This is a genomic window from Pseudomonas sp. 9.1(2019), assembly GCF_009910445.1.
Lineage (GTDB): Bacteria > Pseudomonadota > Gammaproteobacteria > Pseudomonadales > Pseudomonadaceae > Aquipseudomonas > Aquipseudomonas paraversuta.
Map to the genome: position 1 here is coordinate 1 of NZ_VBWF01000006.1, position 227590 is coordinate 227590.

A 227590-nucleotide genomic window follows, 5' to 3' on the forward strand; every position below is an offset into this window, starting at 1 on the left:
CACGCAGCGCCGGCATCAAGGTCAAGTCGGTGGCTGAACTGGTCGAGAAACTGAAAAACGAAGCGAAGGTAATCTAATCATGACTATCTTGGTAATCGCAGAACATGATGGCAAGGCGCTGGCTCCGGCCACGCTGAACACCGTGGCCGCTGCCGCAAAAATCGGTGGCGAGATCAACGTTCTGGTTGCAGGCCAGGGCATTGGTGCTGTGGCTGAAGCTGCTGCGCAAATCGCTGGTGTGGCTAAAGTGCTGGTGGCTGACAACGCGGCTTACGCCCATCAGTTGCCGGAAAACGTTGCTCCGCTGGTAGCCGAGCTGGGCAAGGGCTACAGCCACATCCTGGCTGCCGCTACTTCCAACGGTAAAAACATCCTGCCGCGTGTTGCTGCGCAGCTGGACGTTGACCAGATCTCCGAGATCATCTCGGTTGAAAGCGCTGACACCTTCACCCGTCCGATCTATGCCGGTAACGCCATTGCCACCGTGCAGTCCACTGCGCCAGTCAAGGTGATCACCGTGCGTGCCACCGGTTTCGACCCGGTTGCGGCCCAGGGTGGTTCGGCAGCCGTTGAAGCGGTTGCAGCAGTGCACGATGCAGGTATTTCGTCGTTCGTTGGTGAAGAGCTTGCCAAGTCGGATCGTCCGGAACTGACAGCTGCCAAAATCGTCGTTTCCGGCGGTCGTGGCATGCAGAACGGCGACAACTTCAAACTGCTGTACACCCTGGCTGACAAGCTGGGCGCTGCAGTGGGCGCTTCCCGCGCGGCAGTTGACGCAGGTTTCGTACCGAACGACATGCAGGTCGGCCAGACCGGCAAAATCGTTGCGCCACAGCTGTACATCGCGGTCGGTATCTCCGGCGCGATCCAGCATCTGGCCGGTATGAAAGACTCCAAAGTGATCGTTGCGATCAACAAGGACGAAGAAGCGCCGATCTTCCAGGTGGCCGATTACGGTCTGGTTGCGGACTTGTTCGAAGCAGTACCTGAGCTGGAGAAGCTGGTTTAATCCAGTTGCTTCACTTATAAAGAGCCCGGTCACGCGGGCTGCGGGGAAGGGCCAAGCACGCTGTGTTTGCCTGTTCTTTGCAGTCCGTGTGATCGGGTTTTTTTATGCGTCAGAATTGAGTGCGTGGAGTGCAGGGTTATGGATGTGCGTCAGATCCGCAGGTTGTTGCTCGGGTTGGTATTGTTGCCCCTGCTGTCTGAGGCCGCGGGCAAGTGTGAACGCCTGATCGTGACCGGCAGCCCGGATGCGCCGCCTTATCTGTGGCGTGATCCTGGCAACCCGGCGCACTTGATCGGTGCCAGTGCCGACCTGATGGTGCAAGCGGGCCAGGAGCTGGGGATCAAGGTTGAAGTGCTGTATGGCGGCAAGCGTTCCCAGGCTCAGGACGAAGTTAAAACCGGGCGTATGGACATGCTGCTGGATGCGCCGCTGACAGTGGCCGGGCTCTCTTCACTCGACTACATCCACCCGCCACTGATGCGTAACGATTATTTGGTCTGGACCCGTAAAGATTCGGCGCTGGCCTACGAAACGCCGGCAGACCTGAGCGGACATGCAGGGGCCATTTCGGAAAAAGCCCGTACCACAGAGGCCTTTGATACATTTGCCCTGCACCAGTTAACCCTCAAGCCCGAGCCCGGACTGACGGCGGCTTTCCAGAAGCTGCTGCTCGGGCAGGTCGAGTATGTGCTGGCCGGTCGCTATGCCGGTATGGCTACGGCTCAAACCCTGGGCATTGCCGATGACGTGATGGCGCACCCACAGCCGATCGATCAGCCGGGACTGTTTTTGGCGATATCCCATGACTCTGCCTGCAATGACCCATGGTTGCGCGGACAGCTCGCCAAAAAGATGACAGAATTGCCCGCCTCCGGCCTGGCCGAGGCTGCACTGCAACGCAATCTGGAGCGGTGGAAAGCCCAGCTGCAACAACCGCTTAGCGCCCCAAAACAGTAGGAATTCTTAGTGACATTGCGACCTTTTTTCGTCGCCCTGGCCGTTATGGCTTTGGCGGGTTGTGCAGCCGATCCGGTGCCGAATGAACAATTGCGTCTGACCGAGCAAGCCCTTGAACAAGCCAGGGCAGTGGGGGTAAGCGCCGACGATACAGCTGAACTCAAACAGGCCGAAAGCAAGTTGGCTCAGGCCCGGGCAGACATGCTCGATGGGTCCTACAAAGATGCGCGCATGCAGGCAGAACAGGCCGAGCTTGATGCGCGATTGGCCGAAGCCCGCGTTCTGACGCAAAAAAGCCAGGAGCAGTTGAACGTGCTCAACACCCGTATCGCGCGTTTACGCAAGCAACTGGCGGAGGCCCAATGAGTCTCAAGTCCGCAGTTTTCAGTGGTGTGTTGTTGTCGGGTAGCATGGCTCTGGCCGGTTGCGCCGGGCATCACAACAGTGATCAGGCCCTGCAACAGGCCGCCAGCGATTTTCAGACAGTCAAAGAAGACAGCAACGTGCTGCGCATTGCACCCAAAGATGTGATTCGGGCCGGCGAGTCCCTGGCGCGGGCGGATCGTTTGTCTTCTTACTGGGGCAGTGGTGACGATGTGGAGCATTACGCCTACCTGAGCCAGCGTTACAGTGAAATCGCCCGCGAGCATACTCAGCAAGTACTCAACGAAGAGCGGGCTGCCAAGCTGGAGCTGGAACGCCAGCGTCTGCAACTGGCACTGCGTGAGGCCAAGCTGTTGAGTGTCCAGCAGCAGGGGCAGTGGCTGGAAGAACAGATCATCAGCCTGGCCACGACTCAGACTGACCGGGGGTTGGTGATGACCCTGGGCGACGTGTTGTTCGATACCGGCGAAGCCGACCTGAAAAATTCGGCGAACCGTACAGTGCTCAAACTGGTGCAGTTTCTGCAACTGAACCCCAAGCGCGTCGTACGTATCGAGGGCTACACCGACAGCACGGGCGGCCGGGACGACAATCTCAAATTGTCCCTGGCACGGGCGCAGGCGGTGGCGGATGTATTGATCGACCTGGGGATCGACGACAAACGTATCCAGGTGGAAGGCTACGGCGATCAGTATCCGGTGGACGTGAACGCCACCGAACGTGGTCGTGCACAAAATCGTCGGGTTGAAATCGTCTTCTCTGACGAAAAAGGTCAACTTGGCGCTGCCCGCTAATTCCCCGCATACCCGATAGCCGTTGCCGCAGGCTGCGACGGCCTGCGTGGCAGCCCCGATCCTGAGGGGCCTGCGGGCCCTGTCGCAGTCCACTGCAGTGGCGAGCAATGCGCTCGCACCTCCTTTCCCTTCGCTAACCTGTACCCATACAGTTAAGCCTTTAGCCCACTGTACTGCTGAGGTGGGTGACAACTGTGCCCGTACACTTCTAAACTGTTTCGGTTATTGCTCTCAAGAACATGCTCTTCATAAAAATAATGCCTGAACATCGAGTGCTGCGACATGACCAACCTTTTGCTCTATCAACGTATCGCTCAGCAGTTGGCTGAAGATATTCGGCGCGGCGTGTATCAGCCGGGCGAACGAGTACCTTCGGTGCGCAAGATGAGTTCGCAGCTCAATGTCAGTCACGCGACGGTGTTGCAGGCTTACGCCAACCTTGAAGATCAGGGCTTGATCAGGGCGCGTCCGCAATCCGGCTATTACGTACACCAGACTCCCGCCTTGACGGCGCCTACCCCCGATATAGCCCGGGTCGAACGTCCGGGGCTGGTGACGCGCAGCAGCATCATTCAGCAAGTGCTGGTCGAATCACGTCGCGAAGGGGTGTTTCCACTGGGGGCCGCGGTACCGAGTGTCGACTACTTGCCGGTGCGGGCATTGCATCAGCAACTGGCCAAGGTCACGCGTTTCCACAGCCCTCGGGCGTTCAGCTACATGTTCAGTCCGGGCTTTGAGCCGCTGCGCCGCCAGGTCGCGATCCGCATGCGCGACGCCGGGGTGGTGGTTGACCCCTCGGAGGTGATCATCACCCACGGTTGTGTCGATGCCCTGCAAATGTCGCTGCGCACGCTGACCCGCCCGGGGGACCTGATTGCGGCCGAGTCACCGACCTATTACGGCTTGCTGCAGCTTGCCGATCTTCTGGGTCTGAAGGTCATCGAAATACCCAGCGATCCGGCCACCGGCATGAGCCTCGAAGCTCTGCAGCTGGCGGCCAATCAATGGTCGATCAAGGCTCTGGTCCTGACCACGCGCCTGAGCAACCCGCTGGGTGGCACCATGCCCGAAGAGCGGCAGAAGCAGTTGCTGCGCCTGGCCTCGGATTTTGATATTCAGATTGTTGAAGATGATATTTATGGCGAACTGATGTTTGAAGTCGGTCGCACCAAAGCCTTGAAGGCCTACGACCGTCTGGATCGGGTGATTTACTGCTCCAGTTTCTCTAAAACCCTGTCGCCGGGTGTGAGAATCGGCTGGATGATCGCCGGCAAATATCAACAGGAAATCCAGCGCCTGCAAACCTTCACCACTCATTCGGCGTGCAGTGTCACGCAGATGGGGGTAGCGGCCTATCTTGAAAACGGCGGTTACGATCGCCATTTGCGGTTTATCCGCCAGGAATACCGTAAGAACCTCAGCGCGTTCCAGCTGGCCGTTCAGCAGCACTTTCCGGAAGGAACACAAATGTCGCGCCCCAGTGGCGGCTTCATTTTGTGGGTCAGCTTGCCGGGCCGGGTCAATACCCAGGAGCTGCATGTCCGGGCGTTGCAACAGGGCATCAGTATTGCCCCGGGGCTGATATTCAGTAATACCGAGCAGTTCAATCACTGTATACGTCTGAACTGCGCCATACCCTGGAACCGCGAGGCCGAGCGGGCGCTGATGACCCTGGGCATGCTTGCCAGCCAGCTTTGCCTGGAAACGGCAAGCCTCTACTGAGGAGCTGAGCGACGGCGGATACAACCATTGGGATACTTTGGACTTGTCACTCTGGTGCTAAAGCGCCAGCATATGCGCCTAAACCGTTAAAGCTGTGGAGTTATGAAAGCGACATTCTGTGTGGGGCTTATATTGATGGGTGTGCTGACGGCGTTCACTGCTGGCGCTGCTACAGCCGTTCAGTCGCAGCCAGAAACAGTCACTGCCAAGTCGCACACTGCCAGTTCCAGGGAAAAACCTGTGGCTGCCAGGCAAGCACCGGCAAAGAAACGCGCGCCCATCGCGAGCAAATCCAGCTCTGCCCACGAGATTGCGAAAAAGCCTCTGCCCTCTGCCAAACTTGACTTGAGCTTGCCTCCCGAGATGGTCCGCCAGCTGCGGCCTCTGGGTACCATTGCAATGCCTGCGCACAAGCCGCTGCTGCCGAACATGTTTGGCGAAAAGCCGGAACAGGAAAGCCCTTTTCAATTGAACGGGCGCTTGCTCAGCAATGAAATGGGTCTGCAATTGCGCAACGAAGCGCGGCAGAGCGAGATTGAGGGCGCGGCGCTGGATTTTGAATTCAAACAATAAGTGCCTGCAGCTCAACCTTCCATTCCATTGCGGCCGGCTTGCAAACTGACTGCCCGGTCACAGCCATTTCTGCTGAACGGTCAATTTCAAACGCCCGTTCCAGCGAGTAATATCCCTTGTCATCAACACACTTTGCCCCGAATCAGGAGCTACTGTCATGAACTGCCGTGAAGGCTGTGGCGCTTGCTGCATCGCCCCCTCCATCAGTACTCCGCTGCCCGGCATGCCCCATGGCAAACCTGCGGGGGAACGCTGTCTGCATCTTTCTGTCGACTACTTGTGCGGTTTGTTCGGCCAGCCCGAACGTCCGGCCGTATGTGGCGCTTTTCAGGCCGACATCGAGGTGTGTGGCAGCAATCGGGAAGAAGCGATCAAGCTGATAGGTTGGTGGGAGCGCATGACAGCGGCTTAGTGTGTTTTTGTTCAGTGAACAGACCTTCAACAATAAGGAATAAGACAATGGGTTCGTTGCATAGAGTGGCATTGGCATGCGGTTTGACTGTTTTGCTGGCGGGCGTGGCCCAGGCAGAAGACTGGAAGGTGGCGAAAAATGAAGACGGGATCAAGGTCTCGCTGAGTGAAGTTCCCGGGTCTCAATACAAGGCCTACCAAGGGGTAACCACCATCAAGGCGCCACTTGCCAAAATCAGTGCTTTGCAAGAAGACGTGGCCAGTGCCTGTGCCTGGATTCACGAGTGCAAAACGCAAAAGCTGCTCAAGCATGAGGGCGATCAGAGCTGGACCTATACCCAGTTCAATACCCCCTGGCCCGTGACCCCCCGTGACTCGGTACTGCTGGTGACCACGAATGTGGCAGCGGATGGCACCTTGACCCGCACCCTGAAGGGCTTGCCGAAGTACATTCCTGAAGAAAAGGGCTTTGTTCGGGTCGCTCAGGTCGACGGTTTCTGGAAATTGGTACCCAAAGGCGACAATCTGACAGAAGTCACCTATCAGGTGCACACCGAGCCGGGCGGCAGCGTGCCTTCATGGCTGGCCAACAAGTTTGTGGTCGATGCCCCGTTCAATACCCTCAAGGCGCTGCGTGAGCGTGCAGAGAAGTAATCAGCACTCTGATATCTGTTTGGCCCGGCATCTGGACAGCGCATCTGTCCAGCTGCCGGGCCAGGTCACGCAAGTCTTTGGCAGACAAAAAAAATCTCCGATTTCACGGCTTCCCTCTTGGCAGTCATTGCGCGCTGGGGCTACTCTGCATCCAGACCAGCGAAGTAATCGACTGGCTCTGATCTTGTTCGCTACATGCTTAACACTCTCTGTCATGGCCAACCTGTTGCCGGTCAGGGAGCGCTGAATGTCTATCCATTGCGAGGAGGACGTTTCATGAGCACAGCCCATCAAGAAGACCTCAGCAGCTATGTGCTGCGCCGCATGAAAGAAGGCGGTTTTGATTTTTCCCGCATCCATCCCATCGAGTTCTACGCCATTTTCCCGGACGAGGAGCGGGCGCGCAGAGCGGCAGGCAAATTTTGTGGTGAATCCCTGAATGCCCAGATCAACGTGCGGGATGACGGTGCCTGGCATCTGGAATTGAGCAAAGTGATGTACGCCACCTATGGTGGCATTGGTGATTTTGAGCAGGACTTCGAAGCAGTGGTTGTCCCCCTGGGCGGGATCATTGAAGGCTGGGGCGTCAAGCAGGAGGTGCGTGGCCTGCTCAATTGAATCAAGTTGAAAGAGTCAACGGCTGGCCTCAGGGCTGGCCGTTCTGGTTTTTGCAGATTGTATATTCCCGGTCAGGTTTGGCCATTCACCTTGCGCGTAGCCATATGCTGCAAATAACGGATCAACATGTCCAGCTCACTGTCGGGTAACACACTGGCCGAGAAGCCGTGCATGCGTGCCTGTGGCCAGTGCCGCAGGCTTTGCGGGTCGCGGATATAGCGCTTGAGAAAGTCTGCTGCGAAGTACTCGGTGGGGTTGTACGGAATGTTCAGGTCGGGGCCGAATTGGGCATCGCCCGCACCATTTAGACGATGGCACGCCAGGCAGTTTTTTTGAAACAGTGCAAACCCCTGATTGATCGGAGAGTCCGTGGGCAGTGCCGGGTCTGGCAGCAGGGCCGCAAAGCGTTCGGCAACCGGCGGTTGGCGTTTGAAACTGGCCACTTGAAAAGGCCATTGTTCGGGGCTGATATGGCTGGCCTGAGGGTCGGTCCATACCAGATAGAACGGTCCCGCACTCGGTTTGTCCTTACCCAGCGGTGGCCAGGGCTGAGCCGGATCTTCAATTGCCAGCCAGGCTCTGGCGCCGCTGCGGCTTAGCAGCGGTCCGGCGGCCAGCTCCGCAGCAAACCCGTCCAGAGCGATCGCTTGCAGGTGGTCATCAGGCTTGATGCCCTGGAGCAGGGTGGCCAGGGGAATAGCGCGGTAGGTCATGTTGCGTCTGTATGCAACATCATCAGCGATATGCAGGGTTTGCGTCGCCGGATGCTGCAACAGCTCGGCGGTTTGCCAGCTGCGGCTGGTGTTGCCCAGGTCGAGTGTGAGTTGGGCAGCGCCAGCCGGCAGGCTGAGTAAGTAAACCAGGAAGAGAGTCAGTAATTTCAATGGGGATGCTGGTCTGTTGTGATCGATGGCCTGGGTGCCACTGGCCCGAACTGAAGGCGATACCTTAGCCGATTACCCTGGTGAGATTGGGTAAAATCAAGAGTAAGGTCGTGGCAAAGAGAATAAGTCCGGCCTGACGTACTTTCGTATATTTAAACATGGCGGTCTGCCTTTTTTTGTTATTCCTGAGCGGCAATGTTCAAAGACCACGGCGCAAGTGCTGAACAAGGCGCCGTATCCCTCGACTGAGTTAACCTTAGAGTCCACATAACATATGGCTTAGAACCCTTTCACATCATCCAAGTGCATTAGGTTTCTAAAACGCTATTAGGCTTGCCGTACCCTCTCTGTCAGCCCATGGCTAGACGCAATGGCCCCTTGAGGCCCACTAATTATTAGTGCCCTACCGTTCGTCAGGGAGGTTGTCGGTGGCCATATCGCTGCGCAGATTCGGCTCCGGTTTGCAGGGCGGCAGCTTTCCGGTAGTTAGCCCGCGTTCAGGGCTTGCCTTGAAATACCCTTTCAAGGCAGGCTCTATCGAGTTGCCATCACCTCTATTGCCTTTATCGTGCCAGGTACTTTTATGTCGCTACGCATCTGCATTCTGGAAACCGACATTCTGCGTCCAGAGTTTGTTGATCAATATCAAGGCTATGGGCAGATGTTCAAACACCTGTTCTCGCAACAGCCCATTGCTGCGCAATTCAGTATTTTTAACGTGATGAATGGCCAATATCCGTCTGACGATCAAAGCTTTGATGCCTATCTGGTTACCGGCAGCAAGGCGGATTCATTCGGCACCGATCCCTGGATCCAGACACTGAAAAGCTATTTGCTGAGCCGTTATGAGCGTGGCGATAAATTGCTCGGCGTCTGCTTCGGTCACCAGCTGCTGGCGTTGCTGCTGGGCGGCAAGAGTGAGCGGGCCACCCAGGGCTGGGGAGTTGGCACCCATCAGTACAAGCTGGCGGCCAAAGCACCGTGGATGAGCCCGGTTGTCGAAGACCTCACATTGCTGATCAGCCATCAGGATCAGGTCACGGCCTTGCCGGAGAACGCCACGGTAATCGCCTCCAGCGATTTTTGCCCGTTTGCCGCCTATCACATCAACGATCAGGTGTTGTGCTTCCAGGGGCATCCCGAGTTCATACATGACTACTCGCGGGCATTGCTCAACTTGCGCCAGGAGAGCCTGGGCGAGCAGATCTACAGCAGCGGAATCAGCAGCCTGGAACAAGAGCATCATGGGCGAACGGTTGCCGAGTGGATGATGCGATTTGTTTCGCACAACTCTCAGACCCAGGTGTGAAGACTTGCAGGGGCGAGCCTCTCTCGCTCCTGCAGTTCAGCTCGTCTTACAGCCAGCCAGAACGCTTGAAGCTCGTCCACAGCCCTGCAACGCCCAGGGTGATAAACCCCAACACGCCGAAATAACCGTAGTGCCAGCTCAGCTCCGGCATGTTCTGGAAGTTCATCCCGTAGATACCTGCCACTGCTGTCGGGAAGGCCAGAATGGCTGCCCAGGCGGCAAATTTGCGCTGCACGATACTTTGCCGTGAAGACTCCAGCAGTACGACGATTTCAATGGTTTGTGTGGCGATGTCGTGCAGGGTGGTCAGGTCTTCCATTTGCCGGGTAACGTGGATCTGCACATCGCGAAAGTACGGACGCATGTTCTTGTCGATAAACGGAAAGGTCAGGCGCTGTAACTCTTCACTGATTTCGACCATGGGCGCCACATAGCGGCGTAAGCGCAGAACATCGCGGCGCAGGGCATGCAAATGCAGGATATCGGCTTCGTTGAGTGCATTGCCCAGGATGTTGCGTTCGAGCTGATCGATTTCAGCGTGAATGGCTTCACTGACGGGCTGATAGCTTTCAGTAACGAAATCGAGCAGGGCATACAACACAAAATCTTCGCCATGATCCAGCAGCAGCGGGCGGGCCTCACAGCGCTGGCGTACCGCCCGATAAGACGCGGAGTGACCATTGCGGCAGGTAATGATGTAGCCATTGCCGGCAAAGATATGGGTTTCGACGAAGTCCAGTTTGCCTTCATGGCGAATCGGCGAGTAGATGACGATGAACAGCGCATCGCCAAAGGTCTCTAGCTTGGGCCGACTGTGTTGTTCCAGGGCGTCTTCAATGGCCAGTTCATGCAGATGAAACTGGCGCTGCAAGTTACTCAGCTCTTGCGCGTCCGGTTGCTCAAGGCCGATCCAGACGAAGTGACCGGGCTTTTCAGCCCAGCCGCTGCCTTCGTCCAGAGTGATGTCGGTGACTTTTTTGCCTGCGCTGTAAACCGCGGCAGCAACAACTCTCCCCATAGTTCTTATCGCTTCTTCTTCAAAGGGTTATGGCACGAAAATGCAGCTTAGCGTGCAATGCCCTGCTTTGAGGCCAGAAACGTTCAGAGGTTCGGGTTGGATGCCGGTGTTTTACCCCCGGCCATGGGTGGCAGGCGGTGGTTTTGCTGTGCCAGCAGTTCACGGTCCATCGCCTCAATGCACTCGCGCATTTGTTCGCGGCACTGTTCCATCAGGGCCGGCATGTCTTCCAGGGTCAGCCCGGCAGTTGGAATCGGGGGCAATGAACGGATCTCAATATCGGCACTGTGCCAGCGATTGAGCTTCAAGTGCTGGCTATAAGTGCTGACGCACACCGGCACAATTGGCACGCCGGCACTGATCGCCATCTGGAACGCGCCTTTTTTGAAGGGCAGCAGGGCTTTGCCGAAGTTGCGCGTACCCTCTGCAAAGACCCAGATCGAAGTGTCTTTTTCTTGCAGGGTGCGGGTGGTGGTGAGCATGGACTGACGGGCTTTTTGTGCATTGCCCCGATCAATCAATACATTGCCCGCCAGCCAGAACAACTGGCCGAACAGAGGCACCCATTTCAGATTTTTTTTACCGATGCACACAGTACGCTTCGGCACCACATTGCCGAACACGAACAAGTCATAGTTGGACTGGTGGTTGGCCACTATCACGCAGCTCTGGGGCTTGTCCATCAATGGACCAACCTCGGCCTTGAGCCTGTAGCCCAGGATCCATTTCGAAGGCCACGCATAAAGACGCGCGCACAACCGACTGTTGTCCGGGTTGAACGGGCGACAGATTCCGAGCAATACACCGAGCACGCCAGCGATCATAAAATGCAGGCTCATCAACAACATACGTATCGAAAGTAGCATTTACAGGCTCGCTAAAACAAAATTTGGCGCAGTGTACGGATGTGCACTGTATTCGGCAATTACCCCGATACACCTGGGAGATTGCTGATGTTTAAGTATTTGTTTCAGCGAGAGGGCTCAAGCGCGGGCCAGAGGTGTTGACGGGTTTTAGCGGGGGGAAGCCATCCCGACTGCTGGCTGCAATCGGGACCGGATTACCGGGGCAGGGTCAGAGGGGGTGAAGCTGATCTTCTTCGATCGCCTTGTCCAGAGTCTCCAGCAGTTCTTTGCGCACTTTGAGCTTGGTGTTCTTGTGCGCCTTCATGTTGATCTTCTTCAGCTGGCGCGCCATTTCCAGGGCGGCGGTCCTCAGTTCTTCGGGCTTGACTACCTGATCGAGGAAGCCTGCGTCTACCGCACTGTGGGGATTGAACATCTCACCGTTGATCACCGAACGATGGAATGCCGATTTGCGCAACCGGTCGCGTGCCAGTTCAATGCCGGCGTGATGCATGGTCATGCCGATTTGCACTTCATTCAGGCCAATGCTGAACGGGCCTTCGACGCCGATCCGGTAATCAACCGACAACAACACAAATGCGCCTTTGGCCACCGCATGGCCCGGGCAGGCAGCAATGACCGGGAAGGGATGCGCCAGTAAGCGGCGAGCCAGGGTCGAGCCCTGTCTAACCAGCTCAATCGCCTGCTCGGGGCTGGCGGTCATGACCTTCAAGTCATAGCCGGCCGACAGAATGCCCGGCTGCCCGGTAATAATCACCACTGCGCGATCCAGCTCGGCCTGATCCAGTGCCGCATTGAACGCAGTGATCACGTCCGGGGAAATAGCATTCACCTTGCCATTGCTCAAGGTCAGGGTGGCGATACCGTCTTCCAGGTGATACGAGATCAAGTCACTCATGGCGCAATTCCTTTTATAGAAGTTGGCAGACGTTACCCAGCCCCAAGGCGCAGGTAAAGCCTTGTGACTGACTGGTGAGTCAGGCAAATGGTGTGCGCCTTCTATATAGAGGGCGGCGCGCCTGTCGAACAGCCGTGGCCTGGCAAAGCTCCGGGGCCGGAATTTGCCAGATGCAACCGGTCTGCCCGGACCTGAAAAACAGCGAATCCCGTAAGCGCATGAAAATTCTGAAAAAAACATTTGTCATATCGAAAGCTTTCGACTACATTAGCGCGCCTCGACAGACAGAACTTGTTTGAAGAGATACGGTGAAGTGTCCGAGTGGCTTAAGGAGCACGCCTGGAAAGTGTGTATACAAGAAATTGTATCGAGAGTTCGAATCTCTCCTTCACCGCCACATTAAGTAAACACAAACCCCTGATTTTCCTAGAGAAAGTCGGGGGTTTGTGGTTTCTGGCGTCTGCAAAAAGGCGATATGGAAAGGGTAGGGGATTTTCTGTTTTTTGCGGCTGCGTGAGCACCGTCACCGGCAAGGGGGTCTACAAAGCCCGGGATATGGCCCGGGCCGAGGTCTAGGGTAGAGGGGTAGTCCAGAAAACTTGACGCCGTGTCCGGAGTTAGTTGGCTACTACACAGCAACCTCTGCGCGTTACCTGAATCTCTTGATATCGAGCCGGCTTTTCTTTACGCAGCTCCTCCAGCATTGGCAGGGCTGCAGTGGGGTCATTCAACGGCAAGTCTCGCAGAGAGTCGATCTCACAATCCCACCACTTGCTATTCAGCAATTGCGAAATCATTTCTGGTGTATGCCTGTATTTGACTACTTTCGCAGGTAAACCTGCGACTACTGCATAGGGCGGGACATCATGAGCAACCACTGACCGGGTGGCAATTATCGCTCCGGTGCCAACTGTTACGCCTTCCATGATCATCGCACTGTGACCAATCCAGACATCATGGCCAATGGTCACGTCGGATATTTCAGGATCGTAGGTCAATCCTGTGTTGGTGTACTGGAATGGATGAGAGCTGAGCCAGGTGGAAGGATGCCCGCCCTTTTCTTGCCCGATGACACACCCCGTTCCGATAGAGCAGAACCGGCCGATTGAGGAAACCGCGGTAAGGACGCAATCACTTCGGATATAGGTGTGGGCGCCGATCTTCAGGTTTTTAGGCTCAATGATCATATGCCCCAGAGATACGCCTTCCTCCAGACGCAAGGTGCTTCTTTTGTGCAGTGAATGCAGGCCGCCAGAAACTTTGCATTTGTGCTTGCGAATCCAGTTCTTCCAATATCGGTTTCTGATGTAATTAATAATTATTTTCATGGCAGTGATCGCTGGCTTCTAATGCAGGACGTGTCTCACTGTGCATTTGTTTCAATGTGTTACGCAATGGAGGTAGTGATTTTTTGTCCCCGTCACGGGGCATTCAACCTCTAGGTCGGTGAAGGTATCGAATATCTGGGCAGTGTCATTGATGGGGGTCAAAAGGGGGCGTAGTTGATCCTGCGCGATGCCAGTAGTGTCCGTCGGTCAGAAAAAAAGCCTTTATCTAAACCTTTGTGGTCATGGGCCTTCAGATTCAGTGCAGGGAATAAACCTGCCTTTTTCTGGAGGACGTTATGAAACACCTGATTGGCCCTAAACGCTTCGTCGCAGGCTGTGCCCTTGCATGTGCCCTGGTGGTGGCGGGTACCGCTGTAGCAGCCAGTCCGGCCAACTTCGTGGATGAGGCATCTGCGGCCGGGATAGCCGAGATTGAAACCAGTCGTATGGCGATTGGCAAAACGTCTTCAACGGATATAGAGAGCTACGCCGTGGAGATGATCAAGGACCATACGGATGCCAACCGGGACTTGAAAGAACTCGCGCAAAAGCACGATCTGCAAGTCTCGACCGACGAGCAAATCCTGGGTAAGGCCAAGAAGCTGATGCTGCAAATACAGGAAGGCGACTCATTTGATGCCGCCTATGCCGCCAATCAGGTCAAGGCCCATGAAGAGGCCATTGAGTTGTTCGAGCAGCAGATCAAGCACCCTGACTCTCCCGAATTGAAGGCCTTCGCCGAAAAATACCTGCCCAAACTCGAGATGCACCTGGTGATGGCCAAGAAGCTGGTGGACGCCCATCACAAATCTTGAGCCGCACTCCCTGAATCTTGCAAAACCCTGTGGGAGTCTGGCTTTGCAGCGATGCGGGCAACAGGTTTTGCCTGAGCCCGCGGGGTGAACCCGTCGCGGGAAAGCCAGCTCCTACAGACCTGCTGCTGGCAATGGAGGTTCAGGGTTTTGGTGTGGTTGGCGGCGCAACAGGGTCACTGCCAATCGGGCCATTGCCATCAGTATTCATCCCGCCCTGACGTCCGGGGTCATCGCCCTGCACCCGTGGGTCAACTGATGGATGGTTAGGCACGTCGGCGTCGTTATGGATCTTGGAGTCGAGATTGATGGTGGGCTTGACGTCCTGGCCTGAGGGCGGCTCGGTCGGTTGTATCGGCACGGTCGGGCCAGTGGAGGAGTCGGCCAGGCTGGTGGCGGATACCACACAGAGTGCGGCGGCCAGCGACAGGATTTTGATCGATGAGCTAATCATGGTTGCGTCTCCAGACAGTTGGGAGTCGTACCTGATATTGGTGTGCTGGCGCGGGGGATTAGTGCGATGCAAGCGACGAGCGGTGACGGGTTGACCCTGCACCGCTGGCGAGGCTCTCAGACTGCGATGTCATTCAAGCCGCAGTATTCTTCCCAGCTCATCTCCAGGGCTTCGGCCACTTCTTGATGGACTTCAAGGCGCATGGCTTCGAGCTCCTGCGGCGAGCGGGCGATCAGTTGCAGTGCCAGCTCCCAGGCTTCAATACCCAGATCGTCGGCGGCGCTCTCGAATGCCCAGAGAATTTGTTGCTGTCGATCTTCAGCGCTGAGTTCTTTCATCTCCTCGAGCAGCTCGGGGTGCGCTTTGATGAAAGTGTCCAGGGCCAGTTCGTTACGGGATTCTTTAGGGATCATGCGGCGTCTCGAAGCAGTAAGACGGCCCGCGTGGGCGGACCGTTTTCAGGTGGGATACGCATCCTAGCGAGTTCGCCCGGTGATGAAAAGTGCCGCAACCACCCTTAGGCGACGGGCTGCAGCCTGCTTTCCTGCTGCAAGGCATAGCCCCATACCGCCAGTGCCAGAGTTGCCACCGCCGCGCCGACGATCACAATGCCGTTCCAGCCATAGACCGGATAGGTCTGCGCGCCTACCAGAGAGCCCAGTGCGCCACCAATGAAATAGCAGGTGATGTAGCCGGCGTTGAGGCGATTGCGGGCGGCCGGGCGGACTTTAAACACCGCATTCTGGTTGCTGACGTGCACCAGTTGCACGGCAAAATCGAGCACCAGTACACCAATCAGCAGTGCAAGCAATGAGTGGCCGGCAAACGCCATGGGCAACCAGCACGCCAGCAGGGCCAGCAAGCCGACGGTGGTGGCCAGTTGGCCTTTGCCGCGATCGGCCATGCGCCCGGCCCAGTTGGCGGCCACCGCCCCGACAGCGCCTGCCAGGCCGAACAGGCCGATGATCGCGTCCGAGTAGCTGTAGGGCGGCACGGCCAGCAAAAAGGCCAGCGGAGTCCAGAACAGGGCGAACAGCGAGAAGGTCAACAGGCCCAGGATCGAGCGCAGGCGCAGCACCGGTTCTTCGACAAACAGCTTGAACACCGACCCCAGCAGTTTCGGGTAGCTCAGGCCTGCGCTCTGGTGATGGTTGGGCAGCGCGCAAAACAGGGCGATGGCGCTGACTGTCATCAAGGCTGCAGCCACCAGATAAATGGTCCGCCAGTCACCCGCCGAAGACAGCGCCCCCGCTACGGTTCGGGCCAGCAATATCCCCAGCAGCAGGCCGCTCATCAAAGTACCCACTACACGGCCCCGGCTCTGCGGGTCTGTCAGGCTGGCGGCCATTGGCACCAGCACCTGGGCGGAAACCGAAAACAGGCCGGTCATCGCCGTGCCGACCAGAAGCCAGGGCAGCGAAGGTGCGAATGCACTCAATAAAAGGCCCAGGGCGCTGAGCACGGTCATGCTGACGATCAGCCGGCGTTGTTCGAACAGGTCGCCCAGCGGCACCAGCAACAACAGGCCGGCACCGTAGCTAAGTTGCGCGGTGATCACCACGGTGCCGGCGCTGCTCATGCTCAAGCCCAGTTGCTGGGCGATGGTGTGCAGCAAGGGCTGGGCGTAATAGTTACTGGCGACAGCCAGGCCGGTGGCGGTTGCCATCAACAGGATCAGGGCAGTGCTTAAAGGTTTGGTAGCAGCAGAAGAAGCGGACATTGACTGTCTCGTTGGCATGGGAAGACGATCAAGTATCGGGACTGCCTGTCATGGATGTCACTGAATATGTCCAGGATTTTGATTTTTAAACGACAAGGCACCTCTGTGAGGCAATGCTGTTCACTTCAAAAGCTGCTCTCTCAACTGCAGAAGCGAGCTTGCCTCGCGATGGTCTCGAAAGCGCCGTGTTTAACCGCTAAACACGCATTCCCGTTAACAATCATCGCGAGACAAGCTCGCTCCTGCACAGACAGGCGCCCCCTGAGGGGCTTGGTAGTTAGTTGCGACGGCCCAGCAGCAGACCGACCACCAGCCCGAAGCCGGCCGAGATGGCCACGGTCTGCCACGGATGGCCGCCAATGTAATTTTCGGTGGCATCGACCACAGGTTTGGTGCGTTCACGCACGTTGCTCACCGAGTCGAGCGCCTGCTTGAGCTTGAGACCTACCTGGGCACGCAGGGTTTCGCCTTCCTCGCCGAGCAGGGACGCACTGTCCTTGAGCAGCTTTTCAGATTCGGTAATCAACAGTTGCAGCTCACTGAATGCCTGATCCTTGATTTGATCTTCAGCGGCTTGTACGGCGTTTTTTCGAGCCATTGCGGTACTCCTTGCAGGTGAAAAGAGAGATGAATAATGGAGTCAACCCAATGCTAAAAAGTTGCATCTGTTTTGGGGCCGATTGTGTGTCCGAGGTGAGAGCGTAGTCAAAAACCGGAGTAAGGCACTGCTTTGGAGGGTGTAAGATGTCGTCTAATTTACGCCGCAGGAAATTCCCATGAGCTTCAACCTCGCCAACAAACCCCTCGCTGAGCGTGCTGCGCTTGAAGATGAAAAGTCCCGTCTGTATGACCTTTGGCAGAGCAATCTGGGCAAGGCCAAAGGGGATGCGGCGCGTTTGTTCGGCGAGCGCGCCAAGCGCAAGGGCAAATGGGCTGAGTGGGTGCGTTCGGAGCTGGACGCGATGTCCCCGCCGGAATACGCCAACATGGTGCGCAGCGAAGTCAATCGCCTGATGGCCGCCAAGTAACGCCCGGCCGGGCTTTTGATCTTGATCTGCCGGCGCCGCCACCCGGCCTCCCGTGACGGGCACCCGCGTCTCTGCGGATATCGAGTGGCAACAGTGCGGCGCTGCCTACTCGACCTCGCAGACAGTAAAGCCCTGGCTGACGCCGGCTATGTTGATGAGCACCTCATCCTCCGGCTGCTTGCCCAGTAACGCCGCGCCCAGCGGCGAGCGCGGGGTGATGACGGTAACGGTTTGCCCGTCCTGGACAAGCTTGAGCCCCGCGGCATCCGGAGCGAGAAATAGCCATTGCCCGCTGCCGTTCCCGGCCTCCAGATTGACCAGCGCCCCCACTTCAATCCCTTGTGCGGGATTGAATGGCGCGAGCACCATCGCCTGGCAGTTTTTCAACGCCTGGCGGATTTCTTCAACCCGGCGCGCCTGGCCTGTCGCCAGATAGGACGCTTCAAGCCCCAGGGTGTCGTACTTGTTCTCGGCGATATTCTCCGCGTGGGTGGCGGCTTCATAGGCGGTTTGCGCTGCCCGCTGGAGCACATCAAGATCGATTTCGAGCTTTTCCAGCATCAACATGTACACAGCGTTCTTGTTCATAAGGGGCGGTTTTTCACGGGGGGCATGACGGCAATCGGCGATTGTCGCACGAGTACCCGGCAGATTAATCCGCCTTAAGCCTTCTGTACGCGTCGAATAATGCGGACAATCAGCCCTTTGAATGTTGGAGCCCGGAATGAAAGCCTCCTGGGATATTTTTTGCAGTGTGGTCGATAACTACGGCGACATTGGGGTGACCTGGCGTCTGGCCCGGCAATTGGTGGCCGAACATCAGCAGTCGGTGCGGCTGTGGGTCGATGATCTGTCGGCATTCGTGCCGCTGTGCCCCGAGGCCGACGCCACGGCGGCGCAACAGATGCAGCAGGGGGTCGAGGTGCTTCAGTGGCCCGCGCAATGGCAGTCGGTGGACGTCGCCGATGTGGTGCTGGAGGCCTTTGCCTGCAAGCTGCCTGAAGACTATTTGCAGGCCATGAAAGCGCGGAAAAAGCCGGCGTTGTGGATCAATCTGGAGTATTTGAGCGCGGAAGACTGGGTCAGCGGCTGTCACGGTTTACCCTCCCTGCGCCCGGATGGCTTGAAACGGATGTTCTTTTTTCCCGGGTTTGGTGAAGGTACCGGTGGTCTGTTGCGTGAGGCCGATTTGCTCGCCCGCCGGCGCGCCTTTGAGCAGGACCCCCAGGCCAGACGGGCATTTTTGCAAGGGCTGGGGGTGTTTCCTGAAAGTAGCGCGCGACTGGTTTCTTTGTTCGCCTATGAAAATGCCGGGCTGGCCAGTTGGCTGGACGCCATGGCCGCGGGCAGTGTGCCGACCCACCTGCTGGTGCCCCAGGGGCGAATCATGGGGGATTTGCTGCGCTGGCTCGAGGTCAATGAGCTGGCACCGGGCAGGGTCGAGCAGCGGGGAGCACTGAAAGTCCAGAGCTTGCCGTTCGTACGCCAGCAGGATTACGACCACCTGTTATGGAGTTGTGATTTCAATGCGGTGCGCGGTGAAGACTCGTTCGTCCGCGCGCAATGGGCCGGGCGGCCGCTGCTTTGGCATATCTATGAACAGGAAGAAGACGCGCACTGGGTCAAGCTCAATGCCTTTCTGGACCTGTATGTAAAAGATCTTTCTGCGCCCGCCGCTCAAGCCTTTACCGGCTTGTGGCACGCCTGGAATGCCGGTTCAGACATGGCGCAAAGCTGGAATTTGCTGCTTGAACACTGGCCCGAGATCACTGCGCACGCTGAACGATGGTGTCTGCAACAGTCATTGCAAGCAGATCTTGCGCAAGCGCTAGTACTGTTTTATAGAAATTGGATATGATACGCGGCCTAGATTTTTGTAAATCTCATTCCAAATTCGGATACTCGCAATGAAAACTGGTAAAGAGCTTAAACCCGGTACAGTCATCAAGCTCGAAAACGACCCTTGGTTGGTTCAGAAAGCTGAATTCACCAAGTCCGGTCGTAACAGCGCAATCATGAAGACCAAGCTGAAAAACCTGCTGACCGGCTACAAGACTGAAATCGTATACAGCGCTGACGACAAGCTCGAAGACGTGATCCTGGATCGCAAAGAAGCGACCCTGTCCTTCATCAGCGGCGACACCTACACGTTCATGGACACCACTGACTACACCATGTACGAGCTGAACGCTGAAGACATCGAAGCCGTTCTGCCGTTCATCGAAGAAGGCATGACCGACGTTTGCGAAGCGATCTTCTTCGAAGAGCGTCTGGTTTCCGTAGAGCTGCCGACCACTATCGTGCGTCAGGTTGACTACACCGAAGGTTCCGCTCGCGGCGACACTTCGGGCAAGGTGATGAAGCCTGCCAAACTGAAAAACGGTACCGAACTGAGCGTTGCAGATTTCGTTGAAATCGGCGACTGGATCGAGATCGACACCCGTGACGGTGGCTCCTACAAGGGCCGCGCCAAGGTTTAAACCTGGCGTCAACCGTACGATGATAAAGCCCGGCCCCATGGCCGGGTTTTTTTTGGCCGGTCAAAAGCCCCGGTTTAGAGCTTTGCCGCGTGCAGGGGACTGGTTAGCATGGGCGCTTCTGAAGAGGGACCATAATGCTGACCGATTTTGCAATGTATACAGCCCTGGGTATTGCTCTGGGGGCGATGGGCGGGTTGTTCGGAATTGGCGGCGGCCTGATCGCAATTCCGGTTCTGGGCTTGTGGTTCGGCCTGGATCAGCAGATCGCGCAAGGCACCGCTTTGGTCATGTCGGTGCCCAATGTGTTTCTCGCGCTGTACCGCTATCACCAGCGCAATAAAATCGATCTGCGCCAGGCGTTGCCGTTGGTGTTGATGAGTTTTTGCTTCGCCTGGTTGGGCGCCATGCTCGCCGTTGGAGTGGATGCGCGGGTTATTCGCTGGGGGTTTATCGCCTTCTTGCTGGCAATTACCCTCTACAACCTGATCAAGCTGTATCGCTTGCCTGTAAAGCCGGTTGCCCGCTCAGGCCGTGGCTGGCCCTGGTTCGGAGTGCTGGGTGCGGTGGCGGGCACTACCGGGGGCTTGTTTGGGGTCGGCGGCGCAGTGGTGGCTGCGCCGGTTCTGACCAGCGTCTTTGGCACATCGCAAGTGGTGGCCCAGGGCTTGTCGCTGGCCCTGGCAGCGCCAAGTACCGCCGTTACGCTGTTGACCTACGCGGTGCATGACGAGGTCAACTGGATCATGGGTCTGCCGATGGCTGTGGGCGGGCTGTTGAGTATCAGCTGGGGAGTCAGGCTGGCTCACGCTCTGCCGGAACGCATGCTGCGCGGTTTGTACTGCGCCTTTTTGCTGCTGTGCGCGGGGCTGCTGGCGATTAAAGCTTAAAGCCTTCGACGATGTATTCGGCAAAGCACTCGATGATGGGCGAGGTCACGCTGTTGGGTTTGCGCAACAGCACAATGCTGGCTGAGGGCAATAGCGGCAGGTTTTCGGCCTCGCCAATAATCCGCAGATCGGGGGTCAGCAGGCTTTGCAACTGGGCGGTCACCGCCAGTCCGGTACTGACCACCGCGTTGATCGCTGCCAGGCTGGCGCTGGTATAGGCCACCCGGTATTCACGCTGCATGATATCCAGCGCATTGCAGGCCCAGGTCCGGCAGAAGCAGTCGGTATTGAACATTGCCAGTGGCAGCGGCGTTTGCTCGTGGGGCGAGAAGCCCTGGGCCACCATCCATACGAAGCGCTCCTGCCGCAGGATCTGGCCCACTTCGGTGCCGGGTTCGCGGGTCACGATAGTCAGGTCCAGATCATTGCGTTGCAGCAGTTGCACTGAGGGTTCGCAATGCACCTCGACGTTGATCAGCGGGTAATCCTGGGCAAAGCGAGACAGCACGCCGGGCAGAAAGCGCATGACGTAATCATCGGGTGAACCGATTTTGACCGTGCCCACCATATGCGGCTGACGCAGGGTATTGAATACCTCGCTGTGCAGTTTAAGGATGCGCCGTGCATAGCCGAGCAGTACATGGCCTTCGGGAGTGAGGCTGACATTGCGCCCGTCGCGCTGGAACAACGCGCATTTGAGCACGTCGTCTTCGAGCCGTTTCATCTGCATGCTGACCGCCGACTGCGTGCGATTGACCACTTCGGCGGCGCGAGTAAAACCGCCGTGATCGGCAATGGCGGCAAAGGTGCGCAACAGGTCGGTATCGATACTGGGGAATTCGGCCATTGATCAATCTCGCAGATGTATCGCATAAGAAACATTCGTTGGATTGATCTTAAGCCCGGGCAGAAACTTGAGCCATCCCTACGGAGGTCTCAAGTGATGAAAGGTCAAAAAGGTTTTGTCTGGATCGCCCGGCCAGTCAGTCAGAAGTCCTGGGCGCAAACGGTGATGGCTGTGATTGCCCGCTGGTACCAGCTGTCGCGCCAAAGGGCGCGTCTGCGGCGGATCAGTGATGCGACGCTTAAAGATCTGGGGCTGAGCCGGGCGGATATAGAATCCGAAAGTCATCGGGCTTTTTGGGATGACCCGTTCAACAAATAAGCTTGCCGGTACAGGTGCAGAGCCCCTGTGGGAGCTGGCAAGCCGGCTCCCGCAGTTCGTGCACAAGTCAGGCGGTTCAGCGTTTGACCTGTTTCAGCGTCTCGGCAATCAGGAACGCCAGTTCCAGCGACTGGTCGGCGTTCATGCGCGGGTCGCAGTGGGTGTGGTAGCGGTCCGACAAACCGTCTTCGGTGATGGGCTTGGCCCCGCCAATGCACTCGGTGACGTTTTGCCCGGTCATCTCGATATGAATCCCGCCGGCATAGCTGCCTTCGGCCTCATGGACCTGGAAGAACTGCTTCACTTCGCCAAGAATCTGCGCAAAGTCGCGTGTCTTGTAGCCGCTGCTGGCCTTGATGGTGTTGGCGTGCATCGGGTCGCAACTCCACAGCACTTTCTTGCCTTCGCCTTCAACCGCACGGATCAGCTGCGGCAGGTGGTCGCCAACCTTGTTGGCGCCCATGCGCACGATCAGGTTGAGGCGGCCCGGGTCGTTATCGGGGTTGAGGATGTCGATCAGGCGCAGCAGTTCTTCGGTATTCATGCTCGGGCCGACCTTGACCCCGATCGGGTTGTTGACCCCGCGCAGGAACTCGACGTGGGCACCGTCGAGCTGGCGCGTGCGGTCGCCGATCCACAGCATGTGCGCCGAGCAGTCGTAGTAATCGTTGGTCAGGCTGTCGCGCCGCACGAAGGCTTCTTCGTAATTCAGCAACAGTGCTTCGTGGGCCGTAAAGAAGCTGGTTTCGCGCAGTTGCGGCGAGCTGTCCATGCCGCAGGCGCGCATAAAGGCCAGGGTTTCGTCGATGCGGTTGGCCAACTGGCTGTATTTCTCCGCCAGTGCCGAGTTGGCGATGAAGTCCAGGTTCCACTTGTGGACCTGATGCAGATCGGCAAACCCGCCCTGGGCAAAGGCGCGCAGCAGGTTCAGGGTGGCCGTGGACTGGTGGTAGGACTGCAGCAGGCGCTCCGGGTCGGGTACGCGGCTTTTTTCATCGAAGCCGATGCCGTTGACGATGTCGCCGCGATAGGCCGGCAGGGTCACGCCATTGATCGTTTCATCGTTGGCCGAGCGCGGTTTGGCGAATTGCCCTGCCATGCGCCCGACCTTGACCACCGGGCAGCCAGCAGCGAAGGTCATGACGATGGCCATCTGCAGCAGCACTTTGAAGGTGTCGCGAATCTTGGCCGCCGAAAACTCGGCAAAGCTTTCTGCGCAATCGCCACCCTGTAACAGGAACGCCCGACCTTCAGTGACCTCGGCAAACTGGCGGCGCAGTTCACGGGCTTCGCCGGCGAACACCAGTGGCGGATAACTCGCCAGGCTTTGCTCCACGCGCAGCAGGTGAGCGGCGTCAGGGTAGCGGGGTTGTTGCTGGATCGGCAGGGCGCGCCAGCTGTCAGGGCTCCAGGGTTGGCTCATTGCAGACTCTAGTATTGGAAGGGGATGGCCCATGTTAGCAGCAATTAGTGCGTGACCTGTTGCGCCGCAATGGCCGACAATCGGCGCTTTCTGCTCGGCGCCGAGTGGTTGTTTTTTAGAGCGATGCCCGGGTTGTGCCGGGACGCGGCAAGGAGAGGAAATGTCTGAGGAGCGCGTTGAGCGTCTGCTCGCTGAAGTTCATGATGACTTCGGCATGATTCGGGTACTGGAGGTAGCCGACTACCGCTTCCTCGAGTTTGGCGATGCGATCGAGCAAAGCTGTGTTTTTACCGCTGACCCCAGCTGGCTGGAATACGACTACACCCGCGCCATGCTGATCGGCGCGCTGTGTCATGAGGCGCCTGAAAGCGCGCTGTTTCTGGGGCTTGGCGCCGGTACCCTGACCCAGGCCTGTCTCAAGTTTCTGCCCCTTGAAGATGTTGAAGCCATCGAGCTACGACCGGATGTACCGCGCCTGGCCATTGAATACCTGGGGCTGGACGATGACCCGCGGCTGTATATCCGTATCGGAGATGCCCTGGAGCTGCTGGACAGCGCGGAGCCTGCGGACCTGGTTTTCGTCGACCTCTACAACGATCTGGGGCCGGCTACCGGTCACCTGGCCTGGAAGTTTCTTGAAGACTGTCAGAAAAAACTGTCCGCCAATGGCTGGCTGGTGATCAATCAATGGGCGACCGATGACGGCAAGCCGCTGGGGGCCGCCTTGCTGCGCGGTTTGTATCACCGCCATTATTGGGAGCTGCCGGTGAAGGAGGGCAACGTCATCCTGCTGGTGCCGTCCGATCTGGATCAGACTCTGGATATCGACGCGCTCACCGCCCGGGCCCAGGCCCTGGCTCCGCGTCTGGGCTACTCGCTGGACTCGCTGATCAAGGCGATTCGCCCGGCCACCTGAGGTCCGGCGATGAAACGTTTTAGCGTTTGCCCCAGAAGGGGCAGGCGCCAGGGGATTTCACAAAGGCGAAAATATTGCCAAAGCCCGGTATGCAGAGGCATACAGACGAGTTGGTCTTAAAAAAACACTTCTTTTTTTTGATAAATCCGGTATAGTGCGCGCCGGCCTTTAGCCGGGCCACGTTTAGGTGTCGCATTTCCCGAAGCACGCTTCGGCTGCTCGTCCGTTTCGCGGACAACCCTGAACGCTCCATTCATTTAACGTTTTCGCAAATCCCCGCCGACAAAGCAGCCAGGGCGACTCTTGAGTCTTACACGGCATGCGCAGCTTTGGAGCATGGGTCTTTGCGGATGCACTTAGAGGCAGACCCATGACCCAGGAAACCGGCGGCTTCGCCGCTTTTAATCTTAATCCGAACATTCTTGCAGCTGTCATTGCGACTGGCTACGAAGAACCTTCGGCTATTCAGCAGCAATCGATCCCGATCATTATGGCCGGTCACGACATGATTGGTCAGGCGCAAACCGGTACGGGTAAAACCGCCGCGTTCGCCCTGCCGATCCTGCATCGCATCGATCCTGCTAAGCGCGAGCCGCAAGCCCTGATCCTGGCGCCAACCCGTGAGTTGGCGCTGCAAGTAGCAACCGCTTTCGAAACTTATGCCAAGCAAATGCCTGGCGTTACCGTTGTGGCCGTTTACGGCGGCGCCCCTATGGGTCCACAACTGAAAGCAATCCGTAATGGCGCACAGATTGTTGTCGCCACTCCGGGCCGTCTGTGCGACCACTTGCGTCGTGACGAAAAAGTATTGGCAACCGTGAACCACCTGGTTCTCGACGAAGCTGACGAAATGCTCAAGCTGGGCTTCATGGATGACCTTGAAGCGATCTTCAAGGCTTTGCCTGCTACCCGTCAGACCGTATTGTTCTCGGCTACCCTGCCGCAGTCGATCCGTGCCATTGCCGAACGCCATCTGCGCGATCCGCAACACGTAAAAATCCAGACCAAGACTCAGACCGTTACCGCGATCGAACAGGCTCACCTGTTGGTTCACGCTGACCAGAAGACCTCGGCTGTATTGAGCCTGCTGGAAGTCGAAGATTTCGACGCCCTGATCATGTTCGTACGTACCAAGCAAGCGACCCTGGATCTGGCAAGTGCCCTGGAAGCCAAAGGCTATAAAGCTGCTGCGCTGAACGGTGACATTGCTCAGAACCAACGTGAGCGCGTTATCGAATCCCTCAAGGATGGCCGTCTGGACATCGTTGTAGCGACCGACGTAGCGGCTCGTGGTCTTGATGTTCCACGTATCACTCACGTGTTCAACGTTGACATGCCTTACGATCCAGAGTCCTACGTTCACCGTATCGGCCGTACTGGCCGTGCAGGTCGCGAAGGTCGCGCGCTGTTGCTGGTAACTCCGCGTGAGCGCCGCATGCTGCAAGTGATCGAGCGTGTAACCGGTCAAAAGGTTGCTGAAGTCCGCCTGCCGGATGCTCAAGCTGTTCTCGATGCCCGCATCAAGAAGTTGACCAACAGCCTGACGCCACTGGTTGCTGACGCTGAATCGACCCACGGTGATCTGCTGGATCGCCTGATTGCCGATATCGGTTGCAGCCCGCGTGCTCTGGCCGCTGCCCTGTTGCGCAAAGCTACCAACGGTCAGGCTCTGACTTTGGCTGCGATCGAGCGCGACCGTCCACTGGTGCCGAACAGCGCACCGCGTGAGCGTTCGTCCGAGCGTACTGGCGACCGTCCGGATCGTGGTGATCGTGAGCGTCGTGCTCCGGTTCCATTGGCCGAAGGTCGTGCCCGTTGCCGTACTGCGCTGGGTGCGCGTGACGGTATCGCTGCCAAGAACCTGCTGGGCGCTATCCTCAACGAGGGTGGTCTGGCACGTGAAGCAATCGGTCGCATCCAGGTGCGTGACAGCTTCAGCCTGGTAGAACTGCCGGAAGTTGGTCTGGAAAGCTTGCTGGCCAAGCTCAAAGACACCCGCGTTGCCGGCAAGCAGCTCAAGCTGCGTCGCTACCGCGAAGATTAATCACTGCCTGGCTGTGATTGATCGCTAAAAAAATCCCCGACTGGTTCGGGGATTTTTTTTGCCTGCAAATTGAGGCGCGGGCGACATAAAACTCTATGGGCGGGTGTGCGTGGCCTCACCCGAACCGGTAAATATCCATCCCCAGTGCGCCCAGCGTCCAGCCCTGGTGGGCAATGCTGAAGGAGCCGCCTGCGCCGCGGGCGAAGTACAGCGGCAGAAGATGTTCGTCACTGGGATGATTTTTGGCGGCAAAAGGCGCCAGTTGCCGGTACTGGTGCAGGGCCGGTTGGTCATCGGCGGCAAGTTTTTCGATCATCCAGTCGCGAAAGGATTGGGCCCAGGGCTTTATGCTTTCCGGGCCCGCGTGCCAGTCCAGCTCGCGCAGGTTGTGGGTGATGCTGCCCGAGCCAATGATCAGGATGCCTTCGCTGCGCAAGGTTGCCAGTGCGCGGCCGATTTCAGTCAGGCCCCCAGGCCCGGGCTGACCGGGCAATGAAATCTGAACCACGGGAATATCGGCCTGCGGGTACATCAACGACAGCGGCACCCAGGCGCCATGGTCAAAGGGCCGCTGGGCGTCCAGCCGGGCAGGCAGGCCGTGCCCGGCGAGCAGTTCAACAATGCGTGCGGCCAGGGCGGGGTCGCCGGGGGCCGGGTATTGCACGGCATACAGTTCAGGCGGGAAACCACCGAAGTCATGCCATGTTTCGGGCGCAGGGTGGCTGGCTACCCTCAGGTCGCTGGTTTCCCAGTGTGCAGACACCAGAACAATGGCTTTGGGGCGGGGGAGTCCGGCTGCCAGACGTTTGAGTGCCGGGCCACTGGCACCAGGCTCGAGTGCCAGCATGGGAGAGCCGTGGGAGATAAACAGGCTGGGCAGCATGGCAGGGGTCCTCAGGGTTAAGATGAACCATCTTCAACCTGGTATTGATCTAAATCCAATATAAGTTTTAGTGCTTATTGATCGAATTTAAAGGTGAATCATGCAGCCCGAATTTTGGCACGACCGCTGGCAGCGTAATCAGATCGGTTTCCATCAGGAGCAAGTCAATTCCTACCTGCAGCGGCTGTGGCCCCGGCTTGAATTGCCCCGGGGCGCCCGGGTGCTGGTGCCTTTGTGCGGTAAAAGCCTGGATTTGAACTGGCTGGCGGCCAGTGGTTTCGAGGTTCTGGGTGTAGAGCTGTCGCAAACGGCCGTGGAGCAGTTTTTCAGTGAGCAGGGGGTCACGCCACAGATCAGGCAGCAAGGCGGCTTCAAGGTGTACGAGGCTGGCCCGGTGACTCTCTGGTGTGGCGACTTCTTTGCCTTGAGTGCGGCAGACGTGGCTGAGTGTGCGGGGTTGTATGACCGTGCGGCGATCATTGCCTTGCCGGCTGAAATGCGTGAGGCCTATGCCCGGCATCTGACGCAAATCCTGCCCCGGGGCTGCGAGGGACTGCTGATCAGCCTCGATTATCCCCAGGGAGAAATGCAAGGGCCGCCGTTCTCAGTGCCGGATGTCGAGATTCAGCAATTGCTGGTGCCTGCCTGGGACTTGCAGGTTATCGCGCAGTCCGATGTTCTGGAGCAGAACGGCAAGTTTCTCAAGGCCGGTGTTACCCGTCTGGTGGAGCGGGTCTACCGGCTACGCAAGAACGCTTGAATGGCGGGCACAAAAAAGGGCGACTCAAGTCGCCCTTTTTCGTATTGCCGTGCTGTCAGCCGCGACGACGCAGAGCATCGATACGTTCTTCCAGTGGCGGATGGCTCATGAACATCCGCGCCAGGCCTTGCTTGAGGCCGCCGTTAATGCCAAAAGCCGCCATGGTGTCAGGCATGTGTACCGGCAGTCCCTGCTCGGAGCGAAGGCGCTGCAGGGCACTGATCATGGCCGCCGTGCCTGCCAGTTGTGCACCGGCTTCGTCTGCGCGGAATTCACGCTTGCGCGAGAACCACATGACGATGGCGCTGGCAAGGAAGCCCAGTACCAGTTCAGCGAAGATGGTCGCGACGTAATAGGCAATGCCGCGGCCTTCGTCGTTCTTGAATACCACTTTGTCGACAAAGTTACCGATGATACGGGCGAAGAACATGACGAAGGTGTTCACCACGCCCTGCACCAATGCCAGGGTCACCATGTCGCCATTGGCGACGTGGCCGATTTCGTGGGCCAGTACGGCTTTTACTTCATCGGGTGAAAAGCGTTCCAGCAAACCCTGGCTGACCGCGACCAGCGCGTCGTTTTTATTCCAGCCAGTGGCAAAGGCGTTGGCCTCGTATGCCGGGAAAATACCCACTTCAGGCATCTTGATCCCTGCTTCGCGGGACAGTTGCTCAACGGTTTGCATCAGCCATTGTTCATGGCGGGTACGAGGCTGGGTAATCACCTGGGTGCTGGTGCTCATCTTCGCCATCCATTTGGAGATGAAGAGCGAGAACAAGGACCCTGCAAAACCAAAGACCGCACAGAATACCAACAGCTGACTGAGGTTCAGATCAACCCCGTTGGCCGCCATGAACCCGTCAAAGCCGAACAGGCTCAAGGTAATGCTGGCAATCAGCACGACCGCCAGGTTAGTGGCCAAAAACAGCAGAATGCGCATCATGGTTTAAAGAATCTCCTCGACTTAAAGGTATTGCCGTATGCGGGTATATAAGGTGCTGCCACAGGCTATTCAACCGGGCGACTATTTCAAACTGTGTCCTACGGCTTGATTTTAGTAACAAACCAGTCATTTCCTGATCTGGAATGACTTTTTTTAAGCGCACAAATTCGATCAGAGCCCAGCAAACCTTGGGTGCAAGCATTTTTTTGAAGTGAAAAAGGCTGCGTAGAAGGGCAGCAGGGAAGAGTAGGTGAAGAAAGTTTTACTCGACACATGCTGTGCGATATTTCCTTGATCGCACAGCATGTGAAGGGGTTACTGACGGTAGGTCTTCAAGAAATTACCGATTCTACCAATAGCCATATCCAGTTCATCGACCCGCGGCAAGGTCACGACGCGGAAATGGTCCGGCCATGGCCAGTTGAATGCGGTGCCTTGAACCACCAGCAATTTTTCCGAGAGCAGCAGATCCAGGACGAATTTTTCGTCGTTCAGGATCGGGCATACTTTTGGATCGATGCGGGGGAATGCATACAGCGCGCCCATAGGTTTCACGCAGCTGACGCCGGGGATGTCATTGAGCAGTTCCCAGGTGCGGTTACGTTGCTCCAGCAAGCGGCCGTTGGGCAAGACCAGATCATTGATGCTCTGGTAGCCACCCAGTGCGGTCTGGATCGCATGCTGGCTGGGCACGTTGGCGCACAGGCGCATGTTGGCCAGCATGTCGATGCCTTCGATGTAGCTTTGTGCATTGTGCTTGGGGCCGGAGATGGCGATCCAGCCTGAGCGGAAGCCCGCCACCCGGTATGACTTGGACAAGCCGTTGAAGGTCAGGCACAGCAGGTCCGGTGCCAGCGAAGCGGTGCAAATGTGCACGGCATCGTCGTACAGGATCTTGTCGTAAATCTCATCCGAGAACACCACCAGGTTGTGCTGGCGGGCCAGTTCCAGCATGCCCAGCAGTACTTCCTTGGAATACACCGCGCCCGTCGGGTTGTTCGGGTTGATGATGACCATGGCTTTGGTGTTGGGGGTGATCTTGGCTTTGATGTCAGCCAGGTCAGGCCACCAGTTGGCTTGCTCGTCACACAGGTAATGCACCGGGTGACCGCCGGCAAGGGTTACGGCAGCGGTCCACAGCGGGTAGTCGGGTGCCGGCACCAGAACTTCGTCGCCGTTGTTGAGCAGCGCTTGCAGCGACATCACGATCAGCTCGGATACGCCGTTGCCCAGATAGACGTCTTCAATGCCGACGCCTTCTACCTGTTTCTGCTGGTAGTACTGCATTACCGCCTTGCGCGCGCTGAACAGGCCTTTGGAGTCGCTATAACCTTGCGCGGTCGGCAGATTGCGGATCACGTCCTGAAGGATTTCGTCCGGCGCTTCAAAACCAAAGGGCGCCGGGTTGCCGATATTCAGCTTGAGGATGCGATGGCCTTCCTCTTCCAGTCGTTTGGCGTGCTTGAGCACTGGGCCGCGAATGTCATAGCAGACGTTGGCGAGCTTGTTTGATTTGCTGACCTGCATGGCGATGTGATCCTGAAAATGAACGATCCAGGCCGTGTGAAATCCCGGCCCTGGCTAATCCTGCCTTGCAAACACCGCATTGCTTCAAGAATCCGTTTGAATGCAGATAGAGCGGGTGCCAGACTGGCGCATTACGAGGCGCAATCATACGTGCCACCCGACCCCTGGAAAAGCCACCGGGCAGGGTTTTTCAGCGACAGAGGCAGAACCATGGAAAAGTTGAACAAAACACTGGACGAATGGAAGGCCATGCTCGACCCCGAGCAATACAACGTGTGCCGTCTCAAAGGCACCGAACGGCCATTTTCGGGCAAATACAACGCCACCAAAACCGATGGCGTCTATCACTGTGTTTGCTGCAATCAGCCGCTGTTCGATTCCAGCGCCAAGTTCGATTCGGGTTGCGGCTGGCCAAGCTTTTATCAACCGATTGGCGACAGCGCGATGATCGAGATCCGTGATGCGAGTCACGGCATGGTGCGCACCGAAGTGGTCTGCTCCAAGTGCGAGGCCCACCTGGGGCATGTTTTTCCGGATGGCCCGCCGCCGACCGGACTGCGTTATTGCATCAACTCGGTATGCCTGGACCTGGTTCCTCGCGCCTGACCTTTGCTGGAGAGACTCCGTCATGACTGGCAACCTGCTCAATATTCCCTGCACCACCCTCAGTGGCGAGCAAAAGACTCTGGCGGACTTCCCGGGCAAGGCAGTGCTGGTGGTCAATACCGCCAGCAAGTGCGGATTCACCCCGCAGTACAAAGGGCTTGAAGCCTTGTGGCAGCAATACAGGGATCAAGGGTTGGTGATTCTCGGCTTCCCCTGTAATCAGTTCGGCAAGCAGGAACCCGGTGACGCCGCCGCCATCGCCGAGTTTTGTGAACTGAACTTCGGGGTGACCTTCCCGCTGTTCAAGAAGATCGAGGTCAATGGCAGTCAGGCGCACCCATTGTTTGCAGCGCTTAAAAAAACGGCGCCAGGACTGCTGGGGACCGAAAGGATCAAGTGGAACTTCACCAAGTTCTTGATTGGCCCGGACGGCAGCGTCAAGCGTTACGCCCCGACCACCAAACCCGAGGCACTCAGGGCGGATATTGAAGCGCTGCTGCAATAAGCCGCCACAGCCTCACGCCCGCGACTCTTGCCACGGTTCAGCGTAGCGCCTGCTACTGCACTGCTCAGGTTTTCAGCGGCACCCAGGTGTCGAGCAGGGCTTCGAGCTCTTCGCGGCGGAAGGGTTTGGCCAGGTAGTCGTTCATCCCCGCCGCGCGGCAGCGCTCACGCTCTTCGGGCATGGCATTGGCAGTCAGGGCGACAATTGGCAGCTCTGGCCAGCGGCCACTCTGACGAATTTGCCGGGTGGCTTCGTAACCATCCATGACGGGCATGTTGCAGTCCATCAGTACCAGATCGAAGTTGTTGCGCTCCAGCTGGCTCAGCGCCTCACCACCATGGGCCGCAATCACCACGTCACAGCCAAGTTTGCCGAGCATACCCTTGGCCACCAGTTGGTTGACCGGGTTGTCCTCAACCAGCAGCACTTGAGCGCGGTGCAGAACGAAGGATCTCCTGGAGTGAGTGCTCGGGTGGTTGCCGCCTTCTTTTTGCAGCAACTGCTGCAAGGTCTGATACAGCGCGTGCCGTGATAAAGGCCGGGCTTTTTGTTGCAGGGGAGCCAGGGCGTTGACCTGGTCGCCGGGCATGAAGTTGCCATAGGCGGTGACCAGTAAAATCGGGGTGCTGATGGTGGGGCGCAGGCCGAACAGGCACTCTGGGCAGTCCGTAATCAGCAGGTCCGGATTAGCGCCCGCCAGTGAGTCGTCGAGCGAGTAACGCTGGTAATCCAGGCCCCATAAAGGCAAAAAACTGCTCAATAGTTCAGTCAGACCGCTGCCCGCAGGGCTCACGGCAATTACCCGGCCAGACAAGGGCATGGGCTTGATGGCGGGAGTGTGGCAGGGCAGAGGCAGCTCGGCACAGAACTGGCTGCCGAAACCGATTTGCGAGCTGATGGTCAGTCGGCCGTGCATGACTTCACACAGGCTGCGGGTCAATGCCAGGCCCAGGCCGGTACCGCCAAACTGGCGGGTAATACCGGCCCCGGCCTGGGTAAAGGGTTTGAATATGCGTGTCTGCGCTTCGTGGGCGATGCCGATGCCCGTGTCACGCACCTCGATCCGTACCTGGTCGTTGTGCGCGCTAAGGCGTACATCAACGCGCCCGAACCGGGTGAACTTGAGGGCATTGGACAGCAGGTTGCTGACAATCTGCCGCACCCGGGTTGGATCCCCCATCACCAATGCCGGGAAGTGCGGATCAATCAGGCAGGTCAGCTCTACGCTGGGCGCCGCGTTCTGAGACAGCAGGTTGGCGGTGTCTTCGGTCAGGGTGCCGAGATCGAAAGCAATATGTTCAAGCTCCAGTTTCCCGGCGTCGAATTTTGACAGGTCGAGAATGTCGTTCAGCAGTTCGACCAGAACCTTGCCCGAGTCGTGGGCTATTGAAAGCTGCTGCAGTTGCTCGGCGTTCAGCGGGCTGTCCAGACACAGTTCCAGCATGCCCAGCAGGCCATTGAGGGGCGTGCGTATTTCGTGGCTCATGTTGGCCAGAAACGCCGACCGCGCCTGAGCCATTTTCAGTGCCGTGCTGCGGGCTGCCTCCAGTTCTTGATTGGATTGACTGAGGCGCGAATTGATTGCTTCAAGTTCCTGGGTGCGGGCCTTGACCATGTCTTCAAGCTGGGACGAATACTCGGTCAGGCGATTTTCTGCATTGCGCCGCTGCTCGATTTCCCGGGCTACGGCGTCAAATTGCTGATTGGCAGCGTTGACCAATACACCGATTTCGTCGTCTTCATGTCCGCGCGGGCACTCGATGCGCGATGGCTTGGGATTACCGGGTTTGCTTCTGCTGAGCTCGCCAATAACCCGTACCAGCGGCTTGGTCAGCATCACATAAAACAGTCCCAGCAGAATAAAGGTCAGCAGCAGGCTTCTGGCAAAACCACTGAGCAGTGTGAGCTCGGCACGGTGCAGGAATCGACTGCCAAACGGGTAGGTATCCACCTCAAGGTGAAGCACCCCCACGCTTTGCTCGGGCAAGTGGTTGAAGTACAGACGATCGTCGAAGGTGCGCATGGAGCCGAACAGGAAATCACTCAATGCCCGGTAGCGGCCGTTATCGGGCTGCTCGCGGCCATTGGCCAGCATATTTTTGTCGTTATCGCTGATTTGCACCCCGGTAATGGCCGGCGCGCGCATCAGGCCCATCACTAGCTCTTGTGCGAGTTCTGAGTCCAGGTTGTAGGCAATACGTGAGGCCGGGTTATGGCTGATATCCAGGAGGGATTCGATTTCACGATTGATGGCTGCGTTTTCACTGGCATAATCCATACCGATTTGCAGCAGACTGAGCATTGTCCCCAGGACAAAGCCGACCAGCACTGTCAGCCTGGCCTGTTTATAAGACAGGCGATGGGTAAGTTTTATGTCCATGGGTGCAGCACCTGATTCCATTTCCCTTCGGCGGGCAAGAATAATCGATTAGTCGGTTAACAGGCAGGTATAGCTGCAGTATTTACAGGCAGGTTGTATCAATCACCTCATGGACGGGCGCTGCGCGCGGTCCATGTCAATGCGCTATCACTGTGTATCAGTCTGAGGAGATGTTGTGGATTCTAAACTGTATGCCTTTCTAGAGCGGGCCGAAGCGGTCCTGGCGCGTCTTGAGCCGTTGCTGCCTGCGCAGCGCGAGCCGATTGAGTGGGGCGACTGCCTGGCAGCCCGCTGGCAACGCGAAGGCCGTTCGGGTTATCTGATGCCGCTGCAAGTCAGTCTTGAGATGCGTCTTACGGATCTGATCGGAGTTGATACCCAGCGCGATCAACTGGGCCGCAATACTAAACAATTTCTCGATGGCTTTCCGGCCAACCATGCGTTGCTGTGGGGCTCGCGCGGCACGGGCAAGTCTTCGATCATTCGGGCCTTGCTGGCCGAGTACGCGCAGTCCGGGTTGCGCTTGATTGAAATCGAACGTGATCACCTGGCCGATCTGCCACGAGTGGTGGAGCAGTTACAGGGTCAAAAGCAGCGTTTTATCCTGTTTTGCGATGACCTGTCTTTCGACGCCGGTGAAGGCGATTTCCGGGTTCTGAAAAGTGTGCTCGACGGCTCGCTGGAACAAGCCCCGGACAACGTCTTGCTGTATGCCACCTCGAATCGCCGGCATTTGGTGTCCGAAAAAGAAAGCGACAACGAAAACTGGAAGAACGTCGACGGTGAGCTTCATCCCAGCGAAGCGGTGGAGGACAAGATTGCATTGTCTGATCGCTTCGGCCTGTGGTTGTCGTTCTACCCGTTTACCCAGGAGCACTTCCTCAACGTGGTCGAGCACTGGATTGAGGTACTGGCCGGCAAGGCCGGTCTGAAGTGGCAGCGTGACGAAGCGCTGGATATTCTGGCCGTGCGCTGGGCGACCGGGCGTGGCAACCGTAATGGCCGGTGTGCTTATCAATTTGCACGTTACTGGGTTGGATTGAAATTGCTGGAGCAAAACAATGATTGATTTGAATGCCACAGGCGCCGGTCTGGATGGATATGGTTTGCTGCGGGCCCAGTTGGAGTCCTTGCTGGCGGATGAGCGCGATTTTATTGCCAACGCCGCGCAGTTTTCGGCTTTTTTGTACCATCAATTAGATGACCTGAACTGGGCCGGTTTTTACCTTAATCGTAATGAAGAGCTGGTGCTGGGGCCTTTTCAGGGGCAGATCGCGTGTGTCCGCATTCCTTTTGGCCGGGGCGTCTGTGGCGCCGCTGCGGCTAGCAGACAGACCCAGCGGGTTGAGGATGTACATGCTTTCCCGGGGCATATTGCCTGTGACAGTGCTTCCAACAGCGAACTGGTGGTGCCTTTGATCAAGGACGGGCGCCTGATCGGCGTGCTGGATCTGGACAGCCCGAGCGTCGGCAGGTTTTCCGAGCAGGATCAGCAAGGTATTGAGGCACTGGCTGCGATCTTCCTGCGTTTGAGTGAGTGCTGATAGCTCCTGATTGTTAGGGGCCGTGGTGCTTCGACTCGGGCTGGTCAGGCTGTAGCGGCTCCAGGCACGGCCGGGCGTATAGCAACATGCTCGCGCCCAAACCGCGGGCCCACTGGTGATTCACTTGGGGCCGCGGTGACGTTCGGCTCATGTGCCGGCAGGGTGGGTGCATTCAGGCGTGTTTGGCCAGTTCGTTGATCAATGTTACCTCCAATGCTTCCATGGCCTGCTGCACGGCACTACGGCGAGACTCCAGAGTTGCAAGGCTGGCTTGCTCCAGCGCATCGCAGCGTTTGATCAGGATGTCGGCACTTACAATGCGCGCTGCGCCCTTGATCCGGTGTGCGATGACGAAAAAAGGTTGCAGGCCGTTGTCGACGCGCAGTTCAAGCAGTGTCTTGAGATCCTGCCGATTGCTGCGCAGCAGCTCTTCGAGCAGCATTCTGATTCGCGCGTTGTCCTGTCCTGACAGTGCGTAAAAGCTCTCAATATTGAGATTGGGTGCCCTCGCGGATGGGGCTGCGGGTTCGATCGCGGCCAGGCGTTGACCCAACAGTCTCAGGCTGATGGGTTTGAACAAACAATCGTCCATCCCGGCCTGCTTGCAGCGCAGTCGCTCTTCGGGTTGGGCATTGGCGGTGAAGCCCAGAACCGTACAGCGGTTGTGTCGGGATGCCTGCTCATGCTGACGGATCGCCCGGGTCAAATCGTAGCCGTTCATGACCGGCATGTTGCAGTCAGCGATAACCAGATCAAATCTCGATTGTTTCCAGGCTTTTAACCCGTCAGCTCCGTTTTTTTCACTGGTAAAGCGATGCCCCAGAAATCCCAGTTGCTGGCACAGCAACAGGCGATTGGCAGGGTGGTCGTCCACCACCAGTACATTGAGCTGGGTGGTAGCGGGGTGGATTTGCGATTCTTCGGCGGTGGGCGGCGTACAGGGCTCCAGCGCAGGCAACCTGAGGGTTATTTGAATTTGCGTGCCTACGTTGGGCTGACTGCTCAGGCTGAGGGTACCGCCCATCATTTCGCACAAACTACGACAGATCACCAGACCCAGGCCGGTGCCGTTGATCGCCAGTTTTGCGCTGTTTTGCCCCTGGGCGAAGGGCTCGAACAGGCGCTCCTGATCCTGTTGGCTGATACCTATGCCGGTGTCCCGGACCCGCAACTGCAGATCAACATGGTGCGGGGTGTCGCTCGCCAGCAAGTGCAGTTCGAGGTTTACCTGGCCGCGCTCGGTGAACTTGATGGCGTTGCTGATCAGATTGGTCATGATTTGCTTGAAGCGCAGCGGATCGATCATGACATCAGGCGCCCGGCCTTCGGGTTTGAAAGTCAGTGAGAGGTGCAGGGATTTCTGTCTGGCCAGGCCGTCAAATACCCGGATCACCGAGCTGGCCAGATCCCGCAGATTGACCCGCTCTGGAGTCAGGCTCATTCGACCGGATTCGATGCGGGCGATATCGAGAATGTCGCCGATCAACTCCAGCAGGTCTTTGGCCGAATGATAGGCGACCTCTATTGAGGGGCGGTCGAGATGACCCTGGTCAGCGCGTTTCAAGGTCAGCTCAAGCATGCCGATGACTGCATTCATCGGGGTGCGGATCTCATGGCTCATGGTTGCCAGAAATGTGCTTTTGGCCCGGTTGGCGTCTTCGGCCAGGTCTTTGGCGGTGCGCAGTTCCTCCAGCAGCTGGCGGCGATCGCTGATGTCGATCCAGCCGCCGATGATGCCCTGTACTTCGCCCAGGGCATCGCGATAGGGAAGAATCCAGTGGTAGATGGTGAGGGTTTTATCGCCTGCCTGCAGTGGCCGGTCGACGATAAGCGGGGTGCCTTCCGTCATGACCCGCAGACAGTCGGCCTGATAATCATGGGCTTCGTGTTCATCACGCATAAGGCTGCAGGTTTGCATCAGCGTCTGTCCGATGGCCTCTTCGCGCCGGGTTGAAAAAGCGTCCAGGTAGCTGTCATTGCAGGTTCGCAGAACCCCGTCGCGATCTTGCATATAAATCGGATGTGGCGTGCCATTGACCAGAACCCGCAGGAACTCGAACTGATCACTGAGTGCCTGCTCGGTCATTTTCCGTTGCAGGATCTGCCGGCGCATGCAGGCGTTCCAGATCAGCAACAGCAACAGCAAAAGGCTGGCGCCAATGATGATCTGGTAAATCAGGCGATGGTAAGGGTGCCAGTAGCTCTCCGGCGCCGGGGCATGCCCAGCCCAGCGGCTGTGGATAATGCCCAGTTCTTCGGGCGCAATGCCGAGCAATGCCTTGTTGAGGATAGAGCCCAGTTCTGTGGCATCCCTGGAGGTGGCCAGGGAAAACGTGGCGGGCCGGGTTCCCAGGGAGGCGCTGATCTGCAACCGGTTGTGGAGCAATTTTGAAGACAGCCAGTAGTTGGCAATGGCCAGCGAGTTGACCGCCCCCTGTACTTTTCCCGCGGCCAGGAGTTCGGTTGCCTGATAAATGTCATCGGTGTTGACCAGAACTATGTGCGGATGCTCGGTACGCAAATAGTCAGTCAGGGGGTTGCCCAGGGGCAGGGCCAGTTTTTTGCCTGCCAGTTGATCAAGACTTGCAGGTTTGCCGGAACCCTTTGCGGTAAGCAACACGAATGAGTTCTCAAAATAGGGCCGACTGAAACTCAGCGAGCTTTCTCGGGAAGCAGAGGGACTGATGGCGGCAATGATGTCGGTTTCATGCCTGTTGATCATCTGGATCATGGTCCCGAAGCTGCGTGCACGCTGTATCTCGAAAGTCAGCCCGGTACGCAGGCGAACGATCTCCAGCAAGTCGGCAGTAATGCCTCTGAAATTTCCGTCCGGGTCAAAAAATGTCAGCGGCGCCAGGGTTTCATTGACCACCACTTTGACTACCGGGTGCTGGCTCAGCCACTGCTCTTCGCGCTCGGTCAGTTGCAGTTTTTGACTGGCCAGCAAACTATTGCTGCCGGCGTTCCAGCGCCTGGCAATACTATCGCGCTCACTGCCGGGCACGGCTTGCAGGGTAGTGTTGATCATCTCCAGCAGTTGCCGATTGTCCCGGTGTACGGCAAAGCTGAAGCCATGGGGTTGCGGCTTGCCGAAGTTGGCCATTTTAATGTTCTTCAGATGACCCTTGCTGATCATGTAATGCGCCGAGACCGTGTCCCCCAGAAATACATCTGTCTGCCCGAAAGCCACCGAGTTGATGGCGTTCTGAGTGGACGGGTAGGAATGGATGATGGCCTTGGGGTAGAGCGCCTTGACCTCATCCAGAGGCAGGTAGTGGTGCACCAGGCTCAGGCGCAAACCGGCAAGGTCCCGGGGCAGAGAACGGCTGTCTCCCTCGCGGGTCACCAGGACCGGCTGGTCAATTGCATAGGGAGTGGACAGCAGCAGTTGCGGGTTGTCGGCTTCAAAGCCGTTTGAAGTACCAAGCAGGTCGATGCTGCCTTCTTCAAGTGCCTTGATGGCTGCGAGTCTGGAGTGGAATCGCTGGACTTTGATGGGGAGGTCAAGGGCACTGGCCAGAATTCCCAGGTAATCGGCGGTCAGGCCTTCATAGTCCCGGGCACTGGCGGTGAGGTCGAACGGTGGATAGTCAGGGGCCGAACTGCCGACCCGTAACTCGCGCTTGCCCTGGAGCCAGGAGCGCTGCTGTTGGTCCAGAGCAACCACCATGGGGTAGGTTCCGGAACGGCTGAGCAGCACATGGCTCTCTGCCCGGGCTGTGGCGCTGAACAGGAGGGTATCCAGGAGCAGGCCTGCGATCAATGACAGGTACTTGTTTAACCATGAGGGCATTGAGTTCTTCATACCAAAGCGTTGCGTTTAGCCAGTTCGATAAGGTTGATCATTGAGCTGACTTGCAGTTTTTGCATGAGCCGTTTTTTGTAAGTGCTCACGGTCTTGTTACTAAGAAACATGTCTGTGGCTATTTGCTTGTTTGTTTTTCCCTGGGCAAAAAGTTTCAGGACCATGAGTTCGCGGTCGTTGACAAGTTTGAACAGTTGCATTTCGGATGAGTCACCGTTTTCGTACTTTTCTGAACTCAATGCCTGGCCGGGGAAGTAGTGGTAGCCGGAAAATACAGCTTTGATGGCACTGACAAGTTCGCTCAGGTCTTCTTGTTTGCATACATACCCGGCTGCACCTGAATGCATGCAGCGCATGGCAAAAAGTGCAGGGGGCTGGGCCGTCAAAACCAGGGTTTTAACCCGTGTGTTCATTGTGTTGAAGCGCGCCAGCACTTCAAGACCATCGAGCTTTGGAATGCTGATATCGAGAATGACCAGGTCCGGCATGGACTCACGGATCATCTGCATTGCATCTACACCATTATCGGTTTCCCCGACTATTTCATAACACTCATGCTCTAACAGCATGCGGATGGCAAGTCGGATCACAGGATGGTCGTCAACAATGAATACGGTGTTCATAAGAAACCTCACAAAGTACGGTATAGAATAGGCGCACCTTAGCTTAGTTATATGGAGTGATATACGATTGGGTAGGCCAGTAAGGGTAGTATGGGAATAGTCCTACATTAAATAAGGCAGGAGTTCAGGGTTTACTTGGAAAGTTGGAGGAGGTGAGCGAGGCAGTCAAAGGTTTGCTTGAAATAGCGCCTGGATTTTATCGAATTTTCTTTTGTGTAAAGTGAATTTTCCTACAGTTTTTTTCTGTTTTTATACAGGGGTAGTTGAAGGGGGTGGGAGTTCCGGGTGGCGACAAGTGTCCGCGTTTGATTCAGCTCGGCACAGGCCGGAAACACGGCGGCCCGCCCTTTTTACAAGGGCGGGCCGTGGTCAGGTCGGGCTGGAGCGCCCGGTCATTTCCCGGGCCATCTCGGTGGCATAGCTATCGGTCATCCCGGCAATAAAGTCGATGATCCGCATAAACGCACGATGCAACGGCCATTGCGGATGGGGGGCGTTATTCCCCAGCAGGTCGAGGATCCGGCGATTCTTGAACGACGGGGTCCGTCCGCCATACTGCTCCAGTGCTGCGCCACAAAAGGCGTTCAGCAGAATTTCGAGCGTGGTGTAGGCGCCGATTTCATGCAGGGTTTTGCGCTTGTCCTGGAAGATCTTTTTACGCGCCATGTCCTTGGCATCCAGTACACAGCGCTTGGCCGGACCGTGCATGTGCTCCACCAGATCCCCGGGCAGGGTGCCGGCCAGCAGTTGCTCTTGCTGCTCAACGAATGCCAGTGCAGCAGCGTTGGTCAGGTGCTCGATGGCTTTGCCGCGCAGGATCGCCAGCTTGCGCCGTTGGGAGTCCTGGGGGCCGAGCAGGCGATAGGTTTGCGGCAGGTCATCGCCCACCAGCCCCAGTAACAAGGATTCAACTTCGTCATACTGCAGAAGATCCATCTCCAGGCCATCTTCAAGGTCGATCAGTGCGTAGCAGATGTCATCGGCCGCCTCCATCAGGTACACCAGCGGATGCCGCGCCCAGCGCTGGTCTTCGATTTGTGGCAGGCCGAGCTTGTGGGCAATGTTTTCGAGCAGGTGCAGTTCACTTTGATAGCAGCCGAACTTGTGCTTCTTGTAGCCCAAAGCGTCCGCATGGCGTGCGGTCCAGGGGTATTTGAGGAAGGTGCCAAGGGTGGCGTAGGTCAGGCGGGTACCGCCATCGAACTGGTGGTATTCAAGTTGCGTAAGCACCCTGAAGCCTTGCGCATTACCTTCAAAACTCAGGAAATCATTGCGCTCGGCATCGCTCATGTCGTTCAGCCAGCCCCGGTCTGCTGCCTGTTGAAACCAGTTGCGAATGGCGTCTTCACCCGAGTGGCCAAAGGGCGGGTTACCAATGTCATGGGCCAGACAGGCGGACTGAACGACCATGCCCAGGTCGGCCGGATCGCACCATTCGGGCAGCGCGCTACGGATCGTTTCACCAACCCGCATACCCAGTGAGCGTCCCACGCAACTGACTTCAAGTGAGTGGGTGAGGCGGGTATGGATATGATCGTTACTGTTGACCGGATGGACCTGGGTTTTGCGTCCCAAACGACGGAATGCGCCAGAAAATATGATCCGGTCATGATCTTTATGGAAAGGGCTGCGCCCGAGTTCTTCGGGGCTGTGGTGGGGTTTTCCGAGGCGTTCGCGGTTAAGCAGGGTTTGCCAATCCAAGGCGCAGTGCTCCGTCAGTGACTGAGGCCCCAGCTTCTCGCTTCAGACAGGATGGTGCAAGCCGCAGATGGTTCCATGCATGTCCAGGGCATTATCGGTGTTGCCCCCATGTGCAGGAACGAGGCAAGCCCGCTCCTGCACATGGCCCGTCAAGGCTTGCGCGACGAGGCTGCCTGGATGACCATTTTGATCAGTGGCAACAGGCCTGTGGTCAGACCGATCCAGCGTGATGTTCCATCGCTGCCTTTGCTTTTTGCACTTCTGCCCGTCAGAAAGCCGAGTACGCTGACAAGCCCCACGGCCCACAGCGAACCGTGCCTTATCCCCAGGTTTTCTTGCCAGTTGCTGGCCATGCCGCGCACTTTTTGCAGTGGTTGCAGCAGTTGTTGCGATTCGTGACGAATCTCCTGGCGGTGCATTTCCATGCGCAGACGGATCAACAGTTTGCGCATCTCGCGCCGTGAGGCGTTTTGTGGCATTTCAGGATGGCTCATGGCATCAATCGCTCACGGTCTTTGGCCAGCTCTTCCAGCGTGGCGTTGAAAGGAGAAGACTCATCGAACACCGCCGCTTTAAGGCGCACGCCGCAGAACGCCGCCGCCAGCGCATAAAACACGCAGAGCCCGATAATGCCGCTCAGGCGATAACTGTCCCAGAGCAATATCAACACCAGCGCCGACAGACCGATCAGCAACAACAGGGCGAACACCAGTGCCAGCCCGGCAAATAACAACAGGCTGACCGTGCGCGCTTTCTGCTCTTGCAGTTCGATGCCCAGCAACTCGACATGGCTATGCAACAGACCCAGAACCGCGGCACCCAGGCGCCGCGGTGTGGAACGGGAGGAGCCGGATTCTTCAGTTGTCATATCAGCGCCGGGTGGCCAGCAGGCCAATCAGAAAGCCCACGCCCGCCGCGATGCCAACGGACTGCCAAGGGTTGGACTGAACATAATCTTCGGTGGCCACTACGGCAGCCTGGCCACGCTCCTGTAACGACTCCTTGGTATCAGCAAGCGATTCGCGGGCCTTGAGCAGGCTGTCCTGGATTTTGGCGCGTACTTCCTCAGCGCCGTCGCCGGCCAGAGTCGCAGAGTGCTCCAGCAATCTTTCCGTGTCGTTGACCAGGGCCTGGAAATCGGCCAACAGGATTTCTTGAGCATTCTTTGCTTTTATGCGGGCCATGGGTAACTCCGTTAGTGGCTTGTTGATGGTTCGAGTGTAGGCATTCGGTGAAGGTTCACTGCATTTCTCTGACACCTTGTGGGATTGCCCAACCTGAATGCCAGAGATATCCCGCTGAGCGATTTAAAACCTTACCTCAATTTATTCATTTTCGCGGGGGAAACCAGACCCTTCCCGCGGCTCTGTACTTTCAAAGCAGCCTTCAAGCAAGTGATAGCGGTTATGCCGCACTTCATCCACCCGGCGCTGTACGGTTTTTTCTGACAGCCCCAGCATGATCAGGGCATGGGAGGCGAGCATCAGGCTCGACTCCAGCAATTCAGGTACCACTTCAGTTGCCCCGGCGGCCTTGAGCTCGGCGAGCTTACTGTCGTCGCGGGTTCTGACCAGAATGGGCACGTCCAGGGTAATGAGCCGGGCCTCCTCGAGTACGCTCATGGCCACGTCCGTACTATCCACCGCGATAACCAGCAAGCGAGCCCGGTCCAGGCCGATAGCGCGCAGCAAATCACCCCGACGGGCATCGCCGTAGTGCACGCTGCTGTTTCCTTTGGCCGCTTCCTGAATCCGCTCCGGGTCGTAGTCCAGAGCCACGAAATGTTTGTTCTCGTTGCGCAGAAAACGCCCGATGGACTGGCCAACACGACCGTAACCGCACATCACCACATGGCCATGCAGCTCGGCACTTTGCGCGGCGATTTGTTCCAGCTCGGCTTCTTCATTGGACTTGCGGTGCAGGGCCGCGGCAATTTTAGGTGCGGCCCGCAGCAGCAGGGGAGTCAGCAGCATCGAACAGAAAGTGGCGGCCAGCAGGTAAGCGGCGATATCTGGCGGGATCAGCGAGTTGAGTTGCATCTGGGCCATCAGGGCAAAGCAGAACTCACCGCCCTGGGCCAGCGCCAGGCCACTGCGCCAGGCCGTTTCGCCATCGCTGCCGCGCAGCTTGACCAGGGTCGCGACGACAATGCCTTTGATCAGCATCAAGGCCAGGGTCAGGCCGAGAATCAGAAAGCCGTCGTGAACGAACAGTTGCAGATCGATCAGCATGCCGATACTGACGAAGAACAGCCCCAGCAAGATGTCGCGGAATGGCCGGATGTCGGCTTCAATCTGATGCCGGTAGTGGCTTTCCCCCAGCAACATGCCGGCCAGGAAGGCCCCCAGCGCAGGCGACAAACCGAGCAGGTGGGTCAGCCAGGCGGTCAGTAATACGATCACCAGTGCCAGCAGCACGAACAGTTCGGCCGATCGGGAAGCAGCAACTTCGTGAAACAGGCGCGGCAGTACGAAGCGACTGGCAAACAGCAGGCCAACAAACAAAATAACGGTTTTGCCCAAGGTGACCGGCAATGCCCAATACCAGGCCTGGTCGCTGCTGCCGGCAAATACCGGTACCAAGGTCAACAACAGCACCGCGACCACATCCTGAAACAGCAGCACGCCAATGGCGTTTTGCCCGTGGCGACTGAAAATTTCGCCCAGGCTGGTCAGTTCCTTGCTCACGATGGCCGTGGATGACAGAGAGAGGCCTGCGCCCAGCAAGAATGCGGTGTTGGCGCTCATCCCGAACGCATACAGCAAGCCGCCCAGAGCCGCGGTGCTCACCAGTACCTGCAGGCTGCCCAGGCCAAACACCACGCGGCGCAACTTGAGCATCTTGGGCAGTGAGAACTCCAGCCCCAGCGAGAACAATAAAAACACCACCCCCAACTCTGCCAGATCAGGCAGGTCCGGGCTGTCATTGACCCAGTCCAGTGCCGTCGGGCCCACCAGCAGGCCGACAGATAAATAACCCAGCACGGGGGGGAGTTGCAGGCGCCGGAACAGCGCGATCACCACCAGGGATGAGGCAAGGATGATTAACAAATTGGCGAACACGAAAGTCTTCCTTGTCAGTTCGAGTAAAAAAGTCGCGAGCATCCAGCAAACGAGCAGTGCCGGCGCTGATGTACATCATTCTTTGCTGCCAACCCCGCAAGGGGCCAGGTTCTTTGCCATTGCTGGTCTAGGGTAGTCGCAAGCAGCGGTATAGAGCGATTGTATTCTTCTGCCCGGAGGGGGGCGGCCCGCAAACCCAGCGCGCCAGCAAGCGCCTCGACGTCTTGGGGCAAGGCTCTTAAACTGGACGCTTATTCAAACAAGGTCATTATTTATGCCTCCCGAATGTCAACTGTTCGGCACCCTTGGCTGCCACTTGTGTGAACTGGCCGAGGCTGAACTGATGCCTTTGGTCGAACATGGATTGCTGGTGGAGCTGGTGGATATCGCAGAAAGTGAAGCGCTGTTTGAGGCCTATGGCTTGCGCATTCCGGTACTGCGTCGGGTCGATACGGGCGAAGAGTTGAGTTGGCCATTTGATACGGCCCAAGTGGTGAATTTTCTCCAATAGCCCTGGGCGGTTGCTGTGCGCGATAATCACCGGCTGCATTTACCGTCCGAGTTATCTATGTCGACCCAGCCTTTCAACGCCGCCGAGCACCAAGCCAGCACTTTGTACCTGCCTGCCGGTAGCTGGCTGACCGTGCTCGATTGTTTGTGCGAGCACTTTCGCGCCATCAGCCGCGAGCAATGGCTTGATCGCATCGCCCGCGGCCGGGTGCTGGATGCTGACGGTGCGCCGATCAGTGCGCAGTTGCGCTACAAGGAAGGCCTGCGCATTCACTACTTTCGCGAAGTGCCCAACGAGACTCCGATCCCGGTGCAGGAAACCATCCTGTATGCCGACGAGCATTTGGTGGTGGCGGACAAACCGCATTTCCTGCCGGTCACGCCGGCGGGAGAATACGTTGAGCAAACCTTGCTGCGACGCTTGATTCGTACCCTGGGCAATCCGCACCTGGTCCCGCTGCACCGCATCGACCGGCACACGGCTGGCCTGGTGCTGTTCTCGGCCAATCCAGAAAGCCGGTCTGCTTATCAATCGTTATTTCCCACGCGCAAGATCGAAAAACGCTACGAAGCGATTGCCAAAGCCCTGCCTGACCTTGAGTTGCCACTGGTGCACAAAAGCCGGTTGGTGGCGGGCGAGCCGTTTTTCCGCATGCAAGAAGGCCTGGGTGCCAGCAACACCGAGACCCGGGTCGAGGTGTGTGAGAAAAACGCCGATTTGTGGCGATATGCGCTGTATCCGGTGACGGGCAAGAAGCATCAGTTACGGGTGCATATGGCGGCGCTGGGGGCGGGGATATGCAATGACCCGTTCTATCCGGACGTGCTCAAGGATGCACTTGATGACTATGCCAACCCGTTGAAGTTACTGGCCCACAGCCTGCGTTTCGCTGACCCGTTGACGGGGCAGGAGCGCTACTTTGAAAGCCGGATTCATCTGGACTGGTAAACCTCCCCCGCAGGCAGCCCCAGAAACAACAAAACCCGCACCAGGCGGGTTTTGTTTTGATGCGAGGCTTACAACTCTTTAACGGTACGAATCTGGTCTTTGTTGATGCGGGTTTCTTTACCGTCCAATTGTTTGAACTGGTAGAAGCCTGAATCTTCATCGTACTTTGGCGTGTCGATTGCCTGGATTTCACGACCGTCGTTGAGCGTGATCACTGTTGGCGAGGCGCAGCCGGCAAGGGCGGCCATGCCAGCAGCGAGCATGAGGGCGGCGAGAGTCCGATGAGTCATTGTGGTTCTCCAACAAATTAAAGTGCTGTTATAGATCTATCTGTCCCTGAGACGTATACAACGTCCGCAAGTTCCCTGGCTAGGGGCACAAGTGCAGCATGCCCGGTCAATCCAGTAGGTCAGGGGTGTTGAAATTGCTAAGCCGGGGGTCATTCTCTGCGCATTGCCAGGCACGGGCATTGAGCTGGAGCATGATTTTACGCGGGCTGCGCTCACCCGCGAGCCATGCCTGCTCGATAGCCTCAGCCAGTGCCGTCGGGATCACACAGAACAGCGGCTCCCAGTGTTCGCCGTGGTGCACCATACAGGGTTGCTCCGGATATTGGCGGGCGGCGTTGAGCAGGGCGCAGAGCAAGTCACTGTCGACCCTGGGGGCGTCACAGGGCAACACCAGCAGGTGCGAGTGCCGGGCAACAGCCAGCCCGGCGCGGATACCCGCCAATGGCCCGGCAAAATCCTCATTGCCATCACTGACCAGCACGTCTGCATAGTCTGCATACAGTTCGCGGTTGCGGTTGCAGGAAATGATCAGGTCATCGGTCAGCGGCCGCGCCACGCGCTGGGCGTGGGCGATCAGCGGCAGGCCCTGCCACATGACCAGGCCTTTGTCCTGCCCGCCCATACGCTGGCCACGGCCCCCCGCCAGCAACAGAATGGAGCATTGAAACTCGCTCATGGATGGACTCCGCGCAACCAGGCAAAAGAAGCGCTGTGATATAACACCGGGCTGTTTCTCCTACAACTGGACCTCGTCTATGAAAGCCAAGGTTGATGTGCCTTTCGTGCCTTTGAACATCGCTGTTCTGACTGTCAGTGATACCCGTACTCTCGAAACCGACACCTCGGGCCAGGTCTTTGTCGACCGCCTGAGCGAGGCCGGGCATCAACTGGCGGCCCGGGTGCTGCTTAAGGATGACCTGTATAAAATCCGTGCCCAGGTCGCGACCTGGATTGCCGATGACAGCGTGCAAGTGGTGCTGATTACCGGGGGCACCGGTTTTACTGCCCGTGACAGCACGCCAGAAGCGGTGAGCTGTTTGCTGGACAAGCAAGTCGATGGTTTCGGCGAGTTGTTCCGGCAGATCTCGGTGGCCGATATCGGCACCTCGACCGTGCAGTCCCGGGCCCTGGCCGGCCTGGCCAATGGCACGCTGGTGTGCTGCCTGCCGGGCTCGACCAACGCAGTGCGCACCGGTTGGGACGGGATTCTGGCCGAGCAACTGGACTCGCGTCACCGCCCATGTAACTTCGTGGCCCATTTAAAGCAGGCGCCGGCCTGTGAAACCCGTGGATAAGCCGGGTCGCACCGGCGAGCTGATGCCCGTCGAAATCGCCCTGGCGCGATTGCTGGCGTTGGCCGAAGCAGCTCCAATTCGCGACACTGAATCGCTCGCGCTAGCGGCCTGCGAAGGCCGGGTGCTGGCCCAGGATCTGATCTCCACCCTGGATCTGCCGCCATGGCCCAACAGTGCCATGGACGGTTACGCGCTGAACCTGGCCGACTGGTCCGGCATGCCGCTGCCGGTCAGCCAGCGAATTTTTGCCGGTCAGGCCCCCGAACCTTTGGCGGCGGGTACCTGTGCGCGGATCTTCACCGGTGCACCCGTGCCCGCAGGTGCCGATTGCGTCGAAATGCAGGAAAACGCTCAGGTCCAGGCTGATGGCCGGGTAGTGTTCACTGAAGCTTTGCACGCGGGTCAGAATATTCGCCCCCAAGGGCAGGAAACCACTGTCGGGGAGACCGTGCTTGCCGCGGGCACCCGTTTGGGCCCGATCGAACAGGGGCTGGCGGCGTCTTTGGGGTGTGCCGCGCTGGATGTGATCAGGCGGGTCAGGGTTGCAGTGTTGTCCACCGGCGATGAACTGATCGAGCCGGGCCAGGCATTGGGCCCGGGGCAAATCTACAACAGCAATCGCGTATTGCTGTGCAGCTGGCTGACGCGCCTGGGGTGTGAAGTGGTCGATGCCGGGATCTTGCCCGACGACTTGCCGGCAACCCGTCAGCGCCTGGCAGAGCTGGGGGCGGTGGACCTGATTCTGTCCACCGGAGGCGTATCCGTCGGCGAGGCTGACTTCCTGGGTATTGCGCTGCGCGAAGAAGGTGAACTGGCGTTGTGGAAGCTGGCAATCAAGCCGGGGAAGCCTCTGACCTGCGGGCATTTTCGGGGTGTACCGGTGATTGGCCTGCCGGGCAATCCGGCATCGACCCTGGTGACCTTTGCACTGCTGGCGCGGCCTTACATCCTGCGCCGCCAGAGCGTACAGGCCGTCGAGCCGTTAAAGTTCCAGGTGCCGGCCGGGTTCGTCTGGCCCAAGGCGGGTAATCGCCGTGAGTACCTGCGTGGCCGGCTGGAGCAGGGGCGGGCGGTGATCTACAAAAACCAGAGTTCGGGTGTTTTGCGCAGTGCAGCCTGGGCCGAAGGGCTGGTGGAAGTGCTTGAAGGGCGAACCCTGGTTGAAGGTGACCTGGCAGGCTTCATCCCGTTAAGCGAAGTGTTGGGTTAAATCCCCGAAGACCTGCAGGCGCGAGCTTTTTATCGAGCTCATATTGAGTAGTGAGCTCGGTATTCTTCAGAAGCTCGCTCCTGCAAAACGCTTACCGTGCCACAGGCACCCGGCCATAAATGTCGCTCAGGCGCACTATGTCGTCTTCCCCCACGTACTCACCGCTCTGCACCTCAATCATCACCAGATCAACCGCCCCGGGGTTGACCAGGCGGTGGGCTCTGCCAGGTTTGATAAAGGTCGATTCGTTACTGTTGAGCTCAAACTGGCGGTCGCCATTGGTGACCTGGGCGATGCCGCTCACCACAATCCAGTGTTCGCTGCGTAGCCGATGCATTTGCAGGGACAGCGCACCTTGCGGTTTGACCACGATACGTTTGATTTTCAGCCCCGGTCCTTCTTCGAGCACCGTATAGGTGCCCCAGGGGCGGGTGACGGTGCGGTGCAGGCGATAGGCATCGTGGCCCTGAAGCTTGAGCGCCTGGGCGATGTATTTAACATCCTGGCTACGCTTGGCATCAGCGACCAGCAAGGCGTCAGGGGTATCAATGATGATCAGGTCGTTGAGCCCGACCCCGCCGACCAGACGTGTGGGCGAGTTGATATAGCAGTTGTGCACATCGTGCAGAACGCTTTCACCATTGCACTGGTTGCCGTTGGCATCCGCCGGGCTCAGCTCACGCACCGCCTGCCATGAGCCGATATCGCTCCAGCCCAATTGACAGGGAACCACCGCCACTTTTGTTGAACGTTCCATCAGCGCGTAGTCGATGGAAATATCGGGTGCCAGGGCGAAGGTGCGACTGTCCAGCTCAAGGTGCAGATCCTGTTGCCCCTCAAACGCCTGACTGTGTTCAAGGCAGTGGCTCACTGCCGCCAGCACCTGTGGCGCGTACTCCTGGAGTTCACGCAGCAGGCTGTCGACCCGCATGCAGAACATGCCGCTATTCCACAGGTGCTGGCCGCCGTCCAGAAATTGCCGGGCCGTGATGGCATCGGGCTTCTCAACAAATTGCGCCACCTGGAACCCGTCACCGTTCAGCGCCGGGCCTTTTTCTATATAGCCAAAGCCGGTTTCTGCCTTGCTCGGGCGGATGCCGAAAGTCACCAGCCAGCCCTGGTCGGCCAATCGCCGTGCGCTGTCGACGGCGTCGGCAAAGGCGGCCAGATCGGTGATCAGGTGGTCGGCCGGCAACACCAGCAGTTGCGCGTCCTCGCCGTAGCGTCGAGCTACGTGTAATGCGGCAGCAGCAATGGCCGGGGCGGTATTGCGTCCCACGGGCTCAAGAATGAAATCCAGAGCCACGGCGCCATTGTTCAGTGGGCGATAGTCATCAAGGGTGCGGAAAAACACCTCGCGACTGGTCACCGTCAGCAAGCGGTTGACGTCTGCCAGGCCAGTTGCCCGATGGAAGGTCTTTTGCAGCAGGCTCTCGCCGTCGGGCAGGCGCATAAAGGGTTTGGGCATGGACTCACGGGACACTGGCCAAAGCCGGGTGCCAGCGCCTCCGGCGATGATGCAGGGAATGAGTGTGCTCATTCAGATGGCCTCTGGCGTCAATGGGCTGCTTTGGGCGGTGGAGTTTGACCGGTTCTGCGCGATTGATCGACTGGTTGACGACAATAGTGCGGTATCGGGCAAATAAGTCGTGGCAGCATGGGTCTTTTCGGTTCGGCTGCTGTCCAAAAATTCAGACCGCTTTTGTCGAGGGAGATAGAGATGAGTGCAGGTAAGGCATTTTTGATTTTGCACGGTAAGCAAGCGCTCAACGAAGACGTGCGGGCTGCGGTGGAGCAACGGCGCGCCATGGGCTGGGAGCTGACAGTACGCCTGACATGGGAGGCCGGGGATGCCCAGCGGCTTGTGCACGAGGCTCTGGAGGCGGGCTATGGCCAGATCATCGCGGGCGGTGGCGATGGCACCTTGCGCGATATTTGCGAGGCCCTGGCATTGGCCGATACCGAGGCCGGTCTGGTGCTGTTGCCGTTGGGCACTGCCAATGACTTTGCCCGGGCTGCCGGTATCCCGCTGCAACCCGATGAAGCCCTGGCCTTGCTGGACGTCCCCGCCCGAGCCATCGATCTGGGGGAGGTGGGTGGCCAGATATTCTTGAACATGGCCACGGGCGGCTTTGGCAGCCAGGTTACGGCCAATACCTCGGAAGACCTGAAAAAGGTGCTGGGCGGGGCGGCCTATCTGTTTACCGGGCTGACGCGTTTCACCGAACTGCACGCCGCGTATGCCGAGCTGCAAGGGCCGGACTTTCACTGGCAGGGTAATTTGCTGGCGCTGGGGATCGGCAACGGTCGCCAGGCCGGTGGCGGGCAGGAGCTGTGCCCACAGGCCCTGGTCGATGATGGTTTGCTGGATATCAGCATTCTGCCTGCACCCCAGGAAGTGGTCAGCACCTTGAAAGAGTTGATGGCCGGCGGCTGGAGCTTGGATAACCTGTTTGTCCGGGCGCGTGTGCCCTGGGTTGAAATCAAGGCGGCCGAGGGGCTTTCAATGAATCTGGATGGCGAGCCGCTGGAGGGTGATGCCATGCGCTTTGAAGTACGCAAGGGCGCGTTGAAGGTGCATTTGCCAGAAAACTCTCCACTGCTCAGCACGTCGACCCCAATTGATCCCGCGCAACTGCAGGAGGGATGACAGCAGCAACTGCCAGTCATAAAGAATCAGCCAGGCCGGCCGATAACCCCGGGCATCAAGCCCTTACGCCCAGGAGTTATTCATGGCCGGCATTCTCGACACGGTAGACCAGCGGACTCAGTTAGTGGGTGAAAACCGGCTGGAACTTCTCATGTTTCGCCTGGCGGGCCGGCAACTGTTCGCGATCAACGTGTTCAAGGTACAAGAAGTCCTCCAACTGCCCAGATTGACCCTCATGCCGCACCGTCATCCTCATGTGTGCGGTGTGGTCAACCTGCGCGGCAAAACCCTGCCGGTAATCGATCTGTCCCGGGCAATCGGCATGCGCCCGGTGGTGCCGGGCCCCGACAGCACGATCATCGTCACCGAGTACAACCGTTCAGTTCAGGCGTTCCTGGTGGGCAGCGTGGACCGTATCGTCAATATGAACTGGGAGGCCATTCTGCCGCCGCCGGGCAGTGCCGGGCGCCAGCATTACCTGACCGCGATCAGCAAAGTCGATGAACAGCTGGTGGAGATTATCGACGTGGAAAAAGTGCTGGCCGAGATCGTCCCGTACAACGCCCGGGTCTCGCGCGAAAAACTGGCAGATCCGCTGCTGGAACAGGCCCGTGGCCGTGAAGTGCTGCTGGTGGATGACTCCAGTGTGGCGGTGGCGCAATTGCGTGAAACGCTGTCGCAGTTGGGGCTCAAAATGCATGTTGCCAGCGATGGCCTCAAGGCCTTGAACATGCTCAAGGCATGGGCGGACACAGGCCAGGTCATGACGGACAAGTTGCTGATGATTTTTACCGATGCCGAAATGCCGGAAATGGACGGTTATCGCCTGACCACCGAAATTCGTAACGACCCGCGTTTGCGCAGCCTGTACGTGGTGTTGCACACCTCGTTGTCGGGGAGCTTCAACGAGTCGATGGTGAAGAAGGTCGGCTGCGACAACTTTCTCTCCAAGTTCCAGCCGGACAAGCTGGTAGATGTGGTGCGTCAACGCTTGATGCTGGATCAAGTGCCGGCGTAACTTCGGGGGGAAAACTGATTTTTGCTCGTATACTTTGGCTTTTTAACTCTCTCGAGGCAGGCCAATGTTGCGTCTAAGCGCGCTTTATCGTTTTCCGCTGAAATCCGCCAAGGGCGAAAGCCTGCCCCAGGCCCGTCTGGACCGGCTGGGCCTGGTTGGTGATCGACGCTGGATGCTGGTCGATCAAGCGAGCGGCAGGTTCCTGACCCAGCGTGCCGACCCTGTAATGAGCCAGCTGTCGGCACTGTGGAACGCCGCCGGCGGTTTGACCCTGAGTGCCCGGGATTTTGACCCGCTGGACGTGAAGGTGCCGGATGCCGAGTCGAATCTGCGGGGTGTCACCATCTGGCGTGACACTTTGCGGGTGCCGGATGCGGGCGACGCTGCCGCTGACTGGCTAAGCCGCTTTGTCGAGAAGCCGGTACGGCTGGTGCATGTTCCGCTGGAGCGTGCACGCACCACTGAAGCGGGCTATGGCCGTGATGATGACAAAGTGGCGTTTGCCGATGGCTACCCGCTGTTGCTGATAGGTCAGGCGTCGCTGGATGATCTTGGCGCCAGGGTCGGTCGCGAACTGGACATGCTGCGTTTTCGGCCAAACCTGGTGATTGAGGGCAGCGAAGCCTTTGCCGAAGACGGCTGGAAGCGCATCCGCATTGGTGATACCGAGTTTCGTGTGGTCAAGTCCTGCTCGCGTTGCATCCTCACGACGGTTGATCCGCACACCGGTGTGCGTGATGAACAGCGCGAGCCGCTGGCCACCTTGATGACTTATCGCAAGCAGGCAGAAGGGACTATGTTCGGTCAGAACCTGGTGAATGACGGTAACGGTGTGCTCGAAGTCGGCATGCCGGTAACCATTCTGGAGTAAACCCTTACCCTGTAGGAGCGAGCTTGCTCGCGAGCTGTTAAAAGCTCGCGAGCAAGCTCGCTCCTACAGCAAATCGGTGTGTTTACTGGTCGTCAAAATAACGTTCGTGCCAGTCCACCAGCGGCTGCGGTACGTTGAGCTTTTGGCCGTAGATCACCGAATAAGACAGTACGTTCTGCACATACTGGCGTGTTTCGTCGAACGGGATGCTTTCGATCCAGACATCAAAGCCCAGGTGGTTTGCACCCTTGAGCCATTGGCGAACGCGGCCGGGGCCGGCGTTGTAGGCCGCGGAAGCCAGCACCCGGTTGCCGTTGAACTGGCCATGGACCTGACTCAGGTAGGCAGCACCCAGCTGGATGTTCTTGTCCGGGTTGAGTACTTGCTGTGGCGAGGCCAGCGGAATGCTGAATTTGCGGGCGGTTTCTTTGGCGGTGGCCGGCATCAACTGCATCAGGCCGCTGGCGCCCACACCCGAGCGGGCGTCATCCATAAAGGCACTTTCCTGACGGGTAATGGCAAATACCCAGCTCGAATGCAGCCCACGAACTTTGGCTTCTCGTACCAGCGTGTCGCGGTGTGCCATCGGGAAGCGAACATCCAGGTCATCCCAATACTGCGCTTGCGCCATGGTACGAATGGCGGGGAAGTACCACTTCAGGTCGTAGGCCAGTTTGGCCTGGGCGACCATTTCATCGCGGCTGAACAAGCGGCTGACGTAATACCACTCGCGTCGGCCATCGACGATTTGTCCGCGCTCGTGAAACTCCAGTGCGCGCTGCACGCCGGGCGTGTTGCGTACTTTATTGATCAGCTGCGGGCTGAGCATCAGCGGCTTGTTATTGAGCTGATACGGGGTCTGGGCCCGGTCGGCGGCCAGAAAGCCGTAAAAATCCCGCTCACCGGCGACTTTTTTGAACAGCGCCAGCGCTTGCGGGTTTTTAGGCTCGGCCAGTTCAAGGCTGCGGGCTTGCCAGTAACGCCAGCGGCTGGTGGTTGCCAGGTCCTGGGGCAGTTTGGTGGTCAACTGGTAGGCGTCTTGCCAGCGTGCCAGGCGTAACAGCAGGCGCAGACGCCATTCGGTGACCGTGTTGTCCCGCAGTTCCGGGTCGTACTTGGTCATGATGTCCAGGCCGCGACTGTCGTAGCGACGGGCGAACGTCAGGCCGATTTCCCGGGCTATGGCGACTTTTTCGTCCCGCGAGAAATGCATGCTGCTGGCGTAGCTGTCGAGCAGGGATGCGGCTTTTTCCGGGTCCTGGCGTGCCAGACGGCGCAGGCCAAGGCCAACGGCATCAGACATGGCTTCGCTGGCGGGGGCGAAGCGCGACGGCTGGCTGAGCATGTCGGGCTTCTGGGCCACATCAATCATCAGCCTGGCTTGTGGGCCCAGCGTGTTGAGGCCGTTGGCCAGGGAGGTGGCAAGCCCGTAGTTGCGCGCTTCAGCTGCCAGCTTGACCCGCTTCCAGCGTTTTTGCTCGGTCAACTGGCCTTCGGCGGCCCACTGGCTGAACAGCGCGTCGCAGGCGGCAGGCTGTGCCTTGCCGACCATCCACAGTTTTTCGGCGTTGGCATAGCCTTCGGCCTTGAGGTTGTGCTTGAGCTGATACTGGCCGTTGAGGCAATCGAGTTCGGTGAAATTGAGCTTGGGGTCGTAATACTTTTCAAAAGTCGCCCAGTCGCCGCGCTCTGCCAGCCAGCGCAGCCAGCGCAACTTCATCCAGTTGGCCTGGGGCAGGTCGCCGTGTTGGGCCAGGAACTGCTCGATTTCAGGGTTGCTGGCCGACTTCAGACGTGCGGTCAGCTCGTCGTAGGCCAGATACGGGGTCAGGGGATAACTGCGCAGCGCGGCGGCATTTTGAAAGTAAGGGCCGGAATCACCCTTGGCCAGGGCGCGCTTGGCATCATCGTAGAGCTGACGTTGTTGAGTGAGATCTGCAGCGTGGGCGGTTTGCACGGCGCAGGTAGTGAGAAGCAGGCAGGATAAAAAGTTGAAAAGACGACTGCGCATGTGGCTTCCGTACAAATGAAAAACGCGACAAGCGCAGGGCGACCCGCGCTGATTGTGCCGTAGCTTAGCCTTTTGCCAGCGCCCCGTGAAAGCCTTGCCGGCCAACCGGTGCTACTTGGCACTAAATGAAGGGTAGACGGGGCCGTACAAGAAATACCCGGCCGCCTGGGGGCTCAAATCAGGTAGAATGCGCGCCCAGTTTTTGGAGAAGCTCATGACCCTGCTCAAATTCAGCGATGTGTCCCTTGCTTTCGGCTCTATGCCGTTGTTGGACAAGGTGTCCTGGCAGATCGCCCGTGGAGAGCGGGTGTGCATCATCGGCCGCAACGGCACCGGAAAGTCCAGCATGATGAAGCTGGTAAAAGGTGATCAAAAACCCGATGACGGCTCTGTTTGGCGCGCGCCCGGCCTCAAGATTGGCGAATTGCCGCAAGAGTTGCCTGCGGCCGACGAACGGACCGTGTTCGACGTGGTTGCCGAAGGTCTGGACGGTGTTGGTGAACTGCTCGCGCAGTACCACCACCTGAGCCAGAACATCGTTACCGATGCTGACCTGGACAAGCTGATGCACGTCCAGCAAGACCTCGAAGCCCGCGACGGCTGGCGCTTGCAGCAATTGGTAGACAGCACCCTGAGCCGTCTGCAGTTGCCGGCTGACAAAACCCTCGCCGAATTGTCCGGCGGCTGGCGTCGTCGCGTCCTGCTGGCACAGGCTCTGGTTTCCGAACCGGATCTGCTGCTGCTCGACGAACCGACCAACCACCTGGACATCGGCGCTATTGCCTGGCTCGAAGAGGCCTTGATGGGCTTCCAGGGCGCGGTTCTGTTTATTACCCACGACCGTTCCTTCCTGCAGAATCTGGCCACCCGGATTCTGGAACTGGACCGTGGCGGCCTGATCGACTGGAACGGCGACTACGCCAGCTTCCTGGTGCACAAAGAAGCCACCCTGGCAGCTGAAGAAACGGCTAACGCCCTGTTCGACAAGCGTCTGGCCCAGGAAGAAGTGTGGATCCGCCAGGGCATCAAGGCGCGCCGCACCCGTAACGAAGGCCGTGTTCGCGCCCTTAAAGAGCTGCGCGTTGAGCGCAGTGAGCGTCGCGAACGCACCGGCAAGGCCAATATCCAGCTTGATACTGCCGACAAGTCCGGCAAGCAAGTGATGGTGCTGGAAAACGTCAGCTTTGCTCACCCGGGTGGTCCGTTCCTGCTCAAGGACTTCTCCATGGTGCTGCAGCGTGGCGACCGTATCGGTCTGCTGGGCGCTAACGGTACCGGTAAAACTACCCTGCTGAAGTTGATGCTGGGCGGCCTGGTGCCTACCGAAGGCACGGTTGAAGAGGGGACGCGCATCGACGTGGCTTACTTCGACCAGTTGCGCCATCAGCTGGATCTGGAAAAAACCGTGATCGATAACGTGGCCGAAGGCCGCGACTTTATCGATATCGACGGTCAGAGCCGCCACGTGCTCAGCTATTTGGGTGACTTCCTGTTCAGCCCTCAGCGTGCCCGCACGCCGGTCAAGGCGCTGTCAGGTGGTGAACGTGCCCGTCTGTTGCTGGCCAAGCTGTTCAGCAAGCCAGCCAACCTGCTGGTGCTCGATGAGCCGACCAACGACCTTGACGTTGAGACCCTGGAGCTGCTTGAAGAGGTCTTGCTGACCTTCAAGGGCACCGTGCTGATGGTCAGTCACGACCGGGCATTCCTCGACAACGTGGTGACCAGCACCCTGGTATTCCAGGGCGAAGGCAAGGTCCGTGAATACGTCGGTGGTTATCAGGACTGGTTGCGTCAGGGCGGCTCGCCGCGCCTGTTGGGTGTTACCGAGAGCAAATCCGGTAAGGCCGACCTGACTTCGGCAGTGGTCACTGCAGCACCGGCTCCGGCCGCCGCTGCACCTGCACCGGCAGCGAAAAAGAAGCTGAGCTACAAGCTGCAGCGCGAGCTGGAAGCCTTGCCAGGCGATATCGATGCGAAAGAGCAGGCAATTGCCGCCGTTGAAGCCGAAATGGCTGATGCGGGCTTCTATCAGCTGCCAGCCGCCAAAACGGCTGAAGTCATCGCCCGGCTTGAGAAGTTGCAAGCCGAGCTTGAGCAGCTGGTTGAGCGTTGGGCCGAGCTGGATGCCTGATTGAGCACCTGCTGAACTGAAAAAGCCCGGCCCTTTGAACAAGGGGGCCGGGCTTTTTTACTGTTGCGGGAGGCTTAATCAGGTTTTTTCAGGCTGACCGCCAGCACATCGCACGGAGCACCATGCAGCACATCGTTGGCAGTGGAACCCAGCAGCAGTGCCAGGCCGTGACGGCCATGGCTGCCGACCACGATCAGGTCGCAGTTTTCGGCTTTCGCGAAGCCATGGATTTCCTGGCGCGGCTGGCCATAGGCGAGTTTGCAGTTGTCTTTGGACAGTTGCGGGTAGATATCGATCAGGCGTTCAAGGCGTTCCTTGGCCTGATCAAACTGTTGTTGTTGCAGTTGCGACAGGTCCATCGGAACATCGCCGCCAAAGGCCATGGCCATAGGCTCGACGATGTGGATCAGCGACAGTTTGGCACCGTTGGCCTCGGCGCTGGCGCTGGCGCGATAGATCACCGGATCGCATTCTTCGGTCAGATCGACGGCGACTAGAATGTGGGTGTAGGGCTTTGGCGTGGACATGTGCGGCGCTCCTGTAAATGGTGAATTGTTATGAGTATGGCCCTTTTTGTAGAGCCTTGGTTCAAGTCAGGGTCAACTCGTTTAGTCAGGTAATGAGAGTACAGATATGACGGTATGGATAGTGGTGTCAATCCTGGCGCTGGTTCTTAGCCCCCTGGCATGGTTGCGGCCTTCACGTAATCAGAGTGGCCGGATGGATCTGCGCATGGAGGCGCGGCGCATGGGGCTGGCCATGCAACTGGCGCCCCAGGAGTGGCCGCACTGGCTTGAGCCGGAGCCGCCGAGTTCCTGTGCGCAATACCATCGCCCGCGCCGCAGTACTAAGCCTGATGTATGGTGCTATTGGCAATCGGCTCCGGGGAAATGGCTCAATCGCTGGCAGGAAGAATGTGTGGATGAGCGCTTGCTGGCGCAGTTTGAAAAGTTGCCGGCCAACGTCTACAAAGTTGAGGCCGATGCGCAAATGATCGTGCTGGTATGGGGCGAACGGGGCGATCCTGCGGTCTTGAAGGCCATTGATCAAGTGCTCCGGGCGCTGGCGTAGCGCTTGTGGAGCGAGCTTGCCTCGCGATGCAGGCACCGCGTTTTGCTTGAAACACCGCGGTGATGCAATGGCGGGGCAAGCCCGCTCCTGCAGGGTGGTTTTGTCATCGTTGTTTTGGACAATTGACAATCGCGGGCTTTTCCCTGAAGGTGTCGACACCCAAATCAAACGGGCGTATGAATTGAGCGTTTGTCTTCCTCGACGGCGCTCACAGAACCCCGACTATCGCGTTGGCGGGTGTGCCTGGCGGCCTGGCATCAACATTGACGCAAAGGTCAGTGACAGCCAGACGCTAGCGTCCGACGTGTACTGTTCAGCTTCCATATCGTGGAGATCAGTTGATGATTTACGAAGGTAAAGCCATCACGGTTACGGCTCTTGAAAGTGGCATCGTCGAACTCAAGTTCGATCTCAAGGGTGAGTCCGTCAACAAGTTCAACCGTCTAACCCTGAACGAATTGCGTCAGGCAGTGGATGCGATCAAGGCAGATGCTTCGGTCAAGGGTGTTATCGTTTCCAGCGGCAAAGACGTGTTTATCGTCGGCGCAGACATCACCGAATTCGTCGAAAATTTCAAGTTGCCGGATGCTGAGCTGATCGCGGGTAACCTCGAAGCCAACAAAATCTTCAGTGCTTTCGAAGACCTCAATGTACCTACCGTTGCGGCCATCAATGGCATCGCGTTGGGTGGCGGTCTGGAAATGTGCCTGGCAGCGGACTTCCGCGTCATGGCCGACAGCGCCAAGATTGGCTTGCCTGAAGTAAAACTGGGCATCTACCCGGGCTTCGGCGGCACCGTACGTTTGCCGCGTCTGATCGGCGTGGATAACGCTGTTGAATGGATTGCCTCGGGTAAAGAAAACCGCGCTGAAGACGCCCTGAAAGTCGGCGCCGTTGATGCTGTTGTCACCCTGGACAAACTGGGTGCAGCTGCGCTGGACGTGATCAAGCGCGCCATCAGTGGCGAGCTGGACTACAAGGCCAAGCGCCAGCCAAAGCTTGAAAAACTCAAGCTGAACGCAATTGAACAAATGATGGCTTTCGAAACCGCCAAAGGTTTCGTCGCCGGCCAGGCCGGACCAAACTACCCGGCCCCGGTTGAAGCGATCAAGACTATCCAGAAAGCCGCGAACTTCGGTCGTGACAAGGCGCTGGAAGTTGAAGCCGCAGGTTTCGCCAAACTTGCAAAAACATCGGCTTCGCAATGCCTGATCGGGTTGTTCCTCAACGACCAGGAATTGAAGAAAAAGGCCAAGGCCTACGACAAGATTGCCAAAGACGTGAAGCAGGCAGCCGTACTCGGCGCTGGCATCATGGGCGGCGGTATTGCCTATCAGTCGGCTTCCAAAGGCACGCCGATCCTGATGAAAGACATCAACGAACACGGCATCGAGCAAGGTCTGGCAGAAGCCGCCAAGCTGCTGGTAGGTCGCGTTGATAAAGGTCGCATGACCCCGGCGAAAATGGCCGAAGTGCTCAACGGTATTCGTCCGACCCTGTCTTACGGTGATTTCGGCAACGTCGACCTGGTGGTCGAAGCTGTAGTCGAGAACCCGAAGGTCAAGCAGGCCGTACTGGCTGAAGTGGAAAACCACGTCCGCGAAGACGCGATTCTGGCGTCCAACACTTCGACTATCTCCATCAGTTTGCTGGCCAAGGCCCTCAAGCGTCCGGAGAACTTTGTCGGCATGCACTTCTTCAACCCGGTGCACATGATGCCGCTGGTTGAAGTCATTCGTGGCGAGAAATCCAGCGACCTGGCTGTAGCAACCACCGTTGCCTACGCCAAGAAAATGGGTAAAAACCCGATCGTGGTCAACGACTGCCCGGGCTTCCTGGTCAACCGTGTGCTGTTCCCGTACTTCGGCGGTTTCGCCAGGCTGGTCAGCGCCGGTGTCGACTTTGTGCGCATCGACAAAGTGATGGAAAAATTCGGCTGGCCGATGGGCCCGGCGTACCTGATGGACGTGGTCGGCATCGACACCGGTCACCACGGTCGTGACGTGATGGCTGAAGGCTTCCCTGATCGCATGAAAGACGATCGCCGCTCGGCGATTGACGCTCTGTACGAAGCCAAGCGCCTGGGCCAGAAGAACGGCAAGGGCTTCTACGCCTACGAAGAAGACAAGCGCGGCAAGCAGAAGAAAGTCGTTGATTCCAGCGTACTTGAAGTGCTCAAGCCGATTGTCTACGAGCAGCGCGACGTGACTGACGAAGACATCATCAACTGGATGATGATCCCGCTGTGTCTGGAAACCGTACGCTGCCTGGAAGACGGCATCGTTGAAACTGCGGCCGAGGCCGATATGGGTCTGGTTTACGGCATTGGCTTCCCGCTGTTCCGTGGCGGCGCATTGCGCTACATCGACTCGATCGGTGTTGCACAGTTCGTGGCCCTGGCTGATCAGTACGCTGAACTGGGCGCGCTGTACCACCCGACTGCGAAGCTGCGCGAGATGGCCAAGAACGGTCAGAGCTTCTTCGGTTAAGCGCCCCATTAGAGTGAGAGTGAAATTATGAGCTTGAATCCTAGAGACGTGGTGATTGTTGACTTCGGTCGCACCCCGATGGGCCGCTCCAAGGGTGGCATGCACCGCAACACCCGTGCTGAAGACATGTCTGCGCACCTGATCAGCAAAGTGCTGGAGCGCAACAACAAGGTTGACCCGAACGAAGTGGAAGACGTGATCTGGGGCTGCGTAAACCAGACCCTGGAGCAGGGCTGGAACATCGCACGCATGGCGTCGCTGATGACCCAGATCCCACATACTTCGGCCGCGCAAACCGTGAGCCGGCTGTGCGGTTCGTCCATGAGCGCCCTGCACACTGCTGCCCAGGCGATCATGACCGGTAACGGTGACGTTTTCGTGGTCGGTGGCGTCGAGCATATGGGTCACGTGAGCATGATGCACGGCGTTGATCCTAACCCGCACATGTCGCTGTACGCGGCGAAAGCCTCGGGCATGATGGGTCTGACCGCTGAAATGCTGGGCAAGATGCATGGCATCACCCGCGAGCAGCAGGATGCCTTTGCCGTGCGTTCTCACCAGTTGGCCCACAAGGCGACCATTGAAGGCAAGTTCAAAGACGAAATCATCCCGATGCAGGGATATGACGAAAATGGCTTCCTGAAAATGTTCGACTACGACGAGACCATTCGTCCGGATACGAGCATGGAAAGCCTGGCTGCGTTGAAGCCGGCCTTCAACCCCAAGGGCGGGACAGTGACTGCGGGCACTTCGTCGCAGATTACCGATGGTGCCTCGTGCATGATCGTAATGTCGGCCCAGCGTGCAAAAGACCTGGGTCTTGAGCCGCTGGCAGTGATCCGCTCGATGGCTGTTGCCGGTGTGGATCCTGCGATCATGGGCTATGGTCCTGTACCGGCCACGCAAAAAGCATTGAAGCGCGCAGGCTTGAATATGGCCGATATCGACTTCATCGAGCTCAACGAAGCTTTCGCTGCACAGGCCCTGCCGGTGCTGAAAGATTTGAAAGTGCTCGACAAGATGAATGAGAAGGTTAACCTGCACGGCGGTGCCATCGCCCTGGGCCATCCATTTGGATGTTCGGGTGCTCGCATCTCCGGCACTTTGCTCAATGTAATGAAGCAAAATGGCGGCACTTTCGGGTTGTCCACCATGTGCATTGGTCTTGGCCAGGGCATTGCCACTGTCTTCGAACGCGTCTAAAGCGTTGCGTTGATGGAAGCCGGGGCCATGTGCCCCGGTTTTTGTTTTTTGGATGTTTTGAATTTTTTTCTTTTAGGGAGCGCAACATGTCGGTACAACTTGGGCTCTACCAACACTATAAAGGCCCGCAATATCGGGTGTTCAATGTGGCGCGCCACTCCGAGACCGAAGAGGAGGTCGTGTTTTACCAGGCCTTGCATGGTGAATTCGGCTATTGGGTGCGTCCGCTGAAAATGTTTATTGAAACGGTCGAATATGAGGGCAAAACAGTCCCCCGATTCGCTCTGGTAAAGGCTGAACCGAGTATTTTTCCCAAGCCATGAGGCGAGGTCGCGCAGAACCCTGTGCTTGACCTCACCTTGTAGCCACTATATATAGCGGTGCCGCGTCAGGCGCGAACCGCCTTTCACTTCTAGAATTCAGGAATTTTCTGATCCATGGGCAAATCGCTGGTCATTGTGGAATCCCCGGCTAAGGCCAAGACCATCAACAAGTACTTGGGTAACGAGTACGTGGTGAAGTCGAGTATCGGCCATATCCGAGACCTGCCCACCAGCGGTTCGGCTAGCGCCAGCAAAGAACCTGCTGCCAAGCGCGGCAAGGCGGCGGCTGGTGAAGTGCCGGCCCTGTCGCCAAAAGAGAAGGCTCAAAAGCAGCTGATCTCGCGCATGGGTGTCGATCCGGAACATGGCTGGAAAGCCAAGTACGAGATCCTCCCGGGCAAGGAAAAGGTCATCGAAGAGCTGCGCCGGCTCGCCAAGGATGCTGACACCATCTATCTCGCAACCGACTTGGATCGCGAGGGGGAAGCCATTGCCTGGCACCTGCGCGAAGCCATCGGTGGTGATGACAGCCGCTACAAGCGCGTGGTGTTCAACGAAATCACCAAGAAGGCGATTCAGGAAGCCTTCTCCAGGCCGGGCGAGCTGGACATCAACCGTGTCAACGCCCAGCAGGCGCGTCGTTTCCTCGACCGCGTGGTGGGTTACATGGTTTCGCCGCTGCTGTGGGCGAAAATCGCCCGTGGCCTGTCGGCCGGTCGGGTGCAGTCGGTTGCCGTGAAGCTGGTGGTTGAGCGTGAGCGTGAGATCCGTGCCTTCAACCCTGAAGAATACTGGGAAATCCACGCCGATCTGGGCACTGCCAAGGGCGCGAAAGTGCGCTTCGACGTTGCCCGTGAAAAAGGCGAAGCCTTCAAGCCGCTGAACGAAACTCAGGCCATGGCGGCGCTGGAGAAGCTAAAAGCCTCCAGCTACACCATCTCCAAGCGTGAAGACAAGCCGACCAGCAGCAAGCCTTCTGCGCCATTCATTACTTCCACCCTGCAACAGGCCGCGAGTAACCGCCTGGGCTTCGGGGTGAAGAAAACCATGATGATGGCCCAGCGTCTGTACGAAGCCGGCTACATCACGTATATGCGTACCGACTCCACCAACCTTTCGGCTGATGCCGTGGAAATGGCGCGCACTTACATCGAGGGTGAGTTCGGTGCTGCCTACCTGCCGCCGGCCCCCAACGTATATAGCAGCAAGGAAGGCGCGCAGGAGGCTCACGAAGCCATTCGTCCTTCTGACGTAAACACCGATCCAAGCAAGCTGTCGGGCATGGAACGTGATGCTGAGCGGCTCTACGAGCTTATCTGGCGCCAGTTTGTTGCTTGCCAGATGCTGCCGGCCAAATACCTGTCGACCACCGTCAGCGTCGCTGCTGGTGACTTTGAGCTGCGTGCCAAGGGCCGTATCCTGAAGTTCGACGGCTACACCCGGGTCATGCCGCAAATTGCCAAGCCTGGCGACGACGATGTACTGCCGGACATGGCCCAGGGCGACGTGCTGAAACTGATCGAACTCGATCCGAGCCAGCACTTTACCAAGCCGCCTGCGCGTTACTCCGAAGCCAGCCTGGTAAAAGAGATGGAAAAACGCGGTATCGGTCGTCCTTCGACCTACGCCGCGATCATCGGCACCATCCAGGATCGTGGTTACGTGGCGCTGCATAACCGCCGCTTCTACTCCGAAAAAATGGGCGACATCGTTACCGAGCGTTTGTCCGAGAGCTTCTCTGACCTGATGGACTACGGCTTTACCGCCGGGATGGAAGAAAATCTCGATGATGTGGCGCACGGTGAGCGCGACTGGAAAAACGTGCTGGACGAGTTCTATGGCGACTTCAAAAAGAAACTTGAAGTAGCGGCCGCGCCGGAAGGCGGGATGCGTGCCAACCAGCCGGTAATGACCGACATCCCGTGCAAAGAGTGCGGGCGTCCGATGCAGATTCGTACCGCGTCGACCGGTGTATTCCTGGGTTGCTCGGGCTACAGCTTGCCGCCTAAAGAGCGCTGCAAGGCCACGGTAAACCTGGTGCCTGGCGACGAAATTGCTGCCGACGACGAGGGTGAGTCCGAATCGTTGGTGCTGTTGGGCAAGCACCGCTGCCCGATTTGCAGCACCGCGATGGATGCGTACCTGCTGGATGAGAAGCACAAGCTGCACATCTGCGGTAACAACCCGGATTGCACCGGCTACGAAATCGAAGAAGGCAGCTACCGCATCAAGGGCTACGAAGGGCCAAGCCTGGAGTGCGACAAGTGCGGCAGCGAGATGCAGCTCAAGACCGGTCGTTTCGGCAAGTTCTTCGGTTGCACCAACGCCGAATGCAAAAACACCCGCAAACTGCTGAAAAGTGGTGAAGCTGCGCCGCCGAAAATGGACCCGGTAAAAATGCCGGAGCTCAAGTGCGAGAAGGTCAACGACACGTATATTTTGCGTGACGGTGCTTCGGGGTTGTTCCTGGCGGCCAGCCAGTTCCCGAAAAACCGCGAGACCCGTGCGCCGCTGGTGATTGAAATCGTGCCGCACAAGGACGAGATCGATCCCAAGTACCACTTCCTGTGTGAAGCGCCGAAGACGGACCCGGATGGTCGTCCAGCGGTGATTCGCTACAGTCGCAAAACCAAGGAGCAGTACGTGCAGACTGAAGTTGAAGGCAAGCCGACAGGCTGGCGTGCCTTCTACGACGGCAAAAGCTGGAAGGTTGAAGACAAGCGTAAAGAGAAAGACGCCTGATTTAGCGTGACGGCTTAACAAAAAACCGCGCAAGGGCTGCATGCCTTGCGCGGTTTTTTTGTGATTGTCCTGTACGGGCCTGTGGTAACTGCACCAAAAGCGCAGGATTGGCGCTTGCTCCCGTAGCCCCTGATCCCTGAGACTGCTCAGTCTGCACTTATCCAATTCGCTGTGGAGCGCGCCCGCATGGCTCATGAACTCTATACCCGCACCAATCAGAAAATTTACTTCGCCGGTCTGGCCCTGGATGCCATGAACAAGGCCGGCGAAGGTCGGGCCATGAATGCTCAGGCGCTGGTACAGGCCGAACGCGAATCAGCGGTGTTCCATTTGTATGGTGCATTGCTCGGGCTGTGCCATGAAATCGCGGGTTTCTACCGTCTGCCTCAGGCCGGCGCGCCCAGGGTTGAACTGTTGCTCACTCAGGAGGTGCTGGAGGCAATAGCCATCCCCGAACTGGCAGAAATGGTCGAGCTGGCGCGTGCGCCGCAAACCTGGCTGGCCCAATTGATCGCCGCCCATGGGGCGTTGTACCAGCCGTTGCAGGCTCCGAAAAAGGTCAAGGCAGATGTCTTCCAGCCCTTGATCGTAGCGGTCAATCTGGAGGACGAGACACCCGGGGAGTTAGGCCGGGAAACCTTGGAAGAGTGGCGCCAGAACTTGAAATCCCTGGCTGTCCGCTTTCGCGACGGGCTCAATGAGTGCTGATGGTCGAAGGCAAAACTGTACAGTCATTCATCAGTCTGTAATGAAACCAGCACAGTTCCTGGCAAATTCCCAGTGGATGACTGATATAATCCCGCGCTTTCGTGGAGAACAAACTTTTATGCCAACGTCCTTTCTTGAAATTGTCGAATTGCCAGACGGCCGTATCGAGTTGCGTCGGGCTGAAGACGAGGGGTCTTTGGTGACGCTGAACTTCTCTGAAGATGCCAAGGCTTTTCTTCAGGGTCAGCACGTAGAGGTGGCCAAGGCCATGCTTAGCGTAGGTGTGCAGATGGCGGGCCGACTGGCCGAAGGCGAACTCGAAAAGGATGACGGACCGCGTATTCTTCATTAAGACGCGATCCATGCCCCAGGCGTGTCACGGACCGGCTTTTGTATTCAGCAAAAGCCCTGTGACAACGTCCGCTGTTTAGCCCAGACGAATATTCAAACTTTGCCCGTGACCGGTGCGTGCTGCACCAATCAGCTGTTGGCGGGCTGCGGCATTCAGTGGATTGATCCAGCTGACCACCGTGTGGCTTCGGCCCAGGCGCAGAGCTTCGCAGGTGAGTTGCAGCGTGCTTTTATTGCCGTTGGGCTGCAGCAGCAAAATACGTTCACGGTTGAGGCCGGCATCCCGTAGCCAGCTTTGAGTCAGGCTGGCGGGTGGCGCTATCAGTGTCAGCCAGCGGTCGTCCGGTTGTTCGCTCAGTTCGCGCAGCATAGGCGCAAGCAGGTTCAGGCAGTTTCCGGCAGCACCGCGCAGCGACAGTTCACTGAATGCTTCGGGTTCGACGCTCCAGGGTGAATCGAGCACGTCTTTGATCGCGGGGGTCATTGGTTTTGCCATGAACGCCTCGAAAAGATTGAGTTGTGCTGGCAGCGGTGTGTGTGGGAACTGCATGAAGCCTCCTTTAGCGGCGAATGACGCCGACACTCAAGCCTTCAATGACCAGTTCCTGGTCCTTGAGGTTGACTTCAATCGGGGCGAAGTCAGGGTTCTCGGCGATCAGCCAGACCTTGTTACCTTCACGCTTGAAGCGCTTTACCGTCACTTCGTCGTCGATGCGGGCCACGACAATCTGGCCGTTACGGGCTTCGCGACAGGTATGAACGGCAAGCAGGTCGCCATCAAAGATGCCGACGTCCTTCATGCTCATGCCTTGCACCCGCAGCAAATAGTCAGCGCGCGGATGGAAGAAGGTCGGGTTGATATTGCATGACTCTTCGACGTGCTCCTGCGCCAGGATTGGGGCGCCGGCAGCAACCCGGCCGATGATGGGCAGGGTGGATTCGTCGGACTTGGCTTCGAAACCGGGGATGCGAATGCCCCGCGATGCTCCCGGAGTCATCTCGATGGCACCCTTGCGGGCTAGGGCCTTGAGGTGTTCTTCGGCGGCGTTCGGCGACTTGAAGCCCAGCTCCTGTGCGATCTCGGCACGGGTGGGCGGGTATCCGTTGTCATCCAGGCATCGCTTGATGAAGGCCAGGATCTCAGCTTGGCGTGGCGTCAGTTTTAGCATGTTGATCGCTCTGTCTTTTTATACAGTGACTGGGATTATATACAGTGATAGCTGATTGGCAATCACCCATTTTCAGGAGTCCGCCGGACGGTCGCCTGTCAGGCTGCGCACTTTATCAGCTGCGACCCGGCGGGCCGAGGCTGTGGTTAAATGCGAAACCGCCCGGTCGCAATGTGAATACGTCACCTTGACTTTTTACAAGCTGAAACGTATGTTTCAAACAACTGTTTAAATGTTTGTCAGGCGGAGTAGCCATGGCCCAGTCGGAAACCGTTGAACGTATCCTTGATGCTGCCGAGCAGCTGTTCGCGGAAAAAGGGTTTGCCGAAACCTCATTGCGGCTGATTACCAGCAAGGCCGGGGTTAATCTTGCGGCTGTCAATTACCATTTCGGTTCAAAAAAAGCGCTGATCCAGGCAGTTTTTTCGCGGTTTCTGGGGCCTTTCTGCACCAACCTCGATCGAGAGCTGGAGCGCCGTCAGGCCAGGCCGGAGAATCGGCCCACCCTTGAAGAACTGCTGGAAATGCTGGTGGAGCAGGCGCTGGTAATCCAGCCCCGCAGCGGCAATGACCTGTCTATCTTCATGCGCTTGCTGGGGCTGGCATTCAGTCAGAGCCAAGGGCATTTGCGGCGCTACCTTGAAGACATGTATGGCAAGGTTTTCCGCCGCTACATGTTGCTGGTCAATGAGGCCGCCCCGCAAATCCCCCCGATCGAACTGTTCTGGCGCGTGCATTTCATGCTCGGCGCGGCGGCTTTCAGCATGTCCGGAATCAAGGCATTGCGCGCCATTGCCGAAACCGACTTCGGGGTAAACACCTCGATCGAACAGGTGATGCGTCTGATGGTGCCTTTCCTCGCCGCAGGCATGCGTGCTGAAAGCGGCGTGGTTGATCCGGCAATGGCCGCCGCACAGCTTCGTCCCCGCAGCAAAACCCCGCAGGTCAGCGTCAAGGTTTGACCTGCTGCGGGTGGGCGTGGCAGCTGAGTTCCGCTAAGCTAGCTGCCATGTTCGTTCCTGATCCATTTCCTGTTGCCGACTCGCTGCTGTCTCATTCAGGTGAGGCCCGTAGCCCTGTGTCCGCTATTTTTTATTTAAAGGATTATCCATGAGTTCTGCCCTGCAAGGCTCCTTGATGGTGGACGTCGCCGGTACCTGGCTGACGGCCGAAGATCGGCAATTGTTGCGCCAGCCTGAAGTGGGCGGGTTGATCATTTTTGCCCGTAACATCGAGCACCCGCGCCAGGTGCGTGAGCTCAGTGCGTCGATTCGCGCCATTCGTCCTGACTTGCTGCTGGCGGTCGACCAGGAAGGCGGGCGGGTTCAGCGTCTGCGTCAGGGCTTCGTGCGTCTGCCGGCCATGCGCGCAATTGCCGATAACCCCAATGCCGAGTACCTGGCCGAACAGTGTGGCTGGATCATGGCCACCGAAGTGCTGGCTGTCGGGCTGGACCTGAGCTTCGCCCCGGTACTGGATCTGGATTACCAGCGCAGTGCTGTGGTCGGTAGCCGTTCATTCGAGGGTGACCCGCAGCGTGCAGCAGTGTTGGCCGGGGCGTTCATTCGCGGGATGAATGATGCGGGCATGGCTGCAACCGGCAAGCATTTCCCCGGTCACGGCTGGGCCGAGGCCGATTCCCATGTAGCGATTCCCGTAGACGAACGCAGTCTTGAGCAGATCCGCAGCCATGACCTGGTGCCATTTGCCCTGTTGAGCAAGCACCTGGCGGCAGTCATGCCGGCCCATGTGATCTATCCGCAAGTGGACAGCCAGCCAGCCGGATTTTCCCGTCGCTGGTTGCAGGATATTTTGCGCGGCGAGCTTGAGTTTGACGGCGTGATCTTCAGTGATGATCTGTCGATGGCCGGCGCCCACGTGGTCGGCGATGCTGCCAGCCGTATCGAAGCGGCGCTGTCGGCCGGTTGCGACATGGGCCTGGTGTGCAACGACCGGGCAGCGGCCGAGCTGGCACTCAGTGCAGCGCAGCGTCTGAAGGTGACCCCTTCACCGCGGATTGCCCGCATGCGTGGCCAGGCGTGGGCCAGCACCGACTATCGCGAGAGCCCGCGCTGGCTGGTGGCGATGGGTGCGCTTAGAGATGCCCAGCTGATTGATTGAAGGGCCAATGCAATAAAACTGCAGGAGCGTCGACCGGCTGCTCCTGCAGCATTCACGTTGTTTCAGCGCTTTTCGATTTTCGGCGGCAACGGTGCAAACAGCGCATCGATGTCGTCGTCCTGCAGTTTCCAGTCTCCGGCTATGCGGCCATCCAGAACCCCTGCGGCCAAATCCGATTTTTCCTGCTGCAAGTGCTGGATTTTCTCCTCCACGGTGCCGCGGGCAATCATCTTGTACACAAACACCGGTTTTTCCTGGCCGATGCGGTAGGCGCGGTCGGTCGCCTGGTTTTCCGCCGCTGGGTTCCACCACGGGTCGTAGTGGATCACGGTGTCAGCCTCGGTCAGGTTCAAGCCCACGCCGCCAGCCTTCAGGCTGATCAGAAAGATTTGCAGGGTGCCGCTCTGGAAGTCCTTCACCGGTGCGCGACGGTCACGGGTTTGCCCGGTGAGGATGGCGTAGCGCACCTTGCGTTTCTGCAGTTCGGCTTCGATCAGCCCGAGCATCGAAGTGAACTGCGAAAACAGCAGGATGCGCCGGCCTTCGGCGAACAGTTCTTCAAGCATCAGCATCAGGCTGTCGAGCTTGCCGGAGGTGCTGCCTTTTTTCGGCGGGGTGTCACTGACCAGTCGCAGGTCGCAGCACACCTGACGCAGTTTTAGCAGGGCTTCAAGAATGATGATCTGACTGCGACCCACACCTTTGCGGGTGATTTCGTCGCGGACCTTTTTGTCCATGGCCAGGCGCATGGTCTCGTACACATCGCGCTGGGCTTCGTTGAGATCCACCCAGTGGATGATCTCGGTCTTGGGCGGCAGTTCGGTCGCCACCTGCTCCTTGGTGCGGCGCAACAGAAAAGGCTTGATCCGTGCGTTGAGGTGCTGCAAACGCTCGTCGCTGCCCTGGCGCTCGATGGGCACCCGGTAATCGCGGTTGAAGGTTTTGACATCGCCCAGCCAGCCGGGCAGCAAGAAGTGGAACAGTGACCACAGCTCGCCCAGGTGGTTTTCCAGCGGTGTGCCGCTCAGGCACAGGCGCTGACGTGCATTCAGTTCGCAGGCCGCCTGTGAGGCCTTGCTGCCGGGGTTCTTGATGTACTGCGCCTCATCCAGCACTAGTACATGCAGCGGCAGTTTTGCCAGCTGTTCAATGTCTTTGGGCAGCAGCGCATAGGTGGTCAGGATCACGTCATAGTCGTTGAGGTGCTCAAAGTGCTTTTTACGCGTCGCGCCATACAGCGCCAGCACCTTGAGCTGCGGGGTGAAATGCGCTGCCTCGTCGAGCCAGTTGGGGATCAGGCTGGTGGGCATGACCACCATGGCCGGGCGATCCAGGCGCCCGGCATTTTTCTCGCAGAGGATATGCGCCAGGGTTTGCAGGGTTTTACCCAGCCCCATGTCATCGGCAAGAATCCCCCCGACCTCCAGTTGACGCAGTGACTGCATCCAGCTCAGGCCTTCCAGCTGGTAGGGGCGCAGGTTGGCGTTGAGGCCCTCGGGAGCTTCGACGCTGAAGTCCTTGATATCCCGCAGGCGCTGGGCAAAGCCGCGGATGTGCTCGCCGCCTTCCCAGCGCAGGGGCAATGCATCCAGGGCGTTAAGCCGCGGTGCGTCGGCACTTTTGATCCGCAGGCTGGTGGCGCCCGGCTCTCCCAGATAAAACTCGTCCAGGGTCGCCAGCACCGGTTTCAGGCGGCCATAGGGCAGAGCCACTTGCAGCGGGCCGTGGCCACTGTTGGGAGTGGTGGGGATGTTCACCAGAATCAGTTCGTCGTCCCGGCGCCTGGCCAGTTTTTCCGGGCTCAGCAGATCGGTATGGGAGCGCATCAGGTTCAACAGGATCGGCAGCAAACTCAGGCGCTGGCCGTTGACGATGATCCCCAGTTCCAGGTCGAACCAGTCGTGCTCCGGGGCCTCGTCGACGTTGGCGTACCAGTCTTGCACCGGGCTCAGGTCAAAACCGAAGTCTTCATCGATCTGCAGTTCCCAGCCCTGTTCGCGCAGGCCGGGCATTTGATTGAGGGTGAAGTTGAGCCAGGCACTGTCGTTGACCATTTCAAACAGCTCGCCGGCGCTTTCAGGCAGCGCCTTGCTCTGGCGGGTAGCGATTTTGAAACCCAGGGTGCGCAGTTGCTCGCGAAAGGCGTTTTCCGCCTCCGGCTGGCGTTTGATGCGCAGGGTCTGGTGTTCCTGGCGAATCAGGATGTCGGCGTTTTTTTGCCCGCTGGCGTATTGCTCGAGGTAATTGAACGACAGCGCGGCGCGGTGCTGGATATAACGCTGCATCTTGCCGTTGCGCGGTTCAAAGGCGCTGAACTCGGCACTGGCCAGCCATAGGCGCGGCACCGGTTGCACGTCATCGATCAGCACTTCGGGCAGGTTGGCAGGGCGACGCGAGTCGAGTACGGCCTGGAGTTTTTCCAGAAGCTCGGCGTCCTGGGCGGCGGCAGGGTAGTTCAAGGTTTCTTCAATCTTCAGTAATACGGCAGCAGTGTGCTTGCAATTGGCCCGCACCGGGCAGGTGCAGTTGGCGCTCACCAGCAGCAATGTGCCTTTGGCCGAGTCGCGCAATTCAATGGTCTGGCGGTAGGTGTTTTCGCCCGAGCCCTGACAGCTGGCAGTAATCAGGCTGTCACCGATCTGCACAATCCTGACGCGGTTTTGCCTGGCGTAGCTGCGGCCACGTTCCAGGCTTTGCTCTTTGAAGCGACTGACCCAGGTCGGTGCGAGCGGCTTGGTCAGTTGCGGGGTCAGGCTCACGGACATGGGTACTTCATTCAGGGCGACTTCGGTGTCAGGCGCTCAAACAGCGCCTCAATAGTGTTGAAGCGTTCTTCGGCACGTTCCATCGGCACCATGAATTTGAACACGGTGGCGCCTTCGAATTTGTAACGGTTGGGCTGGCCTTGAATCAGCTTGATCAGCACCAGCGGGTCAACCGGGGTGTCCGCGGCAAACTCGATGCGTCCGCCCTGGGGGCCGGCATCGACTTTTTTGATACCCAATTGTTCGGCCTGCAATTTGAGCAGGGTAATGCGCACCAGATTTTTGCTTGGCTCGGGCAGCAGGCCAAAGCGGTCGATCATCTCGACCTGCAAATCCTTGAGACCGTCTTCGTCGCTGGCATTGGCAATGCGTTTGTAGAGGATCAGCCGGGTGTGCACATCCGGGAGATAGGCTTCAGGAATCAGCGCCGGTACCCGCAGGTTGATTTCCGGCCCGCCGCCCAGGGGCTGGTCGAGGTTGGGCTGTTCGCCCTTGCGGATCGACTTCACCGCGCGCTCGAGCATTTCCATGTACAGGGTAAAGCCGACGGCCTGGATCTGGCCGCTTTGGCCGTCACCGAGCAGTTCGCCCGCACCACGGATTTCCAGGTCATTGGTGGCCAGCACAAAGCCGGCCCCCAGGTCCTGGGTATTGGCGATGGCTTCCAGACGCTTTTGCGCGTCGCCGGTAATTTGCTGGCGCGGGGGTGTCAGCAGGTAGGCGTAAGCCTGGTGGTGGCTGCGTCCAACCCGGCCGCGCAACTGGTGCAACTGAGCCAGGCCGAACTTGTCGGCGCGCTCGATGATGATGGTGTTGGCGCTCGGCACGTCGATGCCGGTCTCGATGATGGTCGAGGCGATCAGCACGTTGAAACGTTTGTGATAGAAGTCGCTCATCACCTGTTCGAGTTCGCGCTCGCGCATTTGCCCGTGGCCGATACCGATCCGTGCTTCTGGCACCAGCTCTGCCAGTTCGGCGGCGCATTTCTCGATGGTTTTGACATCGTTGTGCAGGTAGTAAACCTGGCCACCGCGTAACAGTTCACGCAACAACGCCTCTTTGACGGTGCTGTTGTTCTGCTCCATGACAAAGGTGCGCACCGACAGGCGGCGGGCAGGCGGGGTGGCAATGATCGACAGGTCGCGCATGCCGGACACGGCCATGTTCAAGGTGCGCGGGATTGGCGTTGCGGTGAGGGTCAGAATGTCGACCTCGCTGCGCAGGGCCTTGAGCTGTTCTTTCTGGCGTACCCCGAAGCGGTGCTCTTCGTCGATGATCACCAGGCCGAGGTTTTTGATTTTGACGTCGTCCTGCAGCAGCTTGTGGGTGCCGATCACGATGTCGATCTTGCCTTCGGCCAGCTGGGCCACGGCGGCGTTGATTTCTTTGGCCGATTTGAAGCGGCTCATTACCTCTACCGTTACCGGCCAGTCGGCGAAGCGGTCGCGGAAGCTGTTGTAGTGCTGCTGGGCGAGCAGGGTGGTGGGCACCAGAATCGCCACCTGACGGCCGCCATGCACGGCAATGAAGGCGGCGCGCATGGCCACTTCGGTTTTGCCGAAGCCCACATCGCCACACACCAGCCGGTCCATTGGCTTGGGCGACAACATGTCGGCGCGCACGGCTTCGATGGTGGTTTGCTGGTCCGGGGTTTCCTCGAACGGGAAGCCGGCGCTGAAAGTTGCGTAATCGGCCTTCGGATCGGCAAACGCATGGCCTTCACGGGCAGCCCGTCGGGCATAGATGTCCAGCAGCTCGGCAGCCACGTCACGGACCTGCTCGGCGGCTTTGCGCTTGGCTTTTTGCCAGGTTTCCGAGCCCAGACGATGCAGCGGTGCCAGTTCATCGTCGCTGCCGGTGTAGCGGGCGATCAGGTGCAGGTTGGCCACGGGCACGTAGAGCTTGGCGCCCTCGGCGTATTCCAGGGTCAGAAACTCGGCCACCTGATTGTCGACTTCCAGCGTCGCCAGCCCTTGATAGCGGCCGACCCCGTGGTCGATATGTACCACCGGTGCGCCTTCGCGCAGTTCGGTGAGGTTTTTGATCACTGCATCGTTGTTGGCGTCGGCGCGTTTTTCCCGACGGCGACGCTGCATCACCCGTTGCCCGAACAATGGGCTTTCGGCGATCAGGGCCAGGGCCGGGTCGTCCAGCAGCAGGCCTTCATCCAGCGGCGCAATGGTAATGGCCAGACGGTGTTTGCTGGCGACGAAGTCGGGCCAGTTTTCGACGGTTTTCGGGCGAAGTTTCAGACGTTCCAGCAGTTCGAGCAGCACTTCGCGGCGACCGGCAGATTCGGCGGTAAACAGCACGCGGCCATCAAACTGCTCTAAAAAGCCGGACAATGCCGCCAGTGGCTGATTGGCCTTGGCTTCTATCGCCAGATTCGGCAACGGCCGGGCCGGGAAGCGCTCGCGGCTGCTGCCGGTATCTACGTCGTCCTGGCTGGCGACTACCCGTGGCCAGTTTTTCAGCCGGGCGAAGCAGTCGTCCACCGGCAGGAACAGCTCGGCAGGGGGCAGTAACGGGCGGGACGGGTCGATGCGGCGTTCTTCGTAGCGGTTGCGCACGTCAGACCAGAAATTCTCCGCGGCCTGCTCGATACCGGGCAGCGAGAACACTTGCGTATCCCCCGGCAAGTAATCGAACAGGGTCGAGGTTTCATCGAAAAACAGCGGCAGGTAGTACTCGATACCGGCCGGGGTGATCCCGCTGCTCAGGTCCTGAAAGATCGGGCAACGGCGGAAATCCACATCGAAGCGTTCGCGAAAGCGCGCCTTGAACCGGGTTACAGCATCTTTTTGCAGCGGAAACTCCCGGGCCGGTAGCAAGCGTACCGATTCGACCTTGTCGATGGAACGCTGGGTTTCCGGATCGAAAGTGCGCAGGGTTTCGATTTCGTCGTCGAACAGGTCAATCCGGTAGGGCAGTTTGCTGCCCATCGGGAACAGGTCGATCAAGGCACCACGTACCGCGAACTCGCCGTGTTCGTACACCGTGTCGACGCAGCGATAACCGCTGGCCTCAAGCCGGGTGCGCATTTGCTCGACGTCCAGCTTCTGGCCGATATCCAGCACCAGGCTGCTACCCAGCAAAAACCGGGTCGGAGCCAGGCGATGTAGGGCGGTGGTGATCGGCACTACCAAAACGCCATGACTCAGTTCCGGCAGCCGGTACAGGCTGGCGATGCGCTGGGAAATGATGTCCTGGTGCGGCGAGAACAGATCGTAGGGCAGGGTTTCCCAGTCGGGAAAATGCAGCACCGGCAACTCGGGCGCGAAAAACCTCAATTCCTGCTCCAGGCGTTCGGCGCTTTGGCTGTCGGCGGTCAGGAGCAGGGTGAAGCGCTGGGCGGCGCTGGCAGCTTCGGCGATTGCGAGGCTCAGGGCGGCACCGGGCAGATTGCCCCAGTGCTGTTTACCTGCAGTGGCAGGGAGTTTCGGTAGACGCAGGACGGGCACGGAAGGTTGAGCTCCAAGCGTTGCGACAAAGTCGGCAATTGTAACGGGCCAAGGGGCTGGCTGTCAGTTGCAGTCTTTAAAGGGGGGGTGAATTCTGTACGTGATACCGGACATGGGGCTGTCACGGGGGAGGATCAAGGGCTGAAAACCCATGAAAACCAGGGTGTTATAAATTTTTTTACCTTTATTTGCTGGGGCTTAAACGTTTCAGTTCGGGCGTGTGACAGGCGTGCATTGCCCAGGCAGGGGCGCAACTGCATAATGTAGCCCCTTTTTTCAGCCCCTACATGTGGAAGGTTCCCGTGACTCAGAAGCCCGACCAGTGTCTTGGTGAATGGATCGACCGTGAAGCACTCGCAGAAGCGATGATCCCGCTAATCGGTCAGCTCTACCGCAATAACAATGTGGTGAGTTCGATCTATGGCCGCAGCCTGATCAACCGTTCAGTCATCGCGATTCTCAAAGCTCATCGCTTTGCCCGTCATCGCCAGTCCGATGACAGCGAATTGTCCGTACACGAAACTTTCCCTCTGCTTAAAGCAATGAGCGAGCTCAAGCTCGGTGCTGCTTCGGTAGACCTGGGCAAGCTGGCCGTTAAATTCAAGGCCGAAGCCAATGGCCGTACTGCCGAGCAGTTCGTGCGCGAAGAACTGGCCGATGTAGTGGGTCAGCAAAATGCTTCTGCCCGCAAAGGCACTGACGTTGTGCTGTACGGCTTCGGTCGTATCGGCCGTCTGCTGGCGCGCATCCTGATCGAAAAAACCGGTGGTGGCGACGGTCTGCGTCTGCGTGCCATCGTTGTGCGCAAAGGTGCCGAAAACGATCTGGTCAAGCGTGCAAGCTTGCTGCGTCGTGACTCGGTACATGGTCCGTTCGATGGCACCATCGTTATTGATGAAGTCAACAACACCATCACCGCCAACGGCAACCTGATCCAGGTGATCTACGCGAAGAACCCGACTGAAGTGGACTACACCCAGTACGGCATTCAGAACGCATTGCTGGTGGACAACACCGGTGTATGGCGTGACGCCGAAGGCCTTGGCCAGCACCTGGCTTGCCCTGGCATTGACCGTGTGGTGTTGACCGCACCGGGCAAAGGCAAGCTGAAAAACATCGTTCACGGTATCAACCACGGCGAAATCACCGCAGACGACAAGATCGTTTCGGCGGCATCCTGCACCACCAACGCCATCGTGCCGGTGCTCAAGGCTGTCAACGACAAGTTCGGCATCGTCAACGGTCACGTTGAAACGGTTCACTCGTACACCAACGACCAGAACCTGATCGACAACTTCCACAAGGGCGACCGCCGTGGCCGTAGCGCCGCGCTGAACATGGTTATCACCGAAACCGGCGCTGCCACCGCTGCTGCCAAGGCTCTGCCCGAGCTGGCCGGCAAGCTGACCGGTAACGCGATCCGCGTTCCGACACCAAACGTTTCGATGGCCATCCTCAACCTGAACCTTGAGAAGCCGGCTACCCGTGAAGAAATGAACGAGTACCTGCGCTACATGGCGCTGCACTCCGATCTGCACAAGCAAATCGACTACGTGAACTCCCAGGAAGTGGTTTCCACTGACTTCGTAGGTTCGCGTCACGCCGGTGTGGTCGATGCTGAAGCGACTATCTGCAATGACAACCGCGTTGTTCTGTACGTGTGGTACGACAACGAATTCGGTTACAGCTGCCAGGTAGTTCGCGTGATGGAAGACATGGCCGGGGTCAACCCGCCAGCGTTCCCGCGCTAAGCAACCGCCGCAACTGAAAACGCCCCGACTGGTTCGGGGCGTTTTTGTGTGCGCTGTAAAATTGTCAAAAACATCGCGAGGCGAGCTCGCTCCTACATGGTTTTAGCTGTTAGCCGGGATTGCGGCTTGAGCGGTACGCAGTTCGTGTTTATTGCCACGGAACAGCACTACGGTGGCAATCAGGCCCGGTGCAGTCGCCAGGCTAGTAGGAGCGAGCTTGTCTCGCGATCTTTTAGAAGATCAAAACATCGCGAGGCGAGCTCGCTCCCACATGGTTTTAGCTGTTAGCCGGGATTGCGGCTTGAGCGGTGCGCAGTTCGTGTTTATTGCCGCGGAACAGCACTACGGTGGCAATCAGGCCCAGTACCGCTGCGCCCGTCAGCCACAGGCCCGGTGCCGCCTTGTTGTCCAGTACGTGGATCAGGTAGGTGCAAGCCGCCGGAGTAAAGCCGCCAAAGGTCGCAGTGGCCAGGCTATAAGCCAGGGAGAAGCCTGTGGTGCGCACCTCGACCGGCATGATTTCGGTAAGGGCCACCACCATGGCGCCGTTGTACGAGCCATACAGGAACGACAACCACAACTCGACGATCAGCAGATGGCTGAAGCTCGGGTTGGCCACCAGCCAGGACAGCGCCGGATAAGCAGTCAGGATCGCCAGGAGGGTCGCGCCCAGCAGCAACGGTTTACGTCCTACCTTGTCGGACAGTGCGCCCATCACCGGCAGCCAGAAGAAGTTCGACAGGCCAATGCACACCGTCACCAACAGGGCATCGAAATCCGACAGGTGCAGTTCTGACTTGCCGAAGGTCGGGGTGTAAGCGGTGATCAGGTAGAACGACACGGTGGTCATCACCACCAGGGCCATGCCGCCCAGCACCAGTCCGAAGTTCTGACCGATGGAACGAACTATTTCACGCAGGGTAGGGTGATGCGTTCGGGCTTCGAACTCAGGGGTTTCTTCCATCGATTTACGGATGACAAAGATCACCGGCACGATCATGCAGCCGATCAGGAATGGGATGCGCCAGCCCCAGTCACCCATGTCTTCCGGGCTCAGCCAGTGGTTGAGGCCAACCCCGAGCAGGCCGGCGAACACCACTGCCGCTTGCTGGCTAGCCGATTGCCAGCTAACGAAGAAGCCTTTGCGACCCGGAGTGGCGATTTCCGCCAGGTATACCGAAACGCCGCCCAGTTCCACGCCCGCTGAAAAACCTTGCAGCAAGCGCCCCAGCAACACCAGTAACGGGGCTGCGACACCCAGGGTGGCATAACCCGGCACACAGGCAATCAGCACTGTGCCCATGGCCATCAGGGCGAGGGTAATGATCAGGCCTTTGCGCCGACCGTGACGGTCGATGTAGGCGCCGAGAAAGATTGCACCCAGCGGGCGCATCAGGAAGCCTGCGCCAAAAGTAGCCAGGGCAAGCATTAATGAAGCGAAGGCGCTGTCGGACGGAAAGAAGGTTTTGGCAATGGCCGTGGCGTAGAAGCCAAAGACCATGAAGTCGAACATCTCGAGAAAGTTACCGCTGACAACGCGAAAAATCGCCTTGCCTTTGCCCGTACTGGAGCCCATCAGAAATCACCCGCTGTTATCTGTTTTATGCGTAATCCATGTTTTTTACTCGTCCACACTGCAAGATCAAGGCTTGTGCCGTTGTGCAAAACAGTTTTGTAACGATATGTGTATCCGTTGCTGTAGGCAACTGCAGTTGCAACTACAGGATGGCTCAGGGGGTATGCGCCAGCAGGGTCTGGCGCAGCTTTTCAGGAAGTCCGTCCGGGCCGAGCCAGATGCCGAGATAGGCCTTGGCCAGCTCCGGATCGGAGCTGTTGAAGATAACTTTGCCATTGCGTTCAAGGTTCAGGCCGCGTTGCGGGTCATAGTCCAGGGCGTAGCGATCGCCCCGTTTGATATGGCCAAAGCTGGCCTGCAGTTGTTTCAGCGGTTGTTCCAGGCGGGCGAGGGTGGCGGCAGGCTGCTGGCGTTTGAGAATGGCTGCAGAAGCCCGGGTTACATCGCTGTGATCGAGGTCGCGCAGATAGAACAGTTCCAGGCGCATGGCGCGCTGTTCATCGAACGCTTGTTGCGGGGTGAGGCCGGGCCGGGTGAACAGTGCTGCGGCATAGATGTCGGCCCACAGATACGTCAGTACGATCTGGCCCCTGCGCTCCATGGGCTGCGAGCCTCCCTGCCACTGTGCGGCAAAGCCGGCTTGTTTGAGCTGCGCGGATTCATCGGCGAGGGCTGCGGCGCTAAAAGTCAGCACCAGGGCGATCAACAGCTGGCGCATGGACGCAATCCTGATCGATGGGTGGTTAAAGGTTATGCCAGTTTTGTGAAAGCATGACGAAGATCTGTGCAGGAGCGAGCTTGCTCGCGAGCATTTGATCTTGAAGAGCCCGCCAGCAGGCTAGCTCCTGCAGGGGGGCACGCGTCTGAACGATGCGCCGCGGACAAAAATAGTTTTCGACCAGACCAAGGGTTAATGTTCGTGGCCTTCAGGCTTCTATAGACTGTGCCCCACGTTTTGATCCTTCATGCCGCTGGCCGCGACATGATTTAGCCGCAGGTGCCCAAATGGGGGCCGCGGCCTGTTCTGAGGAGTACGCATGGCTGTCTACAACTACGACGTAGTGGTACTGGGTTCCGGCCCGGCGGGAGAAGGTGCGGCAATGAACGCCGCAAAAGCGGGACGCAAAGTGGCGATGGTCGATAGCCGGCGCCAGGTGGGCGGCAACTGCACGCACTTGGGCACTATCCCTTCCAAAGCCTTGCGTCACTCGGTTCGCCAGATCATGCAGTTCAACACCAACCCGATGTTCCGGGCCATTGGTGAGCCGCGCTGGTTCTCGTTTCCGGACGTACTGAAAAGCGCCGAAAAAGTCATCTCCAAACAAGTGGCATCGCGTACCGGCTTCTATGCGCGCAATCGCGTAGACCTGTTCTTCGGTACCGGCAGCTTCACCGATGAGCAAACCATTGAAGTGGTGTGCAGCAACGGTGTCGTCGAAACCCTGATGGCCAAGCAAATCATTATCGCCACCGGCTCGCGTCCGTATCGCCCGGCCGATATCGATTTCTCTCACTCGCGTATCTACGATAGCGACACCATCCTCAGCCTGGGACATACCCCGCGTAAGCTGATTGTTTACGGCGCCGGGGTGATCGGCTGCGAATACGCGTCGATCTTCAGCGGTCTGGGGGTATTGATCGAGCTGGTGGACAACCGTGAGCAATTGCTCAGTTTCCTCGACTCCGAGATCTCGCAGGCGCTGAGCTACCACTTCAGCAACAACAACATCACGGTTCGCCACAACGAAGAATACGAGCGGGTTGAAGGCGTCGAAAACGGCGTGATTCTGCACCTCAAGTCCGGCAAAAAGATCAAGGCAGATGCCTTGCTCTGGTGCAACGGGCGTACCGGCAACACCGATCAGCTGGGTCTGGAAAACATCGGGATCAAGGTCAATGGCCGCGGCCAGATCAGTGTCGATGAAAACTATCGCACCACAGTGCCCAATATCTATGGTGCCGGTGACGTGATTGGCTGGCCAAGCCTGGCCAGTGCTGCCCATGACCAGGGCCGCTCCGCCGCTGGCAGTATTGTGGATAACGGCAGCTGGCGTTTCGTGAACGACGTGCCAACCGGTATTTACACGATTCCGGAGATCAGCTCGATCGGCAAGAACGAGCAGGAGCTGACCCAGGCCAAAGTGCCGTATGAAGTGGGCAAGGCGTTCTTCAAGAGCATGGCGCGGGCACAGATTGCCGGCGAGCCCCAGGGCATGCTGAAAATCCTGTTCCACCGTGAAACCCTGCAAGTGCTGGGCGTTCACTGCTTTGGCTACCAGGCATCCGAGATCGTGCACATCGGTCAGGCGATCATGAACCAGCCGGGCGAGCTCAATACCCTGAAGTATTTCGTCAATACCACGTTCAACTACCCGACCATGGCTGAAGCCTATCGGGTAGCCGCTTACGATGGCCTTAACCGGCTTTTTTGAGCGGCTCCGGCCGGTGGCCTGAGCCGGCCGGGGAGACCGATTTCAGCTTTTCCCGAGGGTGGCAGTGGCCAAACCGGGAAAGTCTGTAATCAGGCTATCTACGCCGAAGTCGGCGAGCCTGCGCATTAGTGCAGGCTCGTTGACCGTCCACACCGATACATGCAAACCCTGCTGTTGTGCTTTCTCAAGGCGCTCGGGGGTGCATAGCGTCCAGTTCAGCGCCAGCATGTCACAGCCATAACCTTGCGCGACCTTGATCGGGTCGAGCCAGGCGTATTCGGCTACCAGTCCGCGGGACAGGTCCGGGGTCAGCTCCAGCGCGGCCTTGAGCACCTCACGGGAGCTTGAGGTGACGGTGACCTTGTCCATGATGCCGTGGCGCACCGCCATTTCACGAATGGCCAGTACCGTGCTTGCAGCCCGGGTGCGGGATGCGCTTTTGACTTCCAGCTGCCAGTGCTCGAAGTTGCATTTCTCGAACAGCTCTTCAAGACGCGGGATCGGGCATGGCTGCATCCAGCCGGGGCCGCCTTTGCGCGCGTCATAGGTCGCCAGATCCGCTGCGGTATGTTCACTGACCTTGCCGCGGCGGTCGGTGGTGCGCTTGAGGGTCGAGTCGTGGATCACCATCAGCTCGCCGTCTTTGGACAGGTGCAGATCAAGTTCGCAGCGACGTACGCCGTGTTTGAGACATTGCTCAAAGCTGGCAAGAGTGTTTTCAGGTGCTTCGCCTTTGGCGCCGCGATGGCCGTAAATCAGAGTCACAATTGCTCCTTGGTAGGTAGCGCCTGAGTATTCATTCGGGCGCGGATTCGTGTTGTTCGCGGGCCAGGCGGCGTGCCTGTGCCTGTTTTTGCAAAATGTGGCGCGCTAACAACTGACGTTGGGTGTCGTTAAGGGATTCAAATTCGGTGTCGATGCTGTAGCCGCCGTCCTGCGCCAGGCATCGCACGACGCGTGCCCGCAGCAGCAGCCCAAGGGCTTGTGGCATCAGTACCAGTTTGACTGCAAGGTGGCTGTCGGTCGGGTAGGGGTGCGGGTGATGAAACTCGATTCCGCCTTCGGACAGCGTCACCGGCTGTAGCTCGCCGATTTGGCCCAGCACGGTTTGCGCCACGATCTGGCTCAGCAGATCGACGCGTTTGTTAAGGGTTTTCAGGTAGCTGGAAACAGTGCGGTCGCGCTCGCTGATCTGGCGCAGCAGGTGCTGGGACTCGAATTCGCTAAGGTGCAGCTCACTGAGTAAATTGAACAGTGGAGACGCATCTTGCAACACTTCGCTGGTAGCGGCTTCGGAGGCCCTTAGCGGGGTTATTTCCAGTGCGATCAGATCTTCGATACGGTAGTATTCGCGGCGATCTGCGTCATTTAATGTCGACATGGCGAACCCGTGATGGCGGCTGTGGTCTGAGTGTAAAGCTGCTTATCAGGCCCCGCCACAAGGACGTCTTCTTTTCCCTCGAACAAGCCCCGACATGTTCAGACCTCTCTTCGTATTTATCGGCACGCGTTATACCCGTGCAAAGCGCCGCAATCATTTTGTGTCGTTCATTTCTCTGACTTCAATGATCGGACTCGCCCTCGGCGTGGTCGTAATGATTGTGGTGCTCTCGGTGATGAACGGCTTCGATCATGAGATGCGCACCCGCGTGCTGGGCATGGTGCCCCACGCGACCATCGTTGGTGATCAACCGATCAGCGACTGGCAAAGCCTGGCCGCCAAGGTCCGGCAGAACCCCAAGGTGGAGGCAGTAGCGCCGTTCACCCAGATGCAGGGGCTGCTGACCCATGACGGCAATGTGCAGAAAGTAATGCTCAATGCCATCGATCCGGTGCAGGAACGCAAGGTATCGATCATTGACAAGTTCATGCTCGAAGGACAGCTCGACTCGCTGACCCCGGGCAGCTTCGGCATTATCATTGGTGACAAGGCGGCCAGGAAGCTCGGGGTTGCCATCGGTGACAAGCTGACCTTTGTTGCGCCGGAAGTCACCGTGACCCCGGCCGGGATGTTTCCACGCATGAAGCGTTTCACCGTGCAGGGCATTTTCCATGTCGGCGCGGGTGAAATTGACGGCTACCTGGGCGTGACCAACCTGCAGGATCTGGCGCGTTTGCAACGCTGGAAGCCTGATCAGGTACAGGGGTTGCGTCTCAAGTTTGACGATCTGTTCCAGGCGCCGCGTACGGCATGGGAAATCGCCCAGCAGCTGGGCGAGAGCCAGTATTACGCCCGCGACTGGACCCGCACCCATGGCAATCTGTATCAGGCAATCCGCATGGAAAAAGCCATGATCGGTTTGCTGTTGCTGCTGATTGTCGCCGTGGCCGCCTTCAACATCATTTCCACCCTGGTGATGGTGGTCAATGACAAGAAAGGCGACATCGCTATTTTGCGCACCCTGGGCGCCACGCCCGGCACCATCATGGCCATCTTTATGGTCCAGGGCACCGTTATCGGTGTGGTCGGGACCGCCATCGGCGCCGTGCTCGGCATGTTGGCGGCACTCAATGTGAGTGCTGCGATCTCGGCCCTTGAAGGCTTGATCGGGCACAAGTTTCTCAACGCCGACGTGTACTTTATCGACTACCTGCCGTCGCAATTGCAGGCGCAGGATGTGTTGATGGTGTGTGGCGCGGCATTGGTTCTGAGTTTCCTCGCGACCTTGTACCCGGCCTGGCGTGCTGCGCGCACCCAGCCTGCGCAGGCGCTTCGTTATGAGTGAGTTGGGCATGAAAGAACAAGCAGTGTTGAGTTGCCGCGACCTGGGCAAGAGCTACGAGGAAGGCCCGGAGTCGGTGGTGGTGTTGTCCGGCCTGCAGCTGGAGCTGCACCCGGGCGAGCGCGTGGCGATTGTCGGGACCTCGGGTTCGGGCAAAAGTACCTTGCTCAATTTGCTCGGCGGCCTCGATACCCCGTCTTCGGGCAGCGTGTGGCTGGCAGGCGAAGAGCTGTCGGCACTGGGCGAAAAGGCCCGCGGCCTGTTGCGTAACCGCTCGCTGGGCTTCGTTTACCAGTTTCACCACCTGCTGGCCGAATTCACCGCGCTGGAAAACGTCTGCATGCCATTGCTGATCGGTAAAACCCCGATCCCCGAGGCGCGTGAGCGTGCAACTGCGTTGCTGACCCGGGTTGGCCTGGGCCATCGCCTGGAGCACAAGCCGGCAGAACTGTCGGGTGGCGAGCGCCAGCGCGTGGCGATTGCCCGTGCACTGGTGAACAACCCGGGGCTGGTGATGCTCGACGAGCCCACCGGCAACCTCGATTCGCACACCGCCCAGGGCATTCAGGACTTGATGCTGGAGCTCAGCACCTCGATGCGCACAGCGTTCCTGGTGGTGACCCATGACATGAACCTGGCCCGCCAGATGGATCGCGTATTGCACCTTCAGGAAGGTCGTCTGAGCGCGATGTAATCGCCAAGCCCGGCGCCGTATTCCGGCGCCGGGTCTTTTATTTTTATACGGTGCCCGCGAATGTTCAGACCGTTATCGATTTTTATCGGCACGCGCTATACCCGTGCCAAGCGCCGCAACCGATTTGTTTCGTTTATCTCCATGACTTCGATGATCGGTCTCGCCCTGGGCGTACTGGCGATGATTGTGGTGTTGTCGGTGATGAATGGTTTTCAGCGTGAAATGAGCAACCGCATTCTCGGTATGGTGCCCCACGCGACCATCGTCGGCGTAAAGCCCATTGATGACTGGCGCCCGGTGGCCGAAGCGGCGATGAAGAATCCCGAGGTCACGGCCGCTGTGCCGTTTACCGAGATGGATGGCATGTTGTCCTACAAGGGCTCGATGCAGCCGATTCAGGTCAGCGGGGTTGATCCGGCGCTGGAAGGCCAGGTTTCGATCGTTGCCCAGCACATCGTGCAGGGCCGGCTAGAAGACCTGAAGCCCGGCGAGTTTGGCGTGGTGCTGGGTGACATTACCGCGCGACGGTTTCGCCTGGGTATCGGTGACAGAATCACCTTGATCGTACCCGAGGCCAGCACCGCACCGGGGGGAATTACCCCGCGCCTGCAGCGCTTGAATGTGGTCGGTATCTTCAAGGTCGGGGCCGAGCTTGATGGCTCCATGGGCCTGATCCACGTTGCCGATGCCGCTGCCATGCAGCACTGGCAGCCGAATCAGGTGCAAAGCGTGCGCCTGGCGGTGAAGGATCTGTACGCGGCGCCCCAGGTGTCGAAGCAGGTGGCGGGCAGCCTGGGCGACGGTTACCGGGCGGATGACTGGACCCACACCCAGGGCAGCCTGTTCAGCGCCATGAAGATGGAAAAAACCATGATCGGCCTGTTGTTGCTGATGATCGTGGCCGTGGCTGCGTTCAACATCATCGCCACCTTGATCATGGTGGTGAACGACAAGGGGGCCGATATCGCCATCTTGCGCACCATCGGCGCCACCCCGCGTCAGATCATGGCCATTTTCATGGTCCAGGGCACGGTGATCGGTATTGTCGGTACCTTGATTGGCGGCGTATTGGGTGTGATTGCGGCGCTGAATGTCAGCGAGCTGGTGGGCTGGATGGAACGGGTTTCCGGGCAGCACATATTCAGCTCCGACGTGTACTTCGTCAGCAACCTGCCATCAGAGCTGCAAGGTGGCGATGTGGCGTTGATCTGCGGTGCAGGCTTTTTGCTGAGTTTTCTGGCGACGCTGTACCCTGCGTATCGCGCAGCGAAAATCCAGCCGGCCCACGCGCTGCGCTACTCCTGACCGCCCTTAGCCTGACCTGTAGGAGCGAGCTTGTCTCGCGAGCTCTTCCTGAGTGCTGAAAAGCTCGCGAGACAAGCTCGCTCCTACAGTACATACGGCCGCTCAATTTCCAGCCGTATCGCGCGGCGAAAATCCAGCCGGCCCATGGGCTGCGCTACTCCTGGCCGCCCTTAACCTGACCTGTAGGAGCGAGCTTGTCTCGCGAGCTCTTCCTGAGTGCTGAAAAGCTCGCGAGCAAGCTCGCTCCTACAGTACGTACGAGCGTTCAATTTCCAGCCGTATCGCGCGGCGAAAATCCAGCCGGCCCATGGGCTGCGCTACTCCTGACCGCCCTTACCCTGACCTGTAGGAGCGAGCTTGCTCGCGAGCTCTTCCTGCGTGTTGAAAAGCTCGCTCCTACAGGAGGCGTCAGGTGCTCACGGCCTTGATAGCGGGCAGTTCAAGCACGAACCGTGTCACGCCTTCCTGGGCTTCACACCTGATCTGCCCGCCATGGGCGCGAATGATTGACTGGGTGATGGCCAGTCCCAGCCCCGCATGCTCGCTGCTGCCTTCGCGCCGTGCCGGATCGGCCCGGTAGAAGCGATCAAACAGGCGTGGCAGCAACTCGGCAGCGATCCCGGCTCCGGTGTTTTCGATGCTGATGCGCACGTGGCTCGCCGTTTCTTCGATTAGCACCTTGATGGCTCCACCCCCCGGCGTGTAACGCAAGGCGTTATCCAGCAGGTTGGACAGCGCGCGGCGCAACATGCTGCGATCGCCTGCAATCTGTCCGTTACCTTCGCGGGTCAAGGCTATTTGCGAGTCCTCGGCCAGCAGTGCGTAAAACTCCAGTAAAGCGTCCACCTCGCGGCCCAGATCCAGCGGCTCGCGGCGCGGAGTGAGCAGGCCATGGTCAGCCTTGGCCAGATACAGCATGTCGTTGACCAGTTGTGCCATCCACTGCAGTTCTTCGAGGTTGCTGTGCAGGGCCTCGCGGTACTCATCGATGCCCCGGGGCCGGGTCAGGGTGACCTGGGTATGGGTCAGCAGGTTCGACAGCGGGGTCCGCAGTTCATGGGCAATATCGGCAGAGAACGCAGACAGTCGCTGAAATGAATCATCCAGCCGTTCCAGCATGGCGTTGAAGGCGCTGGCCAGTTCTGCCAGCTCGGCGGGCATCTGCTGCTGGGGCAGCCGTGCGTTGAGGGAGTCGGCCGAGACGCTGGCTGCAATCGCGCTCATGCGCCGCAACGGGCGCAGGCCGCTACGGGCAGCCCAGGCCCCCAGAATGGCGGTAGCCAGCGCCGAGAGGCCGACCGTCATCCAGATCAGGTGCTGCATGCGCTGCAGGAAGTGTTGATGGTGGGTGATGTCCAGCAGCAGTGTCAGGCGCGGTGCGTTTTGTGTGTCAGGAATCGGGTTCAGAACCCGGTAATCAATGCCGTTGATTTGCAGGCTGCCAAGCCCGGGGCGCACAGCAAGCTGTTCCGGCAAACTTGGCGCGCTGTCAAACCACAGGTGCCCGTCCGGGCCGCGTACCCGCACCGTCAGGTCTGGTTGCTGGTTGAGGTGCAGGAGCAGGGCGGGCAGGCGCCGGGTGAAACTTTCCAGGGTGTCGGCGCCTTGCAGGGTGTCGCGCAGCACGGTGAGGCGACTTTCCATCAGCTGTTGGTCGAGTTCGACGAAATGTACCTCGCTGGCGCGCCCGAACAGCACCCCGGCAAAAAGTGAAACCACCGCCGTGCAGCCGGCAAACAGCAGGGCCAGGCGGCTGCTCAGGGACAGGCGACGGATCACGGAGCACGCTCTTCCAGCACGTAACCCATGCCGCGCACGGTGTGGATCAGTTTGTGTTCATGGCTGTCATCGATTTTCAGGCGCAGGCGGCGTATCGCGACTTCGATAACGTTGGTGTCGCTGTCGAAATTCATGTCCCACACTTGTGAGGCGATCAGGGACTTGGGCAGTACTTCTCCCTGGCGTCGCATCAGCAATTCCAGCAGGGCGAACTCTTTGGCGGTGAGGTCGATGCGCTGGCCATTGCGCTCAACCCGGCGCCGGATCAGGTCCAGGCGCAGGTCGGCCAGTTGCAGGTGGGTCTCTTGCGTGGTGCTGCTGCCGCGGCGCAGCAAACTGCGCACCCGGGCCAGCAACTCGGAAAAGGCGAAGGGCTTGACCAGATAATCGTCTGCCCCCAGTTCCAGACCGTGCACGCGGTCTTCGACGGCGTCGCGGGCGGTCAGGAACAGCACCGGCATGTCCAGCCCCGCACTGCGCACCGCTTGCAGTATTTGCCAGCCGTCACGGCCCGGGAGCATTACATCGAGAATCAGCAATGAGTAATCGCCGGTCAGGGCCAGGTGCTGGCCGGTGATGCCGTCAGCGGCCAGTTCGGTGGTAAACCCGGCTTCGCTCAAGCCCTGGCGCAGGTACTGGCCGGTTTTGGCCTGGTCTTCGACTATCAGCAATTTCATCGGTGGCTCATCACAAAAATATCCTCAGCCTTATACATTGGCCTTGGGCGGGCAGGGGCAAGCTGACAAAGTTGTAATCTTACGGTCAGTTGAATGCCAGCGGCGCAGTTCTAAAGTCGTTGAAAATTTGTACATTCCCGGGAGTCAGTATGACTGCGCGTAACCGTTTGGCCCTCGCGGGTTGTTTATTGATGTTGAGCGTGCCGGTGCTGGCAGCGCCTGCCGGCCATTTTGATTTTGGTCAGCCGGCCCCGGCCGCCAGTGCCACGCGCACCGTGCAAGTGGATATGACCGATATTGCCTTCACTCCCACATCACTGGACGTGAAAGCAGGGGAGACCGTGCGTTTTGTACTGGTCAATAAAGGGCAGTTGTTGCACGAATTCAACCTGGGCAATGCAGCCATGCACGGGGCGCACCAGAAAGAAATGCTCACAATGCAGCAAAGCGGCATGCTCACGCCGACCGGGATGAGTCACGCCGGCATGGACCACGGCGCCATGGGCATGCAGCACGACGACCCCAACAGTGTGTTGGTCGGGCCGGGTAAAACTGCCGAGCTTACCTGGACCTTCAGTCGCGCCGACAACCTGGAGTTTGCCTGCAATGTGCCCGGTCACTACCAGGCCGGAATGGTCGGCAAGGTCAAAGTTGAGCCTTAATTAGCCCTGATCGTCTGCTGGCGCTGAAAGCCTGGCGTAAACCCGATAGAATTGCCGGGTTTTTCTAGCCAGGTTTTTGTCATGCATCCCGCAGCCGAACATTCGCCGCTGGGCAAGTCCAGTGAATACATCAGTACCTACACCCCGTCCTTGCTGTTCCCTATCCCGCGTGCGGCGAAATGGGCCGAGCTGGGGCTCAGCGCCGAGACCCTGCCGTATGTCGGGGTGGACTTCTGGAATTGCTTCGAGCTCTCATGGTTGTTGCCGTCAGGCAAGCCGGTGGTGGCCATTGGCGAGTTCTGCTTTGCCGCCGATTCGCCGAACATCGTCGAGTCCAAGTCTTTCAAGCTGTACCTGAACTCGCTCAATCAGAGCGTTTTCGCCGATACACCAAGTCTGGTGCAGACGTTGCAGGCAGATTTGTCAGCCGCATCCGGCAAGCCCGTCGGCGTGCGCGTGCGTAGCCTGGATGAGGTTCAGGCAGATGGCACCGGGGTTTTGCCCGGTCTGTGTATCGATGATCTGGACATCAGTGTCAGCGATTACCAGCAGCCGCGACCTGAATTGCTCAAGTGCGATGAGACGCGGGTGATCGAAGAAAGCGTCTACAGCCACCTGCTCAAATCCAACTGCCCGGTCACCAGTCAGCCTGACTGGGGCACAGTGGTGGTGGAGTACCGTGGAGCGGCACTGGATCACGCCAGTTTGCTGGCGTATCTGGTGAGCTTCCGTCAGCACTCGGATTTCCATGAGCAATGCGTGGAGCGGATTTTTCTCGACCTGCAGCGTTTGCTCAAGCCGGAAAAATTGACCGTCTATGCGCGCTATGTGCGTCGTGGCGGGCTGGACATCAACCCGTACCGCAGTACCGAAGCGGTCGAATTCCAGAACCTGCGGCTGGTACGTCAGTAAGGTCCTGTGACCCTGCAGGGGCGAGCTTTTGATCTTTTAAAAGATCGCGAGGCAAGCTCGCTCCTGCTGCGGGAGTATCAGGCCTGGTTCAGCGCCCTGGCCTGTTCCAGCACCGCTTCAACATGGCCCGGCACTTTCACGCCGCGCCATTCGTGACGCAACACGCCGTTCTTGTCGATCAGGAATGTGCTGCGGTCCACGCCCAGGTATTCCTTGCCGTACAGCTTCTTCAGCTTGATCACGTCAAACAGCTGGCACAGGGCTTCGTCCTTGTCGCTCAGCAATTCGAACGGAAAACCCTGCTTGGCCTTGAAGTTCTCATGGGACTTGAGGCTGTCGCGCGACACGCCAAACACTTCGGTGTTGGCCGCCTGGAATTCGGCGTAGTGGTCACGAAAGCCCTGGCCTTCAGTGGTGCAGCCCGGCGTGCTGTCCTTGGGGTAAAAGTAAATCACCACCTGCTTGCCCTTGAGTGCCGCCAGACTGACGGTTTGCTCACTGGTAGCCGGGATCTGGAAGTCGCCTACGGGTTGGTCAATTGCAACGGCCATGGGGGGAGCTTCCTTACATTGGGTTTTGTGGGCGCCAGGGTTCGATCAGCGCATCGAGGTTCAGCGCGTCGGCGAAGTCCAGGAACTGATCGCGCAACCAGCTGATCTGGATACCGGCCGGCAAGGTCACGGTGAAAGTGGCGTTGAGCATGGTGCCGCCGGTTTGTGGCGCCTGATAGGTGTCGCAGGTCAGGTTTTCAAGTTCGACGTTGTGGTCCATGAAGAACTGGCACAGCTCGTTGATGATGTCCGAGCGGTAGGCCGAGCTGACATAGGCCACGTACGGTAGCGCCTGCGGGCGGGTCTCAAGGGCGGCACTGCGCACCACATTGACGCTGAACGCGTGTTTTTTGGCCAGTGCGGGCAAGCCGGCTTCAAGGCGGGCCAGGGCATCCCAGCTGCCAGTGATTTCCAGAACCAGTGCGCTGCATTCGCCGTGGCGAGTGAGGCGGGAGGTCACGACGGCGCAGCGATTTTCATGGCTGGCGCGGCACAGGACGTTAGTCAGCTCCATTGGGTTGGCGCCAAGGGCACTGATGACAAGGAATTGTTCGCGGACTGTGGGGGTGGACATGCAACCTTCCTAAAGCGATGAGCGGTCAGTACGGTGGATGAATGCGTCGCGACTAGCAGGCTCTCAACAAATGCCTGAACCCTGCCAATACGCCGTCGTAGACAGTCTGCAGGCTCTGCAAACCGCTCCTGGCGGTGTTTGGGGCGGGCTTTTGGCGCTGGATAAAGACCTGTGAAACAGCCTTGCGCACTCATCAGTACCAATCAAAGGCTGAAGGGTAGCGAAAAGCAGCGCCAAGGGGAATGCTCATCGGGCGCGCTGTTGCTTGTGCAAGGGTCATGGCGCCAGTACCATTACGGCTCTCTTTTTCCGGCAGGAGCGGTTGCATGATTGCGGGCAGTATGGTGGCACTGGTCACACCTATGGATGCACAAGGCCGTCTGGACTGGGACGCACTGCGCAAACTGGTGGACTTTCACCTGCAAGAGGGCACCAACGCCATTGTTGCCGTTGGCACTACAGGTGAATCGGCAACGCTCGATGTGAACGAACACATTGAAGTGATTCGTTACGTGGTCAAACAGGTGGCAGGACGTATCCCGGTCATTGCCGGCACGGGCGCCAACTCGACGCGTGAAGCGATCGAGCTGACCACCAATGCCAAGGCTGCCGGCGCCGATGCGTGCCTGCTGGTCACACCGTATTACAACAAGCCGACCCAGGAAGGGCTGTACCAGCACTTCAAGGCCATCGCCGAAGCGGTCGACATCCCGCAGATCCTCTACAACGTGCCGGGCCGTACCGCCTGCGACATGCTGCCGGCCACGGTTGTGCGCCTGTCGAGCGTGCCGAACATCATCGGCATCAAGGAAGCCACCGGCGACCTGTCGCGCGTCACTGCCATCCTGGCCGGTGTCAGCGATGACTTCCTGGTGTACTCCGGTGATGACGCCACCGCAGTCGAGCTGATCCTGCTCGGCGGCAAGGGCAATATCTCGGTGACCGCCAACGTCGCCCCGCGTGCCATGAGCGAACTGTGCGCCGCTGCGATGCGTGGTGACGCCGTCACCGCCCGCGCGATTCACGAAAAGCTGATGCCGCTCAATAAAACCCTGTTTATCGAATCCAACCCTATCCCCGTGAAATGGGCGCTGCATGAAATGGGCTTGATGCCGGACGGTATCCGTCTGCCGCTCACCTGGCTCAGCGCACCCTGCCACGAACCGCTGCGTCAGGCCCTGCGCCAGTCCGGTGTTTTGGTTTAATTGAGGAAGCATTACGCATGAAGCGATTGGCCGGACTTTCCGCACTAGCCGTGATTATTTCGAGCACCAGCGGCTGCGGTTGGCTGTGGGGTCCAGACGGGTACTTCCGGGACCGTGGCAGCGACTATCTGGAGGCGCAACAAACCGCTCCAATGAAACTGCCGCCAGGTGTAGTGACTGACAAGCGCCTTGTGCCGCTGTTGCCGATCCCGAGCAACGTGCCCGATGACACCGTCAAGGGCGAGTTCGAGGTTCCGCGGCCATTGCCGCTGGCGACAGTTGCCGGTGCCAGCGACTACACCCTGCAAAGAAGCGGCGACAGCCGTTGGGTGATGGCGCAGCACGTACCGTCAGAAGTCTGGCCGGTAGCGATGCAGTTCTTCCAGGACAACGGCTTCCGTATCGATGAGCAGCGCCCGCAAACCGGCGAGTTCACCACCACCTGGCAGCGCGCTGACGAACTGTCCGCGCCAATGGCTCGCCACCTCGGCACCAGTGGCCTGGCAGCTGACAGCGAAACCCGCGTGCGGGTCCGTATCGAGCCGGGCGTACAGCGCAACACCAGCGAAATTTATGTGGTGAGCGCCAATCGTCCAGCCGGCAGCACCGCCAACGTCGATTTCGGCCAGCGTTCGGTCAATACCGGCCTGGACGCGGCACTGGTGGACGAAATGCTCATCAGCATGAGCCGCAGCGCCGAGAAGGGCGGTTCGGTTTCGTTGCTCGCAGCACGTGATTTTGACACCCCGACCCGCGTCAGCCTGAGCGAAGACGGCAGTGGCAACCCGGTATTGAGCCTGACCGAAGACCTCGATCGTGCCTGGTCCGGCGTAGGTCGCGCACTTGAACAGGGCGAGTGGCGGGTTGAAGATATCAACCGCACCTTGGGCCTGTACTACATCAACCTGGCCGAAAAAGCCGAGAAGAAGGACGAGAAACCCGGTTTCTTCTCCAGCCTTTTCGGCAGCAAACCTGCCAAGGAAGAAGTGGAAGCCCGCGCCCAGCGCTATCAGGTTCGCCTGAGCAAGGTCGGGGACAGCGTGCAGGTGACTGTCGAAGAAAACATCAACAAGGTTGCACCGCCAGAAGTGGCGCGCAAAGTGTTGGGCGTTATTCAAGACAACCTGGGCTGATCCTGTGCGTTTTGCCGTTCTCGGTAGTGGTAGCCAAGGGAATGGCACGCTGGTAGCCAGCGACAGCACCTGTGTACTGGTGGATTGCGGTTTCTCGTTGCGGGAAACCGAACGCCGCCTGGTGCGTCTGGGTATCAGCCCGCACCAGCTGAGCGCGATTCTGGTCACCCACGAACATGCTGATCATGTGCATGGCGTGGGGATGCTGTCCCGGCGCTACAATGTGCCGGTGTACATGAGTCGTGGTACCCAGCGCGGGATGCGCAAGCCGCTTGAACCTGCCGGCTTCGTGGCAGGTGGCGAAACGTTGCAGATCGGTGCCTTGACCATCAGCGTGACCCTGGTTGCCCATGATGCCCAGGAACCCACCCAATACGTATTCAGTGACGGCAAGCGGCGTTTCGGCCTGCTTACCGACCTGGGTTCGTACTGCGATGGCGTACTGGACAGCTATCGCGGCCTGGACGCGTTGATGATCGAGGCCAACCATTGCCGCGACCTGCTCGCCCGTGGTCACTACCCCTGGTTTCTCAAACAACGGGTAGGTGGTCAGGAAGGACATTTGAACAACCACCAGGCCGCAAGCCTGGTGGCCGAGTTGGGCTGGAAACACCTGCAACACCTGGTACTGGCCCACCTCAGCAGCAAGAACAACCTGCCGCAGCTGGCCCGGCAATGTTTTGTCGACACCCTCGGGTGCGACCCGGACTGGCTGCAACTGGCCGATCAAGATTCAGGGCTCGACTGGCGCACAATCGCCTAGCCCACCTACTTAGCATGCGGAGCCCATCATGGAAAAACGTGAAGAACTCTATCGCGGTAAAGCGAAATCGGTTTACACAACTGACGACGCCAACCGCTTGATCCTGTTGTTTCGCAACGACACCTCAGCGTTCGACGGCAAGCGCATCGAACAGCTGGACCGCAAAGGCATGGTGAACAACAAGTTCAACGCCTTCATCATGCAGAAACTCGAAGAAGCCGGCGTGCCGACCCAATTCGACAAACTGCTGGGCGATAACGAATGCCTGGTGAAAAAACTCGACATGATTCCGGTCGAGTGCGTTGTGCGTAACTACGCGGCCGGCAGTCTGGTCAAGCGTCTGGGTGTGGAAGAGGGCATGAAGCTCAACCCTTACACCTTTGAGCTGTTCCTCAAGGACGACGCCAAGGGCGACCCGTTCATCAACGAATCCCACGTCGTGGCGTTCGGTTGGGGCACTGCCGAGCAACTGGTGCGCATGAAAGAACTGTCGCTCAAGGTCAATGAAGTGCTGAACAAGCTGTTCGATGACGCCGGCCTGCTGCTGGTGGACTTCAAGCTCGAGTTCGGCGTATTCCACGACGGCAGCATCGTGCTGGGTGACGAATTCAGTCCGGACGGCTGCCGTCTGTGGGACAAGGCCACCGGCAAGAAGATGGACAAGGACCGCTTCCGTCAGGGTCTGGGCGACGTGATCGAAGCCTACGAAGAAGTTGCACAGCGCCTCGGCGTCCCGCTTTAAGCGGTCATGAAGCGCCTGGAGGCGGGTTCGCGCAACCGCCTCTGCCAGAGCCTCACGCCGACAGTGCAAGCTGTCGGTTAGAGGCGCGGCGTACGCCAGGTACGCCGTCGCCTGGCAATGCAATCCAACCGCTGTTCCGGACACAAATCGCAACCGCAATCACAAGCCAAAAGGCAGTGCAGGCTACAGGCGAATCATCCGCGCCAGGCACAGGCTGGTTTGCCTCCGTACTTCCTGTCGTGGAGCGCAAACCTTCAATGCGCATCAATCTGACGACCCGATATCTCTCTTCAGTGACTCGCCGAGCTCTGCTCTCAGGCGTCGAAGTCCTCCCCTTGCTGTGTCTTCCTGCGTTCGCATAAAGGCTGTCTGTCGATACGCCGAGACGTGCTGCCCCATCAGCGATCTGCTGCGCGCAGGTATATCCTGCAATAACTTCTAGCTTCCCGCGATTTATCAAAACGCAGGTTTATTTTTACACCAGAAGAAGTATCAATACTTTTAGGTGGGCTAAAGGCATCAGGAATATCAGGGGTATTAGGAGTATTCCGATATAACGATTAGAAATGTTTCGTTAAGGTTACTGCTCGTTGCGCGACATGCTTGGTTGGGCCGGTCGGGGCACGAATATTAAGTATTTTTAAGTAATCTAAGGCGTAAAACGTCTCGGCTCGGAAGTCTCTATGTCCCTTTTCAAAAAAACTATTCTGACGCCCTTTGTACTTGCTGTCGGGGTATTGAGTGTTCAGGCCCATGCTGCACCGATCAATCATACGGTTCAGTTGTCTTCCTTCGTTCCGACAGCAGATTTTTATGTATTGCCAAGTGACAGCAGCTGGATCGGCGAGACTCAGGCGCTCTCTTACAATATAAACACTCAAGAAATGGCTTCATTGGTTAAAACATTTGACGCTGTTCATTCTGCAGGCTCAATCAGTGCACAACTGTTGGCCCCGGCTTACTTGGCTGCGGGTGCCAATAGTGTTGTTCTGGATGTCAAGTTCAACGGCAAGTCGTTGACCACTACCGCCCAGACGGTACTCACCGCAGCCGAAGCAGCTACTGTAAAAGTAGTGAATCTGGAAATTATACCGACCAGGCCGGCAACCGGCTATGAGTCGGGTAGCTATCTGGGCAATGTCCAATTGTCTTTTGATGCCGTCATCTAAGTTCAAGTTGTTGAGCATCGGTTGTATGGCTTGTTGCGCGATCACGTAATCGGTCAGTACCGGTGCGGGCAGTAAGCGACTGATTGACTCTCTCCGACATCGTGTGCAGCGCATGTCGGAGTTTTTTTTTCCGCTATAAGCAAGGTGTTACGGAGTGAGTCGGTATACTGATTTGTCATTGGCTATTGCCTTTGCAAGTGCTGCAAGTTTTTGCCAGGCTTCCATCGCAGCAACACCTAGTTATACCACTTTGCTGGTTCAGGCAGACGGGTTGCCTAAAGAGTTTCACGAGCATTTCTTTGACGTGCCATTGGCCGTACGGGTAATGCTTGATAATCAAGTTCTGGGTGAGGCCATGGTGGTTCTAAGCCGGGACGAGCGCATGACGCTTATCGAGTTTACGGATACCCGTGACAGCGACATTAGTCCGGCCGAACGTGAAGTCTGGCAACTGCTGTTACAGCAAGGTGTCGTACTGGGTCCCTGTGCAAGTCAGTGTGCAGAAGATCTGTTGGCTGTGCATTACAGCCTCAACAACTCAGAAGTCTCGATACTTACCGGCAGAACCGAGCGCAAAACCATCGAATCCGAACACTACGCCCAACCCCAGGGCGGTAGCAGGGGGTTTATGCTGAGTAATCAGTTGAACCTGTCTGGCGGGCAGGGCCAGGATCTCGCTGCGCACCTGGGGCTAGGGGCCGTCTCAAGCCTGGGCAACTGGACCCAGACTGTCAGAGGCCAGCTTAGCAAGATGGGGGGGGACGAAAACCAGCTGATGCACTCAGTGTACGAACTGCATAGCCAAAGGGAGTGGCGCGACAACTTTCTGCGCCTGGGGTACTTCACCCCGGAGTCGGTGGGTCTCAGCCGTCAGCCGCGTACATTTGGTAACAGCCCCGACACAACCCTGGGCGTCATGCTGGGCAGTTCCGACAGTCTGGCCAAAGGTGGACTGCAACCTTCTGTCTACCCGGTTTTTGTGACTGCCAATCGTGAAGCAACCGTAGAAATTTACCGTAATGGCGTTCTGATCAACAGTCAGCAAGTTGCGCCAGGTCTGCAGGCCCTTGATACGCGCCCTCTGCCAGGTGGCATCTACGATATTGAAGTCAGACTTATCGAAGACGGCATAGTCACCTCCACGAGCGATGAGTTGGTGTACAAGCCCAGCAATTGGAGCAATACCAGCCAGCGCTGGCGCTATAACGTGTTTTTTGGTCGAGAGACCAGCCTGCTGAGCAACTGGGACAAGCAGGAAGATGGCGACACCACCGTCGGTACTGCGGTCAACTACCTGTTACACCCTCGGGCAGTGGTCGGTGTTTCGGCACGCCAGACCAAAGGGCAGAATCAACTCGGCACTTCCCTGGATCTCGGCCTGGCAAGCCGCACGAGTCTGTACACCAGTGTGTATCGCAGCCAGGACCACGGCACGGGAATGGAGGTGCAAGCGCTGCACAGTTACAGTTCAGGCAGTGTCGTTGCCAGCCACAATCGTAGCTGGCTGGACACGCGCAACACGTGGGAAACCCTCCTTGACGGCAGCCGGGTGCGTCAACGCTCCCCCTATAACGGCAACGTCAGCAATTCGGCGCTGAGTATCAGCCACCGCCTGCAAGGGCATAACAGTGTTAACGCCCGAATATCCCATAGCGAAGGCCAGATAAGCGGCATTAGCCTGGACCTGGGATGGATGCGTACGACTCAATTGTTCGCCAATGACATTAACTGGCGGTTCTCTGTATTTGACCGGGCTGCTGCTGTCAGTAGCGGCAATCAGCGTAATCGCGGTTTCGATCTGAGCTTCAACATGGCGCTTGGAGAAGCCAGCAAGCGTATGACCGCCAGTGTCGGCTCCCGCGCTTCGCGTAGCGGTGATACAGATCGCAATGCCTCCCTCGGCTATCAGCAAAACTTTGAAACGGGCACGGTGCGCAGTGTCCGCGGCTCCGTGCAGACCGACACTTATGGTGTCGGGCTGGCCGGCAGTGCGCAGTTTGAAGGTCGCTATGCCTCTGGCGATGTGCAAGTGCAGCGCTCGTCTTACAGCCGGGGAGTGTCGGGCAGCCTGAACCTGACGAGCAGCCTGGTAGTGGGGGGCGGCAACATTGCCTTGAGCGGCCAGCAGGCGGGCAATCAGGCCAGCATGATTATCGATGTGGAGTCGGATATTGACGACCTGGAGCTGCGGGCTGACGACCTGAGTGGCAGCGGTACGATTCTGCGCCCGGGCCGCAACGTGATTCCTGTCAGTGCTTATCGCGACGGCGTAGTCCAGCTCGACTTCCTTGGCGTCGACGCGCCAGCGGCAACCATTCGGCCTGCCCGCGCCCGCTATCACTTGAACAAAGGCGGCGTGGCTTACCAGCGCGTCAGCGTCATCAATACCCTGACCCTGTTAGGCCGTGTGGTGGATGCTGATGGCCTGCCACTGAAAGGACATCACGTAATCAACCACGCCAGCCGTGGCGTAACCGAGGTAGACGGGTTCTTCTCCATGGAGCTCAGTGCTGACACCCCGACCCTTGAAATCGTTCGTGGCGAGCGTGTGCTGTGCCGGTTTGATCTTGACCCCAAGGTTCTGAAGCTCGAAGGCGATGTTCTGATGGCTGGCGACCTGCGCTGTGTCGAGGGCTCGATGGCCGGACAATTGGCGCACAACTGACGCCAAAACCACTGGACCAGACCTCATAAATCCAAGGCCGCTGCCACAGTTTGAAGCGGCTTCACATTCAAATGTTGAACGCCGGCGGTGACATTTTGTTTATCAAAGCGCTGATGGTCGCCGGCTTTTTACCGAGGATCTCCTTCGTGCATAAATTTTTATACCTGCTGGGCCTGGGCCTGTTTGCGTCGACGGTCCAGGCAGGGCCCAGTATCAACATCGGCACCATCTATGACTATATGGCCTCCGACAAGAGCTCGTATCTCAAGCGCATCAATAACGTCGGTGACAGCACGGCCTTTGTGCGAGTCAATATTTACGAAATGACCTTTGATGCCGACGGCAAGGCGACTGAAACCGCGCTGGACAACCAGGGCCCCTTGAGCGCAGAGCGCAAAGGTTTGGTGGCGAGCCCGGCGCGACTGATTATCCCTGGCAAGGGGATGCAAGGTACCCGGCTGCTCTATCTGGGGAATCGGGATGTCGAGCGTTACTATCGTGTGCGATTTGTTCCGGTCGTTCCTGAAAAGGAAGACCAGTTTGCGGTGCCCGAGGAGGAGCGCAAAGCCTATAAAGACTCGATGTCGGCCGGCGTTAATATACTGACCGGTTACGGCTCTGTGTTTTTCGTAAGACCGGAAAATACCCGGTTCACTACCCGGGTCCACAACAGCGCTATTGAATACCGCGTTGAGAATGCGGGAAACAGCACCATAGAACTGGATGGGTTCAAAGACTGCTCGATGAGCCAGGCCACTGACTGCAAGGCCACCCGCAAGATTCATCTGCGGCCCGGGAAATACTTTGCGTTCAACAAAGAGCCCGGGCGAACATATTCGTATAACTTGATAGAGGGTGGTGCCTCGAAAAAAGTGGATGTGAAGCCATGAACATGCTCGCGATAGCCAGGTTTTCCTGCGCGCTGGCGCTCGTGCTGAATTCCACTTTCAGTTGGGCAGAATCGATCGATATTACGGCAGTCTTCACCCCGGACCCAAGGAATCCGGGTAACACTAAATTCATTAATACAACACCGGACACGGGGCATTGTTTAAATATTGCATGTGCTGCCGGGCGTCATAGTCTTGCCCCGAAAATTAAAACCCTGCCCGCTGACATAAAGGCCAATGCCGCGGATTTGCGCCAATCAGCCTTGTTTAAAATGCCAACAGAGATCAAGAATGTAACCATTGTATCTACGGATGGCCAAACCCAGCAGCTGGGATTCCAGATAGTCGGGGCTGGAGCGCGCCTCCAGTTCAATAAAAGTGTTGGTGCCATAAGCGGGGGCGGGCACGCTGACATTTGGGTGGGCGGCTCGTGGTTGTATGCGGGTGCTGGAGGATGCTCGGGTACTGGCTATTCCAGGCTGTCGACTACCTTCTATAGCTTTTTCTGGGGCGTTGGCCCGCCAGCCAACTGCGGGAGAATATCCAGGTTTGATCTGGAGGATTTCCGCTACGAAAATTTCACTTTCATATATCAGCTCATCACCCCAAACCCTCTTTCAATGAAGTCAGGGGTATATCGGGGGCAACTTGATCTTTCGGTAGGTCCCGGAGGTGATTTGGACTTCGGTGACGTCATGTTGCCTGATGATGACCGCCTGACCTTGAATTTTATACTTGAAGTTTCTCATGTACTGCAGGTGGCATTTCCTGCGGGCTCGCAACATTTAGCATTGGTACCTCAAGGTGGTTGGCAGCAATGGTTGGAGCGTGGTCGGCGCCCGGAGAAATTGTCGGCAGTGCAAAATTTTTCACTCTGGTCATCCATGCCATTCAAAATGCTGCTCCAGTGTCAATATTCCGTTGGTAATCAGTGCGCACTGGAAAATGAAGTGGGTCATCAAGTGGCGGTAGACACTCGGGTTACGTTGCCCCCGGGTTTTTCCACCTATATGGCCGGGGGGCCTGTTAAAGACCTTCCACTGAGCAGCAGCACACCGACTGTCATTGATGTCACCCAGTACATGGATAACGCCAGGGGCAGTCTTGATTTTGCAATTGATCGCGACGGGGTGGAGAAGATGATCGTACATGCCGGGAGCCGGTACAAAGGCGATGTAACAGTGATCTGGGATGGTGACATCCCTTAGGTTCTGGCAAGGCGGCTGCCAGTAAAATCAACAAAGAACGCTTCCATCAGGGGTTGGGCGACTTTATCCAGGCCCGTGAAGAAATTGCGTGGCGCAGGGTTTTGAGCTCCAAAGGCGTGCAAGTAATTGATAGCAGGCATTTTTTTGAAATAAGGCTTTGCCAGAAAGATAAACCGCTGTTATGATGCGCGCCGTTGGAGAGATGCCAGAGTGGCCGAATGGGACGGATTCGAAATCCGTTGTACTGGCGACAGTACCTAGGGTTCGAATCCCTATCTCTCCGCCATTATTGAACAAGACGAAGCTCCTGAAATGGTCAAGCATTTCAGGGGCTTTTTCGTTGTGCCCGGGAATCGCCGGCAAGCCGGCTCCCACAGTAGGGGCAAGCGTGCTGGCGGTGCCTGAACCCTGCCCCTGGCCCCCTACTGTAGGAGCCAGCTTGCTGGCGATGGCAACACTACGATCCGCCAAGCACCCCCGTGGCCCCTGCGGTCAGCAGGCAAAGCCCGACCTGAACCCGCCCCATACCTGTAGGAGCCAGCTTGCTGGCGATGGCAACACTGCGATCCGCCAAGCAACCCCATGGCCCCTGCGGTCAGCAGGCAAAGCCCGACCTGAACCCGCCCCCCCATACCTGTAGGAGCCAGCTTGCTGGCGATGGCAACACTGCGATCCGCCAAGCACCCCCGTGGCCCCTGCGGTCAATCAGACAAAGCCCGACCTGAACCCGCTCCGCTTACCTGTAGGAGCCAGCTTGCTGGCGATGGCAACACTGCGATCCGCCAAGCACCCCCGTGGCCCCTGCGGTCAAGCAGGCAAAGTCCTAAATGAACCCTGCTCTCTGTAGGAGCCAGCTTGCTGGCGATGTGTGTCTTGTCATGCGTAGCCCGGGCAATGAGGCGTCTACTACGGCGCTGCAGGTTGGTCTAGAGGTGTTGGCAGGATGAATTGTTTCAGCAGTCTATTTTATTGGGTTTTTTTCAGATTTTAGGAGCTTTCCGATTTTTCGGTGTGGTGGACGTCTATAAGATTTGCCCTCGTCAACAGCGCAGTTACAACAGGTAACACTCACGGGCTGCTGATTGAATGTTTAACGCGACTTGTCAGTTTTAGTGATTCTCAAACTAATAATAAAAAAACGACAACCTGGGGCGGCCTGAGTTTTTTTTCGGCCAAGAGTTGCTGTCGTATAACGATGTTGATTATTTGAGTCGGGCATAAACCCGGGTTGTTTAGTTGGTGAGTTAATTAGTGAGAAATCGATGAAAAAGGTAATGCTGGCTTTAGTATGTTGTGCGGGGTTTTCGTTGTCGTCGGTACAGGCGGCGGCCCCAAATATTAATGTAGGTTCATTGTTTGATTTTATTAATTCCGATAAAGGTACCTTTCTCAAACGTGTTCGTAACAGTGGTGATGCCACGGCATTTGTCAGAGTGGAGATCAGTGAGATTGTCTACGATGCTGATAGAAAGCCGGTTGAGCGGCCGGTTGAGAATGCGCGTCTGGGTGAAGATAAAGATGGCCTGGTAGCCAGTCCGGCGCGGTTGATTATTCCGGCGAACAGTCAACAGTCGGCGCGCCTGCTTTATTCCGGTGATCGCACCCATGAGAAGTATTACCGGGTGCGCTTTGTTCCGGCCATGCCGGATAAGTCCGATGACTTTTCGCTGTCCACAGAAGAGCGTGATCAGTATAAGAAAGAAATGTCTGCCGGCGTCAGTATCATGACCGGCTACGGCACTATAGTTGTGGTGCATCCCTCCAAGGCACATTTTGCAACGGATATTAAGGAAGGGGCGGACAGCTATACCGTGAGTAATAACGGTAATAGCACCATTGTGCTGGATGGCTTCAAGGCGTGCGGCGCCAAAGGCAAAGACTGTCAGCCGGGTCGGCAAATTCATTTATTGCCACAGAGCAGTCAAACCTTTAGCAAGTCCGAGCAGCACACTTACGAATTCAAACTTATCGAAGGGAACCAGGAAAAACCGGTTCGCTTGGGTTTCAAGTAAATGCAATAACCTTTTGTTCCGTGCAGGGACTTTACTACCGAGAGAGATGTAATGATGAAGATCCGTTCGTTGTTTGCTGCCACCTTGTTGGCTTCTTCCAGTGCTGCCTTTGCTGCAGCTGTTCCCTTTGATCTGAACGTCAAGGCTATTGTGCCTTCGGCAACGGGCCTTGCTGTCTGGGATAATACCGGGTGGTCCACGTCTGATTTGAATATGGCCTACGACCATAACGTAAAAGACTTCAAAACTGTGGGCGGTCCGCTGAACATTAAAGGTGGTAGTACTGCGGTTAAGTCCTATCTGGTTTTTGAACCAAAATTGTTGGACGCAAGCGAAGTTATTGATATGGAAGTCAAGGTGGGTGGTGTGGCTTTGAAGGTGGGTCCAGCCGCTGCTGTTGACGTGGCTACCGCTGCAGAAGCTACCGGGGGTGCAATCAAGGAAGTTCAAATCAGCGCCATCGAACCGACTACTGGTTATAAAGAGGGTAGCTACGCAGGTGCTGTGCACATGATGTTTGAGTCTGCTCCTGCTGCTCCGTAATAGATAAAGGCTGTAAAGGTTATTGAATAAAGCTCCTGAAGCGGGGCTTTATTCCCCTTGCCCTGTTTTTAGGAGCTGTTGTGTTGTTTAAATTGCATGCCCTCAGTGTTGCAGTTGCGTTGTGTTGCGCCTCTGTTCAGGCGTCGGCAACAGCCCCTGAAACCGCAGCAGTAAAAATGAAGTCCTCCCTGAGTTTGCTTGAGCAGACTCAGGGTCTTCCAAAAGATTTCCTTGAACATTTTTTCGATCTGCCCCTGGCGGTGCGGATTGAGCAGGATGGCAAGTTCCTTGGCGATGGTCGCGTGGTCTTGTCCCGTAATAACACCCTTCAACTGCTGGAGATGAGCGAGTTTCACGACAGCAAGCTCAGCGCCGCGGATCGCCAGCGCTGGACGGATTACCTCAGCCAGCCGCGCCCGCTCGGCGAGTGCACTGCCAGCTGCGACAATGGCCTGGTGGCCATGCATTACAGTCTGGAAAGCTCGCAGCTGTCGCTGGTAACCCGCGGGGCCGAGGTCAACCCTGAAGAAGTGCGCTATCACCAGCTGCCCGAGGGCGGCAGTCACGGCCTGGTGCTGCGTAACCAGCTCAATGTGTTTGGTGGCAGCGGCACGGATACCAATGGCCGTTACTCGGTGGATGCCCAGGGCAGTATCGGTAACTGGACCACGGTCGGTAATTACCAGGTGGACCGCAGTACTTATGAAGGCGCCGAAACCCGGCAGTCGATCCAGAGCCTGTACGGCCAGCGCGAGCACGAGAATCAATTTGTGCGCGCCGGCTTTTTCCAGCCCAACTTCCAGGGCGTGGCGCGTCAGCCCAGCGCCCCGGGGGCGGTGCCCAGTACCATTGTCGGGCTTATGCTCGGTACCTCCGACATCCTGGCCATCGATAGCGCCAGCCCGAGCATTTATCCGGTCTATGTCACGGCCAATCGCCAGGGCACGGTTGAAATCTATCGTAATGGCAGCCTTATCTACACCCAGCCGGTAGAGCCCGGTTTGCAGCTGATCGATACCCGGCGCCTGCCCGGCGGTATTTACGAGGTTGAGGTGCGTCTGGTGGAAGACGGCAATGTCACGTCCAGCGAGACCGAGCTGATCAATAAACCTGCGCACTGGAGCAATGCCCAGGAGCGCTGGCGCTACAGTTCGTTTATCGGCCAGCAGCGTAACCTGCTGAACAGCTACAGCACCGACGATGCCAATGAGCTGGCGGTGGGCGGGGTGGTCAACTATCTGGCTCACCCGCGCGCAGTATTGGGCGCCATGGTGCAGCAGGTGGGTAAAGAGCGGTCCGTGGGTGGCTCGCTGAACTGGCACGCCAGCGATAGCGCCAATCTCTACGCCAACGTTTTTCACTCCAGTGAGTACGGGATGGGGCTGGATGTGCAGGCGATCCGCAACTATGCCACCGGTAGCATAATGTTCAACCACAGCCTGAACTGGCAGAACGCCGACAAGTACCTCAAGACCCAGGCCGGCCCCCAGCAGAACTCGGCCATCGCCCTCAATCACCGGCTGGACGACATCAACAGCCTGACGGCCCGTGCGTCATACAGCAATGGTGTGACCAATGGTGTGGGGCTGGACCTGTCGTTCAATCGGCGCTCCAGGTTGCTGGGCAGCGATGCCACCTGGCGCACCTCGGTGTTTGACCGACCGGCCACCGCCAGCAGTGGCAACCAGCGCAATCGCGGGGTCGACGTAACCCTGACCATGGCCCTGGGCAGTGACGGCCGGCGCTACAACGTCGGTGCCGGTACCCGCACCGGGAGTACGGGCGGGCGTGACCAGTATGTCAATGCCGGAGTGTCCCAGGACCTGCAAGGCGGCTTGTTCAGCAATGTCAACGGCAATGTGTCGAGCGACCGCTATGGCGTGGGCCTGAACGGTGCAGCTTCCTTTGACACCGACCTGGTGCGCGGCGATGTGTTTGCCCAGCGTTCCTCCCTAGAAGGCGGGCTGAGCGGCGGGGTCAACCTGCAAAGCACCGTGGCCATGGGTGGCGGCAAGCTGGTCACCGCCGGCAATGGCGTCAGCAGTGGCGCCCATACCGGGATGATTATTGATGTCGAGTCCGACCTGCCGGACCTGGGGTTGATGGCGCAAGACACCAATGGTGCCACCACTGAGCTCAAGCCCGGGCGCAACTTTGTGCCGGTGACCGCCTATAAGCCCGGTAACCTGCAGCTGGACTTTTCCGGCCGCGAAGCACCGGCAGCCTCGATTCACCCGTCAATGACCAGTTACCACCTGAACAAGGGGGGCGTGGCCTATCGCCAGGTCAAGGTCATGCAGACCCTGACCGTAATGGGTCAGGTACAGGATGCCGCCGGCAAGCCGCTGCGTGGAGCCCAGGTGCGCAACCACGCCGGGCGCAGCGTTGCCGAGGCGGATGGCTTTTTCACCCTGGAAATGAGTGCCCGCCAGCCGATGCTGGAAGTGTCCCACCCCAGTATCAAGGGCTGCACTTTCCATCTGGACGACAAGCGCTACCCGCGCGAAGGCGATGTGGTGATGGTGGGTAAACTCAAGTGCGACGATCTGAACACCAGCAAACCGTTGCTTAGTGCTAACGCCGAGTAGCAAGGATAAACATGAATATTATAGTTTTGATCAAACAGAGTCGTAGCGCCTTTCTGTTATTGGTGTTGCTGGTATTTGGGCAGTTACTGTGGCTGGCGCCGGCACAGGCTCATCTTGCCCGTGTAACTGCAGAGTTTACCCCTAATCAGAACAATCCTAATAACCGGACCTTTACCAATACATCGCCTATTACCGGGGTTTGCGGTAATGCCCATAGACAATGGTGCATTGATAATAAGATTGCCAGTATTGCGACAGGATTTTCCACTGCGGACGCGAAAAAACAAGGTAGCGGAGTTGTTGATCATGGTCGTGGGTCACTATATTTTAGCCTTCCTGAACAGCGGTCCATTACTGTAGTTTCCGACACCGGAGAAACTGCCGAATTGTTTTTGCGTATTACGGGCTTTGCCTTCAGGTACGGCCAGCCGGACCCTAACCTGTTAAGCGGTACGCGGGATCTAAGGGGGTGTCGAGAGCTGTACGGTAATTTGAATTATAGTGACAATATTTTCCGAATTCTTGGGCGTAATGATAATGGTGCTGGTGGGCGCAGTAGTTGTGCTTATGAGATGCTGGCCGCTACAGAGTTCTCGTTTGCAGGTACAGATATTCTCTATGAGCTTGAAACCCCTGAGCCCTTGAATATGAAAAACGGTATTTATCGCGCAACCACCAATTACACCATGGGGGGCTTGGGTAGCGATATTGATTTTGGCGATGGTGTGTCGGGTGGGGATCCGAATCTGCGTCTGGAATTTACCCTTACCGTAAACCACCTGTTCGCGATCGACTTCGCACCCGGTTACGAAACGGTCAATCTGCAACCCCTGGGTGGCTGGAACCAGTGGCAGGAGTTTGGCAAGGTGCCTGCGACATTGCGCAGGGATGTACCGTTCCGGGTCAGTGGCTCCACCGACTTTGCGGTGGATATCAATTGTGAGTACACGATGCCCGATGGCCGCTGTGGTATCTCCAATGGCCCCTCAACCGTCCCCCTGGACATTGCCATCACTATGCCGGGGTTGATGGGGCATAAAGGCGGCATGATTGCCGAGGCGCTGAATTATACGTTGCAGAAAGACGTGTTTGTACCGAGATTTAGCCCTATGAGGGAAGGCGCCGTGTTCCAGCGATCATCCTATCTGCGCTTTGAGGTCAATGGCGATCCGATCAAGGAAATGGTCACTCATCCGTCTACCGAGTACAAAGGCCGGGTAACCGTGATATTCGACGCCAATATGTAGCCTTGCCTATTGTCATCTGACTGGCCGGCCAGCGTCACAGGGTTCATCCTCTGAACCCTGTGACGCTGGCCGGTCAGTCGCATACCCGCTCTGCGGGTATAGCTCCAGTATCTGCCGCCATGCAGCCCTCTCGAATACCTCCCATCCTCGCGCCAGTGTCTGGCTTTCGTGCCGCGCTTATCCTCCTGATGCCGCCTTTCAATACACAGCCTTGATACTTTCCCTGCCTGTATAAGCCGGCTCGCAAGTGCATGGGCCAAGCTTGACCCCGTGTCTATCCCTCAATACCAGGCCCCGGATTCTTGTCCTGGCAGGCTTGCGTCTGTTACTACCCACGCATCATTTACCCGTCATTCATTAATTCTCTATGCCGCGCTCAAACCTGTGCCGGATAAATAACTTAGGATGAGTCCTAAGTTGATTGGTTGTTGGCGGTTTTTACTTCTGTTTTGGCCCATGACTCTTAGGAATAGCCATTTCTTTAAGAGTATTCTTAATGTGTGCAGGTGTGTTTTTGTCATACTGCCCCACACAATTAAAGCGCTCGGCCTGAGTGGAATAATTTTGGAGTAGAACTTTTATGTGGCGCAGCGGGGCGATGAATATCGATGACTTTATCGTCGTTCTTTCCAGTCAGGAGGTGGGTGAAAACCTGGAATATGATTCCGAGTTTCTGGCACTTATGGATGAAGTGTCCAGCAAGGAAGAGTCGCAGTACGGCGATTATCTACATATTCCGGAGCCCATAGACTGGGCCTCTGTTGAAACACGCTGCATGGATTTGTTCGGTCGTACGCTTGATCTGCGGGTCGCCGTTTATCTGACCCTGGCCTGGCTTGAGCGAGAAGGGCTGGCGGGTTTGGCCAAGGGATTGACGGTGCTCGATTATCTGGTGCGAGAGCGTTGGGAGCAGACCTACCCGCGCTTGAGTGATGAAGATCAATTCGACCCTCTGGTGCGGATCAATATTCTCGCGGAACTGGCGGTGCCCTCGGTGGTGGTGGCGACACTTCGCAAAGAGGTGCTGGCCAGGCTGCCCGGTGGCGAGTCCCTGTGTTGTGCCGATCTGGCGTTGATCGCCAGCGGTCAAGAGTCGCCCGAGCGCGACGCCTGTCTGCTGCGGCTGGAGAGCCAGATCGAGCCGCAATGCTCCACTGAGCTGATGCGCGGGCTGGGCGCGCTGAACCGGGTCAAGGGCTTGCTGGACAGCATCGGTCAGGGGCTGGATGAAAAAACCGGGCTCTGTGAAAGCTCGCCGCTGCAGCCGGTTTCGCGGTTGCTGGGGCAATGGATCCAGGTGGTGGACAGCCGTTTGCGCCGTACCTTGCACAGCGTTGCCCCGGAACCTGAAGTGGCCGTGTCTGCGTCTACGCCCGCCGCTGTTGTCTCTGCCGGGGGCGTGCAGGAGTGCCGCTCGCGGGAAGAGGTGCTGCTGGCTCTGGATGCCATTGCCGGCTATTACCAGCGCCATGAACCGAGCAGTCCCATCCCCATGCTGGTGCAAAGAGTGCGTCGCCTCGCCGGTATGGATTTTCTCGAAATCATGGCTGAACTGGCACCGTCCAGCGTCAGTGACATGCGGGCGCTGGCCGGTATTCAAGAAGAATAAATGTTGTTAATCGTGATTGAGGGTCAAGTATGTCCAGCACTGCAAGCAGTCAAAAATTTATAAATCGCAATCGTGCTCCGCGGGTCCAGATTGAATACGACGTCGAACTCTATGGCGCCGAAAAGAAAGTTGAAATCCCTTTTGTCAATGGCGTGTTTGCCGATCTTTCCGGTTCCAATACCCAGGGGTTGCCCTCGGTGGCCGATCGCAAGTTTCTGGACATTGACGTCGACAACTTTGATGAGCGCATGAGTGCCATTGCGCCGGCGCTGAAGTTCAGCGTGACCAATGAACTGACCGGTGAAGGGCAACTGCCGGTCCAGCTGGATATTCAGCGCATGGATGATTTCAGCCCGGGTTCCATCGCCCGCAATATCGAGCCGTTGCGCAAGTTGCTGGAGGCCCGTAATCAACTTTCCAACTTGCTGACCTATATGGACGGCAAAAGTGGTGCCGAGCAACTGGTCGCCCAACTGCTCGACGATCCGGCATTGATGAACTCATTGCTGCAACAGGCCAAACCCGCCGTCCCCGCTGAATAAGGTTCCAATCATGCCTGCAACTGAACAGCTTCAAAGTCAAGATAGCCAGGCCACCACCCTGGAGGCCGACAGTTTTAGCAGCTTGCTGCAACGGGAGTTCAAACCCCGCAGCGAACAGGCCAGTGACGCCCTGCACACCGCGGTGCAAACCCTGGCCGAGCAGGCACTGGGTTCTGTGCACCTGATTGCCGATGACACCCTGAGCACCATTGAAGCGCTCATCGCCGCCATCGACAGCAAACTTTCAAGCCAGGTCAATGCGATCCTGCACCATGAAGCCTTTCAAAAGCTGGAGTCGGCGTGGCGCGGCCTGCATCACCTGGTGAGCAATACCGAGACCGATGAAAAGCTCAAGATCCGCTTTATCAACATCTCCAAGGCCGAGGTGGCCCGTGAACTGAAGAAGTTCAAAGGCGCGGCCTGGGATCAGAGCCCGCTGTTCAAGAAGATTTATGAACATGAATACGGGCAGTTCGGTGGCGAGCCCTTCGGTGCCTTGATCGCAGACTACTACTTCGATAACAGCCCGCCCGATGTCGAGCTGCTGGCCTCCATGGCCAAAATTGCCGCGGCGGCCCATGCGCCGTTGATCAGTGCGGCCGACCCTGGGGCCCTGTTGATGGACTCCTGGCAAGAGCTGGCCAACCCGCGGGACCTGGGCAAAATCTTCCAGACCCCGGAGCATGCCGCCTGGCGCAACTTCCGCAGCTCGGAAGACTCGCGCTATGTGGGCCTGACCCTGCCGCGTTTCCTGGGGCGAATTCCCTACGGCGCCAAAACCGCACCGGTGGAAGATTTCAACTTTGAAGAAGTGACCCGGGGCGATTCGGCCAACTACCTGTGGGTTAACTCCGCCTATGCCATGGGCCTTAACATCAACCAGTCCTTCAAGCAGTTTGGCTGGTGTTCACAGATCCGTGGTATCGAGTCCGGCGGCGCCATCAGCGGCCTGCCGGTGCACACTTACCCCAGCGAAGACGGCGGGGTGGACATGACCTGCCCGACCGAAATCGCCATCAGCGACCGCCGTGAACTGGAGCTGGCCAATAACGGTTTCATGCCGCTGGTGCACTGCAAGAACAGCTCTGTGGCCGCCTTTATCGGTGCCCAGTCACTGCATAGCCCGCAGCAATACGACGACCCGGATGCCACGGCCAACGCCCGACTGGCCGCGCGCCTGCCTTATCTGTTCGCCACGTGCCGTTTTGCCCACTATCTGAAATGCATCGTGCGCGACAAGATCGGCTCGTTTAAAGAGCGCGCGGAAATTGAAAACTGGCTCAACGGCTGGATCAATCAATACGTTGACCTTAATCCGGCCACTGCCACCGATGCCGACAAGGCGCGTAAACCCCTGGCGGCAGCCGAGGTGGTGGTGGAAGAAGATGAAGGCAATCCAGGGTTTTACCGGGCCAAATTCTTCTTGCGGCCCCACTACCAACTGGAAGGTTTGACTGTTTCATTGCGACTGGTTTCCAAGTTGCCTTCGGTTAAAGCATAACGTTTAACAGCATTGTTAGCACAACAGGGCTTTCCCTGATGTGGTTCTTCACCCTGTGGTGATTATTCCTGGGAGTACATTATGATATTGGTAAAGTTTGATAAAGAAATCAAAGGCACCTCGACCGTTGAAAAGTATAAGGAGTGGATTGAGTTTGAATCCTACTCATTGAATGTATCGCGCCATGTTCAAGTGCAAGGCAATGACCGTGATGTGGGGCAGGCGTTTATCTCTGAATTCTTGTTGACCAAAGGCGCCGATAAAACCTCGCCGGAGTTCTTTATCCAGTCGTTGGTGGGCACTGCATTTGATTCGGCCACTATTGTTGTGCTGCATGCGGCCGGCTCGTCGAAAACGTCGCAAGAATTGCTGCAAATTACACTGACCAAGCCTGTTGTCAGCTCTTTTTCTACGCAATGCACCGCGAACAATCGTCCTACCGAACACCTGTCATTGAACTTTATCAACATCAAGTATAAGTACGTCCACTTTGACGGTGATGTGAATAAAGGCTCCGTTGAAAAGTCTTATGACGTGTTTGCCAAGGCTTAACCCTTTGGCTTCAGGGTGCCCGCCCCGGTTGTAACAGGGCACCCTGGATTTAAAAGTTGTGCCATGTCAGTCAGTTTATGTGCGACACGCGATCAGGGTATTGGTATGAACAGCAGGGCCTGTACATTACTGGAACGCTTGAGTCTTGGTCTTCATCCCCAAGTTCCGTCAATCCACTCTTTCAATAGAGAAACGCTTTTGTCGCGGCTGCGCTCCGACCTGAGCACGCTGCTCAATACCAGCGGGCTGGCGGGTGGCCAGGACCTGAGTGCCAGCCCTTATGCGGCGACCTCGGTGATTAATTACGGTATCGGCAATGTGGCGGGGCAAACCCTGTCCGGTCTTGCCCCGCACCTCCTGGAGCGACGTATTCGGCAGGCCATCTTTACTTACGAGCCGAGAATCATTCGCCATAGTCTGCAGGTGTCGTGGGTTGCCAATGGCAGTGAGCCCATGGCCGACATGCAATTTCTGATTCAAGGGCAGCTGCGTTGCGCAATGCAGGTGTACCCCTTCACGTTTCGTTCTTTGTGGAATACCCAAAGCGGTGCGGTGCATATCGACACCCCTGACGGTGTGCAACACCATGGATGAGCGCCTGTTGCGCCTGTATGAGCGCGAACTTGAGTTTTTGCGCGAGGGGGCGGGTGAATTCGCCCGGATCTACCCCAAAGTCGCCAGTCACCTCAACCTGGACTCCCGGCACGACCCCGATCCCGGCGTCGAGCGCCTGCTGGAGGGCCTGGGGTTTCTGACGGCGCGTATTCAATTGCAAATGGAATCCGAGTTTCCACACTTCACCAGGAATTTGCTGGAACGGGTTCAACCCCACTCTTTGGCGCCACTGCCGTCCATGGCGGTGGTGCAGTTAACCCCGGATCTGCATCAGGGCAGCCTGGTCAAGGGTTTCTCTCTGGCGGCCGACAGCGCTTTGAGTGCCTTCGCCGATGTTGAGGGCCAGAGTGCCCGTTGCGAATGGCGCAGCCTGCAGCCCGTGACCCTATGGCCATTGCAGATCGAGTCGGCAGAGTACCTGCCCAGTGCCAACCTGCTTTCGGGTGTGCCCGCCGGGCTCGCCGTGGAGGCCCATTCGGCCATCAGGCTGCGCTTGAAAACCACTGCCGGCACCCTGTTCAATCAATTGGCCCTGGAACACTTATGCCTGTACCTGGGGCGCCCCGGAGCGCCGACGCTGGCGGTGCATGAAGCGTTGCTGTCGCGCACCCTAGGCATTATCGCCAGGCCGTCGGGCAGTGATGATGACGGGTGCGAGGTGATCGAACCCGGGCACATCAGCCAGGTTGACCTGGAGCCCGGGCAGGATGCGCAGCTCAAGCCGCGCGCTGGCGACGGTGCCGACGCTTTTGCCCTGTTGAGGCGCTTTCTGGCGTTTCCCGAAAGCCAGCGTTTCATCCGCCTGTGCGGCCTGGGACCTGCGGTTCGCCGCTGTGGCACCGACTCGCTGGAACTGGTGTTCTTGTTGGCACCCTTGTCAAATCCGCTGCCGGCGGATCTTGACCCTTCGTTTTTCAGCCTGTTCTGTGTGCCGGTGCAGAACCTGTTCAAAAAGCGCACCGACCGGATCAATCTGCAGCAGCACCGCACCGATATCGATGTGGTGGTCGATCAGGCCAACCCTTTGCATCATGAAATACATCAGGTGCTGCAGGTGCAGGGTTACTTTCGCGGCGGTCGCGAGCACCAGCGTTTCGTCCCTCTGTATTCGCCCCTGGCCGGCCAGGCCGAGGCCCGGGGCACGGGCTTTTTCCAGTCCCAGCGCAGGCCTTCACGACCCATGGCGTCGGGGTTCAATGGCCAGCCGCCCTACGCGGGCTGTGACCTGTCCATCACCCTGGTGGACCCCGAGCACCCGCCGTACCGCCCGGATCTGCATCAATTGGCGGCCGATGTCATCTGTTCCAACCGGCACCTGGTGCAGCACATCCGTTTTGGCAAGGGCAACACCGATTTCGTCCTTGAAGTCAGTGCGCCGGTGATCTCCATTCGGCGCCTGGCCGGGCCGTCGGCGCCGCTGTCCCTGCCGGTCTCGGGCGCAGGTCCGTGGAGCGCGATCCAGCATTTGTCGCGTAACTTTCTGCCGCTGGCAGATGCGGACGGTCAGGCGGGAGCCGCTGCCCTGCGCGAGATGTTGTCGCTGTACATCGCGTCCGATGATGCCGTGCTGCAACGTCTGCTCCAAAGCATCCTCTCGTTACGCGCCAGTGTCCTCACCCGGCGTCTGGCCGGGCCGGGGCCGGTGGTGTTCGGGCGCGGGCTGCAGTTTGAACTGACCCTCGACGATGCGGCGTGCGAAGGCATCGGTGCCTTTGTTTTTGGGGGCGTGCTGGAAGGGTTTTTCGCCCGTTACGCGGCCATCAATTCCTTTACCTGCACGGTGTTGTACACCCGGGGCCGGGGGCTGATTCACCGGTGGCCGGTCAGGGGTGGCCAATGCATGGTCCTGTAGATTTCTGGGCGCAACTGCAGAGCGCTGCCTGGCGCTTCGATTTTTTCAGTGCCTTGCGCTGCATCGATGCCCTGGACCCGCGCACGCCAAGGTTGGGCACCAGCGAACACTTGCAGCAGGACCCGCTGCGTCTCGGGCAGGCAGTGTCGCTGGGCTTCGAGCCGGGGATGCTGCGCAACCTGCAACTGCGCGAGGGGCGGGCGGCCCGGCTGGCGGTTACGTTTTTTGGCCTGACCGGGGTCAACGGCCCGATGCCGCTGGCATTCAGCGAGGACGTTTTGTCCCGGCAAATCAATCACAACGATTTCCTGCTGGCGGACTTTCTCGACATCTTCCATCACCGCCTGTTGTGCCTGCTGTATCGCAGCTGGGCGATGACCCGGCCGGCGGTGTCGGCCGACCGTCCCGGGCAGGACCGTTTTGCGGATTATGTACAGGCCTTCACGCCCCGTGGTGAGCGCTATTACGCCGCTCAGTATGTCGACCAGCGGCGTAGCGCCGAAGGGCTGCTGGCGGTGTTGCGCGACCATCTGCAAATGCCGGTGCGGTTGCAGCAATGGTTCGGCCGCTGGAGCGAACAGACCGCCCTGCAGCAACCCCGGCTTGGCGGCGCCGGTGCCGCACAACTGGGGCACAGCGCGTTGCTGGGGCGCCGGGTATGGAATGCCCAGCACAGCGTTCGCCTGGTGCTGGGGCCCCTGACGATTGCCCGGCTGGAGCAATTTTTGTCCGCCGCTGCGCTGTTACAAAGCCTGACCCGTTTGGTCGATGACTACCTGGGCAGCTGTTTTGAGTGGGATGTGCAACTGCTGATCGCCGATGAGGCTGAGCCGGCAGTGCGCCTGGGAGCCAACCAGGCATTGGGCCTGGCTTCATGGTTGCCCGGCACATCGCGTTCGCTTCATTCACGGGCTTGCGTCTTGAGCAGGGCCCGTCTTCACCGACTTCAACAGGAATTGAGCCATGACTGATATCAGCCGCGCCAAGCTATTTGGCAAACTTGACCACCTGGCGTTCCAGGCCATGGAGTCTGCCACCAGCCTGTGCCGTCTGCGCGGTAACCCCTACGTTGAGCTGGTGCACTGGTTTCAACAAATGTTGCAGGAGCCCGACTCCGATCTGCGCCGGATCAACGAACGGTTCGGGCTGAACAACGCCCGGCTGGTGACCGACCTGATCAACGCCCTCGAGCGTTTGCCTGCCCGCTCCGGATCGGTGATTGACCTGTCTGGGCAACTGGACGAAGCCATGGAGCGCAGCTGGATATACGGTGCGTTGCAGCTCGATGCGGTGAAGATTCGCAGCGGCCATATATTGCTCGGGGTGCTGGGCACCAGTAATTTGCGCCATACCTTGTTCGCCATGTCGCGGGAGTTCGAAAAGATCAACCGCGAACTGCTGATGGAGCAGTTCAGCGAGATCGTGCAGCGTTCACCGGAACAACCGGCGACCTTTGTCGAGGGCGATATAACCAATGTCCCAGGTCAGTCTTGCAGTGCCTTGCAGCGCTACACCAGCGATCTGACCGAGCAAGCCCGGCGCGGCGAGCTGGACCCGGTGGTGGGGCGTAATGATGAAGTGCGCCAGTTGATCGATATCCTCATGCGCCGGCGCCAGAACAACCCCTTGCTGGCAGGCGAGGCGGGGGTGGGCAAGACCGCCGTGGTCGAAGGGTTTGCCCAGCGTATCGTTGCCGGTGACGTGCCCCAGGCGTTTCGCCAGGCACGGGTGCTGGCACTGGATATCGGCCTGTTGCAAGCGGGCGCCGGGGTCAAGGGCGAGTTTGAGCAGCGCTTGCGTCAGGTGGTCGATGAGGTTCAGGCCGCGGCAGTGCCGACCCTGTTGTTTATCGATGAAGTTCATACCCTGGTGGGGGCCGGGGGGCAGGCGGGTACCGGTGATGCGGCCAATTTGCTCAAGCCGATGCTGGCCCGGGGTCAGCTGCGCACCATTGGTGCCACCACCTGGGACGAATACAAAAAGCACATCGAAAAAGATCCGGCCCTGAAAAGACGTTTCCAGGTGCTGCGGGTGGATGAGCCCAGCCCCGAAGTGGCGATCAATATGTTGCGCAGCGTACTGCCCACCTTGCAGGCACACCATCAGGTGCAAATTCTCGACGAAGCGCTGCATGCGGCGGTGAACCTGTCCCACCGTTACTTGCCTGAGCGTCAGCTACCGGACAAAGCCATCAGCCTGCTGGACACCGCCTGTGCCCGGGTGCGCATCAGTCAGCAGGCATTGCCGGGGGAGCTGGCAGACCATCGCGAGCGCCTGGCCTACCTGCACGCAGAAAAATCCATGGTGCAGCGCGAACAGGCCATCGGCCTGGGGGATCCCCAGCGTTTGCTCAACCTTGAGCAACAGCTGCGCGAAGAGCTGCATGACGGGCGAGGGCTGGAAGCGCGCTGGCAGATCGAAGCGGCATGGGTCGAGGAAATCCAGCAGCTGCGCGAACGCCTGCAGGCCGAGGATGAAGGCGAGTTTCCTGAGCGGGCAGCCCTGCTGGAGCGTGCCGATGCATTGCAGCAGCGCCTGCAGGCCGCCCACGCCAGGACCGCGGCCCTGGTGCTGCCCGATGTCGACGCCCAGGCCGTGGCGGATGTGTTGCAGGGCTGGACCGGGATTCCGCTGGGCACGTTGCAGCGCGATGAACTGGACACCATCCTCGATCTGGCCGCCAGCCTTGAGCACCGCATCATCGGCCAGCCCCATGCCCTGCAGGCGATTGCCAGCCGCATCCAGACCTCCCGCGCCGGCCTCGACCACCCCGGCAAGCCTGTGGGTGTGTTCATGCTGGCCGGCCCCTCCGGGGTCGGCAAGACCGAGACCGCGCTGGCCCTGGCCGAGCTGTTGTATGGCGGTGAACACAACCTGGTCACCATCAACATGAGCGAGTACCAGGAGCCCCACAGCGTGGCCTCCCTCAAGGGCGCGCCGCCCGGCTATGTCGGTTACGGCGAAGGCGGCGTGTTGACCGAAGCGGTTCGCCGCCGCCCGCACTGCGTGATCCTGCTGGACGAAATGGAAAAGGCGCACCGCGACGTACATGAAGTGTTCTTCCAGGTTTTTGACAAGGGCTGGATGGAAGACGGCGAAGGGCAGGTCATCGATTTTCGCAACACCCTGATCCTGATGACCACCAACGTCGGCACCGAGGCGCTGTTCAACCTGCGCGGCGGCGAAACAGCCCAGGACCTTGAGCAGTTGCTGCGCCCGCAACTGCTCAACGTATTCCCCCCGGCACTGCTGGGGCGGCTGGTGGCCATCCCGTACTTCCCCCTGAACGACGAGATGCTGGGCAGCATTGTTGAAATGCAGTTGCAGCGCGTGGTGCAACGGGTGCAGAGCCGTTATCAGGTGCCCTTGCACTACGACGCGGGCCTGGTGGCGCATATCGTCGGCCAGTGCACCGACCGCCAGAGCGGCGGCCGTATGGTCGACACCATCCTCACCCGTGAGTTGTTGCCACAGATGAGCCGGGTGTTTTTGCAATGGACCAAGGATCAGAAAGCTCCTAAGAGTCTGAGTTTGAANACCCCCGGCACTGCTGGGGCGGCTGGTGGCCATCCCGTACTTCCCCCTGAATGACGAGATGCTGGGCAGCATTGTTGAAATGCAGTTGCAGCGCGTGGTGCAACGGGTGCAGAGCCGTTATCAGGTGCCCTTGCACTACGACGCGGGCCTGGTGGCGCATATCGTCGGCCAGTGCACCGACCGCCAGAGCGGCGGCCGTATGGTCGACACCATCCTCACCCGTGAGTTGTTGCCACAGATGAGCCGGGTGTTTTTGCAATGGACCAAGGATCAGAAAGCTCCTAAGAGTCTGAGTTTGAAAATCGCAGAGGGCGGGGTAGGGCTGGAAGTTGAGATGTAAAGATAGCCGCAATGTTCTGGAGCTGGTTAATAGCCGCTCCACTATGTTTTCAGGCAGGTTTGTTGAGCCTTGTGCAGGTTAGACACTACATTTTTGGATTTTGAAGTGCTTTGGGGGATGCTTCTCGAAGCGGCTGGGTTAATGGTTTTAAATGCCAAGGTAAGTGCAGAGTATGAGTTTTAAGCTGCTACATAGATCGATTGATTATCGGGCACACATGGAAGCAACTAATGGAGGGGGCTTTTGTTTTGGTCAGACATGGTTGTGGATGTCTGAAATCATATCTGGGGTGTCAGGTGACTTGTCGCCACCCAATTTTTTGACGGGGGGGAAGATACAGGCTGAGTACGAAGCTCATTATGATGCGTGTGGCGGCTCACTGCCTTTTGTGGATGTAAAAGTGTCTGAATTGCGGTTGAAAGTGCCCGATAAGTGCTTGGTGCAACGTAGCGCCCAGGATCATGAATCCTCGGTTGAATTGGTGAATGAGTTTTCGCTGGCGTCGGGCGAGAATGCGGTTATTTATATGTCTTGGATGATAGCTGGTAAATGTCCGTTACTCAAAGTGATGCGTAATAGTTCCCATGCAATGGGATTGCTCAAGTTGAAGAATAATGGAAAAATTTATCTGTTTGATGCTAATCACGGAGTCCTTGAATGGGTAAGGGAGCCGGGGGTTAAATTAAAAAAAGATATAAAGAAGTTCATGCTTCAGAGTCCCGGTCGATCCGTATTGATTATGCGGTCGGCCATGATGCTGTCCACCAAAAGTGATATACCGCTAAATGTTGAGCATGTCATTGTGTAGTGTCGACAGCGTGATGTCTGTAGAAGGGGCGTGTCGTGGTAGAGGGCAATAACCCCTCGTTCAGCGTACGGAGTAAACCCCCGGCACTGCTGGGGCGGCTGGTGGCCATCCCGTACTTCCCCCTGAATGACGAGATGCTGGGCAGCATTGTTGAAATGCAGTTGCAGCGCGTGGTGCAAAGGGTGCAGAACCGTTATCAGGTGCCCTTGCACTACGACGCGGGCCTGGTGGCGCATATCGTCGGCCAGTGCACCGACCGCCAGAGCGGCGGCCGTATGGTCGACACCATCCTCACCCGCGAGTTGTTGCCACAGATGAGTCGGGTGTTTTTGCAATGGACCAAGGGTCAGAAAGCTCCTAAGAGTCTGAGTTTGAACATCGCAGAGGGCGGGGTAGGGCTGGAAGTTGAGATGTAAAGATAGTAGCAATGTTTTGGAACTGGTTAATAGCCGCTCCACTATGTTTTCAGGCAGGTTTGTTGAGTCTCGTGCAGGTTAAACACTACAACTTTTGATGTTGAAGTGCTTTGGGGGATGCTTCTCGGAGCGGCTGGGTTGATAGTTTTGAATACTAAGGTAAGTTTAGGGTATGAGTTTCAAGCGGCTACATAGAGCGATTAATTATCACGAGCACTTGGAAGCAACTAATAGTGCAGGGCTTTGTTTGGGTCAGACATGGTTGTGGATGTCTGAAATTATAACGGGGGTGTCAGGCACCTTGTCGCCACCCAATTTTTTTATGGGGGGAAAGATACAGGCTGAGTACGAAGCTTATGATGATGCGGGTGGTAGCTCATTGGATTTTATGAATAACAAAGTGTCTGAATTGCAGTTGAAAGTGCCCGATAAGTGCTTGGTGCGACGCAGTGTCAATGATTATGATTCCTCGGTTGCATTGGTGAATGGATTTTCGCTGCCGTCGGGTGAGAATGCGGTTGTTTATATGTCCTGGAAGATAGGTGCTGATAAAAGTCCGTTGCTCAAAGTAATGCGTAAATATGATAGTTTTCATGCGATGGCATTGCTCAAGTTGAAGAGTGATGGAAAAATCTATCTGTTTGATGCTAATTTCGGAGTCTTTGAGTGGATACGGGAGCCGGGCGTTAAATTAAAAACAGATATCAAGAGGTATGTGCTTCAAAAGTACCATAGGCCTGTAGCGGCTATGCGAGGTGCCCTGATGCTGTCCACCAATAGTGATATACCGCTAAACTTTGAGCATGTCATTGTGTAGTGTCGACAGGACGTGGTTTGGCGTCAGCGTAAGTTCAGAAGTGCGCTTCAAGACGATAAAACCTTTTTCGCCATTTAGCGCTGGTTGCGTCCGCAATGGCTTGACGTGTTTCCTGAGCAACTCCAGGCGTACGCCAGCGCTACGTCACTCAACGTTAGCGGTTTGACACTCTGGGTGGTGTGTAGTCGCCCCTCAGTGTGTTGATTGGCTGAACGAAAAAGATTGTTGTGTTTTTAAGTCTGGATGTAAAAGGTGGATGTTGTGAATAAGGTCAGTATTCTGAAAGAGTGGAGCCCGGAGAAGTTGGGCCCGTCTCGGGCATTGGTTCATACGTTGCGTTACAAATATTTAATGGGCGTGGGTACGGACCTGAGCCCGTTATTATCCAGGCCGGCTGAGGAGGTGTTTAAAACCTGGGATGTGATCAGCGCATCGCTGGTTGATTTGGGTCGTATGCAAGGAGCCAGTGCGGATTCAGACGCAGAAACCATGGCCTTTGGAGAATTGGCCCTGGTGCTGGATGTGCCGATTCAAAATATCTTGGGCACCCATGCCTATGATGTAAGTTTTCCTAATCATATCGGGACACAGCCTGGAAGAAACGGCAGCACCCAGGTCACCAATTCTTATGCCTTGGTGGATGCTATTTATTCCGGGGTGACGAAAAACCCGGGCAAGAAAGTGGCGGGCGGGTTTAATCAACTTTGTACGCCGATGGAATTGCTTGGGCGTACCGCCAGAGTAATGAGCAATCATAATGAGGTGCTGCTTGTTGGGCGTCCGCATATCAATATATATCAGGGCTTGGGGGTGACGAGCCCGATCAAGGTTCGTGAGGTGTGGGTGTTGTCCAAGACTCAGGACCTCAACAGAAAAGCGTTTCTGGTGTCGAAGGCGCAACAGATAATGGCCATCAATAAAATAGCCGGCTCGCCAAAAATCATCTTGTGACGCTGTGGAACATTAGCCTTTTACCAACGAGGTGCTCACAGCGTCTTGAGGGGGGCGACTGTATAAACCTTAAGTCCTTGCTGTTTTCAAAGTGCCATGGATTTAATTTGAAAGCGCCAGGGCTTAAGGTTGCTCTCGCTGAACTTGATAAGAAAGTTTACGTGGCAGATAAGCGCTTAAGCGGATTTTCTGTTTGCGGGTATCGTCTGAAAAAACTTATCAAGTTTAGGATTATTCCTATGTGATGGTGCCTGCTTTTCTTTAGGCTGCGCCCATCAGTTATTAGCTACCGGTTGTTACCTAAAGCCATGAATCATTACGCGGAGGGCTACCTGTGCCACAACAAGTTGTAATGGGTGCGCTGTTAAGTTGCTCATTTGGCGCAGCGCCCGCCAAGTTGGCGGTGTTGCCGGTCAACCGGGTCACCGCTGAAGGCCAGCCCGCGGCCACGATCATGGATCACAAACCGATGGTCAATATCGCGCCGTTCGGTGTCTGCAAGTCGATGGCCAACCCGGCGGTGTCTGCTGCCACGTCTGCGGCGATGGGGGTATTGACGCCCATGCCTTGCATACCGGCTACCAGCTCGCCCTGGACCCCCGGGGCGATAAAAACCTTTATCGCCGGGCAACCGGCGTTACACGGCAAATGTACCTGTATGTGCAACTGGGCCGGGGTGATCAAGATCGATCACCCCGGCACCGGTAAAACCCTGGTCAGTTGAGGAGCTGTTGTGCAATGAGTGATTCTTTGCTGCCACGTTGTGGTTTTACCGGGCCACCGGGCTCAAGTGCCTTGTTGTTTGCCGGGCTGCACGGTCATGAAGGCCTGAGCGAGCTGTTTGAGTACCGGGTGAAGGTGTTGAGCCCGGAAGGGGAACTGAACGCGGACGACTGGCTGGGCAAGGCCCTTGGGCTTGAACTTCATCATTCGGCACAAAACAGCCCCTCATCGCGCAAGGTGCATGGCCATGTCTGTGGCTTTCGGCGTCTTGGCGATGAGGGGCGATTCCCCTGTTACGAGTTTTTGCTGCGGCCCTGGCTGTGGTTTGCAAGCTGTGCCAGCAACTGCCGGATTTTTCAGAACCAGAGCGTGCTGGAGGTGCTCAAGGCTGTGCTGGCGCCTTACCCCGGCGAGGTGGAGTGGGCGGCGACGGAAAGCTATGCGGCACTGGAATATTGCGTGCAATTTGCCGAGACCGATGCCGCCTTTGTCAGTCGCCTGATGGAGGAAGCCGGTCTCTATTACTTCTTCCGCCATAGCGGCGAAGGGCACAGTCTGGTGGTGACCGACTCGATGAGTGAACACCGGAGTCTGGAGGCCGGTGACACCCTGTACTGGCGGATGGGCAGCGACGACAACTTCCACAGCCTTTGGGACTGGGTGCCGCAACAGGCCCTGTGCAGCGGTCGGGTGAGTGCCGCTGATTTTGATTTCAGCAAAGCCAATACCCGTGAGGCCAGCGTGCTTGCGGCGGCGGCCTCGATCGCCGCGGGCCATGATCAGGCCGGGTTTGAGCACTACCGCTACCCCGGTCATTTTAACAACAGCGCCAGCGGTGAGGCCGCGACCAAGGTCCGGGTGCAGGCTTTGCACGCGCTGCGGCAACGGGTCGGGGCCACGGGTTGTGCGCCTTATCTGTTGCCCGGTTGCACGTTCAAGTTGTCCGGGCATGCCGACCCTGGGCAGAACGCCGAATACTTGATTACCCGGGCCACGCTGACCGCCACTTGCAGGGTTTCGTCTACCGGGGTCAGTGCACCGAGCTTCAGTTGTGATATCGAGGCCATAGGCAGCAATGCCCGCTATCGCGCCCCGGTCCAGACCCCGCGCCCCAGAATGCCCGGCCCGCAGACCGCCTTTGTGGTGGGCAAGGCCGGCGAGCAGCTGTGGGTTGATGAATTCGGCCGGGTCAAGGTGCAGTTCCATTGGGACCGTGGCGAACAGACCGACGAAAACTGTTCCTGCTGGGTGCGCGTCGCCCAACCGCTGGCAGGGCAACGCTGGGGCGCGATTTTTCTGCCGCGCATCGGTCAGGAAGTGATTGTCGAGTTTCTTGACGGCAACCCGGACCGCCCTCTGATCACCGGCAGCCTGTACAACGGTGGCATGCGCCCGCCCCATGAATTGCCGGCACAGGTGGCGCGCAGCGGGATTAAAAGCCAGTCGCTGGGGGCCCGGGATGTTTACAACGAACTGCGTTTTGAAGACAGGGACGGCGCCGAACAACTGTTGTTCCATGCCGGGCGCAATCAGGACGTCACGGTGCGCAACGATGCCCTGGAGCATGTGGGCAACGACCGCCACGTGAAGGTGGGGGGCAATTCCTTCCAGCAGGTGCTCAAGGATGCCCATCAGCATCTGGGTGGCGAATTCAATGTGTACGTTGCGGGCGGCCATTCGCTGGAGGTGGTGGGTGACCGCAGCATCAAAGTCGGTGCCGGTTACTCGATGGAAACCGGTGCCGATCACCGGTTCAAAGTAGCAGGCGGCCATTCGCTGGAGGTTGCTGGCGACAGCGATACCAAGGTCGGCGGCAAGTTCCGGCTCGGCGCCGCCAGCGTCGACCTCAAGGGCTCGCAGACCCTGACCCTCGAGGCGGGGCAGACCCTGACCCTCAAAGCCGGCTCCAGCACCCTGGTCCTGGGGCCCAAGGGGGTGGCGATCAACGGCGCACTGGTGACCATCGACGCCAAGGGCAAGGTGGACATCAACGGCGGGGGCGACAGCAGCGCCGATCCCGCCGAGGCACCGCAGCCCATCCCCACCCAGAAACCACAAATGCCCAAGCAACCCGAGGAAGCCGACCATGGTCGTGACTGACGCCCTTAGGCAGGTGCGCCGGCTGGCGCTCTGCGGCGCATCGGTGCTGGTACTTGGCGGGATGCAGGGCTGCCAGATGTTCGGCTGGTTCCAGGACCCGCCACCCGATCCGTACCGAAGCCTGCAGGTCGAGGCTGCCCTCGATGTGAATCCGGATATCCATGGGCGGCCATCGCCCGTGATTCTGACGATCTACCAACTGAGTGATGCCAAGGCATTTCTCGCGGCTGACCCGGCCAGTCTGCTGGAGCCGGGCGCAGAGCCGGCCAGCCCCGCCTGGTTGAAGCGCGAGACGTTCCAGTTAAGACCGGGCGAGGAGCTCACCCGGCGTTTTGTGCCCGAACCTGCTGTGCAGTTGTTCGGCGCAGTGGCGGAATACCGCGACCTGGAAAATGCCCAGTGGCGCACCGTGGAGGTGTTTCATGGGCAAACCCCCGAGTCGCTGCAGATCAATCTGCAACGGACCCGGGTTTCGATCCGCCTGATTCCATTACAAGGAGAAGCATCCAGTGTTCAGCAATGACCGGGTGCTGTGGTCGGAAGGGATGTTCCTCCAGCCGCAGCATTTTCAACAGCAACAACGCCACCAGCAGGCGCAACTGGTGCAGGGCCTGCAGGCTTTGCAAAGCCATGCCTGGGGCTTTACCGCGCTGAAGGTCGATGCGGCCCAACTGGCCCTGGGCTACGTGCAGTTACTGGAGTGCGCCGGCATCTTGCCCGACGGCACACTCTTCAATCTGGACACCGAGCAGCTGGCCCGCACCCGCTTTGTGGTGCCCGAGGGCGCACGGGAACTGGAGGTGGTCCTGGCCTTGCCCGCGCCGGGCATCTCGACTGTCGAAGTAAGCCGTGACAGCGGCCCCGACAGCCTGGCGCGCTACCGTCTGGTGGAAGCGCCGGCCCTGGATAGTTCGGCCCCCGACACGGGCGAGGCGACCCTGCAACTGGCGCGGCTGAACCTGATGCTGGCGGGCAAGCGCGACGTTGCACGGTCCCATGTCTATCTGGACGTGCTGCGCATCGCCGAGCGCAGCCCCGGTGGCCAGGTCAGTCTGGATGAGGGCTTTATCGCGCCGGTGTTGAACTGGCGTCTGGCCCGGCCCCTGGTCAGCTTTGTTGACGACTTTCTGAGCCGGGTCAAGCAGCGTGGCTACATGCTGGCGACCAATATGGGGGTGCCGGGGCTGGGCGGCGTGGCGGAGGTCCAGCATTTTCTGATGCTGCAAACCATCAACCGGGCCGAGTCCATGCTGGGTCATCTGGCAAGCTATCCGGGCTTGCACCCTGAGGTGCTCTACCGCGAGTTGCTGGGGCTGGCCGGGGAGCTGGCGATATTTTCTGAAAGCAGTAAACGGCCCAAAACCTATCCTGTCTATCGCCACGACCGGCTTGGCGAATGCTTCGCCCCGATCATGGACGATCTGGCCTATACCCTCAGCGCCCAGGCCGGTACCGATGTCATTCCTCTGGTTTTGCACGAGCGCGAACATGGTATCCGCTTTGCCGCCGTGCTCGACTCAAGCCTGTACGCCAGCGCCCGCTTTGTGCTCGCGGTGCGCGCCCAGGTGCCGGACGATGAACTGCGCAAGGTGTTCCCGACCCGCCTGAAAATTGGCCCTGCAGAGCGGGTAGCCGACCTGGTGGACCTGCAGTTGCCCGGGCTTGGCGTCAGTGTCTTGCCGGCCGCTCCGCGGGAACTGCCCTATTACGCGGGCTTCAGCTATTTCGAGCTGCAAAGCGATCATCCGCTGTGGCAGGAACTCAACACCGGTGCCGGTTTCGGACTCCATCTGGCCGGTGACTTCCCCGGCTTGCAACTGGCCTTCTGGGCGATCAAGGACCCTCAATGATTCGTCGTTTTGTCTCTCCGTTAGCCCGTATCAGGGCGCGTTTGCGTGCCTCTGCACAACCCGCCGGCCCGGCTGAAGCATTGCCCCCGCTGAGCAGCGACGGGCTTGGCCAGCGCGCCAGTGACCTGTTGTATGAAGTGGTACTGCTGCGCGGTCTGGAACGTGCGCCGGATCTGGATGAGCTGCGGGCCCGACTGGTCACCAAGGTGCGCACCTTTCATCGTCAGGCCATGGCTGACGGGGCTTCGCTGGATACGGTGGAACGGGCCCAGTACGCCATCTGTACCTTGCTCGATGAATTTATTTCGGGCTCCGAATGGGGGCGCGGCGGTTGGTCCAGACACAGTCTGTTGATGATCTTTCATGGCCAGACCTCCGGTGGTGACGGTTTTTTCGCCTACCTCGACGCCGCGGAACTCAAGCCCCAGGAAAACCTTGCCCTGCTGGAAGTGATGTACCTGTGCCTGGCCCTGGGGCTGGAAGGCCGCTATCGCATCCAGAGCGAGGGGCGCGCGGCACTGGCGTTGCGCCGCAACCAGCTGTTCGAAACCATCCGCCTGCAACGCGGCTACCTGCCCAAGGCCCGCCTGGACGAGCATTTGCGTTCGTGGAGTCGCGGCTACTTCAGCCGACGCCAGCGCTATGTCTGGTGGGGCTGTGGCGCCCTGTTGCTGGTGCTGGCCGCGGGCCTGACCTGGCACCTGGAAAATCGCGCCTATCAGACCCTTTTACGTTTGCAGGCACTGGAGCAGGCCCCGCTGATCAGCTTGACCCAGTCCCTGGCCGAGACGCTGTCGGCCGATTTGCGTGCGGGGCGTCTGAACCTGCTCGAAGACGGGCAGGGGGTGCGCATCATCATCAGTTCCTCGGGCCTGTTCGCCACCGGCGGCAGTGAAGTGGCGGCGCCCTATGAGCCAGTGTTGTCGCGCATTGCGGCGGCCCTGGAGCAGTGGCCGGTGCAGATCAAGGTGATCGGGCATAGCGATGACACGCCGGTGGCCAGAGGCCTGGGCTCCAATCAGGCCTTGTCGCTGGCCCGTGCCGAGGCGGTATTGCACAGGTTGCAAGGCAATCAGATCGACCCGGCGCGCTTTACCGCTGAAGGACGTGGCGAATTCGAACCCTTGTTCGCCAATGACAGCCCGGACAACCGGGCCCGTAACCGTCGGGTCGAAATCTTTGTGTACCCCGCCGAGCTGTAAGCCGGGCGCCTTCCCTCAACCTTCTACCTTGCGGATGTTGCTGCCATGCTCCTGCGTGTTTTGAAAACCCTGCTGCGGGCCTCGCCCTGGCTGCTGGGGCTGCTATTTACGATGTATCTGATCCTGATCCATGGCCCGCGCCTGGCGGTTGACGGTCATGTGCCGCTGGCCGCTCTGGTGGTGCGCCTGCTGCTGTGTGGCGCGCTGCTGCTGGTGGCCGTGCTGCTGGTCTGGCTCGGGCGGCGTGGCAAGCAGCAGGCCGAGCCGCAAGCGGTCGCCACGGCAGCGGTGCTCGACGAGTTGACGGAGCGCGAACTGGCATTGCGCGAACGGCTGTGTGCATGGCGCCAGCGCACCGGGGGCAAATTGCCGGGGTTGCTGGTGATCGGGCCGGCCGGGGTCGAGAAGGGGCCCTTGCTCGGGTTGCCGGCCAATGCCGATGAAGACTTGCGCTGCAGTGCCGTTGACGGCTATGGGCTGTTTGAAATCGGCGGCCACCTGGTGAGCCAGCGCCACCCGCAGGAAGTGCGGCTGTGGCGTCGCTTGCTGGATGACCTGGGGCAGTCGGGCGCCTCGGGCCAGCATCCGCGTGGAGTGATCCTGGTGCTATCGGCCGCCCGGTTGCAGGGCGCGACAGAGGTGGAGCGGGACCAGATTGCATTGAGCCTGCGCGCGCGTCTGGAAGAGCTGGCCAGCCGCTTCGGCAAAGGGCTGACGCTGCAGTTGATCATCAGTGAATGCGAGCAGTTGCCCGGCTATGGCGAATCACTGGCCTGGCTACCGGCGGACCGCCGCGAGTTGAGCGTGGAATTCGCCCCGGCCACCCGCAACCGGCACTTGCTCGCCACCCTCGAACAGCGCATGGCTGCCCTGATCGAGGGCCTCGACAGCAGTGAGTTCGAGCGTCTGCAGCGCGAGCCGGATGTTCAGGTGCGCGCCCGGCTGTATGGCTTCATACCGATGTGGCGAGGGTTTGCACTGACATTGAACGGGCTGCTGAACACAGCGCTGGCCCAGGAGCCGGGCATTGCCCAGGTCGCCTTGCAATCCATACGTTTCAGCGCCCGGGCAGCCACCCCGGAGTCGCCGGCGCCGGCCCTGCTGCGGGCCTTGCAGACCTGCCGCCGGCCGGGCCGGATACGCACCCCGTTGCGTCAGGCCGGTGCCTGGTGGCGACCGCGGGCGCACTATCTGATGCTGGTCGCCAGCCTGCTCGCCGGGTTGTTGTTACTCAATCTGTACCGTGATCAGGACCGGCGCCTGGAGCAGGTTGATCAACACATTGCGGCATTGCAGCAGGCGCTGCCCCATGGGGTACCCGTCGCGCTGGGGGCCGGGGCACTGCTGCGGCTGGACCGGCTCGCCGGCATAGCCCGGCTTCTCGATCGGCGCTGGAGGGTCTGGGCCACCGATCGCCAGTTACGTCAGTTGTCCGGGCAGTTGTATGCCCGGGATCTGCAGCAGGTTTTGCTGGTGGATCTGTTGCAGCGCTTGCATGGCAGTTTGCATGGCACCACTGACGAGGGGCTGCGCGAGAGCCTGGGGCTGTATTTAATGCTCGGTGGCGAGGCGCCCATGGATGCCCGCTCATTGCGTGACTGGTATGCCCGGGCTGCGGGCGGCCCCGGTGAAGCCTACCGCCTGCGGCTGGATCAGCATCTGCAAGGCCTGCTCAAGGGGTTGGCGCAGTCCGGCCCGGTGCCGCTGGATCGCGGCCTGATCGAGCAGGTGCGCAACCGGCTGGCGGCGCAACCGCTGGCCCAGCGTTTATACGAACAACTGCTTGAGGGGATGCGGGGTCAGGCCCTGGCCGAGTTCAGCATTGCCTCGGTGCTGGGGGCCGAGGGCATGCTGCTGTTCGCCCGGCGCAGCGGCGAAAGCCTGGTGGAGGGTGTGCCGGGGTTGTATACCCGGGAGGGTTATCGGCGTTTCGAGACATTGCTCGAGCCCTTGCTGACGGTCGGGTTGCTGCAAGAACGTCGACTGCTGGGGCGCTCCGAAGTGCTGGCTCTGGAGCCTGTCAAACGCGAGATTCTGGCGCTCTATCATCAGGACTACATTGCCCACTGGGAGGGTTTTTTCGACGATCTGCAAATCGCCGGCCTGGACCAGCATGAACACCTGCCGCGGCGGTTGATGCAATTGGCCCGGACCGATTCGCCGCTGCTGGTATTACTGCAGGCCGTCGCCGGGCATACCGAACTGACCCCCGCAGCATCCCCCGAGGGCTGGCTGGATATGGCGCAAAAGCAGGCGCAGCGTCTTCAGCCTGTGGCCGAACCGGGCGAGACCGCTGCCGCGCCCCCGGAGCATCCGGTGACCGGGCACTTCCAGCCTTTGCATCGCTGGCTCGCTGCTTCGGCACCCGAGCCGCCGGCCCTGGCAGTGCGCGCAGCAGTCAAAGGTGCCGCTTTATTGATGCAGGCCAATCAGAAAGCGCCTTCCCTGAAAGTCACGGTGCCGCCCAACGAGGTGTTGCAGCGTTTGAATGAGGAAATCGAGCAGTTGCCCGGTCTGCTGCAGCCGGTTTTCCTCGACGTTGCCGAGATTGGCCAGCAGCAGGTACAGCAGCAGGGCCGACGCTCGCTGGCCACTGCCTGGGCCGCTGAAGTGGCGCCATTGTGCGAGCGCGGACTGAGCGGGCGTTACCCGTTTGCGGGTGACTCGGCCAGTGACGTCAGCCTCGAAGACTTCAACCGGATGTTTGCCGCTGACGGGGCATTGCAAGGCTTTGTCCAGCAGCATCTGGCGGGTTTGCTGGATACCCGTTCGCGTCCGTGGCGCCTGGGTGACAGCCTTGGGGGCGAGTCCCTCGGGGGGCCATTACTGCTCGCCCTGGAACAGGCCGGGCAGGTACGGGCGGGTTTTTTTCCGGCAGGCGGGACCCAGGCAGGCTTCGAATTTGAGCTCAGCCCGCTGACCATGAGCGAGCGCATCGCCAGCTTCACCCTGCACATCGATGACAAGCGCCTGGACTATCGGCACGGACCGTTGCGCGGGGTGACTTTCGGTTTTCCGGGCAAGGCCCTGGGGACGCAGATTCGCCTCTCGGCCACCTTGCTCGATGGCCGCACCCTTACCCGGCGCACCGAAGGGGCATGGGCCTGGTTTCGTTTGCTTGATCAGGCCCGGCAGATACCAACCGACAATCCCCAGGTCCGGCAACTGGTTCTGGACTTCGAAGGGGAGGAGGTGCGCTTGCAGCTGCGGGCAGGGCGCCAGGGCATGGCTTTGGGTCGTGAAGCACTGAATGGCTTCCGCTGCCCCTCGATTGGTACTTCAGCTGAACCGCTTCAGCTTTCAGAGCTTTCCTAAATACAGTAACCCGTTGTTCATATAGCTTTCTCTGCGTCATCGGACCTGACCGTCATCTGGACGGTTTCAAACCTTGAGGCGGGTGAAATAATCATTCCGTTGCGATTGCTGCCACTCCTTTAAACGGGGCGCGCCTGTAATCCGTCTCCCGCGATGTGCGTCTTGAAACCCGGATCAACAGCCGTGAGTGGGCGTTACTCTGTGCACAACATCGCCAGCTCGGCTTTTACGCAGAAAAAGCTGAACTGGCGCAGGCTTGAGCGGTGCCAATACTGCTTTGAGTTGGTTCAAGGTGCTGGCCGAACAAGGTGTCGTCGAATGATGCCGAGGGGGGATTTGATCGGTAAGAGTATTTCTGCTTTTAACTAAAAGCACCCGGCCTGCAAAAGGTATTTGCAACAGTCAATGCTTATAAAGGAGTTTCTGATGGCTTCATTATTACGGCCGGCCCGGCTGATGCTGCTGGATGATCACGACCTGGTCTTGCAGGGTATGTTGCAACTGTTGAGGCAAGAGCAGGATATGGAAGTCGTCGGGCACTTCACCCGCAGCCGGGAATTGATTGATGCGTTGAGCCAGCCCGGCATGGAAGTTGACATAATCATCATGGATTACACCCTGAGTCCGGGGGAAATTGACGGCTTGAATTTGATTCGCGGTTTGCGGCTTCGCTTTCCGGATATTCATTTACTGATTATTTCGGCATCCCACACTCCTGCAACTGTGGCGCTGGCCCTGCGTTGCGGAGCCAAGGGGTTTATCGGTAAAGACATGTGCTCCAGTCAACTGGCAGTTGCCGTACGCAGACTGGTGGGCGGGCGCGGTTACCTGCATCCGCAGATGGAGTCGAATCTGCAATACAACGGGGTTTCCATTGCTCAGGGGCAGCGCAATGGCCTGGCCAAACCCACCGGTGTGGACATGCTGGTCAGAACCAGTGAGTTGTCATTTCGTGAACGTGAAGTATTGCGTTGTTGTCTGGATGGCATGTCGGTCACGCAAATCGCGTTGAAATTCGAGCGCAGTGTCAAAACCATCAGTACTCAAAAGCAGGCCGCCTTTAAAAAGCTCGGGCTGCGCAGTGATAATGAATTGTTTAAGATTCGCTCGCAGTTTGAAGGTGATTAAGTGATGGCCGCTGTTAGTGGGTCGGACACTATTGGGTTCTAATAATGGCCTGATTTTTGCCGGGTTATTATAAGAATGTTCTTATTTTTGATTTTTAGAGTGCTGCTATATTTTTTTAAATGCCGTCTGCTGATTCAGAAGTATGTCTGTTGCTCAAGCAGTACTGCGTTGGAGGGGATGGATTCCCCGTAGAGTCTACTTACTTATAAGGATATTCGATGGACAGTGTTGTGGCTTTATCACAGGCAATTCTCCGGATCAGTGAAAATCAGACGGTGCTGAGTATCATGATTCGTGAACTTACGGATGGTGTCGATTTATCGGTAAATTGCGTGAATGCGCAACTCCTGGCCTGTTATGTCGACATGCTGGATAAAAACCATTTGTTGCTGTTGGACGCTTTATGTCAGCTCAACTCCCAGGAAGTACTTTAGCGGGTTGCAAATGGCTGGCCTGATGGTGAATTCAAAATTTGTCTGGCAACGATGCCGGGCGATGGTACGGGCTCGGGCCCCGAGGATCTGCCAGTGTCGGGTCGGTTGTTTGCTCAGGGTCGGCGCCCGCTATGCACCCGCATGCACTCTGCGAGCAGTGATACCCACCCATGATCCGGTATCCCGTAGTCCTGCGCGCCCATCGGGTGCCGGGTGATTGCCTCGGCAGCCGGCCGGGCAATGGGGTACGCCAAGAAAGTTTTCAGGCGCGATCGCAGCGGCCGCAGGTTTGTCTGGGGCCTGTTGCTGGCCTCTGCCTGTTTTCGGAGCATGGCCCAAGGGCAGGCTGAACAGCTTTTCACTGCACAGGAAAGAGCCTGGATTAGCGCCAATCCTGTGGTCCATGTGGCTGTGGATCCCGACTGGCGCCCATTGGAATACGTTGAAGATGGTGTTTATAAAGGGCTCAGCGCTGAGTACCTGAAAGCCATTGCCAGGGTTTCCGGCCTGGAGTTTCGCTGGAAGCAAGGCCTGGGCTGGCCCTCCGCCAGGGCTGCACTGGCGGAGCGCAGTATCGACTTGCTTGCGGCCACTTCACAGCAGATGGCTGCGCCGCAATCCCGTGAGCATATCGCCTACAGCAAACCTTACTTTGTAGGTTCCACGCTTATTGTGACCCGAGCCAGTTCGCCGGTGATGTTCGATCCTCGTCAACTGGAGGGCAAGAAGGTCGCCGTCAAGGCCGGAGGCGGCTATGAGCGCAGTTTGCGTTTACGTTACCCCGCAATCCTGCTGGTCGCGGTCGAAACTGCAACAGAGGCATTGGAGCGTGTCTCGAGCGGTGAGCTGTATGCCGCCATCGATGTTGATGCGGTGTTGATCCCGATTTTGCAACACCGCTATTTCGATACGCTGCACGTAGCGGGTTCGATTGCCGAATTGCCCGCAGTGGTCAGCATCGGCATACGAATGGACCAGCCGTTACTGGTCTCGATCATCAACAAATCCCTGGCCACGCTGACCGCCCGCGAGACCGACCACATGCTGGCGCGCTGGGTTGATGCCGCCAGTTACGGGCCGCCGTCGTGGTCCGAACTGCTGAAATACTATTGCCGCGAAATGCTCGTGGTGGTCCTGTTTCTCGCCATCTTCATGTATCTGTTGTGCAACGCCCATCTGGCGCAACGCCAGGCCCGGCGTAGCGAGCGGGACAAGGCCATGTTGCTGGCGGTCATGAGTCATGAAATTCGTACGCCCATGAATGCGATTCTTTCCAGTGTCGAGCTGCTGGGGCGAGCCCGGCTCGCGCCGGAAGATGCCGAGTTGGCGAAAATTGCAGTGACCAGTGCCAATACGCTGTTGGGGCTGCTCGATTGTGCGCTGGATTTTTCCAAGCTGGAGGCCGAGCGCATGGTGCTCGAGTACAGGCCCACCAATATCGGCGGGTTGATCGAGGAGGCGCTCAGCATCTCGGAGTTGCGGGCGCAGGAGAAAGGCCTGCCGATGAAGATGAGCCTGCAGTGGGACTCGCCGCTGTGGTTGAGTGTTGATGCCCTGCGCCTGCGGCAAGTACTGATCAACCTGCTCTGCAATGCAATCAAGTTTACCGAGGCCGGTGAGGTCAAGGTGGTAGCCGGTTTTGAGATCGACCCTGAGGATTCAGCCAGGGGGGTGTTGCACCTGAGCATTATTGACACCGGCATCGGCATTTCCTGGCGTGATCAGCGGCGCCTGTTTCAGGCGTTTACCCAGGCCGACGACTCTATTACCCGAAAGTTTGGCGGCACCGGTCTGGGGCTGACCATCTGCCGCCGTCTTTTGGGGTTGATGGGCGGCACTATTGTGTTGCACAGCGAGCTCGGCAAGGGCACAACCTTCGTGGTCCGGGTGCCCGCGCTGCTGGCAGAGCCGCAGGTGCACCTCCAGCAGACAAATCCCTCAGCTTCAACCGCGGCGGCGGGTAGCGGGATGCCGGCGCTGAAAGTACTGGTGGTTGAGGATCATCCGCAAAACCAGTTTGTGATCAGGCGCCAGTTACAGACCATGGGCCATGAAAACGTCCAGGCGCTGACGGGGCAGGCGGGTCTGGATTGCTTTGCCGGGGAACGCTTCGATGTGGTGCTGCTGGACTGCAATTTGCCGGATATAGATGGCTATAGCGTCGCCCGCCGTATACGTGTCATGGAGGCCGGGCGCCAGATCCGTACACCGATCATTGCCATTTCGGCAATGGTTGGGGCGGAGCATGCCGAGTCGTGTTTTGACGCCGGTATCGATGGCTTGCTGACCAAGCCGTTACGGGTTGACCAGTTGCGGGAAATAATCGATCTGTGGTGTGACAGATGCACGCCATCCCCGGAGCATCCCATGCTGCCGGAGCCGGCCGACGGCGATCTGCTAAGTGCTTTTTTTGCAACTTGTCACCTGGACTTCGAGCCTCTGCCTGGCTTTGCGCAAGCCTGTGACTGGCCCCAGGTGGCGCATCGGGCGCATCGCATTGCAGGTGCCGCCATGATGCTGGATCAGCCCCGGGTCGTCGAGGCTGCCCGCAGGCTTGAGGCGCTTTGCCAGGAGCCAGTTGAAATTGCGACTGTTCACATGGCCATCGAGCATTTGCAACATGCCCTGGAATCCGCTTGTCGCTGACGCGCAACGCGGCTGCGACGGGGGCTCGCAGCCGCGTGCCCGGTCAGCGACTACGGGCCCGTTTTTCTGCTCAGGTAAAAGCTCTTCAACGCTTCTTCCATGCCGGCCAGCATGGCGCTCCAGTCGTACTCCTGACCGGCCGTATCACGCAGGGCCTGCTCCATGTCCCTGGCCCGTTTCGCCAGTTCGTTCGCCTGCATCGCCAGCGCTGCACCGTGAAGACGATGGCTGTAGTGCAGGGCCAGCACCAGGTTGTGCTTGTCGAACGCATCATGCAGGCAGGCGAAATCTTCGCCACAGGAGGTATTGAACAGATCCTCGATGGAGGCGCTGCTCAGTGAGCTGGCCACAGGCTGGGGCGGGGTGTCGGGGCCGGGCAGCCACAGGCCCAGGATCTGCCGCAAGGCCGACAAAGTCAGGGGTTTTGACAGATTGCCGTCAATCTCGCTGTCGATGCATTTGAGCTGATGTTGCTCGTCGGTGGAGGCGGAGATCGCAATGATCGGCATGTGGGCCAGGCCTTGCTCTTGTTCCTGCTGGCGAATCCTGCGGGCCACTTCGTAACCGTCGATGCCGGGCAAGTGACAGTCCAGCAGGATCAGGCAAATGCCCTCGCGGTGCTGCTCCATGGTCGCCATGGCCGCTATGCCGTCCTCGACAATCAGCGCGTGATACCCCAGCTCAGTGAGTTGTAGCTGGATGGTCTGGCGGTTGATCGGATGATCTTCGACCACCAGCACCTGCTGCCAGGTTTTCGCTGGTGCGTCCGGCAGCGGCTCTTCGGCAGCCCGGGCAGGCAGGGCAGGGTATTTGTGCCTGAAACTCACCGGCAAGCTGACGCGTACACGGGTGCCCTGGCCGGGTTCGCTTTCGAGGTCGATCTGGCCGCCCATCAACTCCACCAGCTGTTTGCAGATGGACAGCCCCAGTCCGCTGCCGCCGTAACGCCGGGTGATCGAGTTGTCGGCCTGGACGAACGCCTGGAATAAATGCCGTTGTTGTTGCGCGTCGACTCCGATCCCCGTATCGCTGACCAGTATCTCCAGGTGTCCGGAGTCGGAGGAAGTGGCTTCAAAGTGCAGGCTCAGCAGCACCTCGCCGTGCTCGGTAAATTTCACCGCATTGGACAGCAGGTTGGCGATGACCTGACGGATGCGGACCGGGTCGAGGATCAGTAACACCTCATCCAGGCTGGTAACCGCCAGGGATATCTCGGTATGGCGCTGGCGGGCGGCCAGCTGGTGGATGTCGGCCAGGCCCCGGGCCAGTTGCTGCAGATCGGTGGGGACGGATTCCAGCTGGATCTTGTCGGCTTCCAGCTTGGAAACATCCAGCACGTCGTCGAGCAATTCCAGAAGGTAGCGCGCCGAAACGTTGGCCAGGGTGGCCAGTTCCTGTTGCGCCGGGGTCAGCGGTGAACCCTTGAGCAGTTCGATGGACGACAGCACGCCATTCATCGGGGTGCGGATTTCATGGCTCATCATTGCCAGGAAACTCGATTTGGCCGCTTCGCTTTTCTGCGCGGCCTTTTTCGCCAGCATGGCACGTCGGGTCATGAAGGCCAGTGCCGACAGCAGCAGGGCAAAACAAATCAGCTCGATCCGGTAGTAGCGGAAAACCGTCGCCCAGGAGGGGGCGCCGTAGTCGGTCCGTTCCAGCCAGCGTTCAAAGATGGCATCGATGGTTGATGGCGGTAGCTGTGCCAGTGATTTGTTGATGATGGACAACAGTTCAGGGTACTTGGGGCTGATACCCATGCTGCTGACGATCGGCATGTCTGACAGCACGCCGGCCAGGTGCAGGGTGCCGAAAAACTTGCGGGATATGATCAACTGCAAAACGCTGTCCATGCCAATCACAGCGTCGGCTTTGCCCTCGGCCAAAGCCATCAGGGCCTCCTCCGGGTCATTGATCAGTAGCAGTTCGACGTCGGGGAACTCTTTTCGCAGGTAGTGCTCATAGCCGCCGCCGCCTTTGACCGCTACCACTTTGCCGTTGAGTTTGTGGGTCGAAAACAGTACCGGTTCACCACTGCGGGTGACGACGACGGTGGAACCGACGAAAAAAACGTCGGACAGCAGTAGTTTTCCGGCCTGGTCCTTGTCGATCAAGGCTTTGGAGACGGCAGTGGTCAGGTCGATTTTGCCAGCGTCGATGAGGGCGAGGGTTTCACTCCAGTTTTTTGTCGGAACCAGTTCGAATTGCAGTCCGCTGATGCGCGAGATTTGCTGCAGATAATCGCGGGTCAGGCCTTTGTGTTCGCCATTTTCGATGTATTCCAGCGGCCAGTAGGAGTCGATGGCATAGCGCACCACCGGGTGCTCCTGGATCCATTGCTTCTCTGCCGGGGTGAAGGCGTAAGGGGAATCGGCGTACACCTGGCAACTGATCAACAGCGCAATCCCCAGCAGCATCAGCCTGCGCATATCACTGGCCTTCCAGCAGGTAGCGGACCTTCTTCAGCTCGTTGTCATTGTTCAACCCGAGCTTTTTGTAGGCGGCTTGTTTCTGGGTACTGATGGTCTTGATGCTGCGGGAAAACTTATTGGCAATTTGCGTCACCGACATGCCGTCCAGGAGGCAGCGCATCACTTCGTGCTCGCGCCCGGTCAGCGCCGCATTCGTGGCAAGGATGGCCAGGCTCTCAGTGTCATCGTTGGTGGCTGCGGTCGATGGATCGCCGGAAGAGATCTCCTGTTCACGAAACTGCTCGCTCATGGTTTCGGCCAGGTAGGTCTTGCCGGATACCACGCGGCGAATGGCAATAGGCAGTTGAGACGGGTCCACTTCTTTGCCGATAAATCCGTCGGCGCCGCTGCGCATGACCATGGCCACGGTGGCGGGGTTATGCAGTGCCGACAGCACCAGCAAACGCATGCCCGGAAAGCGTTTTTTCAGGCCGCGCACCAGGTTCAGGCCGTCGATTTCGTCCGGCCCCAGTGAATAGTCCAGCAGCACCAGATCGACGCTCTGTCGTTGCAGTGCCTCAAGCAGTGCCTGACTGCTGCTGAAACTGCCGGCAATCTCAATGTCGGCCTGGGTTTTCAGGCTCAGTTCCAGGCCTTGGAGCATGAATAGATGATCATCCAGAAGCATGACCCGAATCATTTTGCGAATGGACATGACCAGCCTCGAAGAACTTTGTCCTCATCTCGCGCCACAGTAGTCGCGAGGTCGACAAATAAGTGTTGAGTGTGATCTGCACGGCTCCAGGGGCCGCAGGCCAGAGCTTCAGAGTAATAGATTATGAACAACATGTGCAGCGGCAGGAGCCGCTACCCGTAATCAATAGTAGCCCGTGGTTCATCCTGACTTGAATCAGCCCCCATTTCGCTCTGCACAGCCTGTGCAGTGGATGCCTCTAAAATGGATCAAGGCGGGTTTTAGAGATTGGGCTGCTTTCTGGCGCGGCTGACTTCATGTTGGCTGAGGCTGGTGGGGGTAAGACACTTTTGCTTTTTGAGACGATTCTTATTTTTGTGGCGGGAAGCAGGCATATCATAACGCGCGATTCTTTGCCCTTAGTGTTGGTGCGGGTTTTGGCTTTGACTCTGGTTGAAGTGCTGGTACGAACGCCCCTGATAAAGGGTCATATGGAGTAATACCTGGTTCAGCAACGCTGAGAGGTAAAGAGGAAGTTGCCATGGCATCCATGTTGAACCCGATTCGCTTGATGTTGCTTGATGATCATGCGCTGATTCTGCAAGGGTTTTCTCGGTTACTCACCCCCCATAAAGATATGCAGATTGTCGGCTGTTTCACCCGCAGCCGGCAGTTGATGGACGCGTTGAGAACGCAAAGTGTGGACGTGGTGGTGATGGACTACTCCCTGAGCCCCGGCGAAGTTGACGGCCTGAATCTGATTCGCGGTCTGCGGCTGCGGTATCCGGGGGCGCGCCTGCTGGTGGTTTCGGCCCTGCATACGCCGGCAACGGTAGCCCTGGCGATGCGCTGCGGTGCGAGTGGATTTCTGGGCAAGGATACAAGCTCTGATGAAGTCGTACTCGCCATCAGAAAAGTCGCCGCCGGCCAGATTTATTTGCATTCTGCGATGGCGCTGGAGCTCAAACATAACGAAATTTCGACCCGTAGCAGCTTGGAAACCTCTGCCGACAGCGGGTCAGACCAGGGGGAACTGACCGGTTTGAGTACCCTTTCCATTCGTGAGCGCGAAGTGCTGCGCTGCTGTCTTGAGGGCATGTCGGTGACGAAAATCGCCGGGAAGTTTTCCCGCAGCATCAAGACCATCAGCACCCAGAAGCAATCGGCCTACAAAAAGCTGGGTGTGACCAGCGACAATGAATTGTTCAAGATTCGCTCGCAGTTCGAGAACGGCTGATGGCAGTCACTGATGGTTGTGGGAGCCCGGCTCCCACACACATTAGATGGCGGGGTATTCGTCACTGGCGTCGGGCCAGGGGCTGAGCACTTCGAAACCGTCATCCGTCACGGCAACCATGTGTTCCCACTGGGCCGACAGCGACTGATCCTTGGTCACTACGGTCCACTGGTCCGCCAGGGTTTTGACATGGCGTTTGCCCGCATTGAGCATGGGCTCAATGGTGAAGATCATGCCGGTTTTAAGCTTCATGCCCTGGCCCGGGTAGCCGTAGTGCAGCACCTGCGGCTCATCATGGTAGACCTTGCCGATGCCATGACCGCAGTACTCGCGGACCACACTGAACCCTTCCTTTTCGGCCAGCGACTGGATGGCATGGCCAATGTCGCCCAGGGTTGCGCCCGGGCGAACCACACGAATCCCGGCACACATAGCGTCGTAGGTGGTTTTCACCAGGTGACGGGTTTGCGGATCGACATCGCCGATCAGGTACATGCGGCTGGTATCGCCGTACCAGCCATCCTTGACCACGGCGATGTCGATATTGACGATATCCCCGTCCTTGAGCGGCACTGCGTTCGGGATGCCGTGGCAGACGACTTGATTGACCGAGGTACAGACCGTTTTCGGGAAACCGTGATAGCCCACGTTACCGGGAATGGCCTTCTGCACATTGACGATGTAGTCGTGGCAGATCTGGTCCAGCTGGTCGGTAGTGACGCCCGCTTTGACGTGGGCGCCGATCATGGCCAGCACTTCGGCGGCCAGCTTGCCGGCAATCTTTGACTGGGCGATCTGCGCCGGGCTGTTGATCACGACACCGGCTCTCATTGATCGACTCCTGCAGTGGCTTGGGTGGCGGCGCACAACTGTTTCAAATCGAGGCCTCCGTCCAGTTCGGCGGCAATCAGCAGGCGGCAGATCTGGTTGTGATCCAGGCCTGGATGCAATTCGGTCAGCATGCCGATACGCATCCAGTGCTCCGCTTGTGCGTTGATCGAGCGGCTCAAAGCGTTGCTGGCCAGCCGCAGGTTCTCGTGCATGGCGTCCGAGATTTTTACAATGCCCATCTAAATGCTCAATATGAAATGTATATGAAACGTATATTAGGCGATGGCGGGGCCACATCGCAACCTTGCCGGGTCAAGCGCCCAGCTCCTGCAACGGGTAGGGGGTATCAGCCGGTATTCATGAAGCTCCATCACTAATCTCTGTAGGATGTTTGATCATTCTTTGTAACAACCTGATTTATCGAAGGTCTAGGTGTCAGCCTTTATTTTTGATGATCAAGGAGATTTATGTGATATCCCGCAGAAAGTTACTGTCTTCTGGCGCTGCCATAACCGGTGCCGGACTTCTTTCTTCATCCTGGGCGGGTTCGGTTCTTGCGCAAGGCATCAATAATGCCGCCACTGATGATGTCGAACTTTTGTACCAGCTTTCACTGTTCCTCACCGAGCGCGATGCGCTGGACCCGAGCCTCACGCTGCGCGTGCTGGCACGCTGTACCGAGGCCGATCCATTGTTCCCGGAAAAGGTCAGGGGGCTGTGGGGCAGCATCCGCCAGCATGGTTTGAGCCGGGTCTCGATGTTGAGCGCCAGCCCGGTTTATCAGAACCCGCAGTACAAGGACACGGTGCAAAAAATCGTCCGCGCCTGGTACCTGGGCTATACCGGCACTCCGGTCAGCATGCGGGCCGTGGACGACACCCGGCTGGTGACCTTCACCGGTGCGCTGGCGTACACGCCGACCCTGGATGCCACCGTGATCCCCACCTACTCCCGGGGGCATACCAACTATTGGGTTGATCCGCCGTCTACCGTCGCTAACGATTAAAACAAGGGGTACCCATGAGTCAGGTCTTTGATGCTGATGTCATTGTTGTTGGGTCCGGAGCCTTGGGCAGCAACGCAGCTTTTGAATTGGCCAAACAAGGCAAGTCAGTGATTATTCTGGAAGCAGGTGAGTCCATTCCCCGCTGGAAAATCGTTGAAAACTTTCGCAACTCTTCGAACAAGACTAACTACAACTCGCCGTACCCGAATGAGCCATGGGCGCGTCATTCCTACGATGAGCAGTACATAGAAAATATCGGCTCGTTCGAGTTTCGTCCGGGCATGTTGAAACTGGTCGGCGGCACCACCTGGCATTGGGCGGCAGCCTGCTGGCGTTACCTGCCCAACGACATGAAGCTCAACACCCTGTACGGGGTTGGCCGCGACTGGCCAATGGAGTACAGCGAGCTGGAACCCTATTACGCACGGGCCGAAGTGGCGCTGGGCGTATGCGGCAGTGATACCCAGGATCAAAGCGGGCATGACGGCGAGGCCTTTCCGCCGCGTTCGACGCCGTACCCCATGCCGCCCGAAGGCGATACCTACCTGTTCCAGCGCCTTCGCGCGCGTCTGGCCCCGGCCGGCTATGTGTTCCTGCATGAGCCCAACGGTCGTGCCACCACGCCCTATGACGATCGCCCTGCGTGCAGCGGCAACAACAACTGCATGCCGGTATGCCCGATTGGCGCCATGTACAGCGGTGATGTGCATGCCCGGCACGCGCAGCAGGCGGGGGCCAGACTGCTGACCGACGCCACTGCATACAAGCTGGAGAAAGGCGAAGGCGGCAAGATCGTTGCCGTGCATTACCGCAGCTCCAAGGGCGATAACGTGCGGCTCACCGCCAAGTATTTTGTGGTGGCCGCCAATGGCCTGGAAACCCCCAAGCTGCTGTTGATTTCCGAGGTGGCCAACTCCTCGGACCAGGTGGGGCGCAACCTGATGGACCACACTGGTCAGGGGCTGCAGTTTCTGGCCGACGAGCCGGTATGGCCGGGGCGCGGAGCGGTGCAGCAAGGCGGGATTTTCAACCGTCGCGATGGCGCGTTCCGCAAGGAACGGGCGTCGGTCAAACATGCCTTTGCCAACAACGTGCCGAACATGGCTGTGGCCAATCGTCTGATCGAGCAGGGCATTTTCGGCAAGGAACTGGACGAGCGAATTCGTCACGATTCGGCACGCTGGGTGGATGTGTCGACGGTGTACGAAACCTTGCCGCTGGCGAGCAACACCATTCGCCCGAGCACCACCCGCACCGATGCCCTGGGCATCCCGATGATGGTGATCAATTACGAAGTGGGTGATTACGTCAAAGCCGCCAAGCCCGGGGTGGACGCCGACTATGCCGACTTCGTGAAAGTCATGGGCGGTACCGTGGTTGAGGACAACACCGGCTGGCAGAACCGCGACCACCTGATGGGCACCGTAATCATGGGTACTGATGCCAAGGACTCGGTGGTCAACCACGAGTGCCGCACCTTCGATCATCCGAACCTGTTTTTGGCCACCACCGGGGTGATTCCTGCATCGGGCACCATCAATCCGACGCTGACCGGGGTTGCCTTGAGCATTCGTGTGGCCGACATCATTGCGCGGGAGGTCTGAGCCATGAATCCCTACCTCTGCGCGCTACGCCCCCTGGTTGCCCTGTGCAGCCTGTTTGCTTCGCTGTCCGTATGGGCGGTCGAAGATACTGCCGCGCTGATCAAGCAAGGCGAATACGTGGCCCGGGCTGCCGACTGCGGGGCCTGTCACCGTACGGTGGAAAAAGACGGCCCGGCGCTGGCCGGTGGTTATGCCATCGACTCGCCCATGGGCAAGATCATTGCCAGCAACATCACACCGTCCAGGACCCACGGCATTGGTGATTACACCGAGCAGCAACTGGCCGATTCCTTGCGCAAAGGGGTCAACGCCAAGGGCCAGCAGTTGTATCCGGCCATGCCCTATACCTCCTATCAGGGCATGAGCGATGAAGACATTCACGCGCTGTATGTGTACCTGCAACAGGGGGTTAAACCGGTAGACGCAGCCGTGGCGCCGACCCGACTGGCATTCCCGTTCAATATCCGGCCGTTGATGTTTGGCTGGAACCTGCTGTTTCTCGACAACCAGGGTTTTGTTGCCAAAAAACCGGACGATGCACAGCTGACCCGCGGGCAATACCTGGTCGATAGCCTGGCCCACTGCGGTGCCTGCCATACCCCGCGTAATGCTCTGATGGCGGAAGACTCCGAGCGCTATTTGTCGGGCGCTGCACTGGGCGGCTGGATCGCGCCTAACATCACCCCGGACAAAGCCACCGGCCTGGGCGGCTGGAGCAATGACGAGGTGGTGGCGTTCCTGAAAAACGGCCACGTCACCAACAAGGCACAAGCGGCGGGCGGCATGGCTGAAGCGGTGCAAAACAGCCTGCGGTTTTTGACCGATGATGACCTGTACGCCATGGCCGGCTACCTGAAAACCGTCCCGGCGATTGCCACCGGAAACCATGTCGCCAGCACCCCGCGGGTGGTGACGCCGATCGACATGACCACCCTCGAAACCGGTCAGCTCGATCAGGCAACCCTGGCCGATGCCAGCGAAACCGATGGCGCCCGGCTCTACAACTCGGCGTGCGCCAGTTGCCACGGGCGTGACGGGCAGGGCACCGGCGACGGGTTCTATCCTTCCTTGAGCCAGAACAGCGCCTTGACCGGGTTGCATCCGAATAATCTGGTGATGGCGATAATTGAAGGGGTGGAGCGTAAAGGGGCCGACCTGCAAGTCAGCATGCCGGCATTGGGTGGTGACCTGAATGATCAGCAAGTGGCGGCGATTGCCAACTACAGCCTGCAACGTTTCGGCAACCCGTTGCTCAGTGTTGATCAACAGACCGTGGCCAGCCTGCGTCGTGGAGGTGATGCGCCGCTGTTGGTGGTGGCAATGCCTTACGTGATCTGGGGTGGCGGCGGGTTGTTGCTGTGCCTGATTGCCTGGGGCCTGGTGGTACGCAGCCAGCGCAAGCGGGAGCGCGAGATTCTGGCCAAAAGAATGGCGCTTAACCGGCGCTTTCATTCGCGCTAATACCGCAACGACGTAATCCTGTAGGAGCGAGCTTGCTCGCGAGCATTTGGTTGATTGGCTGAAAAGCTCGCGAGCAAGCTCGCTCCTACAGGTGTCGGGGTTGTTTTCAGCGCAACAAATTGACCTTGGGTAAGTCGATCCGTCCATCGCGGTTATACCGCCACGTTGTAATTCTGTAGGAGCGAGCTTGTCTCGCGAGCTTTTGGTTGTGTGGTTGAAAAGCTCGCGAGGCAAGCTCGCTCCTACGGGTATCGGGGTTGTTTTCAGCGGAATAAATTGACCTTGGCCAGGTCGATCAGCTCCCGGGCACGACCGTCCATTACGGTCTTGAGCATGAAAAGGCTAAACCCCTTGGCTTGTTCGAAGGTTTTGCTCGGTGGCATCACCAGCTCCTGACGGGCACTGACCACGTCGACCAGTACCGGGCCGTCATGGCTCAGGGCTTCACGCAGGGCCGCTTCCAGCTCGTCTGGATGCTCGACACGAATCCCCTTGACCCCCATCGCTTCGGCCATGGCGGCGAAGTTCGGGTTGTTCAGTTCGCAGCCCACATCCGGGAAACCCGCCGCTTTCATTTCCATTTCTACAAAGCCCAGGGTGCCGTTGTTCAGCACTATGACTTTTACCGGCAAGCCGACCTGATTCAGGGTCAGAAAATCTCCCATCATCATGGTGAAACCACCATCGCCAGACATGGAAATTACCTGGCGGTCGGGGAAGGTCGCTTGTGCGCCGATGGCCTGCAACATCGCATTGGCCATGGAACCGTGGTTGAACGAGCCGATCAGACGACGCTTGCCGTTCATTTTCAGGTAGCGCGCAGCCCATGCAGTGGGCGTGCCCACATCGCAGGTGAAGATCGCGTCTTCATCCGCCAGCTCGTTGACCAGACGATTGAGGTACTGCGGATGGATGATTGAGCTGCCTGGGCCGCTTTCAGCCAGGGCGTCGAGGTCTTCGCGGGCTTTTTTGTAGTCCTTGAGGGCGGTATCCAGATGCTCGCGCTCAGGGTTTTGCAGCACTTTTGGCAGCACCGCCTGCAAGGTCAGCTGAACATCGCCGATCAGACCCAGCTCCAGCGGGCAGCGATTGCCCAGGGCTTCGGAGCGCAAGTCGATTTGCGCGATATAGCCGTGCTCCGGGTAAAACTGGCGGTACGGAAAATTGGTGCCCAGCATCAGCAAGGTGTCACAGTTGGCCATAGCCTTGTAACCCGATGCAAAACCGATCAACCCGGTCATGCCGACGTCATAGGGGTTGTCGTATTCGACATGCTCCTTGCCGCGCAGCGCATGCACGATCGGTGCATTCAGGCGTTCGGCCAGGGCCAGGATTTCGCTGTGGGCACCGGCGCAGCCTGCGCCGCAGAGCAAGGTGACTTTTTTGCCGGCATTGAGAAATGAGGCCAGCCGGTCGATGTCGGTATCGTGCGGACGAATCATCGGCAGGCTCGGCTTGAGCCAGTTGGGCACTTTGGCGTCGCAGGCCTGCAGCGCCACGTCCCCCGGAATCACCACTACCGCCACCCCGCGCTTGGCGATGGCCATGCGCATGGCGCGCTCCAGCACTTGCGGCAGCTGCTCGGCCCGCGACACCAGCTCGACGTAATGGCTGCATTCCTGGAACAGGCTTTCCGGATGGGTGGCCTGGAAGTAATCAATGCCGATTTCGCTGCCGGGAATATGCGCGGCCAGCGCCAGCACCGGTACACCGCTGCGATGGGCGTCGAACAGGCCATTGATCAAATGCAGATTGCCCGGGCCGCAACTGCCGGCGCAGACTGCCAGTTCGCCAGTCAAATGCGCCTGGGCCCCGGCGGCAAAGGCTGCGGACTCTTCGTTGCGCATGTGAACCCACTGGATTTGTTCCTGGCGCCGCAGCGAATCGGTGAACGCATTCAAGGAGTCTCCCACTACTCCGAATACACGTTTGACACCTGCCTGCTGCAGGGTTTCAGTGATGAAGTCGGCAACCGTTCTGGTCATGGGAGGTTCCTTGAAGTAAGAATGCGGAGGAAAACAGAGTAGACGCAGCATCCGACCCTGCAGGTTTTTAAAACGTTCGATGAACAAGTGTTCATCTGCATAACGCGCGCTGCTGTTGTGGCTGCAGGCTTGCCTGCGATCCGGGCAGCGGGGTTGATCAGTTGCCACAGCCATTGCTTCCCGGAGGATCAAATATGACCCGCACTCTTTCTGTGCTGCGCGGCCGAGGCAGACATGACAGTGGCAAGGTCGGCATGGTCGAGCTGTTTTTCGACCTGGTGTTTGTGTTTGCCGTGACCCAGCTGTCCCATTCTCTGCTGGCCAATTTAACGGCCCTGAGTGCGGTGCATGTGGGCTTGCTGCTGGTTGCCGTGTGGTGGGTGTGGATCTTTACTTCGTGGGTGACCAACTGGCTCGACCCCGAGCGCATCCCGATCCGTATTGGCTTGTTTGTGCTGATGGTGGCCGGGTTACTGCTGTCGGTGTCTATCCCCCACGCCTTCACGGATCGCGGACTGCTGTTCGCCGGGGCCTTCGTATTTATGCAGGTGGCACGCTCGGCGTTTGCAATGTGGGTGGTGCGCGCCGAGTCGCCCGGGCTGGCGCGAAACTTTCAGCGCATTTTGATCTGGATGCTGTTGTCAGGGGTGTTCTGGATTAGCGGTGGTTTGCTCGAAGGCAATCAGCGACTGGCCTGCTGGGCCGTGGCGCTGGCCATCGAGCTGGTGTCGCCGTCGTTGTTCTTTTGGGTGCCGGGGCTGGGGGCTTCGACCCTGGACGACTGGAACGTTGAAGCTAATCACATGGCTGAGCGCTGCGGGCTGTTCGTGATCATTGCCCTTGGCGAGTCCTTGCTGGTGACGGGGGCTACTTTTGCCCGGTTGAGCTGGAGCCTTGCTGGCTTTGCGGCCTTTGTGGTGGCGGTGCTGGGCAGCATCGCCATGTGGTGGATCTATTTTGACAGCGGCGCCGAGCGGGCCCATGAACGCATTGCCCACGCCCGTGACCCGGGGCGTCATGCGCGTCTGGCCTACACCTACATTCATGTGCTGATGATTGCCGGGGTGATCGTCAGCGCGGTGGCCGACGAGTTGGTGTTGATGCACCCCGGGCACGCAACGACTGGGGCGGTGATCACCATGATTGCCGGGCCATTCCTGTTTTTGCTGGGGTGTGCATTGTTCAAATGGGTGATGTCGGACCGCCCGCTGCCGCCGTTTTCCCATATGGGGGGCATGTTGCTGCTGTTGATTCTGCTGCCGGCTGCCCTGGAACAGGTATTTTCAGGACTGATCCTGGGGGCGCTGACCACCTTGATCCTGCTCATCGTCGCGGGGTGGGAGGCGGTGTCCTTGGGTCGCGGTCCGATGCCCAATGTTTAGTCGCAGTGCAACCAAAGGTATAAATGTCTGTATTTGACCTGCCCGGGCTGGCGTGTGAGGCTGGGTGTTCTTTGTAGGCAATGGTTTTGGCGATGAGGCTTGGCCCGATCAGGATTGGCGACCACTGGCTGTCGGACGTTTTAACGTCAAGCGCTGTGCCTTGCCCTGATTTTTTTGCCTGTGCAACGGCCTCTGCCTGCGGCCTCCCTTCAAAACTGGCCTTTTGGGCCTTGTTCCACTGCCGGCATGCCCGCCCGCCGGATGCTCGTATCTAACGTTGAGTCTGTGGGTTTACGCCCGAAATGGCGTGCCTGTACGCCTGTCTTATACGAATTTACGAGAATTGCCATGAGTGCCACCCCTGCGTTTGCCCCGCTGCAAGAAGCCCTGGATTTTCTGGAACTGAACCCGGATGTCGAGATGTTCGAGTTGTTCATCCTTGACAATAACGGCGTGCCCCGGGGCAAGTTGTTGCACCGCGATGAGTTGCTGGAGGTCTACAAAAACGGCCGCCCGCTGCCGAGCACGATTCTGGGCCTGAGCATCAATGGCGACGACGTTGAAAATACCGGTCTGGTGTGGGATGTGGGCGATATCGACTGCCGTGCCTTCCCGATCAGTGGCAGCCTGCAGCGCATGCCGTGGCGCCTGATTCCCATGGCGGCGGTGCAAGTGAGCATGCACCCGCAATCGGGGATGCCGGCGACGGTGGCCGACCCCCGGCACTTGTTGTCCAAAGTGATCGATGGCTTGAAAGCCGATGGCTACTACCCGGTGATGGCGGCGGAGCTGGAGTTTTATTTGCTCGATCAGCAACGGGACAGCAACGGTCGCCCGCAACCGGCACGGGATGCCGACGGTCAGCGTCCGCGTGCAACCCAGGTCTACGGGCTGCGGGAACTGGAACAGATCGAGCCGTTTCTGGCTGACCTGTATAGCGCCTGCAAGCTGCAGGGGATTCCGGCGCGCACGGCGATTTCCGAATACGCACCGGGGCAGGTTGAAATCACCCTGGAGCATCGCAACGACGCGTTGCAGGCGATGGATGAGGCCGTGCGCTACAAGCGCTTGGTCAAAGGTGTGGCGCACAAACACGGGATGGTCGCCTGTTTTATGGCCAAGCCGTTTGATGACCTGGCCGGTACCGGCATGCATATGCACGTGAGCCTGGCCGATCAGGAGGGCAACAACCTGTTCGCCAGTGAAGCGCCGGACGGCACGCCGCTGCTCAGGCACGCCGTGGGCGGGATGCTCGACACCTTGCTCGATTCGTTGTTGATGTTTTGCCCGAACGCCAATTCCTATCGTCGGTTTCAGAGCAACAGCTATGCCCCCCTGGCCGCGACCTGGGGCGTGGATAACCGCACCGTCAGCCTGCGCGTGCCGGGCGGGCCCGCGTATTCGCGCCATATCGAACACCGTATCTGTGGCGCTGATGCCAACCCCTATCTGGCTGCCGCCGCGATTCTGGCCGGTATTCATCGCGGGATTCGTGAACAGCGCGATCCGGGGGCTCCGGTTGAGGGCAACGGTTATGCCCAGGCCACTGAGATGCTGCCGACCGACTGGCTGACCACATTGCGTGCGCTTGAAGGCTCATCCTGGGCCAAAGAGGCGTTCGGGCCGGAGTTTTTGAAGGTCTATCTGGCAGTCAAAAACGCCGAGTACCGCCAGTTCATGGGCGAAGTCGGCGAGCAGGACTGGCGCTGGTATCTGCAGCAGGCGTGATTCGGCGTTGCGGGATCGAGCAAGCTCGCTCCCGCAGAATTGATCAATTTTCTATCCGGGTTTTATGGTTTTCTGACAATTTTTTCACTGGTGCCCCGCTAGTCTCTGTGTCGAACATAACCAAACACTAGAGTTCGCGGGCCATGTCATCGCAGCTACCTTCCACCGTTGAGCTTGAATTCGCCGAACGCTACGACCGCGAGCATGCGCAAGTGTGCCGCGAAGTGCGGCCGCAGGGCATTGTCCGGCGGCTGGCGTTATGGCGTGAAAAACGGCTGGTTCGCCGGGCGCTCAAGGTGGCGGGCGAGCCGGGGCTGGTGCTGGATCTGGCGTGCGGTGCCGGGCGTTTCTGGCCCGTGCTGGCAGAGCACGGTAACCGGGTAATCCTCGCCGCCGATTCTTCCCAGGGCATGCTCGATCATGCCCAGACCCACCATCCGCTCAGCTTGCTGGCGCGCATCAAACTGTTCAAGAGCTCGGTGTTTTCCATCGACATGTCCGAAAACGCGGTGGACAGCATCTTCTGCATGCAGCTGTTTCACCATGTTCGCGACAGCGAACATCGCCTGGCCATCCTGCGCGAACTGCATCGCGTGAGCCGCGACAGCCTGATCCTGTCGGTATGTGTGGGGCGCTCTGTGGATCAGTGCAGGGACTCGCAACGGATTGTCGTGCGCAAGGAAGAAATTGAATCCCAGTTTGCCCTGGCAGGTTTCAGCATCCTCAAGCATTACGATGTGCTGCCCGGTTATGCACTGGGCAGCATCTACATCGTGCGCAAAGAGGCTTAGTCGAGGGCGTTGAGGATTTTATACGCCAGTTCGATGCGGGCACTGTTGGGGTAGTTCTTGTTGGCCAGTATGACCACCGCCTGTTTTTTCACGGGTATCAGCGCCACATAGCCGCCAAAGCCACCGGTGGAGCCTGTCTTGTTGATCCACACCGCCTCCTGTGGTGCCAATGGCGGGTGCAGGGCGATGGCGTCATTGTTTTCGTAGGCCATTTTGTCCGAATTGCCGAGCAGCAGATTCTTCAGCGTGACCGGGTAGGCGTATTGCTCCCAGATCAAATCCTGGGTCATGGGCCCGATCCGGAAGTAGCCGGTGTGAGTGTCGCCAATGGCCTGCTGGATTTTTGTCGACGGCTTGCCCGGCAAGGCATTCAATTGTGCAAAGTGAATCAGGTCACGGCTACTGGTTTTGACTCCGTAGGCTTCGTTGCCCAGCATGCCGGAATTGAGCCTGACCGGTTGATCCTGCTTGTCATAGCCTTGGGCATAGAGGGCCATCTTGCTCTTCGGCACATCGATATAGGTGCTGTGCAGGCCCAGTGCGGGGAACAAGGTGTTTTCCATGGCTTGGACAAAAGGCTGGTTCATGCTCCTGGCGGTAATCAGGCCCAGCATGCCGATGCTCGGGTTGGCGTAGCTTCTTTGGGTACCCGCGGGGTAGACCGGTTTCCAGGCCTTCAAGTAGTCCATTAACTGTTGTTCATTCTGTACGGCGTCTGGCACCTGCAACGGGAAACCGCCAGCGGTGTGGGTGGCCAGATGGGTCAGTTGCACCTTGCCAAAAGCCGTGCCTTGAAGTTCGGGAACGTATCGGGAAACCGGGGCGTCGAGTGACAGCTGACCATTGATCTGAGCATAGGTGGCCAGGGTGGCGGTCAGGGTTTTACTGATCGAACCGACCTCAAACAGGGTGTCGGAACTGATGCGCACCCGGGTGTCCCTGGAGGCTACGCCGAAGTTGTAGAAGTGCTGCTTGCCATTGACGCTGACGGCGATGCTCAGACCCGGAACACCATAGGTCTGCATCAACTGTGTGGCACCTTCGGTCACGGCGGCATCGAGTCCGGGAACAAGGTCTTGCGCCAGTGCTGCAGTGCTGAAGGCGCAAAGGCCCACCAGCACCAAAGTAATACCGGACAGCTTGTGGGGGACAGGCATGGGGTTAATCCTCGACTCTTGTTTGCGTGGACACTGACGGGTGTTCTTGCGGTTTCAAAGCACCGTACCCTGCAGGTTTGGGAAATCACCCGGCTCAGGAATAAAAATTGTGACGGTAGTTGCCTGAAATTGTGTAGGTTTTTCGTCGCTTAGAGTGTCAGTCAATGCCCGGAACTCCCTGGCGGCGATATATACTGCGCGCCATTCTTCAAGGGAGAGCCGTGTGGCCATCGATATTCACTGGATTCGCGACAACGATAGCCTCGGCCAGCATTGCGCCGAATGGCAGAGCCTGCCATTCGTAGCCCTCGACACCGAATTCATGCGGGTCGACACCTTTTACCCGATTGCCGGTCTGATCCAGATTGGCGACGGTGAGCGCGCTTACCTGATCGACCCCCTGACCATCGACAACTGGCAGCCTTTGTCCGACCTGCTGGAAAACCCGGCAGTGGTCAAAGTGCTGCACGCCTGCAGCGAAGACCTCGAGGTTTTGTTACGCCTGACCGGCAGCCTGCCGGCGCCTCTGTTTGACACGCAACTGGCCGCGGCTTACCTGAACCTGGGCTTCTCCATGGGCTACTCGCGCCTGGTCAAGGAAGTCCTTGATCTCGACCTGCCCAAAGGTGAAACCCGTTCTGACTGGTTGCAGCGTCCGCTGTCGGAAACCCAGATCAGCTATGCCGCCGAAGATGCCCTGCATCTGGCCGAGGTGTATGTGTTGCTGCGTCCGCGCCTGTCGGATGAAAAGTACGCCTGGGTGCTGGAGGACGGCGCCGAACTGGTGGCCAATCTGCGCCGTGAAGTGGACCCTTACGAGGTGTACCGTGAGGCCAAGCTGGCCTGGAAGCTGTCACCTGCGCAACTGGCAGTACTGCGTGAAATTTGCGCCTGGCGCGAACAGCAGGCACGGGCCCGTGATCTGCCGCGCAATCGTGTAGTGCGTGAGCATGCGTTGTGGCCATTGGCGAAAACCCAGCCCGACAATCTGGTGGCCCTGGCGCGTATTGAAGATATGCACCCGCGCACCGTGCGTCAGGATGGCGAGTTTTTGCTGGACATGATCAAGCGCGCTGCCAGTCTGCCGCCAGAGCAATGGCCGCCGGCTGTGCCTGAGCCGTTGCCGGTTGAAGCCGCCGCGTTGATCAAGCGCCTGCGTGCCATCGGTCAGGCAGAAGCTGAACGTCTGAACATTGCGCCGGAACTGATGCTGCGCAAGAAAACCCTGGAAGCCCTGCTTAAAAGCGGCTTTCCCAATGGCCCTTATCACTTGCCGGACTCACTGCGCGGATGGCGCCGTGAGCTGATGGGCCAGGCTTTGCTCGATAGCCTGGCCACCGCTGGAGAACCGTCTTGAAACGTATTTGCTCTATCTACCGCAGCCTCAAACGCAACGAAATGTACCTGTACGTGCTTAAGGCCGATGCTCTGGAGCGTGTGCCCGAGTCTCTGATGAGTGCCTTTGGCAAGCCGCACCACGCGTTCGATCTGGTGCTGAGCCCCGAGCGCGCCCTGTCCCGTGAAGACATCCACAAGGTGCTGGAAAACCTGGATACCCAGGGCTATCACCTGCAGATGCCGCCGGCCGAGGACGAATATATCGAGCACTTGCCCGAAGAGCTGTTGCGTCGTAACGATCCGATGTAAATGCCCGGCGCCCGGTTCCGGGCGCCTGTCGCAAAAGGCTCATTTTGATTGGCGGTGGCCGAACGCTACGGGGGCGATCCCGGCGGCGGGCGCTGCAGTGTTTTAGGAAGGTTACAAGCATGCGCGTCCTGATTGCCGAGCACGATTACCCGCTTTACGCCCAACTCTTGCAGCAGGCTGCACCCGAACTGGAAGTGCAGACCAGCGGCGATTCGGCGCAATTGGCGAAGATGGCTGCAGATTGCCCGGTGTGGCTGGGGCAGCCGGACCTGATGGCGACCCTGTTGCGTCAAGGGCACAAACCACAGTGGGTGCAATCAACCTGGGCCGGCATCACCCCCTTGCTGGCCGACGGCCTGCAGCGCGATTACCGGTTAAGCCGGGCAGTCGGCATCTTTGGCCAGGTGATGGCCGAGTATGTGCTGACCTATATGCTCGGCCATGAGCGTGAAGTCATAGCGCGCCTGCTGAGCCAGGTTGAACGCAAGTGGGACAACCGCACCGGCCGCAGCCTGGTAGGGCGCAAGGTGTTGATTGTCGGGGCAGGGGACATTGGCCAGAGCGTGGCACAGTTTCTTGTACCCTTCGGGGTTGAGCTGTACGCCATTGCCAGCACTGCCCGGGAACAGGCGCCGTTCCGGGAAGTTGCCACATTGAGCGATTTGCCGCGGCTGGTGGGGCAGATGGATTACGTGGTCAACCTGTTGCCCAACACGCCGCAAACCCACGACCTGTACGACGCCGAACTCTTTGCACTGTTCAACCCCGAGGCTGTGTTCATCAATGCCGGGCGCGGTGTGGCCGTGGTGGATGCAGACCTGGTTGAAGCCTTGCGTGCGGGGCATCTGGCGGGCGCGATCATTGATGTCTGCCGTCAGGAGCCGTTACCGGCCAAGCATCCATTCTGGACGGCCTGGGGTTTGCTGCTGACCGGTCATAGCTCGGCGCCGACATCGCCGTCGTTGATGGTGCAGCTGTTTGTCGACAACCTGCGGGCGTTCCAGGCGGGTGAGGCACTGCGCGGCGAAGTGGATTTCGCACGCGGGTATTAAAGAAATGGTCAGCTTTGTGGGAGCTGGCTCCCACAGGGCCCATACACCATTGTGGGAGCTGGCTTGCCAGCGATGCTGGTGACGGGACTCGCCTGATACAGCGCACCGCGACTATCGCCAGCAAGCTGGCTCCCACAGGGTTGGGGTGTTCCAGGCGGGTGAGGCACTTGTGGGAGCTGGCTTGCCAGCGATGCCGGCGACGGGGCTCGGCTGATACAGCGCACCGCTACCATCGCCAGCAAGCTGGCTCCCACAGGGTTGGGGCGTTACAGGCTGAAGTCACCCTCGGCTACCAGCTTGCTCAGCGGCTCACGCTGGCTCGGGACTTCCTTGGCCTGCAGGTAATCCACCAGGCTGGCCTTGTCGCCCAGTTTGCCGATGGCCACCATCGCCTGAATGGCATAGCCCTCAGGGATTTTCAGTTCCTGACGTGCGCGCTCGTAATCCAGGCCGCTCATGCCGTGGGTGTGCCAGCCGCTCAAGTGCGCTTGCAGCGCCAGATGGCCCCAGGCAGCGCCGGTATCGAAGGCGTTGGTCGGAGCCGGCTTTTCTTCTGTAGTACCCGGCGCGGCGAATGTGGTTTTCGACACAATCACCACCAGCGCCGCAGCGTGTTTGGCCCATCCCTGGTTGAACTCCACCAGCAGGCTCAGGTAACGCTCGAAATCCGGGGTGCCACGCAGGGCGAACAGAAAGCGCCAGGGCTGCGAGTTGTAGGCCGAAGGTGCCCAGCGGGCGGCTTCGAAAAAGCTCAGCAGGGTGGCCTTGTCGATGCTTTCGTCAGTGAAGGCTCGGGGCGACCAGCGTTGGGTGAACTGCTCATGGATCTGGTGTTCGGCAATGCGATTGGAAGCAGGCATTCGATTTTCCTGAGTTGATTTGGCGGGTACAAAGCTACTGTTACGCCTTGAACGTGACAAGTCCAGTGACACCTTCAGTCACCAGCGCTTGGCCCGGGGAGCGCGGGGCACTAGACTGGCGGCCTTTTCCACTCCCTGATGTTGATGTTTGAGCCATGGCCGCAATAGTTGAACCGTTCTGGATCCGCAAAACCCTCGATCAACTCGATCAAGAGGAATGGGAGTCGCTGTGCGACGGATGCGGCCTGTGCTGCTTGCAGAAGCTCGAGGATGAAGACGATAACAGCGTCTACTACACGCGCATTGCCTGCAAATTGCTCGACCTGAAAACCTGTCAATGCACCGATTACGCCAAGCGTCGCGACAGTGTTCCGGACTGCATTCAGTTGTCGCCGGGCAAGGCCGAAGAGTTCAAGTGGTTGCCGCCGACCTGTGGCTACCGCCTTGTCAGTGAACGCAAGGACCTGCCGCTCTGGCACCATCTGGTGTGTGGCGACCCTGACGCGGTGCACCACGAACGCATTTCGCAATCCGGACGCATGCTCGCCGAGGGCAGCGTGCCGGAAGACGACTGGGAAGATCATCTGATTTTTCGCGCCGGTTAAGTGCCGGAGCGGTGCCATGGAGTGTGTATGCCGCTGCGATACCAATGGCCTCTGGGGCTGCTGCTACTGATAGTCAGCAGCCCGCTGTGGGCCGCCAAGAAAGTCGACTTTGACTACTATGTCCGCCTGTTGCCGCAAAGCGATCAGGCCGAGGTGCGCTTGACCCTGGCCGAAGGAACGGCAGTGCGCAGCCTGGATTTCGACCTTGGGCCACCGGGCAGTTACAGCGATTTCAAGGCTGACGGCCAGTGGCAGCTGACCCCCGATGCACATCACAGCCGTGGCCTGTGGCACCCGGCGCCGGGCAAGGCCAACCTGAGCTACCGCGTGCACTTGAACCATCAGCGCAAGAACGGCAGCTTCGACACTCGGATCACCCCGCAGTGGGCGTTGTTTCGCGGCGAAGACCTGGTCCCTGCGGCCAGTCTCGATCAGCAGGACGGCAGCGAGCTGGTGTCGCGTCTGGCGTTCGAGTTGCCACCGGGCTGGAAAAGCATCGAAACACCATGGCCGCGGATCGGCAAAAACCGTTTTCGCATCGACGATGTCTCCCGTGTGTTTGACCGGCCGACCGGCTGGATGCTCGCCGGTACGCTGGGCAGTCGCCGCACCATGCTGGGGGAAACCGAAGTGACTGTCTCCGCGCCCAAGGGGCAGGGCATGCGGCGTATGGATGTGCTGACCCTGCTGACGTTCGTCTGGCCCCAGGTGCAAGCCGTATTCCCGCGTAACCCGGCCAAACTGCTGATCGTCGGTGCGGGCAGTCCGATGTGGAAAGGCAGTGCCGCGGCGCGCAACTCGATTTACCTCTCCAGTAGCCTGCCTCTGGTCAATGAAGCAGGGAGCAGTCCGTTGTTGCGCGAACTGGTGCAGCTGTTCAGCGCGATCAATGTCGAGCCGGAGCATGCCTGGATTGGCGAAGGGCTGAGTGAGTATTACGCCATTGAGTTGATGCGCCGTGCCGGTGGCATGAGTGACGAGCGTTACCAGGCCCTGCAGCACCGGCTCAATGCTGCCGGCAAGGGCGTGACCCGCCTGCGTGGCCCGGCCAGCCCGGCGATGGTGGCGCGGGCTGTCACGCTGCTGCAGGCGCTGGACCGCGAGATCCGTTTGCAAACCCGCAACAAGCGTTCACTGGATGACGTCAGCCAGGCCTTGATGCGTCTGGACAAGGTCAATACCCAGGTGTTTGTCCAGCTGAGCGAAAGCGTGCTGGGCGGGCAGTCCGAGGTGCTGGACACACCGCTGCTGCATTAAACCATTACGGGGCATGCCTCGGGGGCTCTTGAATCTGGCCGCGAAGAGCTCGCGAGGCAAGCTCGCTCCTACAGGTAAGCGCGGTTTTTTACGCCTTCTTTACGCCCCCGCATCCCCCTCGATCTCGATCCTTTACGCCCATGTTGCGCACACTCTTCCTACACGCGGCAATTGCCGTTACGGGGAGATTTGTCATGGGCGTTCTGGATGGGGTGTCGCTGCTGTTGGCAGTGGGGCTGTTCGTTTATCTGCTGGTTGCGCTGTTGCGCGCAGATCGGAACTAGGAGCGGGTATGCACAGTTATGACTATGCGCTGATTCTTGCTTTCTTCGCGTTGGTGCTGCTGCCGGCGCCCTTTCTCGGGCGTTTTTATTATCGGGTGATGGAAGGCCAGCGCACCTGGCTGACTCCGGTATTGGGGCCGGTGGAGAAGGTCTGCTACCGCGTCGCCGGGGTTGACCCGGGCACCGAGCAAAGCTGGCAGAAATACACCCTGGCCCTGCTGGCATTCAACCTGGCGGGTTTTGTGCTGTTGTTCGCCATTTTGTTGCTGCAACAGTATTTACCCCTTAACCCGCAGCAGTTGCCGGGGCAAGAGTGGACCCAGGCATTCAATACCGCTGTGAGTTTTGTCACCAACACCAACTGGCAGAGCTACAGCGGTGAAGCGACCCTCAGTTACTTCAGCCAGATGGCCGGTCTGACCGTGCAGAACTTCGTCAGCGCGGCCACCGGTCTGGCGGTGCTGGTTGCGCTGTGCCGGGGTATCAGCCGCCGCTCGGCGCAAACCCTGGGCAACTTCTGGGTCGACATGACCCGCGCCACGCTCTACGGCCTGTTGCCGCTGTGTCTGGTGCTGGCGCTGTTTCTGGTCTGGCAGGGGGTGCCACAAACCTTCGCCCACTACGTCAATGCGCTGACCCTGCAAGGCGCGGATCAGGTCATTCCTCTGGGCCCGGCGGCCAGCCAGATTGCGATCAAGCAACTGGGTACCAACGGCGGCGGCTTTTTCGGCGTCAACTCGGCGCACCCGTTCGAGAACCCGAGCGCCTGGAGCAACCTGTTCGAGATGGCTTCGATCATCCTGATCCCGGTGGCGCTGGTGTTCACCTTTGGCCATTACGTCAAGGATCTGCGTCAGAGCCGGGCCATCATCGCCTGCATGCTGGCATTGTTCCTGATCGGCGGCGGTACGGCGCTGTACGCCGAATACCAGCCCAACCCGACCTTGAACAGCCCGCTGGTGGAGCAAACCGCGCCGCTGGAAGGCAAGGAAGTGCGCTTCGGCACCACGGGCACCGTGCTCTGGACCGAAACCACCACCGCCGCCTCCAACGGTTCGGTGAACGGTATGCACGACAGCCTCAACCCGCTTGGCGGGATGGTGGCGCTGGTCAACATGATGGTCGGCGAAGTGATCTTCGGCGGCGTCGGTGCCGGGCTCTACGGCATGTTGCTCAACGTGTTGATCGCCGTGTTCCTGGCCGGCCTGATGATTGGCCGCACCCCGGAATACCTCGGTAAAAAACTGCAGGCCAAAGAGGTCCAGTTGCTGGTGGTGACCTTGCTGGTGATGCCGGTGGGGGTGCTGGTGCTGGGGGCTATCGCTGCCGTATTGCCAAGTGCCGTGGCTTCGGTGAGCAACCCCGGGCCCCATGGTTTCAGCCAGATCCTCTATGCCTTCACCTCGGCCAGTGCCAACAACGGTTCGGCATTTGCCGGGCTCAGCGCCAACACGCCGTTCTACAACCTGATGCTGGGCCTGGGCATGTTGATCGGGCGCTTCGGTTACATCCTCCCGGTACTGGCCCTGGCCGGCAGCCTGGCGATGAAGAAAACCGCGCCCATTGGCCAGGACAGTTTCCCCACCCACGGCCCGCTGTTTGTGGCGCTGTTGACTGTGACCATTTTACTGGTGGGCGGCCTGACATTCTTGCCGACCCTGGCCCTTGGCCCAATCGCTGAACAACTGACCCTGGGCTTTTAAGGAGACGATGATGACTATGCCTGCTCCTGTTTCCAAGTTGACTCCTGCGCCTGAAACCAGGGCGCTCGAATCACCCAAAACATCCTTTGCCGATATCTGGCGTCCGGCCTTGCTGCAAGCCTTCGTCAAACTCGATCCGCGTCAGCTCAAGCGCTCACCGGTGATGCTGGTGGTGGAACTGACTGCCATTTTCACCACCGTGCTGTGCTTTATGCCCGAGCCTGCGGTGCCCACCGGGGTGGCGGTGCAGATCGCCCTGTGGCTGTGGTTTACCGTGCTGTTTGCCAACTTTGCCGAAGCCCTGGCCGAGGGTCGCGGTAAAGCCCGCGCCGATAGCCTCAAGGCCGGCAGCGTCGGTTTGAGCGCGCGGCGGCGTACGGCCACGGGCGGTTTTGAAGTGCTACCTGCGACCCGACTGCGCAAGGGCGATGTGGTGCGCGTCGAAGCCGGGGAGATGATCCCCGGTGACGGTGAGGTGATTGAAGGGATTGCCGCAGTCAACGAAGCGGCCATCACCGGCGAATCGGCACCGGTGATTCGTGAGTCTGGTGGTGACCGCTCGGCGGTGACCGGCAACACCCGGCTGGTGTCGGACTGGCTGCTGGTGCAAATCAGCGCCAACCCCGGCGAGTCGACCCTGGACCGCATGATCGCACTGGTGGAAGGCGCCAAACGCCAGAAAACCCCTAACGAAGTGGCGCTGGATATCCTGCTGATCGGGCTGACCCTGATTTTCCTGATTGTCGTCGTGACCTTGCAGCCGTTCGCCTATTACGCCGGTGGCAGCTTGCCGCTGGTGTTTCTGGTGGCACTGCTGGTGACCCTGATTCCCACCACCATTGGCGGCTTGCTGTCGGCCATCGGGATTGCCGGCATGGACCGGCTGGTGCGGCTCAATGTCATCGCCAAATCCGGGCGTGCGGTGGAAGCTGCGGGCGACGTGCATGTGTTGATGCTGGATAAAACCGGCACCATCACTTTCGGTAACCGTCGCTGCACGGCGTTGTATGCATCCCCCGGCGTGACTGCCAAAGAGCTGGCTGAAGGTGCATTGCTGGCCTCCCTGGCGGACGAAACGGCGGAGGGCAAGTCCATCGTCGAGTTCATTCGCGGCCTGCATAGCTTGCCAGAGCCTGCGGCCTCTGATTTCACCGCCGTGCCCTTTACCGCTGAAACTCGCTTGTCGGGCATCGACTGCAACGGGCGGATTTATCGCAAGGGTGCAGTGGATTCGGTACTGGCCTTTGTCGGCCTCAAACGCAGCGAAGTACTGCCGGCGTTGTCGCGGGAGATCGACAAGATCGCCCAGAGCGGTGGCACCCCGTTGCTGGTGTGCGCCCAGGGCCGGTTGCTGGGTGCAATTCACCTCAAGGACGTGGTCAAGCCCGGGATCCGCGAACGCTTTGCCGAATTGCGCAAGCTGGGGATTCGCACCGTGATGGTCACCGGTGACAACCCGCTGACCGCTGCGGCGATAGCGGCCGAAGCCGGTGTGGATGACGTGCTGGCCGAAGCCACGCCGGAGAAGAAGCTGGCGCGCATTCGCCACGAGCAAAATGACGGGCGGCTGGTGGCCATGTGTGGCGACGGGGCCAACGATGCACCGGCGCTGGCCCAGGCTGACGTCGGCATGGCGATGAACGATGGCACTCAGGCTGCGCGGGAAGCCGCGAACATGGTCGATCTGGACAGCGACCCGACCAAGTTGCTGGATGTGGTGCAAATCGGCAAGGAACTGCTGGTGACCCGTGGCGCCCTGACGACGTTCTCGATTGCCAACGATGTGGCCAAGTACTTCGCGATCCTGCCGGCGCTGTTTGCCACCATCTACCCGCAGCTGGGCGTGCTCAACATCATGGGTCTGAGCAGCCCGCAGAGCGCCATTCTTTCGGCCATCGTGTTTAACGCACTGATCATCGTGGTGCTGATCCCGCTGGCCTTGCGTGGCGTGCGGGTCCAGGCGGCAAGTGCCGCGCATTTGCTGCGCCGCAACTTGCTGATCTATGGCGTGGGCGGGCTGGTGGTGCCCTTTGCAGGCATCAAGCTGATCGACATGCTGCTCACGGCGCTGCACCTGGTTTAAGAACTTTTAGAGGACTCAATCATGGCGACTCTTTTACGTCCGGCCCTGAGCCTGATGGTGTTGATGACGGCGATCACCGGGGTGATCTACCCGCTGACCGTTACCGGGATCGCGCAGCTGGCGTTCCCACACCAGGCCAATGGCAGCCTGGTGCGCGACAGTGCGGGCCAGGTCCTGGGTTCGGCGCTGATCGCGCAGGACTTCACAGGGGCTGGCTGGTTCCACCCGCGCCCGTCAGCGGGGGCGTTTGCCACGGTGTCCAGTGCCGCGAGCAACCTGGCGCCGAGCAACCCGGCGCTGGCCACGCGGGTCAAGGACAGTGCTGCGCAGCTGGTGGTAGCCGATCAGGGCCCGGTGCCCCTGGCGCTGCTGACCACCTCGGGCAGTGGCCTGGACCCGCACTTGCCTCCTGAGGCAATACGCTATCAACTGGTGCGTGTGGCTGCGGCGCGTAATTTGCCGGTGCAGACGGTAGAGCAGCTGCTGCAACAACATATCGAGCAGCCGCTGGTGGGGCCGCCGGTGGTGAACGTATTGCTGCTGAACCAGGCGTTGGCTCAGCTTAAAAACTGACTGCACCCCGCAGGAGCGAGTTTGCTCGCGAGCAAGCTCGCTCCTGCGGGGTTTATGTATTCAATAGGTAATTCCATGACAGATTCCGGTCGCGCCGATGCGCTGTTAGCTGATTTGCCACGGGCAGGCCGTGGCCGGCTCAAGGTGTTCCTTGGCGCAGCCCCCGGCGTGGGCAAGACCTACGCCATGCTGCAAGCGGCTCATACCCAGGTCCGTCAGGGCGTAACGGTGCTGGCGGGGGTGGTCGAGACCCATGGCCGGGCCGAAACCCAGGCATTGCTCAACGGGCTGCCTCAGCAACCGATGCTGCGTTCGGAGTATCGCGGCGTGCAGCTCGAAGAAATGGACCTCGACGGTTTGCTGGCGGCCAGACCCGGGCTGGTGCTGGTGGACGAACTGGCCCACAGCAACGCCCCGGGCAGCCGTCATGCCAAGCGCTGGCAGGATGTCCAGGAGCTGCTGGCAGCGGGCATCGATGTGTATACCACGGTCAACGTCCAGCATTTGGAAAGCCTCAATGATCGGGTGCGCGGCATTACCGGGGTACAGGTGCGTGAAACCCTGCCCGACTGGATCATCCAGGAAGCCTACGAACTGCTGTTGATCGACCTGCCGCCGCGGGAGCTGCTGGAGCGTCTGCGCGAGGGCAAGGTGTACGTGCCCGAGCAGGCACGGGCAGCGATCGACGCCTTTTTCTCCCAGACCAACCTCAACGCCCTGCGTGAACTGGCGATGCAGACGGCAGCGGTCTACGTCGACGATGAGCTGGACAAAGGTTATCGCCAGCAGGGGCAATCGGCTCCGGCGCTGCGTGGACGCCTGCTGGTGGGAATTGATGGCGACGTGCATGCCGAACGCCTGGTACGTCACGCCAGCCGCGTCGCAGAGCGCAGGCATCTGCCCTGGAGTCTGGTGCATGTGGACAACGGCACGGTGCGTGACGAGCAGTCACGGCTGCGTCTGCAAAACGCGCAACAGCTGGCTGAGCGCCTGGGGGGCGAAGTGGTGCTGCTGCGCGCCGGTGAAGTGGCCAGGACGCTGATCCAGCACGCCAGCGAGCGGCGTGCCAGCCTGTTGCTGGTGGGCCAGTCGCGCCTGACCTGGCGCCGCCGGGTCTTTGGCGGCGGGCTGGCTTCGCGGCTGCTGCGCGATGCCCACGGTCTGGAAATCAACGTGCTCGACAATGAGCAGTCGCCCACTGCGGCTTCAAGCCGGGGAGTGCCCACCCTGGTGTGGTTCGATTATGGCCTGGCGCTGGTGGCGACCATCCTGGCCAGTGCCCTGGCCTGGGGCGTTTCCAGTGTGCTGGCGCTGCCCAATATTTCGCTGGTGTTTCTGGCGGCGGTGTTGCTGGTGGCCGTGCGCAGCAGTCTGGGGCCCTCGCTGGCCTGCGCTGCGCTGTCGTTTCTGGCCTATGACTTTCTGTTCATCCCGCCCAACTTCTCGTTCAGCATCCAGCGCGAAGAAGACGTGCTGACCTTGTTGTTCTTTTTGCTCATGGCAGCCCTCACCGGCAATCTGGCGGCCCGGCAACGACGGCAGTTGCAGGCGCTGCGTGAGACTCAGGAGGAAACCACGCAATTGCTCGACCTGTCGCGCAAGCTGACTGCGGCTACCGATCGCCAGGCGGTGATCAATGCCGCGGCCCAGCATTTGAGCAGCTGGAAGGAGCTCGATGTGTGTTTGCTCAAGCGGGACCCCGACGCTGGCTGGCAGGTCGAGACTGGCGGCCCCCTGCAGCTCAGCGAGGCCGAGCGCGCGGCTGCGGATTGGGCCTGGGCCCACGACCAGCCCTCCGGCAAGGGCACCGGCACGCTGCCCATGGGGCGTTGGTGGTGGTGGCCGTTAAGCGCTGAAGAGGGGCCGCTGGCCTTGCTTGGGGTGTGCCCCAAGGGAAATCTGGCGCTCAGCGGTCAACATCGTCGCCTGTTGATGGCGCTGAGCCAACCTCTGGCCCAGGCACTGGCCCGGGCCCGTTTGGCCCAGGATCTGGAAGCGGCGCGTTTGCACGGCGAGACCGAGCAGCTGCGCAGTGCCTTGCTGGCCTCCGTGTCCCATGATCTGCGCACGCCCCTGACCACGATGCAGGGCAGTATCGATACCTTGCTGGCACTGGGCGAGTCGATACCGGTACAGGATCGACGCGAACTGCTGGAAGCCACCCGCGATGAAGCCGAGCGTCTGGACCGCTACATTCAGAACCTGCTGGACATGACCCGGCTGGGGCACGGCGCGTTGAAGCTGGCCCGTGACTGGGTGTCACCGGCCGATATTGTGGGCAGTGCCCTGAATCGGCTGCGGGCGGTGCTGGCACCGCTGCAGGTAAAGGTTGAGGTGCCGGCGCAACTGCCGTTGCTGCACATCCACGCGGCGTTGATCGAGCAGGCACTGATCAATGTGCTGGAGAACGCTGCACGCTTCTCACCGCCTGCCGGGCAATTGGTGCTGCAAGCGGGTGCCGATGAGCAGGAGCTGTGGTTTGCGGTCAGCGATCAGGGCCCGGGCATCCCGGAGGACGAGCGGGCGAAGATTTTCGACATGTTCTACACCGCCGCCCGTGGCGATCGGGGCGGGCAGGGGACCGGGCTCGGGCTGGCTATCTGTCAGGGCATGGTCGGTGCCCACGGTGGGCGAATTACTGTCGGTGACGGTATTGATGGCAGCGGTACCTGTATCACGCTGTACCTGCCCTTGCCCGAGCAGCCGGCCTTCGATCAGGAAGAGTCCGGCCTTGAACACTGATATTCTTCGGCCATTCCTTTACTGCGATGTGATGCCATGAGCCAGGGCGCGACTATTTTGGTCATCGACGATGAACCGCAGATTCGCAAGTTTTTGCGCATCAGTCTGGTCTCCCAGGGCTACAACGTGCTGGAAGCTGCCACTGGGGCTGATGGCTTGAGCCAGGCGGCGTTAAAGCAGCCGGACATGCTGGTACTGGATCTGGGCCTGCCCGACATGGACGGCCAGCAGGTGCTGCGTGAATTTCGCGAATGGTCGAACGTGCCGGTGCTGGTGCTTTCGGTGCGCGCCAGTGAAGTGCAAAAGGTCCAGGCGCTGGACGCCGGGGCCAATGACTATGTGACCAAGCCTTTCGGTATCCAGGAATTTCTGGCCCGGGTCCGGGCTCTGTTGCGCCAGGCCCCCGCAGGCGAGACGCAAGAAGCGGCGATTGAGCTTGGCCCTCTGGTGGTTGACCTGGCCTATCGCCGGGTGTTGCTTGATGGGGTCGAAGTGGCCCTGACCCGCAAGGAGTACGCGGTGCTGGCGCAACTGGCACGGCATCCGGGACGGGTGATCACCCAGCAGCAATTGCTCAAGGACATTTGGGGCCCGACCCATATCGAAAACAGTCATTACCTGCGCATCGTGATCGGCCATCTGCGGCAAAAGCTGGCGGATGATCCGACGCATCCGCGATTTATTGCCACTGAAGCGGGCGTCGGTTATCGGTTGCTGACTCGGGTTTGACTAATGCTCTTCACTTTCGTAGCGGTCCAGCGTGTCTTTGGCGATTTGCCGGCCCAGAGCGATGAGTTCCGGGGCTTTGTAGAACTCAAAGAAGCGGCACACGCGTTTGGGCACATTGATCAGGATATCCGGCGGGTAACCGGCAATCTTGTATTGGGCCAGGGAGGTCTGCATCACCTCGAAGCTCTGGTTGATCAAGTCCAGCAGCGAAGCGGGGCCGACGTTGTCGATGATGAACGAGCCGGTGGCTGACTTGGGGGCGCCCTGGTCGCCAGTATGCCGGGCTTTTGGTGCGGCCGATTCGAGCCAGGGATCGGGCACCTGTTCGGTCAGGGGGTTGAGCATTTCCTGTTCCAGGTTCAACAGGTGCTCGGCCTGTCTGGTGCGAAACGGAATGTGCGACCCCAGTGAGCTCATCAAACTGTCGAAGCGGCCCTTGAATGCTGCAGGGCGCTCGATGACGGGCAGTTGATAGTTATTGTGGTGGGTGGAGTTCAGGTTGACGGCGATGATCAGGTCGCAATGGCTGGAGACCACCGGGACTATGGGTAAAGGGTTGAGCAGGCCACCGTCGACCAGCATGCGGTTGCCCTGCATCACCGGGGTGAACAGGCTTGGAATTGCCGCCGAAGCCCGCATTGCCTGGTGCAGGCAGCCCTCCTGAAACCAGATTTCCTGCTGGTGGGTGAGGTCGGTAGCGACTGCGGTGTAAGGGATGCGCAAGTCTTCGATGTTGATCTCGCCAACGATATTGCGGATCTGGCCGAAGACTTTTTCGCCGCGGATCGCTCCCAGCCGGAAGCTGACATCGACCAGGCGCAATACATCCAGGTAGTCCAGGCTTTGAATCCAGTCGCGATACTGGTCAAGTTTGCCGGCGGCGTAGATGCCGCCCACGACCGCGCCCATTGAGCAGCCTGCAACGCAGGCAATGTCGTAACCGCGACGCTCAAGTTCTTCAATGACGCCGATATGGGCATAACCCCGGGCACCCCCGGAGCCTAATACCAGTGCAATACGTTTTTTCATGAACCGAACCTTCGTCTGACAGGTGTCCACAATGCCTTTTTGTGCCCTGTAGTGACAGCTGTGGCATAAATCGGCGCCGGCCAGCTAGGATGTAAGGGCAATCGCTCGCCGTTACACGGACGCGCTTTTCAGTCGGCGTGGGCCGATTGAAAAGCGTGTCGCAGCAACAGTCACACACCGGTCAAGGCACTTTTACGGCGCTTGCCCGTCTGAGTTTGCACTGAACATTAATTTTTGAGGGAAACATTATGAAAGCTTGGCTTTGTGTACCGTTGATTGCATTGGCTCTGGCGGGTTGTGCGGGCAATAAAGCGGCTTATCGAGACAGTTGCGCTACCCAGCTGGACGCTGCCTGGCATGAGCTGGATCTGGCCAAGGCGGAAGGTTTTGCAGGGACTGTCAGTTATTCCAAAGCCTTGTCGTTACTGACCGGGGCGAAAACCCAGCAACAATTCGAAGCCTTTGAAGGCTGCACCACAAAAGCCGAAAAAGCGCGTTTCTATATTCGTGAATCCCGCGCAGGACGTTGAGCCGTTGCGGTGAAGGGGGAGGGTAAGGATGTCTCAATTGGTAGACCGGATAATCGGCAAAATTGTGCGCCTGGAGGTCAGGTTGCTGGCCTGCCAGGCGCGTTTGCAGGCTGACACCGATCCCGAGGCACTGCACGATTTGCGTACTACGGTACGTCGTTTGCGCAGCCTGTTGCGCCCGTTGCGCGGTTTGCCGGGCGTGGTGCAACTGGAAATGTCCGCCTCCCAGGTAGGTCTCCTGACGACGCCGCTGCGCGATCTTGAAGTGCTGGCTGCGCACTTGCAGCAGCAAGGCTATCGGGTGCAGGCAGCGCGGCGTCTGGAGCAGCTGTCAGGCAGTTATGCGGCGGTGGCCGACAGTGCCCAACTGGCACAGTTGCTGATGATCCTCGATGTCTTCCCGCGCTTTATCCGCGCGGCTCAGCGTGAACGATTGCTGCAAGGCTTGCGCAAGCGGATCGGGACGGTTCTGGATAAACAGTGGCGGACCCTGGAAAAGGCCCTGAATGATCCGGGGCATGACCGGCATCGGGTGCGGCTGCTGATCAAGCGCGTGCGTTACGCCGCCGAAGCCTATCCACAGCTGGATCGCTTGCCGGTGTTGGTACTGGCCCGGTTGAAGGAGGCGCAAAAGGCCCTGGGGGAATGGCATGACGCCTGGCAGTGGCTGGTTCAGGCCGAGCAGCAGCCCGACCTGCAGCCTTGTGTGGAGCAATGGCAGGCCGCGCTGGCTCGCGGCGAGAAGCGCGCAGACCGGGCACTGGTCAAATTGAGCGCAGCCAGTTTTCGCTAGGCCCTTTCGGCTGGCTATTTGGCGGATACAACGCTGTGCAGTGGCGGATGGATGAGTAGTATCGCTGCATATTTTTCTGTATCGAGGTGCTCATGCAGTTTTGTGAATTGGTCGAAGCGGTTCGCCGCAATCCACTGGACGTCACTATTACCCCGGACTGGGGTCAGGGGCGTGCCAGCTTCGGCGGCCTGATGGTTGCCTTGCAGTACGAAGCCATGCGCGCGCAGGTCCCCGCCGGGCGTGCCTTGCGTTCGCTGGCGGTGACCTTTGTGGGCCCTGCCGAGCCGGATGTGTCGATCAGTTTTGAAGTCGAAGTACTGCGTCAAGGCAAGGCGGTCAGCCAGGTCCTGGGGCGGGCGGTGCAGAATGGTCAGGTCGTGACCCTGGTGCAAGGCAGTTTTGGTGCCCCGCGCGAGTCGGTCATCAACCTCGAAGGAGTGCCCGCGCCGCAGATCAAGGCGCCTGAAGACAGCCCGTTACTGCCCTATATCAAGGGCGTGACCCCGGAGTTCATGCGGCACATGTCCATGGCCTGGGCCGTGGGTGCGCTGCCTTTCACCGGGCGTGGCACACGGGAGATGGGTGGTTGGGTGCGTTTTGCCGGTGATATCAAGGACGAGCTGCTGACTGAAACCCATTTGCTGGCCCTGGTCGATACCTGGCCACCTGCATTGCTGCCGTTATTGAACAAACCTACAGCGGGCAGCACGCTGACCTGGACCATCGAGTTTGTGCAGCCCCTGCCGCAAGTCAGCACGCTTGAATGGTGTCAGTACCTGGCAGTGATTGAGCATGCCCGTGACGGCTACGGTCATGTGGCGGCCAATCTGTGGGCGCCCAATGGCGAACTGGTTGCGATCAGCCGCCAGACGGTAGCGGTGTTCGGTTAGTCAAAATGTCTGGCTGCGTTGCGCATTCCCGGCCCTGGCTTCGAGCTTGCGCCCCTGGTGTTGCAACGCCATGCCTGCGAACAAGGCCAGCAGCCCGATGCTGGCACTCACGGCGTTTTCACTGAATACGCCGGATACCAGCAACAGAAAAGCCAGCACCATCATGGGTATTGCGATCAGGTTGAGTGCCTGATGCGCGGTGCTTTGATGGCTCTGCGGGTTGGAGCGCCATTGCCAGGCCGGCAGGTTGGGGTGACGTTTGCCCATGATTGCTCTCCTTGTTTTATTCAGAGGTTCAGCCTTGGCTGAACCGTATGAACAAAGCATAAGCCCGGGTTACGGGCGGGGCGAATCAACTGTGGCTATTGGCCCGATAGGGTCTTTTCTATAGTTTCAACTGCCCGATGGCCCGATTCAGCTCACCTGCCAGAGTCGCCAGCTGATTGCTGGTGGTGGCGGAATCTACGGTTTGCTGCACGGTGTTTTCGGTAACGTCGCGGATGCTGACCACGGCCCGATTCATTTCTTCTGCGACCTGGCTCTGTTGCTCCGCGGCAACGGCGATCTGGGTGTTGCTTTCGCGCATTTGCGCCACTGCGCGGGTGATCTCGGCCAGGGCTACCCCGGCTTCCTGGGCCTGCTGTACACAATCATCGGCCTTGAATGAGCTTTCCTGCATAAAGTCCACCGCGTCACGGGTGCCTGCCTGCAGGGCCGATACCATTGCGGTGATTTCGTCAGTGGAGGTCTGGACGCGCTTGGCCAGATGTCGCACTTCATCGGCGACCACTGCAAACCCCCGGCCCATTTCTCCGGCGCGGGCAGCTTCAATTGCGGCGTTTAGCGCCAACAGGTTGGTTTGTTCGGCAATGCTGTGAATCACGCCGACCACACTGTTGATTTTCTGGCTGTCCTGGGCGAGTTGCTGAATCATCTCGGCGGTTGTTTGCACCCCGGTGGACAGGCTGGCGATGGATTGCTGCACGCGACTGACCACCTGCTGCCCGCTACCGGCCAGGTCATCGGCGGTTTGAGACAGGTCGCGGGTAGCGCCGGCGTGCTGCGCGATGTGGAAAACGGTGGCTGACATCTGGTTGATTGCAGTGGCCGCCTGATCGGTTTCGCTCTGCTGGCCGAGCATGCCCTGGCGTACCTCATCCATGCTGCTGGCCAGGCGCTCGGCGCCGGCGTCCAGTTGCGCGGCAGTGTCGGCGACGGTATGCACCACGCGCTGGTAGCCGGCCTGCATGGCATTAAAGGCGCTGGCCATTTGCCCGACTTCATCGGTACAGGCCAGGGGTACGCGGGCAGACAAGTCGCCCGTTTGCTCGACATGCAGCATCACATCCTTGAGGGTATTGAGCTGGCTGAGCAAAAAGCGGATCAGCAATTGCGAGGCGCCGAGCATCGCCAGCATCAGAATCAGCACAGCCCCTGCATAGTTGGGCAGACGCTCCATGAATACCTGCGCCAGGCTGGGGGCATAGGCCAGCACCGCGATTTTCTGGTTGTCGCCGCGGGTCACCACCTCGGCGCCCAGCAACGGATTTTGCCCGAACAGTGGCATGGCATTGATAGAAACCCAGCCATTGCCATTGTTCAGTTGCCCGAGTGAGCGCGGATCAAGATTGGGGGCCTTATCGGTTGGTAACAGCAAGACATGACTGGCTACAGGCAGCGCCTGACCGGCGGGCCATGCAGCCAGCAGATGGGCCTGGGCCCGGGCGCTGGCCTGAGCAGCTTCACCGCGCGATTGCTGCTCAAGCTGTACGGCGTACAGCACCAGCAGCAACGTAGTGATGAAAGCCACCGCATTGACGGCCCAGAATTTGTATTTGAGCGAGATGTTGCTAAGCCAGGTACCCATGGAAGGTCTTCTCTGATTTTGCGGAAACAATATTGGCAAGGTGCCATCATTGTGCCGCTACCCGAGGAAGACCTGCTGATATGGGTCAGGATACTGTTGTTTTGTTGTTGATCTAACTGCCCGTATGGGAGGCTGCAAGCTACAGGTTTGAGGCTTGCTGCTAACCCGGCAATCCAAAAAACGCCCGCGCGCATGCCGTCGTATGTTCGGCCAGGTCCTGTTCGCTCTCTTCCCGATGCACCGCCACTTCCCGCAGAACTTCTGTTAAATAAGCCGGTTCATTACGACCATTTTTCGGTTTTGGTCGCAAGGTCCGCGGCAACAAGTACGGCGCATCGCTTTCAAGCATCAGGCGACCCCGGGGAATATCCCGCACCAGCGGGTGCAAATGGGTACCGCGGCGCTCGTCGCAAATCCAGCCCGTGATACCGATGTGCAAGTCCAGGTCCAGGTAGCTGAACAGCGCCTTCTTTTCTCCGGTAAAGCAGTGCACCACCGCAGCGGGCAAGTGGTCGCGATAGTTGCGCAGGATTTCCAGCAGACGCTGACTGGCATCACGTTCGTGCAGGAACACCGGTAACTGCAGCTCTACCGCCAGCGCCAGATGTTCTTCCAGCACTTTCTCCTGTTGCGGGCGCGGTGAGAAATCGCGGTTGAAGTCCAGCCCGCATTCACCCACGGCACGCACGTTGGGGTCTTTGAGCAGGGCCAGTAAACGCTGGGCACTGTCGCTGTTCCAGTCACTGGCCGAGTGCGGGTGAATCCCCGCCGTGGCGAACAGTCGCTGACCGCTCTGGTCAAGCTCGCGGCACAGTTGCAAGGCCAGTTCACTGCCTTCAATGCTGGTGCCCGTGAGGATCAGTTGCGCCACGCCAGCCGCGTAGGCACGGTCTAAAACCGCCTGGTGTTTGCCGTCGAAGCTAGGGTTGGTCAGGTTGACGCCGATATCGATGAGTTGCATGGTGCTACCTCAGGCCACAGGCCGAGAAGCATATCAGAGCTGTAGATTTATAAGAAAAACCAAGAACTACAGACAGTTATGGTTGTCTTTGAATGCCGCAACAACGCAATGCCCGGTTTTCTACAGGACGCATTGACTGTATTGCGCGCTGTTCCCAGCGCTTAAATCCCCCAAAAGGGGCACCGGTTGTCGGGTAATCCGACACGGCGCCGGGCTGTATTCTTTCCGGAGAACGGATGACAAGACCAACACTATTGATTGCGCTGTGCCTGATGCTGCTGCCACTACCGGTACTGGCGCGCCTGGCCGGACCGTTACAGGTCGGGCAGCCCAGTCAGGTCCGCGATCTGGCGCAAATCCGCAGCAGTCAGGTGTTACGGGTGCTGGTCAACCAAAGCCGCAATAGCTCGGGAGAGGTGCAAGGCCAGGCGATCGGTGTTGAATATCATCGGTTGCACGCATTCGAGCGCTACCTCAATGGCCACGCCCGCGATGGCCAGGAAATCACCCTCAAAATCATCCCCAAAGCCAAGGATCAACTGCTGGGCGCCTTGTCCCGTGGTGAAGGTGATCTGGTAGCCCCGGGCGAGTTGCTCGACTTTAAAGCCAACCATGCCATCAGCCCCAGCGACCCGATCGTCGATGACGTGCCTTTGCTGCTGGTGGGGGTCAAGGGTGAGCGCAGGTTCAGCCGTTTCGAACAGCTGTCAGGCCGGACTGTGACATTGACCACCGGCAGCGCAGCCGGAGCGGCGGTCAACATGATCAATCAGAAGCTGGCCCTGCGAAAACTGCCGGCGGTAAAAATCGAATGGGTGGACCCCAGCCTGGCCGTCGAAGATGTGCTGGAGATGGTTCAGGCCGGTATTTTTCATCTGACCATTGTTGAGCGACCTATTGCCGAACGCTGGGCGACCTTGATGCCCAAGCTGCGTTTTGACCGCAAGGTACTGGTCAGCGAGCCTGCTGCCATGCGCTGGTATGTGCGCCGTGATGCATCGATGTTGCGTGCCAGCATTGACCGCTTTGTGCTGAGCTACAAGGCCCCGTCCGATCAGGACGTAGCCTTCGAGCGGGTGTACCGACGCTTGTATCGGGTGCATTACCCGTTGGCCCGGGCCGATCGCCAGAAGCTTGAAAAGCTGCGGCCGATTCTGCAAAAGCATGCGCGCCAGCAGGGGATGGACTGGTTGAACCTGGCGGCGCTGGCGTTCAAGGAGTCAACCCTTGACCCTGATGCCCGGGGCTCTGGCGGGGCTACGGGGTTGCTGCAAATTACCCCTTCGGCTGCCCAGAGAGTGGGGGTCAGCAACATTCAGAATGTAGATAACAATGTGCAAGCAGGGGCCAAGTACCTGGCGATGATCCGCCGCAAGTTCTTTGCCAGCCCCAAGCTCAATGAGCGTGAGCGCATGGCTTTTGTGCTGGCGGCCTACAACATGGGCCCGGAACGTGTGCAGGGTATGCGGGCCGAGGCCAGGCGGCGTGGTTTGAACCCTGATCAATGGTTCTTCCAGGTCGAGCGGATTGCCATGGAGCAGGTTGGAATGGGTGCGGTCAGCTATGTTAATAGTGTGAATAAATACTATTTGGCCTTCGACCGGGAGCGTGACTCGCTGGAGCCAGTAAAGCCTGAGCTGGTCTCCCGGAAATGATCGGATAATTTGATTGTTATGTCGGGTTTATTCGACTTTTAACATGATGAAAACTGATTAGTATGGCGAGCATTCCCCACCTGATGATCTAAAGGACTACAGCATGAGCAAATTGATCCAAACCGTTTTGGGTACCCGTGCAGGCTATGGCCTGACAGTGTTGCGGGTTTTCGTGGGCATTATTTTTGCTGCCCATGGCTCACAAAAACTCTTCGGCTGGTTCGGTGGTGGTGGACTTGCCGGTACTGCGCAATGGATGGAAAGTATTGGCCTGACGCCGGGCACCTTGATGGCACTGCTGTCTGGCGGCACCGAGTTTTTTGGCGGCCTGGCCCTGATTGTCGGTTTGCTGGCCCGTCCGGCTGCCCTGGGCCTGTCATTCACCTTGCTGGTGGCGATTTTCTCGGTGCATATCCATAACGGTTTGTTCATGGCCAACAATGGTTATGAGTTTGCCCTGGCGCTGTTGGGCGGTACGGTGGCCGTGCTGCTGGAAGGCGCGGGCAAGTTGTCCATCGATGGTGCTATCGCCAAATAAAGTGCAACGTTCACTAAAAGGCCCGCCGCAAGCGCAATCCTGTTCACTTGAACCACTGCTGTCTCAACTGTAGGAGCGAGCTTGTCTCGCGATGTTCTCGAGAACATCGCGAGACAAGGTTGCTCCGGCAAGGCAGGGTTTACTTGTGTGAACAGCATTGCGCCGCAAGCGGGCCTTTTTCGTTGTACAGGATTGTTGACAGCTACAAGCCGGTTTATCTAGGATGTTTTCTTGCGCCGATTTAAACAGCTACTTGCGGGGCGCCAGAGGGTTGCAAGACCTTCTAAGAGGCTTGAAGCAGGCCTCGAAATACCGCTAAAGCGCTGGTTCGGTGTTGCCTCTCACCTGCCACGCAGAACCTTGAGGCGGAGAACCGAAACATGAGTCAGACGCGTCCCCTTGTACGTCTTGAGCCGATCACGGCCAATCTGAACCTGCGCAATCCAAAAATCCTTCTGAGCGGTAAACATCAGCCTACGCTGCTGCGTTATCTGGACGGCTGGCCGCGTCGCAAAGGCCGGGCTTCGGCGTTTCTGATTCAGTTTGTCGAAGAAGGTGACAGCCTGGCACGCTTTGCCAGCAACAGCTTCGATCTGGCAGTGATTCAATCCCCCAGTGCCGAGAACGCCGAGCTGGTGATTGGCAACCTTACCCGTGTGTCGCGTCAGGGCCTGATCACTCTGCGCTGAACTCAGGGATATTCAATCGCCACGATGTACACCCACTGTTCACCGGTGGGTGTTTGCACCTGTACTTCAGCATCCAGCGATTTTCCGATCAGCGCCCGGGCCAGGGGCGAGTCGATACTGATCAGGCCCTGTTTGAGGTCCAGCTCGTCGGGGCCGACGATGCGGTAGCGCGACTGCTTTGCGTCTTCATCTTCAATCGTGACCCATGCCCCGAAGTAAACCTTGTTCGGGTCACTGGGCTTTTCGCTGACGACCTTGAGGCTTTCCAGACGCTTGGTCAGAAAGCGCACGCGACTGTCGATTTCGCGCAGCATTTTTTTGCCGTAAGTGTATTCGGCGTTTTCCGAACGATCGCCCTGGGCCGCAGCCTCGCTGACCGACTGTGTGACTTGCGGTCTGCGCACGTGCCACAACTCGTGCAGCTCGGCACGCATTCGCGCTTCACCTTCGGGGGTGATCAGCGCGGTGCCGGCAGGGCGGGGAGGGCGATAGCGGCTCATGGGCATCCGTTGGCATATGAAAAACGCGAGTCTATCAGCCCTCGCGCAACACGGTTAGCGGGCTGGCATTAAGTGCCCGGCGGGTGCCAAACACCCCGGCACCACCGACCATCAATGCCCCTAGTACAGGCAGCAGCAGCAACCACGGGTGTGGATGCCATGGCAGGTCGAAGGCGAAGCGATACAGCACCAGGCTCACCAGCTCGGTGCCCAGGGCGGCCAGTAAACCGCTGGTAGCACCCAGCAGGCCGAACTCTATGCGCCGGGTTTTGATCAACAGTTGCCGTTCTGCCCCCAGGGCCCGCAGCAAGGCGCCTTGGCGGATACGCTCGTCCAGGGTGGACTGCAAACCGGAGAACAGCACTGCCATACCGGCAGCCAGGACAAACAGCAGCACGTATTCCACGGCGATGGTGACTTGCGCAAGGATGCTGCGCAGCTGCGCCAGCAGGGCTTCGATAGGCAGAATGGTCACGGCCGGAAAGCTGCGCGACAGATCGATGATTTCCCGGTCATGGCCCGGGGCCAGATAAAAGCTGGTGAGATAGGTGGCGGGCAAGTCCTGCAAGGTGCCCGGCTGGAAGATCATGAAGAAGTTCGGCTGGAAATTGTCCCAGTTGATGCTGCGCAAACTGCTGACCTGGGCCTCGCGATTTACCCCGGCAACGGTAAAGACCAGGTGATCGCCCAGTTTGAGTTTCAGGCTTTCGGCTACTTTTGCCTCCACTGACACACCGGGTACATCGCCCCCCGGCTGAGCTGTCCACCATGTGCCCGCAGTCAGCTGGTTGCCGGCAGGCAGGTCGGCGGCCCAGGTCAGGCTCAGGTCGCGCTGGATCGCTTTGTCGCCAGGGGAGTCTTTGCTGACGAGTTCCTGCACGGGCTCGCCATTGATACTGATCAAGCGTCCGGGCACCACCGGGTACAGTGGCGCCGCCTGCGCTTGCAGTTCGTGCAGGCGCTTGCTGAACGCGTCTTTATCCGCTGGCAGGATGTTCAGGGCGAAGTAGTTGGGGGCATCTTTGGGCAACTGGTTTTGCCAGGTGTCGAGCAGCTCGCCACGCAGCAGGGCAATCAACGCCATCGACAGCAGAATCAGGCCAAAGGCCAGGGCCTGGCCGGCAGCGGCCAGTGGATGGCGCAGTAACTGGCCCAGCCCCAGACGCCACGGCAACGAGGCCCCGGCCAGCAGGCGGCGAAGGCTTTGCAGGCCCAGCAGCAATAGACCGCCGAGCACCAGCGCGGCAATTATGCCACCGCCGAGCAGGGCGAACGTCAGCACCAGATCGAGGCTCATGCGCCACATGATCAGCCCGAGTGCCAGCAAGGCGGCGCCGTAAACCGTCCAGGTACTGGCCGGGATCGGCAATATGTCACGGCGCAATACCCGTAGCGGCGGGACGCGTCCCAGCGCAGCCAGTGGCGGCAAGGCGAAACCGGCCAGTGCTACCAGCCCGGTTCCCATCCCGGCAATGGCCGGCATCAGGCCGCCGGCCGGCACATCGGCAGGCAATAAATCATGCAACAGTGCAAACAAACCAAGCTGCGCCACCCAGCCGAGCAGAGCCCCCGCAAGGCTGGCCAGCAAGCCGAGTACCGTTAGTTGCAGGGTAAACAGCCAGAGGGTTTCGCGCCGGGACAGGCCCAGACAGCGCAGCAGGGCGCTGGCATCAAAACGGCGATTGGCAAAGCGGGTTGCAGACAACGCCACTGCGACGCCAGAGAGCAGCACCGCCACCAGACTGGCCATATTCAGATAACGTTCGGCCTTGCCGAGCGCGCCGCCAATCTGCTGGTTGCCATCACGCCCGTCCAGCAGGCGCTGGTTGGCGTCGAGGCCGGGTTTGATGACCTGGCGATAGGATTCAAGAGCCGGGGCGTCACCACGCCACAGTTCGCGAAAGCTGACCCGGCTGCCGGGCTGTACGATACCGGTGGCGGCGAGGTCGTCCAGGTTGATCAGTACCCGTGGGGTGAGGCTGTAGAAGTTGCCGGCGCGGTCTGGCTCGTAGGTCAGGACGCGGGTGATACGCACAGTTTTGGAGCCGACATCGATGGGGTCGCCGACTTTCAGGTCCAGGGCCGTCAGCAGTCTGGCTTCTGCCCAGGCTTCCCCGGGCGCGGGGCCACCGCCGGGTTGTTCCTCGGCGTAGGGTTGCGCTGCGCTTTTCAGCTCGCCCCGCAAGGGGTAAGCACTGTCAGCCGCCTTGATGCTGGACAGCTGAATGCCGTTGTCAGTGGCGATGACACTGGAAAACTCCACGACCCGGGCGTGCTGCAGGCCCAATTCCCTGCCCACCCTGATTTGCTCTTCACGTGCCGGTGAGCTGCCATCGAGCACCAGGTCGGCGCCCAGAAACTCGGTGGCACGCAGTAACATCGCGCCATTGAGGCGGGCACCGAAATAGCCGATGGCCGTGCTGGCGGCGACGGCGACCAGCAGCGCAAAAAACAGCACGCGTAACTCCCCGGCGCGGGCATCGCGCAGGAGCTGGCGCACAGCGAGGCTGAACAGGCGCAACAGCGGCAAGCGTGCCATCAAGGCTCCAGGGGGCCGACCAAATGGCCGGCTTCAAGACGGATCAGGCGCCGGCAACGATGGGCCAGGCGTTCATCGTGGGTCACCAGCACCAGGGTGGTGCCACGCTCCTTGTTCAATTCGAAGAGCAGCTCGGTAATGCGCTCACCGGTGTGACTGTCCAGATTGCCGGTGGGCTCGTCGGCAAACAGTACGTCCGGGTTGGCGGCAAATGCCCGGGCTATGGCTACCCGTTGCTGTTCGCCACCGGAAAGCTGGCGCGGCGAATGGCTCAGGCGTTGCCCCAGGCCGACCCGTTCCAGCAGGTGGCGGGCGTGCTCGCGAGCATCTCTACGGCCCTCGAGCTCCAGCGGCAACATGACGTTCTCCAGCGCATTGAGGCTGTCGAGCAACTGGAATGACTGGAACACAAACCCGACGTGTTCGGCTCTGACGCGTGCGCGCTGATCTTCGTCCAGACTGCTGAGGGCACGTCCGGCCAGAATCACTTCGCCCTGGCTTGGCAGGTCGAGGCCGGCCAGCAGGCCCAGGAGGGTGGATTTTCCGGAGCCCGATGCGCCCACGATCGCCAGACTGTCGCCCTTGTTCAGCTCAAGGCTCAAAGGGTGCAGGATGGTTAGTTCGCCTTCCGCGCTGGGGACCACTTTGCTAAGGTTCTGCGCGGTGAGAATACTTTCGCCCATGGAGAATCCAATGCGTGTGTGGTTTTTAAGTGCTGCCCTGGCCCTGATGTGTATGGCACAGAATGCAGCGGCAGGAACAATCTTGATTGTTGGCGATAGTATCAGCGCGGCTTTCGGCCTGGATACCCGTCTGGGGTGGGTGTCGTTGCTGGAGCAGCGGCTCAGGCAGCAAGGCTACGATGACCAGGTGATCAATGCCTCGGTCAGCGGTGACACCAGTGCAGGAGGGCTCGCGCGGCTGCCGGCACTGCTTGCAGAGCATAAACCCGATGTGGTGATTGTCGAATTGGGCGGTAATGATGGCCTGCGCGGGCAGTTACCGGCGCAATTGAAACAAAATCTTGCCGGCATGATTGATCAGTCCCTGGAGGCGGGGGCCAAAGTGCTGCTGTTGGGCATGCAGCTGCCGCCTAATTATGGTGCGCGTTATACAACGGCGTTTGCCCGGGTCTACAGCGAGTTGGGGGAGGAGAAAAAGGTCGAGCTGTTGCCTTTTTTCCTCGAGGGTATCGGTGGTCATCCTGAGCTGATGCAGGCCGATGGCATACATCCGGCGGTCGGAGCGCAGGGCCGTTTGCTGGATAATGTGTGGCCGGTGCTAAAACCGCTGCTTTGATGCTTTTCTAGTTGCAGTGTTTCGGCTAAGGTGGCGCCCCCCCGATTTGGAGCCCCTGATGTCGCGTCCTGCCTGGTCTTTATATGCCTATCAACTGATCGAGCCCGATGAGCAGCTCGATTTGTTCGCCTGCCAGGAGGTACGGGTGCATCTGGTGACGCGCCAACTGGAGCTGGGAGGCACCATTGACCGCACGTTATGCGGCTCGTTGCTGCCTGCGCAGCCACGTTGGTCAGATGTCACGCGCAAGGTCTTCCAGGACCACCGGCTGTGCCCGTTGTGCCGGGCAATCATCGAGTCGCAACGCCGCGGCACCGAGCCGATCTGGCCTGAATTGCGCTTTGAACTATGATCTAACTTGTCTGGCACCTGAACCGGCCCACGATCACCGTGGGCGCGGTGTACACTCCCTTTTTTATCCCCGTTGATTATGCGAAGGATGTTCCGGATGTTGTCGCGCCTACCTGCAGTCACCCGCTACCTGTCAGTTGCCGCATTGTGTGTTGCGGGTCCCGTTTCTGCGCTTGAATTCCCGCTGCCACCGCCGGGTGAAGATGTGGTGGGTGAGGTGCAGGTGATCAAGGGCAAGTACGAGGACTCCTTTGCCGATCTGGGCAACCAGTACGAACTTGGGTACTCGGAAATGATCGCGGCCAACCCGGGGGTGGACGCCTGGTTGCCGGTCAAAAAGAATCCGGATGGCACGCTTGTCGATACCAATATCGTGTTGCCGACCCAGTTCATCCTGCCGCCGGGCAAGCGTGAAGGGATTGTGATCAACCTGGCAGAGTACCGGCTGTACTACTTCCCCAAGGACCAGGACAAGGTTTACACCTTTCCGCTGGGGATCGGACGCGAAGGTTGGGGTTCGCCTCTGGGGTTCACCAAGGTCACTGCCAAGACGCCTAACCCGACCTGGACGCCGCCGGCTTCGATCAAGGCCGAACACGCCAGGAACGGTGACCCGCTGCCCAACGTGGTGCCTGCAGGGCCGGATAACCCGCTGGGGCCCTTCAAGTTCACGCTCGGCATGCCGGGTTACCTGATCCACGGCTCGAACGCAAAGTTTGGCATTGGCACGGGTACCAGCCATGGCTGTTTCCGCATGCTTAACAAGAATGTGCTGGAAATGGCGCAAATGGTGCCGGTGGGAACGCCGGTCAGAATCATCAACGAACCCTACAAGCTGGGTTTGAGTGGTGGCAAGGTCTTCCTTGAGGTTCATGAGCCGCTGAATGTCAAAGATGGCTCTCTGGTGGCCGTCAGCGACAAGTCGCATTTGACCCCTGAAGACTTGCAGAACAAGTACGCGGGGTTTATCAACTTTTTGCTCAAGCACAAAGACCTGGAGAACAGCATTCAGATCGACAAGGACAAAGCCTTCCCTGTTGTGGGTGCCGAGACCGGTATCCCGGAAGAAATAGGCGTTGCTAATTCAGCTGAGCCAGTTGGCCAGTCGCTGGATTACGTGCAGTAAATTCACGTTAAAAAAAACCGCCACGGTTAATGCCCTGGCGGTTTTTTATTGCCCGCTTAGTTGCGGGCAATAAAAAAGCCGACCCATAAATGGGTCGGCTTGATAATAACCCCGAAGGATTATTACTTGCGGCTTGCTTTTTCAAGCATGCGCAGAGCACGTTCGTTAGCTTCATCAGCAGTCTGCTGTGCTTTTTGAGCAGCAGCCAGAGCTTCGTCAGCTTTACGGTATGCTTCGTCAGCACGAGCCTGGGAGCGAGCTGCTGCGTCTTCAGTTGCAGTCAGGCGGGCTTCAGTTTCTTTAGATACGCTGCTGCAACCGGTAGCCAGAACTGCGGCCAATGCCAGAGCAGAGAATTTCAGAACGTTGTTCATCGTGTTCCCCTTCAAGGACTTTCTATTTGAAGCTGCTCCTTCAAAGCGAGGAAACAGCCGGCGTACATACTACCCATTACTTGTAGTAAGTAAACTGACCTAGCGCAAGAACCAAAAAAAATATTTGGCAATCAATGCGGATGGACTAGCTTTAACAGATTGTGCTTGAAAAACAGCCAGTTTAAAGCCCTGGCCGCGGGTCGAGCCCGCCGCTTGATGGCGTGACTTTAAGTTCGGTTGTGCGTCATAGGCTTAACTTTCAGAAAAATGTTAAGGGTGCTGGCAAGTTATCGGGCTGGCCACAGGTTTGGTGTCCATAGCGTACCCCTGATGGCGAAGTGGTTCCCTCGGCACAAAAACAACAGTAATGTAGAGGTCACGGTTCAAGACCCGCTAAGGAGCAATGATGAGCGAGGCGTTGTCTATCCACCATGACCAGGCAGGTCACCAGTTTGAGACCACTGTCGACGGTCATCGTGCTTACCTGACCTACATGGATCTGGGCAAGCAGACTCTGGATATCTATCGCACCTTTGTACCCAATGCCTTGCGTGGCCGGGGTATTGCGGCAGCATTGACGGAGCAGGCGCTCGATTACGCCGAAAAGATGGGATACGAAGTGATTCCCTCTTGCTCTTATGTCGAGCGTTATATGGAACGCCACAAGCGTGCCCAGGCGAAAACCTGAAACCAGACTCACAAAAACGCCGGGCCAACAGCCCGGCGTTTTTTTGTGGGCCGCAAAACCCTGATCGAACCCCGGCGGCCTCCTCAGTCCGCCATCTTGATCAATGCCCCCAGCGCCCGCTCCCAGATCTGGCGCGTGCGTACCCACACCAGTTCTTGCCAGTCGCTGTCGGCCGGACAGAACTGTTCAAGCAGTTGCAGCTTGATCTGACGCGCCTGCGGGCTGTCCAGGTCGCCGTGCAGATGCAGCCACTGGTCATCGCGCAGAACACTGTGAACCTGCTCGCCAGGATAGGTGCCGCATTCAATTACAAAGGGCATCAGGCGCACCCGGGGCAGGGCGTCGATGATTGCTTGCGAGGCATATCCGGTGGCCGTCGCGGCAACCCCGGTAGCGCTTTGGCTGTCGGCGCCGGTGATCAGGGTGAATAACCATGGACCAAACAGCTGCCGGGCATCGGCAAGCGCCGGATAGGCAGCCTGGGCGATGGTCAGCAGCATTGGATGACCATAATCACCCGCGCCGGTATGCAGGTCGAAGCACATGGCGACGCTGGCGCTGGCAAGGTGCTCGCGCAAAATTTCGTGCAGCGTCCGGTTCGACCAACTGGCACTCTTGCCGCCATAAAACAGTCCGTCGGGATGGCGGTACTGGCCAGCCTCGACAATCGACATCACGGCCGGCCAGCCCTCACCCTGCACCCGATCATTGAGCCGGGCGTCGGCCTGTTCCCGGTGCGGGCCGCGTAATTGATCGCAGGTGTAGATGGCATGCAGCGCCTCATACGCCTGGTTGTCCGGCGGTGCCTGGCTGAAATCCAGAAAATTGCGGTTCAGGTCGATATTGTCTTCATTGACCCGGCGTATCCACGCGGTGCCCCACGGGTTGATCAGGTGAATCATCAACACCGCCACGTCGTCAGGCAGGGTTTGCGGGTTGAATGTCTGCAGCCACCGGCTTTGGCAATCCGAGCCATAAAAGCCTTCGACCCCATGGGTGCCGCTCAGGGCGATCAACAGGTGTTTTGCCTGGGGGTTGCCGATCAGTGCGACATCGGTGCCCAGGGCTTCGCCAAACGGACCGCACAGGGGGTGAGGATAGTGGTACAGGCGTGCGCCTGCTGCAGTGGCGGCGGCCAAAAACTGTTCACGTTGGCGGGTAAAGCTGCGGTGTGACGGGAAACCTGTGCTCATGCTGCTCTCCTGTCTATGAACGCGCCGTGGCATTCAGGCGTCCGCAAAGAAACGGGGGCAGGCGGTGGCCGGGGTGAAGCAAGCAGATGGCTGGTGCCGGCGAGTGCCGGCTCCGGTGTTACGCGTCCATCCCTTGGCGGGGTGAGCAGGCCCGCCCCGCCAAGAGATGTTATCGATCAGCCGCGAGTACGCTTGGGCAGTACATCCTTGAGCTTGGCGTGCATGCTGCGCAAGGTGGTTTCAGTGCTGGCCCAGTCGATGCAGGCATCGGTAATGGAGACACCGTACTGCAAGTCTTCGAGGTTTTTAGGAATGGCCTGGCAGCCCCAGTTCAGATTGCTTTCGACCATCAGGCCGATAATCGACTGGTTGCCTTCGACGATCTGGTTGGCCACGTTGTCCATCACCAGCGGTTGCAGGGCCGGATCCTTGTTGGAGTTGGCGTGGCTGCAGTCGACCATGATGTTCGGGGTTATTTTTGCCTTGTTCAGTGCTTGTTCGCACAAGGCCACGCTGACCGAATCATAGTTCGGCTTGCCGTTGCCGCCGCGCAAGACGACGTGCCCGTAAGCGTTGCCCTTTGTGGTAACGATCGACACGCCACCTTCCTGGTTGATACCCAGGAAGCGGTGGGGGCTGGAAACCGACTGCAGTGCGTTGATTGCAACTGTCAGGCCGCCATCGGTGCCGTTCTTGAAGCCCACGGCCGAGGACAGGCCGGAAGCCATTTCGCGGTGAGTCTGCGACTCGGTGGTACGCGCGCCGATGGCTGACCAGCTGATGAGGTCCTGCAGGTACTGCGGTGAAATCGGATCAAGGGCTTCGGTTGCGGTTGGCAGGCCCATTTCGGCCAGGTCCAGCAGCAATTTGCGACCGATATGCAGGCCGTCTTCGATCTTGAACGAGTCATCCAGATACGGGTCGTTGATCAGGCCTTTCCAGCCGACCGTTGTCCGTGGTTTTTCGAAATAGACGCGCATCACCAGATACAGGGTGTCGCTGACTTCTGCGGCCAGCACCTTGAGGCGCTCGGCATACTCGTGGGCAGCCTTGATATCGTGAATCGAGCAAGGCCCGATGACAACAAACAGTCGATGGTCTGTGCCATCCAGGATGTTGCGAATTACCTCACGCCCTTTGGTCACAGTCTGCAGCGCCGTTGCACGCAAAGGCATCTCGCGCTTGAGCTGTTCAGGTGTGATCAGGGTTTCGTTGGAGGCAACGTTTAGGTCGTCAATCGGTAAATCAGCCATCGTGTTACTCGTCAGGTCACGGGTGCCGGCCGCCAGCGATCCCCGAGCGGCGGAGCACAGCATGATTGAGCGCACCGGGGAGCCGAACCTTAACGCGTTATCCGCTTATTCGACAATGGGCATCCGCAGCTTTAATCCTGTGCTGTGCGGGCAAGCGCGCGATCGAGTGTGGCTTGGGAGAACTCCACGGCGTGCCGGCTGACCCACTCCAGGGCCAGGGTCTCGATATTTTCAAGGGGCAGGCTCTGTGGATGCTGGAGGCGGTAATAGTGCTCGATCTGGCACACCTGTTCGCCCATGCGCGCACCAAACAGTGTCTGCTCATCGGTAAAAACGACGCCGACCCGATAACCTGCAGGCTGTTTCTCGCACCAGGCTATATAGCCCGGGTAGCGTGCGGTTTCACCGAGGGTAGGCATGCACATGTCTACGGCCGTGCCCCGGCGCCAGCCTCTGTCGCTATTGCATGACACGCCGCCGAGGCTGATAGAGTGCAGCTTCTGGCGTGAAAGAGAAGGTTGTTCGCGGGGTGTTATCTCAACAGGAACATCATCCGGGTGAGGTAAGAAACGACCCATGTATGCACACTCCCAGTGCCAGCACTTTGATATTGTTTTCGTGAGTATAGTGATTGAAATGGAACTGACTGACTTTGATGCGGATCAGCGTCTACTGGCGCTGCCCGGGACCTCGCTGGTGGTGTTTACCGGCGCCGGATGCTCGGCGTGTCGCACGGCGCGCAAAATGTTGCCCGAGATGCAGTTACCCATCGATCGACTGTGCTGGATTGACGCAGGTGACAATGGCGGTCTGGTCCAGCGGTACGGGATTTTTCATCTGCCGAGCCTGTTCGTTGTGTGTGACGGGGCGTTTTATGGTGAATTGAAATCGCGTTTGAGCGAGGGTGAGCTGGCGCACCACATTCGCCTGGCTTTGCTGCTTGAGCCTGACGAGCTACCTTGAATCGGTGTTTCAAGCCGGACTGAACCTGTGGAGGCGACATGAGCAAAGGCTTAAAGGGCAAGCTGGTGCTGGCCATATCTTCCAGGGCGCTGTTCGATCTGAGCGTTAGCCACCAGGTGTATCTGGCGCAAGGCATCGAGGCTTACCGTCAGTATCAGATCGAGCATGAAGATGAGGTGCTGGAGCCGGGCGATGCATTCGCGCTGGTCAAAAAACTCCTCAGTTTCAACGCCAGCCTCGGCCATGAGCGGGTCGAGGTGGTACTGGTGTCGCGCAACAGTGCAGACACCGGGCTGCGGGTATTCAATTCTATCCAGCACTATGGCCTGGGTATCTCCCGGGCGGCATTTTCCGGTGGCCGCAACCCCCATGCGTATCTCAGTGCGTTTGGTTGTGACCTGTTTCTGTCGACCCATGCCCAGGATGTGCGCAGCGCGCTGGACGCCGGCTTTGCGGCGGCAACGATCCTTTCCGGAGGCGCGCGACGTGCCGAGAGCAACGAATTGCGTATCGCCTTCGACGGTGATGCGGTTTTGTTTTCCGATGAATCCGAGCGGGTTTTCCAGTCCGGGGGCCTTGAGGCGTTTCAATCCCTGGAGCGTGAAGCGGCTCGCAGCCCGTTGCGTGGCGGACCGTTCAAGGGCTTCCTGGAGGCCTTGAACCTGTTGCAGCGCGAGTTCCCTGACGATACCTGCCCGATCCGTACCGCGCTGGTGACTGCGCGCTCGGCGCCCGCCCACGAGCGGGTGATCCGTACATTGCGCGATTGGGACATTCGTCTGGACGAATCCCTGTTTCTCGGTGGTCTGGATAAATCCGCGTTTCTCGAGGCCTTTGCTGCCGATGTGTTTTTTGATGATCAGGCGGGTCATTGTGAAAGGGCGCGTCAAGTTGTCGCCACCGGCCATGTACCCCACGGCATAAGCAATGAGTCCAGGGACCTGGCCCCTGAGTAGGGGCAAGGTGTAAGTCATCGTGTGGCTCATCGTACTTGTCCGGGCGCTGCTAAGCTGACTCCATCTCGGCCCATTCAGGCAGTCGGGGAGGTCGCATGATTCGCTCGATACTGTATGCCACGGACCTCGGAATTTACGCTCCGGTTGTAATGCAGCATGCATTGGGGCTGGCCCACAGCTTCAATGCCGATTTGTATGTGGTGCATGTGGTTGAGCCCATGGGGCTGTTTGCCGAGTCGGTATTGCAAAGCTATCTCGATGAACAGGCTCTGAACGCACTGCACCAGCAGGGTATCAGCACCATGCTTGGCAATATTGAACACCGGATAGTTGATAGCCTGCGTGACGAATTGGCCGAGAGGCAGCAGGAACTGGCCTTGATTCGCTCGGTCAAGGTGATTCAGGGGGAGCCTTCGCAGGTCATTCTGGAACAGTCGCAAATGCTTGCAGTGGATCTGCTGATTCTCGGCAGTCATGGCCAGCCATCGGGGGACATTACCCATCTAGGGCGCACAGCTGCCCGGGTTGTCGAGTTGGCGCAGATGCCGGTGTATCTGGTACCGCTGTTGCAGCGTCGCCGTCCCACAGACGGGTGAAGGTGTAGAGCAGAAAATTGATAAAAAAGTTCTAGATTTATTGTTCTTACCTTCCATATAGTTATATATCGCCGCCGATACCCTGGCGCCTATTTGCTTTGAGGGATGCATATGAAGCTTCAACAATTGCGCTACATCTGGGAAGTGGCGCACCACGACCTCAACGTTTCGGCCACCGCGCAGAGCCTTTACACCTCACAGCCGGGTATCAGCAAACAGATCCGCTTGCTTGAAGACGAGTTGGGCGTGGAGGTGTTTGCCCGCAGCGGTAAGCACCTGACCCGCGTGACGCCTGCTGGTGAACGCATCATCACCACCGCCGGCGAGATTTTGCGCAAGGTCGAAAGCATCAAGCAAATTGCCCAGGAATTTTCCAACGAGAAAAAAGGCACCCTGTCGATTGCCACAACCCACACTCAGGCGCGCTATGCATTGCCGCCGGTGATCAGCAATTTCATCAAGCAGTACCCGGATGTTGCCCTGCATATGCATCAGGGTTCGCCAATGCAAATTGCCGAGATGGCCGCCGACGGTACCGTCGACTTTGCAATTGCCACTGAGGCCCTGGAACTGTTCGGCGATCTGGTGATGATGCCTTGCTATCGCTGGAACCGCTGCGTAGTGGTGCCTCAGGGTCACCCGCTGGCCAAGTTGCCAAAGCTGACACTCGAAGCCCTGGCTGAATACCCGATCGTGACCTACGTATTTGGCTTCACCGGTCGTTCCAAACTCGACGAAGCATTCAGCCATCGCGGTTTGACTCCGAAAGTGGTGTTTACCGCCGCGGATGCTGACGTGATCAAAACCTACGTGCGTCTGGGCCTGGGTGTAGGCATCGTGGCCAAAATGGCCGTGGATGCCAATCTCGACAAGGATCTGGTGGTACTGGATGCCAGCGAACTGTTTGAGTCCAGCATCACCAAAATCGGCTTCCGCCGTGGTACGTTCCTGCGCGGTTTCATGTGCGACTTTATTGAAAAATTCGCGCCGCACCTGACCCGCGAAGTGATGGCCAAAGCCATCCAGTGCCACAACAAACAGGAACTGGAAGACCTGTTTGAAGGCGTTGAACTGCCGGTGCACTAAGACTGGCTGTAGCCGCTGCCCTGGCAGCGGCTACAGGCCCCCCCGATTTTATTGCTCTGCGTTGCGCGTGTGCCGGTACTGGCTCACGGCGTCATAGACCGCCTTGCGCAGGCGGTTGATGCCGCCAATCGGCCGATGTTCTTCAATGCCATGCCAGGGGCTGAAGGACAGGTTGTCACAGGCCAGATTCTGCGCTGGCGTGTCGAAGTCCTGGGCAGGCACCTTGATCCTGGCCACCGTTTCGAAAGGTGCGTCTGACTCTTTCCATTCAATGCTGGTGTCTTCGATCGGCATGAAGCGGTTGGCATTCTGGCGCTGGATTTGCAGCACGAAACACGCCGGCACCCGGTCTGTGGACAACTGCTGGCTCAAGGCATTGCGCAGGAAGTTGGGCAGCTTCTGATTTTGCTCCGCCAGGGTGTAGGCCGGGCAGCTGTCAGGATCAGGTGCCACGCGGTATTTGGCATTGGCGCTGCCGAACTTGTAAGGCGAAACCGAAAAGTAGGTTGTTTGCGTCGGGCTGGCCGGGGCAGGCGCCAGGGTGGCCAGCGCGATAAACAAGTGACGGACTTGCCAGCTGCGCGGGTCCCATGAAGGGAAGAATGCCATAGCCTTCTGACCATCGGCCTGGGCAGCTATGTTCTGACGATACTCGGCGACGTCGCTGACGAAGAAATTGGCATGGTTAAACATCACAAAGTCTTGTTCGGCCCGACCCTGCTGGCCGGGTAATAACTGAGCCCCCGGAACGTCCTGCAACTTGATCGCCATGCCCCGCGCATCGCGGATGCTGTCGAATTGCGGGTAAGCGTTGCCGTTGGACAGACGCATTACGGCTTGCCAGGTATGACCCGGGGTGGCAAATACCCCTTGGCGCAATGCCGGCTCCAGGTCATCCAGTACCTGTACTTGCGCCTTGACGCAGCCATGGGCCTTGGCGTGGGCATCACGCAAATACCGGGTGTTCTCGCGGTGCTGGTCGACGATCTTGATCGCCGTGCGGATGGTGTCCTGAGTCATCGCCGCTTCACCAGCCGGGATCTGCTCCTGGGCCGCCACCGGGCCACGGTGCTGCCAGGCAAACCAGCCGGTGGCCAATGCCCAGCCGAGCAGTCCCAGGGTTATTACAATCAGCAGCAGCTTGCCCAGCCAGGAGCCGAGGCGAAGCCAGAGTGCGGTCAACATGCAGATATCCTTTTAGCAAAATCCTGGGGGCGTTGAAGGCCCTTCATTCGTTGGGTAACTGTTGTTCGAGCGGGCCACCGAGTACTTTCAGGTACTCCAGCAATGCCCAGCGCTCCTGGGGTTGCAGCAGGCGGCCGATCACCCCGTTACCACGGGGGCCGGCGCGGAACTCGTGACCGCTGTTGTGGTTGCCACTGATGCGGGTATCGAGCACAAATCCGCCGTCAAAGGCTTCCGTGCGATAGCCCAGGTGGCGGGGGTCGTACTCGAAACTGCCGCGATAGAAGGTTTCGGCGCGCTCTGACTGTGGCGAAAGCAACTGATACACCGTAGGCACCGAGCCATTGTGCAGGAACGGCGCCGTGGCCCAGATCCCGTCCAGCGGCCGTGCCTTGTAGGCGCGCAGTTCCATCACCCCGATCGGCAGGCCAAAGCCATTCAGACGGTCCTGTTCCTGCGGGCCGATGCCGGCCTCTTGGTAGGCATGTTTTTCAACAAAGGCGGTGACATAGGCCAGGCCTTTGGCCACCGACAGTTTGCCCAGGTCCAGCGGCGCATCGCTCTTGGGATACAGGTCCACATTCATGCTGGCCAGCTCGGCCGGGTCCCATTGCAGGGCGCGCAGGTCGTAACGATTGTCGGCGATGTTGTTGGCGGTATTGGGGTCGGTACCTATCACTTCTACAGGCAGCATTTTCAGTTGCTTGACCAGCCGGCCGTTCTCTTCAACTACGGCAGGCACATGGCAGCCGGCGCAATTTTCAGTGAACAGCGCACGCCCTTTGGCCGCCAGGGGGCGATCAATGGCGCCGAACAGTTCTTCGGGCCAGACCGGGGGCTTGAGCCTTTGCAGGGTTTGTTCGATCAGGTGCAAGTCTTGAACCCGCACACTCGATGGATAACGCGCATCGCCCTGCAGGGGTTGGCCGTGGTCATCAAAGAAGTTCAGGGTCGCGCCGACCCCCAGCGCTTCGCCGATATTACGTGCCATCGGTTGCTTGGCCGAGCCGTTCCACTGTACCCAGTCGAACGTCCACATGTCCCACAGGTGCGGGTAGTCCACTGGGGCGTTGGCCACCCGGTAGTTGTCGGGTGAAATCGCATCGCCGAAGCTGGCATTGGCAATCCGGCCGAAGGCATCGGTACGGCCCGGCCCCTCCAGGGTTGGATAGAGTCCGCGATGGGTGTCATTCCAGGCCACGGCCAGGAAGTTATCCAGCGACACCTTGAAGTCTTTGCGCAGTTGTTGGTGCTGCGCTGGGTACTGATCGCCCAGAACCTTGCGGGCGAAGCGCTCGAATTTCCATGGGTTGTAGTAGGTGGCTGCGAGGCTGGCGACCAGCGCCTGGCCGAAGCTGCCGCCACGTAGGGTCGGAACGCTGGAGGGCAATACGTGTTGTGCGGGGGCACCATCGATGCGCAGGGCCTGGCCTTTGAAGCGCAGTTCACCGGTATGGCAGGCGGCGCAGGTGATATCCAGATATTGCACCTTGCTGCCCGGGTTTTGATGGCGGGTGAAACCCACTGGCAAGTTGCCGGGATTGGCGGCACTGGCTTGCTGTTGGGGATCGATCAAAAATCCGAAGCGGGCCAGATATTCGGGCGCGGCGAACGATTGTTTGGAAAAGGGCAGTTCAAGGGCGCTGAACCAGTCGTAATGCAGGCCTTTAACTTGCGTGCCCTGGGGCGTGTAGTAATAGGCTTGCCGGTCAGCCGGGCTCCATTGATCGAGGAAGTGCAACTGCTGCGGGGCTTGGTAGGCAGGTAGTTTCGGGTTGGCGATGAAGTAAAGCACCAGGCCCAGACACAGCGCCAGTGCCACGAACAGCACTAGCAGAACACGGTAAAACAAACGCACAGTAACGCTCCTTGTAAAATTTTTCACAGTCTTATGCCTGAGCTGCTGTCTGGCAGCAAGCAGCCATGTAATCTCATGCCTATGATATGAGCGAGGTTTACAGCTTCTCTGATATGTAAGTAAAAGATACGGGAAATATGAATTGTGCCCGGACAGAGCTCAGGCCGTGAACTTATCCACGATTAGGCCCTCTCATGCCGGTAGCCATTGGTCGCGGCCGCCTGATAAGCTCGCGGCTTTACTCGATTGCCCATTTGGCGCATGAACAAGGAAAAAGCATGAAACAGCATAGGTTGGCGGCAGCTGTGGCCCTGGTAAGCCTGGTACTGGCGGGTTGTGATTCGCAGACCAGCGTAGAGCTGAAAACCCCGGCGCAAAAAGCCTCTTACGGCATCGGCCTGAACATGGGCAAAAGCCTGGCTCAAGAAGGCATGGACGATCTGGATTCCAAGGCAGTAGCCCTGGGTATCGAAGACGCCGTCGGCAAGAAAGATCAAAAGCTTAAAGATGACGAACTGATCGAAGCGTTTGCAGCCCTGCAAAAACGTGCGGAAGAACGTCTGACCAAAATGAGTGAAGAAGCCTCTACTGCAGGCAAAAAATTCCTGGAAGAAAATGGCAAGAAAGCCGGTGTTGTAACTACCGCTTCGGGCCTGCAATACGAAGTGATCAAAAAAGCCGACGGCCCACAGCCTAAAGCTACCGACGTAGTGACTGTTCACTACGAAGGCAAGCTGATCGACGGCAAGGTTTTCGACAGCTCGGTTGAGCGTGGCAGCCCGATTGATCTGCCAGTGAGTGGCGTGATTCCGGGTTGGGTTGAAGGTCTGCAACTGATGCATGTTGGCGAGAAGTACAAGCTGTACATTCCTAGCGAGCTGGCTTACGGCGCGCAAAGCCCGAGCCCGGCGATCCCGGCCAACTCGGTGCTGGTATTCGATCTGGAACTGCTGGGTATCAAAGACCCTGCAAAGCCTGAGCAAAACGCAGCCCAGTAATCTGCTTTTGCCCGCACAACGCCCCGTCTCGACGGGGCGTTGTCGTTTCTGCAGTGCCATTGGCGATCCATGCCGGCCTGATCAGACAGCGACAAAATGTCCCAGATGCTTGCTGGCTAGTGGTTGCTGACCGCCAAGTCAATGAATTTATGGGATTTTTTATGTGTGTAAAAAATGCCCGATCTGAGCGCAGCCCTTATAGAACGTGGCTTTCAGCCGTGAAAATCAGCTCTGTTCACAAGGTTATCCACAATTTGTGTGGATAACATTTGCCGGCTATCCCCAGGTTTGCGCCTGTCTTGCATGAATTCGCTCCTCCAGATCAAAAACCCCAGAGACCTTGGCGGCTGTTAGGATTAAGCTTCTAAGGAAAGTTCCGACTCGATTTACAAAGAAGTCTGACGGGGTTTGGTAAATGGATGTCCAAGTAATCAAGCTTAATGGCGAACCTGAATACGCAGTCCTGCCATGGGCAAGCTATCAGGCGCTACTCAAAGCCGCAGGTCTCGATGATCAGGCGGCCCCCCCTACGGCACTACAAACACCTGAGACCGAATCACAGCCACCTGAACCCGATCAGGTGTTGCCCGGGCTCGATCAGCTGCGTGGTCTTCGCGAAAGCAAGGGCTTGGCCCTTGAAGTCCTGGCCCGCACTGTAGGCATTAGCCCTTCCTATCTGGTAATGATTGAAACCGGTGAGCGTCTGCCTGATCTCGCCATTCGTCGCAGCTTGGCCTGGGAGATGGGTGTTCCGGGCTGGAGGGAAACATCATGAATGTACGCATCAGTCGTCAACACTGGGATGGGTTACTGGCTGAGCTTGATAAAGCACGTCAACAACGCCACTTGCTGACTTACCGTGCATTGCTGGAGCGTTTGCAGTTACCGAGCCCGGCGATGTTGACGCTGACTGCCGCCCTTGAACATCTGGCGGCAATGGATGCCAAGGCTGATCAGCCGTTACGCAGTTCACTGGTGATCAGCCAGGGTGCCAGTCGTTTGCCCCGCACCGGTTTTTTTGAGTGCGTGGAGCGCCTGGGTCGCTTTGCCGGGCCGCCGGATGGTGTTGCTGCCGCGTCGTGGCACGCGTCTGAAGTGGTTCGAGTGTTTGAATACACTTACGAACATGAGGAGGCCTGAGTGCTAGGTCGGCTCAAGGCACGTCTGGGCTACGGGGTTGCCCGCAAGTTGTTCCACCAGTCCTGGTGTGTGCGTCAGCCGCGCATCTGGGGCTGGATGGAGGGGCAGTTTGCACGGATGTCCAACCTGGGGGATACCGGGGCTCAAAGCTTCTATGGCCATATCCTGGCTTTTCGCGGCCAGGGGCTGGGGGCTCGAGAGGAGGGCGTGCGCTTGTTGCGCCTGGCGGCTCAGGGCGGTGATGCCAAGGCGGCGTACCAGCTAGGGGTGTTCAGCCTGGCGGGTACCACCGCTAACCGCCCGGATGCATCAGAAGCGGCGCGCTGGTGGGCGATGGCGGCCAAGGCCGGGCATCCACTGGCCACCCTTAAACTGGCTGAGTTGTATCAGTGGGGTGGGCCTGGTTTGTTGCCTGATCCGCAACTGGCCAGGCACTACCAGCCTTAGGGTATATTTTTGCCAATAAAAAGGGCGGGCCGTGTTATGCGGTCCGCCCTTTTTACATCTTTGTGCCCGCTCTGCAGGAGCGCGCTCCTGCAGCTGTGTGGCGGGTTTTATTTCTTGGCTACCTGCGAGCTGAGCTTGAGGTAGTCCAGCAGAATCCGCCCGGTCTCACTCAGGTAGGCGTCGTCTTCCGGTTTGGTCTTTTCAGGTTCAACCGGCAATGCATCTTCGTCTTCTTTCTTCATTTCCTTGAGTGGCGCTTCGCCTTTGGCCTTGCGACGGGCGTTCTCCATCACCAGCTGCTTGGCATCGATATCGGCGTGCTGGGCACGACGTTCGGCTTCGTTCAGGCTGACGGTTTTCTCGGCCATCAATTTATCGGCCAGAGCCAGCTTGTCGCGAATGAAGATGAACTCGGCATCTTTGGCCACCCGTGCATCGTGCTCGGCTTTGAGCTGATCAATGTAAGGTTTGAACGGGTCAACAGCCGGCTTGATGGCAGGACGAATGGTGTCCCACGGCATCGCTTCAGGCAGAGCGCTTTCGCCAATTTCCTTGGTGTCGATTATCGACGGGAAGGCCACGTCAGGCAGTACCCCCTGATGCTGGGTGCTCTGGCCGGAAACCCGGTAGAACTTGGCCAGGGTCAGTTTCAGCTCGCCATGGTTCAGCGGCTGGATGGTTTGCACCGTCCCTTTGCCGAACGTTTGACCGCCGATAATCAGCGCACGATGGTAGTCCTGCATGGCACCGGCGAAAATCTCCGAGGCCGAAGCCGACAGGCGATTGACCAGCAACGCCATCGGGCCTTTGTAGAAGGCGCCCGGATTTTCGTCTTCAAGGACGTCCACCTTGCCGTCGGCATTACGCACCAGCACCGTTGGCCCTTTGTCGATAAACAGGCTGGTCAGCTCGGTAGCTTCCTGCAGCGAACCACCGCCGTTGTTGCGCAGGTCGATGATCACGCCATCGACTTTTTCTTTCTGCAACTCGGTCAGCAGTTTTTTAACGTCGCGGGTGGTGCTCTTGTAGTTCGGGTCGCCCGCACGGAAGGCTTTGAAGTCCAGGTAGAAGGCTGGAATTTCAATGACCCCCAGCTTGTAGTTCTTGCCATCCTGCTTGAGGTTCAGGATCGACTTTTTCGCCGCCTGCTCTTCAAGTTTCACCGCTTCGCGGGTAATGGACACAATCTTGCTGGTCTGGTCATTTGGCGCGTTGCTCGCCGGAATCACTTCCAGGCGGACCACGGAGCCTTTAGGGCCACGAATCAGTTTGACCACTTCGTCCAGGCGCCAGCCAATGACGTCGACCATCTCTTTATCGCCTTGGGCGACACCGATGATCTTGTCGGCCGGAGCCACCTGCTTGGTTTTGTCGGCAGGGCCCGCGGGCACCAGACGCACGATTTTCACCTGGTCGTTATCGCTCTGCAACACGGCGCCAATGCCTTCCAGCGACAGGCTCATGTTGATGTCGAAGTTTTCCGCGTTATCCGGTGACAGATAGTTGGTGTGCGGATCGTAAGACATGGCGAAGGTGTTGATGTAGGCCTGGAAGATGTCTTCACTGCGGGTCTGATCCAGGCGCGACAGCTGGTTCTTGTAGCGCTTGGTCAGCAGTTCCTGAATTTTCGCAGGCTCTTTGCCGGCGATCTTCAGGCGCAGGACTTCGTCCTTGATGCGTTTGCGCCACAGGTCATCGAGCTCGGCTTCGGTCTTGAGCCATGGAGCGTCCTTGCGGTCGATCTGCAAGGTTTCCTTGGCGTTGAAGTCGAACGAATCAACACCCTTGTTCAGCTCGGCAAGTGCGAAGTCCAGACGCGATTTAACACGATCCAGGTAGCGCTTGTAGATGATGAAGCCGGGGTTCAGGTCGCCGCTTTTGAGGAAGTCGTCAAACTGGAATTTCCATTTGTCGAACTCGGTAATATCGCTGGCCAGGAAGTAACTGCGTGAAGGGTCGAGCAGCTTCAGATAGCTGTCATAGATGATCGCGGAACGCGCATCATCCAGAGGCGGCTTGCTGTAATGATGGCGTTTGAGCAGCTCAACGACGTTAAGACTGGCAATTACCTCATCACGATCGGGCTGAAGGTTATCCCAACTGTTAGCGGCGAACGTATTGGCCGAAAACGGCAATACGCCCAGGCCAATGAATAGGGCAAGTGCGGTGCTAGGGAATAAATGCTTCATGCTGATTCGACGCGGGGGCAATTGATAACGCATATTAGGCCGTCTTTGAAGTCGCCGGTTCCGTTAAGGACCGGCCGCATAATGCAAGAAGCCCGGTGCAACAGCGCCGGGCTCAGTCCAGACTCACTATGGAGGCACTGTGAAAGCATTGCAAGGCGTTGAAGGTCAAGTGAAGTGGGTTGAAGAGCCAAGCCCCACCTGTGATGTAGGGCAAATTCGGATTCGCGTGGCGGCAGCGGGCCTCAATCGGGCCGACTTGCTGCAAAGCGCGGGGATGTATCCGCCGCCGCCTGGCGCCAGTCAGTTTCTGGGCCTTGAGTGTTCGGGGGTGGTCAGTGAAGTTGGCCCCGGTTCTTCGTGGCAAGTCGGTGACCGGGTTTGTGCCCTGTTGGCCGGCGGCGGCATGGCCCAGGAAGTGGTCGTGGATGCCCGTCACGCCCTGCCGGTGCCTGAAGGATTGTCACTGGCGCAGGCGGCAGCATTGCCTGAGGTGTACAGCACTGCGTGGCTGAACCTGTTTCAACTGGCGGGTCTCAAGCCGGGAGAGAAAGTGTTATTGCACGCCGGTGCGAGTGGTGTTGGTTCAGCGGCCATTCAGCTGTGCAAGGCGTTTGGCAGCCCGTGCTGGGTGAGCGTCGGTTCCGCTGAGCGACTGGCCTACTGCGAGGCGCTGGGAGCCCAGGGCGGTGTGCTTCGGGCCGATGGGCTTGAGGGGTTGAAAGCCTTTGGGCCGTTCGATGTGGTACTGGACCCGGTGGGTGCCAACTACGCCGAATCCAACCTCAAACTGCTGGCCCTGGACGGACGCTGGGTGCTGATCGGTTTGATGGGCGGTCGCAAGGCCGAGCTGGATCTGGCCCTGGTGCTGGGCAAACGTATCCAGTTGCTGGGTTCGACCCTGCGCACTCGAGACGATCAGTTCAAGGCTGACTTGCTCAGCGATCTGAACCAGCAGGTATGGCCATTGTTTAGCGAAGGTCGTCTAAGCCCGCAATTGGCCAGGGCTTACCCGATGGAAGAGGCCCAGCAGGCGTATGCCGAATTGGCCAGCAATCAGGTATCGGGCAAACTGGTGGTGGTCATTGACCCGAGTCTGATCTAAACCGCCTTTTCTTCTCTGCAGGAGCGAGCTGCTCAAAACGCCCACGAAGAGCTCGTGGGCACGCTCGCTCCGGCAGGAGGGAAGGTTATTTCCAGTGATGGACCGGCCACCCGGCCTCTTCTGCATGTGCTCGTAGCACCGGGTCGGGGTTGACCGCGTGCGGGTGATCGACCTTGAGCAACAGCGGCAAGTCGTTGCGTGAATCGGAGTAGAAGCTCGCGCCTTCGAGGTTTTCTTCTTCGGCGTCCAGCCATTCAAGCAAGCGGGTGATCTTGCCTTCGCGGTAAGTCAGGGTGCCCAGGGTTTTGCCCGTATAGATGCCACCCTTTACTTCAAGCTCGATCCCGAGCACTTCATCGATTCCCAGCCGCTCGGCAATGGGTTTGACCAGGTGTGTGCCTGAGGCCGAGATCACCAGAATCCGGTCACCGGCCTTGCGATGAGCAGCAATGGTTTTAGTTGCGTCGCTGAAGATGATCGGCTCGATGTAGTCCTCAACCCAGGGCCCGACCAAGTGCGCGACTTCTTCGGGAGTGCGACCTATCAACGGCTCCAGGCTAAAGTCCATGAAGTCCTCCATCGCCAGTTTGCCCTGGCCATAGGCCTCCATCAGTTGGTTGTTGCGCTGCATGAACGACTGCGGATCGACCCAGCCCAGGCGGCCCATCTGCTCGCTCCACAAGGTGGCGCAGTCGCCGTGAATCAGGGTTTCGTCCAGATCAAAAATTGCCAGGGCCATCAGCGCAACTCTCTCTTCAAAGTGTTTAAAGGCATCAGGCTACCTCACAAAGGGTGCTGCTATCGATGGACAATGCCACGCGCTGACCATCCGGATACAGATCTGCGGGAGAGCGGTTGAGCACGTCAACGATCAATTCCACGCCACGGACCTCTACGCGATAGCGAATCACATTGCCCAACAGGCTGTGGTTGCGGATAAGGGTGTCTGCCTCGCCTTGCAGGCTCAGGCCCAGGGTTTCCGGGCGTATGGCGATGCGGCTGTTGACCGGACGCTGCAGCAGGCGGCTGGCAGTGTCGGCGTCCAGCAGGTTGTAGTTGCCGATAAACCCGGCGGCGAATACATCCACCGGCGCGGCGTACAGGGTTTGCGCATTGCCGCTCTGCACAATGCGCCCCTGGTTCATCAAAAAGATGCGGTCACTCATGACCAGCGCTTCTTCCTGGTCGTGGGTGACGAAAATGGTGGTCAGCCCCAGTTCGCGCTGAATGTTGCGGATCTGTTCACGCAGGTGCTTGCGAATACGTGCGTCCAGCGCCGACAGCGGCTCATCCAGCAGCAACAGGCGAGGGCGGGTGACCAGCGAGCGGGCCAGGGCCACACGCTGGCACTGGCCGCCTGACAGCTGATGGGGATAGCGCTTGGCGAAGTCATTGAGCTCCACCAGTTGCAACACCTCGGCCACGCGTTTGTGGCTGTCATCGGGTTTGACTTTTTGCATGCGCAAGCCAAACGCCACGTTTTGCTCGACGGTCATGTTGGGGAACAGGGCATAACTCTGGAACACCATGCCGATCCCGCGCTTTTGCGGGCTCAGCGGCACAATGTCCTCGCCATCGAGGAGGATCCGGCCGCCGTCCACCGGGGTAAGCCCGGCGATGCAGCGCAGCAGCGTGGACTTGCCGCAGCCCGAGGGGCCGAGCAGGGTGACGAACTCGCCTTTGGCGATGCTGCAATTGATATCGCTGAAGACCGGGGTGCCGGAATAGGATTTCTGCAGGTGTTCAACGCTGACGAAGCTCATTGGCTTTTGTCCTTGTTCAGGAAGGTGGCAACCCAGGTCAGCACCAGTACAAAGAGGAAGTAGGAGATCACCAGCGCACTGGTGAAGTGACCACTGCTGTTACGCATGTTGTTCAGGAACACCTGCAGGGTTTCGTAGCGGGTGCCCACCAGAATATTGGCAAACACAAACTCGCCGAACAGGAACGAGAACGACAGCAGCAGGGCCACCATCAGGCCTTTACGCAAGTTGGGCAGAACCACCAGGAAGGCGGCCTGCCAGGTGCTGGCGCCGAGCAGTTGGGCGGCATCCATCAGGTCGCGCAGATTAATCGCCTGCAGGTTGTTGGTGATTGCCCGGTACATGAACGGCAGCGCCACGGTGAAGTAGCAGCCAATCAGAATCCACGGCGTACCGACCATGGCTAGCGGGCCCGAGCCATAGAGTTGCAGCAGGCCCACCGATGACACCACCGGTGGTACGGCGAAGGGCAGCAGGATCAGGATGTTCATCAGCGCGTCGAGTTTGGGGAAGTGGTAATGCACCACAAACAGCAACGGCAAAATCAGGATCACCGACAGCACCAGCGCTGCCACGCAGACCAGCAGTGACTGGCCGAAGGCCGCCAGAAAACGCGGATCGCCCCATAGCTGGTTGTACCACTTGAAGGTGAAACCGCTGGGCAATACGGTCGCCGACCAACTGCTGGCGATGGAGTAAATCAGGGTGCCGGCCAGCGGCAGGATCAGAATGAGCAGCAGCACATACACCACGCTGCGGTGGTAAAGGCTGGCCGGGGCGGATTCAGCGCGCGACATGGTAGCTCCTCTTTAACAGCCACTGATGCACCAGGGTTACCAGAGTCATCAACCCCACCAGAATCACCGCCAGGGCGCTGGCCATGTTGGGATCAAGGCTGATGTCGCCCGAGACCATTGCCGCAATCCGGATTGGCAATACGTTGAAGTTGCCGGTGGTCAGGGCGTAGACCGTGGCATAGGCGCCAAGGGCGTTGGCCAGCAGAATGACAAAGGTGCCGAGCAGGGCCGGAGTCAGTACCGGCAGGCCGATATGCCGCCAGAATTGCCAGCTGCTGGCGCCCAGCAATGAAGCCGATTCGCGCCAGTCTTCGCGCAGGGCATCAAACGCCGGATACAGCAGCAATACGCCGAGGGGGATCTGGAAATAGGTGTACAGAATGATCAGGCCGGTTTTGGAATAGAGGTTGAAATCCTCGATGATCCCCGCCTGTTTGAGCATGATCGTTATGCTGCCGTTGAAGCCCAGCAAAATGATGAATGCGAAAGCCAGCGGCACCCCTGAAAAGTTGCTGGTCATGTTGGCGAATGCGTTGACGAAGTTGCGCAGCCGCGAGTCCACCTTGCGCAGCGAGTAACTGCCCAGAACGGCGATCACGATGCCGAACAGGCTGGACCAGAAACTGATTTCCAGACTGTGCTGGATGGCTTGCAAGTAGAACTTCGAGTTGAAAATTTTGTTGAAGTTGGCCAGGCCCCAGCCGCTGTCCTGCGATTGCACGCTGTGAATCAGTACCCACAGCAGCGGAGCGATTTGAAATACGAAAAAAAATACTGCGAAGGGTACCAAGCACAACAGCGCCAGCCATTTACCCCGGCTCATGCTGTGGGCCTCAGCAAGTCGCGGCAGACCGGTTTGTCATGGGTAACCCCCAGCAGTTCGCAGATGGTGCCGCACAGCTCTGTCTGCCCGGGCGTGACATCCGGGTTCAGGCTGAACGCCTCGCCGAGCACGAACAGCGGTACCTCCCGCTCTTCGGGCAAGATGCCGTTGTGCGAGCGGTCGTTGTTCATGCCATGGTCGGCGGTGACCAGTACCTGATAGCCGGCCTCAAGCCAGCCTTGCAGGTAGTCGGCCAGAATGATGTCGGCCGAGCGGGCACTGTTGCGGTATTGCGGGGTGTCGAGACCGTGCTTGTGCCCGGCGTCATCGATATTCATGGGGTGGACCAGCAGAAAATTCGGTGAACACTCAAGACGCAGGCTTTCAGCGTCGGCGAACAGGTGAGAGTCGGGGTAATGGTCGCTCCAGTAGAAATGCCCGTGCTGGATCGGCAAATCGGCGCCCCGGGTATGACGGTCGCGCGCGATCACGAAGGGCGAGCGGTTATACAGTTCACTGACCCAGTGATAGGCCGCCGCTGCGGTGGTCAGTCCACCTTCACGGGCGTAATGGAACACGCTGCGTTGACTGGACAGGCGCGACACATTGTTGTGCACGATACCGCTTGCAATGGGTGGCACCCCGGTGAGGATGCACTCATAGAGCGGCCGCGACAGAGCAGGAAGTTCGCAGGTGAGTTTATAAAGGGCGGCGCGTCCTGCCCCGACATAGGCCTGTAAATGCCCCATGGCCAGGCGGGCGACCTCATAGTTCAGGCCGTCGAGTACAACCAGGATGACGTTGTGTTTCATGTACGACGACTCCACAAAACCTGTAGGAGCGAGCTTGCTCGCGAGCTTTACGTTGTTGCGTTGAAAGAGCTCGTGAGCAAGCTCGCTCCTGCACAGATCAAAGCTGCAGGGTTACTGCATATTGATAATGACTTCTTCCTGCCACTGCTGTGGCAGCGCCTTGGAGGTTTTTTCCCATGCGGCGGGGTCTTTGATCGGGGTCACGGTTTTGTACTGCTCGTTAGGCAGCAACTTGGCCTGGACCTCAGCCGGCAGCTTCAGGTGCTCGGCGCGAATCGGCCGTGCATTGCCCCGCGCCAGATTGGTCTGGCCGGCATCGCTGAAAATGAATTCCCGGGTCAGCTTGGCGGCATTCGGATGCTTGGCGTACTTGTTGATGATGGTGGTGTAGCCGGAAATCACCGAGCCATCAGAAGGGATCAGCACAATGTAGTCATCCGGCTTGACCATCTTGTCGCGGTAGCTCAGACCGTTGAAGTCCCAGACCACGCCCACTTCCACTTCGCCTTTTTCCATGGTGGCGATGGTCGGGTTGGCCAGCGACAGGCGACCTTGCTTGGCAATGTCGGCAAACATCAGCAAGGCAGGCTGAATGTTTTTTTCATCCCCGCCGCTGGCCAGGGCTGCAGCCAGTACACCGTTTGCCGCCTGGGCTGCGGTGCTGACGTCACCGATGGAGACTTTGTATTTGCCGGTCTTCAGGTCGGACCACTTGGTGGGGGCTTCGGAGCCATGCAGCAGTTTTTTGTTGATGATGAACGCGATGGTGCCGGTATACGCCAGGGCCCAGTTGCCGTCCTTGTCCTTGGCCCACTCGGGGATCTGCTCCCAGGTAGTCGGCTTGTACGGCTGGGTCACGCCCTTGGCCACGGCAATGGGGCCGAAGGCAGCGCCGACGTCACCGATATCGGCGCTGGCATTGTCTTTTTCAGCATCGAACTTGGCCACTTCCTGGGCCGAACTCATGTCGGTGTCGATATGCTTGAGGCCATACAGCTTGTTCAGGTCAGCCCAAGTGCCTTTCCAGTTGGCCCAGTCATCGGGCATGCCGACACTGTTGACTGCCCCTTCGGCCCTGGCAGCGGCTTCGAGGGTTTTCAAGTCCACATCGCCAGCCATGGCCGAAGTGCATAGGGCGATGCTGGTGCCTAACAGTGATGCCAGGAAAAACTGTTTCATCCGAAGCTCCTTGGGCGTTTTCAACGCTGGGTTTTATTGCTCTTTTGCGGTGGGTTGGTCTAGGTCAGCAATACCTGAGCCAAGTTAAGGGGCAGTCATGACACTTTGATGTCGGCATTGATTGTGCAACTCGATTTAATGGCCCTTCCTGAGGCACCGGCTTAGCGTAGACCATGGCTAAAGCCCCGGATGGTATGGCCTTGGCGGATAAACTGAAGGTGAGTGTCATCCAACAGTCATCTGCACTGCCTAGGCTGCTAGCTTCAAGAGTTGATGGTTTCGCAGGCCAAGCCTGCCCACATTTGGTGCTGGACTAGTCCAGATAGGTAACATTGATGCGAGAGGGTGCACCCAAAGCGGTGACAGCGATCGGCCGCGCGCTGCAAGAGCAAATTGAACACGGCCTGCTGGCGTGTGGCAGCCAGCTGCCGGCGGAGCGCAAACTCAGTGAGTTGTTTGCCACCACCCGGGTCACCGTGCGCGAGGCGTTGTTACAGCTCGAATCCCAGGGCCTGGTCTATCGTGAGGAACGGCGCGGCTGGTTTGTGTCGCCGCCGCGCCTGGCCTACAACCTTATGCAGCGCAGTCACTTTCACGCCATGGTCAGTGCCCAGGGCAGGGTGCCGACCACCGAGGTGATTTCGGCGCGTTTGCAGCCGGCTTCTGCTGCGGTGTGTGAGCGCCTGCAACTGCCGGCGCTGTCCAGCGTGATCCGCATATGTCGGGGGCGGCGGATTGATGGTCGCCTGGTGCTGTATGTAGAGCACTACCTGAATCCGCAATACTTCCCGCAGATCCTGGCGTATGACCTCACGCAGTCGATCACCGAGCTGTATGCCCGGCATTACGACTTGCATTACGGTCGGGTGCGATTTGAGATAGTGCCCACCGCATTGCCGCTGGAAGCTGCGGCCACGCTCAAAGTATCTGCGGGCAGTCCGGGCCTGAGAATTGCCCGGATCAATTACGACCAGCACGAGCGTCTGATCGACTGCGATCTGGAGTACTGGCGACATGATGCAATTCATATCGGGGTGGACGTCGCCGAACGTTGAACCCCGAATGAGCTTGCCTTGCGATGGCATTCGCTGAATCCCATCGCTGGCAAGCCAGCTCCCACAGGATCTGCAAGCGACGCCCCGCACTCTGTAGGAGCGAGCTTGTCTCGCGATGGCAACCGCTGAATCCCATCGCTGGCAAGCCAGCTCTCACCGGATCTGCAAGTGACACCCTGCACTCTGCAGGAGCGAGCTTGCCTTGCGATGGCATTCGCTGGATTCCATCGCTGGCAAGCCAGCTCCCACAGGAGCTACAAGCGACACCCCGCACTCTGCAGGAGCGAGCTTGTCTCGCGATGGCATTCGCTGAATCCCATCCCTGGCAAGCCAGCTCCCACAGGAGCTACAAGCGACACCCCGCACTCTGCAGGAGCGAGCGTGCCTCGCGATGGCATTCGCTGGATCCCATCGCTGGCAAGCCAGCTCCCACAGGAGCTACAAGCGACACCCCGCACTCTGCAGGAGCGAGCTTGTCTCGCGATGGCATTCGCTGAATCCCATCGCTGGCAAGCCAGCTCCCACAGGATCTGCAAGCGACGCCCCGCACTCTGCAGGAGCGAGCTTGCCTCGCGATGGCATCCGCTGGATTTCATCGCTGGCAAGCCAGCTCCCACAGGAGCTACAAGCGACACCCCGCACTTTGTAGGAGCGAGCTTGTCTCGCGATGGCATTCGCTGGATTCCATCGCTGGCAAGCCAGCTCCTACAGGGTCTACAAGCGAGCGTCGACCGGTTACCGGGTTGGTGTATGGATCAATCCTTCTGCAATATGCCGCTGCCGGCCGTCACCACCTGTACGCTCAGGCGCGGTGTGGCCAGGTCCAGTCCGGCTTCGTCCAGATGGCGTTTGAGTGACAGGTTGAACGCCCGCGACACTTCCCATTGCTTGATCGGCGCAGTCTTGAAGCGGGCGCGCAAAATCGCGCTGCCCGATTCAAAACTTTCAACCCCCTGAATCTCAAGCGGCGACCAGATGTTGCGGCGCTGCAGCGGATCGGTGCGCATCTTTTGACCGACCTCGCGCATCAGCTTGATCGCATCGTCGATTTCCATGTTGTAGGGGATCGCCACACGGAAGATCGCGTAGCCGAATTCACGGGAGTAGTTCTTGATGCTTTTGATTTCGCTGAACGGAATGGTGTGCACGATGCCGTCGATGTCCCGCAGGCGCACGGTACGGATCGTCAGGCCTTCAACCGTACCCAGATGCCCGCCGACATCCACGTAATCGTCGATGGCCAGCGAGTCCTCGATGATGATGAACAGACCGGTAATCAGGTCGGCTACCAGTGACTGTGCACCGAAACCAATGGCCAGACCGATCACACCCGCACCAGCCAGCAGGGGGGTGACGTTCATGCCCATGTTGGCCAGGGCGACGATCAGGGCAATGATGGCAATTGTCGCAAACAGAACGTTGCGGATCAGCGGCATCATGGTTTGCGCACGCGCATTGGCCAGGCCTTTGCGTGAGCGGGTCAGGGCATGGTGGATCGCGGTGTCGGAGAGAATCCAGATCAGCCAGGCAAACAGTAACGTGCCGGCAAGGCCGAACAGTTTGACGCTGATCTCATGTCCTTCACCTTCGGTAAAGCTGATCAGTGACAAACCCCACACCCGCAGTCCCAGCTCGATGAAGACCAGCCACACCACCAGATGCGCCAGGGTGTAGATGAAGCTTTTCAGGCGCTCGGAATACAGTGCGTGGCGTTTGTGCCCGCGCTGGGGCCTTTGCGAATGCCGTCGTACCAGCCCGTTGATGACCATGCACAACACCACCAGCACCGTGCAGATCAGTGACTGGCGCAGTGCGGTACTGGTATCGCCTGCTGACAGAAAGGTCGCGAACAGAGAAATGCCCACCAGGATCAGCGCCGCGATATACCAGTAAGTACCGAGTATCTCGATGCTGTCGCTCAAGGCGCGCCGGGTCAGGCGCCGGGACAATGGCTGATTGCGGATCAAGTGGGCAATGGGCCGGCGGAAACGGATGATGAACAAACCGGTGGACAGTGCCGCCATCACATTGGCAAAGGTGGCGGCCGTGTGGGCCAGGTGCACGCCGAGGGTGGCCACCAGTCGCGGGTCGCTCAGGGCTTCGCCAAAGGCCGCGAAGCTGCCGATCCACCACAGCGGGCGAAAGGCCTGATGCCGCAGAATATGCAAGGCGCGATGGCGGTGCGGTCCGTCCAGCAGCGAGAAGGCGATGACGCAAATGGCCGAGAAGCAGGTGCCGATCACCAGTGCGTAGGCCAGCACCATGGCCAGGTCTTTACCCAGCGAAGACGGCAGGGCGTAACTGCCGTAAACCGTGATCACCAGCGCCACCAGCCACGGCCCCAGTTTGCGCAGGGCAAAGCGCAGCATGTCCACAGCCTTGGGATGTTGCGGCAGTTCTTCGCTCAGGCCAAAACGCAGGCGTACGCGGTGGCTGACCCAGATCAGCAGGGCTGCCAGCAGGCTCCAGACCATGATGATCAAGGCGAAGGCAAAAATGATCGGCAGCCACTGACTTGCCGGCAGCATCAAGGCCACCAGTTCGTCCTTGGCCAGGCCAATTTCCCTGGACCAGCGAGAGGTGGGGCTGTCTGCGCCCGAGAACTGTTTTTCAAGGTCGGAAAGGGTGCTGCCGATCAGGCCCAGAACGCCGATTTCAGCTTCGGGCTGGGCTTTTTTTGTGGCGTCGCGCAGTTTTTTCAGGTCAGTCAGCAACTTGCTGCGCTGCTGGTCGTTTTCGAGATTTTTGATCACCTCGTCCAGCGACTGGCCCAGCGGCTCGGTCGGTTGCGCCTGGGTTTTATCTGAACTGCCGAGCAGGCTGGTGATGCCGGCGGCCTGGGCCGAAGACATGGGCAGCAGGGTCAGCAAGCAGACAAGCAGGCAATAGGGCAGGGCTAAAAGACGAAGAAACACTGGGCGATCAACCTCGAGGGGTGCGGATTTGCCGAGTGTACGCTAGGGCCCGCAATCATTCATTTGTATAAATCAGTGATCGCGGATCCAGGGTAAAAGTCAGAGCGAGGATTCGTTGAGCTTGGCCACAATCTTGAAGATGATAGTGCCGAAAATCAGCAGCATGCCGCACCAGATCATCAATACGCCGACGCCGCTGGGCCGGTCACGGAGGGTGAAGCCAATGGTCAGCAACAGCATGCCGCAGACAATTGGAATCATCATGGAGTGAAACGCGGACAGCTCAATCATGGGTAATGACCTGAAGGAATTAATGCCCATGAGTCTAGGTCGCTTTCCCGGAAAGTGCGGTGACATATATCAAAAATGAATCAACTGCCCCAGGGTGCATGATGCTCACATCATGCACCCTGCCTTTGTAGGCGCGAGCTTGTCTGGCGATGATGGTTTACGAGAATACGTGCTTACAGGTTAAACACGTCGCTCTCGAGATCATCGCCAGACAAGCCCGCTCATGCGGGGCAGTTCTTATGGCAGTTGGTTGCTGGCGTAAAACGCGCTCAACACTTTGACCAGGTGTGCCAGGTCATGGCTGCCCGCCAGTTCGCGAATGGAGTGCATGGCGAATGTCGGCAGGCCGATGTCCACGGTGCGAACACCCAAATGGCTGGCGGTAATCGGGCCAATGGTCGAGCCGCAGCCCATGTCGCTGCGCACTACGAAACTTTGTACCGGCACTTCTTCGGCCATGCACAGATGACGGAAGAACCCGGCTGTCTCGCTGTTGGTGGCGTAGCGCTGGTTGCTGTTGACCTTGATCACCGGTCCGGCATTCAGTTTCGGGCCGTGGTTGGCGTCGTGTTTGTCGGCGTAGTTCGGGTGCACGCCGTGGGCGTTGTCAGCCGAAACCAGCAGCGATTTCTGAATGGTGCGTACGTACTCGTCACCTTCAGGCAGCAGGCGCTGGAGGATTTGCTCCAGCATCGGACCGTCGGCACCGCAGGCCGAACACGAACCGACTTCTTCGTGGTCGTTGGCCACAAACAGGCAGCTTTCTTCGGTTTCGGTGTTGAGCAGGGCTTGCAGGCCTGCGTAGCACGACAGCAGGTTGTCCAGGCGTGCACCGGCAATGAAATCGCCGTTGAGGCCGATGACCGCAGCACTTTGGGTGTCGTAGAAACTCAGCTCGTAATCCAGCACCACGTCAGCGTTCAGGCCGTGTTCGCGGGCCAGTTGGTCAGTGAGCAGGGCGCGGAAGTCTGCGCGCTCATCCCCTGCAACCTGGGCCAGAATCGGCGGCAGTTCGGTCTGCGGGTTGATCGCCCAGCCTTCATTGGCGGTGCGATTAAGATGGATGGCCAGGTTGGGGATGGTGGCGATAGGCGCGCGGAAGTCGATCAGCTGGCTTTCGACCTTGCCATCGCGGCGGAAGGTGACGCGCCCGGCCAACGACAGGTCGCGGTCGAACCAGGGGGCCAGCAAGGCACCGCCGTAGACTTCGACGCCCAGTTGCCAGAAGCCCTGGCGCTGTAATTCCGGTTGTGGCTTGACCCGCAGGCACGGGCTGTCTGTGTGTGCACCCACCATGCGGATGCCACCTTGCAGGGGCGAGTGGCGACCCAGCTTGAAAGCAACAATGGAAGAGTCATTGCGGGTGACGTAATAGCGACCGTTGGCTTCGGTGAACCAGGTTTCGCGTTCGTCGAGGCGCTGATAACCGGCGGCCTCCAGACGCTGAACAAGACTGGCAGTGGCATGGAACGGGGTAGGGGAGGCCTTCAGAAAGTCGATCAGGCCTTGGTTCAACTCTTCGCGCATAAGTTACTCCAGACAGCAAGGCCGCGAGTTTAGCGCATTGATCAGAAGATTTGTTGCTGTGTAAAAACCTGCGCGGGGCTCTTTGGGCGCAGGCCTGGGTGTGATGGCGTTACCTTGTTTTCAGGCAGGACGCGCCGCCTGAATCGCTGGCAAGCCAGCTCCCGCAATGAGTTGCTTTTGGTAGGCCGACACCACCTGTGGGAGCCGGCTTGCCAGCGATTGCATCATCGGTCAGAAAGGTGCCGGGCACTCAAAGCGCAGGCGCTCGCCCGTTTGCGGGTGGGTGAAGCTGAGCATGCTGGCGTGCAGACACAGGCGCGGCCAGGCTGCCAGCGCCTGGGGGTGGGCGTACAGTCCGTCGCCCAACAACGGGTGGCCGATAGACAGCATATGCACGCGCAACTGGTGCGAGCGACCGGTGATCGGCGTCAGTTCAACCCGGCAGTAGTCGCCGCATCGCTCCAGCACTTTCCAGAAGGTCAGGGCGTTTTTGCCGAACTCGTGGTCGACCACATGCCGGGGTTTGGTCGGCGGGTCGTAACGCAATGGCAAGTCAATGCTGCCGCTGTCCAGTTCGGGCTGACCCCAGGCCAGCGCGGTGTAGGCTTTTTCGGTTTCGCGGTCGTGAAACTGTCGCGACAACTCGCGATGGGTATCGGCATCACGGGCCAGCAAAATGATCCCCGAGGTTTCCCAGTCCAGGCGATGGACGATGCGCGCCTCGGGATAGCCGTTCTCTTGCAGGCGGGTGATCAGACAGTCTTTGTTGTCTTCAGCCCGGCCTGGCACGGAAAGCAGCAGGGTCGGCTTGTTGACGACCAGAACGCCAGCGTCCTGATGGATAATGTGGATGTTCGACAACGGCATTAAAACAGCCTCTTAACAAACGCCAACGGCGACCTGGATGTTTCCCTTTGCAGAGAAACTTCCAGGTCGCCGTGGTTTCAGCCGGATTGATTAACGATCTGGCAGCGTGATGTTGAGTTCCAGAATCGAGCAGCTGCCCTGGTTTTCCAGCGCAACCTGTACTTGATCGGACTCGATATTGACGTACTTGCGGATTACTTCCACCAGCTCTTTTTGCAGAGCCGGCAAGTAGTCCGGGGTGCTGCGTTGGCCGCGTTCGTGCGCCACGATGATCTGTAGACGCTCTTTCGCGACCGACGCGGTACTTACCTTTTTGTTGGCACGAAAGAAGTCAAAAATATTCATTGCTTAGTTGCCTCCAAACAGGCGCTCGAAGAATCCCTTCTTCTGTGCATCGAGGAACCGATGCTCCACGGTTTTGCCCAGCAAGCGATCAACTGCGTCGCCGTAGGCCTGTCCGGCGTCACTCTGATCATCGAGGATCACGGGCACGCCCTGGTTGGATGCCTTGAGTACTGCCTGGGATTCGGGAATGACACCGAGCAGGGTCACGGCCAGAATTTCTTTGACGTCTTCAACGCCGAGCATTTCGCCTTTGCTGACACGCTCAGGGTTGTAGCGGGTCAGCAGCAGGTGTTCCTTGATCGGCTCTTCGCCCAGTTCGGCGCGGCGCGACTTGCTCGCCAGAAGGCCCAGCATGCGGTCGGAGTCACGCACCGAGGATACTTCCGGGTTAGTCACGACAATCGCTTCATCGGCGAAGTACATGGCCAGGTGAGCACCGGTTTCGATACCTGCAGGTGAGTCGCAGACCACGTATTCGAAGGTCTCTTTAAGTTCCATAAGAACTTTTTCGACGCCTTCCTTGGTCAGGGCATCCTTGTCGCGTGTCTGGCTGGCAGCCAGCACGTACAGGTTTTCCAGACGCTTGTCTTTGATCAGGGCCTGTTGCAGGTTGGCTTCGCCGTTGACTACGTTAACGAAGTCATACACCACGCGGCGCTCACAACCCATGATCAGGTCGAGGTTACGCAGGCCGACGTCGAAGTCGACGATCACTGTTTTGTGGCCGCGCAGAGCGAGGCCGGTACCGATAGCGGCGCTGGTGGTGGTCTTACCCACACCACCCTTGCCGGATGTAACCACTAGAATCTTGGCCAAGGTGTTTCACCCCTAAGGAAAAAGGACTTTTTAGCCCCTGAATAACATCTCTGTACACGACGGCAGGTGAGCAGCCCTGGTGGGTCATCTTTGCGGGTCAGGCTTACACAGCATAAGCACTGCCTGAGTATTGATTTCCTACAAGGTTGAGTCTGAGTTCCTACGCTTTGGAGATGCTTGGAAAATGGCGAGAGTATCCGTTAAAGACGGGTGATGTTCAACATGTCACTTGACAGACTGATTTGCACCCCTGAACCCCACAAGGGGTCGCGACGCAAATCTTCCGAAACCTTGTACTTGCCGGCAATGGACACCAGCTCGGCGCTCAGTTGCTGGCAAAAAATCCGTGCCTTGGTGTTGCCTTTATGTCCGGCCAGCGCACGACCGCGCATTGGCCCGTAAACATGGATGTTGCCATCGGCCATAAGTTCCGCACCGGGGCTGACTGAAGCGATGACTACCAGGTCACAGCCTTCTGCATAAACGGTCTGGCCGCCGCGTACCGGGCTGGTGATGATCTTGGTCGGCTTGATCACGGGTTCAGGCGGTTTTTCGGGTTTCTTCGGCTCTACGACTTCGACCGGGTCGATCGGTCGCTCACGGGCGCCTGAAGGCGGCAAGACCGGCAGGTCGATGGCGATGGCTGCGGCAATGTCTTCGATGCGGCTGGCCCGAATGGCCAGGGTGCGCAGGCCATGCTGGCGACACACGCGCATCAGCCCGGGCAAATCGATCGCACCTTCACCGGCTGGCAGTTTGTCCAGGGCCAGCACCAGTGGGGTGTTGCTGAAAAAATTCGGCGCTTGAGCCACTTTGGCTGCCAGTTGGCGATCAAGGGCTTCAAGGTTGTTTTTGGCCAGTTCCAGCACCGTAATGGCGAGCATACTGCCCTTTAGCTGGAACACAGGGGCTTGGTCTAGCGATTCGGTTGGGCTCATGGTCTGTTTAACGCGGCTTGTAACTTAAAGTGCTGAGACTTATAACGAGATCGCCCGCGGGCCGCAAGCGGGGTCGAACGATGTAGAATGGTCGGCCATGTGTCTGTCCGGAATCATTAATGGATCGCCCGCAATTTCGTGCTGCTTTTTTTCATCCGCGTTTCTGGCTGCTGTGGCTGGGTTTAGGCGTGCTGTGGCTGGTGGTGCAACTGCCCTATAAAGCGCAATTGTGCATCGGCCGGGTACTGGGTGCCCTGATGTATCGGGTAGCCGGTGAGCGTCGGCGCATTGCCGCGCGTAACCTTGAGCTGTGTTTCCCTGAGAAATCTGCCGCCGAGCGCGAGCAGTTGCTCAAAGACAATTTTGCCTCGACCGGTATCGCTTTCTTTGAAATGGCCATGAGCTGGTGGTGGTCCAGGCCGCGCCTGGCCAGGCTGGCCCATATTGAAGGGCTGGAGCACCTCAAGCAGGCGCAACGGGATGGCAAGGGCGTTATTTTAATGGCGTTCCACTTCACCACACTGGAAATCGGTGCCGCCTTGCTCGGCCAGCAACACACCATTGATGGCATGTACCGCGAACACAAAAACCCGCTCTTCGATTTTATCCAGCGCCGCGGGCGTGAGCGACATAACCTCGACTCGCTGGCAGTGGAGCGCGACGATGTGCGCGGCATGCTCAAGCTGCTGCGCTCAGGAAGGGCTATCTGGTACGCACCTGACCAGGACTATGGCGCCAAGCAAAGTATCTTTGTGCCGCTGTTCGGGATTCAGGCCGCAACTGTGACCGCTACCAGCAAGTTCGCCAAATTGGGCAAAGCGCAGGTTGTGCCCTTTACTCAGCAGAGACTGGCGGATGGCAGTGGTTATAAATTGGTGATTCATCCGCCCCTGAGCAATTTCCCCGGAGAAAGCGATGAGGCTGATTGCCTGCGAATCAATCAATGGGTCGAGCGCGCGATACGCGAATGTCCGGAACAATACCTGTGGGCCCATAGACGCTTCAAAACCCGTCCGCCGGGCGAGCCCAAGCTCTACGACAAGCGCCGTTGAGCCTGTCTGCTGCAAGGGCGAGCTGCCTTGAGGCCGCTGGCTCCGGTTACGGGCCTGATCCTGTCCGGAGGCGGTGCGCGGGCGGCTTATCAGGTTGGCGTACTGGCAGCGATTGCCGAGTTGCTGCCTGCCGGTTGCGCTAATCCGTTCCCGGTCATTGTCGGTACTTCGGCCGGGGCAATAAATGCGGTCAGTCTGGCGAGCGGGGCGCTGGACTTTGCCAGGGCGGTCGAGCACTTGACTGAGTTCTGGCAGGGCTTCGAGAGCCATCTGGTGTTGCGCAGCGACTGGCCGGGGGTGATCCACCAGGCTGCACGCTTTCTGAGTCACAGCCTGCTCGGGCTGGGCTCCCATGTTCCCGTGGCCTTGCTCAACAGTTCACCCTTGCGCAGTTTGCTTGCCGATAAAATCAATTTCCCCGGGATTGATCAGGCAATTGCCGAGCAGCAGTTGCGGGCTGTGGCGGTGACGGCGTTTGGTTATACCTCGGGTCAGGCGGTGACCTTCTATCAAGGGCAGGTGGCAATCGATGGCTGGTTGCGCCACCGGCGTATTGGTTTGCCTACGGCATTGACGGTGGATCATCTGCTGGCCAGCTCCGCCATCCCGCTATTGTTTGCCCCGGTCAAGGTCGGGCAGGAGTACTTCGGTGACGGCGCGGTGCGTCAATCTGCGCCCATCAGTCCCGCCCTGCATCTGGGGGCCAGTCGTGTACTGGTGGTGGGGGTGAGCGGCAATCCGCGCGGGCCTGACCCGCAAGTCGACCAGCAACTCTACTCCAACGCTCAGCAACCCACGCTGGCGCAGATTGGCGGGCACATGCTCAACAGTACCTTCATTGACAGCCTCGAGAGTGATATTGAACTGCTCGAGCGCATGAACCACTTCGCCCGCCTGTTGCCGCATCAGTCAGACAATCTGGGGCTGGCGCCGGTAGAGGTGCTGATCATCGCCCCGAGTCAGCCGATCGACGAAATAGCGGCCCGCCACCGGCATGAACTGCCGTCGGCGTTGCGCATGTTTTTGCGCGGTCCGGGCGCCACCCAAACCAGCGGCGCAGGGGTGCTGAGCTACTTGCTGTTTGAGTCAGGCTATTGTCGGGAATTGATTGAGCTTGGGCGGCGTGATGCGATGGCCAAGCGCGAAGCGCTATGCCGATTTTTGCGGGTTTAACCTCAGGGCAGGGCTGCACTGGCATGCAGCCCTGTAAACCTGATTATTCAGCGATCTGCAGTTTGCGGGCTTCGGTATAGATATAGCGCAACTTGTCGTACTCAAACGGCGAGTCGAATTGCCCATAGCGGAAGCTGGTGTTGTAGCGCTTGTCGACAGCGCCCAGTACCCAGATTTCCGGATGCCGGGTGCTTTCGTGAGGCACGTTGAGGAAGTTGATTTCCTGATTCACGCCGTAGTCGACCACCAGGCCCGTGGTGTCACGCAGGTTTGAAGGGCCGAGGATTGGCAGCATCAAGTAAGCACCGCCGGGTACACCATAAAAGCCCAGGGTTTGCCCGAAGTCTTCGCTTTGGCGTGGCAGGCCCATGGCTGTTGCCGGGTCCCACAAGCCGCCCACGCCCAGCGTGGTGTTCAGCAGCAAGCGTCCTGTGGTCTCCAGGGAGCGATGTCCCTTGAGTTGCAACAGGCTGTTGAACAGGTTGGGTACATCACCCAGGTTGTTGAAAAAGTTGCTCACCCCGGTACGCAGGAAACTCGGGGTGACATAGCGGTAACCATCAACCACTGGCAGGAAGACCCATTGGTCGAAGCGGTAGTTGAAGTGGTAAATCCGGCGGTTGATGGACTCCAGCGGGTCATACACGCTCAGGGCGTTCATGGTCGCGCGTTCAAATTCACGCTGATCAAGACCGGGATTGAACTGCAGCATCTTCAACGGCTGGGTAAAGCCGTCGATGTCCTGAGTGCGTTCGGTCTGGGTCTTGCCGTTGTCTGCCTGGGCATAGCCGGCGCTGAGCAGGGCGGCGAGAAGCAAAATATGTTTAGCCACGGAAGAACTCCAGCATAGCGTCAGCGTTGACACGGTAGTTGAGGTTGCCGCAATGGCCACCATACGGGTAGACCGTCAGGCGATTGCCGAAGGTTTTACGCAAAAATCCAAGATCGCCAGGCCCCAGGATGATGTCGTCAGCGTTATGCATGACGGAGATCTTCGGGCTGTTTTGCAGATAATCCTTGAGCGCGTACAGACTGACCTGATCGATCAGTTGCAACAGGCTGCCGCCGTCAGTCCTGGCGCGCCACATCGGGATCACCTGCTCTGTGAGATAGCAGTCGAAGTCGCATTGCAGCGAGCGCTTGAGGAACGGTGTGAGGCTGGTGCCTTCGGTGATCGGATAGTTCGGCGGGGTAATCAGTCCGCGGCGGTTGATCAGGTCCGAGGTGAACACGATGTCGGCCGATGCGAAGCGGAACATAGTGCCGATCAGCATTGCCATCTGTTCGTTGGTCAGGCGTTCCTTGGAGTTCTGCAGGTCGTAGACCAGGGCGGCATTTATATCGACATAGCCTTTTTGCTGGAAGTAGCGGGTCAGTTTGTTCAGCAGCAATTCATAGAAAGTGGTGCTGTTGTTGATGCCTTTAACCTCGGTCTGCACCAGCTTGTCGAGGTTGCTGATGGAGGTGTAGAGATTGACCGGCGGGTTAAGCAGCAACACTTTTTTGAAGTTGAAGGTTTTTCGGGTCTCATCCAGATGGCTGACGAACGCTGCATCCAGCGCTCCCAGGCTGTAGCCGGCCAGGTAGTAGTCGGTGACCGGGACGTTAGCCTGCTGCGCACGCACGGCCTGCATTACCCGGTACAAATCTTCGGCATCGTACTGGCTGATGCCCGGGGTGGCATAGCGTGAGGCGGCGCTCATAAAGTCATAGCTGGTCGGCGATGACAGTTGCACCACATGGTAGCCGGCCTTGTAGAAGAGCTTTTTCAGGAACTCGTTGAGGCTGCTGTCATAGGGCGCGCCGGTGCCTGCAATCAGAAACATCAGCGGGGCCGGATGATCCTGTTTGGCCATGCGGTAGGAGAGCTTTTTTACTGCCCAGAAGTTGGCGGGCAAGGTGAACTCGCGTTCAGGGCGCAGCTTGAGGCTGTAATCCGACTGGTCGATATCGTCATCGTCCGGAAGCAGCGGACGCATTTCCGGAGGTGTAGTCGCAATTGTGGCTTCGAATGGGTTGGTCAGGGGGTAGCCATAGGTGGCGGGGTCAACATCGACCGCCTGTGCGGACGCACTCAATAAAAGGCCGCAGAGCAAGGCGGCGAAAGGCAGAGAACGAAGCATGGAGACTATCCCTAAGAAGGTGCGCAGAAGATTCGCAGGCTATGACCACAGGGCTACCGTCAAAGTGCCATGGAGCAGCACGATTAAATCCCCGATTCCGTTTAGAGCAGGCAAAAAGCTAGCAGACGATACACGTTGAATGACTTTAGTGAACAGATATCTGATTGCAAGGCTTGCATACAGAAGAGGGGAGATTAAGCTGGGCGCCGTTTTGCCTCTTGGAGTTTTTTATGCGTGCTCGTATGCCGTTGATCTTGCTGCTTCCCGTCCTGGCTCTTTGGCTGGCTGCCAGTTATGGCCTGCGCTATGGCTTTATGGAAGACTCGCAATGGGTCGGGACCTGTGTTGCAGAGGCGGCGCGCTGGGAGTGCCAGTTGCGGGCGAATATGGGTTGGCTGATTCATTTCCGGGTGCTGGGCTGGGTAGCTGTGGCCACCTCGGTGATCGCATTTTTTGTTCGCGGGCGGGTTGGCAGTGCGCTGGCAGTTTTGGCCTTGTTGTTCGGGTTTCCTGCGCTGGCGCTGTATAACGCCAGTCTGGCGGTGTTCGCCGTGGTGATCGCGGGGTTGCGCCTGGTCAGGGCGCGCTAGGCGCCTGAACTGTCGCGGGCAAGCACGCTTTGTAGAAGCTTGCCTGCCCGCGATCCGTTGCAGATTTTCAGCGAATCCTGAGACTGCGCCACAGCGCCGCTACCATCAATACGCAGACCAGTGCCCAGACCCAGGCCTGTTGATTATCAAGCCCTTCGCGATATAGCTGTATCGGTATCCCGGCGCCAATGATAAATGCCAGCAGGCCCAGCTCCCGGCGCGGGCCCCGTACCGGACGCAACAGGTAAACCAGTGCAGGCAGCAGCAGCGCAGCACTCGGGAAGCTGCGATAGCGCGGTTCGAAAACCAGCCCCAGCATCATCACGGCTCCGGCGAAGCCCGCGGCGGCAAGCCACCATCCGGCCCGGCGTTCCAGCACATTGAACAGGCGCTCGCGCCAGCCATCCTTTTGACCCAGGGCCAAAGCGCCATGGGTCAATACGATGACATTCAAGCCGAGCAGAATGCCTGCCCATAGCCATTCTCCGGCGTAACGGCTGGTGACCGAAGCCAGTTCGGCCCATGCCACGACGCTGCAACCCGCAATAGCGCCCAGGGCCGGCAGCAGCAGGGCAGAGCGAGTGCTGCGAGCCCGCCCGCCAACCACCAGGGTGCTTAAGAACAGTGCCACACCAAGTCCCAGCCAGACGGGCCAGTGCGGAAGGTTGGACACAGGCCCGGCCAGAATGCCCTTGTCCTGGCGATCGGCATCAAACAAGCCCCAGTAGCCGCCGACAGCGCCTTCGCTGCCGCGCTTCCAGGGCTGGTCGAAGGCTTCGATAAGGTTGTACTTCCAGCCATTCTGTTCCGCTTGATTGACGAAGCCACGGATGAATTTGGCCTCGTTGACCCGGCTCGGCAGGGCGGTCTCACGCTGGCGTCCTTCGCTTGGCCAGCCGGTTTCGCCAATCAGGATATCTTTGGGCGCGAACTTGTTGCCGAACACCTGGCGAATCTGCGCCACATGCTTCACTGCCTGGTCGATGCCCGCAGGGTCATCTTCCCAATAAGGCAGTAGATGGATAGTCAGGAAGTCCACGGCCGGGGCAATTTCCGGATGTTGCAGCCAGAACTCCCAGACATCGGCGTAGGTAACGGGTTGCTTGATCTGGCTTTTGACCTGATTGATCAGCTTGACCAGTTGTGGCGCGGTGACTTCTTTGCGCAGCAAGGCTTCGTTGCCGACGATCACAGACGTGACCACGTCCGGGTTGGCATTGGCCGAGGCAATCAGTGCCTTCACTTCTTCGGCGGTCGCTTGCGCATTGCTGCTCACCCACGCCCCCATCATCAGCTTCAAGCCGTGCTTGCGTGCCAGTTCGGGCAGTTGTTCAAGGCCTGTCTGGGAGTAGGTGCGAAGGCATTCGAAGCGGGTGGCCAGCAATGCCAGATCCGCGTCCATCCGCTCAACCCGTGGCACGAAGGGCTGGTCGAACGGCGACTGATCCTTGTCAAACGGGGTGTAAGACGCACATTGCAGTTTGTGGGTCGGGGTGGCGGCATCGGGCAAGATCACCGGTTGGCCAAGGCCGTACCAGAAACCGGCAATGGCAAACACGCCCAGTACACAGGCGAACAGATAAGGCAGGACGGGGGAGCGGGCAGTCGCGGACATGGTCAGGCCGTATGGGAGCAAAGCCGCGCATCTTACCTGCAATTGGAGGGCGTAGCGCGCCCGGTAAAGTTTGGACATGTAACCCTTGATGGCATCCCGCTATTCAATGGGGGTTCCTGTTGCCGCAGTGCGGTCGATGTCGTTAGCGGGTGCCTGGGGGTCGTCGTCAGAGCAGGCCGGCGAACGGGCGGGGTTGATTATCGAGGGGCATATTGGGTCGGGGTGCAGGGCGGGCCCTGAAATAGTTGATGTGGCCCGGCACTCGTCGGGCCCTGCACTGCGGGGAATCACTAATGAAGATGCGACGAATTTTGAGCGCGGGAGCTGCCTTGGTGCTGGCGATGAGTGCGGGGCTGGCGAACGCCCAGAGCAAGCCGACGCTCAATATTGGCTATGTTGACGGCTGGTCCGACAGCGTGGCGACCACCCATGTAGCGGCTGAGGTGATCAAGCAGAAGCTGGGCTATGACGTGAAGCTGATGCCGGTCGCCACCGGGATCATGTGGCAGGGCGTAGCGACGGGCAAGCTGGATGCCATGTTGTCGGCCTGGTTGCCGGTTACCCACGGCGAGTACTGGGCCAAGAACAAGGACAAGGTTGTCGATTACGGGCCTAATTTTAAAGACGCAAAAATTGGTCTGATCGTGCCTGAGTATGTGGCAGCCAAGTCCATTGCCGACCTCAAGGGCGATGCCGGTTATAAAAAGAAAATCGTCGGCATTGATGCAGGATCCGGCGTCATGCTCAAAACCGACGAGGCGATCAAGGACTACGGGCTGGACTATAAACTGCAGGCCAGTTCCGGGGCGGCCATGACCTCGGAGCTGGGTCGCGCTTACGCTAAAAACGAGCCGATCGTCGTCACTGGCTGGGTACCGCACTGGATGTTTGCCAAGTGGAAACTGCGCTTCCTGGATGATCCGAAAGGTGTGTATGGCGCTGCGGAAACAGTCAACAGCATCGGCAGCAAAGAGCTGGACAACAAAGCCCCTGAAGTTGCGGCCTTTTTGAAAAAATTTGCCTGGAACTCCAAAGACGAGATTGGCGAGGTGATGCTGGCCATTCAGGAGGGCGCAAAACCTGAAGCAGCGGCAAAAGAGTGGGTCGCCAAGCACCCTGAGCGAGTTGCCGAATGGACCGCTAAATAAACACGAGGTGTCTAGCTCGCAGCACACAAGACCGTTTGGTGTTTACACCAAGCGGTTTTTGCATATCCGGGGTTAGGCGCGGTTGCACATCGTCCTTGCAGACTAGAGAAACCGGGGCCTTGAGCGAATCTGGCGCTCTACTACTAAAGTCGTCTGGAATTGAATTTGAAGCCCCCTAATAGTGAAAACGTTCCATCTCATCTGTGCTGCGAGGACAAAAATAATGAACGACAGCATTTACCTCTCTATTCAAAACAGTCCGCTCTTCAAGGAGCTGGTTAGAAAAAGAGAACGCTTCGCCTGGATACTCTCGGCAATCATGCTCGGGTTGTACGCCATCTTTATCCTGTTGATTGCTTATGGGTCACACATCATGGGGGCCAAACTAAGCCCCGGTTCGTCCATCACCTGGGGGATACCTATCGGTGTGGGGCTGATTGTTTCGGCTTTTATTCTGACTGGCATCTATGTGCACCGGGCCAATGGCGAATTTGATGACCTGAACAATGCAATTCTCAAGGAGGCGGGGCAATGATCGGGCGTCTACTGGCAACACTGGGCGTTGCTGCCCTGGCCCCTGGCGTCTGGGCAGCCGAAGCCTTGACCGGGGAAGTTCAAAAACAGCCGCTGAACATTTCGGCGATCATTATGTTTGTCCTGTTTGTCGGGGCAACGCTATGCATTACTTATTGGGCTTCCAAGCGCAATAAATCGGCAGCGGACTATTATGCTGCCGGTGGCAAAATCACCGGTTTCCAGAACGGCCTGGCGATTGCAGGCGACTATATGTCTGCCGCCTCCTTTCTGGGTATTTCCGCGCTGGTTTACACCTCTGGCTACGACGGTCTGATCTATTCCATCGGCTTCCTTGTGGGTTGGCCAATCATTCTGTTCCTGATTGCGGAGCGTCTGCGTAACCTGGGCAAATACACCTTTGCCGATGTGGCCTCCTATCGATTGGGTCAGGCCCAGATTCGCTCACTGTCGGCCTGTGGCTCGCTGGTGGTGGTGGCGTTTTATCTGATTGCGCAAATGGTGGGGGCGGGCAAGCTGATTCAGTTGCTGTTCGGTCTGGACTACCACGTTGCGGTGATTCTGGTTGGCATCCTGATGTGCCTGTACGTGTTGTTCGGCGGCATGCTGGCGACCACCTGGGTACAGATCATCAAGGCAGTTCTGCTGTTGTCGGGTGCAACGTTCATGGCCGTAATGGTGATGAAGCACGTTAACTTTGACTTCAACTCGCTGTTTGCCGAAGCCGTCAAGGTTCACCCTAAAGGCGAGGCGATCATGAGCCCCGGTGGCTTGGTGACGGATCCGATTTCGGCATTCTCCCTCGGGCTGGCGCTGATGTTCGGTACTGCAGGTCTGCCCCATATCCTGATGCGCTTCTTCACCGTCAGTGATGCGAAGGAAGCCCGTAAAAGCGTGCTCTACGCGACCGGCTTTATCGGCTACTTCTATATCCTGACGTTCATTATCGGCTTCGGCGCGATTCTGCTGGTGAGCACCAACCCTGCCTTCAAGGACGCGGCCGGTGCCTTGCTGGGCGGCAACAACATGGCGGCCGTGCATCTGGCCGATGCAGTGGGCGGCAGTATCTTCCTGGGCTTTATCTCGGCAGTGGCCTTTGCCACCATCCTGGCCGTGGTTGCGGGCTTGACCCTGGCAGGTGCTTCGGCGGTGTCCCATGACCTGTATGCCAGTGTGATCAAGAAAGGCAAAGCCAACGACAAGGATGAAATCCGCGTTTCGAAAATCACTACCGTAATCCTCGGCGTGCTGGCGATTGGCTTGGGTATTTTGTTCGAAAGCCAGAACATCGCGTTCATGGTGGGCCTGGCATTCTCCATCGCTGCCAGTTGTAACTTCCCGGTACTGCTGCTTTCCATGTACTGGAAAAACCTGACCACCCGCGGTGCAATGATTGGCGGCTGGATGGGGCTGGTCAGTGCTGTTGGCCTGATGATTCTGGGTCCGACCATTTGGGTGCAGATCCTGCATCATGAAAAAGCCATCTTCCCTTACGAGTACCCGGCGCTGTTCTCGATGATCATCGCGTTCGCGGGTATCTGGTTCTTCTCCATCACCGACAAGTCCAAGGCGGCAGAGAAAGAGCGTGCACTGTTCTTCCCGCAATTTGTACGGTCTCAGACCGGTCTGGGGGCGAGCGGGGCGGTGGATCATTGATCCGCTATAAACGGCAGATGTAAAAAATCCCCCTGTCGCAAGACCGGGGGATTTTTGTTTGTGTCGCTGTTCAGTAATGCGTAGGCGAGGGCTGTTGGTCGGCGCTTCAAGAGCTCGCGAGCAAGCTCGCTCCTGCAGGCAGGCAGTTACATTCGGCCCAAACTAATACGGCCCCTGCTCTTATCAAGAGGCAGGGGCCGTATTGGCTGCAATCAGGACGCTATCGTGGGACAGGCCTTACTTGCGGTCTTCCAGCTTGGTGAGGTCACGCTGCTCGTAGCCGGTGTACAGCTGGCGCGGGCGGCCAATCTTGTACGGGCTGGAGAGCATTTCTTTCCAGTGCGAGATCCAGCCAACTGTACGCGACAGGGCGAAGATCACGGTGAACATGCTGGTTGGAATGCCGATCGCCTTGAGGATGATCCCCGAGTAGAAGTCGACGTTCGGGTACAGCGAGCGTTCGATGAAGTACGGGTCGGTCAGGGCGATCTCTTCCAGGCGCATGGCCAGTTCGAGTTGCGGATCGTTCTTGATGCCCAGCTCTTTGAGTACTTCGTCGCAGGTCTTCTTCATGACCGTGGCGCGCGGGTCGCGGTTTTTGTAAACCCGGTGACCGAAGCCCATCAGTTTGAACGGATCGTTCTTGTCCTTGGCCTTGGCGATGAATTTGTCGATGTTGGACACATCGCCAATTTCGTCGAGCATGGTCAGCACGGCTTCGTTGGCGCCGCCGTGGGCAGGGCCCCACAGTGCAGCGATACCGGCAGCGATACAGGCGAACGGGTTGGCACCCGAAGAGCCTGCCAGGCGTACGGTGGAGGTCGAAGCATTCTGTTCGTGGTCAGCGTGCAGGATAAAGATCTTATCCATTGCCTTGGCCAGTACCGGGCTGATCGGTTTGATCTCGCACGGCGTGTTGAACATCATGTGCAGGAAGTTTTCGGCGTAGGTCAGGTCGTTACGCGGGTACATCATGGGTTGACCCATGGAGTACTTGTAAACCATCGCTGCCAGGGTAGGCATCTTGGCAACCAGACGGATCGCGGAGATTTCGCGATGCTGCGGGTTATTGATGTCCAGGGAGTCGTGGTAGAAGGCCGAGAGGGCGCCGACTACACCGCACATGACCGCCATCGGGTGGGCGTCACGACGGAAGCCGTTGAAGAAGGTCTTCAACTGCTCGTGAACCATGGTGTGGTTCTTCACGGTGCTGACAAATTGAGCCTTCTGCTCTGCGGTCGGCAGTTCGCCGTTCAGCAGCAGGTAAGCGGTTTCAAGATAGTCAGAGTGTTCGGCCAGCTGTTCAATCGGGTAGCCGCGGTGCAGCAGGATACCGTTGTCACCATCAATATAGGTGATCTTCGACTCGCAAGATGCGGTCGACATAAAGCCAGGGTCAAATGTGAACCGGCCCGTGGCCGTAAGGCCTCGCACATCGATTACATCGGGACCCACGGTGCCAGTTAAAATGGGCAGCTCGACGGGGGCTGCGCCCTCGATGATCAACTGCGCTTTTTTGTCAGCCATGTGGCCTCCTATTTATGCTTGAAATCATCAGACAGACCCCCCACGCAGGGCCCGCACCACTATAGTGAGATAAATTCGAATGTCAATTTGCCTAAAGTCTTGCTGTACAAGGCTTTGAACCGCGATTTTTAGCGAATATCCCTGCCGTTTACGCCTTTTATGCCCGAAGCGCAATGCGCTATTAGGGGAAGGTGATTGCGTTGTCATTAGTGACCTAACTGTCTATACTCGGCAGCCGACCGCCAGGGGCTTTTGGGCCTGTTTAGATGGGGGTCGTCACTCCCGGGTGGTGGGTACCTGACCAGTGCACATCCCAACAAACTTGCCCTGATTGTTAGGGGCTCTTCAGTGTGAAAAAAGCCGTGAATAGCCAACGACCTGTAAACCTAGACCTAAGGACCATCAAACTCCCCATCACCGGCGTTACGTCATTTCTGCACCGTGTATCGGGCATCATTCTTTTTCTCGGCCTGGGCTTCATGCTTTATGCATTGAGCAAATCCCTGGGTTCCGAAGAAGGTTTTGCCGAGGTGAAGGCATGCTTGACCAGCCCGCTGGCCAAATTCGTTGCGTGGGGCCTGCTCTCTGCCTTGCTGTATCACCTGGTTGCCGGTGTGCGCCACTTGATCATGGACATGGGCATCGGTGAGACGCTTGAAGGCGGCCGACTGGGCTCGAAAATCGTAATCGTCATTTCTGTAGTGATGATTGTTCTGGCGGGAGTTTGGATATGGTAACCAGCGTTACGAACCTGTCGCGTTCGGGCCTCTATGACTGGATGGCACAGCGTGTGTCTGCGGTTGTTCTAGCGGCTTATTTCATCTTCCTGATCGGATACCTCGTTGCGAACCCTGGCATTGGCTACGCCCAATGGCATGAGCTGTTCGCAAGCAACTGGATGCGTATCTTCAGCCTGCTGGCCCTTGTTGCACTGGGCGCACACGCCTGGGTAGGCATGTGGACCATCGCGACCGACTACCTGACGCCAATGGCACTGGGCAAGTCCGCGACAGCAGTACGTTTCCTCTTCCAGGCAGTCTGCGGCGTTGCAATGTTCGCTTACTTCGTCTGGGGTGTGCAGATTCTTTGGGGTATCTGATTCATGGCTAACACAGTTAATACACTCTCGTTCGACGCCATTATCATTGGCGGCGGCGGTGCAGGCATGCGCGCTGCTCTGCAGCTGGCGCAAGGCGGTCACAAGACTGCCGTAATCACCAAGGTTTTCCCGACTCGTTCCCACACCGTATCGGCACAGGGTGGCATTACCTGCGCGATCGCGTCTGCGGATCCAAACGATGACTGGCGCTGGCACATGTACGATACCGTCAAGGGCTCCGACTATATCGGTGACCAGGACGCTATCGAGTACATGTGTTCCGTAGGCCCGGAAGCCGTTTTCGAGCTGGAACACATGGGTCTGCCGTTCTCCCGTACCGAACAGGGCCGTATCTATCAGCGTCCTTTCGGCGGTCAGTCCAAGGACTTCGGTAAAGGCGGCCAGGCTGCCCGTACCTGCGCTGCAGCCGACCGTACCGGTCACGCGCTGTTGCACACCCTGTACCAGGCCAACCTGAAGGCCGGCACTGTATTCCTTAACGAATACTACGGTGTCGATCTGGTCAAGAACGAAGATGGTGCCTTTGTAGGCATGATCGTGATTTGCATCGAAACTGGTGAAACCTCTTACGTCCGCGCTAACGCGACCGTATTGGCCACTGGCGGTGCAGGCCGTATCTACTCCTCTACTACCAACGCCCTGATCAATACCGGTGACGGTATCGGCATGGCGCTGCGTGCAGGCGTACCGGTACAGGACATCGAAATGTGGCAGTTCCACCCGACCGGCATTGCCGGCGCCGGTGTACTGGTTACAGAAGGTTGCCGTGGTGAAGGTGGATACCTGATCAACAAGCACGGTGAGCGTTTCATGGAGCGTTATGCTCCGAACGCCAAAGACCTTGCAGGTCGTGACGTTGTAGCACGCTCGATGGTTAAGGAAATCATCGCGGGCAACGGTTGCGGTCCGGATGGCGACCACGTAATGCTGAAACTCGATCACCTGGGTGAAGAAGTTCTGCACAGCCGTCTGCCAGGCATCATGGAGCTGTCCAAGACCTTCGCTCACGTCGATCCTGCCGTAGCGCCGATCCCGGTAGTTCCTACCTGCCACTATATGATGGGCGGCGTTGCCACCAACATTCATGGTCAGGCTATTACCCAGGACGCTGAAGGCGTCGACCAGATCATCCCTGGCCTGTTTGCAGTGGGTGAAGTGGCTTGCGTATCGGTTCACGGTGCCAACCGTCTGGGCGGCAACTCGTTGCTCGACCTGGTGGTGTTCGGTCGTGCTGCCGGCCTGTTCCTGGAGCAGACCCTGAAAGAAGGCGTTGATTACGCCCGTCCGCGTCAGTCCGACATCGATGCTGCCCTGGCACGTCTGGATGGCCTGAACTCGCGTACCGACGGCGAAGACGTCGCTACCCTGCGTAAAGAACTGCAAAGCTGCATGCAGAACTACTTCGGTGTATTCCGTACTGGCGAATACATGCAGAAGGGTATTGCCCAGCTGGCTGATCTGCGCGCGCGTATTGCCAACGTGAAAATCAACGATAAGAGCCAGGCGTTCAACACTGCTCGTATCGAAGCCCTTGAGCTGCAAAACCTGCTCGAAGTGGCTGAAGCGACTGCAATCGCTGCTGAAGTTCGTAAAGAGTCGCGCGGTGCTCACGCCCGTGAAGATTTCGAAGATCGTGACGACGTTAACTGGCTGTGCCACACCCTGTACTTCCCGGGTGAAAAGCGCGTAGCCAAACGTGCGGTGAACTTCTCGCCGAAAACCGTTCCGACCTTTGAACCTATGATTCGGACTTACTAAGGGTGGCCGATATGTTGAAAGTCAGTGTTTATCGCTACAACCCGGATCAAGACGCCGCGCCGTTCATGCAGGAATTCCAGGTCAATACCAACGGTAAAGACCTGATGGTGCTGGACGTGCTGGCCTTGATCAAAGAGCAGGACGAAGGTTTTTCCTATCGTCGCTCGTGCCGTGAGGGCGTTTGCGGCTCCGACGGCATGAACATCAACGGCAAAAACGCACTGGCTTGCGTTACGCCGCTGTCTGCTGTCGTAAAAGGTAACAAGTTGATCGTTCGTCCTCTGCCAGGTTTGCCGGTTATCCGTGACCTGGTCGTCGATATGAGCATCTTCTACAAGCAATACGAGAAGGTGAAGCCGTTCCTGCAGAACGATACTCCGGCCCCGGCCATTGAGCGTCTGCAGTCTCCGGAAGAGCGCGAGAAGCTCGACGGTCTGTACGAGTGCATCCTGTGCGCTTGCTGCTCGACTTCGTGCCCGTCCTTCTGGTGGAACCCGGACAAGTTCCTGGGCCCTGCTGCACTGCTGCAAGCCTACCGTTTCCTGGCTGACAGCCGTGACACCAAGACCAGCGAGCGTCTGGCTTCACTGGATGACCCGTTCAGCGTATTCCGCTGCCGCGGGATCATGAACTGCGTAAACGTGTGTCCGAAGGGCCTGAACCCGACTAAGGCCATTGGTCACGTGCGTAGCATGCTGCTGCAGAGCGGCGTGTGATTCAAAGCTGTACTGCAGGATCGCTGTAACCGTAGATGCTACGGCGCAGGCTTCAACCGGCGCCGTAGTTTTAACCTGAGCAACAGCTCAAAAAGCTGCGGCTCTTATTTTGAAGAAATGAGACCAGCAGGGGCATCCGGGCTGGTACCCGGACTATCAGCGTGATCCTAAGTGGCTTGTTTTAGTCGCTGTATTCGGACTTTCTCAAGCGTGCTCTGGTGTTCTCGTCGATGGTGTCCCCTAACCGAGGGTGACCAAGCATGCAAGAAAGCGTGATGCAGCGCATGTGGAACAGCGGCTATCTTTCAGGTGGTAACGCTGCCTATGTGGAAGAGCTCTATGAGCTCTACCTGCACGACCCTAACGCTGTGCCAGAAGAATGGCGCACCTACTTTCAGACGTTGCCCAATGACGGCAACTCTGCCAACGATGTTTCGCACTCTACAATCCGCGACCATTTCGTGCTGCTGGCAAAGAACCAGCGCCGCGCCCAACCGGTTTCTGCCGGGAGCGTGAGCAGTGAGCATGAGAAGAAGCAAGTTGAAGTGCTGCGATTGATCCAGGCCTATCGGATGCGCGGCCACCAGGCAGCCCAGCTTGATCCGCTGGGGCTGTGGCAGCGTCCTGCACCTGCAGACCTGTCGATCAATCATTACGGCTTGACCAATGCCGATCTTGATACGACCTTCCGTGCCGGCGACCTGTATATCGGCAAAGAGGAAGCGAGCCTACGCGAAATTCTCGAAGCTTTGCAGCAGACATATTGCCGCACCATTGGCGCCGAGTTCACGCACATCGTCGATTCCGAGCAGCGCCACTGGTTTGAACAGCGCCTCGAAAGCGTACGTGGCCGTCCAACCTACTCGGCAGAGATCAAGGGCCATTTGCTTGAGCGCGTGACTGCTGCTGAAGGCCTGGAAAAGTACCTGGGCACCAAGTACCCGGGCACCAAGCGTTTTGGCCTGGAAGGCGGCGAGAGCCTGATTCCTTTGCTGGACGAGCTGATCCAGCGTTCGGGCAACTACGGCACCAAAGAAATCGTTATCGGCATGGCCCACCGTGGCCGTCTGAACGTTCTGGTCAACACCTTCGGTAAAAACCCGCGCGACCTGTTCGACGAGTTTGAAGGCAAGAAGAAAATCGAGCTGGGTTCCGGTGACGTTAAATACCACCAGGGCTTCTCCTCCAACGTCATGACCTCCGGTGGCGAAGTCCACCTGGCGATGGCGTTCAACCCTTCCCACCTGGAAATCGTTTCTCCAGTGGTTGAAGGTTCGGTACGTGCACGCCAGGATCGTCGTAACGACAAGACCGGCGAAAAAGTGCTGCCGATTTCCATCCACGGTGATGCTGCATTCGCAGGTCAGGGCGTGGTCATGGAAACCTTCCAGATGTCGCAGACCCGCGGCTTCAAGACTGGCGGTACGGTTCACCTGGTGATCAACAACCAGGTTGGCTTCACCATCAGCAACCCTGAAGACTCGCGCTCTACCGAGTACTGCACTGACGTCGCGAAAATGATTCAGGCGCCGATCCTCCATGTAAATGGTGATGATCCGGAAGCCGTATTGTTCGTGACCCAGCTGGCAATCGACTACCGCATGCAGTTCAAGCGTGACGTCGTGATCGACCTGTTCTGCTACCGCCGTCGCGGTCACAACGAGGCCGACGAGCCAAACGGCACTCAGCCGTTGATGTATCAGCAGATCGCCAAGCAGCGCACTACCCGTGAACTGTATGCCGAGCGTCTGACTCAGGAAAACGTGGTTGACGCAGAGCGCGTTCAGTCCAAGATCGACGAATATCGCAACGCGCTGGACAACGGTCTGCATGTTGTGAAAAGTCTGGTCAAAGAGCCGAACAAAGAGCTGTTCGTTGACTGGCGTCCGTACCTGGGCCACGCCTGGACTGCGCGTCACGACACGCGTTTTGATCTGAAAACCCTGCAAGAACTGTCGGCCAAGCTGCTGGAAATTCCAGAAGGCTTCGTGGTTCAGCGTCAGGTGTCGAAGATCTACGAAGATCGTCAAAAAATGCAAGCCGGCGGCCTGCCGATCAACTGGGGTTATGCCGAAACCATGGCATACGCGACCCTGGCGTTCGAAGGTCACCCGATTCGCATGACCGGTCAGGACATCGGCCGCGGTACGTTCTCGCACCGTCACGCCGTGTTGCACAACCAGAAAGATGCTGGCACCTACATCCCGCTGCAGCACCTGTACCAGGGTCAGCCACGTTTTGACCTGTACGATTCGTTGCTGTCTGAAGAGGCTGTACTGGCGTTCGAATACGGTTATTCGACCACCACGCCGGATGCTCTGGTTATCTGGGAAGCCCAGTTCGGCGATTTCGCCAACGGCGCCCAGGTTGTAATTGACCAGTTCATCACCAGCGGTGAGCACAAGTGGGGCCGTCTGTGCGGTCTGACCATGTTGCTGCCACACGGTTACGAAGGTCAGGGCCCGGAGCACTCCTCCGCACGTCTTGAGCGTTACCTGCAATTGTGTGCCGAGCACAACATTCAGGTGTGCGTACCAACGACTCCAGCGCAGATTTACCACCTGCTGCGCCGTCAGGTTATCCGTCCGCTGCGCAAGCCGCTGATCGTCCTGACACCCAAGTCGTTGCTGCGTCACAAATTGGCAGTCTCGACCCTGGAAGATCTGGCCGAAGGTTCGTTCCAGACCGTTATTCCGGAGATCGATGCACAGGATCCGGCGAAAGTCGGTCGCATCGTGCTGTGTAGCGGCAAGGTCTACTACGACCTGTTGGAAAAACGCCGTGCCGAAGGTCGTGATGACATCGCCATCGTGCGTCTTGAGCAGCTGTACCCGTTCCCTGAGGACGACTTGATTGAAGTCCTGGCTCCGTACAAAAACGCCAAACACATTGTCTGGTGTCAGGAAGAGCCGATGAACCAGGGTGCCTGGTACTGCAGCCAGCATCACATGCGCCGCATCATTGGCGGTCACGATAAATCTCTCGTACTTGAGTACGCGGGCCGTGACGCTTCTGCTGCACCTGCTTGTGGTTATGCATCGATGCACGCCGAGCAACAGGCAAAAC

The 227590-nt window shown here is 58.5% G+C and carries 208 protein-coding genes, 2 tRNA genes and 1 pseudogene (1 of these 211 cut by a window edge); 133 read left to right on the forward strand and 78 right to left on the reverse strand.

What is annotated here, in order from left to right:
* From FEZ21_RS22615 to FEZ21_RS09845, 10 genes are all read left to right on the forward strand, one after another.
* On the forward strand, positions 1 to 77 hold a 77-nt coding region (locus FEZ21_RS22615; protein WP_238839923.1), incomplete at its 5' end, for a hypothetical protein.
* Positions 78 to 79: 2 nt separating this feature from the next.
* Positions 80 to 1009, forward strand: coding sequence for an electron transfer flavoprotein subunit alpha/FixB family protein (locus FEZ21_RS09805; RefSeq protein WP_060781736.1), 930 nt, complete (start codon positions 80 to 82; stop codon positions 1007 to 1009).
* Between the two features lie 138 nt (positions 1010 to 1147).
* Positions 1148 to 1966, forward strand: a complete 819-nt coding sequence (locus tag FEZ21_RS09810) for an ABC transporter substrate-binding protein (RefSeq protein WP_003446496.1) — start codon at positions 1148 to 1150, stop codon at positions 1964 to 1966.
* Between the two features lie 9 nt (positions 1967 to 1975).
* Complete coding sequence (locus FEZ21_RS09815) at positions 1976 to 2332, forward strand: DUF4398 domain-containing protein (RefSeq protein WP_127195770.1); 357 nt, start codon at positions 1976 to 1978, stop codon at positions 2330 to 2332.
* Positions 2329 to 3144 (forward strand): OmpA family protein, encoded by an 816-nt coding sequence (locus FEZ21_RS09820; protein ID WP_003446500.1) that lies wholly within the window; start codon positions 2329 to 2331, stop codon positions 3142 to 3144. The genes FEZ21_RS09815 and FEZ21_RS09820 overlap by 4 nt, the downstream gene beginning before the upstream one ends.
* 282 nt (positions 3145 to 3426) lie before the next feature.
* Positions 3427 to 4866 carry a PLP-dependent aminotransferase family protein gene (locus FEZ21_RS09825; RefSeq protein ID WP_003446502.1) on the forward strand — a complete coding sequence of 480 codons (1440 nt, stop codon included), beginning with the start codon at positions 3427 to 3429 and terminating at the stop codon, positions 4864 to 4866.
* Positions 4867 to 4968: 102 nt separating this feature from the next.
* Positions 4969 to 5439, forward strand: coding sequence for a translation initiation factor 2 (locus FEZ21_RS09830; protein WP_274597061.1), 471 nt, complete (start codon positions 4969 to 4971; stop codon positions 5437 to 5439).
* A 157-nt stretch (positions 5440 to 5596) separates the two neighbouring features.
* Positions 5597 to 5851 (forward strand): YkgJ family cysteine cluster protein, encoded by a 255-nt coding sequence (locus tag FEZ21_RS09835; protein ID WP_003446506.1) that lies wholly within the window; start codon positions 5597 to 5599, stop codon positions 5849 to 5851.
* 47 nt (positions 5852 to 5898) lie between these two features.
* On the forward strand, positions 5899 to 6504 hold the full coding sequence (locus FEZ21_RS09840) for an START domain-containing protein (RefSeq protein ID WP_003446508.1): 606 nt from the start codon (positions 5899 to 5901) through the stop codon (positions 6502 to 6504).
* 276 nt (positions 6505 to 6780) lie between these two features.
* Positions 6781 to 7122, forward strand: a complete 342-nt coding sequence (locus FEZ21_RS09845; RefSeq protein ID WP_003446510.1) for a ribonuclease E inhibitor RraB — start codon at positions 6781 to 6783, stop codon at positions 7120 to 7122.
* A gap of 71 nt (positions 7123 to 7193) precedes the next feature.
* Here the strand turns inward: FEZ21_RS09845 and FEZ21_RS09850 are convergent, their stop codons facing one another.
* Entirely contained in the window at positions 7194 to 8006 is an 813-nt protein-coding gene (locus FEZ21_RS09850; RefSeq protein WP_160626978.1) for a cytochrome c, read from the reverse strand.
* A 583-nt stretch (positions 8007 to 8589) separates the two neighbouring features.
* Here FEZ21_RS09850 and FEZ21_RS09855 point away from each other — a divergent pair.
* Positions 8590 to 9315, forward strand: a complete 726-nt coding sequence (locus FEZ21_RS09855) for an amidotransferase (RefSeq protein ID WP_003446514.1) — start codon at positions 8590 to 8592, stop codon at positions 9313 to 9315.
* A gap of 46 nt (positions 9316 to 9361) precedes the next feature.
* Here FEZ21_RS09855 and FEZ21_RS09860 read toward each other — a convergent pair whose 3' ends face one another.
* The 3 genes from FEZ21_RS09860 to FEZ21_RS09870 all read right to left on the reverse strand — a co-directional run bounded on the left by FEZ21_RS09860 (position 9362) and on the right by FEZ21_RS09870 (position 12097).
* Positions 9362 to 10333 carry a magnesium and cobalt transport protein CorA gene (locus FEZ21_RS09860; protein WP_003446522.1) on the reverse strand — a complete coding sequence of 324 codons (972 nt, stop codon included), beginning with the start codon at positions 10331 to 10333 and terminating at the stop codon, positions 9362 to 9364.
* Between the two features lie 83 nt (positions 10334 to 10416).
* Entirely contained in the window at positions 10417 to 11199 is a 783-nt protein-coding gene (locus FEZ21_RS09865; protein WP_003446523.1) for a 1-acyl-sn-glycerol-3-phosphate acyltransferase, read from the reverse strand.
* 208 nt (positions 11200 to 11407) lie between these two features.
* Positions 11408 to 12097, reverse strand: a complete 690-nt coding sequence (locus FEZ21_RS09870; protein ID WP_127195772.1) for a crotonase/enoyl-CoA hydratase family protein — start codon at positions 12095 to 12097, stop codon at positions 11408 to 11410.
* Between the two features lie 307 nt (positions 12098 to 12404).
* On the opposite strand from FEZ21_RS09870, the gene FEZ21_RS09875 reads away from it, so the two are divergent.
* Positions 12405 to 12494, forward strand: a tRNA-Ser gene (locus FEZ21_RS09875).
* A 220-nt stretch (positions 12495 to 12714) separates the two neighbouring features.
* Here the strand turns inward: FEZ21_RS09875 and FEZ21_RS09880 are convergent.
* Entirely contained in the window at positions 12715 to 13425 is a 711-nt protein-coding gene (locus tag FEZ21_RS09880; RefSeq protein ID WP_158525117.1) for a CatB-related O-acetyltransferase, read from the reverse strand.
* A 296-nt stretch (positions 13426 to 13721) separates the two neighbouring features.
* On the opposite strand from FEZ21_RS09880, the gene FEZ21_RS09885 reads away from it, so the two are divergent.
* The gene (locus FEZ21_RS09885; protein ID WP_160626980.1) at positions 13722 to 14240 is read left to right on the forward strand and encodes a DUF4142 domain-containing protein; all 519 of its coding nucleotides are present in this window, start codon (positions 13722 to 13724) and stop codon (positions 14238 to 14240) included.
* 139 nt (positions 14241 to 14379) lie between these two features.
* On the opposite strand, the gene FEZ21_RS09890 is transcribed toward FEZ21_RS09885, so the two are convergent.
* The 4 genes from FEZ21_RS09890 to FEZ21_RS09905 form a co-directional block, all read right to left on the reverse strand.
* Positions 14380 to 14691, reverse strand: coding sequence for a hypothetical protein (locus tag FEZ21_RS09890; RefSeq protein ID WP_003446546.1), 312 nt, complete (start codon positions 14689 to 14691; stop codon positions 14380 to 14382).
* A gap of 116 nt (positions 14692 to 14807) precedes the next feature.
* A complete protein-coding gene (locus tag FEZ21_RS09895) occupies positions 14808 to 15104 on the reverse strand; it encodes a DUF6388 family protein (protein WP_003446549.1) in 297 nt (98 codons plus the stop codon).
* Between the two features lie 104 nt (positions 15105 to 15208).
* Positions 15209 to 16411 (reverse strand): MFS transporter, encoded by a 1203-nt coding sequence (locus FEZ21_RS09900; protein ID WP_003446551.1) that lies wholly within the window; start codon positions 16409 to 16411, stop codon positions 15209 to 15211.
* Between the two features lie 277 nt (positions 16412 to 16688).
* Complete coding sequence (locus FEZ21_RS09905; protein ID WP_003446552.1) at positions 16689 to 17009, reverse strand: YqjD family protein; 321 nt, start codon at positions 17007 to 17009, stop codon at positions 16689 to 16691.
* A 178-nt stretch (positions 17010 to 17187) separates the two neighbouring features.
* Here FEZ21_RS09905 and FEZ21_RS09910 point away from each other — a divergent pair, with 178 nt between their 5' ends.
* On the forward strand, positions 17188 to 17439 hold the full coding sequence (locus FEZ21_RS09910) for a hypothetical protein (RefSeq protein ID WP_003446553.1): 252 nt from the start codon (positions 17188 to 17190) through the stop codon (positions 17437 to 17439).
* A 105-nt stretch (positions 17440 to 17544) separates the two neighbouring features.
* Here FEZ21_RS09910 and FEZ21_RS09915 read toward each other — a convergent pair whose 3' ends face one another.
* Positions 17545 to 18027, reverse strand: coding sequence for a transcription elongation factor GreAB (locus FEZ21_RS09915; protein WP_160626982.1), 483 nt, complete (start codon positions 18025 to 18027; stop codon positions 17545 to 17547).
* 136 nt (positions 18028 to 18163) lie between these two features.
* Between FEZ21_RS09915 and earP the strand changes: the two genes are divergently transcribed.
* The 3 genes from earP (at position 18164) to FEZ21_RS09930 (ending at position 20806) form a co-directional block, all read left to right on the forward strand.
* Entirely contained in the window at positions 18164 to 19297 is a 1134-nt protein-coding gene (gene earP / locus FEZ21_RS09920; protein ID WP_160626984.1) for an elongation factor P maturation arginine rhamnosyltransferase EarP, read from the forward strand.
* 49 nt (positions 19298 to 19346) lie between these two features.
* Positions 19347 to 19919 (forward strand): elongation factor P, encoded by a 573-nt coding sequence (locus FEZ21_RS09925; protein WP_003446557.1) that lies wholly within the window; start codon positions 19347 to 19349, stop codon positions 19917 to 19919.
* A 134-nt stretch (positions 19920 to 20053) separates the two neighbouring features.
* Positions 20054 to 20806 carry a sulfite exporter TauE/SafE family protein gene (locus FEZ21_RS09930; protein ID WP_003446559.1) on the forward strand — a complete coding sequence of 251 codons (753 nt, stop codon included), beginning with the start codon at positions 20054 to 20056 and terminating at the stop codon, positions 20804 to 20806.
* Here the strand turns inward: FEZ21_RS09930 and FEZ21_RS09935 are convergent.
* Complete coding sequence (locus FEZ21_RS09935; RefSeq protein WP_003446564.1) at positions 20796 to 21653, reverse strand: LysR family transcriptional regulator; 858 nt, start codon at positions 21651 to 21653, stop codon at positions 20796 to 20798. The genes FEZ21_RS09930 and FEZ21_RS09935 overlap by 11 nt on opposite strands.
* Before the next feature lie 96 nt (positions 21654 to 21749).
* Between FEZ21_RS09935 and FEZ21_RS09940 the strand changes: the two genes are divergently transcribed.
* On the forward strand, positions 21750 to 21971 hold the full coding sequence (locus tag FEZ21_RS09940) for a DUF1127 domain-containing protein (RefSeq protein WP_160626986.1): 222 nt from the start codon (positions 21750 to 21752) through the stop codon (positions 21969 to 21971).
* Between the two features lie 76 nt (positions 21972 to 22047).
* On the opposite strand, the gene FEZ21_RS09945 is transcribed toward FEZ21_RS09940, so the two are convergent.
* Positions 22048 to 23394, reverse strand: coding sequence for a class II 3-deoxy-7-phosphoheptulonate synthase (locus FEZ21_RS09945; RefSeq protein ID WP_003446569.1), 1347 nt, complete (start codon positions 23392 to 23394; stop codon positions 22048 to 22050).
* A 160-nt stretch (positions 23395 to 23554) separates the two neighbouring features.
* On the opposite strand from FEZ21_RS09945, the gene FEZ21_RS09950 reads away from it, so the two are divergent.
* Together FEZ21_RS09950 and FEZ21_RS09955 are read left to right on the forward strand one after the other, a co-directional pair.
* Positions 23555 to 24310 (forward strand): spermidine synthase, encoded by a 756-nt coding sequence (locus FEZ21_RS09950; RefSeq protein ID WP_127195833.1) that lies wholly within the window; start codon positions 23555 to 23557, stop codon positions 24308 to 24310.
* Positions 24311 to 24680: 370 nt separating this feature from the next.
* Positions 24681 to 26354 carry a DEAD/DEAH box helicase gene (locus FEZ21_RS09955; protein WP_003446572.1) on the forward strand — a complete coding sequence of 558 codons (1674 nt, stop codon included), beginning with the start codon at positions 24681 to 24683 and terminating at the stop codon, positions 26352 to 26354.
* A gap of 115 nt (positions 26355 to 26469) precedes the next feature.
* Here the strand turns inward: FEZ21_RS09955 and FEZ21_RS09960 are convergent, their stop codons facing one another.
* The gene (locus FEZ21_RS09960) at positions 26470 to 27237 is read right to left on the reverse strand and encodes a class III extradiol ring-cleavage dioxygenase (protein ID WP_160626988.1); all 768 of its coding nucleotides are present in this window, start codon (positions 27235 to 27237) and stop codon (positions 26470 to 26472) included.
* Positions 27238 to 27337: 100 nt separating this feature from the next.
* On the opposite strand from FEZ21_RS09960, the gene FEZ21_RS09965 reads away from it, so the two are divergent.
* Positions 27338 to 27997: a thiopurine S-methyltransferase gene (locus FEZ21_RS09965; protein WP_160626989.1), complete on the forward strand. Its 660-nt coding sequence runs from the start codon at positions 27338 to 27340 to the stop codon at positions 27995 to 27997.
* Positions 27998 to 28052: 55 nt separating this feature from the next.
* On the opposite strand, the gene htpX is transcribed toward FEZ21_RS09965, so the two are convergent.
* Both htpX and FEZ21_RS09975 read right to left on the reverse strand, forming a co-directional pair.
* Positions 28053 to 28940, reverse strand: a complete 888-nt coding sequence (htpX, locus tag FEZ21_RS09970) for a protease HtpX (protein ID WP_003446575.1) — start codon at positions 28938 to 28940, stop codon at positions 28053 to 28055.
* A 315-nt stretch (positions 28941 to 29255) separates the two neighbouring features.
* Positions 29256 to 30467, reverse strand: a complete 1212-nt coding sequence (locus FEZ21_RS09975; protein WP_003446576.1) for a pyridoxal phosphate-dependent aminotransferase — start codon at positions 30465 to 30467, stop codon at positions 29256 to 29258.
* A 210-nt stretch (positions 30468 to 30677) separates the two neighbouring features.
* Here FEZ21_RS09975 and msrB point away from each other — a divergent pair, with 210 nt between their 5' ends.
* Both msrB and FEZ21_RS09985 read left to right on the forward strand, forming a co-directional pair.
* The gene (gene msrB / locus FEZ21_RS09980) at positions 30678 to 31073 is read left to right on the forward strand and encodes a peptide-methionine (R)-S-oxide reductase MsrB (RefSeq protein ID WP_003446577.1); all 396 of its coding nucleotides are present in this window, start codon (positions 30678 to 30680) and stop codon (positions 31071 to 31073) included.
* 22 nt (positions 31074 to 31095) lie between these two features.
* Entirely contained in the window at positions 31096 to 31578 is a 483-nt protein-coding gene (locus FEZ21_RS09985) for a glutathione peroxidase (RefSeq protein WP_010656828.1), read from the forward strand.
* Between the two features lie 64 nt (positions 31579 to 31642).
* Here FEZ21_RS09985 and FEZ21_RS09990 read toward each other — a convergent pair whose 3' ends face one another.
* Positions 31643 to 33958: a response regulator gene (locus FEZ21_RS09990; protein WP_160626991.1), complete on the reverse strand. Its 2316-nt coding sequence runs from the start codon at positions 33956 to 33958 to the stop codon at positions 31643 to 31645.
* Positions 33959 to 34133: 175 nt separating this feature from the next.
* Between FEZ21_RS09990 and FEZ21_RS09995 the strand changes: the two genes are divergently transcribed.
* Positions 34134 to 35027 carry an ATP-binding protein gene (locus tag FEZ21_RS09995; protein WP_003446582.1) on the forward strand — a complete coding sequence of 298 codons (894 nt, stop codon included), beginning with the start codon at positions 34134 to 34136 and terminating at the stop codon, positions 35025 to 35027.
* On the forward strand, positions 35020 to 35502 hold the full coding sequence (locus FEZ21_RS10000) for a GAF domain-containing protein (protein WP_010656826.1): 483 nt from the start codon (positions 35020 to 35022) through the stop codon (positions 35500 to 35502). Before FEZ21_RS09995 ends, FEZ21_RS10000 begins: the two co-directional genes overlap by 8 nt.
* A gap of 172 nt (positions 35503 to 35674) precedes the next feature.
* Here FEZ21_RS10000 and FEZ21_RS10005 read toward each other — a convergent pair whose 3' ends face one another.
* From FEZ21_RS10005 to FEZ21_RS10035, 7 genes are all read right to left on the reverse strand, one after another.
* On the reverse strand, positions 35675 to 39295 hold the full coding sequence (locus FEZ21_RS10005) for a transporter substrate-binding domain-containing protein (protein WP_160626993.1): 3621 nt from the start codon (positions 39293 to 39295) through the stop codon (positions 35675 to 35677).
* A gap of 8 nt (positions 39296 to 39303) precedes the next feature.
* Entirely contained in the window at positions 39304 to 39930 is a 627-nt protein-coding gene (locus FEZ21_RS10010; RefSeq protein WP_160626996.1) for a response regulator transcription factor, read from the reverse strand.
* Positions 39931 to 40299: 369 nt separating this feature from the next.
* Positions 40300 to 41631, reverse strand: coding sequence for a deoxyguanosinetriphosphate triphosphohydrolase (locus FEZ21_RS10015; protein ID WP_127195839.1), 1332 nt, complete (start codon positions 41629 to 41631; stop codon positions 40300 to 40302).
* A 149-nt stretch (positions 41632 to 41780) separates the two neighbouring features.
* Entirely contained in the window at positions 41781 to 42125 is a 345-nt protein-coding gene (locus FEZ21_RS10020; protein ID WP_160627000.1) for a hypothetical protein, read from the reverse strand.
* Complete coding sequence (locus FEZ21_RS10025) at positions 42122 to 42499, reverse strand: phage holin family protein (protein ID WP_003446595.1); 378 nt, start codon at positions 42497 to 42499, stop codon at positions 42122 to 42124. Before FEZ21_RS10025 ends, FEZ21_RS10020 begins: the two co-directional genes overlap by 4 nt.
* Before the next feature lies 1 nt (position 42500).
* Positions 42501 to 42815, reverse strand: a complete 315-nt coding sequence (locus FEZ21_RS10030; RefSeq protein ID WP_003446596.1) for a YqjD family protein — start codon at positions 42813 to 42815, stop codon at positions 42501 to 42503.
* A 141-nt stretch (positions 42816 to 42956) separates the two neighbouring features.
* Positions 42957 to 44693, reverse strand: a complete 1737-nt coding sequence (locus FEZ21_RS10035; protein WP_003446598.1) for a monovalent cation:proton antiporter-2 (CPA2) family protein — start codon at positions 44691 to 44693, stop codon at positions 42957 to 42959.
* Between the two features lie 274 nt (positions 44694 to 44967).
* Between FEZ21_RS10035 and FEZ21_RS10040 the strand changes: the two genes are divergently transcribed.
* Together FEZ21_RS10040 and FEZ21_RS10045 are read left to right on the forward strand one after the other, a co-directional pair.
* Complete coding sequence (locus FEZ21_RS10040; RefSeq protein WP_003446600.1) at positions 44968 to 45204, forward strand: glutaredoxin family protein; 237 nt, start codon at positions 44968 to 44970, stop codon at positions 45202 to 45204.
* 57 nt (positions 45205 to 45261) lie between these two features.
* Positions 45262 to 46152 carry a pseudouridine synthase gene (locus FEZ21_RS10045; protein WP_010656822.1) on the forward strand — a complete coding sequence of 297 codons (891 nt, stop codon included), beginning with the start codon at positions 45262 to 45264 and terminating at the stop codon, positions 46150 to 46152.
* Between the two features lie 68 nt (positions 46153 to 46220).
* On the opposite strand, the gene FEZ21_RS10050 is transcribed toward FEZ21_RS10045, so the two are convergent.
* Both FEZ21_RS10050 and mobA read right to left on the reverse strand, forming a co-directional pair.
* Positions 46221 to 46442, reverse strand: a complete 222-nt coding sequence (locus tag FEZ21_RS10050) for a YgdI/YgdR family lipoprotein (protein WP_003446602.1) — start codon at positions 46440 to 46442, stop codon at positions 46221 to 46223.
* Between the two features lie 106 nt (positions 46443 to 46548).
* On the reverse strand, positions 46549 to 47118 hold the full coding sequence (mobA, locus tag FEZ21_RS10055; protein ID WP_010656821.1) for a molybdenum cofactor guanylyltransferase MobA: 570 nt from the start codon (positions 47116 to 47118) through the stop codon (positions 46549 to 46551).
* A gap of 79 nt (positions 47119 to 47197) precedes the next feature.
* Here mobA and moaB point away from each other — a divergent pair, with 79 nt between their 5' ends.
* Positions 47198 to 47737 (forward strand): molybdenum cofactor biosynthesis protein B, encoded by a 540-nt coding sequence (gene moaB / locus FEZ21_RS10060; protein WP_003446604.1) that lies wholly within the window; start codon positions 47198 to 47200, stop codon positions 47735 to 47737.
* The gene (gene glp / locus FEZ21_RS10065; RefSeq protein ID WP_160627002.1) at positions 47721 to 48947 is read left to right on the forward strand and encodes a gephyrin-like molybdotransferase Glp; all 1227 of its coding nucleotides are present in this window, start codon (positions 47721 to 47723) and stop codon (positions 48945 to 48947) included. Before moaB ends, glp begins: the two co-directional genes overlap by 17 nt.
* A 91-nt stretch (positions 48948 to 49038) precedes the next feature.
* Here the strand turns inward: glp and FEZ21_RS10070 are convergent, their stop codons facing one another.
* Positions 49039 to 50487, reverse strand: coding sequence for a mannose-1-phosphate guanylyltransferase/mannose-6-phosphate isomerase (locus FEZ21_RS10070; RefSeq protein ID WP_160627004.1), 1449 nt, complete (start codon positions 50485 to 50487; stop codon positions 49039 to 49041).
* 180 nt (positions 50488 to 50667) lie between these two features.
* On the opposite strand from FEZ21_RS10070, the gene yegS reads away from it, so the two are divergent.
* The 3 genes from yegS (at position 50668) to FEZ21_RS10085 (ending at position 53486) form a co-directional block, all read left to right on the forward strand.
* Positions 50668 to 51597 (forward strand): lipid kinase YegS, encoded by a 930-nt coding sequence (gene yegS / locus FEZ21_RS10075; RefSeq protein WP_160627006.1) that lies wholly within the window; start codon positions 50668 to 50670, stop codon positions 51595 to 51597.
* An 82-nt stretch (positions 51598 to 51679) separates the two neighbouring features.
* Positions 51680 to 52615 carry a chemotaxis protein CheV gene (locus FEZ21_RS10080; protein WP_160627008.1) on the forward strand — a complete coding sequence of 312 codons (936 nt, stop codon included), beginning with the start codon at positions 51680 to 51682 and terminating at the stop codon, positions 52613 to 52615.
* A gap of 64 nt (positions 52616 to 52679) precedes the next feature.
* Complete coding sequence (locus FEZ21_RS10085) at positions 52680 to 53486, forward strand: MOSC domain-containing protein (RefSeq protein WP_160627010.1); 807 nt, start codon at positions 52680 to 52682, stop codon at positions 53484 to 53486.
* A gap of 82 nt (positions 53487 to 53568) precedes the next feature.
* On the opposite strand, the gene FEZ21_RS10090 is transcribed toward FEZ21_RS10085, so the two are convergent.
* Complete coding sequence (locus FEZ21_RS10090; RefSeq protein ID WP_003446610.1) at positions 53569 to 55497, reverse strand: transglycosylase SLT domain-containing protein; 1929 nt, start codon at positions 55495 to 55497, stop codon at positions 53569 to 53571.
* 214 nt (positions 55498 to 55711) lie between these two features.
* On the opposite strand from FEZ21_RS10090, the gene FEZ21_RS10095 reads away from it, so the two are divergent.
* Entirely contained in the window at positions 55712 to 57628 is a 1917-nt protein-coding gene (locus FEZ21_RS10095; RefSeq protein ID WP_003446611.1) for an ATP-binding cassette domain-containing protein, read from the forward strand.
* 74 nt (positions 57629 to 57702) lie between these two features.
* Here FEZ21_RS10095 and FEZ21_RS10100 read toward each other — a convergent pair whose 3' ends face one another.
* Complete coding sequence (locus FEZ21_RS10100) at positions 57703 to 58155, reverse strand: universal stress protein (RefSeq protein ID WP_003446612.1); 453 nt, start codon at positions 58153 to 58155, stop codon at positions 57703 to 57705.
* A gap of 106 nt (positions 58156 to 58261) precedes the next feature.
* Between FEZ21_RS10100 and FEZ21_RS10105 the strand changes: the two genes are divergently transcribed.
* The 7 genes from FEZ21_RS10105 to FEZ21_RS10135 all read left to right on the forward strand — a co-directional run bounded on the left by FEZ21_RS10105 (position 58262) and on the right by FEZ21_RS10135 (position 66516).
* Positions 58262 to 58699: a hypothetical protein gene (locus FEZ21_RS10105; protein WP_003446613.1), complete on the forward strand. Its 438-nt coding sequence runs from the start codon at positions 58262 to 58264 to the stop codon at positions 58697 to 58699.
* Between the two features lie 341 nt (positions 58700 to 59040).
* Positions 59041 to 61188 carry a fatty acid oxidation complex subunit alpha FadB gene (fadB, locus tag FEZ21_RS10110; protein WP_127195845.1) on the forward strand — a complete coding sequence of 716 codons (2148 nt, stop codon included), beginning with the start codon at positions 59041 to 59043 and terminating at the stop codon, positions 61186 to 61188.
* A 27-nt stretch (positions 61189 to 61215) separates the two neighbouring features.
* Positions 61216 to 62391: an acetyl-CoA C-acyltransferase FadA gene (gene fadA / locus FEZ21_RS10115; RefSeq protein WP_003446615.1), complete on the forward strand. Its 1176-nt coding sequence runs from the start codon at positions 61216 to 61218 to the stop codon at positions 62389 to 62391.
* Between the two features lie 86 nt (positions 62392 to 62477).
* The gene (locus tag FEZ21_RS10120; protein ID WP_003446616.1) at positions 62478 to 62714 is read left to right on the forward strand and encodes a DUF1653 domain-containing protein; all 237 of its coding nucleotides are present in this window, start codon (positions 62478 to 62480) and stop codon (positions 62712 to 62714) included.
* A gap of 114 nt (positions 62715 to 62828) precedes the next feature.
* The gene (topA, locus tag FEZ21_RS10125; RefSeq protein WP_160627012.1) at positions 62829 to 65456 is read left to right on the forward strand and encodes a type I DNA topoisomerase; all 2628 of its coding nucleotides are present in this window, start codon (positions 62829 to 62831) and stop codon (positions 65454 to 65456) included.
* A 186-nt stretch (positions 65457 to 65642) separates the two neighbouring features.
* Positions 65643 to 66164 carry a DUF6586 family protein gene (locus FEZ21_RS10130; RefSeq protein WP_003446619.1) on the forward strand — a complete coding sequence of 174 codons (522 nt, stop codon included), beginning with the start codon at positions 65643 to 65645 and terminating at the stop codon, positions 66162 to 66164.
* Between the two features lie 118 nt (positions 66165 to 66282).
* Positions 66283 to 66516: a hypothetical protein gene (locus FEZ21_RS10135; RefSeq protein ID WP_003446620.1), complete on the forward strand. Its 234-nt coding sequence runs from the start codon at positions 66283 to 66285 to the stop codon at positions 66514 to 66516.
* A 75-nt stretch (positions 66517 to 66591) separates the two neighbouring features.
* On the opposite strand, the gene sulA is transcribed toward FEZ21_RS10135, so the two are convergent.
* Positions 66592 to 67065, reverse strand: coding sequence for an SOS-induced cell division inhibitor SulA (sulA, locus tag FEZ21_RS10140; RefSeq protein ID WP_003446622.1), 474 nt, complete (start codon positions 67063 to 67065; stop codon positions 66592 to 66594).
* A 10-nt stretch (positions 67066 to 67075) separates the two neighbouring features.
* Positions 67076 to 67684 (reverse strand): transcriptional repressor LexA, encoded by a 609-nt coding sequence (gene lexA / locus FEZ21_RS10145; RefSeq protein ID WP_003446624.1) that lies wholly within the window; start codon positions 67682 to 67684, stop codon positions 67076 to 67078.
* Between the two features lie 254 nt (positions 67685 to 67938).
* On the opposite strand from lexA, the gene FEZ21_RS10150 reads away from it, so the two are divergent.
* Both FEZ21_RS10150 and nagZ read left to right on the forward strand, forming a co-directional pair.
* Entirely contained in the window at positions 67939 to 68646 is a 708-nt protein-coding gene (locus FEZ21_RS10150) for a TetR/AcrR family transcriptional regulator (RefSeq protein WP_160627014.1), read from the forward strand.
* 160 nt (positions 68647 to 68806) lie between these two features.
* Positions 68807 to 69805 (forward strand): beta-N-acetylhexosaminidase, encoded by a 999-nt coding sequence (gene nagZ, locus FEZ21_RS10155; protein WP_177412936.1) that lies wholly within the window; start codon positions 68807 to 68809, stop codon positions 69803 to 69805.
* Positions 69806 to 69867: 62 nt separating this feature from the next.
* Here nagZ and FEZ21_RS10160 read toward each other — a convergent pair whose 3' ends face one another.
* Positions 69868 to 72570 (reverse strand): DEAD/DEAH box helicase, encoded by a 2703-nt coding sequence (locus FEZ21_RS10160; RefSeq protein ID WP_003446629.1) that lies wholly within the window; start codon positions 72568 to 72570, stop codon positions 69868 to 69870.
* Positions 72571 to 72581: 11 nt separating this feature from the next.
* A complete protein-coding gene (gene mfd, locus FEZ21_RS10165; RefSeq protein ID WP_003446631.1) occupies positions 72582 to 76031 on the reverse strand; it encodes a transcription-repair coupling factor in 3450 nt (1149 codons plus the stop codon).
* 287 nt (positions 76032 to 76318) lie between these two features.
* Between mfd and FEZ21_RS10170 the strand changes: the two genes are divergently transcribed.
* A complete protein-coding gene (locus FEZ21_RS10170; RefSeq protein ID WP_029612746.1) occupies positions 76319 to 77782 on the forward strand; it encodes a glyceraldehyde-3-phosphate dehydrogenase in 1464 nt (487 codons plus the stop codon).
* A gap of 277 nt (positions 77783 to 78059) precedes the next feature.
* On the opposite strand, the gene FEZ21_RS10175 is transcribed toward FEZ21_RS10170, so the two are convergent.
* Positions 78060 to 79358, reverse strand: coding sequence for an MFS transporter (locus FEZ21_RS10175; RefSeq protein ID WP_003446635.1), 1299 nt, complete (start codon positions 79356 to 79358; stop codon positions 78060 to 78062).
* A 154-nt stretch (positions 79359 to 79512) separates the two neighbouring features.
* A complete protein-coding gene (locus FEZ21_RS10180; RefSeq protein ID WP_160627016.1) occupies positions 79513 to 80076 on the reverse strand; it encodes a chalcone isomerase family protein in 564 nt (187 codons plus the stop codon).
* Positions 80077 to 80395: 319 nt separating this feature from the next.
* On the opposite strand from FEZ21_RS10180, the gene sthA reads away from it, so the two are divergent.
* The gene (gene sthA, locus FEZ21_RS10185) at positions 80396 to 81790 is read left to right on the forward strand and encodes a Si-specific NAD(P)(+) transhydrogenase (RefSeq protein ID WP_003446640.1); all 1395 of its coding nucleotides are present in this window, start codon (positions 80396 to 80398) and stop codon (positions 81788 to 81790) included.
* 42 nt (positions 81791 to 81832) lie between these two features.
* Here sthA and FEZ21_RS10190 read toward each other — a convergent pair whose 3' ends face one another.
* Together FEZ21_RS10190 and FEZ21_RS10195 are read right to left on the reverse strand one after the other, a co-directional pair.
* Entirely contained in the window at positions 81833 to 82555 is a 723-nt protein-coding gene (locus tag FEZ21_RS10190; protein ID WP_003446642.1) for a glycerophosphodiester phosphodiesterase, read from the reverse strand.
* Between the two features lie 31 nt (positions 82556 to 82586).
* On the reverse strand, positions 82587 to 83171 hold the full coding sequence (locus FEZ21_RS10195) for a PilZ domain-containing protein (protein WP_003446645.1): 585 nt from the start codon (positions 83169 to 83171) through the stop codon (positions 82587 to 82589).
* A gap of 94 nt (positions 83172 to 83265) precedes the next feature.
* Between FEZ21_RS10195 and FEZ21_RS10200 the strand changes: the two genes are divergently transcribed.
* The 3 genes from FEZ21_RS10200 to FEZ21_RS10210 are packed head-to-tail and all read left to right on the forward strand — an operon-like array spanning position 83266 to position 86512.
* On the forward strand, positions 83266 to 84516 hold the full coding sequence (locus FEZ21_RS10200) for a lipoprotein-releasing ABC transporter permease subunit (protein ID WP_003446647.1): 1251 nt from the start codon (positions 83266 to 83268) through the stop codon (positions 84514 to 84516).
* A gap of 7 nt (positions 84517 to 84523) precedes the next feature.
* Complete coding sequence (gene lolD, locus FEZ21_RS10205) at positions 84524 to 85207, forward strand: lipoprotein-releasing ABC transporter ATP-binding protein LolD (protein WP_165439647.1); 684 nt, start codon at positions 84524 to 84526, stop codon at positions 85205 to 85207.
* A 60-nt stretch (positions 85208 to 85267) separates the two neighbouring features.
* The gene (locus FEZ21_RS10210; RefSeq protein WP_003446651.1) at positions 85268 to 86512 is read left to right on the forward strand and encodes a lipoprotein-releasing ABC transporter permease subunit; all 1245 of its coding nucleotides are present in this window, start codon (positions 85268 to 85270) and stop codon (positions 86510 to 86512) included.
* A gap of 408 nt (positions 86513 to 86920) precedes the next feature.
* On the opposite strand, the gene FEZ21_RS10215 is transcribed toward FEZ21_RS10210, so the two are convergent.
* The gene (locus FEZ21_RS10215) at positions 86921 to 88288 is read right to left on the reverse strand and encodes a heavy metal sensor histidine kinase (protein WP_029612745.1); all 1368 of its coding nucleotides are present in this window, start codon (positions 88286 to 88288) and stop codon (positions 86921 to 86923) included.
* The gene (locus FEZ21_RS10220; RefSeq protein WP_003446663.1) at positions 88288 to 88968 is read right to left on the reverse strand and encodes a heavy metal response regulator transcription factor; all 681 of its coding nucleotides are present in this window, start codon (positions 88966 to 88968) and stop codon (positions 88288 to 88290) included. Before FEZ21_RS10220 ends, FEZ21_RS10215 begins: the two co-directional genes overlap by 1 nt.
* A 149-nt stretch (positions 88969 to 89117) precedes the next feature.
* Here FEZ21_RS10220 and FEZ21_RS10225 point away from each other — a divergent pair, with 149 nt between their 5' ends.
* Both FEZ21_RS10225 and queF read left to right on the forward strand, forming a co-directional pair.
* The gene (locus tag FEZ21_RS10225; protein WP_160627018.1) at positions 89118 to 89630 is read left to right on the forward strand and encodes a plastocyanin/azurin family copper-binding protein; all 513 of its coding nucleotides are present in this window, start codon (positions 89118 to 89120) and stop codon (positions 89628 to 89630) included.
* An 81-nt stretch (positions 89631 to 89711) separates the two neighbouring features.
* A complete protein-coding gene (gene queF, locus FEZ21_RS10230) occupies positions 89712 to 90542 on the forward strand; it encodes an NADPH-dependent 7-cyano-7-deazaguanine reductase QueF (protein WP_003446667.1) in 831 nt (276 codons plus the stop codon).
* A gap of 77 nt (positions 90543 to 90619) precedes the next feature.
* On the opposite strand, the gene FEZ21_RS10235 is transcribed toward queF, so the two are convergent.
* Both FEZ21_RS10235 and FEZ21_RS10240 read right to left on the reverse strand, forming a co-directional pair.
* Positions 90620 to 91093: a peroxiredoxin gene (locus FEZ21_RS10235; protein WP_003446668.1), complete on the reverse strand. Its 474-nt coding sequence runs from the start codon at positions 91091 to 91093 to the stop codon at positions 90620 to 90622.
* Positions 91094 to 91106: 13 nt separating this feature from the next.
* Complete coding sequence (locus tag FEZ21_RS10240; protein ID WP_003446670.1) at positions 91107 to 91667, reverse strand: glycine cleavage system protein R; 561 nt, start codon at positions 91665 to 91667, stop codon at positions 91107 to 91109.
* A gap of 326 nt (positions 91668 to 91993) precedes the next feature.
* Between FEZ21_RS10240 and dapA the strand changes: the two genes are divergently transcribed.
* The 35 genes and pseudogenes from dapA (at position 91994) to FEZ21_RS10415 (ending at position 134770) form a co-directional block, all read left to right on the forward strand.
* Entirely contained in the window at positions 91994 to 92872 is an 879-nt protein-coding gene (gene dapA, locus FEZ21_RS10245; protein ID WP_160627020.1) for a 4-hydroxy-tetrahydrodipicolinate synthase, read from the forward strand.
* Between the two features lie 17 nt (positions 92873 to 92889).
* Positions 92890 to 94005: an outer membrane protein assembly factor BamC gene (gene bamC / locus FEZ21_RS10250; protein WP_003446674.1), complete on the forward strand. Its 1116-nt coding sequence runs from the start codon at positions 92890 to 92892 to the stop codon at positions 94003 to 94005.
* A 4-nt stretch (positions 94006 to 94009) separates the two neighbouring features.
* On the forward strand, positions 94010 to 94768 hold the full coding sequence (locus FEZ21_RS10255; RefSeq protein ID WP_003446676.1) for an MBL fold metallo-hydrolase: 759 nt from the start codon (positions 94010 to 94012) through the stop codon (positions 94766 to 94768).
* Positions 94769 to 94796: 28 nt separating this feature from the next.
* Positions 94797 to 95510 (forward strand): phosphoribosylaminoimidazolesuccinocarboxamide synthase, encoded by a 714-nt coding sequence (gene purC, locus FEZ21_RS10260; RefSeq protein WP_003446678.1) that lies wholly within the window; start codon positions 94797 to 94799, stop codon positions 95508 to 95510.
* A gap of 683 nt (positions 95511 to 96193) precedes the next feature.
* Positions 96194 to 96679 carry a CS1 type fimbrial major subunit gene (locus FEZ21_RS10265; protein ID WP_003446680.1) on the forward strand — a complete coding sequence of 162 codons (486 nt, stop codon included), beginning with the start codon at positions 96194 to 96196 and terminating at the stop codon, positions 96677 to 96679.
* A gap of 154 nt (positions 96680 to 96833) precedes the next feature.
* Entirely contained in the window at positions 96834 to 99344 is a 2511-nt protein-coding gene (locus tag FEZ21_RS10270; RefSeq protein ID WP_373683727.1) for a TcfC E-set like domain-containing protein, read from the forward strand.
* 146 nt (positions 99345 to 99490) lie between these two features.
* The gene (locus FEZ21_RS10275) at positions 99491 to 100234 is read left to right on the forward strand and encodes a molecular chaperone (RefSeq protein WP_177412938.1); all 744 of its coding nucleotides are present in this window, start codon (positions 99491 to 99493) and stop codon (positions 100232 to 100234) included.
* Positions 100231 to 101442 (forward strand): hypothetical protein, encoded by a 1212-nt coding sequence (locus FEZ21_RS10280; protein WP_160627022.1) that lies wholly within the window; start codon positions 100231 to 100233, stop codon positions 101440 to 101442. The genes FEZ21_RS10275 and FEZ21_RS10280 overlap by 4 nt, the downstream gene beginning before the upstream one ends.
* Before the next feature lie 196 nt (positions 101443 to 101638).
* Positions 101639 to 101728, forward strand: a tRNA-Ser gene (locus FEZ21_RS10285).
* Between the two features lie 976 nt (positions 101729 to 102704).
* The gene (locus tag FEZ21_RS10290) at positions 102705 to 103454 is read left to right on the forward strand and encodes a hypothetical protein (RefSeq protein WP_010656804.1); all 750 of its coding nucleotides are present in this window, start codon (positions 102705 to 102707) and stop codon (positions 103452 to 103454) included.
* Between the two features lie 51 nt (positions 103455 to 103505).
* Positions 103506 to 103997, forward strand: coding sequence for a CS1 type fimbrial major subunit (locus FEZ21_RS10295; RefSeq protein WP_160627024.1), 492 nt, complete (start codon positions 103506 to 103508; stop codon positions 103995 to 103997).
* Positions 103998 to 104173: 176 nt separating this feature from the next.
* Positions 104174 to 106585 (forward strand): TcfC E-set like domain-containing protein, encoded by a 2412-nt coding sequence (locus FEZ21_RS10300; RefSeq protein WP_010656802.1) that lies wholly within the window; start codon positions 104174 to 104176, stop codon positions 106583 to 106585.
* 11 nt (positions 106586 to 106596) lie between these two features.
* On the forward strand, positions 106597 to 107832 hold the full coding sequence (locus tag FEZ21_RS10305) for a hypothetical protein (protein WP_160627026.1): 1236 nt from the start codon (positions 106597 to 106599) through the stop codon (positions 107830 to 107832).
* Positions 107833 to 108430: 598 nt separating this feature from the next.
* Positions 108431 to 109441, forward strand: coding sequence for a type VI secretion system protein TssA (gene tssA, locus FEZ21_RS10310; protein ID WP_238839916.1), 1011 nt, complete (start codon positions 108431 to 108433; stop codon positions 109439 to 109441).
* A gap of 29 nt (positions 109442 to 109470) precedes the next feature.
* Complete coding sequence (gene tssB / locus FEZ21_RS10315; RefSeq protein WP_127195858.1) at positions 109471 to 109983, forward strand: type VI secretion system contractile sheath small subunit; 513 nt, start codon at positions 109471 to 109473, stop codon at positions 109981 to 109983.
* A 10-nt stretch (positions 109984 to 109993) separates the two neighbouring features.
* Positions 109994 to 111484: a type VI secretion system contractile sheath large subunit gene (gene tssC / locus FEZ21_RS10320; protein ID WP_010656799.1), complete on the forward strand. Its 1491-nt coding sequence runs from the start codon at positions 109994 to 109996 to the stop codon at positions 111482 to 111484.
* Between the two features lie 81 nt (positions 111485 to 111565).
* The gene (locus FEZ21_RS10325) at positions 111566 to 112036 is read left to right on the forward strand and encodes a type VI secretion system tube protein Hcp (protein WP_003446705.1); all 471 of its coding nucleotides are present in this window, start codon (positions 111566 to 111568) and stop codon (positions 112034 to 112036) included.
* Between the two features lie 105 nt (positions 112037 to 112141).
* A complete protein-coding gene (tssE, locus tag FEZ21_RS10330) occupies positions 112142 to 112630 on the forward strand; it encodes a type VI secretion system baseplate subunit TssE (RefSeq protein WP_160627030.1) in 489 nt (162 codons plus the stop codon).
* The gene (gene tssF / locus FEZ21_RS10335) at positions 112623 to 114503 is read left to right on the forward strand and encodes a type VI secretion system baseplate subunit TssF (protein WP_160627032.1); all 1881 of its coding nucleotides are present in this window, start codon (positions 112623 to 112625) and stop codon (positions 114501 to 114503) included. Before tssE ends, tssF begins: the two co-directional genes overlap by 8 nt.
* The gene (gene tssG / locus FEZ21_RS10340; RefSeq protein ID WP_010656797.1) at positions 114488 to 115474 is read left to right on the forward strand and encodes a type VI secretion system baseplate subunit TssG; all 987 of its coding nucleotides are present in this window, start codon (positions 114488 to 114490) and stop codon (positions 115472 to 115474) included. The genes tssF and tssG overlap by 16 nt, the downstream gene beginning before the upstream one ends.
* Positions 115467 to 118094: a type VI secretion system ATPase TssH gene (gene tssH / locus FEZ21_RS10345; protein WP_160627034.1), complete on the forward strand. Its 2628-nt coding sequence runs from the start codon at positions 115467 to 115469 to the stop codon at positions 118092 to 118094. The genes tssG and tssH overlap by 8 nt, the downstream gene beginning before the upstream one ends.
* Positions 118066 to 118380 carry a hypothetical protein gene (locus FEZ21_RS10350; RefSeq protein WP_373683728.1) on the forward strand — a complete coding sequence of 105 codons (315 nt, stop codon included), beginning with the start codon at positions 118066 to 118068 and terminating at the stop codon, positions 118378 to 118380. Before tssH ends, FEZ21_RS10350 begins: the two co-directional genes overlap by 29 nt.
* Positions 118381 to 118552: 172 nt before the next feature.
* On the forward strand, positions 118553 to 119188 hold the full coding sequence (locus FEZ21_RS10355) for a hypothetical protein (protein ID WP_160627037.1): 636 nt from the start codon (positions 118553 to 118555) through the stop codon (positions 119186 to 119188).
* A gap of 77 nt (positions 119189 to 119265) precedes the next feature.
* Positions 119266 to 119604: pseudogene (locus FEZ21_RS10360) on the forward strand (type VI secretion system ATPase TssH); the annotation flags it as partial.
* A 172-nt stretch (positions 119605 to 119776) separates the two neighbouring features.
* Complete coding sequence (locus tag FEZ21_RS10365) at positions 119777 to 120421, forward strand: hypothetical protein (protein ID WP_160627039.1); 645 nt, start codon at positions 119777 to 119779, stop codon at positions 120419 to 120421.
* 261 nt (positions 120422 to 120682) lie between these two features.
* Complete coding sequence (locus FEZ21_RS10370; RefSeq protein ID WP_178092368.1) at positions 120683 to 121372, forward strand: hypothetical protein; 690 nt, start codon at positions 120683 to 120685, stop codon at positions 121370 to 121372.
* A 352-nt stretch (positions 121373 to 121724) separates the two neighbouring features.
* The gene (locus tag FEZ21_RS10375) at positions 121725 to 122096 is read left to right on the forward strand and encodes a DUF4280 domain-containing protein (RefSeq protein WP_003446719.1); all 372 of its coding nucleotides are present in this window, start codon (positions 121725 to 121727) and stop codon (positions 122094 to 122096) included.
* A gap of 14 nt (positions 122097 to 122110) precedes the next feature.
* Positions 122111 to 124195 carry a type VI secretion system Vgr family protein gene (locus FEZ21_RS10380; RefSeq protein WP_010656794.1) on the forward strand — a complete coding sequence of 695 codons (2085 nt, stop codon included), beginning with the start codon at positions 122111 to 122113 and terminating at the stop codon, positions 124193 to 124195.
* Positions 124182 to 124718 (forward strand): type VI secretion system lipoprotein TssJ, encoded by a 537-nt coding sequence (gene tssJ / locus FEZ21_RS10385; protein ID WP_003446723.1) that lies wholly within the window; start codon positions 124182 to 124184, stop codon positions 124716 to 124718. The genes FEZ21_RS10380 and tssJ overlap by 14 nt, the downstream gene beginning before the upstream one ends.
* Positions 124705 to 126045: a type VI secretion system baseplate subunit TssK gene (gene tssK / locus FEZ21_RS10390; RefSeq protein ID WP_160627040.1), complete on the forward strand. Its 1341-nt coding sequence runs from the start codon at positions 124705 to 124707 to the stop codon at positions 126043 to 126045. The genes tssJ and tssK overlap by 14 nt, the downstream gene beginning before the upstream one ends.
* Entirely contained in the window at positions 126042 to 127247 is a 1206-nt protein-coding gene (gene icmH / locus FEZ21_RS10395; RefSeq protein WP_160627042.1) for a type IVB secretion system protein IcmH/DotU, read from the forward strand. Before tssK ends, icmH begins: the two co-directional genes overlap by 4 nt.
* Positions 127248 to 127292: 45 nt before the next feature.
* On the forward strand, positions 127293 to 130562 hold the full coding sequence (gene tssM / locus FEZ21_RS10400; RefSeq protein ID WP_160627044.1) for a type VI secretion system membrane subunit TssM: 3270 nt from the start codon (positions 127293 to 127295) through the stop codon (positions 130560 to 130562).
* Between the two features lie 426 nt (positions 130563 to 130988).
* Entirely contained in the window at positions 130989 to 131690 is a 702-nt protein-coding gene (locus tag FEZ21_RS10405; protein ID WP_127195870.1) for a response regulator transcription factor, read from the forward strand.
* A gap of 218 nt (positions 131691 to 131908) precedes the next feature.
* Complete coding sequence (locus FEZ21_RS10410) at positions 131909 to 132124, forward strand: hypothetical protein (RefSeq protein ID WP_160627046.1); 216 nt, start codon at positions 131909 to 131911, stop codon at positions 132122 to 132124.
* Positions 132125 to 132529: 405 nt separating this feature from the next.
* A complete protein-coding gene (locus FEZ21_RS10415; RefSeq protein ID WP_373683729.1) occupies positions 132530 to 134770 on the forward strand; it encodes an ATP-binding protein in 2241 nt (746 codons plus the stop codon).
* 50 nt (positions 134771 to 134820) lie between these two features.
* On the opposite strand, the gene FEZ21_RS10420 is transcribed toward FEZ21_RS10415, so the two are convergent.
* Positions 134821 to 137196: an ATP-binding protein gene (locus tag FEZ21_RS10420; protein WP_160627048.1), complete on the reverse strand. Its 2376-nt coding sequence runs from the start codon at positions 137194 to 137196 to the stop codon at positions 134821 to 134823.
* 1 nt (position 137197) lies between these two features.
* Entirely contained in the window at positions 137198 to 137893 is a 696-nt protein-coding gene (locus FEZ21_RS10425; protein WP_160627050.1) for a response regulator transcription factor, read from the reverse strand.
* Positions 137894 to 138413: 520 nt separating this feature from the next.
* Between FEZ21_RS10425 and FEZ21_RS10430 the strand changes: the two genes are divergently transcribed.
* Positions 138414 to 139109 carry a response regulator transcription factor gene (locus tag FEZ21_RS10430; RefSeq protein WP_003446742.1) on the forward strand — a complete coding sequence of 232 codons (696 nt, stop codon included), beginning with the start codon at positions 138414 to 138416 and terminating at the stop codon, positions 139107 to 139109.
* A 42-nt stretch (positions 139110 to 139151) separates the two neighbouring features.
* On the opposite strand, the gene map is transcribed toward FEZ21_RS10430, so the two are convergent.
* Positions 139152 to 139940, reverse strand: a complete 789-nt coding sequence (gene map / locus FEZ21_RS10435) for a type I methionyl aminopeptidase (RefSeq protein ID WP_160627052.1) — start codon at positions 139938 to 139940, stop codon at positions 139152 to 139154.
* Positions 139937 to 140179 carry a ParD-like family protein gene (locus FEZ21_RS10440; RefSeq protein ID WP_003446744.1) on the reverse strand — a complete coding sequence of 81 codons (243 nt, stop codon included), beginning with the start codon at positions 140177 to 140179 and terminating at the stop codon, positions 139937 to 139939. The genes map and FEZ21_RS10440 overlap by 4 nt, the downstream gene beginning before the upstream one ends.
* Before the next feature lie 230 nt (positions 140180 to 140409).
* On the opposite strand from FEZ21_RS10440, the gene FEZ21_RS10445 reads away from it, so the two are divergent.
* Genes FEZ21_RS10445 through FEZ21_RS10455 form a run of 3 tightly spaced genes read left to right on the forward strand, consistent with a single transcriptional unit; the run spans position 140410 to position 144011 of the window.
* On the forward strand, positions 140410 to 140946 hold the full coding sequence (locus FEZ21_RS10445) for a sugar dehydrogenase complex small subunit (protein WP_178092369.1): 537 nt from the start codon (positions 140410 to 140412) through the stop codon (positions 140944 to 140946).
* A 14-nt stretch (positions 140947 to 140960) separates the two neighbouring features.
* Positions 140961 to 142550 (forward strand): GMC family oxidoreductase, encoded by a 1590-nt coding sequence (locus FEZ21_RS10450; RefSeq protein ID WP_160627056.1) that lies wholly within the window; start codon positions 140961 to 140963, stop codon positions 142548 to 142550.
* 3 nt (positions 142551 to 142553) lie between these two features.
* The gene (locus FEZ21_RS10455) at positions 142554 to 144011 is read left to right on the forward strand and encodes a cytochrome c (protein WP_160627058.1); all 1458 of its coding nucleotides are present in this window, start codon (positions 142554 to 142556) and stop codon (positions 144009 to 144011) included.
* A gap of 263 nt (positions 144012 to 144274) precedes the next feature.
* Here FEZ21_RS10455 and poxB read toward each other — a convergent pair whose 3' ends face one another.
* The gene (gene poxB, locus FEZ21_RS10460; RefSeq protein ID WP_060781739.1) at positions 144275 to 145996 is read right to left on the reverse strand and encodes a ubiquinone-dependent pyruvate dehydrogenase; all 1722 of its coding nucleotides are present in this window, start codon (positions 145994 to 145996) and stop codon (positions 144275 to 144277) included.
* Positions 145997 to 146190: 194 nt separating this feature from the next.
* Here poxB and FEZ21_RS10465 point away from each other — a divergent pair, with 194 nt between their 5' ends.
* The 3 genes from FEZ21_RS10465 (at position 146191) to FEZ21_RS10475 (ending at position 149897) form a co-directional block, all read left to right on the forward strand.
* Positions 146191 to 147378 carry a low temperature requirement protein A gene (locus tag FEZ21_RS10465; protein ID WP_160627060.1) on the forward strand — a complete coding sequence of 396 codons (1188 nt, stop codon included), beginning with the start codon at positions 146191 to 146193 and terminating at the stop codon, positions 147376 to 147378.
* Between the two features lie 348 nt (positions 147379 to 147726).
* A complete protein-coding gene (locus tag FEZ21_RS10470) occupies positions 147727 to 149106 on the forward strand; it encodes a glutamine synthetase family protein (RefSeq protein ID WP_010657006.1) in 1380 nt (459 codons plus the stop codon).
* Positions 149107 to 149249: 143 nt separating this feature from the next.
* Positions 149250 to 149897, forward strand: a complete 648-nt coding sequence (locus FEZ21_RS10475; RefSeq protein ID WP_003446756.1) for a class I SAM-dependent methyltransferase — start codon at positions 149250 to 149252, stop codon at positions 149895 to 149897.
* Here FEZ21_RS10475 and ampC read toward each other — a convergent pair.
* Complete coding sequence (ampC, locus tag FEZ21_RS10480) at positions 149894 to 151054, reverse strand: class C beta-lactamase (protein WP_160627062.1); 1161 nt, start codon at positions 151052 to 151054, stop codon at positions 149894 to 149896. The two genes, FEZ21_RS10475 and ampC, sit on opposite strands and share 4 nt — an antisense overlap.
* A 223-nt stretch (positions 151055 to 151277) precedes the next feature.
* Between ampC and rnd the strand changes: the two genes are divergently transcribed.
* The 3 genes from rnd (at position 151278) to FEZ21_RS10495 (ending at position 153753) form a co-directional block, all read left to right on the forward strand.
* Positions 151278 to 152411: a ribonuclease D gene (gene rnd, locus FEZ21_RS10485; protein WP_003446760.1), complete on the forward strand. Its 1134-nt coding sequence runs from the start codon at positions 151278 to 151280 to the stop codon at positions 152409 to 152411.
* Positions 152408 to 152701, forward strand: coding sequence for a YcgL domain-containing protein (locus tag FEZ21_RS10490; protein WP_003446762.1), 294 nt, complete (start codon positions 152408 to 152410; stop codon positions 152699 to 152701). Before rnd ends, FEZ21_RS10490 begins: the two co-directional genes overlap by 4 nt.
* A gap of 119 nt (positions 152702 to 152820) precedes the next feature.
* Entirely contained in the window at positions 152821 to 153753 is a 933-nt protein-coding gene (locus FEZ21_RS10495; RefSeq protein WP_160627064.1) for a D-2-hydroxyacid dehydrogenase, read from the forward strand.
* Positions 153754 to 154019: 266 nt separating this feature from the next.
* Here FEZ21_RS10495 and FEZ21_RS10500 read toward each other — a convergent pair whose 3' ends face one another.
* On the reverse strand, positions 154020 to 154613 hold the full coding sequence (locus tag FEZ21_RS10500; protein WP_003446766.1) for a nitroreductase family protein: 594 nt from the start codon (positions 154611 to 154613) through the stop codon (positions 154020 to 154022).
* A 155-nt stretch (positions 154614 to 154768) separates the two neighbouring features.
* Between FEZ21_RS10500 and FEZ21_RS10505 the strand changes: the two genes are divergently transcribed.
* From FEZ21_RS10505 to FEZ21_RS10540, 8 genes are all read left to right on the forward strand, one after another.
* On the forward strand, positions 154769 to 155218 hold the full coding sequence (locus FEZ21_RS10505) for a YcgN family cysteine cluster protein (protein WP_003446767.1): 450 nt from the start codon (positions 154769 to 154771) through the stop codon (positions 155216 to 155218).
* A gap of 27 nt (positions 155219 to 155245) precedes the next feature.
* Positions 155246 to 156475, forward strand: coding sequence for a hypothetical protein (locus FEZ21_RS10510; protein ID WP_160627066.1), 1230 nt, complete (start codon positions 155246 to 155248; stop codon positions 156473 to 156475).
* Between the two features lie 194 nt (positions 156476 to 156669).
* Positions 156670 to 156759: a K(+)-transporting ATPase subunit F gene (gene kdpF / locus FEZ21_RS10515; protein ID WP_003446770.1), complete on the forward strand. Its 90-nt coding sequence runs from the start codon at positions 156670 to 156672 to the stop codon at positions 156757 to 156759.
* 8 nt (positions 156760 to 156767) lie between these two features.
* Complete coding sequence (gene kdpA, locus FEZ21_RS10520; protein ID WP_003446772.1) at positions 156768 to 158462, forward strand: potassium-transporting ATPase subunit KdpA; 1695 nt, start codon at positions 156768 to 156770, stop codon at positions 158460 to 158462.
* A 10-nt stretch (positions 158463 to 158472) separates the two neighbouring features.
* Positions 158473 to 160545 carry a potassium-transporting ATPase subunit KdpB gene (gene kdpB, locus FEZ21_RS10525; RefSeq protein ID WP_160627068.1) on the forward strand — a complete coding sequence of 691 codons (2073 nt, stop codon included), beginning with the start codon at positions 158473 to 158475 and terminating at the stop codon, positions 160543 to 160545.
* A 21-nt stretch (positions 160546 to 160566) separates the two neighbouring features.
* On the forward strand, positions 160567 to 161118 hold the full coding sequence (kdpC, locus tag FEZ21_RS10530; RefSeq protein ID WP_160627070.1) for a potassium-transporting ATPase subunit KdpC: 552 nt from the start codon (positions 160567 to 160569) through the stop codon (positions 161116 to 161118).
* Between the two features lie 75 nt (positions 161119 to 161193).
* Positions 161194 to 163860: a sensor histidine kinase KdpD gene (locus FEZ21_RS10535; protein WP_003446778.1), complete on the forward strand. Its 2667-nt coding sequence runs from the start codon at positions 161194 to 161196 to the stop codon at positions 163858 to 163860.
* A gap of 36 nt (positions 163861 to 163896) precedes the next feature.
* A complete protein-coding gene (locus tag FEZ21_RS10540; RefSeq protein ID WP_003446780.1) occupies positions 163897 to 164589 on the forward strand; it encodes a response regulator in 693 nt (230 codons plus the stop codon).
* Here FEZ21_RS10540 and FEZ21_RS10545 read toward each other — a convergent pair whose 3' ends face one another.
* Positions 164590 to 165618: a patatin-like phospholipase family protein gene (locus FEZ21_RS10545; RefSeq protein ID WP_160627072.1), complete on the reverse strand. Its 1029-nt coding sequence runs from the start codon at positions 165616 to 165618 to the stop codon at positions 164590 to 164592. It lies immediately after the preceding gene.
* A 248-nt stretch (positions 165619 to 165866) separates the two neighbouring features.
* Between FEZ21_RS10545 and FEZ21_RS10550 the strand changes: the two genes are divergently transcribed.
* The 3 genes from FEZ21_RS10550 to FEZ21_RS10560 all read left to right on the forward strand — a co-directional run bounded on the left by FEZ21_RS10550 (position 165867) and on the right by FEZ21_RS10560 (position 167831).
* On the forward strand, positions 165867 to 166148 hold the full coding sequence (locus FEZ21_RS10550) for a hypothetical protein (RefSeq protein ID WP_003446784.1): 282 nt from the start codon (positions 165867 to 165869) through the stop codon (positions 166146 to 166148).
* Between the two features lie 28 nt (positions 166149 to 166176).
* Entirely contained in the window at positions 166177 to 166941 is a 765-nt protein-coding gene (locus tag FEZ21_RS10555) for a CHAD domain-containing protein (protein ID WP_160627074.1), read from the forward strand.
* 92 nt (positions 166942 to 167033) lie between these two features.
* On the forward strand, positions 167034 to 167831 hold the full coding sequence (locus tag FEZ21_RS10560; RefSeq protein WP_160627076.1) for an acyl-CoA thioesterase II: 798 nt from the start codon (positions 167034 to 167036) through the stop codon (positions 167829 to 167831).
* Here the strand turns inward: FEZ21_RS10560 and FEZ21_RS10565 are convergent, their stop codons facing one another.
* From FEZ21_RS10565 to FEZ21_RS10575, 3 genes are all read right to left on the reverse strand, one after another.
* Positions 167832 to 168098: a hypothetical protein gene (locus FEZ21_RS10565; protein WP_003446787.1), complete on the reverse strand. Its 267-nt coding sequence runs from the start codon at positions 168096 to 168098 to the stop codon at positions 167832 to 167834.
* Positions 168099 to 168216: 118 nt separating this feature from the next.
* Positions 168217 to 169698, reverse strand: coding sequence for a methyl-accepting chemotaxis protein (locus tag FEZ21_RS10570; protein WP_127195883.1), 1482 nt, complete (start codon positions 169696 to 169698; stop codon positions 168217 to 168219).
* Between the two features lie 160 nt (positions 169699 to 169858).
* Entirely contained in the window at positions 169859 to 170659 is an 801-nt protein-coding gene (locus FEZ21_RS10575; protein WP_003446789.1) for a TatD family hydrolase, read from the reverse strand.
* A gap of 236 nt (positions 170660 to 170895) precedes the next feature.
* On the opposite strand from FEZ21_RS10575, the gene FEZ21_RS10580 reads away from it, so the two are divergent.
* The 3 genes from FEZ21_RS10580 to FEZ21_RS10590 all read left to right on the forward strand — a co-directional run bounded on the left by FEZ21_RS10580 (position 170896) and on the right by FEZ21_RS10590 (position 173541).
* Positions 170896 to 172314 (forward strand): transglycosylase SLT domain-containing protein, encoded by a 1419-nt coding sequence (locus tag FEZ21_RS10580; RefSeq protein ID WP_037001933.1) that lies wholly within the window; start codon positions 170896 to 170898, stop codon positions 172312 to 172314.
* Between the two features lie 103 nt (positions 172315 to 172417).
* Positions 172418 to 172852, forward strand: a complete 435-nt coding sequence (locus FEZ21_RS10585) for a DoxX family protein (protein WP_010656997.1) — start codon at positions 172418 to 172420, stop codon at positions 172850 to 172852.
* A gap of 380 nt (positions 172853 to 173232) precedes the next feature.
* On the forward strand, positions 173233 to 173541 hold the full coding sequence (locus FEZ21_RS10590) for a hypothetical protein (RefSeq protein WP_003446797.1): 309 nt from the start codon (positions 173233 to 173235) through the stop codon (positions 173539 to 173541).
* A 2-nt stretch (positions 173542 to 173543) separates the two neighbouring features.
* Here the strand turns inward: FEZ21_RS10590 and greB are convergent, their stop codons facing one another.
* The 3 genes from greB to FEZ21_RS10605 are packed head-to-tail and all read right to left on the reverse strand — an operon-like array spanning position 173544 to position 177263.
* The gene (gene greB, locus FEZ21_RS10595; RefSeq protein WP_010656996.1) at positions 173544 to 174041 is read right to left on the reverse strand and encodes a transcription elongation factor GreB; all 498 of its coding nucleotides are present in this window, start codon (positions 174039 to 174041) and stop codon (positions 173544 to 173546) included.
* A gap of 34 nt (positions 174042 to 174075) precedes the next feature.
* Positions 174076 to 176580, reverse strand: coding sequence for an ABC transporter permease (locus FEZ21_RS10600; protein ID WP_160627078.1), 2505 nt, complete (start codon positions 176578 to 176580; stop codon positions 174076 to 174078).
* The gene (locus FEZ21_RS10605; RefSeq protein WP_003446806.1) at positions 176580 to 177263 is read right to left on the reverse strand and encodes an ABC transporter ATP-binding protein; all 684 of its coding nucleotides are present in this window, start codon (positions 177261 to 177263) and stop codon (positions 176580 to 176582) included. Before FEZ21_RS10605 ends, FEZ21_RS10600 begins: the two co-directional genes overlap by 1 nt.
* A 10-nt stretch (positions 177264 to 177273) precedes the next feature.
* Between FEZ21_RS10605 and FEZ21_RS10610 the strand changes: the two genes are divergently transcribed.
* From FEZ21_RS10610 to FEZ21_RS10620, 3 genes are all read left to right on the forward strand, one after another.
* Entirely contained in the window at positions 177274 to 177879 is a 606-nt protein-coding gene (locus FEZ21_RS10610) for an arylesterase (protein WP_003446808.1), read from the forward strand.
* A 58-nt stretch (positions 177880 to 177937) separates the two neighbouring features.
* Positions 177938 to 178231, forward strand: a complete 294-nt coding sequence (locus FEZ21_RS10615; protein ID WP_003446817.1) for a hypothetical protein — start codon at positions 177938 to 177940, stop codon at positions 178229 to 178231.
* A gap of 96 nt (positions 178232 to 178327) precedes the next feature.
* Positions 178328 to 179356, forward strand: a complete 1029-nt coding sequence (locus FEZ21_RS10620; protein WP_160627080.1) for a L,D-transpeptidase family protein — start codon at positions 178328 to 178330, stop codon at positions 179354 to 179356.
* Positions 179357 to 179478: 122 nt separating this feature from the next.
* On the opposite strand, the gene oprI is transcribed toward FEZ21_RS10620, so the two are convergent.
* Positions 179479 to 179730 carry an outer membrane lipoprotei OprI gene (gene oprI / locus FEZ21_RS10625; RefSeq protein ID WP_003172710.1) on the reverse strand — a complete coding sequence of 84 codons (252 nt, stop codon included), beginning with the start codon at positions 179728 to 179730 and terminating at the stop codon, positions 179479 to 179481.
* 406 nt (positions 179731 to 180136) lie between these two features.
* Between oprI and FEZ21_RS10630 the strand changes: the two genes are divergently transcribed.
* The gene (locus tag FEZ21_RS10630; RefSeq protein WP_003446831.1) at positions 180137 to 180418 is read left to right on the forward strand and encodes a GNAT family N-acetyltransferase; all 282 of its coding nucleotides are present in this window, start codon (positions 180137 to 180139) and stop codon (positions 180416 to 180418) included.
* An 83-nt stretch (positions 180419 to 180501) separates the two neighbouring features.
* On the opposite strand, the gene FEZ21_RS10635 is transcribed toward FEZ21_RS10630, so the two are convergent.
* The 3 genes from FEZ21_RS10635 to FEZ21_RS10645 all read right to left on the reverse strand — a co-directional run bounded on the left by FEZ21_RS10635 (position 180502) and on the right by FEZ21_RS10645 (position 183442).
* The gene (locus FEZ21_RS10635; protein ID WP_160627082.1) at positions 180502 to 181611 is read right to left on the reverse strand and encodes a DUF2817 domain-containing protein; all 1110 of its coding nucleotides are present in this window, start codon (positions 181609 to 181611) and stop codon (positions 180502 to 180504) included.
* 176 nt (positions 181612 to 181787) lie between these two features.
* A complete protein-coding gene (locus FEZ21_RS10640; RefSeq protein ID WP_003446834.1) occupies positions 181788 to 182864 on the reverse strand; it encodes a 3-deoxy-7-phosphoheptulonate synthase in 1077 nt (358 codons plus the stop codon).
* A 131-nt stretch (positions 182865 to 182995) separates the two neighbouring features.
* Positions 182996 to 183442: a PilZ domain-containing protein gene (locus FEZ21_RS10645; RefSeq protein ID WP_029612824.1), complete on the reverse strand. Its 447-nt coding sequence runs from the start codon at positions 183440 to 183442 to the stop codon at positions 182996 to 182998.
* Between FEZ21_RS10645 and FEZ21_RS10650 the strand changes: the two genes are divergently transcribed.
* From FEZ21_RS10650 to cysB, 4 genes are all read left to right on the forward strand, one after another.
* Positions 183441 to 183827, forward strand: coding sequence for a co-chaperone YbbN (locus FEZ21_RS10650; protein ID WP_003446838.1), 387 nt, complete (start codon positions 183441 to 183443; stop codon positions 183825 to 183827). The genes FEZ21_RS10645 and FEZ21_RS10650 overlap by 2 nt on opposite strands.
* Before the next feature lie 38 nt (positions 183828 to 183865).
* Entirely contained in the window at positions 183866 to 184783 is a 918-nt protein-coding gene (locus tag FEZ21_RS10655) for a 5'-nucleotidase (protein WP_003446840.1), read from the forward strand.
* A gap of 95 nt (positions 184784 to 184878) precedes the next feature.
* A complete protein-coding gene (locus FEZ21_RS10660) occupies positions 184879 to 185379 on the forward strand; it encodes a universal stress protein (protein ID WP_003446842.1) in 501 nt (166 codons plus the stop codon).
* Positions 185380 to 185490: 111 nt separating this feature from the next.
* Positions 185491 to 186465, forward strand: coding sequence for an HTH-type transcriptional regulator CysB (gene cysB / locus FEZ21_RS10665; RefSeq protein WP_003446844.1), 975 nt, complete (start codon positions 185491 to 185493; stop codon positions 186463 to 186465).
* A 48-nt stretch (positions 186466 to 186513) separates the two neighbouring features.
* Here cysB and FEZ21_RS10670 read toward each other — a convergent pair whose 3' ends face one another.
* Both FEZ21_RS10670 and FEZ21_RS10675 read right to left on the reverse strand, forming a co-directional pair.
* Positions 186514 to 187650, reverse strand: coding sequence for a catalase family protein (locus FEZ21_RS10670; RefSeq protein ID WP_003446846.1), 1137 nt, complete (start codon positions 187648 to 187650; stop codon positions 186514 to 186516).
* Positions 187651 to 187693: 43 nt separating this feature from the next.
* Positions 187694 to 189508 carry a di-heme-cytochrome C peroxidase gene (locus tag FEZ21_RS10675; RefSeq protein ID WP_127195888.1) on the reverse strand — a complete coding sequence of 605 codons (1815 nt, stop codon included), beginning with the start codon at positions 189506 to 189508 and terminating at the stop codon, positions 187694 to 187696.
* Between the two features lie 278 nt (positions 189509 to 189786).
* On the opposite strand from FEZ21_RS10675, the gene FEZ21_RS10680 reads away from it, so the two are divergent.
* The 4 genes from FEZ21_RS10680 (at position 189787) to FEZ21_RS10695 (ending at position 192093) form a co-directional block, all read left to right on the forward strand.
* Entirely contained in the window at positions 189787 to 190506 is a 720-nt protein-coding gene (locus FEZ21_RS10680; protein WP_010656991.1) for an FKBP-type peptidyl-prolyl cis-trans isomerase, read from the forward strand.
* A 415-nt stretch (positions 190507 to 190921) separates the two neighbouring features.
* Positions 190922 to 191281 (forward strand): helix-turn-helix transcriptional regulator, encoded by a 360-nt coding sequence (locus FEZ21_RS10685; RefSeq protein WP_003446850.1) that lies wholly within the window; start codon positions 190922 to 190924, stop codon positions 191279 to 191281.
* Positions 191278 to 191646 (forward strand): hypothetical protein, encoded by a 369-nt coding sequence (locus tag FEZ21_RS10690; protein ID WP_003446852.1) that lies wholly within the window; start codon positions 191278 to 191280, stop codon positions 191644 to 191646. The genes FEZ21_RS10685 and FEZ21_RS10690 overlap by 4 nt, the downstream gene beginning before the upstream one ends.
* A complete protein-coding gene (locus tag FEZ21_RS10695; protein ID WP_160627084.1) occupies positions 191647 to 192093 on the forward strand; it encodes an SEL1-like repeat protein in 447 nt (148 codons plus the stop codon).
* 107 nt (positions 192094 to 192200) lie between these two features.
* Here the strand turns inward: FEZ21_RS10695 and FEZ21_RS10700 are convergent, their stop codons facing one another.
* On the reverse strand, positions 192201 to 194282 hold the full coding sequence (locus FEZ21_RS10700; RefSeq protein WP_177412934.1) for a carboxy terminal-processing peptidase: 2082 nt from the start codon (positions 194280 to 194282) through the stop codon (positions 192201 to 192203).
* Between the two features lie 139 nt (positions 194283 to 194421).
* Here FEZ21_RS10700 and FEZ21_RS10705 point away from each other — a divergent pair, with 139 nt between their 5' ends.
* Positions 194422 to 195384: an NAD(P)H-quinone oxidoreductase gene (locus tag FEZ21_RS10705; RefSeq protein ID WP_003446858.1), complete on the forward strand. Its 963-nt coding sequence runs from the start codon at positions 194422 to 194424 to the stop codon at positions 195382 to 195384.
* A gap of 85 nt (positions 195385 to 195469) precedes the next feature.
* On the opposite strand, the gene FEZ21_RS10710 is transcribed toward FEZ21_RS10705, so the two are convergent.
* The 6 genes from FEZ21_RS10710 to FEZ21_RS10735 form a co-directional block, all read right to left on the reverse strand.
* Positions 195470 to 196123: an HAD family phosphatase gene (locus FEZ21_RS10710; protein WP_003446860.1), complete on the reverse strand. Its 654-nt coding sequence runs from the start codon at positions 196121 to 196123 to the stop codon at positions 195470 to 195472.
* 34 nt (positions 196124 to 196157) lie between these two features.
* A complete protein-coding gene (locus tag FEZ21_RS10715; RefSeq protein ID WP_003446861.1) occupies positions 196158 to 197147 on the reverse strand; it encodes an ABC transporter ATP-binding protein in 990 nt (329 codons plus the stop codon).
* Complete coding sequence (locus FEZ21_RS10720) at positions 197144 to 197944, reverse strand: ABC transporter permease (protein ID WP_003446863.1); 801 nt, start codon at positions 197942 to 197944, stop codon at positions 197144 to 197146. The genes FEZ21_RS10715 and FEZ21_RS10720 overlap by 4 nt, the downstream gene beginning before the upstream one ends.
* Entirely contained in the window at positions 197931 to 198767 is an 837-nt protein-coding gene (locus tag FEZ21_RS10725; protein ID WP_003446872.1) for an ABC transporter permease subunit, read from the reverse strand. The genes FEZ21_RS10720 and FEZ21_RS10725 overlap by 14 nt, the downstream gene beginning before the upstream one ends.
* On the reverse strand, positions 198764 to 199579 hold the full coding sequence (locus tag FEZ21_RS10730) for an alkaline phosphatase family protein (protein ID WP_010656988.1): 816 nt from the start codon (positions 199577 to 199579) through the stop codon (positions 198764 to 198766). The genes FEZ21_RS10725 and FEZ21_RS10730 overlap by 4 nt, the downstream gene beginning before the upstream one ends.
* A 111-nt stretch (positions 199580 to 199690) precedes the next feature.
* Positions 199691 to 200758: an ABC transporter substrate-binding protein gene (locus FEZ21_RS10735; protein ID WP_160627086.1), complete on the reverse strand. Its 1068-nt coding sequence runs from the start codon at positions 200756 to 200758 to the stop codon at positions 199691 to 199693.
* A 335-nt stretch (positions 200759 to 201093) separates the two neighbouring features.
* Here FEZ21_RS10735 and FEZ21_RS10740 point away from each other — a divergent pair, with 335 nt between their 5' ends.
* Positions 201094 to 201813, forward strand: a complete 720-nt coding sequence (locus tag FEZ21_RS10740) for a UTRA domain-containing protein (protein WP_003446875.1) — start codon at positions 201094 to 201096, stop codon at positions 201811 to 201813.
* Between the two features lie 755 nt (positions 201814 to 202568).
* Here the strand turns inward: FEZ21_RS10740 and FEZ21_RS10745 are convergent.
* From FEZ21_RS10745 to minC, 7 genes are all read right to left on the reverse strand, one after another.
* Positions 202569 to 204728, reverse strand: a complete 2160-nt coding sequence (locus FEZ21_RS10745) for a mechanosensitive ion channel family protein (RefSeq protein WP_003446876.1) — start codon at positions 204726 to 204728, stop codon at positions 202569 to 202571.
* 99 nt (positions 204729 to 204827) lie between these two features.
* On the reverse strand, positions 204828 to 205019 hold the full coding sequence (locus FEZ21_RS10750) for a hypothetical protein (protein ID WP_003446877.1): 192 nt from the start codon (positions 205017 to 205019) through the stop codon (positions 204828 to 204830).
* Positions 205020 to 205256: 237 nt separating this feature from the next.
* On the reverse strand, positions 205257 to 206546 hold the full coding sequence (locus FEZ21_RS10755; RefSeq protein ID WP_003446878.1) for a M18 family aminopeptidase: 1290 nt from the start codon (positions 206544 to 206546) through the stop codon (positions 205257 to 205259).
* Positions 206547 to 206777: 231 nt separating this feature from the next.
* Complete coding sequence (locus FEZ21_RS10760; RefSeq protein ID WP_003446879.1) at positions 206778 to 207413, reverse strand: RluA family pseudouridine synthase; 636 nt, start codon at positions 207411 to 207413, stop codon at positions 206778 to 206780.
* Positions 207414 to 207503: 90 nt separating this feature from the next.
* On the reverse strand, positions 207504 to 207758 hold the full coding sequence (gene minE, locus FEZ21_RS10765) for a cell division topological specificity factor MinE (protein ID WP_003446880.1): 255 nt from the start codon (positions 207756 to 207758) through the stop codon (positions 207504 to 207506).
* 3 nt (positions 207759 to 207761) lie between these two features.
* Complete coding sequence (gene minD / locus FEZ21_RS10770; RefSeq protein ID WP_003446882.1) at positions 207762 to 208574, reverse strand: septum site-determining protein MinD; 813 nt, start codon at positions 208572 to 208574, stop codon at positions 207762 to 207764.
* A gap of 200 nt (positions 208575 to 208774) precedes the next feature.
* On the reverse strand, positions 208775 to 209512 hold the full coding sequence (minC, locus tag FEZ21_RS10775) for a septum site-determining protein MinC (RefSeq protein ID WP_003446883.1): 738 nt from the start codon (positions 209510 to 209512) through the stop codon (positions 208775 to 208777).
* A gap of 119 nt (positions 209513 to 209631) precedes the next feature.
* On the opposite strand from minC, the gene FEZ21_RS10780 reads away from it, so the two are divergent.
* Together FEZ21_RS10780 and FEZ21_RS10785 are read left to right on the forward strand one after the other, a co-directional pair.
* Positions 209632 to 210564 carry a lipid A biosynthesis lauroyl acyltransferase gene (locus FEZ21_RS10780; RefSeq protein ID WP_003446885.1) on the forward strand — a complete coding sequence of 311 codons (933 nt, stop codon included), beginning with the start codon at positions 209632 to 209634 and terminating at the stop codon, positions 210562 to 210564.
* Positions 210565 to 210591: 27 nt separating this feature from the next.
* Positions 210592 to 211737, forward strand: coding sequence for a patatin-like phospholipase family protein (locus FEZ21_RS10785; protein WP_010656986.1), 1146 nt, complete (start codon positions 210592 to 210594; stop codon positions 211735 to 211737).
* 43 nt (positions 211738 to 211780) lie between these two features.
* On the opposite strand, the gene FEZ21_RS10790 is transcribed toward FEZ21_RS10785, so the two are convergent.
* The gene (locus tag FEZ21_RS10790; protein WP_003446888.1) at positions 211781 to 212569 is read right to left on the reverse strand and encodes a VacJ family lipoprotein; all 789 of its coding nucleotides are present in this window, start codon (positions 212567 to 212569) and stop codon (positions 211781 to 211783) included.
* On the reverse strand, positions 212562 to 213860 hold the full coding sequence (locus FEZ21_RS10795; protein ID WP_127195891.1) for a serine/threonine protein kinase: 1299 nt from the start codon (positions 213858 to 213860) through the stop codon (positions 212562 to 212564). The genes FEZ21_RS10790 and FEZ21_RS10795 overlap by 8 nt, the downstream gene beginning before the upstream one ends.
* A 230-nt stretch (positions 213861 to 214090) precedes the next feature.
* Here FEZ21_RS10795 and FEZ21_RS10800 point away from each other — a divergent pair, with 230 nt between their 5' ends.
* Positions 214091 to 214450 carry a hypothetical protein gene (locus tag FEZ21_RS10800; RefSeq protein ID WP_003446892.1) on the forward strand — a complete coding sequence of 120 codons (360 nt, stop codon included), beginning with the start codon at positions 214091 to 214093 and terminating at the stop codon, positions 214448 to 214450.
* 67 nt (positions 214451 to 214517) lie between these two features.
* Here the strand turns inward: FEZ21_RS10800 and FEZ21_RS10805 are convergent, their stop codons facing one another.
* Positions 214518 to 216065, reverse strand: coding sequence for a beta (1-6) glucans synthase (locus tag FEZ21_RS10805; RefSeq protein WP_160627088.1), 1548 nt, complete (start codon positions 216063 to 216065; stop codon positions 214518 to 214520).
* Between the two features lie 293 nt (positions 216066 to 216358).
* Here FEZ21_RS10805 and FEZ21_RS10810 point away from each other — a divergent pair, with 293 nt between their 5' ends.
* From FEZ21_RS10810 to FEZ21_RS10820, 3 genes are all read left to right on the forward strand, one after another.
* Positions 216359 to 217213, forward strand: coding sequence for a glycine betaine ABC transporter substrate-binding protein (locus FEZ21_RS10810; RefSeq protein ID WP_160627090.1), 855 nt, complete (start codon positions 216359 to 216361; stop codon positions 217211 to 217213).
* A 223-nt stretch (positions 217214 to 217436) separates the two neighbouring features.
* On the forward strand, positions 217437 to 217748 hold the full coding sequence (locus tag FEZ21_RS10815; RefSeq protein WP_003446897.1) for a DUF485 domain-containing protein: 312 nt from the start codon (positions 217437 to 217439) through the stop codon (positions 217746 to 217748).
* Positions 217745 to 219403 carry a cation acetate symporter gene (locus tag FEZ21_RS10820; protein WP_003446898.1) on the forward strand — a complete coding sequence of 553 codons (1659 nt, stop codon included), beginning with the start codon at positions 217745 to 217747 and terminating at the stop codon, positions 219401 to 219403. Before FEZ21_RS10815 ends, FEZ21_RS10820 begins: the two co-directional genes overlap by 4 nt.
* Before the next feature lie 237 nt (positions 219404 to 219640).
* Here the strand turns inward: FEZ21_RS10820 and gltA are convergent, their stop codons facing one another.
* Entirely contained in the window at positions 219641 to 220930 is a 1290-nt protein-coding gene (gene gltA, locus FEZ21_RS10825) for a citrate synthase (protein WP_003446901.1), read from the reverse strand.
* 350 nt (positions 220931 to 221280) lie between these two features.
* Here gltA and sdhC point away from each other — a divergent pair, with 350 nt between their 5' ends.
* From sdhC to FEZ21_RS10850, 5 genes are all read left to right on the forward strand, one after another.
* Entirely contained in the window at positions 221281 to 221667 is a 387-nt protein-coding gene (gene sdhC / locus FEZ21_RS10830; RefSeq protein WP_085985560.1) for a succinate dehydrogenase, cytochrome b556 subunit, read from the forward strand.
* Entirely contained in the window at positions 221661 to 222029 is a 369-nt protein-coding gene (gene sdhD / locus FEZ21_RS10835; RefSeq protein WP_003446906.1) for a succinate dehydrogenase, hydrophobic membrane anchor protein, read from the forward strand. The genes sdhC and sdhD overlap by 7 nt, the downstream gene beginning before the upstream one ends.
* Before the next feature lie 3 nt (positions 222030 to 222032).
* Positions 222033 to 223808, forward strand: a complete 1776-nt coding sequence (gene sdhA / locus FEZ21_RS10840) for a succinate dehydrogenase flavoprotein subunit (protein WP_003446909.1) — start codon at positions 222033 to 222035, stop codon at positions 223806 to 223808.
* Positions 223809 to 223819: 11 nt separating this feature from the next.
* Complete coding sequence (locus tag FEZ21_RS10845) at positions 223820 to 224524, forward strand: succinate dehydrogenase iron-sulfur subunit (protein WP_003446911.1); 705 nt, start codon at positions 223820 to 223822, stop codon at positions 224522 to 224524.
* A gap of 260 nt (positions 224525 to 224784) precedes the next feature.
* Positions 224785 to 227590: the 5' portion of a 2-oxoglutarate dehydrogenase E1 component gene (locus FEZ21_RS10850; protein WP_003446913.1), read on the forward strand. It continues 26 nt past the right edge of the window; 2806 of the gene's 2832 nt are visible here — the first part of the coding sequence; the start codon lies at positions 224785 to 224787; the stop codon falls past the right edge of the window.

Bases quoted from the DNA above. Each gene is read 5' to 3' on its own strand.
- FEZ21_RS10560 (WP_160627076.1), top strand. From the start codon at position 167,034: ATGCAGTTTTGTGAATTGGTCGAAGCGGTTCGCCGCAATCCACTGGAC.
- msrB (WP_003446577.1), top strand. From the start codon at position 30,678: ATGGAAAAGTTGAACAAAACACTGGACGAATGGAAGGCCATGCTCGAC.
- FEZ21_RS10670 (WP_003446846.1), bottom strand. From the start codon at position 187,650: ATGTTGACCGCACTCTGGCTTCGCCTCGGCTCCTGGCTGGGCAAGCTG.
- FEZ21_RS09835 (WP_003446506.1), top strand. From the start codon at position 5,597: ATGAACTGCCGTGAAGGCTGTGGCGCTTGCTGCATCGCCCCCTCCATC.
- FEZ21_RS09935 (WP_003446564.1), bottom strand. From the start codon at position 21,653: ATGGCCGAATTCCCCAGTATCGATACCGACCTGTTGCGCACCTTTGCC.
- lexA (WP_003446624.1), bottom strand. From the start codon at position 67,684: ATGCTAAAACTGACGCCACGCCAAGCTGAGATCCTGGCCTTCATCAAG.
- FEZ21_RS10820 (WP_003446898.1), top strand. From the start codon at position 217,745: ATGATCGGGCGTCTACTGGCAACACTGGGCGTTGCTGCCCTGGCCCCT.
- gltA (WP_003446901.1), bottom strand. From the start codon at position 220,930: ATGGCTGACAAAAAAGCGCAGTTGATCATCGAGGGCGCAGCCCCCGTC.
- FEZ21_RS09890 (WP_003446546.1), bottom strand. From the start codon at position 14,691: ATGATTAGCTCATCGATCAAAATCCTGTCGCTGGCCGCCGCACTCTGT.
- fadB (WP_127195845.1), top strand. From the start codon at position 59,041: ATGATTTACGAAGGTAAAGCCATCACGGTTACGGCTCTTGAAAGTGGC.
- FEZ21_RS10600 (WP_160627078.1), bottom strand. From the start codon at position 176,580: ATGGCACGCTTGCCGCTGTTGCGCCTGTTCAGCCTCGCTGTGCGCCAG.
- FEZ21_RS10265 (WP_003446680.1), top strand. From the start codon at position 96,194: ATGTCCCTTTTCAAAAAAACTATTCTGACGCCCTTTGTACTTGCTGTC.
- earP (WP_160626984.1), top strand. From the start codon at position 18,164: ATGAAAGCCTCCTGGGATATTTTTTGCAGTGTGGTCGATAACTACGGC.
- FEZ21_RS10540 (WP_003446780.1), top strand. From the start codon at position 163,897: ATGAGCCAGGGCGCGACTATTTTGGTCATCGACGATGAACCGCAGATT.
- sdhA (WP_003446909.1), top strand. From the start codon at position 222,033: ATGGCTAACACAGTTAATACACTCTCGTTCGACGCCATTATCATTGGC.
- FEZ21_RS10640 (WP_003446834.1), bottom strand. From the start codon at position 182,864: ATGGCTGATTTACCGATTGACGACCTAAACGTTGCCTCCAACGAAACC.
- FEZ21_RS10645 (WP_029612824.1), bottom strand. From the start codon at position 183,442: ATGGGTCGTTTCTTACCTCACCCGGATGATGTTCCTGTTGAGATAACA.
- kdpA (WP_003446772.1), top strand. From the start codon at position 156,768: ATGCACAGTTATGACTATGCGCTGATTCTTGCTTTCTTCGCGTTGGTG.
- FEZ21_RS10220 (WP_003446663.1), bottom strand. From the start codon at position 88,968: ATGAAATTGCTGATAGTCGAAGACCAGGCCAAAACCGGCCAGTACCTG.
- FEZ21_RS10130 (WP_003446619.1), top strand. From the start codon at position 65,643: ATGGCTCATGAACTCTATACCCGCACCAATCAGAAAATTTACTTCGCC.
- lolD (WP_165439647.1), top strand. From the start codon at position 84,524: ATGAAAGAACAAGCAGTGTTGAGTTGCCGCGACCTGGGCAAGAGCTAC.
- FEZ21_RS09830 (WP_274597061.1), top strand. From the start codon at position 4,969: ATGAAAGCGACATTCTGTGTGGGGCTTATATTGATGGGTGTGCTGACG.
- FEZ21_RS10045 (WP_010656822.1), top strand. From the start codon at position 45,262: ATGTCGACCCAGCCTTTCAACGCCGCCGAGCACCAAGCCAGCACTTTG.
- cysB (WP_003446844.1), top strand. From the start codon at position 185,491: ATGAAGCTTCAACAATTGCGCTACATCTGGGAAGTGGCGCACCACGAC.
- FEZ21_RS10755 (WP_003446878.1), bottom strand. From the start codon at position 206,546: ATGCGCGAAGAGTTGAACCAAGGCCTGATCGACTTTCTGAAGGCCTCC.
- FEZ21_RS10425 (WP_160627050.1), bottom strand. From the start codon at position 137,893: ATGTCCATTCGCAAAATGATTCGGGTCATGCTTCTGGATGATCATCTA.
- FEZ21_RS10040 (WP_003446600.1), top strand. From the start codon at position 44,968: ATGCCTCCCGAATGTCAACTGTTCGGCACCCTTGGCTGCCACTTGTGT.
- FEZ21_RS09915 (WP_160626982.1), bottom strand. From the start codon at position 18,027: ATGAACAAGAACGCTGTGTACATGTTGATGCTGGAAAAGCTCGAAATC.
- FEZ21_RS09810 (WP_003446496.1), top strand. From the start codon at position 1,148: ATGGATGTGCGTCAGATCCGCAGGTTGTTGCTCGGGTTGGTATTGTTG.
- FEZ21_RS10290 (WP_010656804.1), top strand. From the start codon at position 102,705: ATGAAAAAGGTAATGCTGGCTTTAGTATGTTGTGCGGGGTTTTCGTTG.
- FEZ21_RS10710 (WP_003446860.1), bottom strand. From the start codon at position 196,123: ATGGCCCTGGCAATTTTTGATCTGGACGAAACCCTGATTCACGGCGAC.
- FEZ21_RS10405 (WP_127195870.1), top strand. From the start codon at position 130,989: ATGGCTTCATTATTACGGCCGGCCCGGCTGATGCTGCTGGATGATCAC.
- FEZ21_RS09840 (WP_003446508.1), top strand. From the start codon at position 5,899: ATGGGTTCGTTGCATAGAGTGGCATTGGCATGCGGTTTGACTGTTTTG.
- FEZ21_RS10505 (WP_003446767.1), top strand. From the start codon at position 154,769: ATGGCCGCAATAGTTGAACCGTTCTGGATCCGCAAAACCCTCGATCAA.
- FEZ21_RS09905 (WP_003446552.1), bottom strand. From the start codon at position 17,009: ATGGCTCGAAAAAACGCCGTACAAGCCGCTGAAGATCAAATCAAGGAT.
- FEZ21_RS10725 (WP_003446872.1), bottom strand. From the start codon at position 198,767: ATGAGCCGGGGTAAATGGCTGGCGCTGTTGTGCTTGGTACCCTTCGCA.
- FEZ21_RS10620 (WP_160627080.1), top strand. From the start codon at position 178,328: ATGTTGTCGCGCCTACCTGCAGTCACCCGCTACCTGTCAGTTGCCGCA.
- tssF (WP_160627032.1), top strand. From the start codon at position 112,623: ATGGATGAGCGCCTGTTGCGCCTGTATGAGCGCGAACTTGAGTTTTTG.
- FEZ21_RS10195 (WP_003446645.1), bottom strand. From the start codon at position 83,171: ATGTCGACATTAAATGACGCAGATCGCCGCGAATACTACCGTATCGAA.
- map (WP_160627052.1), bottom strand. From the start codon at position 139,940: ATGAGAGCCGGTGTCGTGATCAACAGCCCGGCGCAGATCGCCCAGTCA.
- FEZ21_RS10590 (WP_003446797.1), top strand. From the start codon at position 173,233: ATGAGTCAGACGCGTCCCCTTGTACGTCTTGAGCCGATCACGGCCAAT.
- FEZ21_RS10295 (WP_160627024.1), top strand. From the start codon at position 103,506: ATGATGAAGATCCGTTCGTTGTTTGCTGCCACCTTGTTGGCTTCTTCC.
- tssC (WP_010656799.1), top strand. From the start codon at position 109,994: ATGCCTGCAACTGAACAGCTTCAAAGTCAAGATAGCCAGGCCACCACC.
- FEZ21_RS10780 (WP_003446885.1), top strand. From the start codon at position 209,632: ATGGATCGCCCGCAATTTCGTGCTGCTTTTTTTCATCCGCGTTTCTGG.
- FEZ21_RS09900 (WP_003446551.1), bottom strand. From the start codon at position 16,411: ATGTCCGCTTCTTCTGCTGCTACCAAACCTTTAAGCACTGCCCTGATC.
- greB (WP_010656996.1), bottom strand. From the start codon at position 174,041: ATGAGCCGCTATCGCCCTCCCCGCCCTGCCGGCACCGCGCTGATCACC.
- bamC (WP_003446674.1), top strand. From the start codon at position 92,890: ATGAAGCGATTGGCCGGACTTTCCGCACTAGCCGTGATTATTTCGAGC.
- FEZ21_RS10565 (WP_003446787.1), bottom strand. From the start codon at position 168,098: ATGGGCAAACGTCACCCCAACCTGCCGGCCTGGCAATGGCGCTCCAAC.
- sthA (WP_003446640.1), top strand. From the start codon at position 80,396: ATGGCTGTCTACAACTACGACGTAGTGGTACTGGGTTCCGGCCCGGCG.
- FEZ21_RS10080 (WP_160627008.1), top strand. From the start codon at position 51,680: ATGGCCGGCATTCTCGACACGGTAGACCAGCGGACTCAGTTAGTGGGT.
- FEZ21_RS10555 (WP_160627074.1), top strand. From the start codon at position 166,177: ATGTCTCAATTGGTAGACCGGATAATCGGCAAAATTGTGCGCCTGGAG.
- FEZ21_RS09880 (WP_158525117.1), bottom strand. From the start codon at position 13,425: ATGAAAATAATTATTAATTACATCAGAAACCGATATTGGAAGAACTGG.
- FEZ21_RS09960 (WP_160626988.1), bottom strand. From the start codon at position 27,237: ATGCTGCCCAGCCTGTTTATCTCCCACGGCTCTCCCATGCTGGCACTC.
- kdpC (WP_160627070.1), top strand. From the start codon at position 160,567: ATGGCGACTCTTTTACGTCCGGCCCTGAGCCTGATGGTGTTGATGACG.
- FEZ21_RS10355 (WP_160627037.1), top strand. From the start codon at position 118,553: ATGAGTTTTAAGCTGCTACATAGATCGATTGATTATCGGGCACACATG.
- FEZ21_RS10800 (WP_003446892.1), top strand. From the start codon at position 214,091: ATGCGTGCTCGTATGCCGTTGATCTTGCTGCTTCCCGTCCTGGCTCTT.
- tssG (WP_010656797.1), top strand. From the start codon at position 114,488: ATGCATGGTCCTGTAGATTTCTGGGCGCAACTGCAGAGCGCTGCCTGG.
- sulA (WP_003446622.1), bottom strand. From the start codon at position 67,065: ATGCAGTTCCCACACACACCGCTGCCAGCACAACTCAATCTTTTCGAG.
- htpX (WP_003446575.1), bottom strand. From the start codon at position 28,940: ATGATGCGCATTCTGCTGTTTTTGGCCACTAACCTGGCGGTCGTGCTG.
- FEZ21_RS09940 (WP_160626986.1), top strand. From the start codon at position 21,750: ATGAAAGGTCAAAAAGGTTTTGTCTGGATCGCCCGGCCAGTCAGTCAG.
- FEZ21_RS10735 (WP_160627086.1), bottom strand. From the start codon at position 200,758: ATGAAACAGTTTTTCCTGGCATCACTGTTAGGCACCAGCATCGCCCTA.
- FEZ21_RS10050 (WP_003446602.1), bottom strand. From the start codon at position 46,442: ATGACTCATCGGACTCTCGCCGCCCTCATGCTCGCTGCTGGCATGGCC.
- queF (WP_003446667.1), top strand. From the start codon at position 89,712: ATGCATCCCGCAGCCGAACATTCGCCGCTGGGCAAGTCCAGTGAATAC.
- FEZ21_RS09865 (WP_003446523.1), bottom strand. From the start codon at position 11,199: ATGCTACTTTCGATACGTATGTTGTTGATGAGCCTGCATTTTATGATC.
- sdhD (WP_003446906.1), top strand. From the start codon at position 221,661: ATGGTAACCAGCGTTACGAACCTGTCGCGTTCGGGCCTCTATGACTGG.
- oprI (WP_003172710.1), bottom strand. From the start codon at position 179,730: ATGAACAACGTTCTGAAATTCTCTGCTCTGGCATTGGCCGCAGTTCTG.
- FEZ21_RS09975 (WP_003446576.1), bottom strand. From the start codon at position 30,467: ATGCAGGTCAGCAAATCAAACAAGCTCGCCAACGTCTGCTATGACATT.
- FEZ21_RS10380 (WP_010656794.1), top strand. From the start codon at position 122,111: ATGAGTGATTCTTTGCTGCCACGTTGTGGTTTTACCGGGCCACCGGGC.
- topA (WP_160627012.1), top strand. From the start codon at position 62,829: ATGGGCAAATCGCTGGTCATTGTGGAATCCCCGGCTAAGGCCAAGACC.
- FEZ21_RS10225 (WP_160627018.1), top strand. From the start codon at position 89,118: ATGACTGCGCGTAACCGTTTGGCCCTCGCGGGTTGTTTATTGATGTTG.
- FEZ21_RS10000 (WP_010656826.1), top strand. From the start codon at position 35,020: ATGATTGATTTGAATGCCACAGGCGCCGGTCTGGATGGATATGGTTTG.
- FEZ21_RS10845 (WP_003446911.1), top strand. From the start codon at position 223,820: ATGTTGAAAGTCAGTGTTTATCGCTACAACCCGGATCAAGACGCCGCG.
- FEZ21_RS10610 (WP_003446808.1), top strand. From the start codon at position 177,274: ATGCGTGTGTGGTTTTTAAGTGCTGCCCTGGCCCTGATGTGTATGGCA.
- FEZ21_RS10010 (WP_160626996.1), bottom strand. From the start codon at position 39,930: ATGAACACCGTATTCATTGTTGACGACCATCCTGTGATCCGACTTGCC.
- FEZ21_RS09965 (WP_160626989.1), top strand. From the start codon at position 27,338: ATGCAGCCCGAATTTTGGCACGACCGCTGGCAGCGTAATCAGATCGGT.
- tssA (WP_238839916.1), top strand. From the start codon at position 108,431: ATGAATATCGATGACTTTATCGTCGTTCTTTCCAGTCAGGAGGTGGGT.
- FEZ21_RS10235 (WP_003446668.1), bottom strand. From the start codon at position 91,093: ATGGCCGTTGCAATTGACCAACCCGTAGGCGACTTCCAGATCCCGGCT.
- FEZ21_RS10635 (WP_160627082.1), bottom strand. From the start codon at position 181,611: ATGAGCACAGGTTTCCCGTCACACCGCAGCTTTACCCGCCAACGTGAA.
- FEZ21_RS10410 (WP_160627046.1), top strand. From the start codon at position 131,909: ATGGACAGTGTTGTGGCTTTATCACAGGCAATTCTCCGGATCAGTGAA.
- FEZ21_RS10630 (WP_003446831.1), top strand. From the start codon at position 180,137: ATGAGCGAGGCGTTGTCTATCCACCATGACCAGGCAGGTCACCAGTTT.
- FEZ21_RS10100 (WP_003446612.1), bottom strand. From the start codon at position 58,155: ATGTCCACGCCAAAGCCCTACACCCACATTCTAGTCGCCGTCGATCTG.
- FEZ21_RS10160 (WP_003446629.1), bottom strand. From the start codon at position 72,570: ATGTCCGTGAGCCTGACCCCGCAACTGACCAAGCCGCTCGCACCGACC.
- FEZ21_RS09820 (WP_003446500.1), top strand. From the start codon at position 2,329: ATGAGTCTCAAGTCCGCAGTTTTCAGTGGTGTGTTGTTGTCGGGTAGC.
- FEZ21_RS09855 (WP_003446514.1), top strand. From the start codon at position 8,590: ATGTCGCTACGCATCTGCATTCTGGAAACCGACATTCTGCGTCCAGAG.
- FEZ21_RS10720 (WP_003446863.1), bottom strand. From the start codon at position 197,944: ATGTCGCGCGCTGAATCCGCCCCGGCCAGCCTTTACCACCGCAGCGTG.
- FEZ21_RS10175 (WP_003446635.1), bottom strand. From the start codon at position 79,358: ATGGGCTCCAGTACGGGCAAAGGCAAGGCGATTTTTCGCGTTGTCAGC.
- FEZ21_RS09860 (WP_003446522.1), bottom strand. From the start codon at position 10,333: ATGGGGAGAGTTGTTGCTGCCGCGGTTTACAGCGCAGGCAAAAAAGTC.
- FEZ21_RS10500 (WP_003446766.1), bottom strand. From the start codon at position 154,613: ATGCCTGCTTCCAATCGCATTGCCGAACACCAGATCCATGAGCAGTTC.
- FEZ21_RS09950 (WP_127195833.1), top strand. From the start codon at position 23,555: ATGTCTGAGGAGCGCGTTGAGCGTCTGCTCGCTGAAGTTCATGATGAC.
- FEZ21_RS10240 (WP_003446670.1), bottom strand. From the start codon at position 91,667: ATGTCCACCCCCACAGTCCGCGAACAATTCCTTGTCATCAGTGCCCTT.
- FEZ21_RS10740 (WP_003446875.1), top strand. From the start codon at position 201,094: ATGCGAGAGGGTGCACCCAAAGCGGTGACAGCGATCGGCCGCGCGCTG.
- poxB (WP_060781739.1), bottom strand. From the start codon at position 145,996: ATGACCAGAACGGTTGCCGACTTCATCACTGAAACCCTGCAGCAGGCA.
- FEZ21_RS10545 (WP_160627072.1), bottom strand. From the start codon at position 165,618: ATGAAAAAACGTATTGCACTGGTATTAGGCTCCGGGGGTGCCCGGGGT.
- dapA (WP_160627020.1), top strand. From the start codon at position 91,994: ATGATTGCGGGCAGTATGGTGGCACTGGTCACACCTATGGATGCACAA.
- FEZ21_RS10715 (WP_003446861.1), bottom strand. From the start codon at position 197,147: ATGAGCTTCGTCAGCGTTGAACACCTGCAGAAATCCTATTCCGGCACC.
- FEZ21_RS09910 (WP_003446553.1), top strand. From the start codon at position 17,188: ATGAGCTTCAACCTCGCCAACAAACCCCTCGCTGAGCGTGCTGCGCTT.
- FEZ21_RS10455 (WP_160627058.1), top strand. From the start codon at position 142,554: ATGAATCCCTACCTCTGCGCGCTACGCCCCCTGGTTGCCCTGTGCAGC.
- FEZ21_RS09985 (WP_010656828.1), top strand. From the start codon at position 31,096: ATGACTGGCAACCTGCTCAATATTCCCTGCACCACCCTCAGTGGCGAG.
- FEZ21_RS10615 (WP_003446817.1), top strand. From the start codon at position 177,938: ATGTCGCGTCCTGCCTGGTCTTTATATGCCTATCAACTGATCGAGCCC.
- FEZ21_RS10655 (WP_003446840.1), top strand. From the start codon at position 183,866: ATGAGCAAAGGCTTAAAGGGCAAGCTGGTGCTGGCCATATCTTCCAGG.
- FEZ21_RS10465 (WP_160627060.1), top strand. From the start codon at position 146,191: ATGACCCGCACTCTTTCTGTGCTGCGCGGCCGAGGCAGACATGACAGT.
- tssJ (WP_003446723.1), top strand. From the start codon at position 124,182: ATGGTCGTGACTGACGCCCTTAGGCAGGTGCGCCGGCTGGCGCTCTGC.
- FEZ21_RS10470 (WP_010657006.1), top strand. From the start codon at position 147,727: ATGAGTGCCACCCCTGCGTTTGCCCCGCTGCAAGAAGCCCTGGATTTT.
- FEZ21_RS09870 (WP_127195772.1), bottom strand. From the start codon at position 12,097: ATGAGTGACTTGATCTCGTATCACCTGGAAGACGGTATCGCCACCCTG.
- FEZ21_RS09925 (WP_003446557.1), top strand. From the start codon at position 19,347: ATGAAAACTGGTAAAGAGCTTAAACCCGGTACAGTCATCAAGCTCGAA.
- FEZ21_RS10660 (WP_003446842.1), top strand. From the start codon at position 184,879: ATGATTCGCTCGATACTGTATGCCACGGACCTCGGAATTTACGCTCCG.
- FEZ21_RS10585 (WP_010656997.1), top strand. From the start codon at position 172,418: ATGAGCAAATTGATCCAAACCGTTTTGGGTACCCGTGCAGGCTATGGC.
- FEZ21_RS10300 (WP_010656802.1), top strand. From the start codon at position 104,174: ATGAAGTCCTCCCTGAGTTTGCTTGAGCAGACTCAGGGTCTTCCAAAA.
- FEZ21_RS09845 (WP_003446510.1), top strand. From the start codon at position 6,781: ATGAGCACAGCCCATCAAGAAGACCTCAGCAGCTATGTGCTGCGCCGC.
- FEZ21_RS10810 (WP_160627090.1), top strand. From the start codon at position 216,359: ATGAAGATGCGACGAATTTTGAGCGCGGGAGCTGCCTTGGTGCTGGCG.
- FEZ21_RS10815 (WP_003446897.1), top strand. From the start codon at position 217,437: ATGAACGACAGCATTTACCTCTCTATTCAAAACAGTCCGCTCTTCAAG.
- FEZ21_RS10135 (WP_003446620.1), top strand. From the start codon at position 66,283: ATGCCAACGTCCTTTCTTGAAATTGTCGAATTGCCAGACGGCCGTATC.
- FEZ21_RS10680 (WP_010656991.1), top strand. From the start codon at position 189,787: ATGAAACAGCATAGGTTGGCGGCAGCTGTGGCCCTGGTAAGCCTGGTA.
- FEZ21_RS09805 (WP_060781736.1), top strand. From the start codon at position 80: ATGACTATCTTGGTAATCGCAGAACATGATGGCAAGGCGCTGGCTCCG.
- FEZ21_RS10430 (WP_003446742.1), top strand. From the start codon at position 138,414: ATGGCATCCATGTTGAACCCGATTCGCTTGATGTTGCTTGATGATCAT.
- FEZ21_RS10325 (WP_003446705.1), top strand. From the start codon at position 111,566: ATGATATTGGTAAAGTTTGATAAAGAAATCAAAGGCACCTCGACCGTT.
- FEZ21_RS10420 (WP_160627048.1), bottom strand. From the start codon at position 137,196: ATGCGCAGGCTGATGCTGCTGGGGATTGCGCTGTTGATCAGTTGCCAG.
- FEZ21_RS10730 (WP_010656988.1), bottom strand. From the start codon at position 199,579: ATGAAACACAACGTCATCCTGGTTGTACTCGACGGCCTGAACTATGAG.
- FEZ21_RS10105 (WP_003446613.1), top strand. From the start codon at position 58,262: ATGACGGTATGGATAGTGGTGTCAATCCTGGCGCTGGTTCTTAGCCCC.
- kdpB (WP_160627068.1), top strand. From the start codon at position 158,473: ATGACTATGCCTGCTCCTGTTTCCAAGTTGACTCCTGCGCCTGAAACC.
- FEZ21_RS10120 (WP_003446616.1), top strand. From the start codon at position 62,478: ATGTCGGTACAACTTGGGCTCTACCAACACTATAAAGGCCCGCAATAT.
- FEZ21_RS09895 (WP_003446549.1), bottom strand. From the start codon at position 15,104: ATGATCCCTAAAGAATCCCGTAACGAACTGGCCCTGGACACTTTCATC.
- FEZ21_RS10375 (WP_003446719.1), top strand. From the start codon at position 121,725: ATGGGTGCGCTGTTAAGTTGCTCATTTGGCGCAGCGCCCGCCAAGTTG.
- FEZ21_RS10650 (WP_003446838.1), top strand. From the start codon at position 183,441: ATGTATGCACACTCCCAGTGCCAGCACTTTGATATTGTTTTCGTGAGT.
- tssE (WP_160627030.1), top strand. From the start codon at position 112,142: ATGAACAGCAGGGCCTGTACATTACTGGAACGCTTGAGTCTTGGTCTT.
- FEZ21_RS10365 (WP_160627039.1), top strand. From the start codon at position 119,777: ATGAGTTTCAAGCGGCTACATAGAGCGATTAATTATCACGAGCACTTG.
- icmH (WP_160627042.1), top strand. From the start codon at position 126,042: ATGATTCGTCGTTTTGTCTCTCCGTTAGCCCGTATCAGGGCGCGTTTG.
- moaB (WP_003446604.1), top strand. From the start codon at position 47,198: ATGAAAGCCAAGGTTGATGTGCCTTTCGTGCCTTTGAACATCGCTGTT.
- FEZ21_RS10580 (WP_037001933.1), top strand. From the start codon at position 170,896: ATGACAAGACCAACACTATTGATTGCGCTGTGCCTGATGCTGCTGCCA.
- FEZ21_RS10575 (WP_003446789.1), bottom strand. From the start codon at position 170,659: ATGCAACTCATCGATATCGGCGTCAACCTGACCAACCCTAGCTTCGAC.
- FEZ21_RS10495 (WP_160627064.1), top strand. From the start codon at position 152,821: ATGCGCGTCCTGATTGCCGAGCACGATTACCCGCTTTACGCCCAACTC.
- FEZ21_RS10605 (WP_003446806.1), bottom strand. From the start codon at position 177,263: ATGGGCGAAAGTATTCTCACCGCGCAGAACCTTAGCAAAGTGGTCCCC.
- FEZ21_RS10200 (WP_003446647.1), top strand. From the start codon at position 83,266: ATGTTCAGACCTCTCTTCGTATTTATCGGCACGCGTTATACCCGTGCA.
- ampC (WP_160627062.1), bottom strand. From the start codon at position 151,054: ATGCCTGTCCCCCACAAGCTGTCCGGTATTACTTTGGTGCTGGTGGGC.
- FEZ21_RS10690 (WP_003446852.1), top strand. From the start codon at position 191,278: ATGAATGTACGCATCAGTCGTCAACACTGGGATGGGTTACTGGCTGAG.
- FEZ21_RS10210 (WP_003446651.1), top strand. From the start codon at position 85,268: ATGTTCAGACCGTTATCGATTTTTATCGGCACGCGCTATACCCGTGCC.
- tssM (WP_160627044.1), top strand. From the start codon at position 127,293: ATGCTCCTGCGTGTTTTGAAAACCCTGCTGCGGGCCTCGCCCTGGCTG.
- minE (WP_003446880.1), bottom strand. From the start codon at position 207,758: ATGAATATTTTTGACTTCTTTCGTGCCAACAAAAAGGTAAGTACCGCG.
- FEZ21_RS09955 (WP_003446572.1), top strand. From the start codon at position 24,681: ATGACCCAGGAAACCGGCGGCTTCGCCGCTTTTAATCTTAATCCGAAC.
- FEZ21_RS10150 (WP_160627014.1), top strand. From the start codon at position 67,939: ATGGCCCAGTCGGAAACCGTTGAACGTATCCTTGATGCTGCCGAGCAG.
- FEZ21_RS10090 (WP_003446610.1), bottom strand. From the start codon at position 55,497: ATGCGCAGTCGTCTTTTCAACTTTTTATCCTGCCTGCTTCTCACTACC.
- FEZ21_RS10550 (WP_003446784.1), top strand. From the start codon at position 165,867: ATGAAAGCTTGGCTTTGTGTACCGTTGATTGCATTGGCTCTGGCGGGT.
- FEZ21_RS10030 (WP_003446596.1), bottom strand. From the start codon at position 42,815: ATGGCCCGCATAAAAGCAAAGAATGCTCAAGAAATCCTGTTGGCCGAT.
- FEZ21_RS09825 (WP_003446502.1), top strand. From the start codon at position 3,427: ATGACCAACCTTTTGCTCTATCAACGTATCGCTCAGCAGTTGGCTGAA.
- FEZ21_RS10170 (WP_029612746.1), top strand. From the start codon at position 76,319: ATGTGGAAGGTTCCCGTGACTCAGAAGCCCGACCAGTGTCTTGGTGAA.
- FEZ21_RS10805 (WP_160627088.1), bottom strand. From the start codon at position 216,065: ATGTCCGCGACTGCCCGCTCCCCCGTCCTGCCTTATCTGTTCGCCTGT.
- FEZ21_RS09930 (WP_003446559.1), top strand. From the start codon at position 20,054: ATGCTGACCGATTTTGCAATGTATACAGCCCTGGGTATTGCTCTGGGG.
- FEZ21_RS10085 (WP_160627010.1), top strand. From the start codon at position 52,680: ATGTTGCGTCTAAGCGCGCTTTATCGTTTTCCGCTGAAATCCGCCAAG.
- tssB (WP_127195858.1), top strand. From the start codon at position 109,471: ATGTCCAGCACTGCAAGCAGTCAAAAATTTATAAATCGCAATCGTGCT.
- FEZ21_RS10180 (WP_160627016.1), bottom strand. From the start codon at position 80,076: ATGCGCCAGCTGTTGATCGCCCTGGTGCTGACTTTTAGCGCCGCAGCC.
- FEZ21_RS10685 (WP_003446850.1), top strand. From the start codon at position 190,922: ATGGATGTCCAAGTAATCAAGCTTAATGGCGAACCTGAATACGCAGTC.
- FEZ21_RS10005 (WP_160626993.1), bottom strand. From the start codon at position 39,295: ATGCCCTCATGGTTAAACAAGTACCTGTCATTGATCGCAGGCCTGCTC.
- FEZ21_RS10795 (WP_127195891.1), bottom strand. From the start codon at position 213,860: ATGCTTCGTTCTCTGCCTTTCGCCGCCTTGCTCTGCGGCCTTTTATTG.
- fadA (WP_003446615.1), top strand. From the start codon at position 61,216: ATGAGCTTGAATCCTAGAGACGTGGTGATTGTTGACTTCGGTCGCACC.
- FEZ21_RS10760 (WP_003446879.1), bottom strand. From the start codon at position 207,413: ATGCCGTTGTCGAACATCCACATTATCCATCAGGACGCTGGCGTTCTG.
- FEZ21_RS10280 (WP_160627022.1), top strand. From the start codon at position 100,231: ATGAACATGCTCGCGATAGCCAGGTTTTCCTGCGCGCTGGCGCTCGTG.
- kdpF (WP_003446770.1), top strand. From the start codon at position 156,670: ATGGGCGTTCTGGATGGGGTGTCGCTGCTGTTGGCAGTGGGGCTGTTC.
- FEZ21_RS10020 (WP_160627000.1), bottom strand. From the start codon at position 42,125: ATGAGCCATCCTGAAATGCCACAAAACGCCTCACGGCGCGAGATGCGC.
- purC (WP_003446678.1), top strand. From the start codon at position 94,797: ATGGAAAAACGTGAAGAACTCTATCGCGGTAAAGCGAAATCGGTTTAC.
- FEZ21_RS10570 (WP_127195883.1), bottom strand. From the start codon at position 169,698: ATGGGTACCTGGCTTAGCAACATCTCGCTCAAATACAAATTCTGGGCC.
- yegS (WP_160627006.1), top strand. From the start codon at position 50,668: ATGAGTGCAGGTAAGGCATTTTTGATTTTGCACGGTAAGCAAGCGCTC.
- FEZ21_RS10475 (WP_003446756.1), top strand. From the start codon at position 149,250: ATGTCATCGCAGCTACCTTCCACCGTTGAGCTTGAATTCGCCGAACGC.
- FEZ21_RS10450 (WP_160627056.1), top strand. From the start codon at position 140,961: ATGAGTCAGGTCTTTGATGCTGATGTCATTGTTGTTGGGTCCGGAGCC.
- FEZ21_RS10440 (WP_003446744.1), bottom strand. From the start codon at position 140,179: ATGGGCATTGTAAAAATCTCGGACGCCATGCACGAGAACCTGCGGCTG.
- FEZ21_RS09990 (WP_160626991.1), bottom strand. From the start codon at position 33,958: ATGGACATAAAACTTACCCATCGCCTGTCTTATAAACAGGCCAGGCTG.
- FEZ21_RS10510 (WP_160627066.1), top strand. From the start codon at position 155,246: ATGCCGCTGCGATACCAATGGCCTCTGGGGCTGCTGCTACTGATAGTC.
- FEZ21_RS09945 (WP_003446569.1), bottom strand. From the start codon at position 23,394: ATGAGCCAACCCTGGAGCCCTGACAGCTGGCGCGCCCTGCCGATCCAG.
- minC (WP_003446883.1), bottom strand. From the start codon at position 209,512: ATGAGCCCAACCGAATCGCTAGACCAAGCCCCTGTGTTCCAGCTAAAG.
- FEZ21_RS09885 (WP_160626980.1), top strand. From the start codon at position 13,722: ATGAAACACCTGATTGGCCCTAAACGCTTCGTCGCAGGCTGTGCCCTT.
- FEZ21_RS10305 (WP_160627026.1), top strand. From the start codon at position 106,597: ATGAATATTATAGTTTTGATCAAACAGAGTCGTAGCGCCTTTCTGTTA.
- FEZ21_RS10095 (WP_003446611.1), top strand. From the start codon at position 55,712: ATGACCCTGCTCAAATTCAGCGATGTGTCCCTTGCTTTCGGCTCTATG.
- FEZ21_RS10750 (WP_003446877.1), bottom strand. From the start codon at position 205,019: ATGATTGAGCTGTCCGCGTTTCACTCCATGATGATTCCAATTGTCTGC.
- FEZ21_RS10070 (WP_160627004.1), bottom strand. From the start codon at position 50,487: ATGAGCACACTCATTCCCTGCATCATCGCCGGAGGCGCTGGCACCCGG.
- FEZ21_RS10025 (WP_003446595.1), bottom strand. From the start codon at position 42,499: ATGACAACTGAAGAATCCGGCTCCTCCCGTTCCACACCGCGGCGCCTG.
- FEZ21_RS10535 (WP_003446778.1), top strand. From the start codon at position 161,194: ATGACAGATTCCGGTCGCGCCGATGCGCTGTTAGCTGATTTGCCACGG.
- mobA (WP_010656821.1), bottom strand. From the start codon at position 47,118: ATGAGCGAGTTTCAATGCTCCATTCTGTTGCTGGCGGGGGGCCGTGGC.
- FEZ21_RS10700 (WP_177412934.1), bottom strand. From the start codon at position 194,282: ATGAAGCATTTATTCCCTAGCACCGCACTTGCCCTATTCATTGGCCTG.